At 66.1% G+C, this 225,601-nt stretch carries 203 protein-coding genes, 7 tRNA genes, 3 rRNA genes and 6 pseudogenes (2 of these 219 only partly in view); 98 read left to right on the forward strand and 121 right to left on the reverse strand.

What is annotated here, in order from left to right; genetic code table 11:
- Window positions 1–2,277: the 5' portion of a DUF3857 domain-containing protein gene (locus tag ACW179_RS00180; protein WP_492061750.1), read on the reverse strand. It extends 759 nt beyond the left edge of the window; the window shows 2,277 of its 3,036 coding nt (coding positions 1–2,277); its start codon is at window positions 2,275–2,277; its stop codon lies beyond the left edge, outside the window.
- Window positions 2,278–2,367: 90 nt separating this feature from the next.
- Complete coding sequence (locus tag ACW179_RS00185; protein WP_492061753.1) at window positions 2,368–3,798, reverse strand: alpha/beta hydrolase family protein; 1,431 nt, start codon at window positions 3,796–3,798, stop codon at window positions 2,368–2,370.
- A 337-nt stretch (window positions 3,799–4,135) separates the two neighbouring features.
- Between ACW179_RS00185 and uvrB the strand changes: the two genes are divergently transcribed.
- From uvrB to ACW179_RS00205, 4 genes are all read left to right on the forward strand, one after another.
- The gene (uvrB, locus tag ACW179_RS00190; RefSeq protein WP_492061754.1) at window positions 4,136–6,391 is read left to right on the forward strand and encodes an excinuclease ABC subunit UvrB; all 2,256 of its coding nucleotides are present in this window, start codon (window positions 4,136–4,138) and stop codon (window positions 6,389–6,391) included.
- A gap of 576 nt (window positions 6,392–6,967) precedes the next feature.
- On the forward strand, window positions 6,968–8,659 hold the full coding sequence (locus ACW179_RS00195; protein WP_492061755.1) for a hypothetical protein: 1,692 nt from the start codon (window positions 6,968–6,970) through the stop codon (window positions 8,657–8,659).
- A 166-nt stretch (window positions 8,660–8,825) separates the two neighbouring features.
- Entirely contained in the window at window positions 8,826–9,134 is a 309-nt protein-coding gene (locus ACW179_RS00200) for a hypothetical protein (protein ID WP_492061757.1), read from the forward strand.
- Between the two features lie 85 nt (window positions 9,135–9,219).
- Window positions 9,220–9,363 (forward strand): hypothetical protein, encoded by a 144-nt coding sequence (locus ACW179_RS00205; RefSeq protein WP_492061761.1) that lies wholly within the window; start codon window positions 9,220–9,222, stop codon window positions 9,361–9,363.
- Between the two features lie 921 nt (window positions 9,364–10,284).
- Here ACW179_RS00205 and ACW179_RS00210 read toward each other — a convergent pair.
- Complete coding sequence (locus ACW179_RS00210) at window positions 10,285–10,887, reverse strand: hypothetical protein (RefSeq protein ID WP_492061767.1); 603 nt, start codon at window positions 10,885–10,887, stop codon at window positions 10,285–10,287.
- A gap of 355 nt (window positions 10,888–11,242) precedes the next feature.
- Between ACW179_RS00210 and ACW179_RS00215 the strand changes: the two genes are divergently transcribed.
- On the forward strand, window positions 11,243–11,833 hold the full coding sequence (locus ACW179_RS00215) for a response regulator (RefSeq protein ID WP_492061772.1): 591 nt from the start codon (window positions 11,243–11,245) through the stop codon (window positions 11,831–11,833).
- Window positions 11,830–12,309: a hypothetical protein gene (locus ACW179_RS00220; RefSeq protein ID WP_492061774.1), complete on the forward strand. Its 480-nt coding sequence runs from the start codon at window positions 11,830–11,832 to the stop codon at window positions 12,307–12,309. Before ACW179_RS00215 ends, ACW179_RS00220 begins: the two co-directional genes overlap by 4 nt.
- Here the strand turns inward: ACW179_RS00220 and ACW179_RS00225 are convergent.
- The 3 genes from ACW179_RS00225 to ACW179_RS00235 all read right to left on the reverse strand — a co-directional run bounded on the left by ACW179_RS00225 (window position 12,275) and on the right by ACW179_RS00235 (window position 15,677).
- Complete coding sequence (locus tag ACW179_RS00225; RefSeq protein ID WP_492061776.1) at window positions 12,275–13,252, reverse strand: NAD(P)H-dependent flavin oxidoreductase; 978 nt, start codon at window positions 13,250–13,252, stop codon at window positions 12,275–12,277. The genes ACW179_RS00220 and ACW179_RS00225 overlap by 35 nt on opposite strands.
- Window positions 13,253–13,404: 152 nt before the next feature.
- A complete protein-coding gene (locus tag ACW179_RS00230; RefSeq protein ID WP_492061778.1) occupies window positions 13,405–14,529 on the reverse strand; it encodes an IS481 family transposase in 1,125 nt (374 codons plus the stop codon).
- Between the two features lie 185 nt (window positions 14,530–14,714).
- Complete coding sequence (locus ACW179_RS00235; RefSeq protein WP_492061780.1) at window positions 14,715–15,677, reverse strand: acetyl-CoA carboxylase carboxyltransferase subunit alpha; 963 nt, start codon at window positions 15,675–15,677, stop codon at window positions 14,715–14,717.
- 279 nt (window positions 15,678–15,956) lie between these two features.
- On the opposite strand from ACW179_RS00235, the gene ACW179_RS00240 reads away from it, so the two are divergent.
- The 3 genes from ACW179_RS00240 (at window position 15,957) to ACW179_RS00250 (ending at window position 18,121) form a co-directional block, all read left to right on the forward strand.
- Complete coding sequence (locus ACW179_RS00240; protein WP_492061782.1) at window positions 15,957–16,160, forward strand: hypothetical protein; 204 nt, start codon at window positions 15,957–15,959, stop codon at window positions 16,158–16,160.
- Between the two features lie 102 nt (window positions 16,161–16,262).
- Window positions 16,263–17,636 (forward strand): cytochrome P450, encoded by a 1,374-nt coding sequence (locus ACW179_RS00245; protein ID WP_492061783.1) that lies wholly within the window; start codon window positions 16,263–16,265, stop codon window positions 17,634–17,636.
- A 68-nt stretch (window positions 17,637–17,704) separates the two neighbouring features.
- Window positions 17,705–18,121: an OsmC family protein gene (locus ACW179_RS00250; protein ID WP_492061785.1), complete on the forward strand. Its 417-nt coding sequence runs from the start codon at window positions 17,705–17,707 to the stop codon at window positions 18,119–18,121.
- Between the two features lie 125 nt (window positions 18,122–18,246).
- Here ACW179_RS00250 and ACW179_RS00255 read toward each other — a convergent pair whose 3' ends face one another.
- From ACW179_RS00255 to ACW179_RS00265, 3 genes are all read right to left on the reverse strand, one after another.
- Window positions 18,247–19,296 (reverse strand): HpcH/HpaI aldolase/citrate lyase family protein, encoded by a 1,050-nt coding sequence (locus tag ACW179_RS00255; protein ID WP_492061787.1) that lies wholly within the window; start codon window positions 19,294–19,296, stop codon window positions 18,247–18,249.
- A 100-nt stretch (window positions 19,297–19,396) separates the two neighbouring features.
- Window positions 19,397–20,416, reverse strand: a complete 1,020-nt coding sequence (locus ACW179_RS00260; RefSeq protein WP_492061790.1) for a mechanosensitive ion channel family protein — start codon at window positions 20,414–20,416, stop codon at window positions 19,397–19,399.
- A gap of 75 nt (window positions 20,417–20,491) precedes the next feature.
- Complete coding sequence (locus ACW179_RS00265) at window positions 20,492–21,493, reverse strand: aldo/keto reductase (RefSeq protein WP_492061792.1); 1,002 nt, start codon at window positions 21,491–21,493, stop codon at window positions 20,492–20,494.
- A gap of 130 nt (window positions 21,494–21,623) precedes the next feature.
- On the opposite strand from ACW179_RS00265, the gene ACW179_RS00270 reads away from it, so the two are divergent.
- From ACW179_RS00270 to ACW179_RS00280, 3 genes and pseudogenes are all read left to right on the forward strand, one after another.
- On the forward strand, window positions 21,624–22,508 hold the full coding sequence (locus tag ACW179_RS00270) for a LysR family transcriptional regulator (RefSeq protein WP_492061794.1): 885 nt from the start codon (window positions 21,624–21,626) through the stop codon (window positions 22,506–22,508).
- Between the two features lie 87 nt (window positions 22,509–22,595).
- Window positions 22,596–22,793 carry a VOC family protein gene (locus tag ACW179_RS00275; protein ID WP_492061796.1) on the forward strand — a complete coding sequence of 66 codons (198 nt, stop codon included), beginning with the start codon at window positions 22,596–22,598 and terminating at the stop codon, window positions 22,791–22,793.
- 82 nt (window positions 22,794–22,875) lie between these two features.
- Window positions 22,876–23,046, forward strand: a pseudogene (locus ACW179_RS00280) (VOC family protein); the annotation flags it as partial.
- Window positions 23,047–23,058: 12 nt separating this feature from the next.
- Here the strand turns inward: ACW179_RS00280 and ACW179_RS00285 are convergent.
- The 4 genes from ACW179_RS00285 to ACW179_RS00300 form a co-directional block, all read right to left on the reverse strand.
- Window positions 23,059–23,766 (reverse strand): hypothetical protein, encoded by a 708-nt coding sequence (locus ACW179_RS00285; protein WP_492061798.1) that lies wholly within the window; start codon window positions 23,764–23,766, stop codon window positions 23,059–23,061.
- A 68-nt stretch (window positions 23,767–23,834) separates the two neighbouring features.
- The gene (locus tag ACW179_RS00290) at window positions 23,835–24,056 is read right to left on the reverse strand and encodes an alkylphosphonate utilization protein (RefSeq protein WP_056440777.1); all 222 of its coding nucleotides are present in this window, start codon (window positions 24,054–24,056) and stop codon (window positions 23,835–23,837) included.
- A 64-nt stretch (window positions 24,057–24,120) separates the two neighbouring features.
- Window positions 24,121–25,032: a site-specific tyrosine recombinase XerD gene (locus tag ACW179_RS00295; protein ID WP_492061800.1), complete on the reverse strand. Its 912-nt coding sequence runs from the start codon at window positions 25,030–25,032 to the stop codon at window positions 24,121–24,123.
- A complete protein-coding gene (locus ACW179_RS00300) occupies window positions 25,029–26,465 on the reverse strand; it encodes a hypothetical protein (protein ID WP_492061802.1) in 1,437 nt (478 codons plus the stop codon). Before ACW179_RS00300 ends, ACW179_RS00295 begins: the two co-directional genes overlap by 4 nt.
- 90 nt (window positions 26,466–26,555) lie before the next feature.
- Between ACW179_RS00300 and ACW179_RS00305 the strand changes: the two genes are divergently transcribed.
- The 3 genes from ACW179_RS00305 (at window position 26,556) to ACW179_RS00315 (ending at window position 29,500) form a co-directional block, all read left to right on the forward strand.
- Entirely contained in the window at window positions 26,556–27,125 is a 570-nt protein-coding gene (locus ACW179_RS00305; RefSeq protein ID WP_492061804.1) for a shikimate kinase, read from the forward strand.
- Window positions 27,122–28,237 (forward strand): 3-dehydroquinate synthase, encoded by a 1,116-nt coding sequence (gene aroB, locus ACW179_RS00310; protein WP_492061806.1) that lies wholly within the window; start codon window positions 27,122–27,124, stop codon window positions 28,235–28,237. The genes ACW179_RS00305 and aroB overlap by 4 nt, the downstream gene beginning before the upstream one ends.
- Window positions 28,238–28,879: 642 nt before the next feature.
- A complete protein-coding gene (locus ACW179_RS00315; RefSeq protein ID WP_492061808.1) occupies window positions 28,880–29,500 on the forward strand; it encodes a hypothetical protein in 621 nt (206 codons plus the stop codon).
- Between the two features lie 280 nt (window positions 29,501–29,780).
- Here ACW179_RS00315 and ACW179_RS00320 read toward each other — a convergent pair whose 3' ends face one another.
- From ACW179_RS00320 to ACW179_RS00330, 3 genes are all read right to left on the reverse strand, one after another.
- Window positions 29,781–30,404, reverse strand: coding sequence for a hypothetical protein (locus ACW179_RS00320; protein ID WP_492061810.1), 624 nt, complete (start codon window positions 30,402–30,404; stop codon window positions 29,781–29,783).
- A gap of 119 nt (window positions 30,405–30,523) precedes the next feature.
- Complete coding sequence (locus ACW179_RS00325; RefSeq protein ID WP_492061812.1) at window positions 30,524–31,678, reverse strand: cell wall hydrolase; 1,155 nt, start codon at window positions 31,676–31,678, stop codon at window positions 30,524–30,526.
- 17 nt (window positions 31,679–31,695) lie between these two features.
- Complete coding sequence (locus tag ACW179_RS00330) at window positions 31,696–32,175, reverse strand: Dps family protein (RefSeq protein ID WP_492061814.1); 480 nt, start codon at window positions 32,173–32,175, stop codon at window positions 31,696–31,698.
- Between the two features lie 75 nt (window positions 32,176–32,250).
- Between ACW179_RS00330 and ACW179_RS00335 the strand changes: the two genes are divergently transcribed.
- The 4 genes from ACW179_RS00335 to ACW179_RS00350 all read left to right on the forward strand — a co-directional run bounded on the left by ACW179_RS00335 (window position 32,251) and on the right by ACW179_RS00350 (window position 35,717).
- Window positions 32,251–34,635, forward strand: coding sequence for a hybrid sensor histidine kinase/response regulator (locus tag ACW179_RS00335; protein WP_492061816.1), 2,385 nt, complete (start codon window positions 32,251–32,253; stop codon window positions 34,633–34,635).
- Window positions 34,636–34,749: 114 nt separating this feature from the next.
- Entirely contained in the window at window positions 34,750–34,938 is a 189-nt protein-coding gene (locus tag ACW179_RS00340; RefSeq protein WP_492061818.1) for a type II toxin-antitoxin system HicA family toxin, read from the forward strand.
- Window positions 34,939–34,970: 32 nt separating this feature from the next.
- Entirely contained in the window at window positions 34,971–35,372 is a 402-nt protein-coding gene (locus tag ACW179_RS00345; RefSeq protein WP_492061820.1) for a type II toxin-antitoxin system HicB family antitoxin, read from the forward strand.
- A gap of 27 nt (window positions 35,373–35,399) precedes the next feature.
- A complete protein-coding gene (locus tag ACW179_RS00350; RefSeq protein WP_492061822.1) occupies window positions 35,400–35,717 on the forward strand; it encodes a helix-turn-helix domain-containing protein in 318 nt (105 codons plus the stop codon).
- 55 nt (window positions 35,718–35,772) lie between these two features.
- On the opposite strand, the gene ACW179_RS00355 is transcribed toward ACW179_RS00350, so the two are convergent.
- Together ACW179_RS00355 and ACW179_RS00360 are read right to left on the reverse strand one after the other, a co-directional pair.
- Window positions 35,773–36,585, reverse strand: a complete 813-nt coding sequence (locus tag ACW179_RS00355; RefSeq protein ID WP_492061824.1) for a toll/interleukin-1 receptor domain-containing protein — start codon at window positions 36,583–36,585, stop codon at window positions 35,773–35,775.
- Between the two features lie 64 nt (window positions 36,586–36,649).
- Window positions 36,650–37,516 (reverse strand): dienelactone hydrolase family protein, encoded by an 867-nt coding sequence (locus ACW179_RS00360; RefSeq protein ID WP_492061826.1) that lies wholly within the window; start codon window positions 37,514–37,516, stop codon window positions 36,650–36,652.
- Window positions 37,517–37,793: 277 nt separating this feature from the next.
- Here ACW179_RS00360 and nadA point away from each other — a divergent pair, with 277 nt between their 5' ends.
- Genes nadA through ACW179_RS00375 form a run of 3 tightly spaced genes read left to right on the forward strand, consistent with a single transcriptional unit; the run spans window position 37,794 to window position 40,910 of the window.
- A complete protein-coding gene (nadA, locus tag ACW179_RS00365) occupies window positions 37,794–38,897 on the forward strand; it encodes a quinolinate synthase NadA (protein WP_492061828.1) in 1,104 nt (367 codons plus the stop codon).
- 2 nt (window positions 38,898–38,899) lie between these two features.
- On the forward strand, window positions 38,900–39,409 hold the full coding sequence (locus tag ACW179_RS00370; RefSeq protein ID WP_492061830.1) for an O-acetyl-ADP-ribose deacetylase: 510 nt from the start codon (window positions 38,900–38,902) through the stop codon (window positions 39,407–39,409).
- Window positions 39,402–40,910 carry an L-aspartate oxidase gene (locus ACW179_RS00375; RefSeq protein ID WP_492061832.1) on the forward strand — a complete coding sequence of 503 codons (1,509 nt, stop codon included), beginning with the start codon at window positions 39,402–39,404 and terminating at the stop codon, window positions 40,908–40,910. The genes ACW179_RS00370 and ACW179_RS00375 overlap by 8 nt, the downstream gene beginning before the upstream one ends.
- Window positions 40,911–40,930: 20 nt before the next feature.
- Here the strand turns inward: ACW179_RS00375 and ACW179_RS00380 are convergent, their stop codons facing one another.
- Complete coding sequence (locus tag ACW179_RS00380; RefSeq protein ID WP_492061834.1) at window positions 40,931–41,527, reverse strand: hypothetical protein; 597 nt, start codon at window positions 41,525–41,527, stop codon at window positions 40,931–40,933.
- A 71-nt stretch (window positions 41,528–41,598) separates the two neighbouring features.
- Between ACW179_RS00380 and ACW179_RS00385 the strand changes: the two genes are divergently transcribed.
- Together ACW179_RS00385 and nadC are read left to right on the forward strand one after the other, a co-directional pair.
- Complete coding sequence (locus ACW179_RS00385; protein ID WP_492064367.1) at window positions 41,599–42,228, forward strand: TetR/AcrR family transcriptional regulator; 630 nt, start codon at window positions 41,599–41,601, stop codon at window positions 42,226–42,228.
- Entirely contained in the window at window positions 42,210–43,067 is an 858-nt protein-coding gene (gene nadC / locus ACW179_RS00390) for a carboxylating nicotinate-nucleotide diphosphorylase (RefSeq protein WP_492061836.1), read from the forward strand. Before ACW179_RS00385 ends, nadC begins: the two co-directional genes overlap by 19 nt.
- A gap of 173 nt (window positions 43,068–43,240) precedes the next feature.
- Here nadC and ACW179_RS00395 read toward each other — a convergent pair whose 3' ends face one another.
- The 3 genes from ACW179_RS00395 to ACW179_RS00405 form a co-directional block, all read right to left on the reverse strand.
- Window positions 43,241–43,657, reverse strand: coding sequence for an MAPEG family protein (locus tag ACW179_RS00395; protein WP_492061837.1), 417 nt, complete (start codon window positions 43,655–43,657; stop codon window positions 43,241–43,243).
- Between the two features lie 206 nt (window positions 43,658–43,863).
- On the reverse strand, window positions 43,864–44,712 hold the full coding sequence (locus tag ACW179_RS00400; protein ID WP_492061839.1) for a prephenate dehydratase: 849 nt from the start codon (window positions 44,710–44,712) through the stop codon (window positions 43,864–43,866).
- On the reverse strand, window positions 44,709–45,446 hold the full coding sequence (locus ACW179_RS00405; protein ID WP_492061842.1) for a 3-deoxy-manno-octulosonate cytidylyltransferase: 738 nt from the start codon (window positions 45,444–45,446) through the stop codon (window positions 44,709–44,711). Before ACW179_RS00405 ends, ACW179_RS00400 begins: the two co-directional genes overlap by 4 nt.
- A gap of 143 nt (window positions 45,447–45,589) precedes the next feature.
- Here ACW179_RS00405 and ACW179_RS00410 point away from each other — a divergent pair, with 143 nt between their 5' ends.
- Complete coding sequence (locus tag ACW179_RS00410; protein ID WP_492061844.1) at window positions 45,590–46,225, forward strand: c-type cytochrome; 636 nt, start codon at window positions 45,590–45,592, stop codon at window positions 46,223–46,225.
- Window positions 46,226–46,331: 106 nt separating this feature from the next.
- Window positions 46,332–46,856 carry a thioredoxin family protein gene (locus ACW179_RS00415; protein ID WP_492061846.1) on the forward strand — a complete coding sequence of 175 codons (525 nt, stop codon included), beginning with the start codon at window positions 46,332–46,334 and terminating at the stop codon, window positions 46,854–46,856.
- A 28-nt stretch (window positions 46,857–46,884) separates the two neighbouring features.
- Here ACW179_RS00415 and ACW179_RS00420 read toward each other — a convergent pair whose 3' ends face one another.
- Window positions 46,885–47,721 (reverse strand): C40 family peptidase, encoded by an 837-nt coding sequence (locus ACW179_RS00420; RefSeq protein ID WP_492061848.1) that lies wholly within the window; start codon window positions 47,719–47,721, stop codon window positions 46,885–46,887.
- Entirely contained in the window at window positions 47,718–49,136 is a 1,419-nt protein-coding gene (locus tag ACW179_RS00425) for a leucyl aminopeptidase family protein (protein ID WP_492061850.1), read from the reverse strand. Before ACW179_RS00425 ends, ACW179_RS00420 begins: the two co-directional genes overlap by 4 nt.
- An 84-nt stretch (window positions 49,137–49,220) precedes the next feature.
- Between ACW179_RS00425 and ACW179_RS00430 the strand changes: the two genes are divergently transcribed.
- Complete coding sequence (locus ACW179_RS00430; RefSeq protein ID WP_492061851.1) at window positions 49,221–50,039, forward strand: tetratricopeptide repeat protein; 819 nt, start codon at window positions 49,221–49,223, stop codon at window positions 50,037–50,039.
- 173 nt (window positions 50,040–50,212) lie between these two features.
- Here ACW179_RS00430 and ACW179_RS00435 read toward each other — a convergent pair whose 3' ends face one another.
- The 11 genes from ACW179_RS00435 to ACW179_RS00485 all read right to left on the reverse strand — a co-directional run bounded on the left by ACW179_RS00435 (window position 50,213) and on the right by ACW179_RS00485 (window position 60,523).
- Complete coding sequence (locus tag ACW179_RS00435) at window positions 50,213–50,407, reverse strand: hypothetical protein (RefSeq protein WP_492061853.1); 195 nt, start codon at window positions 50,405–50,407, stop codon at window positions 50,213–50,215.
- A gap of 215 nt (window positions 50,408–50,622) precedes the next feature.
- Entirely contained in the window at window positions 50,623–51,597 is a 975-nt protein-coding gene (locus tag ACW179_RS00440; protein ID WP_492061855.1) for a type II secretion system F family protein, read from the reverse strand.
- Window positions 51,598–51,609: 12 nt separating this feature from the next.
- Window positions 51,610–52,587 (reverse strand): type II secretion system F family protein, encoded by a 978-nt coding sequence (locus ACW179_RS00445; RefSeq protein WP_492061857.1) that lies wholly within the window; start codon window positions 52,585–52,587, stop codon window positions 51,610–51,612.
- A gap of 3 nt (window positions 52,588–52,590) precedes the next feature.
- Window positions 52,591–54,108 (reverse strand): TadA family conjugal transfer-associated ATPase, encoded by a 1,518-nt coding sequence (locus ACW179_RS00450; RefSeq protein WP_492061859.1) that lies wholly within the window; start codon window positions 54,106–54,108, stop codon window positions 52,591–52,593.
- Window positions 54,109–54,114: 6 nt separating this feature from the next.
- Window positions 54,115–55,695, reverse strand: coding sequence for an AAA family ATPase (locus ACW179_RS00455; RefSeq protein ID WP_492061861.1), 1,581 nt, complete (start codon window positions 55,693–55,695; stop codon window positions 54,115–54,117).
- The gene (locus ACW179_RS00460; RefSeq protein ID WP_492061863.1) at window positions 55,695–56,420 is read right to left on the reverse strand and encodes a CpaD family pilus assembly protein; all 726 of its coding nucleotides are present in this window, start codon (window positions 56,418–56,420) and stop codon (window positions 55,695–55,697) included. Before ACW179_RS00460 ends, ACW179_RS00455 begins: the two co-directional genes overlap by 1 nt.
- A gap of 10 nt (window positions 56,421–56,430) precedes the next feature.
- Complete coding sequence (locus ACW179_RS00465; RefSeq protein ID WP_492061864.1) at window positions 56,431–58,086, reverse strand: type II and III secretion system protein family protein; 1,656 nt, start codon at window positions 58,084–58,086, stop codon at window positions 56,431–56,433.
- A 14-nt stretch (window positions 58,087–58,100) separates the two neighbouring features.
- Window positions 58,101–58,994, reverse strand: coding sequence for a Flp pilus assembly protein CpaB (gene cpaB, locus ACW179_RS00470; RefSeq protein ID WP_492061865.1), 894 nt, complete (start codon window positions 58,992–58,994; stop codon window positions 58,101–58,103).
- 198 nt (window positions 58,995–59,192) lie between these two features.
- A complete protein-coding gene (locus tag ACW179_RS00475; RefSeq protein ID WP_492061866.1) occupies window positions 59,193–59,705 on the reverse strand; it encodes an A24 family peptidase in 513 nt (170 codons plus the stop codon).
- Between the two features lie 157 nt (window positions 59,706–59,862).
- Window positions 59,863–60,045, reverse strand: coding sequence for a Flp family type IVb pilin (locus ACW179_RS00480; protein WP_492061868.1), 183 nt, complete (start codon window positions 60,043–60,045; stop codon window positions 59,863–59,865).
- A gap of 295 nt (window positions 60,046–60,340) precedes the next feature.
- Window positions 60,341–60,523, reverse strand: coding sequence for a Flp family type IVb pilin (locus ACW179_RS00485; RefSeq protein WP_492061869.1), 183 nt, complete (start codon window positions 60,521–60,523; stop codon window positions 60,341–60,343).
- 318 nt (window positions 60,524–60,841) lie between these two features.
- Between ACW179_RS00485 and ACW179_RS00490 the strand changes: the two genes are divergently transcribed.
- From ACW179_RS00490 to ACW179_RS00500, 3 genes are all read left to right on the forward strand, one after another.
- Window positions 60,842–61,222 (forward strand): pilus assembly protein N-terminal domain-containing protein, encoded by a 381-nt coding sequence (locus tag ACW179_RS00490; RefSeq protein ID WP_492061870.1) that lies wholly within the window; start codon window positions 60,842–60,844, stop codon window positions 61,220–61,222.
- A 93-nt stretch (window positions 61,223–61,315) separates the two neighbouring features.
- On the forward strand, window positions 61,316–61,891 hold the full coding sequence (locus ACW179_RS00495; protein WP_492061871.1) for a TadE/TadG family type IV pilus assembly protein: 576 nt from the start codon (window positions 61,316–61,318) through the stop codon (window positions 61,889–61,891).
- A complete protein-coding gene (locus tag ACW179_RS00500) occupies window positions 61,879–62,451 on the forward strand; it encodes a TadE/TadG family type IV pilus assembly protein (protein ID WP_492061873.1) in 573 nt (190 codons plus the stop codon). The genes ACW179_RS00495 and ACW179_RS00500 overlap by 13 nt, the downstream gene beginning before the upstream one ends.
- Before the next feature lie 7 nt (window positions 62,452–62,458).
- Here ACW179_RS00500 and ACW179_RS00505 read toward each other — a convergent pair whose 3' ends face one another.
- From ACW179_RS00505 to ACW179_RS00525, 5 genes are all read right to left on the reverse strand, one after another.
- Window positions 62,459–63,112, reverse strand: coding sequence for a methionine ABC transporter permease (locus ACW179_RS00505; protein ID WP_492061874.1), 654 nt, complete (start codon window positions 63,110–63,112; stop codon window positions 62,459–62,461).
- Window positions 63,112–64,125, reverse strand: a complete 1,014-nt coding sequence (locus ACW179_RS00510) for a methionine ABC transporter ATP-binding protein (RefSeq protein WP_492061875.1) — start codon at window positions 64,123–64,125, stop codon at window positions 63,112–63,114. Before ACW179_RS00510 ends, ACW179_RS00505 begins: the two co-directional genes overlap by 1 nt.
- Before the next feature lie 238 nt (window positions 64,126–64,363).
- Window positions 64,364–66,451, reverse strand: a complete 2,088-nt coding sequence (locus ACW179_RS00515; protein ID WP_492061877.1) for an ATP-binding protein — start codon at window positions 66,449–66,451, stop codon at window positions 64,364–64,366.
- Window positions 66,452–66,582: 131 nt separating this feature from the next.
- Window positions 66,583–67,863: a Xaa-Pro dipeptidase gene (locus ACW179_RS00520; protein WP_492061879.1), complete on the reverse strand. Its 1,281-nt coding sequence runs from the start codon at window positions 67,861–67,863 to the stop codon at window positions 66,583–66,585.
- Window positions 67,864–67,926: 63 nt separating this feature from the next.
- Complete coding sequence (locus ACW179_RS00525) at window positions 67,927–68,283, reverse strand: c-type cytochrome (RefSeq protein WP_492061881.1); 357 nt, start codon at window positions 68,281–68,283, stop codon at window positions 67,927–67,929.
- Window positions 68,284–68,393: 110 nt separating this feature from the next.
- Here ACW179_RS00525 and ACW179_RS00530 point away from each other — a divergent pair.
- Window positions 68,394–68,478 (forward strand) — tRNA-Leu (locus ACW179_RS00530).
- Window positions 68,479–68,484: 6 nt separating this feature from the next.
- Here the strand turns inward: ACW179_RS00530 and ACW179_RS00535 are convergent.
- Together ACW179_RS00535 and ACW179_RS00540 are read right to left on the reverse strand one after the other, a co-directional pair.
- Entirely contained in the window at window positions 68,485–69,483 is a 999-nt protein-coding gene (locus ACW179_RS00535; RefSeq protein ID WP_492061883.1) for a zinc-dependent alcohol dehydrogenase family protein, read from the reverse strand.
- A gap of 77 nt (window positions 69,484–69,560) precedes the next feature.
- Window positions 69,561–70,328, reverse strand: a complete 768-nt coding sequence (locus ACW179_RS00540; RefSeq protein ID WP_492061885.1) for a competence/damage-inducible protein A — start codon at window positions 70,326–70,328, stop codon at window positions 69,561–69,563.
- A 53-nt stretch (window positions 70,329–70,381) separates the two neighbouring features.
- Between ACW179_RS00540 and sfsA the strand changes: the two genes are divergently transcribed.
- Window positions 70,382–71,083: a DNA/RNA nuclease SfsA gene (gene sfsA / locus ACW179_RS00545; protein ID WP_492061887.1), complete on the forward strand. Its 702-nt coding sequence runs from the start codon at window positions 70,382–70,384 to the stop codon at window positions 71,081–71,083.
- Window positions 71,084–71,230: 147 nt separating this feature from the next.
- On the forward strand, window positions 71,231–72,265 hold the full coding sequence (locus ACW179_RS00550; protein WP_492061889.1) for a hypothetical protein: 1,035 nt from the start codon (window positions 71,231–71,233) through the stop codon (window positions 72,263–72,265).
- 131 nt (window positions 72,266–72,396) lie between these two features.
- Here the strand turns inward: ACW179_RS00550 and ACW179_RS00555 are convergent, their stop codons facing one another.
- Complete coding sequence (locus ACW179_RS00555; protein WP_492061891.1) at window positions 72,397–72,555, reverse strand: transcriptional regulator; 159 nt, start codon at window positions 72,553–72,555, stop codon at window positions 72,397–72,399.
- 121 nt (window positions 72,556–72,676) lie between these two features.
- Here ACW179_RS00555 and ACW179_RS00560 point away from each other — a divergent pair, with 121 nt between their 5' ends.
- Entirely contained in the window at window positions 72,677–73,069 is a 393-nt protein-coding gene (locus tag ACW179_RS00560; protein WP_492061893.1) for a hypothetical protein, read from the forward strand.
- A 110-nt stretch (window positions 73,070–73,179) separates the two neighbouring features.
- Complete coding sequence (map, locus tag ACW179_RS00565) at window positions 73,180–74,010, forward strand: type I methionyl aminopeptidase (protein ID WP_492061895.1); 831 nt, start codon at window positions 73,180–73,182, stop codon at window positions 74,008–74,010.
- A gap of 122 nt (window positions 74,011–74,132) precedes the next feature.
- Here the strand turns inward: map and guaD are convergent, their stop codons facing one another.
- From guaD to uraH, 5 genes and pseudogenes are all read right to left on the reverse strand, one after another.
- On the reverse strand, window positions 74,133–75,419 hold the full coding sequence (gene guaD, locus ACW179_RS00570; RefSeq protein WP_492061897.1) for a guanine deaminase: 1,287 nt from the start codon (window positions 75,417–75,419) through the stop codon (window positions 74,133–74,135).
- The gene (xdhC, locus tag ACW179_RS00575) at window positions 75,406–76,416 is read right to left on the reverse strand and encodes a xanthine dehydrogenase accessory protein XdhC (RefSeq protein ID WP_492061899.1); all 1,011 of its coding nucleotides are present in this window, start codon (window positions 76,414–76,416) and stop codon (window positions 75,406–75,408) included. Before xdhC ends, guaD begins: the two co-directional genes overlap by 14 nt.
- 131 nt (window positions 76,417–76,547) lie before the next feature.
- Window positions 76,548–78,875: pseudogene (gene xdhB, locus ACW179_RS00580) on the reverse strand (xanthine dehydrogenase molybdopterin binding subunit); the annotation flags it as partial.
- Window positions 78,868–80,310, reverse strand: a complete 1,443-nt coding sequence (xdhA, locus tag ACW179_RS00585) for a xanthine dehydrogenase small subunit (RefSeq protein WP_492061900.1) — start codon at window positions 80,308–80,310, stop codon at window positions 78,868–78,870. The pseudogene xdhB and the gene xdhA, both read right to left, overlap by 8 nt.
- 3 nt (window positions 80,311–80,313) lie before the next feature.
- Entirely contained in the window at window positions 80,314–80,652 is a 339-nt protein-coding gene (gene uraH, locus ACW179_RS00590) for a hydroxyisourate hydrolase (RefSeq protein WP_492061902.1), read from the reverse strand.
- Between the two features lie 332 nt (window positions 80,653–80,984).
- Here uraH and ACW179_RS00595 point away from each other — a divergent pair, with 332 nt between their 5' ends.
- Window positions 80,985–83,297 (forward strand): NADP-dependent malic enzyme, encoded by a 2,313-nt coding sequence (locus tag ACW179_RS00595; RefSeq protein WP_492061904.1) that lies wholly within the window; start codon window positions 80,985–80,987, stop codon window positions 83,295–83,297.
- A 128-nt stretch (window positions 83,298–83,425) separates the two neighbouring features.
- Here ACW179_RS00595 and ACW179_RS00600 read toward each other — a convergent pair.
- The 8 genes and pseudogenes from ACW179_RS00600 to ACW179_RS00635 form a co-directional block, all read right to left on the reverse strand.
- A pseudogene (locus tag ACW179_RS00600) lies at window positions 83,426–83,626 on the reverse strand (cold-shock protein); the annotation flags it as partial.
- 153 nt (window positions 83,627–83,779) lie between these two features.
- Window positions 83,780–83,983, reverse strand: a pseudogene (locus ACW179_RS00605) (cold-shock protein); the annotation flags it as partial.
- Window positions 83,984–84,217: 234 nt separating this feature from the next.
- A tRNA-Met gene (locus ACW179_RS00610) sits at window positions 84,218–84,294 on the reverse strand.
- A 77-nt stretch (window positions 84,295–84,371) separates the two neighbouring features.
- Window positions 84,372–84,486, reverse strand: a 5S ribosomal RNA gene (gene rrf / locus ACW179_RS00615).
- 124 nt (window positions 84,487–84,610) lie between these two features.
- A 23S ribosomal RNA gene (locus ACW179_RS00620) occupies window positions 84,611–87,396 on the reverse strand.
- Window positions 87,397–87,645: 249 nt separating this feature from the next.
- A tRNA-Ala gene (locus ACW179_RS00625) sits at window positions 87,646–87,721 on the reverse strand.
- A 67-nt stretch (window positions 87,722–87,788) separates the two neighbouring features.
- Window positions 87,789–87,865, reverse strand: a tRNA-Ile gene (locus ACW179_RS00630).
- Window positions 87,866–88,045: 180 nt separating this feature from the next.
- Window positions 88,046–89,531 (reverse strand): 16S ribosomal RNA (locus ACW179_RS00635).
- The 16S, 23S and 5S rRNA genes sit together here with 3 tRNA genes alongside, the layout of an rRNA operon.
- Before the next feature lie 911 nt (window positions 89,532–90,442).
- Here ACW179_RS00635 and ACW179_RS00640 point away from each other — a divergent pair.
- Window positions 90,443–90,874 carry an RrF2 family transcriptional regulator gene (locus ACW179_RS00640; RefSeq protein ID WP_492061906.1) on the forward strand — a complete coding sequence of 144 codons (432 nt, stop codon included), beginning with the start codon at window positions 90,443–90,445 and terminating at the stop codon, window positions 90,872–90,874.
- Window positions 90,875–90,924: 50 nt separating this feature from the next.
- Here the strand turns inward: ACW179_RS00640 and ACW179_RS00645 are convergent, their stop codons facing one another.
- Window positions 90,925–91,356, reverse strand: a complete 432-nt coding sequence (locus tag ACW179_RS00645; protein WP_492061909.1) for a CBS domain-containing protein — start codon at window positions 91,354–91,356, stop codon at window positions 90,925–90,927.
- Between the two features lie 60 nt (window positions 91,357–91,416).
- Window positions 91,417–92,049 (reverse strand): rhomboid family intramembrane serine protease, encoded by a 633-nt coding sequence (locus ACW179_RS00650; protein WP_492061911.1) that lies wholly within the window; start codon window positions 92,047–92,049, stop codon window positions 91,417–91,419.
- A gap of 150 nt (window positions 92,050–92,199) precedes the next feature.
- Here ACW179_RS00650 and hfaA point away from each other — a divergent pair, with 150 nt between their 5' ends.
- Genes hfaA through hfaD form a run of 3 tightly spaced genes read left to right on the forward strand, consistent with a single transcriptional unit; the run spans window position 92,200 to window position 94,820 of the window.
- Window positions 92,200–92,658: a holdfast anchoring protein HfaA gene (gene hfaA, locus ACW179_RS00655; RefSeq protein ID WP_492061913.1), complete on the forward strand. Its 459-nt coding sequence runs from the start codon at window positions 92,200–92,202 to the stop codon at window positions 92,656–92,658.
- Window positions 92,648–93,661, forward strand: coding sequence for a holdfast anchoring protein HfaB (gene hfaB / locus ACW179_RS00660; RefSeq protein ID WP_492061916.1), 1,014 nt, complete (start codon window positions 92,648–92,650; stop codon window positions 93,659–93,661). Before hfaA ends, hfaB begins: the two co-directional genes overlap by 11 nt.
- Entirely contained in the window at window positions 93,579–94,820 is a 1,242-nt protein-coding gene (hfaD, locus tag ACW179_RS00665; protein ID WP_492061918.1) for a holdfast anchor protein HfaD, read from the forward strand. The genes hfaB and hfaD overlap by 83 nt, the downstream gene beginning before the upstream one ends.
- On the opposite strand, the gene ACW179_RS00670 is transcribed toward hfaD, so the two are convergent.
- On the reverse strand, window positions 94,801–96,732 hold the full coding sequence (locus tag ACW179_RS00670) for a hybrid sensor histidine kinase/response regulator (RefSeq protein WP_492061920.1): 1,932 nt from the start codon (window positions 96,730–96,732) through the stop codon (window positions 94,801–94,803). The two genes, hfaD and ACW179_RS00670, sit on opposite strands and share 20 nt — an antisense overlap.
- Window positions 96,733–96,920: 188 nt before the next feature.
- Between ACW179_RS00670 and ACW179_RS00675 the strand changes: the two genes are divergently transcribed.
- From ACW179_RS00675 to ACW179_RS00715, 9 genes are all read left to right on the forward strand, one after another.
- Window positions 96,921–98,747 carry an ABC-F family ATP-binding cassette domain-containing protein gene (locus ACW179_RS00675; RefSeq protein WP_492061922.1) on the forward strand — a complete coding sequence of 609 codons (1,827 nt, stop codon included), beginning with the start codon at window positions 96,921–96,923 and terminating at the stop codon, window positions 98,745–98,747.
- A 128-nt stretch (window positions 98,748–98,875) separates the two neighbouring features.
- Window positions 98,876–100,945, forward strand: coding sequence for an ATP-binding protein (locus tag ACW179_RS00680; RefSeq protein ID WP_492061924.1), 2,070 nt, complete (start codon window positions 98,876–98,878; stop codon window positions 100,943–100,945).
- Window positions 100,946–101,160: 215 nt separating this feature from the next.
- Entirely contained in the window at window positions 101,161–103,245 is a 2,085-nt protein-coding gene (locus ACW179_RS00685; protein ID WP_492061926.1) for a hybrid sensor histidine kinase/response regulator, read from the forward strand.
- A gap of 69 nt (window positions 103,246–103,314) precedes the next feature.
- Entirely contained in the window at window positions 103,315–104,301 is a 987-nt protein-coding gene (locus ACW179_RS00690; protein ID WP_492061928.1) for an ABC transporter substrate-binding protein, read from the forward strand.
- Complete coding sequence (locus ACW179_RS00695) at window positions 104,298–105,050, forward strand: ABC transporter ATP-binding protein (protein WP_492061930.1); 753 nt, start codon at window positions 104,298–104,300, stop codon at window positions 105,048–105,050. The genes ACW179_RS00690 and ACW179_RS00695 overlap by 4 nt, the downstream gene beginning before the upstream one ends.
- Window positions 105,047–105,814 carry an ABC transporter permease gene (locus ACW179_RS00700; protein WP_492061932.1) on the forward strand — a complete coding sequence of 256 codons (768 nt, stop codon included), beginning with the start codon at window positions 105,047–105,049 and terminating at the stop codon, window positions 105,812–105,814. Before ACW179_RS00695 ends, ACW179_RS00700 begins: the two co-directional genes overlap by 4 nt.
- A gap of 60 nt (window positions 105,815–105,874) precedes the next feature.
- On the forward strand, window positions 105,875–106,498 hold the full coding sequence (locus ACW179_RS00705) for a hypothetical protein (protein ID WP_492061934.1): 624 nt from the start codon (window positions 105,875–105,877) through the stop codon (window positions 106,496–106,498).
- Window positions 106,495–107,583: a DUF2336 domain-containing protein gene (locus ACW179_RS00710; RefSeq protein ID WP_492061936.1), complete on the forward strand. Its 1,089-nt coding sequence runs from the start codon at window positions 106,495–106,497 to the stop codon at window positions 107,581–107,583. Before ACW179_RS00705 ends, ACW179_RS00710 begins: the two co-directional genes overlap by 4 nt.
- A gap of 93 nt (window positions 107,584–107,676) precedes the next feature.
- Window positions 107,677–110,574 (forward strand): M16 family metallopeptidase, encoded by a 2,898-nt coding sequence (locus ACW179_RS00715; RefSeq protein ID WP_492061940.1) that lies wholly within the window; start codon window positions 107,677–107,679, stop codon window positions 110,572–110,574.
- Between the two features lie 67 nt (window positions 110,575–110,641).
- Here ACW179_RS00715 and ACW179_RS00720 read toward each other — a convergent pair whose 3' ends face one another.
- Window positions 110,642–111,538 carry a hypothetical protein gene (locus ACW179_RS00720; protein WP_492061942.1) on the reverse strand — a complete coding sequence of 299 codons (897 nt, stop codon included), beginning with the start codon at window positions 111,536–111,538 and terminating at the stop codon, window positions 110,642–110,644.
- Between the two features lie 173 nt (window positions 111,539–111,711).
- Between ACW179_RS00720 and ACW179_RS00725 the strand changes: the two genes are divergently transcribed.
- Window positions 111,712–112,260 (forward strand): PAS domain-containing protein, encoded by a 549-nt coding sequence (locus ACW179_RS00725; protein WP_492061943.1) that lies wholly within the window; start codon window positions 111,712–111,714, stop codon window positions 112,258–112,260.
- On the opposite strand, the gene ACW179_RS00730 is transcribed toward ACW179_RS00725, so the two are convergent.
- From ACW179_RS00730 to ACW179_RS00745, 4 genes are all read right to left on the reverse strand, one after another.
- A complete protein-coding gene (locus tag ACW179_RS00730; protein ID WP_492061945.1) occupies window positions 112,257–112,688 on the reverse strand; it encodes a globin domain-containing protein in 432 nt (143 codons plus the stop codon). The two genes, ACW179_RS00725 and ACW179_RS00730, sit on opposite strands and share 4 nt — an antisense overlap.
- Before the next feature lie 5 nt (window positions 112,689–112,693).
- Window positions 112,694–113,641, reverse strand: coding sequence for an aldo/keto reductase (locus ACW179_RS00735; protein WP_492061947.1), 948 nt, complete (start codon window positions 113,639–113,641; stop codon window positions 112,694–112,696).
- An 88-nt stretch (window positions 113,642–113,729) separates the two neighbouring features.
- Window positions 113,730–115,394, reverse strand: a complete 1,665-nt coding sequence (locus tag ACW179_RS00740; RefSeq protein WP_492061949.1) for a choline dehydrogenase — start codon at window positions 115,392–115,394, stop codon at window positions 113,730–113,732.
- Window positions 115,395–115,761: 367 nt separating this feature from the next.
- Window positions 115,762–116,298 carry a gamma carbonic anhydrase family protein gene (locus ACW179_RS00745; protein WP_492061951.1) on the reverse strand — a complete coding sequence of 179 codons (537 nt, stop codon included), beginning with the start codon at window positions 116,296–116,298 and terminating at the stop codon, window positions 115,762–115,764.
- A gap of 294 nt (window positions 116,299–116,592) precedes the next feature.
- Here ACW179_RS00745 and ACW179_RS00750 point away from each other — a divergent pair, with 294 nt between their 5' ends.
- The 3 genes from ACW179_RS00750 to ACW179_RS00760 all read left to right on the forward strand — a co-directional run bounded on the left by ACW179_RS00750 (window position 116,593) and on the right by ACW179_RS00760 (window position 119,983).
- Window positions 116,593–117,396: a PhoH family protein gene (locus tag ACW179_RS00750; RefSeq protein ID WP_492061953.1), complete on the forward strand. Its 804-nt coding sequence runs from the start codon at window positions 116,593–116,595 to the stop codon at window positions 117,394–117,396.
- Between the two features lie 88 nt (window positions 117,397–117,484).
- Window positions 117,485–119,473: an OPT family oligopeptide transporter gene (locus ACW179_RS00755; protein WP_492061955.1), complete on the forward strand. Its 1,989-nt coding sequence runs from the start codon at window positions 117,485–117,487 to the stop codon at window positions 119,471–119,473.
- A gap of 69 nt (window positions 119,474–119,542) precedes the next feature.
- Complete coding sequence (locus ACW179_RS00760) at window positions 119,543–119,983, forward strand: hypothetical protein (protein WP_492061957.1); 441 nt, start codon at window positions 119,543–119,545, stop codon at window positions 119,981–119,983.
- 15 nt (window positions 119,984–119,998) lie between these two features.
- Here the strand turns inward: ACW179_RS00760 and ACW179_RS00765 are convergent, their stop codons facing one another.
- From ACW179_RS00765 to ACW179_RS00785, 5 genes are all read right to left on the reverse strand, one after another.
- Window positions 119,999–120,682 carry a GNAT family N-acetyltransferase gene (locus ACW179_RS00765; RefSeq protein ID WP_492061959.1) on the reverse strand — a complete coding sequence of 228 codons (684 nt, stop codon included), beginning with the start codon at window positions 120,680–120,682 and terminating at the stop codon, window positions 119,999–120,001.
- 30 nt (window positions 120,683–120,712) lie between these two features.
- Window positions 120,713–120,919: a DUF3126 family protein gene (locus tag ACW179_RS00770; RefSeq protein ID WP_492061961.1), complete on the reverse strand. Its 207-nt coding sequence runs from the start codon at window positions 120,917–120,919 to the stop codon at window positions 120,713–120,715.
- 129 nt (window positions 120,920–121,048) lie between these two features.
- The gene (locus ACW179_RS00775) at window positions 121,049–121,834 is read right to left on the reverse strand and encodes a glutaminyl-peptide cyclotransferase (RefSeq protein ID WP_492061963.1); all 786 of its coding nucleotides are present in this window, start codon (window positions 121,832–121,834) and stop codon (window positions 121,049–121,051) included.
- Window positions 121,835–121,851: 17 nt separating this feature from the next.
- Window positions 121,852–122,682 (reverse strand): serine O-acetyltransferase, encoded by an 831-nt coding sequence (gene cysE / locus ACW179_RS00780; RefSeq protein WP_492061965.1) that lies wholly within the window; start codon window positions 122,680–122,682, stop codon window positions 121,852–121,854.
- Window positions 122,683–122,775: 93 nt separating this feature from the next.
- Complete coding sequence (locus ACW179_RS00785; protein ID WP_492061967.1) at window positions 122,776–123,384, reverse strand: NUDIX domain-containing protein; 609 nt, start codon at window positions 123,382–123,384, stop codon at window positions 122,776–122,778.
- A gap of 73 nt (window positions 123,385–123,457) precedes the next feature.
- Between ACW179_RS00785 and ACW179_RS00790 the strand changes: the two genes are divergently transcribed.
- Window positions 123,458–124,075: a nitroreductase family protein gene (locus ACW179_RS00790; protein ID WP_492061969.1), complete on the forward strand. Its 618-nt coding sequence runs from the start codon at window positions 123,458–123,460 to the stop codon at window positions 124,073–124,075.
- Between the two features lie 53 nt (window positions 124,076–124,128).
- Window positions 124,129–124,419 (forward strand): hypothetical protein, encoded by a 291-nt coding sequence (locus ACW179_RS00795; protein ID WP_492061971.1) that lies wholly within the window; start codon window positions 124,129–124,131, stop codon window positions 124,417–124,419.
- 210 nt (window positions 124,420–124,629) lie between these two features.
- On the opposite strand, the gene queF is transcribed toward ACW179_RS00795, so the two are convergent.
- Window positions 124,630–125,085, reverse strand: a complete 456-nt coding sequence (queF, locus tag ACW179_RS00800) for a preQ(1) synthase (protein WP_492061973.1) — start codon at window positions 125,083–125,085, stop codon at window positions 124,630–124,632.
- Between the two features lie 92 nt (window positions 125,086–125,177).
- Between queF and ACW179_RS00805 the strand changes: the two genes are divergently transcribed.
- Entirely contained in the window at window positions 125,178–125,981 is an 804-nt protein-coding gene (locus ACW179_RS00805; protein WP_492061976.1) for an SDR family NAD(P)-dependent oxidoreductase, read from the forward strand.
- A gap of 246 nt (window positions 125,982–126,227) precedes the next feature.
- A complete protein-coding gene (locus ACW179_RS00810) occupies window positions 126,228–126,920 on the forward strand; it encodes a TorF family putative porin (RefSeq protein ID WP_492061978.1) in 693 nt (230 codons plus the stop codon).
- Between the two features lie 80 nt (window positions 126,921–127,000).
- Here ACW179_RS00810 and ACW179_RS00815 read toward each other — a convergent pair whose 3' ends face one another.
- From ACW179_RS00815 to ACW179_RS00835, 5 genes are all read right to left on the reverse strand, one after another.
- Window positions 127,001–128,287: an MFS transporter gene (locus ACW179_RS00815; protein WP_492061980.1), complete on the reverse strand. Its 1,287-nt coding sequence runs from the start codon at window positions 128,285–128,287 to the stop codon at window positions 127,001–127,003.
- Window positions 128,287–130,665, reverse strand: coding sequence for a TonB-dependent siderophore receptor (locus ACW179_RS00820; protein ID WP_492061982.1), 2,379 nt, complete (start codon window positions 130,663–130,665; stop codon window positions 128,287–128,289). The genes ACW179_RS00815 and ACW179_RS00820 overlap by 1 nt, the downstream gene beginning before the upstream one ends.
- Window positions 130,666–130,863: 198 nt before the next feature.
- Window positions 130,864–131,559, reverse strand: a complete 696-nt coding sequence (locus ACW179_RS00825) for a GntR family transcriptional regulator (protein ID WP_492064232.1) — start codon at window positions 131,557–131,559, stop codon at window positions 130,864–130,866.
- A gap of 123 nt (window positions 131,560–131,682) precedes the next feature.
- A complete protein-coding gene (locus ACW179_RS00830; protein WP_492061984.1) occupies window positions 131,683–132,507 on the reverse strand; it encodes a MetQ/NlpA family ABC transporter substrate-binding protein in 825 nt (274 codons plus the stop codon).
- 118 nt (window positions 132,508–132,625) lie between these two features.
- Entirely contained in the window at window positions 132,626–133,507 is an 882-nt protein-coding gene (locus tag ACW179_RS00835; protein WP_492061986.1) for an NAD(P)H-binding protein, read from the reverse strand.
- A 107-nt stretch (window positions 133,508–133,614) separates the two neighbouring features.
- On the opposite strand from ACW179_RS00835, the gene ACW179_RS00840 reads away from it, so the two are divergent.
- Both ACW179_RS00840 and ACW179_RS00845 read left to right on the forward strand, forming a co-directional pair.
- The gene (locus ACW179_RS00840; RefSeq protein WP_492061988.1) at window positions 133,615–134,016 is read left to right on the forward strand and encodes a winged helix-turn-helix transcriptional regulator; all 402 of its coding nucleotides are present in this window, start codon (window positions 133,615–133,617) and stop codon (window positions 134,014–134,016) included.
- A 41-nt stretch (window positions 134,017–134,057) separates the two neighbouring features.
- Window positions 134,058–134,306 carry a hypothetical protein gene (locus ACW179_RS00845; RefSeq protein ID WP_492061990.1) on the forward strand — a complete coding sequence of 83 codons (249 nt, stop codon included), beginning with the start codon at window positions 134,058–134,060 and terminating at the stop codon, window positions 134,304–134,306.
- Here ACW179_RS00845 and ACW179_RS00850 read toward each other — a convergent pair.
- From ACW179_RS00850 to ACW179_RS00875, 6 genes are all read right to left on the reverse strand, one after another.
- Window positions 134,297–134,665: a hypothetical protein gene (locus ACW179_RS00850; protein WP_492061992.1), complete on the reverse strand. Its 369-nt coding sequence runs from the start codon at window positions 134,663–134,665 to the stop codon at window positions 134,297–134,299. The genes ACW179_RS00845 and ACW179_RS00850 overlap by 10 nt on opposite strands.
- 17 nt (window positions 134,666–134,682) lie before the next feature.
- Window positions 134,683–135,447, reverse strand: coding sequence for an aminotransferase class IV (locus ACW179_RS00855; RefSeq protein ID WP_492061994.1), 765 nt, complete (start codon window positions 135,445–135,447; stop codon window positions 134,683–134,685).
- Complete coding sequence (gene pabB, locus ACW179_RS00860) at window positions 135,444–136,784, reverse strand: aminodeoxychorismate synthase, component I (protein WP_492061996.1); 1,341 nt, start codon at window positions 136,782–136,784, stop codon at window positions 135,444–135,446. Before pabB ends, ACW179_RS00855 begins: the two co-directional genes overlap by 4 nt.
- A gap of 70 nt (window positions 136,785–136,854) precedes the next feature.
- Entirely contained in the window at window positions 136,855–137,352 is a 498-nt protein-coding gene (locus ACW179_RS00865) for a DUF1579 domain-containing protein (RefSeq protein ID WP_492061998.1), read from the reverse strand.
- 66 nt (window positions 137,353–137,418) lie between these two features.
- Window positions 137,419–138,837 (reverse strand): MFS transporter, encoded by a 1,419-nt coding sequence (locus tag ACW179_RS00870; protein WP_492062000.1) that lies wholly within the window; start codon window positions 138,835–138,837, stop codon window positions 137,419–137,421.
- 81 nt (window positions 138,838–138,918) lie between these two features.
- Window positions 138,919–139,689 carry a tyrosine-protein phosphatase gene (locus ACW179_RS00875; protein WP_492062003.1) on the reverse strand — a complete coding sequence of 257 codons (771 nt, stop codon included), beginning with the start codon at window positions 139,687–139,689 and terminating at the stop codon, window positions 138,919–138,921.
- A gap of 108 nt (window positions 139,690–139,797) precedes the next feature.
- On the opposite strand from ACW179_RS00875, the gene ACW179_RS00880 reads away from it, so the two are divergent.
- Window positions 139,798–141,120 carry a glycoside hydrolase 5 family protein gene (locus ACW179_RS00880; RefSeq protein ID WP_492062005.1) on the forward strand — a complete coding sequence of 441 codons (1,323 nt, stop codon included), beginning with the start codon at window positions 139,798–139,800 and terminating at the stop codon, window positions 141,118–141,120.
- Here ACW179_RS00880 and ACW179_RS00885 read toward each other — a convergent pair.
- Window positions 141,117–142,163 carry a glycoside hydrolase family 5 protein gene (locus tag ACW179_RS00885; RefSeq protein ID WP_492062007.1) on the reverse strand — a complete coding sequence of 349 codons (1,047 nt, stop codon included), beginning with the start codon at window positions 142,161–142,163 and terminating at the stop codon, window positions 141,117–141,119. The two genes, ACW179_RS00880 and ACW179_RS00885, sit on opposite strands and share 4 nt — an antisense overlap.
- Window positions 142,164–142,317: 154 nt before the next feature.
- Between ACW179_RS00885 and ACW179_RS00890 the strand changes: the two genes are divergently transcribed.
- Window positions 142,318–143,943, forward strand: a complete 1,626-nt coding sequence (locus ACW179_RS00890) for a carboxylesterase/lipase family protein (protein WP_492062009.1) — start codon at window positions 142,318–142,320, stop codon at window positions 143,941–143,943.
- On the opposite strand, the gene ACW179_RS00895 is transcribed toward ACW179_RS00890, so the two are convergent.
- A complete protein-coding gene (locus ACW179_RS00895) occupies window positions 143,924–144,817 on the reverse strand; it encodes an oxygenase MpaB family protein (protein WP_492062012.1) in 894 nt (297 codons plus the stop codon). The genes ACW179_RS00890 and ACW179_RS00895 overlap by 20 nt on opposite strands.
- 98 nt (window positions 144,818–144,915) lie before the next feature.
- On the opposite strand from ACW179_RS00895, the gene rutB reads away from it, so the two are divergent.
- From rutB to rutA, 4 genes are all read left to right on the forward strand, one after another.
- The gene (gene rutB / locus ACW179_RS00900) at window positions 144,916–145,653 is read left to right on the forward strand and encodes a pyrimidine utilization protein B (RefSeq protein WP_492062014.1); all 738 of its coding nucleotides are present in this window, start codon (window positions 144,916–144,918) and stop codon (window positions 145,651–145,653) included.
- 130 nt (window positions 145,654–145,783) lie between these two features.
- On the forward strand, window positions 145,784–146,170 hold the full coding sequence (gene rutC / locus ACW179_RS00905; protein ID WP_492062016.1) for a pyrimidine utilization protein C: 387 nt from the start codon (window positions 145,784–145,786) through the stop codon (window positions 146,168–146,170).
- On the forward strand, window positions 146,167–146,982 hold the full coding sequence (rutD, locus tag ACW179_RS00910; RefSeq protein ID WP_492062019.1) for a pyrimidine utilization protein D: 816 nt from the start codon (window positions 146,167–146,169) through the stop codon (window positions 146,980–146,982). Before rutC ends, rutD begins: the two co-directional genes overlap by 4 nt.
- Window positions 146,983–147,135: 153 nt before the next feature.
- Entirely contained in the window at window positions 147,136–148,194 is a 1,059-nt protein-coding gene (rutA, locus tag ACW179_RS00915) for a pyrimidine utilization protein A (protein ID WP_492062021.1), read from the forward strand.
- Here rutA and ACW179_RS00920 read toward each other — a convergent pair.
- Together ACW179_RS00920 and ACW179_RS00925 are read right to left on the reverse strand one after the other, a co-directional pair.
- A pseudogene (locus ACW179_RS00920) lies at window positions 148,186–148,300 on the reverse strand (hypothetical protein); the annotation flags it as partial. The gene rutA and the pseudogene ACW179_RS00920 overlap by 9 nt on opposite strands.
- Before the next feature lie 23 nt (window positions 148,301–148,323).
- Window positions 148,324–148,827, reverse strand: a complete 504-nt coding sequence (locus tag ACW179_RS00925; RefSeq protein ID WP_492062023.1) for an FKBP-type peptidyl-prolyl cis-trans isomerase — start codon at window positions 148,825–148,827, stop codon at window positions 148,324–148,326.
- 265 nt (window positions 148,828–149,092) lie between these two features.
- Here ACW179_RS00925 and ACW179_RS00930 point away from each other — a divergent pair, with 265 nt between their 5' ends.
- On the forward strand, window positions 149,093–149,227 hold the full coding sequence (locus ACW179_RS00930; protein ID WP_492062025.1) for a hypothetical protein: 135 nt from the start codon (window positions 149,093–149,095) through the stop codon (window positions 149,225–149,227).
- Between the two features lie 70 nt (window positions 149,228–149,297).
- Here the strand turns inward: ACW179_RS00930 and ACW179_RS00935 are convergent, their stop codons facing one another.
- Together ACW179_RS00935 and ACW179_RS00940 are read right to left on the reverse strand one after the other, a co-directional pair.
- Entirely contained in the window at window positions 149,298–149,969 is a 672-nt protein-coding gene (locus tag ACW179_RS00935) for a response regulator (protein WP_492062027.1), read from the reverse strand.
- Entirely contained in the window at window positions 149,966–152,122 is a 2,157-nt protein-coding gene (locus ACW179_RS00940; protein WP_492062029.1) for an ATP-binding protein, read from the reverse strand. The genes ACW179_RS00935 and ACW179_RS00940 overlap by 4 nt, the downstream gene beginning before the upstream one ends.
- A gap of 311 nt (window positions 152,123–152,433) precedes the next feature.
- Here ACW179_RS00940 and ACW179_RS00945 point away from each other — a divergent pair, with 311 nt between their 5' ends.
- From ACW179_RS00945 to ACW179_RS00955, 3 genes are all read left to right on the forward strand, one after another.
- Window positions 152,434–153,408, forward strand: a complete 975-nt coding sequence (locus ACW179_RS00945) for a phospholipase D-like domain-containing protein (RefSeq protein ID WP_492062031.1) — start codon at window positions 152,434–152,436, stop codon at window positions 153,406–153,408.
- Between the two features lie 251 nt (window positions 153,409–153,659).
- Window positions 153,660–154,727, forward strand: a complete 1,068-nt coding sequence (gene rsgA, locus ACW179_RS00950; protein WP_492062032.1) for a ribosome small subunit-dependent GTPase A — start codon at window positions 153,660–153,662, stop codon at window positions 154,725–154,727.
- Window positions 154,728–155,157: 430 nt separating this feature from the next.
- On the forward strand, window positions 155,158–156,450 hold the full coding sequence (locus tag ACW179_RS00955; RefSeq protein ID WP_492062034.1) for a serine hydrolase domain-containing protein: 1,293 nt from the start codon (window positions 155,158–155,160) through the stop codon (window positions 156,448–156,450).
- A gap of 198 nt (window positions 156,451–156,648) precedes the next feature.
- On the opposite strand, the gene ACW179_RS00960 is transcribed toward ACW179_RS00955, so the two are convergent.
- Window positions 156,649–158,661 (reverse strand): transglycosylase domain-containing protein, encoded by a 2,013-nt coding sequence (locus ACW179_RS00960; protein WP_492062036.1) that lies wholly within the window; start codon window positions 158,659–158,661, stop codon window positions 156,649–156,651.
- A gap of 147 nt (window positions 158,662–158,808) precedes the next feature.
- On the opposite strand from ACW179_RS00960, the gene ACW179_RS00965 reads away from it, so the two are divergent.
- Window positions 158,809–159,138 (forward strand): hypothetical protein, encoded by a 330-nt coding sequence (locus tag ACW179_RS00965; RefSeq protein ID WP_492062038.1) that lies wholly within the window; start codon window positions 158,809–158,811, stop codon window positions 159,136–159,138.
- A 24-nt stretch (window positions 159,139–159,162) separates the two neighbouring features.
- On the opposite strand, the gene ACW179_RS00970 is transcribed toward ACW179_RS00965, so the two are convergent.
- Complete coding sequence (locus tag ACW179_RS00970; protein WP_492062040.1) at window positions 159,163–160,701, reverse strand: tryptophan halogenase family protein; 1,539 nt, start codon at window positions 160,699–160,701, stop codon at window positions 159,163–159,165.
- Between the two features lie 38 nt (window positions 160,702–160,739).
- On the reverse strand, window positions 160,740–162,272 hold the full coding sequence (locus tag ACW179_RS00975; protein WP_492062042.1) for a tryptophan halogenase family protein: 1,533 nt from the start codon (window positions 162,270–162,272) through the stop codon (window positions 160,740–160,742).
- 289 nt (window positions 162,273–162,561) lie between these two features.
- On the opposite strand from ACW179_RS00975, the gene ACW179_RS00980 reads away from it, so the two are divergent.
- A protein-coding gene (locus tag ACW179_RS00980; RefSeq protein ID WP_492059466.1) for an IS5 family transposase occupies window positions 162,562–163,325 on the forward strand; the annotation gives its coding sequence in 2 pieces (ribosomal slippage) (window positions 162,562–162,897 and window positions 162,900–163,325; 762 coding nt in all).
- A gap of 108 nt (window positions 163,326–163,433) precedes the next feature.
- Here the strand turns inward: ACW179_RS00980 and ACW179_RS00985 are convergent.
- Entirely contained in the window at window positions 163,434–166,508 is a 3,075-nt protein-coding gene (locus tag ACW179_RS00985; protein ID WP_492062044.1) for a TonB-dependent receptor, read from the reverse strand.
- A 667-nt stretch (window positions 166,509–167,175) separates the two neighbouring features.
- Here ACW179_RS00985 and ACW179_RS00990 point away from each other — a divergent pair.
- From ACW179_RS00990 to ACW179_RS01000, 3 genes are all read left to right on the forward strand, one after another.
- A complete protein-coding gene (locus ACW179_RS00990) occupies window positions 167,176–168,219 on the forward strand; it encodes a LacI family DNA-binding transcriptional regulator (protein ID WP_492062046.1) in 1,044 nt (347 codons plus the stop codon).
- Window positions 168,220–168,280: 61 nt separating this feature from the next.
- Window positions 168,281–170,536: a beta-glucosidase family protein gene (locus ACW179_RS00995; protein WP_492062048.1), complete on the forward strand. Its 2,256-nt coding sequence runs from the start codon at window positions 168,281–168,283 to the stop codon at window positions 170,534–170,536.
- Window positions 170,537–170,784: 248 nt separating this feature from the next.
- Window positions 170,785–171,711: a Gfo/Idh/MocA family protein gene (locus ACW179_RS01000; RefSeq protein WP_492062049.1), complete on the forward strand. Its 927-nt coding sequence runs from the start codon at window positions 170,785–170,787 to the stop codon at window positions 171,709–171,711.
- Window positions 171,712–171,829: 118 nt separating this feature from the next.
- Here ACW179_RS01000 and ACW179_RS01005 read toward each other — a convergent pair whose 3' ends face one another.
- The 3 genes from ACW179_RS01005 to ACW179_RS01015 all read right to left on the reverse strand — a co-directional run bounded on the left by ACW179_RS01005 (window position 171,830) and on the right by ACW179_RS01015 (window position 176,150).
- Entirely contained in the window at window positions 171,830–173,419 is a 1,590-nt protein-coding gene (locus tag ACW179_RS01005) for a fatty acid--CoA ligase (RefSeq protein WP_492062051.1), read from the reverse strand.
- A 179-nt stretch (window positions 173,420–173,598) separates the two neighbouring features.
- Window positions 173,599–174,459: a copper resistance protein B gene (locus ACW179_RS01010; protein ID WP_492062053.1), complete on the reverse strand. Its 861-nt coding sequence runs from the start codon at window positions 174,457–174,459 to the stop codon at window positions 173,599–173,601.
- Window positions 174,456–176,150 carry a copper resistance system multicopper oxidase gene (locus tag ACW179_RS01015; RefSeq protein WP_492062055.1) on the reverse strand — a complete coding sequence of 565 codons (1,695 nt, stop codon included), beginning with the start codon at window positions 176,148–176,150 and terminating at the stop codon, window positions 174,456–174,458. The genes ACW179_RS01010 and ACW179_RS01015 overlap by 4 nt, the downstream gene beginning before the upstream one ends.
- A gap of 78 nt (window positions 176,151–176,228) precedes the next feature.
- Here ACW179_RS01015 and ybaK point away from each other — a divergent pair, with 78 nt between their 5' ends.
- Both ybaK and ACW179_RS01025 read left to right on the forward strand, forming a co-directional pair.
- Complete coding sequence (gene ybaK / locus ACW179_RS01020) at window positions 176,229–176,702, forward strand: Cys-tRNA(Pro) deacylase (protein ID WP_492062057.1); 474 nt, start codon at window positions 176,229–176,231, stop codon at window positions 176,700–176,702.
- Between the two features lie 43 nt (window positions 176,703–176,745).
- A tRNA-Met gene (locus ACW179_RS01025) sits at window positions 176,746–176,822 on the forward strand.
- Window positions 176,823–176,875: 53 nt separating this feature from the next.
- Here ACW179_RS01025 and ACW179_RS01030 read toward each other — a convergent pair.
- The gene (locus tag ACW179_RS01030) at window positions 176,876–178,945 is read right to left on the reverse strand and encodes a TonB-dependent receptor plug domain-containing protein (RefSeq protein ID WP_492062059.1); all 2,070 of its coding nucleotides are present in this window, start codon (window positions 178,943–178,945) and stop codon (window positions 176,876–176,878) included.
- A gap of 187 nt (window positions 178,946–179,132) precedes the next feature.
- Window positions 179,133–179,846, reverse strand: coding sequence for a histidine utilization transcriptional repressor HutC (gene hutC / locus ACW179_RS01035; RefSeq protein ID WP_492062061.1), 714 nt, complete (start codon window positions 179,844–179,846; stop codon window positions 179,133–179,135).
- A gap of 120 nt (window positions 179,847–179,966) precedes the next feature.
- Between hutC and hutH the strand changes: the two genes are divergently transcribed.
- The gene (gene hutH / locus ACW179_RS01040; protein WP_492062063.1) at window positions 179,967–181,499 is read left to right on the forward strand and encodes a histidine ammonia-lyase; all 1,533 of its coding nucleotides are present in this window, start codon (window positions 179,967–179,969) and stop codon (window positions 181,497–181,499) included.
- A gap of 110 nt (window positions 181,500–181,609) precedes the next feature.
- Window positions 181,610–181,819, forward strand: a complete 210-nt coding sequence (locus ACW179_RS01045) for a hypothetical protein (RefSeq protein ID WP_492062065.1) — start codon at window positions 181,610–181,612, stop codon at window positions 181,817–181,819.
- 21 nt (window positions 181,820–181,840) lie between these two features.
- Here the strand turns inward: ACW179_RS01045 and ACW179_RS01050 are convergent, their stop codons facing one another.
- The 4 genes from ACW179_RS01050 to flgB form a co-directional block, all read right to left on the reverse strand.
- Window positions 181,841–182,134 carry a putative quinol monooxygenase gene (locus ACW179_RS01050; protein WP_492062067.1) on the reverse strand — a complete coding sequence of 98 codons (294 nt, stop codon included), beginning with the start codon at window positions 182,132–182,134 and terminating at the stop codon, window positions 181,841–181,843.
- Window positions 182,135–182,224: 90 nt separating this feature from the next.
- Window positions 182,225–182,533 (reverse strand): flagellar hook-basal body complex protein FliE, encoded by a 309-nt coding sequence (fliE, locus tag ACW179_RS01055; protein ID WP_492062069.1) that lies wholly within the window; start codon window positions 182,531–182,533, stop codon window positions 182,225–182,227.
- A gap of 10 nt (window positions 182,534–182,543) precedes the next feature.
- Entirely contained in the window at window positions 182,544–182,963 is a 420-nt protein-coding gene (flgC, locus tag ACW179_RS01060; protein WP_492062071.1) for a flagellar basal body rod protein FlgC, read from the reverse strand.
- A gap of 11 nt (window positions 182,964–182,974) precedes the next feature.
- A complete protein-coding gene (gene flgB, locus ACW179_RS01065; RefSeq protein ID WP_492064233.1) occupies window positions 182,975–183,418 on the reverse strand; it encodes a flagellar basal body rod protein FlgB in 444 nt (147 codons plus the stop codon).
- Between the two features lie 115 nt (window positions 183,419–183,533).
- Between flgB and ACW179_RS01070 the strand changes: the two genes are divergently transcribed.
- The 4 genes from ACW179_RS01070 (at window position 183,534) to ACW179_RS01085 (ending at window position 186,233) form a co-directional block, all read left to right on the forward strand.
- On the forward strand, window positions 183,534–183,863 hold the full coding sequence (locus ACW179_RS01070) for a hypothetical protein (RefSeq protein WP_492062073.1): 330 nt from the start codon (window positions 183,534–183,536) through the stop codon (window positions 183,861–183,863).
- Window positions 183,860–184,660 carry a flagellar type III secretion system pore protein FliP gene (gene fliP / locus ACW179_RS01075; RefSeq protein WP_492064234.1) on the forward strand — a complete coding sequence of 267 codons (801 nt, stop codon included), beginning with the start codon at window positions 183,860–183,862 and terminating at the stop codon, window positions 184,658–184,660. Before ACW179_RS01070 ends, fliP begins: the two co-directional genes overlap by 4 nt.
- Window positions 184,661–184,732: 72 nt before the next feature.
- The gene (locus tag ACW179_RS01080) at window positions 184,733–185,644 is read left to right on the forward strand and encodes a ribokinase (RefSeq protein WP_492062075.1); all 912 of its coding nucleotides are present in this window, start codon (window positions 184,733–184,735) and stop codon (window positions 185,642–185,644) included.
- A gap of 82 nt (window positions 185,645–185,726) precedes the next feature.
- Window positions 185,727–186,233, forward strand: coding sequence for a hypothetical protein (locus ACW179_RS01085; protein WP_492062078.1), 507 nt, complete (start codon window positions 185,727–185,729; stop codon window positions 186,231–186,233).
- Window positions 186,234–186,265: 32 nt separating this feature from the next.
- On the opposite strand, the gene ACW179_RS01090 is transcribed toward ACW179_RS01085, so the two are convergent.
- From ACW179_RS01090 to ACW179_RS01115, 6 genes are all read right to left on the reverse strand, one after another.
- Entirely contained in the window at window positions 186,266–186,541 is a 276-nt protein-coding gene (locus ACW179_RS01090) for a hypothetical protein (protein ID WP_492062080.1), read from the reverse strand.
- 185 nt (window positions 186,542–186,726) lie between these two features.
- Window positions 186,727–187,224 (reverse strand): motility/cell cycle regulatory protein MopJ, encoded by a 498-nt coding sequence (mopJ, locus tag ACW179_RS01095; protein WP_492064235.1) that lies wholly within the window; start codon window positions 187,222–187,224, stop codon window positions 186,727–186,729.
- Window positions 187,225–187,420: 196 nt separating this feature from the next.
- Window positions 187,421–187,840, reverse strand: a complete 420-nt coding sequence (locus ACW179_RS01100; protein ID WP_492062082.1) for a Ros/MucR family transcriptional regulator — start codon at window positions 187,838–187,840, stop codon at window positions 187,421–187,423.
- Window positions 187,841–188,046: 206 nt separating this feature from the next.
- Window positions 188,047–189,270, reverse strand: coding sequence for a DUF2336 domain-containing protein (locus ACW179_RS01105; protein ID WP_492062083.1), 1,224 nt, complete (start codon window positions 189,268–189,270; stop codon window positions 188,047–188,049).
- A gap of 94 nt (window positions 189,271–189,364) precedes the next feature.
- Window positions 189,365–190,249: a crotonase/enoyl-CoA hydratase family protein gene (locus tag ACW179_RS01110; RefSeq protein ID WP_492062085.1), complete on the reverse strand. Its 885-nt coding sequence runs from the start codon at window positions 190,247–190,249 to the stop codon at window positions 189,365–189,367.
- A 181-nt stretch (window positions 190,250–190,430) separates the two neighbouring features.
- On the reverse strand, window positions 190,431–191,765 hold the full coding sequence (locus ACW179_RS01115) for a cytochrome P450 (protein WP_492062087.1): 1,335 nt from the start codon (window positions 191,763–191,765) through the stop codon (window positions 190,431–190,433).
- A gap of 237 nt (window positions 191,766–192,002) precedes the next feature.
- On the opposite strand from ACW179_RS01115, the gene ACW179_RS01120 reads away from it, so the two are divergent.
- Window positions 192,003–193,670 carry a GMC family oxidoreductase gene (locus ACW179_RS01120; RefSeq protein ID WP_492062089.1) on the forward strand — a complete coding sequence of 556 codons (1,668 nt, stop codon included), beginning with the start codon at window positions 192,003–192,005 and terminating at the stop codon, window positions 193,668–193,670.
- Between the two features lie 2 nt (window positions 193,671–193,672).
- Here the strand turns inward: ACW179_RS01120 and ACW179_RS01125 are convergent, their stop codons facing one another.
- Both ACW179_RS01125 and ACW179_RS01130 read right to left on the reverse strand, forming a co-directional pair.
- Entirely contained in the window at window positions 193,673–194,062 is a 390-nt protein-coding gene (locus ACW179_RS01125) for a type II toxin-antitoxin system VapC family toxin (RefSeq protein WP_492062091.1), read from the reverse strand.
- Window positions 194,062–194,361 carry a type II toxin-antitoxin system VapB family antitoxin gene (locus tag ACW179_RS01130; RefSeq protein WP_492062094.1) on the reverse strand — a complete coding sequence of 100 codons (300 nt, stop codon included), beginning with the start codon at window positions 194,359–194,361 and terminating at the stop codon, window positions 194,062–194,064. The genes ACW179_RS01125 and ACW179_RS01130 overlap by 1 nt, the downstream gene beginning before the upstream one ends.
- Before the next feature lie 66 nt (window positions 194,362–194,427).
- On the opposite strand from ACW179_RS01130, the gene ACW179_RS01135 reads away from it, so the two are divergent.
- Window positions 194,428–195,966: an acyl-CoA synthetase gene (locus ACW179_RS01135; RefSeq protein WP_492062098.1), complete on the forward strand. Its 1,539-nt coding sequence runs from the start codon at window positions 194,428–194,430 to the stop codon at window positions 195,964–195,966.
- A gap of 52 nt (window positions 195,967–196,018) precedes the next feature.
- Window positions 196,019–197,035, forward strand: a complete 1,017-nt coding sequence (locus ACW179_RS01140) for a nucleotidyltransferase family protein (RefSeq protein WP_492062103.1) — start codon at window positions 196,019–196,021, stop codon at window positions 197,033–197,035.
- Here the strand turns inward: ACW179_RS01140 and ACW179_RS01145 are convergent.
- Together ACW179_RS01145 and ACW179_RS01150 are read right to left on the reverse strand one after the other, a co-directional pair.
- A complete protein-coding gene (locus tag ACW179_RS01145) occupies window positions 197,026–198,147 on the reverse strand; it encodes an NAD(P)/FAD-dependent oxidoreductase (RefSeq protein WP_492062108.1) in 1,122 nt (373 codons plus the stop codon). The genes ACW179_RS01140 and ACW179_RS01145 overlap by 10 nt on opposite strands.
- Window positions 198,144–198,449, reverse strand: a complete 306-nt coding sequence (locus ACW179_RS01150; protein WP_492062111.1) for a hypothetical protein — start codon at window positions 198,447–198,449, stop codon at window positions 198,144–198,146. The genes ACW179_RS01145 and ACW179_RS01150 overlap by 4 nt, the downstream gene beginning before the upstream one ends.
- 189 nt (window positions 198,450–198,638) lie before the next feature.
- On the opposite strand from ACW179_RS01150, the gene ACW179_RS01155 reads away from it, so the two are divergent.
- Window positions 198,639–198,857 carry a hypothetical protein gene (locus ACW179_RS01155; RefSeq protein ID WP_492062113.1) on the forward strand — a complete coding sequence of 73 codons (219 nt, stop codon included), beginning with the start codon at window positions 198,639–198,641 and terminating at the stop codon, window positions 198,855–198,857.
- A 44-nt stretch (window positions 198,858–198,901) separates the two neighbouring features.
- Here the strand turns inward: ACW179_RS01155 and ACW179_RS01160 are convergent, their stop codons facing one another.
- On the reverse strand, window positions 198,902–200,101 hold the full coding sequence (locus ACW179_RS01160) for an IS256 family transposase (protein ID WP_492059584.1): 1,200 nt from the start codon (window positions 200,099–200,101) through the stop codon (window positions 198,902–198,904).
- A 268-nt stretch (window positions 200,102–200,369) separates the two neighbouring features.
- On the opposite strand from ACW179_RS01160, the gene ACW179_RS01165 reads away from it, so the two are divergent.
- Entirely contained in the window at window positions 200,370–200,657 is a 288-nt protein-coding gene (locus tag ACW179_RS01165; protein ID WP_492062115.1) for a hypothetical protein, read from the forward strand.
- Here the strand turns inward: ACW179_RS01165 and ACW179_RS01170 are convergent.
- Window positions 200,654–204,094, reverse strand: a complete 3,441-nt coding sequence (locus tag ACW179_RS01170) for an indolepyruvate ferredoxin oxidoreductase family protein (protein WP_492062118.1) — start codon at window positions 204,092–204,094, stop codon at window positions 200,654–200,656. The genes ACW179_RS01165 and ACW179_RS01170 overlap by 4 nt on opposite strands.
- 141 nt (window positions 204,095–204,235) lie before the next feature.
- On the opposite strand from ACW179_RS01170, the gene ACW179_RS01175 reads away from it, so the two are divergent.
- A complete protein-coding gene (locus tag ACW179_RS01175) occupies window positions 204,236–204,733 on the forward strand; it encodes an Lrp/AsnC family transcriptional regulator (RefSeq protein ID WP_492062120.1) in 498 nt (165 codons plus the stop codon).
- Between the two features lie 195 nt (window positions 204,734–204,928).
- Window positions 204,929–205,825, forward strand: a complete 897-nt coding sequence (locus ACW179_RS01180) for a pirin family protein (RefSeq protein ID WP_492062125.1) — start codon at window positions 204,929–204,931, stop codon at window positions 205,823–205,825.
- Here the strand turns inward: ACW179_RS01180 and ACW179_RS01185 are convergent.
- Both ACW179_RS01185 and ACW179_RS01190 read right to left on the reverse strand, forming a co-directional pair.
- Complete coding sequence (locus tag ACW179_RS01185; RefSeq protein ID WP_492062129.1) at window positions 205,822–206,412, reverse strand: sigma-70 family RNA polymerase sigma factor; 591 nt, start codon at window positions 206,410–206,412, stop codon at window positions 205,822–205,824. The genes ACW179_RS01180 and ACW179_RS01185 overlap by 4 nt on opposite strands.
- A 112-nt stretch (window positions 206,413–206,524) precedes the next feature.
- Window positions 206,525–207,544: an amidohydrolase family protein gene (locus tag ACW179_RS01190; RefSeq protein ID WP_492062135.1), complete on the reverse strand. Its 1,020-nt coding sequence runs from the start codon at window positions 207,542–207,544 to the stop codon at window positions 206,525–206,527.
- Between the two features lie 251 nt (window positions 207,545–207,795).
- Here ACW179_RS01190 and ACW179_RS01195 point away from each other — a divergent pair, with 251 nt between their 5' ends.
- Window positions 207,796–208,245, forward strand: coding sequence for a MaoC family dehydratase (locus ACW179_RS01195; protein ID WP_492062138.1), 450 nt, complete (start codon window positions 207,796–207,798; stop codon window positions 208,243–208,245).
- Between the two features lie 72 nt (window positions 208,246–208,317).
- Here ACW179_RS01195 and ACW179_RS01200 read toward each other — a convergent pair.
- Window positions 208,318–208,523: pseudogene (locus ACW179_RS01200) on the reverse strand (CsbD family protein).
- Window positions 208,524–208,588: 65 nt separating this feature from the next.
- Window positions 208,589–209,440, reverse strand: coding sequence for a trypsin-like serine peptidase (locus ACW179_RS01205; protein WP_492062141.1), 852 nt, complete (start codon window positions 209,438–209,440; stop codon window positions 208,589–208,591).
- Between the two features lie 134 nt (window positions 209,441–209,574).
- Here ACW179_RS01205 and ACW179_RS01210 point away from each other — a divergent pair, with 134 nt between their 5' ends.
- From ACW179_RS01210 to ACW179_RS01220, 3 genes are all read left to right on the forward strand, one after another.
- Complete coding sequence (locus tag ACW179_RS01210; RefSeq protein WP_492062144.1) at window positions 209,575–211,755, forward strand: S9 family peptidase; 2,181 nt, start codon at window positions 209,575–209,577, stop codon at window positions 211,753–211,755.
- 46 nt (window positions 211,756–211,801) lie between these two features.
- Window positions 211,802–212,350: a GNAT family N-acetyltransferase gene (locus tag ACW179_RS01215; protein ID WP_492062148.1), complete on the forward strand. Its 549-nt coding sequence runs from the start codon at window positions 211,802–211,804 to the stop codon at window positions 212,348–212,350.
- A gap of 100 nt (window positions 212,351–212,450) precedes the next feature.
- Complete coding sequence (locus tag ACW179_RS01220) at window positions 212,451–214,250, forward strand: ATP-binding protein (RefSeq protein ID WP_492062150.1); 1,800 nt, start codon at window positions 212,451–212,453, stop codon at window positions 214,248–214,250.
- Window positions 214,251–214,382: 132 nt separating this feature from the next.
- On the opposite strand, the gene ACW179_RS01225 is transcribed toward ACW179_RS01220, so the two are convergent.
- Complete coding sequence (locus ACW179_RS01225; protein WP_492064236.1) at window positions 214,383–214,823, reverse strand: Ros/MucR family transcriptional regulator; 441 nt, start codon at window positions 214,821–214,823, stop codon at window positions 214,383–214,385.
- 357 nt (window positions 214,824–215,180) lie between these two features.
- A tRNA-Gln gene (locus tag ACW179_RS01230) sits at window positions 215,181–215,254 on the reverse strand.
- 151 nt (window positions 215,255–215,405) lie between these two features.
- Here ACW179_RS01230 and ACW179_RS01235 point away from each other — a divergent pair.
- From ACW179_RS01235 to ACW179_RS01245, 3 genes are all read left to right on the forward strand, one after another.
- A tRNA-Pro gene (locus tag ACW179_RS01235) sits at window positions 215,406–215,482 on the forward strand.
- 184 nt (window positions 215,483–215,666) lie between these two features.
- Entirely contained in the window at window positions 215,667–217,463 is a 1,797-nt protein-coding gene (sppA, locus tag ACW179_RS01240; RefSeq protein WP_492062153.1) for a signal peptide peptidase SppA, read from the forward strand.
- Between the two features lie 101 nt (window positions 217,464–217,564).
- Window positions 217,565–219,022, forward strand: a complete 1,458-nt coding sequence (locus tag ACW179_RS01245) for a tetratricopeptide repeat-containing sulfotransferase family protein (RefSeq protein WP_492062154.1) — start codon at window positions 217,565–217,567, stop codon at window positions 219,020–219,022.
- 87 nt (window positions 219,023–219,109) lie between these two features.
- Here the strand turns inward: ACW179_RS01245 and ACW179_RS01250 are convergent, their stop codons facing one another.
- Entirely contained in the window at window positions 219,110–222,259 is a 3,150-nt protein-coding gene (locus ACW179_RS01250; protein ID WP_492062156.1) for a TonB-dependent receptor, read from the reverse strand.
- Between the two features lie 600 nt (window positions 222,260–222,859).
- On the opposite strand from ACW179_RS01250, the gene ACW179_RS01255 reads away from it, so the two are divergent.
- Complete coding sequence (locus ACW179_RS01255; protein WP_492062158.1) at window positions 222,860–223,270, forward strand: TIGR01244 family sulfur transferase; 411 nt, start codon at window positions 222,860–222,862, stop codon at window positions 223,268–223,270.
- A 72-nt stretch (window positions 223,271–223,342) separates the two neighbouring features.
- On the opposite strand, the gene ACW179_RS01260 is transcribed toward ACW179_RS01255, so the two are convergent.
- Window positions 223,343–223,483, reverse strand: coding sequence for a hypothetical protein (locus tag ACW179_RS01260; RefSeq protein WP_492062161.1), 141 nt, complete (start codon window positions 223,481–223,483; stop codon window positions 223,343–223,345).
- A gap of 59 nt (window positions 223,484–223,542) precedes the next feature.
- Between ACW179_RS01260 and ACW179_RS01265 the strand changes: the two genes are divergently transcribed.
- Window positions 223,543–224,433 (forward strand): MBL fold metallo-hydrolase, encoded by an 891-nt coding sequence (locus ACW179_RS01265; RefSeq protein ID WP_492062163.1) that lies wholly within the window; start codon window positions 223,543–223,545, stop codon window positions 224,431–224,433.
- A gap of 3 nt (window positions 224,434–224,436) precedes the next feature.
- Here the strand turns inward: ACW179_RS01265 and ACW179_RS01270 are convergent, their stop codons facing one another.
- Window positions 224,437–225,601, reverse strand: the 3' end of a protein-coding gene (locus tag ACW179_RS01270; RefSeq protein WP_492062165.1) for a long-chain-fatty-acid--CoA ligase. The gene runs 1,829 nt beyond the window's last position; 1,165 of the gene's 2,994 nt are visible here — the last part of the coding sequence; its start codon lies off the right edge, out of view; the stop codon is at window positions 224,437–224,439.

The raw sequence follows: 225,601 nt of genomic DNA on the forward strand, positions 1-225,601 counted from the left end.
GGCCTGGGAGTCCGGCTTGGCCGCCAGGGCGGCGGTCACCACGGCCTCGGCCTTGTCCGGCGTGCCGGCGATCCGGAAGATCCGGGCCCGCAGATGGATCCACTCCGTGGGGTCGGGCAGCTTGCGCTCGGCCTCGTCGCAGATCTTCAGCGCCCGGGCGTAGTCGCGGCGGGTCAGTTCCGTCTCAACAAGACCGGCATAGGCAGAGCGGGCCTGCTCCTTGTCGTCCTTGAGGCGTCCGAACAGACGCGCGGCCGCGTCCAGCCGGTTGTCGCCCAGCGCGCGCCAGGCCTCGGCGATGGGCGTCTCTTCCGGGGCTTTGCTGTCGGCGGGCATGACCTGCAGGACGGTGATGCCGAACTCGCGGTCGGCGCGGCGGGCCCGGGCGGTCGCGGCGCGGGCCTCGGCGGCGGCAACCTCGGGCCCCAGCGTGCGCGAGCTACTGAACATCACGACGCGGTTGTTCTGGAACTCGGTGCGCCGGCGGATGACAAAGCCGCCCAGGGTCTCGTCGACCGAACGTCCCAGCACCCGGACCTGGGGCCCGGTGGCCGGCAGGATCACCGAGGTTACCCAGCGCTCATAGCCGGGAAAGTTGACCACATAGGGGGCCTCCTGGTCCTGGGCGATGTCGCGCTCATAGCTGGGCAGGGACAGGAAGCTGCCGTCGATCTGCCAGCGGCGCGGCAGGTCCAGATCCTGCCGCCAGTCGATCTTGCCCTTGCCTGCCACGGTAATCCGCAGCTCGGCCCGCTCGGCATCGAAGGCCCAGTCGGCGCGCTCGAAGTCGACCCAGGTGATCCGCTTGGCCCAGCCGGAACGGTAGCCGCGCTCAAGCTCGTCGCGGGGCGCACTGGCGATCTCGCGCGACAGTGCTACGGCACTGTCACCACGCACATAGGTGTCGATGGTCACCTCGGCCGGCGCATCGATCCCGGCCGAGGCATCGACCCGCATCAGGGTCTCGCCATAGGGCCGGGCCGGAGCGGATGGGGCGATATATTCCAGAACCCCGCCACTGGATCGCAGCGGCAGGCCCCAACCGAAGGACGGCGGCTCGAGATTGGCAAGGCTCTCGTCACCCGCCCGGGTGCCGTCCAGCCAGTAGATCCGGCCGGCCAGGGGCAGGCGCAGGATGACGTGATCGAACAGGGCGAGGCGCGGCAGGTGACTGTCGAGGCCGTTGCCGCCACCGTTGGCGTTGACCAGGGTCGCCTCGGCCGGCAGGCCCAGTTCTGTCAGCAGGGCCAGCAGCAGCGCGGTCTTGGCCTTGCAGTCGCCGAAGCGCCGCCGCCAGGTCTCGTCGGCCGAAGCCGGGACCAGGGCTCCCGCACCCATGCCGACATAGACATAGCGCACCTGCGACTCGACCAGCTTCAGGGCCAGGGCGGCCCGGACGGCGGGATCGGCGCTGGCGGCGCGGATCCGCTCGACCTCGGCCTTCAGCGGCGAGGCGGCCTCCAGGGTGGCGGCCCGCGCATAGTGGCCGGCCATCAGGGTGGAAATCTCGGCCCAGTCGCGGAACTGGCTGAACTCGATGGTCCCCTGGTCGGCATAGCGCATCGGTGCACCGACCGGCAGCTTGGGCGCCTTGGCCAGCAGCATGTCAGAGACCAGTTCCGAGCCCTCGGCCGTTTCGGTGACCACCGGTGTGGCAAAGCCGCTGGTCGCCCGCCAGCGGGTCGGCATGGCCTTGGTCCACAGGGCCCGCACCCGGTAGCGTCCGGCCGCGCCCTCCTGCCGGATGGCCGTGGCGTCTTCGTAGCGGTCGACGCCGAGGGGATCGCGGAACCGGCGGGTCATGGCGGTGTCGATCACGTCGCCGACCCGCAGGCCGCGGATCTGCACGGTCGCCGTCAGCCGCCCGTCCAGCATCGAGGATTCCAGATTGCTCTCGCGCCGCAGCACCTCGAACTTGTCGGACTTCAGGGCGTCGATCACCTGGCCGTCGCGCAGGACATGGACCTTGTGGATGGTCAGGCTCTCGGTCTCGGGGTCCCACTCGCGCGACACCCAGCCCAGGTCCTGCAGGCCCTCTTCGGTCAGGATCTTGTTGGCGATCTGGATATAGGTCTCGCTGCCCTTCGGCGCGTAGCGGGTCTGTTCGTCATAGAGCAGCATGGCATAGCCCGCGCCCGGCTCGACCACCGGCACGGCCGGCAGCGGAGCCGGCTTGACCCAGGCCGACGGCGGACCATAGCGCAGGGTCGTTTCGGCAGCCCGGGCCTCGCCCACGGTCACCAGAATGGCCGCTACGGCCAGCACGCGAACAAACATGTAATCCCCCAACTCAGGACCAACACTAGCGCTCCCGCGACGCGACGCAACCCAAGGTCTAGACTTCCGCCACCGCCCGCCGCTCTTTCTCTAGCGCCGGGCGATCCAGTCGCTGATCACCTTGAGGGCCGCCGGCGACATGGTCTCCTGCAGGTTGCCGTACTCGCCGGGATCACCGGTGGCGCTGGTCTGGAACAGGTGGTTGAGGCCGGGCAGTTCGACCACCTCGGCGGCCGGATTGCCCTTCAGGGCCTCGCGCAGGGCCGGCAGGTTCTGGCTGGCCACTACCTGCACGTCGACCGCGCCGTTCAGCGCCAGGACCGGCACCTTCAGGGCCTTCAGCGCCGGGCGGGGATCGTGAGTCAGAAAGTCGCGATACCAGGGCGAAGCGACCGTGCGCACCTGCGCCTCGACCGCCTCGGCCGGTGCCCCGGCGGCCGTCAGCAGTCGCCGCGCCTCGGCCCGCGCCGCCTCGGGCGACAGGGTGGTCAGCATGGCGGCGTCCAGGGCGTCGCCCTTGGCGGCGGCCGTCTCGATACTGGCCGGCGGCAGGCCCATGGCCTTGAGCACGGCGCGGCGCTGGACCGGCATGATCTCGCGACCGGGCACGCCGGGGCCGGCCAGCAGCACCACGAAGGCGACGGCCGGATCGCGGCCCGCCACCTGCGGCGCGATCAGCCCGCCCTCGCTATGGCCCATCAGCCCTACCCGCGCCGTGTCGATCCCCGGCTGGGCCCGTAGCCAGTCCACGGCGGCAGCGGCGTCATCGGCGAAGTCGCGACCGAGCGCCGAGCCGAAAGTGCCGGTCGACTGGGCGGTCCCGCGATCATCATAGCGCAGCACCGCCACCCCGCGCCGGGTCAGGGTGTCGGCCAGCAGCAGGAACGGCTTGTGGCCCAGCAGGGTCTCGTCGCGGTCCTGAGGACCCGAGCCGCTGATCAGCACCACCGCCGGGAATGGTCCCGCACCCGGCGGGACGGTCAGGGTTCCGGCCAGCTTCACTCCCGGCGCGCCGCCGTCGAACGTGACGGGGCGAGCCTCATAGGGGAACGGCGGCTTGGGCTCCTGCGGGCGGCCCGGCGGCGGATACTTGCCCGGCGTCAGCACCAGCGGCAGCGGCATGCCCTGCAGCCAGACCCCCGACCAGCCGCCCTTGGCACCATCCCAGCTTCCCGAATAGCGGCCCTGCACGGCGGGGACGGTGAAGCTCAGCGTACCGTCGGCCAGCCGCGCCTCGGCCACGGGCAAAGGCGGCGAAAGCTGGTCCAGGCTGACCAGCTGGCCGCCGAGGACGCCGTCGGGTCCGCGCTTGAGGCTGACCTCCAGCCGCAGGCTGCGCGGCCCGATCGCCAACGCGCCGTGCCATTCGCCCTCGGCCGCGGGCGGCGGGGTCGGGGGCGAGGTCGGGGCCTGGGCCCGGGCCGGCAGTGCGGTCAGGGCCAGCGCTCCGCCCGCCAGAACGCCCATCAGGGCGGCCAGCAACAGGCCGCGCGCACGGGGCGACGTCATCATCCAGAACATCACAAGGTCTCCAGATCGAGCGGGGTCGGCGCAACGGAGAGGACAAGGGGGGCAAGGCCCCGGAGGTCGATCAACACGCCACGCCGAACCCCAAGAGGGAACACGACATGGCGTCCGGTTATCGACGGACGCCGGACCGGATTCGCCCCGGAGCGGAGCGCGGCCCGGCCGCGACAAGCGCGGCCCGATAGCTGTACCCATGATATAAAACGGCGTTCGCCCGTCAAGCAAAACCGGAAGGCGAGTCAGCCCCTCCCGCCACCTGCCGCCAGCCTGCTGACACTCGCCGTCAGCAGCCCCCCTAGCCTTCCCGCCCCCGCGCCCCTACTTTCAGGCCATGGCCAGCCCCCCGGATTCCGGCGTTTCCGACGTCTCCACGCCCTTTGTCATGGACATGGTCCCCGGCGGCGCGATCCCCGCCCTGTGGACCCCGCACCGCCCCGAGCGCCCCGCCAAGTCGGAGGGCGGCAAGCGCTTCAAGCTGGTCAGCGACTACAGCCCCGCCGGCGACCAGCCGACCGCCATCGCCGAACTGGTCGAGGGCCTCAACAATGGCGATCAGGACCAGGTGCTGCTGGGCGTTACCGGCTCGGGCAAGACCTTCACCATGGCCCAGGTCATCGAAAAGACCCAGCGCCCGGCCCTGATCCTGGCCCCCAACAAGACCCTGGCCGCCCAGCTCTACAGCGAGATGAAGAGCTTCTTCCCGGAGAACGCGGTCGAGTATTTCGTCAGCTATTACGACTACTACCAGCCCGAAGCCTATGTGCCGCGCACCGACACCTACATAGAGAAGGACAGCTCGATCAACGAGCAGATCGACCGGATGCGCCACTCGGCCACCCGGGCGATCCTGGAGCGCGACGACGTAATCATCGTCGCCTCGGTCAGCTGCATCTACGGCATCGGCTCGGTCGAGACCTATACGGCCATGACCTTCACCCTGGAGGTCGGCCAGACGGTCAACGAAAAGCAGCTGATGGCCGACCTGGTGGCCCAGCAATATAAGCGCAACGACGCCGCCTTCGAGCGCGGCACCTTCCGCCGCCGGGGCGACACCCTGGAAATCTTCCCCGCCCACTATGAAGACCGCGCCTGGCGCATCAGCCTGTTCGGCGACGAGGTCGAGGCCATCGCCGAGTTCGACCCGCTGACCGGCAAGAAGACCGCCGACCTGCCGTCGATAAAGGTCTACGCCAACAGCCACCACGTCACCCCGCGCCCCACCCTGCGCCAGGCGATCATCTCGATCCGCGCCGAGCTGAAAGAGCGGCTGGCCTGGATGTATGAGAACGGCAAGCTGCTGGAGGCCCAGCGCCTGGAGCAGCGGACCAATTTCGATCTGGAGATGATCGAGACCACCGGCTCGTGCGCCGGCATCGAGAACTACAGCCGCTACCTGTCAGGTCGCCAGCCGGGCGAGCCGCCGCCGACCTTCTTCGAATACATCCCCGACAACGCCCTGCTGTTCACCGACGAGAGCCACCAGACGGTTCCGCAGATCGGGGCCATGTACAAGGGCGACCGCAGCCGCAAATGGACCCTGGCCGAGTACGGCTTCCGCCTGCCCTCGGCCCTGGATAACCGCCCGCTGAAGTTCGAGGAATGGGACGCCATGCGGCCCCAGTCGGTGCACGTCAGCGCCACCCCGGCTGCCTGGGAGCTGGAGCGGGCCGGCGGCGTCTTTGCCGAGCAGGTGATCCGCCCCACCGGCCTGATCGACCCGCCGGTCGAGGTGCGCCCGGTCAGCAAGGACGGCGCCTCGCAGGTTGACGACGTCATCGACGAGATCCGCCAGGCCGCCGCCAAGGGCTATCGCTCGCTGGTCACCGTGCTGACCAAGAAGATGGCCGAGGACCTGACCGAATATATCAACGAGCAGGGCATCGGCGTGCGCTACATGCACTCCGACGTCGACACCCTGGAGCGCATCGAGATCATCCGCGACCTGCGGCTGGGCCAGTTCGACGTGCTGGTCGGCATCAACCTGCTGCGCGAGGGCCTCGACATCCCCGAATGTGGGCTGGTGGCCATTCTCGACGCCGACAAGGAAGGCTTCCTGCGCTCGGAAACCAGCCTGATCCAGACCATCGGTCGCGCGGCCCGTAACGTCGACGGCAAGGTCATCCTCTATGCCGACCGGATCACCGGCAGCATGGAGCGGGCCATGGGCGAGACCAGCCGCCGCCGCGAGAAACAGCACGAATTCAACCTCGCCCACGGCATCACCCCCGAAAGCGTCAAGCGCGACATCAAGGACATCCTCAACAGCCCGTTCGAGCGCGGCGACCGCGTCACCGTGCCGATTGGCGGCCTGCACACCCCCGACGGCGACAAGCCCTTCAGCGGCGACAACTTCAAGGCCGCCCTCAAGGACCTTGAAGCCCGCATGCGCGAAGCCGCCGGCAACCTGGAATTCGAAACCGCCGCCCGCCTGCGCGACGAGATCAAGCGCATGAAGCTGATGGACCTGGAATTCGCCAACGAGATCCTGACCGGGGTCGGCGAGACGGTGGACAAGGCCATGCCCAAACGCCTGCGGGCCGAGCTGCGGGCCGAGCAGGCGGAGGCGTTTCGGAAGGGGCGGTTGTAGGGCGGGCGCAGATCCTCCCCCTCCGGGGGAGGTGGCCCGAAGGGCCGGAGGGGGCCAGCGCGGCGTTCGCCCAGCTATCCCCCTCAGTCGCTCCGCGACAGCTCCCCCAAAGGGGGAGCATCTAACGCACCTCATCTTCCCCCTCCGGGGGAGGAGCGCGCAGCGCGGAGGGGGCAGCGCGGAGGGGGCAAGTGGCGCGGCGCCATTCGGACCGACGGGTACCCCTCGGGGTGCCGACACCCGCAACCCACCGCCCAGCCTCTTCCTGTTCGAGACGGTCCTGCCCCCGTACCCCGCGACGCGCCGGGCGCGCGGATCGCGTTCAACACGCGGCCGGATGATCGTGAAGTGGTGGCGGTTAGGTCGGTGTGTGACGGAGAAATGAAGGCCACCCCAACGGCCCGACGAACAACTCAGACAACAAGAGGATTCGAGCAACGCCCATATTTAAGACCTATCTAGCTGTTTTTATTGATTTTATTTCCGGCACCCAACTGAAGTCCTGGGATGCAACTTCCTCAGTTGCATCGCAACGCGCAGAAGACGATGATGTAGACAAGCTGGAGTCACATCGCCATGAGCTTTACCGAGACCGCCCTATCGCATGAAGTGCGCTTGATTACGCCTGCCGAGGCGCGCGAATTTCTCACCAACGTGCGAAATCAGGCCCCCTTGGATAAGCGCCAGATAGCTACCTACGCCCGCGACATGCGGAACCACATGTGGAAGCTCAACGGTGATCCTCTCATCTTTGATAGCTCAAACGTTCTTATGTCTGGGCGCCTTCGCCTACACGCGTGCATTGAAGCGGGCGAGGCGTTTTCGAGTCTCATAATTCGAAACATCGATCCTAGTCACTTCGACACAATTGACGCGGTACGCCGGCGAACTGTGTCTGACATCATGTCAATTCGACAGGAGCGCGACGGCCGAGCCTTAGCGGCCGCATTGACCGTTCTGTGGCGCTTTGCGAACGATGATTTCACCAGCCAACGGAATCGGGTGTCCTCCCAAGCTCTGCTAACAATTCTTGAGGAAAATCCGGACATTAGGCTGTCTCTGAGGATCGCCAAGGTCGCGACACCCTCGGTACCCCACGGCCTAGGAACGGCATTACATTTTCTTTTTTCCAAGGTCGATCCTGTAAAGGCCGACGAATTCTTCAAAGAAATCGACGCCGCTACGGAAACATCCACTGGCGCAACACAATCGCTTAAAAAGCAGTTGGAGGAGGGCGTTCGTGAAGGCGGACGAAGAAGCCAAATTCAGATCGCTGGGCTTCTTATAAAGGGATGGGAAGCCTATCGCACCGGTCGCTCGTTGACCCTAGTAAGATACTCGCCTGGACACGACACCTTCCCCACCATTTCGGGCTTAGGCAGTCACGTTCGATTTGACGGGGTCAAACACAGCGATCAGCAAGGCCCCTCCTCGAACTCCGCAACCCCAGTTAGTCTGCAGGTACGAGTGGAGGTGATCACGCCAGTGCGCGCGGGAGAGATTCTCTCGCGTAATGACCGCAACCGCAAAATCGCTTCGGCCGTGGTTGAGAAGTATGGCCGGGACATGCGTAGCGGCGCGTGGGTTCTGAACGGCCAGACAATTAAGATCGGCTCTAGCGGGCGCCTTCTCGATGGCCAGCACCGTTGCGCTGCTGCCGAACGATATGGCGTCCCCTTCCCCGCCATTGTGGTTGAAGGATTGGACGATGATGTATTCGACACCTTTGATGTAGGTCAAAAGCGATCTATTTCTGCAATACTTAAAGATAGAAACGAGACTAATACAGCGAACCTGGCCGCAACTCTTCGATATGTTTGGCTTCTGGATAACGGCTATATTGTACTCAGGAACGTAGCCCCGACAATTAGTGAACTTCTAGACACATTAGATATTCATCCCGGAATTCGAGATAGCGTCCGATTTATTACGAAAGTCCGCGACGTAACGTCATCCATATCTCTAGCTCTCCATTATTTCTTCAGTCGCATCGATCCGATAAAGGCGGACGAGTTCCTTGAGCGCCTGGGGGACGGAGTAATGCTCGGTGCAGGAAGCCCTATTCTAAAGCTCCGCGAAATCCTTCTAGCTGATCGTGCAAACCTCAAAAGACGCCTCTCAGATGCGGAGAAAGCTGCACTGACGATCAAGGCGTGGAACGCCCATCTAACAAATCAGTCCGTGAAAACTCTGAAGTGGCAAACCGGAGGCGAACGTAGGGAAGACTTCCCAGTCATCCGTGGCCTTAGTCATGGAGGGAAATCGTGATGGATCAAAAATTATCTGAACAAATGTCCTTAAGACTGCCATTCAAAACCATGGAGTTGCTCAAATCCATGTCGGGAGAAGTTGGAAGATCGGCGTTTATCAGAGAGCTAATCGAAAGAGCGGCTCGTCAGGAGGCGCGTGTCGGACGCGCAAGGAAAAAACGGAAATGACCCAAGCCGCATCTCCTCCTAACTGGGCAAACAAGCTTTCCGCCGGGATTGCGGCGTTCGCTCTGGTTGCCGGGGTGTTGTGGTATGTTGCAAGGCTGGATGCGCGCGTGGACCAAATTGAAACGAGCGTGACAAGAAATTCTGCGGCCGGCAATCAATCCGAGAAAGCGCTTACCTGCGGAGATGTCGCAGCTAAGGTCGCGGAGGCCTATCGCTCCGGCGATGGATTTAGGGTGGCGCAGCCTTTGGAGCGGCTCATGGATCGAATGGAGTGCTCTCCATCAGCTCGGCATAGCGAGCCATAGTAGATGCAATGAGTTCGCCGATGGGGCAAGCATCTCTAAAGCCCGTCGGGGCCATTCTCCAAAAATCAGTAGCGCTAAAGCTCTCATGATCATCACCCGCCCCACCCCCGACGCCAAGATCGCCGCCACCTTCCCGGTGATGTCCCAGCTGCGCCCGCACCTGACGGCGGAGACCTATGTCGCCCGCATCCGGGGGCTGATGGTCAGCGACGGGTTCCGGCTGGCCTAAAGAGGGGGCTCACCTCGCGCCCCACCCCGCCCTTCATCTCATGGAGGCCAAGCGTGACGGTCTGGACAGGTTGGTCCACCGACCCCGGTCTGCGACCGGCCGCGCGGCGGCGGCCCGGAGGGCCGGCCTTGAGCAACCTGTCCAGACCGGCGACCGTCTCGCCGTGAGATGAAAGGCTGGCTGCCTTCGGCGCGAAGGGCAGCGCCCCGAAGATCCTCCCCCTGAAGGGGGAGGTGTCGCCCCCGCCAAGGCGGGGGAGACGGAGGGGGTAGTAACAGCTGACGCGGTGCGCACTTCCCCCTCCGGCCCTTCGGGCCGCCTCCCCCTTCAGGGGGAGGATCTACGGGCGCCCAGCCCGCTGCATCCCCGGCGCATCGCCCATAAACCCCAGCAACTTCAACACCCTGCAAAAATCTCGCACCGCGCCGTCAGACGCGCTCAAAACGTCCTGCATAATCATCCCACCTGACAGCACGGGAAGGGCGCATGGCCAGCGACCGTTGCGGCTGTTTGGGGTGGTCGAGCGGGAAGCTCAAACGATGGCGGGAGGAGTGTCTTGTGCTCCGGGCCGTCAACCCTGTCGTGTCTGGCGGCGGTCGGCCGTGGAACACTAAAACGACGTCACGGCAGGGGTCGGGCGAGCAGCAGGCCGGTTCGGGAGAACCGGCAGTCCGGAACGGGGTCGCGCCCCGGTCCGCCCGTCGGAGGCTTCAAGGCGGCGAGGCCCAAACAGGGCTCAAGCGCCGCACGCCTCTGAAAGAACGACCGCGCGGAGCGCTCGTCTTCGTCGAAACGGTACTTACTACACTCACATCCGGGCGAGGCCCGGGCGCTCTGCAACCCTTCCCCCTCCCCTCGCAGCCAGGGCGCGAGGCTGGAAAACCGCGCCTGCCCGGCGGGCGGCCAGGCGGGCCTGCGGGGTCAGTCGGCCTTGGTCGCCTCCGCCCGCGCCCGCTTCAGCCGCTCGCGATAGGCGGCGGAGCTCTTCACGAAGCCCTCGGCGTCGCCATAGTCGAGGAAGGCGGCGTAGCGCTCGTGGGTGCCCTTGACCTTGAGGGCGTGCTTGATCGGGCACCAGTATTGCTCGGTGCGGGCGGTGATCTCGCGGGCATAGGCGATGACGCCGTTGCCATAGCCGCAATAGACGCAGTTGAGCTTCTGGACCGGGTTCAGATAGCTCAGCCGGTGGCGGTCGATGACCACATAGTCGCGGCGATTGACGCGCTCTATGCCCCAGGCGGTGAAGCAGCCCAGCTGATAGAGGCTGACGGCCAGGTCCATCAGGGCCATCGGAATGACCATGCCGTAGATCAGCGGCAGGGTCAGCAGGGTGGGCCACGGGGTCTTGAAAAAGTGGATGCGCCGCTTGTGACTGCGCTGGCTGGCGCGGACCTCGGGGCCAAAGCGCGGCTTGCCCCGCTCCAGCTTCAGGCCGTGGGCCCCGGCCCGGGCCGCGAAGGCCTGCTCCAGCTGGTCTTCAAGCTGACGCAGGCGCTCGATCATCGCCTCGATCGAATCGGCCATCGCAGACGTCTCCGGTTGCCCGCGCCATCCATCCGCCATTCCGGCCGCCGGGGCTATGGAAGGTTTGCCCCCTGCGGAAACCGGCGCGGAGCGTCCGGCCTTTTGAAGAAGCCCTTGAAGAATAGGCACTATACGTGCCATAAATATCCAGAGGCGCTCCGGCCCTGTGACGAGAAAACCTCATCTCGGGTTCCAGCCTTTGGTAAACTGGAAATTAAGGATAGAAAGCGCTTTTCTATACAGTAACCTGACTGCTAATATCTAGCCCAGCCTCCAATATATGCGAGAAGTGACGGTATACGCTTTAATACTGCGAAATCTTGCCTATCTATAGGGCGAAATCAGGAGATTGGTTGTGCTGGACAGCAGCAAGATAAATCTCGAGACGGCCAAGATCCTGGTCGCTGATGACAACGAACACGCCCGGAAGATCGTCCAGGACCTGCTTTGCGCCTTTGGCGCCAAGGACGTCGTCACGGCCTGCGACGGCGACGAGGCCAAGGCCCTGCTGGTCAATCACAGGTTCGATCTGCTGATCACCGACGGTGCCATGCCCACCTGCGACGGCTATGAGCTGGTGCGCTGGCTGCGGAGCCGGCCGCGCGACGAGGATCGCATCATCCCCGCCATCATTGTCTCGGCCCATACGCGGGAGGAGCAGGTCGTGGCGGGTCGCGACAGCGGGGCCAACTACACGATCGCCAAGCCGATCAGCCCCTTAACCCTGCTGGAGCGGATCGCCTACATCTCCAACCAGCCCCGCAGCTTCATTGTTTCAGAGACCTATGCCGGTCCAGACCGGCGCTGGAAAAACCGGGGCCTGCCCGAAGGGACCGAAGGCCGACGCAAGGGCGATCTGTCGATCGATGTGGGCGTCGCCGTCGAGCCGAACCTGTCGGACGGCGAGCTCGACATGCTGATCAGGCCTCAGAGGGCCGCTCCATGAGCACGGTCCGCACCATCCGCAAACCGCCCCTGCTGATGCAGATCATGAAGGCCGCCGGCGGCGTCCACGCACGCACCGCCCTGGCCAAGGCCTATGCGGTCATGAAGTCAGCCCGCGCCGGCCACGTGGCGGCCATGGCCGAGTTGCTTGCCGGCCTGGGTGCCTGGCGCGATCTGCCCGCGCCCTCCGAAGCCGACTGGCAGGCCCTGCGCGAGGCCGGCGCCGAGATCATAGGCCTTTGCGATGCCGAAGAGGACGCTCACCTCCTGCGGGCCGCCCGCCTGCTGTGCGAATATGTTGATCGCACGGGCGGTGCTCCGCGCGCGGCGGCGATCGGGGTGCTGTTCATCAACACCATGAAAGCCGTCGCCACCCGGGACGTCGATGACGCCGCGCAAGCCGAAGTCATGCGCGGCCTCGAGGCCCTGATCCCCCGCCAGACTAGAGCACCATCCCCGCCAGCCGACCGCGAATGATCGCCTCGGCCTCGGCGACCATCCGGTCGACCAGGTCCTTGACGGTGGGGATATCGTGGATCAGGCCCTGGACCATGCCGGCCGACCAGATGCCGCCATCGGTGTCACCCTCGGCCAGGGCGTCGCGGCCACGGCTGCCGGCCACCAGATGCTGGACGTCCTCGAACTTGGCCCCGCCGGCCCGCTCGATCTGCACGACCTCCTGGCTGACGGCATTGCGCATCACGCGGGCCGTATTGTGCAGGGTGCGGAAGATCAGGTCGGTCTGGCGCTCGTCATTGGCGACCATCTGCTCCTTGAAGGCCATCGGGATCGGAGCCTCCTGGGTGACGCAGAAGCGGGTGCCCATATTGACGCCGTCGGCGCCCAGGGCCAGGGCCGCCACCAGGCCGCGTGCATCGGCAATGCCGCCCGAGGCCAGCATCGGGATCTTCACCTTGTCGGCGGCGGCGGCGATCAGGATCAGGCCGGGAATGTCATCCTCGCCCGGGTGGCCGGCGCATTCGAAGCCGTCGATGCTGATGGCATCCACGCCCATCCGCTCGGCGCTGAGGGCGTGGCGGACGGCGGTGCACTTGTGGATCACCTTCACGCCGTTGGCCTTGAAGTGATCGACATGCTCCTGCGGCTTGTAGCCGGCGGTCTCGACGATCTTGATGCCGCTCTCGATGATCACCGCGCGGTATTCGGCATAGGGCGGCGGCTTGATCGACGGCAGGATGGTCAGGTTGACGCCGAACGGCTTGTCGGTGAGATCGCGGGTGCGGGCGATCTCCTTCGCCAGCTCCTCGGGCGTCGGCTGGGTCAGGGCGGTGATGAAGCCCAGCGCCCCGGCATTGGCGACGGCGCTGACCAGCTCGGCCTTGCCCACCCACTGCATGCCGCCCTGGGCGATGGGGTGCTCGACGCCGAAAAGCTCTGTGAAACGGGTCTTGATCGCCATGGCCTTAAGCCTCCCAGTCTGATTTTCGCAGACTATGGCGGATTGACCCTTGCGGCAGGCAAGAGGCGGTTTTTTGATCCTCCCCTCATGGGTGTTTGGACCGGAGACATCCGTGACAGGTGTTCGGAGACATCCGTGACAGGTTGAGGATGCTATTTTGCGGTCCTCAGGTCGATGGTTTTGAGACGTTGGGTCTGGAAGAAGACGTCGAAGACGCCATCGGTCTGGGTGGCTCGCAGGGCGACAGCTTTTCCAGCGAAGGCTTTTGGGACCTTGAGCGGACGGTTGGCAAAACTGAGATGGCCCCCTTGCTGGACCCGGCGAACCTGGTCGTCGGGTCCGTACTCGAAGGGCGGGATGACGGGCTGGTAGGGCCTTGGACTGTGTCGGTAGCGATCGACGGGAACCGCCATGTCCAGGGCCTGGTGAGGCCGGACCAGATTGTAGATGTCACGCCAGTGATCGAGCGCGCGGGCCGCATGGTCGAGGGTCTCGAAGGGGGCGCTCAGGGCCTCGGCCTTTAGGGTGCGATGGAAGCGCTCGTCCTTGCCCAAGGTCTGGGGATGATAGGGCCGGGAGTGGCTGATGCGCACGCCCAGCTCGATCAGCCACACGCCCAGCGGGGTGTAGGGATCGCCGGGGCCGTTGCCCCAGGGCGAGCCGTTGTCGGTGGCGATGCGCCAGGGCAGACCATAGCGGGTAAAGGCCTGGATCAGTTGATCCTTGACGGTCTGGGTCTTCTGGTTGGCGCAAGCGGCCAAGACCACGGCAAACCTCGAGTGGTCGTCCAGCACCGTCAGGGGATGCAGTCGCCCTGAGCCGAGGGCCACATGGCCCTTGAAGTCCATCTGCCACAGATCGTTGGGCTGGGGATGCTCGAAGCGGATGAAAGGCTGAGCGCCGCCGCCTTCACCGCCCAGCGCCACACCACCCCGGCGCAGGATCTGGGTCACCGTCGAGGGGGCCGGAGCCTCAAGCCCCTCACGCCGCAGCACCGCCGCGATCTTGCGGCCACCCCAGGCCGGATGCTCCGCACGGACCTGAAGCGTCGCATCCTCAACCGCCGTCTCCGTGCGCCGGGGCGAGGTCCGCGGTCGGCGAGATCGCGCCTCAAGGCCCGCATCGCCTTGCTCCCGATAGCGCGCCATGAGCCGGTAGCCCAGCGTCGCGCTGACCCCGAACCGCCGGCAAAGCTCCCGCCTGTTACAGCCTTCAACCAAGGCCAGCCGTACAAACTCCCGTTTGCGATCCATCGCAGACACCCCCGTGAACGGCATCCCGACCTCCCTCTGAGATCGGAAAATGTGTCACGGATGTCTCCGAACACCTGTCACGGATGTCTCCGGTCCAAACAATGGGGGAGGTGGCCCAAAGGGCCGGAGGGGGCAGCGCGGCCCCTGCCGGAGGAGCCCCCTCAGTCGCTTCGCGACAGCTCCCCCGGAAGGGGAGCATCGTGGTGACCCTACTGCAGCCCCACCCGGCCGATCGCGTAGAAGCGGTCCGAGCGCTGCTTGCGCAGGGCCGCCACGTCGAGGGCCAGCAGGCCCTTCAGCTCGTCCTCAACCGCATCGCCCACGGCCTGCAGGGCGGCAGCGTGGTCGGAGTGGGCCCCACCGGCCGGCTCGTCGATGATGCGATCGACGATGCCCAGCTTGATCAGGTCCTGCGCCGTGATGCGCATCTGGGTGGCGGCGTCCTTGGCCCGGGCGCCGTCGCGCCACAGGATCGAGGCCGCACCCTCGGGGCTGATCACCGAATAGATCGAGTGCTCGAGGATCAGCACCTTGTTGGCCCCGGCCAGGGCGATGGCCCCGCCAGAACCGCCCTCGCCGACGATGGTGGCGATCATCGGGGTGTTCAGGGTCAGGCAGCGCTCGGTCGAGCGGGCGATGGCCTCGGCCTGACCGCGCTCCTCAGCCCCCAGACCCGGATAGGCCCCGGCCGTGTCGACAAAGGTCAGGACCGGCAGGTTGAAGCGCTCGGCCATGTCCATCAGGCGCACGGCCTTGCGATAGCCTTCGGGGCGGGCCATGCCGAAATTGTGCTTCAGGCGGGTGGTCGTATCGTGGCCCTTCTCGTGGCCCATGACCACGACAGGCTGGCCCCGGAAGCGGCCAAGGCCCCCGACGATGGCCTGGTCGTCAGCGAACTTGCGATCGCCGCGCAGCTCGACGAACTCGTCAATCAGGCCGGCCAGATAGTCGCGCAGGTGCGGCCGCTGCGGGTGGCGGGCGACCATGGTCTTCTGCCAGGCGTCCAGATTGGAATAGGCCTCGACCCGCAGCGCCTGGGCGCGGTCGCGCAGGGCCTGGATCTCAAGCTCGAACGCGCCTGGACCGGCCGTGTCGGAGAGCTTGCTCAGCTCCTCGATCTTGCTTTCCAGGTCAGCGATAGGGCGTTCGAAATCGAGATAGTGGGCGGCCATGGAGTCTCAACGTCGCCGTTTACGAAAGGGAGGGAACCTAGTGGCTAAGGCGACAAAAGGGAACCGGCTTTGGAACCAGACGTCCAGAGGGAGGATTCATCCACATGACCGTCCCCAGATTGTCGCGACAGAGAGTCTCTTTTGAAGACTCATTTCTATGGTGAATCGCGACATATGGTCCTATGATCGATCCATAGCTGGCCGCAAACGAGTGCCAGCGCCTGCGGCCCCCGCCCATCGAATGTGGCTCGGACCCGCCTGTATCGAACGGATGTTCCCATGCAGGTGTTCACCTTTTTCTGCGTTGAATCCGACGGCTCGGTGCCGCGCTTTGACGTTGCCCCCTTCGCTGACGAGAACGCCGCCCGCCGGCGCGCCTTTGAGCTGATCGACATGCACCACCGCTGCGACCTGATCGAGGTCTGGCGCGGCGCAACCCGGGTGTTTGACGTACCCGCTGACCGCTCCGTGGCCGCCGCCTGATTTTCATCGACCGATGAATTATTGCGGCGCCTCATGGGCGGTGCTAAGCCATGGATCCGGATGGAGCGCCCTCCCCGGTGCCTCCCGATCTGGAGGCTCGACATGGACGCCCCGGTTTCCCGCCACCTGATACCCCCCGCTCCCAGGGTCCACGCAAAGGGCCAGACCAATCTGCGCGCCGCCTGGGCGATGATGCGCAACATGATCGGCGCCTGGTCAGAGGCCGACTTCGACACCCTGATGATCCCCTACACCTTCCTGGGGCAGCCGGGCCTGGTGGTCAGCGACCCGGCTGGCGTCAAGCACGTGCTGGGCGTCCAGGCGGGGCGCTATCGGCGGCCCTTCCAGATGCGCCGGCTGTTGCAGCCCATCGTCGGTGAAGGCCTGCTTCTCACCGAGGGCGAGGTCTGGAGGCGACAGCGCAAGGCCCTGGCCCCCGCCTTTACGCCCAAGTCCGTGGAAACCCTGCTGCCGCATTTCATCGCCGCCGCGGGGTCTCTGGCTGACGGCCTGGCCGGTCAGGACCGGGCCAATCTGAGCGAGACCTTCCATCGCGCCACTCTGGATGCGGTGCTGCGCGCCCTGTTCTCGCGCCCGGCGGCTGGCGAAGGCGCTCAACTGGCCTCCATTGCACGCGGCTACCTGCAAGGGCGCGCCAATGTGAACCTCTTTGACCTGCTGGCCCGGGCGCCGGGTGATTTCGGGTTTGCGGAACGCCCCCGTATCGCCCAGGGCGCGCGCTGGATGACCGCTGTCGCGGCCTTGATCGAAGACCGCAAGGCCGCCGCGCCCAGAGCCCAGGGCGGCGATCTCCTGGACAGCCTGCTGGCCGTCCGTGACGAGGATGGGGCTCACCTGCCCGACAGTGAAATCCGCGATCAGTGCGGGACCATGCTGGCGGCAGGGTTCGAAACGACGTCCCGCCTGCTGTTCTGGACGACCTATCTGCTGGCCCTAGATCCCAAGACCCAGACGCGGGTTCGCGCCGAAATCCTGGCCTTTCCACCGGACAGGATCCGCACCCTGGACGACCTTTCAGCCTGGCCCCTGACGCGATCGGTGCTGATGGAATCCCTTCGCCTCTATCCTCCGGCCCCGCTGATGAGCCGCCAGGCCATCGCCGAGGACGAGGTGCAGGGCTGCAAGGTCTCGCCGGGGCAGTTCATCACGATCAGTCCCTGGCTCATTCACCGCCATCGCAAGCTTTGGGATCAGCCGACCGCATTCCTCCCTGAGCGCTTTCTGGGCCATCCCTCGCCCTGGGGGATCGACGCCTTCATGCCCTTCGGCGCGGGCCCCAGGGTTTGCATCGGTGCCAGCTTCGCCATGGCCGAAAGCCAGATCCTGCTCGGCGGCCTGCTGTCGCGGTTCGAGATCGCCATGGGTGACGAGAGGCCCGTGATCCCGACGGCCAAGATTTCGCTCGGCCCCGATCACGAGCCGAACTTCCGGCTGACGCCGATCGCGCCAAAATAGACAATCGCGCAGCCTTGGGATGATCGATATTCTGCCAAGGCTAAGGCTCAAGACCCAGGGAAACCGCCATGACCGACGCCGCCCCTCGCCCCAATGCCGTCGCCGATGACAGCGCCCATGGCGGCCTGCAGATGTTCGTCACCGCCGGTCCGACCAGTCTTGTGGCCGACGTCAAGGTGGAGGCCGGCGGTCTCGACCTGGGGCCGGACCCGCACGATCTGGTCGCTGCGGCCCTCGCGGCCTGCACCACCATGACCCTGCGCCTCTATGCCAAGCGCAAGGCCTGGGCGCTCGGAGCCGTGCATGTGGAAGTTCGCAGCAGCCGCGAGCCGGACATGAGCCCGCCCGAGCGCTTCGACCGCGAGATCACCCTCGACGGCGACCTCGACGCCGAACAGCGCGAACGCCTGCTGGCGATTGCGGAGCTGTGCCCGATCCACAAGCTGCTGACCCAAGGGGCGCGGGTGGTGACGACGGTGGGGTGAGGCTGGGAGATCCTCCCCCTCTGGGGGAGGTGGCCCGAAGGGCCGGAGGGGGCTAGCTCGGCATTCGCCGCGAAGCCCCCTCAGTCGCTCTGCGACAGCTCCCCCAGAGGGGGAGCATCTGCCGCTCAGAACCCGTACAGCGCCGCATACTCCGCATCCTTGCCCGCGATCTGCCGGGCGCAGTCGACCATGACCTTGGCCTGTTTCCAGGTGGCGTCGTCCTGCATCTTGCCGTCCAGCATGGCGACCCCCGTGCCGTCGGGCATGGCTTCAAGGATGCGCTTGGCGAACAGCACCTCGTCGGGGGCCGGGCTGAAGACCTGCTTGGCGATGGCGATCTGGCTGGGGTGCAGGCTCCAGGCACCGGCGCAGCCCATCAGGAAGGCATTGCGGAACTGCTGCTCGCAGGCGACCGGATCGTCGATGGCCCCGAACGGACCATAGAACGGCTTGATGCCATGGGCAGCGCAGGCATCGACCATCTTGGCGAAGGTATAGTGCCACAGGTCCTGCTGCACCGAGACGCGCGGTGAGCCGTCGGCGTTCGGATCCTCAATGACGCGATAGCCAGGATGGCCACCGCCGACCCGGGTGGTCTTCATGGCACGGCTGGCGGCCAGATCGGCCGGGCCCAGCGAGATGCCCTGCATGCGCGGGCTGGCCGCAGCGATGGCCTCGACGTTCATCACGCCCTCGGCGGTTTCCAGGATGGCATGCAGCAGGATCGGCCGGGTGACCCCGTGCTTGGCCTCCAGCGAGGCCAGCAGCTGGTCCATGTAGAAGATGTCCCAGGGGCCTTCGACCTTGGGCACCATGATCACGTCGATCTTGTCGCCGGCCTTCTCGACCAGGGTCGCCACCTCGTCCAGGTGCCAGGGCGAGTTGAGGCAGTTGATCCGCACCCAGAGGCCCACATCAAGGGCCTTGAAATCGACCTCGCGCGACATCGCGATCGTGCCGGCCAGGGCCGCGCCCTTGGCGTCGGCGGGGATGGCGTCTTCGAGATTGGCCAGGATCACATCGACGGTCGGGGCGATCTCGGGCAGCTTGGCGCGGACCTTATCGAGGTGCGGCGGCACGAAGTGGATCATCCGCTCGACCCGGGCCGGCAGCTCGCGATACGGCGTCGGCGCACCGATGGCCAGGGGTTTGAAAAAGCCTCGTGCGGTCTTCATGCGCGTCTCCCCGAAATGCTGTTCTTTTCGCAGCTGCGAGAAGATTGCGGCGGCGCGGCATGAAGGTCAAGTCATCGTAAGTGATCGCCGTTCAGAAACCTCAACCCTTGGGCGGGGCCGACATCGCCGGCACGTCCTCGGGGTCTTCGCGTTCCAGGTCCAGAGCCGCGTCATTGCTCGAGGCGGCCTTGCCGGCCTTGGCCTTGCGGCGGCGGGTGGCGGGCTCCAGGCGCAGGCTGGTCAGGGCCTCGTCACCCTCCTCGCCGAACAGGCCGCGCAGGCGGATGTCGCGCTGCGGATAGGGGATCTCGATCCCGGCGTCGCGCAAAGCATCGTCGATGGCCCAGGTATAGGCCGCGAAAATCGCCGCCGGGCGACGCACCGCCTCGACCGTCGGCCAGACGATCAGTTCGAACTTCAGGGCGTGCTCGCCATAGCCGACCAGCCAGACCTGGGTGCGGCGCACGGCGTCGTCGGGAGAGGTGAAGGGCACGCTCTTGGCCGCCTTCAGCACCGCCTCGCGCACCTTCTGCTTGTCGACCCCAAAGGCGGTGACGAACGGCACGCGGATGCGGCGGTTGGTGTTGCGCAGGGTCCAGTTGATGACGAGATCGTTGACCAGCACCGAGTTGGGCACGATCAGGTCGGTGCTGTCATTGGTGCGGATGCGGGTGGCGCGCGGGCCGACCTCATGCACCACGCCGCGCTGGCCACCGGGCAGCTCGACGAAATCGCCCACCGCCACCAGCCGCTCGAACACCAGAGAGATGCCCGAAGCGAAGTCCTTGACCATGCCCTGCAGACCAAGGCCGACACCCACGCCCAGCGCCCCGGCGAACACCGCCAGCGAGGTCAGGTCCAAGCCCATGGTCGACAGACCGGCGACGAAGCCGATCAGCACCAGGCCATAGGTGACCACCTTCTCGACGATATAGAGCGAGGCCGCGCTGCCGGCGGCGCGGGCTCTGAGCTTCTGCAGCCCGGCCGCCACCAGTTGCGAGGCGATCAGGGCGACGGCCACGATCAGTACCGCCGCCGCCAGCCCGCCCACGGTGACCGAGGTCTTGCCCAGCCGGAGCAGTTCGAAGGTATCGAGTCGTTGCAGGGGATTGTCAGCCATGGTGACCACTGTGGGGGAGTCGGCGGCGGGGCTCAACCTCGCGCGGCTCTCATCGTCCCGCCCGGTGGAAAGCGCCTACCGACCGACCATCGCCAGACCCGCCTCGCTGTAGCGGTCGCCCTCGACAGCGGTTTCAGGCACGGCGGCGGCGATCCGGGCAAGGTCTTCGGCCGACAGGGCCAAGTCGACCGCACCGAGGTTCTCCTCCAGCCGGCTGAGCTTGGTGGTGCCGGGGATCGGGACGATGTCGTCGCCCTGATGCAGCAGCCAGGCCAGGGCCAGTTGGGCGGGGGTGATGCCCTTCTCGCCGGCGATCAGGGTCAGGGCTTCGACCAGCGACAGGTTGCTGGCCAGGGCCTCGCCCTGGAAACGCGGCAGGCCGCGCCGGAAGTCGTCCTTGGCCAGGCCTTCATTGCTGGTCAGGGCACCGGTCAGGAAACCCCGGCCCAGCGGGCTGTAGGGCACCAGGCCGATGCCCAGCTCGCGGATCGTGGACAGGATCTGGGCTTCAACACCGCGGGTCCACAGCGAGTATTCGCTCTGCAGGGCCGCTACGGGCTGGACCGCATGGGCCTTGCGGATGGTCTCGGCCCCGGCTTCGGAAAGGCCGAAATGCTTGACCTTGCCCTCGGCGATCAGGTCTCGCACCGTTCCGGCCACATCCTCGATCGGCACCGACGGATCGACCCGGTGCTGGTAGAGCAGGTCAATGGCCTCTACGCCCAGTCGCTTCAGCGAGGCCTCGGCCACCTCGCGGATGTGCTCGGGACGGCTGTCGACCCCCACCATCTTGCGCACGCCGGCCTCGTCGGGCGGCAGGATCTTGAAGCCGAACTTGGTGGCGATCACGACCTTGTCCCGGAAGGGCGCCAGCCCCTCACCGACCAGTTCCTCATTGACGAAGGGCCCATAGACCTCGGCCGTGTCGAAGAAGGTCACGCCCAGTTCGACCGCGCGGGCCAGCAGCTTGAAGGTTTCGGCCTTTTCGGGCGCCGGCCCATAGGCCCAGCTCATCCCCATACAGCCCAGCCCCAGGGCCGAGACCTCCAGACCATCGCCGAGTTTCCGCGTCTTCATGGGGCTGCTCCTGTTCTAAACCTGCTGACGCCCGGGCCGGGGGCGGCCAGGCGACAAACACAAGATGGCCCCTCTTCCGGCCTTAGGTAACCGCTTGCAGTCTCAGTGCACTCCTGAGCAAATTTCAGTAATGAACAATCGCCCGCTTTCAGACCTTGCCGTGTTTGCCCTGGTGGCCGAGCGTCGCAGTTTTCGCGCCGCCGCCCAGCAGCTTGGAGTGTCGGCCTCCGCCCTGAGCCACACCATCCGCAATCTTGAAACCCGGCTGGACGTGAGGCTGCTGAACCGCACGACCCGCAGCGTCGCCCCCACCGAGGCGGGCGAGCGACTTCTGGAACGGTTGAGGCCCGCTCTGAATGACATCGACGAGGCCCTGACCGAGATTGCGAGTTTTCGAGATCGACCATCAGGGCGGCTAAGGATCAATATCGCTCGCACAGCCGCGCGGCTGCTGATGGGCCCGCGCCTCGGCGGCTTCCTTCGGGCCCATCCTGACGTCAGGGTCGAACTCGTCTGTGATGACGGCCTGACGGACATCGTCGCCGGCGGTTTTGACTGCGGTGTCCGGCTGGGCGAGCGCCTCCAGGCCGACATGATCGCTACGCCACTGGGCGGCCAGGCCAGCCAGACACTCGTCGGATCGCCCCTATATCTGGCCGAGCATGGCGTGCCGATCGCGCCGGAAGACCTGACGCATCATCGCTGTCTTCTGGGTCGCCGTCCGACCGGCCAGCCCTGGCCCTGGGAGTTCGAACGCCAGGGCCGGCTGATCGTGGTCAATCCGCCCGGCGTGCTGGTCAGCGACGAGAATGAAGTCCTGCGCCGGGCCGCCCTGGACGGCGCGGGCCTGGCCTTCCTCTTCCGCGAGATGGTCGCCGACGACGTTGCGGCCGGCCGCCTCGTGGCGCTGCTGCCCGAGTGGTGCGAGCCCTATCCCGGCTTTTTCCTCTACTATCCCAGCCGCCGCCATCTCTCCCCGGCCCTGCGGGCCTTCATCGACTGGATGCGGGGGTAAAAAAATAGCGCGCCGTGTCGGACCGACAGGCTCAGGATCGTCCTCTGACGCAGACCGGACCATCCTGGATCCGCCGAGGAGCGCGCCATGCCCAAGATCAACCCGTTCCTGTGGTTCGACATCCAGGGCCACGAGGCCGCCGAATTCTATGTCGGGATCTTTCCCAATTCCCGGATCACCAGCGTCAGCCACTATGGCGAGGCGGGACCGCGACCGGCGGGCAGTGTGATGACCGTGAGCTTCGAGCTGGACGGCCCTGAACGGCGGACCGCACTTCACCTTTGACGAAGCGATCTCGTTCGTCATCGACTGCTAGGGCCAGGCCCAGGTCGACCACTCCTGGACCGCCCTCACCGCCGACGGCGGCAAGGCCGTGCAGTGCGGCTGGCTGAAGGACCGCTTCGGCCTGTCCTGGCAGGTGGTCCCCCGCCAGTTCATTGCCATAATGACCGACCCCGGCCGGGCCAAGGCCGGCCGCGTCGCCGCCGCCATGATGCAGATGGTCAAGCTGGACCTGCCGACCCTGCAGGCGGCCTAAGACGGTTAGGGCTTAAGCCGCCAGCGTGAGAAGGCTGCCGGGCGGCATGTCCTGGCGAACCTGTTGATCCAGATCCTCGGTCAGCTTGTCGAGGTCCTTGAGCTCATCCTCGGCCTCCTTGACCTCTTCGGAGCGCTCGAACTTGCCCGGCTGGGTCAAGATGCCCTTGGTCTTGGCGGTCTGCAGCTCTTCCCGCAGCGAGCGGCTGACCTCGCGGGTCATCTTGATGAACTCCTGGTCGCCCTGGACGTCCATCTTGGCTTCGTCCTCGACCTTGCTGCGCTGTGCGGCCGCGCCTTCGGGGTCGGTCGCGGCGTCGGGCAGGTTGGCGAAGTCCTGGGCGTAGAGCTCGCCGGCCTCCTTGGCGGCCTTGCCATAGTCCTTGACGGCAGCCTTCAGCTCCTTGGCCGCGGCGGCCAGGGCCTTGGCCAGGGCCTTGGGGTCGTCGGCGTAGATCTTCTTCAGCAGCTTCAATCGATCGACCACCTGCTGCAGCCGGGCCTTGGCGCGCCCCTTGGCGTCGCCGATGGCGTTTTTCTTGCCCAGCCGCATCTCTTTCTTGAGCTTGGCCAGCGCCTCGGCGGCCTCAGCCGCCTTCCTGGCCTCGGGCGAGTTGGGGGCCGGCGATGAGACCGCTGTCGCAGTCGCCGCCTGGCCTTTCGCATTCTTGGCATAGACGATCAGCGCCATAGCGCCCGCCTGCGTCCTCACCGTCACCATCGGCCTTCCAGCCTCCTGAGGCGGTTCTCCGCCTGTCTGGAGGCCAGACTTAGCAAGCCAAGGTTAAGTTAGGCCTTCTTGACGAACTCGACGCGCAACACCAGACCACGGACCTTCTCGACATTGGCCTCGATCTCGTCGGTATCGCCAGTCAGGCGGATGTTCTTGACCAGGGTCCCGCGCTTCAGGGTCACGCCGCCCGAGCCCTTGACCTTGAGGTCCTTGATCAGAGTCACGTTGTCGCCGTCGGCCAGGATGGTGCCGTTGCTGTCGCGGGTTTCGTCCGACATGGGGAAGTCCTTACAATATTTAGGGGCTTCCTAGAGGGAGCCGCCCGTTCAGGCAAGCCGCGCCCTACCCCTTGCGCCCCAGCGGGTGCTTGGACTTGACCACCTGCATCAGGTGATCTCCGGCCACGTGCGTGTAGATCTGGGTCGTGGCGATGTCGGCATGGCCCAGCAGGGTCTGGATCACCCGCAGATCGGCGCCGCCCTCCAGCAGGTGGGTCGCAAAGGCATGGCGCAGGACGTGGGGGCTGACCTTTTCGCGGTCGATGCCGGCGGCGATGGCGGCGTCTTCCAGCAGTTGCGAAACCCGCCGGGGGGTCAGCCGGCCCGAGGCCGAACGCGAGGGAAAGAGCCAGGGGCTGTCCTTGGTGCCCTTGGCCAGGAACTGCGGCCGGGCCGCCAGATAGGCACCCACCGCCGCCTTGGCCGGAGCATTCAACGGGGCCAGCCGCTCCTTGCCGCCCTTGCCCTTGACCATCAGGAAAGCCGGATCGCGGGCCATGGCGGTCAGGGGCAAGGCCAGAAGCTCGCTGATCCGCAGGCCCGAGGCGTAGAGCAGCTCGATCATCGCCGCCAGCCGCAGGCCCTGGCCACCGTCCTTCTTTGCCGCCGCCGCGATCAGGGCGTCGACCTCGGCGCGGGACAGCACCTTGGGCAGGGGCCGGCCGGCCTTGGGGGCGACCACGCGGCGGGAGGGATCATCCTGCCGCCAGCCCTCGCCCAGCACGAAGCGATAGAACTGTCGGGCGGCCGAGCGGCGGCGGGCGGCAGTGGCCGGCGACAGGCCCCGCGCGCCCAGGTCCTGAAACCAGGCCTCGATGGCCTCGGCGTCGGCGGTGTCGAGGTCGAGGCCCCGTCCGGCCAGAAAGGCGCGGGCGTCGTCCAGATCCTTGCCATAGGCGGTCAGGGTGTTGCGCGCGGCGGCGCGTTCAACGGCCATCATTTCGAGGAAGGCGTCGACCCAGCCGGCGGCGCTCATTTCAGCTGCAGGGCCAGCAGGCCCTCGACCACCACCGCCCGGGCGTCGGCGACGAGACCGGCGCGCAGCAGGGCCCGGGCCAGGGCGGCGCGGTCAGCGACGGCGGGCCCGGCCACGCCCGCATCGGCGGCGACCGCCAGGGCCAGCAAGGCAACCTCGCCCTGGCGACCGGCGACGGCGGCGTCGTTCAGCACCGTCAGGCGGGCTGGGGCAGCGGCTGACTTGCCCACCTCGAAGGTGGCGAGGCGGCCACGGGTATCCGCGTCCAGCGCGCCGCCCAGGGCCGCCAGCAGCAGGGTCGCGGACTGGGCGGGAGACTTCGCCCCGCCCTGCGCGCCCAGTTCGGCCAGGCGGCCCAGCAAGGCAGGATCAGCCTGGCCGGCCTTGGCCGACAGCATGGCGTCCAGCAGGGCCAGGTCCAGCGGCGACGCGGCCTCGGCCGGGATGCGCGAGCGGATGGCTTGCGCCGTGGCGGCATCACCGGCCGCAAGGGCCGCGCGGGCGAAGAGCACCGGGTCCTGCAAGGGTCCACCCGCCTGGGCCAGGGCGGCGATGGACGGAGCCGAGGTCCGCGCCGCCTCGACGAAAGCCGCCAGCCCCTTGGCCTGGCGCAGGAAGGCCAGGTCCGAGGTCTCGGCAGCCGCCAGATCCGCGCCGGGGGCCTCGAGCGGCGCGGCCACCACGGGCCTCAGCGCGCCGGACGCCGTGGCGGCGGCCGCGCGGATGTTCAGACCCAGCTTGCGCGACAGGGCATAGTTGATCCCGTTGCGCAGATTGGCCGCGCCGGGCGTGGGCGAGCCGGTGAGCAGCGCGCCCATCAGCCGGGCATAGTCGGCGTCCCCACCACCTTGCTTGGGGGTCTGTTGCTGGGCCAGGGCGAAGGTCAGTTGCGCCGCGTCGGCCTGACCGGCGCGAAACTGGCAAAAGGCCCGCAGGCGCAGCCAGTAGCCGGCCCCGCGCTCGACCGTCAGGGCCTCGCCGATGCGGCAGGCCTTGTCGTCGTCGCCCCGGATCAGAGCGGCCTCGGCCGCCGCCAGCGACAGGGCGGCGTTGGTGGGCAGGCCCGGCGCGCGGTCCAGCACCGCGTCGGCCCCGGCCGCCTCGCCCAGAGCGATCAGGGCCATGGCCCGCGCCGCGCCCATCTCGGGCGCATCGCCGACCCCGACCGGCCCGTTGGCGCCCGTGGCCACCACCCGCAGCGCCAGGGCGGCAAAGGCCGGCGAGAGCGGTTTGGCGGCCAGCCTGGGCAGAACCTCGCGGGCGATGCCGGGGGCGGTGTCCTTCCACAGGTCGGGCCCCAGATCCGTCTGGCCAGCGGGGGTGGAGAACAGGTCCGGCGGGGCCAGGGACTGAACCTGAACCTGGGCCAGGACAGGGCTGGCCGTCACGCTGGCCAGCAGGGCAGCCAGGATCGGGCGACAGGAAAAACGCATGCGAAACACCATGGACGACTTATGACGCAGGACGAGGTTCAGTGAAACTTGGCGCATCGGCCAAGCCTCGTGTAAACCCGCGACCGCATCATGACCGCCGACACACTTTCCCCCCTCCTGTCCTTGCGCAACCGCACCATCGTGCTGGTGGGCTTGATGGGCGTGGGCAAGTCCAGCGTAGGCCGCCGCCTGGCCACGGCGCTGGACATGCCCTTCCGCGACGCCGACAACGAGGTCGAGGACGCCGCCGGCCGCTCGATCCCCGAAATCTTCGCCGAGCTGGGCGAGGCCGCGTTTCGCGACGGCGAGCGCCGGGTCATCGCCCGCCTGCTGGAAGAGCCGCCGCACGTGCTGGCTACCGGCGGCGGAGCCTTCGTCAATGACGAGACCCGGGCCCTGATCAACGAACACGCCATCTCGGTGTGGCTGAAGGCCGATGTCGAGCTGCTGGCCCGCCGGGTCGGCCGCAAGGACACCCGCCCCCTGCTCAAGAACCGCAATCCTGTCGAGGTTCTGACCGAACTGGCCCAGGCCCGTTATCCAGCCTATTCGCAGGCCCATCTGCATGTTCAGACCGGCGATACGCCGCACGCCGTGGCGGTGGACGCCGTGATCAAGGCGCTGCGCGACCGCCAGGACCAGGAGTCCTTCCAGCCATGATCAAGACCGTTTCCGTGGGGCTGGGCGAGCGCGCCTATGACGTGGTGATCGGCACGGGGCTGATCGACCGGGCGGGCGAGGCCGTCGCACCCCTGCTCAAGCGCAAGCGCACCGCCATCGTCACCGACTCCATCGTCGGCGAGCATCACGGCGAACGGCTGTCGGCGGCCCTGGAAAAGGCCGGGATCGCGGTGGACGTCATCGTGCTGCCGCCCGGCGAAGAAACCAAGAGCTTTGCCGGCCTGGCCGATCTGTCCGATCAGCTGCTGGCCCTGGGGCTGGAGCGCGGCGACATGATCATCGCCTTCGGCGGCGGGGTGATCGGCGACCTGACCGGCTTTGCCGCCGCCATCTACAAGCGCGGTATGGACTTCATCCAGATCCCCACCACCCTGCTGGCCCAGGTCGACAGCTCGGTGGGCGGCAAGACGGCCATCGACACCCCGCGCGGCAAGAACCTGATCGGGGCCTTCCACCAGCCGCGCCTGGTCCTGGCCGATCTGGACATCCTGGCCACCCTGCCCGGCCGCGAAATGGCCTGTGGCTATGCCGAGGTGGTCAAGTATGGCCTGCTGGGCGACTTCGCCTTCTTCGAATGGCTTGAGGCTAACGTCAGCGACGTGCTGGAGCGCGACACCGCCGCCCTCGTCCGGGCCGTGGGCCGCAGCGTCGAGATGAAGGCGCAAATCGTCGCCGAGGACGAGAAGGAAGCCGGCCGCCGGGCCCTGCTCAATCTGGGCCACACCTTCGGCCACGCCATCGAGGCCGAGATGGGCTTTGGCGATGCCCTGAAACACGGAGAGGCCGTCGGGGTGGGCATGGCCCAGGCCTTCCGGTTTTCGGCCAGGCAGGGGCTGTGCTCGGCCCAGGACGCCGTCCGCGCCGAGGCCGCCATCAAGGCCGCCGGCCTGCCCACCCGCATGAGCGATGTGCGGCCGGAGCCCTTCAGCGCCGACGCCCTGATCGCCCATTGCGGCCAGGACAAGAAGGCCGAAGGCGGAACCCTGACCTTCGTCCTGGTCCGCGCCATCGGCGAGGCCTTCGTGGCCAGGGACGTCGACCGCGCGGCGCTACGGGCCTTCCTGATCGAGGACGGTGCCGCTGGCACCTGATGTCTGGACGGCGCGGGCTCAGGTTGCCAGCTTCGGAAAGTTATCCACAGGGCGGCGGGCTTTGGGCGGAGACCCAAAGCCCGCTTTCGACCCTGAGCGGACGTCAGCTCGAAGAGCCTTCGACCGCCAACCACCAAACCCGGGCTCGTACTTCGGCGAGAGCCGAGCTTTCATCATCATAGATACCGCAGTCGGGACCAGCGACGCCCCATGCGCTCGATGCAGCGCTTTTTGACTGCCTGCGATAGGTGGTGAGGCCGTCGCCACGGCGAACCACAACAACGCGTTCTTTGCCGTCAGGTCGCTCAAAACTGCCAAGGATGTGTTCGTCGGGCACAGCCCAATCTTAGAACTTCGAGCGTCCACCTTCCACCCTTGTCAGACATTCGCTGGGTCCGCTTCCAGGGTGATCGTGGAAGGTCCGGTTTCGGGCGGCGGGCTCATTTCCGCTCCCGACCCTTCTACGACTCTCACTTAGTCCGCTTGTGGGCCAAGGCCCAACGTCCTGAATCAGCGACACCTGATTCCGTTCCCGATCCTGAGCGGACACGTTCAGTCGGGCACCATCGTCCTGACTTGTCGATACTCGACACGCGCGTAAGGCCAAGCTATCTGTCAACATCGGTCGCAGGGAAAAGTACGATGCGCGCTACTGTCGTTATTACTTTAGGTATGCTGCTATTCGGCTCGTCTGTTTCAGCTCAATCGAAACTCTCATCCGACCAAAACAGTAAAATAGCTGCGACGGATGCGACGCAGATTGCTTTAGATTTATTTGATCGTATATGCGTTAAAACAAAAGATCATCTCTCCGCGAGAGAAATGGCGAGAGAAATGGGCTTTTTCTATATGCCGACGGAAATTTCCGTTCAGGCGGCTAACAAGGTCAAGGCCGAAGATGCTGCGATGCTGGGGAAGGGCGTCGATGGGACTATATTTACTGTACTGACAGGCACTTCACCGAGCGGTATTGCCGGATTTTCAAATGAAGTATGCGGCATCGGCTTGGCTCCAGGCGACAGCGACATGATGAACCGCCTCGAACAGTTCATGGCGGTTGGTAGCCCACAGGTACAGCAAGGCGTTCCTTGGATATGGTATCAGAATGCTCAAGGGACGCGGAAGCGCGTTGAGCAAGCATCCTTACGAGGTGAGGATGTAAAGCGAGGACTTCGCCCGCGCTCCGTCGCTGTCGATTCTATCCAAGTGGAATTCGGCCCGACGACACTGATTTTTCAGTTAGAAATTCGGCCAAAGGACTAAGGCTCCCGTCCGACAAAGCGGGCGATGAGGGCCTAGGGCCGCAAACCACCCTTCTCGGACGTTTGCGAGGTCCGCTTATCAGGCGATGGTCGGCCGTCCAGTTTCGGGCAGCGGGCTCAGATCGGTTTGCAACCGAGGCTGCGCAAAAACCCCGCCCCCCGCGATTTTCGAACCAACACTTTACCCCGCACCGCACCATCAGGCCTCGCCCGTGGCAGTGTTCACACAGCCTGGACCCACGGTGGACTGAACTGAACGGGAAGACCTCGACCGCGGCCCCTCAATTGCCAATCGCAGGCAACCATCCATCTGAGGCCAGGAGAATGCCGGCGGCCCGGACCATGTTCCAAAGGGTGTAGGCCAGAACCAGGATGAGCGCGGCGATGACGACGCGTCGGTTTCTGGCGAAGGCCGCCACTGAAGTACAAAGGGCAAAGACCACCACACCGACGATAATCCGGGGCGTCCACACCGCAGCCCAGGCGGGGTCAGACAGGGCCAGGGCTGCGAGCAACAACCAGACCATGGCGTTGGCCGCCAGCACGCACCCGAAAACCAGCCCCCGATGCGCCCAGAAATGTTCGTCCAGATCGATCCGCGTCTCAACGCCCTCGGCGCTGACCCGTGGAAAGGTCACGCTCGCGGCGATGTAAAATGTCGCGGCAATGACCAGGCCCAGCAACAGCAGGACCGGATTGAACGGCGCGCCCCGAAAGAACACCCACGCCTGGTTCCAGAAGGTCACCAGATCGACGGCGACGAAGAGCGCGAGCAGCGGCGTCAGCCAGCCAAAGCGCACCCGCTGGCGCTCATGCAGGACACGCGAAAAGCCGCCTACCAGTTCGGCGACCGAAAGGCCGAGAAGCAGCCCGTAGAAGCTGAAAAAGAACTCGAACGCGCTCAACCGGGCCTCCCGAACGGCAAGCCAACACCGTATTTGGGCGCGCTCAAGCTGTCGCCTGCAAACCGACCGGCGTCCGCGCCCGCAGCCCCGCCCTCACCCCCGCAGACGCGCCGGCGCGGTTATCGCGGCGGATCTGCCAGTTCCTTGGCCAGGCTCTCCAGCGACTTGTTGATCTTCTCAACCTCGTCCGGCGTCGGAATCCGCCGGCCCGCCACCACGCCTTCGAAGCGGATGCGTTCGCCGCCGGGGGCCGAGGCGTCGGGGATGGCCACGAGGCGGGCCCGGGGGGCGAGGGCAGCGGCGCTGACGCCGGCGGCCTCGGCCCGGGCCAGGGCAGCGGGGCTGAGCGCGGTGCCGGCGGCCAGCACCTCGGGCGGGGCGGCTTCCAGGGTGCGGGCGTCAGCGGCCAGCAGGATGTCGGCGGTCACGTCCTCGCCGCCGCGATACTTGCCCCTGAACGCCGCCAGCGTGCCTGACGGGCCGGTCCAGCGATAGAAGATGTGTTGCCCCACCTGCCGCAGCTTGACCAGGGTGGGTGCCCAGTAGGGCGAAACATAGCTGGCGTGATAGTGGGTGGCGACGCCCACATCCTTCATGACAAAGCCGTTCAGGGCCCGGCGGGCCACGGCCTGGGCTTTAGTCCACAGCACCGGATTGGGCTCGCGCGCCAGGGCGCCGTCGCAGGTGAAGCTGAACTGGCAGCCGGTCGAGCGCGCCGCGCCCTCATAGATCACGCCGCAGATCGACTTGGGATAGCCCGCATGGCGCAGGCGGTTAAGCACCGTCTGGGCCACGGCCTCCTGCCCGGCCAGGGGTTCGAACGCGGCCTCGTAATAGACCGCCTCGGTCAGGCAGCGCAGGGCCTTGACGCTGTCGCTGGCCGAGGCCCTGAGCACGAAGGGCTGGGCGGGGTCGATCGGCAGCGGGGCAGGACCGCGCAGCGCATTGATCAGCCGGGCTGTGTCGAAATCGGCGGTCGCATCGCCAAACCTTGGGATTTCGGCGAGGTCCAGCCGCTCCCAGCCGGGCACCCGCCCCCAATAGTCGACATGGGGCCGAGGATCGTGCCGGCGGGCCAGGGCCAGCATGGCCACGTCCATATCGGCAGCGTAACGGGCCAGATGGGCGTCGGAGAAACCGCGCGTCAGACTGGCCACGCCCTCCGCCCGGCCCGAGCCACGCGGCAGATAGAAGGTGGCGCAGGCGGCAAGGCCGCCGAGGACCATCAGTCCGACGGCGGCCCCCACAAGGCCCCGTGGCGCGGGCGCGCTCATGGAGCGAGCCCCTGGCGCTACTTGCCGCCCAAGGTGGCGCGGATCATCCAGGCATGTTTTTCGTGGGCTTGCAGGCGCTGGGTCAGCAGGTCGGCGGTGGCCTCATCGCCCGCCTCGTCAGCGGCAGGGAAGGCGGCGCGCAGGGTAGCGATGACCGTCTCGTTGTCGGTCTTCAGCTCCGCGAGCATCCCTTCCCAGTCCTGTTCGGGGTCGCCGTCCTTGATGCTGGAAAGATTTCCGAAGGCGGCGTAGCCCTGCGGGGCCAACTCACCCAGAGCGCGAATGCGCTCGGCGATGGCGTCCAACGCGGTCCACTCTTCGGTGTACTGACCTTCCAGCAAAACGTGCAGGGACTGGAAGTTGGGGCCCCTGACGTTCCAGTGATAGCCATGCGTCTTGAGGTAGAGCGCGTAGCTGTCGGCCAGCACCTTGTTCAGGCCGGCGGCGATCTCGCCGCGCTGCCTGGCGGTCAGTCCGGTGTTCGGGGTGGCAGCCATGATAATCTCCCGTGTTGGTGTTCTAGGTAAGCTCGTCCATGCTCTTGGCAAGCCTTGTTTGGCCGGAGAGCGACAATGGCGCCTCGAGACGCCCCACCGCGTAACGCTGAAGAGCCCGACCGGATTCACGGGTTGATAAGCGCCTGGCTGATCCCCCCGGTTCCACCGCCCTTCTGGCACTGCGCCATGGCGGCGATCATCGCCGTGGCCGCCGCCGTCCTGATGCGAATCACCCTGCTGGGCCTGAGCAGCGGGGTGGGCGCGACCCAGCCCTTTTTCCCGGCCATGGTGCTGGTCACGCTGTATGCCGGCTGGCGCTGGGGTCTGGTTCCCATCGCCAGCGGAGCGCTCTTTGGCTGGTGGCTGTGGGGCGGCCGCTATGGCCAGGGACTGGCGGAAGACGAAATCGCCACCCTGGTGATGTTCCTGACCTCGGCCGGGGCCACAATCCTGGTATCCGAGGGTCTGCGCAGCGCGGTCCGGGGCCTGGCCAAGGCCCGCATCGAGCAGCAGGACGCCGAGATGCGCCTGCAGGTCACCCAGTCAGCGGCCGGGGTCGGCCCGTGGGACTGGGATATCGTTTCCGACAACCTGCATCTGTCGCCCGCAGCACGGCTGAACCTGGGCCTGTCGCCCGATGACCCCATCGACTGGGAGGCCCTTGCCGCCCATGTTCATCCTGACGATCGTGACATGGTGCGCGAGCGCTTGCGGGCCGCTGTGCGCCAGGGCAGCACCTATGAGGTGGAGTATCGCCTGGCGGACCTGAGCCAGGGCGAGCGCTGGGTCCATGGGCGCGGCCAGGTGCAGCGCAACGAGGCCGGCCGCGCGGTGCGGATGCTGGGCCTGAACTTCGACGTCACCAGCCGCCGCCGCGACGAGGAGCGCTTGCGCGAGAGCGAGCTCCGCTTCCGCAGCCTGGCCGACAGCGCTCCGGCCCTGATGTGGGTGTCGGAGATCAATGGCCGGCGGGCTCTTGTCAACAAGGCCTATGTCGACTTCGCCGGCGTCACCTATGACGAGGCCCTGGCCCTGGACTGGCGCACCCGGCTGGACCCGCGCGACCTGCCGGCCATCCTCAGGGGCCAGATTGCGGGTGAGGGTTCGCGCCGCCCCTTCTCGCTCGAGGGCCGCTATAGACGGGCCGATGGCGAGATGCGCTGGCTCAAGTCGTTCTCCCAACCCCGCATGGCGCCCGGCGGCGAGTTTGACGGCTTCATCGGCATAGCCTTCGACATCACCGAGGCCAAGCAGGCCGAGGCCGACCTGGCCGGCGTCAACGAACTACTGGCCGACCGTGTGCAGGCCGCCATGGCCGAGCGCGACCAGGCCCAGGCCGCCCTCTTCCAGTCGCAGAAGCTGGAGGCCATCGGTCAACTGACTGGCGGGGTGGCGCACGATTTCAACAACCTGCTGACAGTGATCATCGGCGCGCTGGACGTGGTGGACCGTCATCCCGACGACGCCCCGCGGCGCGAGCGGATGCTGGCCGCCGCCCTGGCCGCCGCCAGGCGCGGGGAAAAGCTGACCCAGCACCTTCTGGCCTTCGCCCGCCGCCAGCCCCTGAGGCCGCAGGTGCGCGCCATCGACCGGATGATCGCCGAGAGCGAAGGCCTGCTGCGCCGGGCCCTGGGCGATGCCTATGGGTTTAGCCTGCGGCTGGGCGGCGGGGTGCGCTGCGCCCTGGTCGATGCGGGCCAGTTCGAGGCGGCCCTGCTCAACCTGGTGGTCAACGCCCGCGACGCCACCCCGGCCGGCGGCGAGGTGACCATCGAGACCCGCCCCGTCTCGCTCGAAGCGGCCATGGGCGAGCTGCCTCCGGGCCAGTATCTGCGCATCGCCGTCACCGACACCGGCTCGGGCATGGACGCCAAGACCGTGGCCCGCGCGGTCGAGCCGTTCTTCACCACCAAACCGCCCGGCGAGGGCACCGGCCTTGGCCTGTCGCAGGTCTATGGCTTCACCCGCCAGAGCGGCGGCACGGTAGATATCGAGAGCCGCCCGGGCCAGGGCGCGTCGATCATCATGCTGCTGCCCATCGCCCAGACGCCCGCCGACGGCGAGACCGGCCCTCGCGTTGATCATATCACGGGCCAAACCCCCGCCCGGGTGCTGCTGGTCGAGGATGACCCCCAGGTGGCCGAACTGGTCGGCGCGATGTTGCATGACCTGGGCCACTCGGTGGTGCGGGCCGGCTGCGTGGCCGAGGCGCTTGAGCGCCTGGACCAGGACACCGCCATCCAGTTGGTGCTCAGCGACGTGATCATGCCCGGCGGCCGCAGCGGCGTGGACCTGGCCGAGCATCTTGCCAAGACCCGCCCCGGTCTGCCCGTGGTGCTCTGCTCGGGCTATACCGGCGGCGACCAGGCCCGCGCCAGCGCCGGCCCCTGGCCGTTCCTGAGCAAGCCCTTCTCGCTGGACAACCTGGCCAGGGCCCTGACCGAGGCGCAGGGGGCCTGAGGGGCTATCGGATCTCACTTTCAATCCACAAAGAACGCCCTAGGATTGTATTTCGATGCGCTTAAGGCTGGCGAAGTCGGTTTTTTGTGTATTTATTTACACACAGAGGCTAGAATGCCGGGCGTTGAGACAAACCGTGGCGCCATCATACGCAGGCTCGAAGCGGACGGGTGGCATAACCTCGGCGGCGCAAAGCACGACAAGTTCGAGAAAACGGGCGTTGATCACGCGATCATCGTGCCGCGTCACAAGACGCTGTCGCTGGGCGTCGCGAGAAACATCATGAAGGCGGCGGGCTGGTAGTGCCGGCCTCGCCGAACGCGCACGGAGGCCGCATGCGCTATCACGCCCTGATCGACGGAGAGGCCGGAGCCTACGGCGTCGCTTTCCCCGACCTTCCCGGCTGTACGGCAATGGGTGAGACGCTGGACGAGGCCCTGGCCAATGCTGGCGAGGCCTTGCGCGACTGGGCTGAAACCCATGAAGCGCGCGGACGTGAAATGCCCGTTCCATCCAGTGCGGCCCAACTCCACGCCGACTACCGCCAAGACCTCCTGGACGGTGGCGTGCTGGCCTCGGTCGCCCTGGTGCGCGAGGTGTCGCGGCCTGTGCGGGTCAACCTGTCGCTGGACTCCGGCATGCTCGCAGCCATCGACGCCGAAGCCTCACGCCTGGGCGTCACACGGTCGGGGTTGGTGGAGATCATGGCGCGACGGGTGCTGCCGTCTTTGGCCTGAAGCGGCCAGCAAACTCAGGAAAGCCCAATGCAAACGTCCCGCAAAGCCGCGCAGGATGCCGCCGACGTGGCGGCCTACGACTCCGCAAAGGCGGATTTTGAGGGCTCGGCGGTTCTGCCCGCCGAGGTCAGCGCGGCGTTTCTCAAGGGCGACAGCCTGCTGCGCGCCTGGCGAAAGTATCGCGGGCTGACCCAGGTCGAGCTCGCCGAACGCGCCGGTATTGCCCAGAGCTTCCTGTCGGCGCTGGAAGCTCGCGAACGCAAGGGATCAGCGCAGGTACTGGAGCGGTTGGCGCGGGAGTTGGGCGTGGCGGGGGATATGTTTGGGGGATTGGGGGCGGGGTGAGCAAGCCCACAAGAAAAATTACAATACTAATATATGGAATATTTCCGAATTCACATTACTCCAGGCCACCCTCTAAATTGGACTTGCGCAAAGCAGCCGTAGATTCCTCACGCGCCCTAACGTTGTTAATTAGCGCTTCCATTAACTTGCTGCCGCCATATCTGTAATTTTTTCTATTTACAATTGACTTAAACGTACCTTCTTCATCGGAAATAACAGCTAGATCCTCCAAGTTCATAGTCGCGAGTGAACCTTGCCCTTGAATAGCTGCCGCCACGCCACCAGCCCCGAACTCATTTACGAAACTTCGCAATTGCCGATCCATTTGAACAATCAAAGCCGCAACATCATCAATCGTTGCAGATTTTTCTACAATTTCCTCATTTTTGTCGTCATTAATCAATGAAGAGATTTCCGCCTCTTTTTTCGACCACCAAACGTCGAATGACTCAGAAAAGTCTGCATCACTGATCTTTGATTTCATAATTTCGCGAACGAGCTTTATTGCCTCCAAAGCTCCATTACGATCTAGGGCAGAAGCTTGAAAATGAGTGAGCGGCGTATCTTTTAAATCCCCAATAGAAACATCACAAAGCAAAGGCATAACGCGCCTCTGACCAACACCCTTGGCCAAGGCCCCCGCCTCGAAGTGTATCCAAGGCCTTCGGATATTTTCCTTTGTGACCACCAGAATTCCCGCAGCGCCTTGATCTAAAGCATCATATATTGCCGGAAACCAGAGCTCCCCACCCTGGACAGCTTCTGTCGAGATAAATATTTCCGCCTCAGGCAGAATTTTTCTAATTAAGCTAGATAGGCATTCCGCGACAGATTTGCTCTTCTGTCCAGACCAGCTGAGAAATATCATTTATCAATACACCATTGAAATAGGAATTTATCCACGCAGAATATTTCATTCCCAACGCAGTAAACTACCCCAGCACCCGCCCATAAAGCGCCAGCAGTTCCGCCCACGCCTTCTCGGCTGCGGGCGGGTTGAACACCTGGCCGCCGGGGACGGTCCAGCCGTGGGCGGCGCCGGCATAGACTTCCAGCTTGTTGGGCCGGCCCGCCGCATCGAGGGCGGCTTTCAGCTTTTCCTTGTCGGCAGGGTCGCGCTGGTCGTCGTTTTCGGCGACGCAGATCAGGTATTCGGCCCTGGTCTTGGGCAGCAGCAGGTGGGGGCTGGTGGGGGCGTCGGTGACCATGCCGCCGCCGTGGAAGCTGGCGACGGCGGCGATGCGGTCAGGCACAGCGGCGGCGGTGCGGACCGACAGCAGGCCGCCCATGCAATAGCCCTGCACGCCGGCCTTCTTCTTGCGATTGGTCTGGGGCTGGGCGTCGAGGAAGGCCAGATAGGCCACCGAGTCGCGATCTGTGCCCTCGGGCGTCACCGTGGCGCGCAGCGGCATGATCTTGGCGCGGTCATCGGGGTTGGCGAAGTTGAACGCCCCGTCGATGACCGGGGCCTTCTTGGCCCGGTAATAGAGGTTGGGCACCAGCACCACATAGCCCGACGAGGCCAGCCGGCGGCCCATCTCGCGGAAGGCCGGGCGCAGGCTCATGACGTCGGGCCACAGCAGCACGGCGGGCCAGGAACCCTTGCCTTCGGGATAGTAGAGGGCCGCGTCGGCCACCCCGTCGGCGGTCTTGATCTCGACGTCCTTCTCGACCACCGGCGCGCCGGCGGCCCGGGCGGCGGTGGCTACGCCGACGCCCGCCACGGCCATCAGGCCAAAGGTGCGGCGCGAAACGGTGGGGTCAACAACCAGACCGGGGTGGATGTCGTCGTCACACATGACAGGGTCTCCGTGGGAACGCGTCGGGCCAGCCGCCCGAAAATGTGGCCGGACTGTCGCCGCGATTTCCGCCGAAGGGAAGGCCCTGCGGCCATCCGCATCGCAGGTCGCCGGGTGTGACTGCAACATCCCCTTTGCAATCGCATCACAACGGTCTATATGTCTTTCAGCACTTATGCTCAATTTCAGCATAAGTCGGACGTCGGGAACGATCACCACCGCCCCGGCGTTTTTTGAGGCCCTACAAATGCTCACATTGAGCATAAGCGAGGTTCAGATGGCTGATGGTTTCGCAACGCCCGCCGAACAGGCCTTTGGCGAGTTCACCCCCGCCGTCGAGGCGGAAACCCGCGACGTCTGGGAGAAGGTCAAGGGCCACATCACGCCGATGGAGTGGCGGCTGCACGCGCCCCTGATCGCCGAGATCAACCGGCTTAAGCGCGAGAAGAACGCCGTCATCCTGGCCCACAACTACATGACCACCGAGATCTTCCACGGGGTCGGGGATTTCGTGGGCGACAGCCTGGGCCTGGCCCGCGAGGCGGCCAAGTGCGACGCGGCCGTGATCATCCAGGCGGGCGTCCACTTCATGGCCGAGACCAGCAAGGTGCTGGCCCCCGAAAAGCGCGTGCTGATCCCCGACCTGCTGGCCGGCTGCTCGCTGGCCTCCTCGATCACCGGGGCCGATGTGCGGATGATCAAGGCCCGCTATCCGGGGGTGCCGGTGGTCACCTATGTCAACACCACCGCCGACGTGAAGGCCGAGACCGACATCTGCTGCACCAGCGCCAATGCCGTACAGGTGGTAGAGTGGGCCGCGCGGGAATGGGGCACCGACAAGGTGATCCTGATCCCCGACGAATATCTGGCTCGCAATGTGGCCCGCCAGACCAACGTCAAGATCATCGCCTGGGCGGGCCGCTGCGAGGTGCATGAGCGCTTCACCGCCGCCGACATCGCCGAGATGCGGGCCGCCTATCCGGGTGCCGAGATCCTGGCCCACCCCGAATGCCCGGCCGAGATCCTCGAGGCGGCCGACTTCGCGGGCTCGACGGCGGCGATGAACGACTATGTCGCCCTGCGCAAACCCAAACAGGTGGTGCTGATCACCGAGTGCTCGATGGCCTCCAACGTCCAGGCGGAGTCGACCGACACCCAGTTCATCGGACCCTGCAACATGTGCCCGCACATGAAGCGCATCACCCTGCAGAACATCCACGATGCCCTGGTTTACGACCGCTACGAGGTGACGGTGGATCCGCGCATCGCCAAGGCCGCGCGCCTGGCTGTGCAGCGCATGATCGACCTGCCCCCGCCCCTGGTCCCCGCCCGCTACGACCTCGTGAAGGCCCGCCATCACGTGGACGTGGAGCTGATCTGACCATGCCTCGCGTGAGCGTGGTCCTGGCCGACATCACGACCTTGGACGTGGACGCCATCGTCAACGCCGCCAATTCGAGCCTTCAGGGCGGTGGAGGCGTTGATGGCGCAATCCACCGCAAGGCGGGCAAGGAACTCGCCATCGCGGGTCGCATGCTGAATGGCTGCAAGACCGGCGATGCCAAGCTGACCGAAGGCTTCAGATTGCCGGCGCGCTGGATCATTCACACGGTCGGACCAGTCTGGAATGGCGGCGACAAAGGAGAGCCCGAACTGCTGGCGAGCTGCTATCGCCGGTCGCTAGAAATCGCCTCAGCCAAGCGCTTGGACACCATCGCCTTTCCAGCCATCTCGACCGGAATTTTCCGCTTCCCGGCTGATCGCGCAGCCGAAATCGCGGTCCGTACTGTCGCCGCGTTCGACGGGCAAGAGCCGTCTGACGTGATCTTCTGTTGCTTTGATCAGGCATCCGCCGAGCTTCACAGCGCGGCTATGGAGTTGATCCATGTTTGACCGCCTCACCTTCGACGGCCCCGTGATCCTCGGGGCGGGCCTCGCCGGGCTAAGCTCCGCCCTTGCGGCGAAGAAGGCTCTCGTCCTGTCGCCCACCCCGCTGGCGACCGGTTGCTCCAGCGCCTGGGCGCAGGGCGGCATGGCGGCGGCGCTGTCACGCGACGACGCCCCCGAACTGCACGCGGCCGACACCCTGGCCGCCGGGGCCGGCCTGTGCGATCCGCAGGCCGTGGCCCTGCTGACCCGCGAGGGCCCCGCCGCCGTGCGGGCCCTGGCCGCCCTCGGCGCGCCGTTCGACAAGACGGGCGAGGACTTCGTGCTCAGCCTCGAGGCCGCCCACAGCAAGGCCCGGGTCGCCCGCGTCGGCGGCGACGGGGCCGGCGCGGCGATCATGGCCGCCGTCATCGCCGCCGTGCGCGCCACGCCCTCCATCGAGATCCGCGAAAACGCCCGCGCCCGCCGGCTTCTTCAGGACGCGACAGGTCGCGTCGTTGGGCTGATTGCAGAGATCAACGGCCGGCTGGTCGAGATTCTGAGCCCCGCCGTGATCCTGGCCACCGGCGGCATCGGCGGCCTCTATGCCGTCACCACCACCCCGGCGCAGGTGCGGGGCGAGGGCCTGGGTCTGGCCGCTTTGGCCGGGGCCACCATCGCCGATCCCGAGTTCGTGCAGTTCCACCCCACCGCCATCGACATCGGCCGCGACCCCGCCCCGCTGGCGACCGAGGCCCTGCGCGGCGAGGGCGCGATCCTGCGCGACAAGGACGGCCGCGCCTTCATGGCCGACTACCATCCGGCCAAGGAGCTGGCCCCGCGCGACGTCGTGGCCCGCGCCCTGCACGCCGAGCGCGCGGCCGGTCGCGGGGCGTTCCTCGACGCGACGCAGGCCGTCGGGGCGCACTTCCCCCATGAGTTCCCGGCCGTGTTCGAGGCCTGCATGAGCGCGGGCATCGATCCGCGCCGGCAGATGATCCCTGTCACGCCCGCCGTGCACTATCACATGGGCGGGGTGGCCACCGATCTAGACGGCCGCGCCAGCCTGCCGGGCCTCTACGCTGCGGGCGAGTGCGCCTCGACCGGCGTCCAGGGCGCCAACCGCCTGGCCTCCAACAGCCTCTTGGAAGCGGCCGTCTTCGGCGCCCGCGCCGGACGCGCGGCGGCGGCGGAGGGGACGGCCGGCGGCGAACCGGTCGACCTCACGCCCCTGCCCGACCTGCCCGAAGCCGCCCTCCAGACCCTGCGCCAGGCCATGAGCCGTGACGCGGGCGTGCTGCGCGAGGCGGCGGGTCTGGCGCGGCTGCTGACCCAGGTCGAGGCGCTGGAGGCCGCCTACGGCCCCTGCCCCACCGTGGTCGCCGCGCGCCTGATCGTCGACGGCGCCCTGGCCCGCCGCGAAAGCCGAGGCGGCCACTACCGCTCGGACTTCCCGGCGACCGGCGAGGCCGTCCGCACCTTCGTCACGCTGGAGTCCGCCGGGGCGTTGCGCCGGCGGGCGGCTTGATCCCGCGTCGCGTCGCGCGTTCAGGCGGCCTGGACCGCGCGGGCGCGCCGACGCCGCCAGGCGCTGAACTTGAGGCCGATCGCCAGCAGGATCAGCGCCAGGGCGGGAATGGCCAGCATCGGCTGGGTCATCAGGCGACCGCCATAGCTCTTGATGAAGACCGCCAGGATCGCGACCCCGCCGAAGCTATGCAGCGCCTTCCAGCGGTCGGGGCCCAGCCAACGCACAGCCGCGTCGTTCGAGGTAAGCGCCATGGCGGCGATCAGCAGATAGACGAAGCCGCCGCCGTAGAGACTGACCATCGGCGCCGGATGCCCGAAGACGTTCAGGGCGATCACGATGAAGCCCAGATGCACGCCATGGGCGGCGGCGAAGGACAGGCCGACCGCGCGACGCCGGCGCAGCAGCGCCGTGCGCCAGCCGCCGGGAAACAGGCTCGCCCACGCCGACGCCGTCCAGGCCAGCAGGAAGATCGGAAACGAGAACCGCGCGGTCAGGCGCGTGGCCATCAACGCCCCGTCCAGTGTCCAGCCGCCCCCTGCCGCGAAGCCCAGGGCGCCGATCGACAGGCCCGCCAGAAAGGTCGCCGCCACGATGGCGGGCGTCGAGATCTTCATGTCGCCGTCTCCCCGGTTTCCGCGCGCTTCGGCGCTTGTCATACCGAGAGTATGAGGATCATACCGTGAGTATGACGTCAAGCCATCCGCCGCTCACCAACCGCCAGCGCCTGGTCGCCCACGCGCGCGCCTTGTTCGCCGAGCGCGGCTACGAGGGCGTCTCGGTCGATGAGATCGCAGCCGCCGCAGGCCTGACCAAGGGCGCGGTCTACTACCAGTTCAAGGACAAGACCGACCTGTTCCGCGCCGCCTGCGAGGCGGTGCTGGCCGATGTCCGCGACCGGGTCGAGACCGCCAGCATGGGCCAATCCGCCCATCACCTGGACGAGATCGTCATCGGCGGGGATCGCCTATACGACGCCTACGACGCCCCCGACGCGCGGCGCCTGCTGCTGGTCGACGGCCTGACGGTGCTGGGGGTCGACGGCTGGATCGCTCTGCAGGAACCGGTCGGCGTCGGGCTGATCGCCCACGCGCTGAGCCATCTGGCCGACGAGCGGCTGATCGAGCCCGACGTCGTGCCGGCCCTGGCGCACCTGCTGTTTGGCGCCTTCGTCCAGGGCGCGCTGCGCATCGCCGCCTCGGCCGATCCACAGGCCGCCGGCGTCGAGGTGCGCCGCGCCACCCGCACCCTCACCCAAGCTCTGCTGTCGGGCGCCGGCGCGCCCCTGAAGGAAACCCAATGGCTGCCGTTGCCTTGAGTCCGCTGGACGACCTGCTCGTCCGTCCGATCGTCGATCTTGCTCTGGCCGAAGACCTGGGACGCGCCGGCGACATCACCGGCCAGGCCTGCATCGACGCGGACGCGCGACTCTCGGTCGCCTGGGTCAGCCGACAGGACGGCCGGGTCTCGGGCCTGTCGTGCGCGCGCCTCGCCCTGGCGGCGATGGATCCGACTGCGACCTTCGAGGTCGTCACGCCCGACGGCGCCGACGTGACGCCGGGCGCGGTCCTGGCCCGGGCCGAGGGCAATGCGCGCGCCGTGCTGATCGCCGAGCGCACGGGGCTGAACCTGCTGGGCCGGCTGTCGGGCATCGCCACCCTGACGCGGGCCTATGTGCGGCTGGTTGAGGGCACGGGGGCGACCATCGTCGACACCCGCAAGACGACGCCGGGCCTGCGGGCGCTGGAAAAGTACGCCGTGCGCTGCGGCGGCGGGATCAATCATCGCTTCGGCCTGGATGACGCCATCCTGATCAAGGACAACCACGTCGCCGCCTGTGGCAGCGTTGGCGAAGCCGTGAGGCGCGCCCGGGCCTTTGCCGGCCATCTGGTCAAGGTCGAGGTCGAGGTCGATGGCCTGGATCAGTTGGAAGACGCGCTGAAGCACGGTCCCGATGTGGTGATGCTGGACAATTTCAGCCTCGATGACCTGCGGACCGCTGTCTTGCTGGCCAAGGGCCGGGCGGTGCTGGAGGCTTCGGGCGGCGTCAACCTGACCACCGTGCGGGCCATAGCCGAAACCGGCGTGGACGTGATCAGCGTCGGGGCCCTGACCCACTCGGCGTCGGTGCTGGATATCGGACTGGACGCGGTTTAGGGCGCTTCAAATAGCCCCAAATATTGTCATCCCGGAAGCCTCGTAGAGGCTATCCGGGACCCAGGGGCAGCGGCGCTGCGTTGGCCCCTGGGTCCCGGCGCTCCGCTTCGCGGAGTTTACCCTTGGGCGCGCGCTTCGCGCGACCCGAGGGGCCGGGATGACAAGGTTTTTGGTCACGCCAACAGCTTCAGCAGCTCCCGCACCACCATCACCGCCAGGGTGATGGTCGACAGCACGAACAGCAGGAACCGAAGATTGACGTTGTTGACGCTCACCTGCACCAGGCTGTGCGCCACCCGCAGACCGACATAGACCCAGGCAAAGTGCACGGCCCAGCCGTCGGCGTGCCCCGCGACCGCGATGGCCAGGGCGGCGGCGTAGAAGATGGTCGGTTGCTCCATCAGGTGGTTGTAGTTGTCGGCTGCCTGGCGCGGGCCGGCGGGCAGCACGTCCAGCGAACCCGGAAAGGCCGCGTCCTGCGGCTTGATCCCGGCCTTCAGCATCGCCGGAATGCGGCGCGCATACATCCACAGCCAGATCAGCAGAGACCAGCCCACCAGCGCCATCACCGGCGCGATCATCGTATTCATGGAGCGTCCCTCCCCGGACGTTTTGGTTGTGCGGGGAGGTTAGGCGCAGAACGGGGTTATTGCGAAGCTTGCCGTTGGGGGATGTAGATGCTCCCCCTCTGGGGGAGCTGTCGCGGAGCGACTGAGGGGGCTCTTCCGGCCAAAGCCGCGCTAGCCCCCTCCGGGCCCTTCGGGCCGTCCTCCCCCAAAAGGGGAGGATCTAAGAGCTACGTCCGGTCCCGGAACGGGTCCGCCGGATAGACCCCCAGGATCTCGAACTTCTCCGAGAAGAACGCCAGCTCATCGAAGGCCAGGGCAAGGTTGCGGTCCTCGGGGCGGCCGTCGACCTCGGCATAGAAGAAGGTGGCCGTGAAGGCCCCGTTCTCCATGTAGCTTTCCAGCTTGGTCATGTTGACGCCATTGGTCGCGAACCCGCCCATGGCCTTGTAGAGCGCGGCGGGCAGGTTGCGGACCTTGAACACGAAGCTGGTCACGCAGCGATGGGTGAAGGGCGGCGGGGTCGGGTTGGCCTCAGCCGTCATCACCAGGAAGCGGGTGGTGTTGTGGCGCTCGTCCTCGATATCGCCGGCCAGGATGTCGAGGCCATAGATCTCGGCGGCCAGGGCGGGGGCGACCGCGCCGCGCGTCGGATCGGGATTGAGGGCCAGGGCCTTGGCCGCACCGGCCGTGTCGCCGGCCGCCTCGGTGGTTACACCCAGCTTGCGCAGGCTGTTGCGGCACTGGGCCAGGGCGATGGGCATCGAGGCCACCACCTTGATGTCAGCCAGTTTGACGCCCCTGTTGGCCATCAGCTGGAAGCGGATCGGCTTGAACAGCTCGCCGATGATCTTCAGTCCCGCTTCCGGCAGCAGGTGGTGCACGTCGGCGACCCGGCCGGCGATCGAGTTCTCGATCGGGATCATGCCCAGAGCGCAGACGCCGGTCTTGATGGCCTCGAACGCCTCCTGGAAGGTCGCGCAGGGATAGGCCTCGTAGTCGGGGAAAAAGGTGCGGCAGGCCTCGTGGCTGTTGGCGCCGGGCTCGCCCTGGAAGGCGATCTTCTTGAGGATGCTCATGCTTGTTTTCCAGCCTGAATACGGGCGGCTTCGAGATCTGAGGGGTTATCGACGGAGATGGGCGCTTCGGGGGCCACGGCGGCGCGGATCGTCATGCCCAGCTCCATGGCGCGCAGCTGCTCCAGCTTCTCGCGCTTTTCCAACGGCGACGGCGAGGCGGCGTTGAACGCCTCCAGCGCCTCGCGGCGATAACCGTAGATGCCGATGTGGCGCCAGACCGGGCCGTCGCCATAGAGGGTGGAGCGGGTAAAATAGAGCGCGCGGCCGCTTTGGCCGTCGTCCTCCATCGCCAGCACGGCCTTGACCACATCGGGATTGGTCCGATCGGCCTCGGAGGCTTCAGCGGCCACGACGGTGGCGATGTCGCAATCGCCGAAGTCTTGCAGAAGGCCGGCGCAGGCCGACAGAACCGACGGATCGACGAAGGGCATGTCGCCCTGCAGGTTGATCACCACATCGTGCTCACATCGAGGATCCAGCTGCGCGAGGGCGGCCAGGATTCGGTCGGAGCCAGACGGCAAGGCCGGATCAGTCAGCACGGCGCGACCACCTGCCGCACGTACGGCCTCGACGATCTCTGGATCGCCCGCCGCCACCGCCACGGGGCCGATATCAGCCTTCAGGGCCTGGTTTAACACCCGCACGATCATCGGCAGACCGCCGATATCGGCCAGCGGCTTGTTCGGAAGGCGGGTCGCAGCCATCCTCGCGGGGATCAGGACGATAGGGTTCATGATCGCAAATCGCTCCTGCCCGGTTGCGCGAGGGGCGGTAGCGTGTAAGAGACGCGAGCGCAACAAAAGGCGCGAGCGAGAGATTCCTCGCCGTGGAATTGGGCCCGTCTACGGACAGGCCGATAAGAGGCTGACAAGCTGAGATGAGCGACCTGACGTTCAACAAAATTGCTGGTGGCGTGCTGCTGACCGCCCTGATCGTTTTTGGTCTGCGTGAAGCGTCGACCATCGTGTTCAACAAGCACGAGCCTGAAAAGGCCGGCTACGAGATCGCGGTCGAAGAGCCGACCGAAGGCGGCGCTGCTGCTGCCGTCGAAGTCGCGCCCGACTGGGGCACCGCCCTGCTGCTGCCGGCCAACATCGCCGCTGGTGAGGCCGTCGCCGCCAAGTGCAGCGCCTGCCACAAGCTGGACCCGTCGAACCCTAACAGCATCGGCCCTGGCCTGTACGGCATTCTGGGCCACAAGCCGGGTTCGCATGCCGGCTTTGCCTATTCCGGCGCGATGAAGGAATTCGGTGCCAAGAACCCGGTGTGGGACTATGACCACATGTACGAGTTCCTGAAAGCGCCGGGCAAGTACATCTCCGGCACCAACATGACCTTCGTCGGCTTGAAGAAGCCGGAAGATCGGGTGGCGATCATCGCCTATCTGCACAGCCTGGGCTCGACCCTGCCCGTGCCGGCCCCCAAGCCGGCCGCCGCACCGGCCGACGCCGCAGCCGCCGCTCCTGAAGCTGGCGCTGCAGCGGCCCCGGCCGAGGCACCCGCCGCGAAGTGATCGCCTGATCAGACAAGAACGAGGGCCGCGAAGTTCGCTTCGCGGCCCTTTTTCTATCCGGAGACCCGGATATACAGGCGGTACAGCTTAATCGGATCATTCCGCTATGACCCTTCGCGCTATCGCCGCTGCAGTCGCGCTGACCGCCTTGCTGGCAGCCGTTCCCGGTTCGGCTTTTGCCGCCAAGCCTCCCAAGGTCAGCCTGTCCAGCAGCGCTCAACTGCCCAGGCCCCTACCCTATCCCTATGATCCCAAGGCTGACGCCCAGGCCGAGGTCGCGGCGGCGGCCGCTCGGGCCAAGGCGGCCCACAAGCTGTTGCTGATCGACCTGGGTGGCAACTGGTGCGGCGACTGCCGGATCCTGGCGGGCGTCATGCGCCTGCCAGAGGTCAAGAGCTTCCTCGACGCACACTACGAGATCGTCACGGTGGATGTGGATCGGTTGGACCGCAACATGGACATCCCGCTGCGCTATGGAATTGGCCCGGACGACCTGATCGGCGTCCCTGCCCTTCTCATCATTGACGAGACCGGCGCGCTACTGAATCGCCGCGAATTGATCAACGTCACCGACAAGCAACACACTAAGCCCCAGCAGATGGCCAACTGGCTGGCCAAGTGGGTGAAATAGAGTTCCTTCTCCCCATGCAGGAGAAGGATCAAACCCGCCGGTAGCCCAGCGGAGCGCCGACCCCCGCCGCCTCGATGCGGGCGATGGCCCCGGCCAGGGGCTCGATGGCGGTGGCCATATGGTGGGCATTGGCGTGCAGGATGGTGTCGGCGTCCAGCAGGATCGCCACATGGCCCTTCCAGAACACCAGGTCGCCCCGGCGGCGCTCGGCCTCCGCCACTTCGGGGAAGAAGCCCCGTTGCATGTCCGTATCGCGCGGGCAGGCCCGGTTGCAGGCGGCCAGGGCTTGCTGGACCAGGGCCGAGCAGTCCAGCCCCAGCGACTCCCGCCCGCCCCACTGATAGGGCGCACCGACAAAACGCTGGGCCACGGCCACATAGTCGCTCTCGCCGGTCCCGATGGGGGCCAGGTGCTCGACCGGGAACCAGCCGGCCCGAGCGGCACGCACGAAGCGGCCCTTCTGCGCCTCGATGGTGACCAGGGCGTTGAGGCTGTAGAGCCCGACAATGGCCGATTTGATGTCCGGCGCGCTGAAGGCATAGCTGCGCAGGGCTGCAATGCGATGGGTAGGGGCCAGCACCGGGGCCGACAGGGCGTCGCGGGTCACATAGCCCACATAGCCGTCACGGCGGGCTTGGCCGAAGGCGAAGTCGCCCTCCTCGAACAGCACGTCGAATCGTTCGCCGAAGACCAGCTGGTCCTCCTGCTCGGCGTCTGGTGCGGGCGCCTTGCGGATCGAAGCGATGGGCGCGCTGGCCTGCATGGGCGTGGCGTCAGCAAAGCGGTCGGCGGCAACCAGACCCTCCAGCCGGCGGTCGGCCAGGCCGTTCCGCAGCAGGGTCACTCTGCGATCGGGCGGGCTCATGCCGGGAACCTGGCTTTCAGCATCGCAAACAGCGCCCGGATGGCCTGAACCTCGCCGCCGGCGGGATAGCCCGGCCGCCCCTTGGGGTTCCAGGCATAGAGGTCGAAATGGGCCCAACTGCCATCCGTCGGCGCGAACTTCTGCAGGAACAGGGCCGCCGTCGTCGCTCCGGCCTGGGCCCAGGCCGCGGAGTCGTTCTGCAGGTCGGCGATCTCGCTCTCGATGGACTCGCCGTAGGCCTCGGTCAGGGGCATACGCCACAGGGGATCGAAGGTCGCTTTCGACGCCGCCGCGATCTGGCCGGCCAGAGCCTCGTCAGGGGTCCAGAACGGGATGACGAACGGCCCCAGCGCCACCCGCGCCGCGCCGGTCAGGGTGGCCATGTCGAGGGTCAGGACAGGCCTGTGCTCGCCGGCTCGCGCCAGGGCGTCAGACAGGATCAGCCGGCCCTCGGCGTCGGTATTGCCCACCTCCACCGTCAGGCCCGCCCGGGTCTGCAGCACGTCGCCGGGGCGCATGGCGTCGCCGCTGATGGCGTTCTCGACCACGGGGGTCAGCACCACCAGCCGCACCGGCAGCCCGGCACCCATGACCATGCGGGCCAGGGCCAGGGCGTGGGCGGCGCCGCCCATATCCTTCTTCATCAGCCGCATGCCGGCCGAGGGCTTGATGTCCAGGCCGCCGCTGTCGAACACTACGCCCTTGCCGACCAGGGCCAGCACGGGATGGCTAGGGTCGCCCCAGGTCATCTCCAGAATGCGCGGCGCGCGATGGGGAACGGCGGCCCGGCCCACGGCATGGACGGCGGGATAGTTCTGCTCCAGCAAATCATCGCCGACGACGACCGACAGCTCGGCGCCGTGCTGCTGGGCGATCTCGCGGGCGATGGTCTCGATCTGCAAGGGCCCCATGTCGTTGGCCGGGGTATTGACCATGTCCTTGACCAGGGCGCAGGCGTGGCTGATCGCCAGCACGGCGGCTATATCGACGCCCTTGGGCGCGACCAGACGCGGCCCGGCCTCGCTCCCTTCCGGGCTTGCGGGGCGCTTGCGGTAGCGGTCGAAGCGATAGAGGCCCAGGGCGAAGGCGACGGCGGCTTCGGCGGCGTCCAGGCCGCGCGGCAGGCGGGCCAGAGCATAGTCGCCGGCCGGCAGCTTGGCGGCCAGCCCCCGGAACAGGCCCGGATCAACGGCGGTACGGGTTCCCAGCCCCATCAAAACCCGCTCGACCTGACCACCGGGACCCGAGATCACCAGCACCTGGCCGGCCTTGGCGCGGAACTGGTTCTGAACGGCAATAGCCCGCACGGCCGGACGGCGGGCCGCCAGGAACGCCTCGACCTCGGCCTCAAACAGCGGGTGGACCGGGATCGCGCCGGCCGTGTCGGCGGCGAGAAAGGGGTGGCTGTCCAACATGTCGCGGCCCTTAAGAATTATGCTTAACGATTCCTTGAGGGCCGCGCGGCGAGGATGCGCGAACCTTTTGGAGACTCGTCTTCCATGTGTCGCAAGCGCGCGCTGCTCGCAACCCTCCTCGCCCCCGCCCTGCTGTCGCTGGGGTCGATGGCCTATGCCGCCGAGCCCAAGGTCGAGACCCCCGCCGCCACACAGGCTACGCCGCGCAAGGCCACCCCGGCCCAGCGCGCCGAGGCCCGCCGCAGCGATCCTCTGGCCCGGGCCGCCTTCTGGGGCGCCGAGTTCGAGGCTGACGGCCGCGACACCGAGGCCGGGGTCGCACTGTCCCAGGCCCTGCGCGCCCTGGGCCGCTATGACGACGCCGCCGCAGCCATCGCCAGGGTGCTGATCGTTTCGCCCGACAATGTCGAAGGCCTGCTGGAGTCGGCCCGCGCCCAGATCGCGCGCGGCCAGGGCTTCTATGCCATCGAACCGGCCCGCCGCGCCGCCACACTGGCGCCGAAGGACTGGCGTCCGCAAAGCCTGCTGGGCGTGGCCTATGAGCAGGCCCAGCGCGACGACGAGGCCCTGGCCGCCCATCGCCAGGCCATCGCCCTGGCCCCCAACGAAGCCGCGCCCAACGCCAACTACGCCATGCACCTGGCGGCCCAGGGCGATCTGATCGGGGCTGAGGCTCAGTTGCGCCGCGCCGCCGCCCTGCCCTCCTCGACCATTCAGGTGCGCCAGAACCTCGCCCTGGTGATCGGCCTGCAAGGTCGCATCGGCGAGGCCGAAAAGCTGGCCCGCCAGGACCTGCCTCCGGAGTCGGTGGCCAACAACCTGGCCTGGCTGCGCGCCGCCACCGGCCAGGGGGCCGGCTCGATCCAGCCCCGGTCGTGGGAAGCGTTGAAGGCCGGCAGCTGACCGCCCAAGCGGGCCAACAACACGTCACGCGAGGTGCGGCGGGCGACTTGTGCGGCACCGCTTTGCAAAACGAGCCGCCACCCGCCGTGAGACCAGGCCGCCTAATGCCCAGGTGGCGGCGATCCTGAAGAGAGGCCCGGGACCAGAAGCCCGCGGGCCGGGACGCGCTCTCCTCAGTTCAGCGCTCGCTCCAGCGCTTTTGCGGCCATCACGAACCTCTGGATCAGCGGGCCGGTGACCATCTCCCGCACGACCAGCACCATGGCCGCGCAAAGTGACAGCACCAGTCCGGTCTCGACCATGGAACTGGCGGTTTCGTCCCCCAGGAAATCCCGGCGCAGATTTCGTCGAGTTCGCGAGCGTTTCATGCCGACTGTCCCAAATCAAAGTGACTGGGAGCAGCGTCGCAAGAACGGCGCCGAAGGTTGTGCCCTGGCGCGGAAAACCGCCTTTAGGGAGAGTGGGCGTCCAGCCTGGTCGGCTAAAGCATCGCGCGGAAAAGTGGCCGCCGGTTTTCGGCAAAAGCGATGCGCAAACAAAAAGCTAGAGCAAGGCGGGCGATTCCCGCATCGCGTACCTTGCTCTAGCCCTTGCCCATCACGTCCTGGATCTTGATGATCGCCGGCCCGAGGATCACCACGAACAGCACCGGCAGGAAGAACAGGATCATCGGCACGGTCAGCTGGGCCGGGAGGGCTGCGGCCTTCTTTTCGGCCGCCGAAAGACGCAGTTCGCGGTTTTCCTTGGCCATCACCCGCAGGGCGCTGCCCAGCGGCGTGCCATAGCGCTCGGCCTGGATCATGGCCGTCGACACCGACTTGATGCCGGGGTGGTTGGTCCGCCGCGCCAGGCCCTCATAGGCCATGCGCCGGTCGGGCAGGTAGGACAGCTCTGCCGTCAGCAGGCTCAGTTCCTCGGCCAGCTCCATGGAGCTGGTTCCGACCTCGGCCCCGACCTTCTGGATGGCCGCCTCAATCGACATGCCGCTCTCGACGCAGATCAGCAGCAGATCCAGCGAGTCGGGAAAGGCTGCCACGATCGACTCGCGGCGCTTGGTGGCGACGTTCTGGATATAGACGTTGGGTGCATAGTAGCCGATGGCCAGGGCGGCCACCCAGACGCACATCTTCTGCATCGGCTGCAGGCCGAAATCGTTGATGACATAGATGTAGAAGGCCGTGACCACGGCGAACACAAACGGCATCACGAAGCGGAAGAAGTAGAAGGTCGAGACCGGTTGCGGCCCCCGGAAGCCGGCCTGGGCCAGCTTGTCGACCACCTTGGGATCTTCCAGCAGGCGCGACAGCTGCAGGCGGTCGACGATGTTCTTGTACATCCCGGTGTCGGTGTGACGCAGGGTGCTGGCGCTGCCTTTCTGGGCGATGGCCTCGCGCGAGCGGCGGCGCAGCTCCTCGCGGCGGTTGGCTACCGACTTCAGACGCCCCTCCAGGCCCCGGTCGGTCATCATCGGCGCGGTCAGGGTGATGATGGTGGCGAACACCACGACCGCGATAAAGGCCGTCAGCAGGTTCGACGGGTTGGTGAGCATGCCGATCATGATGATGCTCTCCTAGAACTTGAAGTTGATCATCTTGCGCATCACGAAGATGCCGATGGCCATCCAGATGCCGCCCGCCAGCAGCATCAGGTGGCCGCGCGGGTCGGTGAACAGAGGCTGCATATAGGCCGGCGAGGTCACGGTGATCAGCACCACCACGCCCGGCGGCAGGCAGCCGATGATGAAGGCCGAGGCCACGGCTTCGGCCGACAGCGCCTTGATCTTCTCGCCCATCAGCTTGCGGGCCCGCAGGACGGTCGAAAGGTTGCCCAGCGCCTCGGCCAGGTTGCCGCCGGTCTTCTGCTGGATCGACAGCACGATGGCGAAAAAGCGCAGCTCGTTGGTGGGCATGCGCTCGTACATCTTCTCCAGAGCCACATCCATCTGCATGCCCATGCCGACATTCTCGGTCAGGGCGCGAAACTCGCCGGCCAAAGGCTCCGGGCATTCCTTGCCGATGATCTTCAGGCAGTCATTGACGGGCAGGCCCGAGCGAATGCCGCGAACGATGATGTCGATGGCGTCGGAAAAGGATTCCGTGAACTTCTTGACCCGGGCGTTGGCCAGGAAACCAACCACCCAGCGCGGCAGACCAAAGCCGGCGGCGAAGGCAGCGCCCAGGGCGATCAGGGGGTGCTGCCTCAGGATGATGACCACCAGGCCCACGCTCAAGGCGACCACACCGCTGATGATCCAGAACACCTTGACCTTCTCGCCAAGGCCCGCCTGGCGCAGGCGCGCCGCGATGGTGACAGACGCCTTCTTTTGCTGGCGGTCCTGTTCCTTGAGAGTTTTCAGGATCTGCCTGCGGCGGGCGTCGGGCGTGTTGGCCACGGCCTTGGCGCGGGCCGTGGCGTCGCGCACGCCGCCGCCCGCGATGGCCTGGGTACGCTTGGCCGTGCGGGCTGCATTCTGGTCGCCGCCCGCGAAGGCGAAACCAACGCCGGCGATGGCGATGAAACCCAGGATCCCGGCCAGCACGAACAGCATGGACTACTCCGCCGCGTCGAGGGCTTCGGCCAGCTCGCGCTCCAGGCCGTAATAGCGGGCGCGGTCCCAGAAGCGCGGGCGGGCAATGCCGGTCGAGCGATGTTTGCCCACCACCTTGCCATCGGCATCCTCGCCGGTGATTTCGTAGACGAACAGGTCCTGGGTGACGATGACATCGCCCTCCAGCCCGACGACCTCGGTGATGTGGGTGATGCGGCGGCTGCCGTCGCGCAGACGGGCCGCCTGGACGATGACGTCGACCGAGCCGACAATCATCTCCTTGATGGTCTTCGAGGGCAGGCCATAGCCGCCCATGGTGATCATGCTCTCGATCCGGCTGATGGCTTCACGCGGGGTATTGGCGTGCAGCGTCCCCATCGAGCCGTCGTGGCCGGTGTTCATGGCCTGCAGCAGGTCGAAGGCCTCCGGGCCGCGGACTTCGCCGACGATGATGCGTTCGGGACGCATCCGCAGGCAGTTCTTGACCAGATCGCGCATGGTCACCGCGCCCTGGCCTTCCAGGTTGGGCGGCCGGGTTTCCAGGCGAACCACGTGCGGCTGCTGCAGCTGCAGTTCGGCGGCGTCCTCGCAGGTCACCACCCGCTCGGTTGGGTCGATGAAGGCGGTCAGGGTGTTGAGCAGGGTGGTCTTGCCCGAGCCTGTACCGCCAGAGATAACGATATTGCAGCGGCAGGCGCCGATGACGCCCAGAACCCTCGCCCCTTCAGGGCTGATCGACGCATAGTCGACCAGGTTCTTCATCGTCAGCTTGTCCTTCTTGAACTTCCGAATGGTCAGGGTGGGACCATCCAGAGCCAGCGGCGGCGCAATGACGTTGACGCGGCTGCCGTCGGGCAGGCGGGCGTCGCAGATCGGCGAGCTTTCATCGACCCGGCGGCCGACCTGGCTGACAATCCGCTGGCAGATGTTCATCAGCTGCAGGTTGTCGCGGAAGCGCACATTGGTCAGCTGAACCTTGCCGCTGACTTCGATGAACACCCGGTGGGCGCCGTTGACCATGATGTCGGCGATGTCGTCGCGGGCCAGCAGGGGCTCCAGCGGGCCATAGCCGAGCACATCGTTGATGATGTCCTGGACCAGATGCTCCTGCTCGGAGACCGACATCGAGACGTTCTTGATCGCCACCAGTTCGGCGACGATGTCGCGGATCTCTTCAGCCGCCGCCTTCAGATCCAGCTGGGCCAGCTGGCTCAGGTCGATCGTGTTGAGCAGGGCGTTGAAGATCGTGGTCTTGGTGGCGTGGTAGTAGTCGCTCTGCTCGCGCACCACCTGGGTGGCGACCTGCGCGCCCTGGGCACCCTGGGCGGCGCGCATCTGGTCGAAGCCCGCTGTGGCCTTGGGCGATGCAGCCTTGGGCGACGCGACCTTGGGCGATGGCGCGCCGCGCTCGGGGGCCGGTTCCACACGCTGGGGGCGCGTGGCGATCGCCGATCCGCCGGCCGGAGCCGGGGGCGGAGCCTGACGGTCCGAAACGGGGTTCTGGTCGCGCTTGCCGAACATTCGAGGCTATTTCTTCCTGAACAGGCCAGACAGAATCGAGGTCTTCGCAGCCGCAGGCGGCTCGCGACGGCTGATCAGCTGGGCCAGGTAGTCGATGCCTTCGGCGGCCTTGGACTTGGGCGCCACCTCGCCGACCATCTGGCCGTTGTTGGCGGCCTGGCCGAAAGACTTGGGATCGAAAGGCAAGACCAGGGAGGGCGTGACGCCCAGGGCCTCGCCGAAATCCTTGACGGGAATCTCGGGCCGACCGGGCACGCCCACCTGATTGAGCACCAGGCGCGGCGGCGCATCGTTGGGACGGGCCTGACGCACCAGGTCGACGATGTTCTTGGCGTTGCGCAGGGACGCCAGGTCTGGCGTCGCCACCACCACCAGGTCGTCGGAGTCGATCAACACCTTTCGGGTCCATGCGGCCCAGCTATGGGGCAGGTCCAGCACCACGAAGGGCGCCGCGCCACGGATCTTCTGGGTGACTTCCTCGAACGCCTCGGGACCGATCTCATAGTCCTGGTCCAGCGTGGCGGGGGCCGCGAACAGCGACAGACGGTCGCCGCAGCGCACCATCATGCGATCCATCAGCACCGGATCCAGGCGATCGGGCTGGGTCAGGGCGTCGATCACGCCCTGCAGCGGATCCTGGTTGAAATCGAGGCCCGCGGTGCCGAACGGCAGATCCAGGTCGACGATCACGGTGGCCGTCTGCATCCGCTCGGACATCGACCAGGCGAAGTTATGGGCCAGGGTCGAGGCCCCTACCCCGCCCTTGGCACCGACAAAAGCCACTTGGCGGCCGACGAACGGCGCGGCCGGATCGGCATAGAGACCAGAGACCGCACGGATCACCTGCAGCGGGCCCAGCGGCTGGGTCAGATACTCACTGACGCCACGCCGGATCAGTTCGCGATAGAGGGCGATGTCATTGGTCTGGCCGATGACCACGACCTTGGTGCCCGGGTCGCAAACCTGGGCCAGGCTGTCGAGCAGGTACAGCAGGCGCTGGGCGCCATCCAGGCTCTCCACCAGCACCAGCGAGGGCGTGGACTGGTTCTGGTAGAGCTCGACGGCGGCGTCCAGTCCGCCGGTGCGCACCAAGGTCGAGGCGCGGGCCATGCGCCGGTCGGCGGCGGCCACCTCGATCATCGCAGCGGTCTCGGGCCGGGTGCAGAAGGCGTGGATGGTGATGCGCGGAACGGCCATTTCGCCCAGCGCGGCTTCGCCGGCGGCGAGAACCTCGTGGATCGGCTCGTGCTGTGGCGCGGGCGACGGCGCGGCCACTTCCAGCGCCCCGACGCGATCTATGGCTGAGCGGCCGGGCGCGGCCGGCGCGCTGGCTTGCGGCGTGGGGGCGGTGCTGGTCGACAGCGGGGTGCTGGTGAACGGCGCGTCGGCGAAGGCGTCGAACGAGACGATCTTCTGCTCGCGCGGCCGGGCCGGCGGGAACTCGGCAAAGGGGTCCTCCAGACCGCCCAGGGCCGGAGCCAGGGCGGGGGTGGACGAGCGCCAGGGATCAGCGCCGTTCGAGGTAAACTCGTCGGCGGCTTCGAAACCCAGATCGAACGAGTCCTGGTCGTTGGGATTGCGCGCCATCAGTTGATCGCCTTGGAGATGGTGCCCTTGGCCTGCTCGTCCTTGGCCGACGACGTGACCTCGCCCTTGCGGTACTTGCCCATGACGGTGTCGCGGCGACCGGCGTCGGCCGGGGTGCTGTCACGCGGCCGTAGCAGATCCTCGGGGTTGGCCACCTGGGCGGCCAGATTGGTGGTCATGGCGCAACCGAAGTTGCCATAGGCCTGGTTTTTGCGGGAGGCAGCCAGGTTCTCCCAGGCGTCGCCGCAGCGGGGACCTTCGGCGACGAAGTACTCGAACCCGACGCGCAAGGGCGCATCGCTGCGGCCCGCAGCGTCATAGCCGACGATCCGCACGCGGGGATCGGGCGCGCCATACATGATGAGACGGTCGCGCACCTGGGCGGCCATGCGGCCCGCCGCAGCCGGATCGGTCCCGCCGATCGGGGCGCTGACCACGATCGCGCGCGCCTCGGCCGACAGCCAGCGGCTGACCAGGGCGCGCAAGGCGTCGTCCTGATTATCCGAGACGCCGGCGGCATGCGCCACCAGCAGGATTTCGTCGGGCTCGCTGGTAACCTTGATCCTGTCGCGCCACTGATCCACCTCCAGCCCGGCCAGGGGCGGGGCCACGGTGGGCGGCGAGGTTGTGGCGCAGGCCGACAGACCCACGAGAACGGCGCTGATCAGACCGGCCCTGAAGGCCAGCGACCTGGAGACGGTAAGGGGCATGGAGTTGTGGGTCATGTCCGCGTCCTCACTCGATCACATAGCCGACGGGGCCCTGATAGGTGCGCCCGAGGTTCGCGCCGGCCGGCGCCTTTACCACCTTGTTCAGCCGCCCCAGCAGGACCGTGCTCATGTCGTCGGCGATCTGCAGGCCGTCGGCCGGCGTCTGCAGATGCCGCGGATTGGTCGGGTCGACGATGTAGGGGGTGATGATGATCACCAGTTCGGTCTCGCCGTTCAGGAAGTCGCGCGACCGGAACAGCGAGCCCAGCACTGGCATGCTGGTCATGCCCGGGATCGCATCGATGGTCTGTTTGGAGGTCTGTTGCAGCAGGCCCGCGATCATCAGCGAACCGCCCGAGGGCAGCTCCACCGTGGTCTCGGCCCGCCGCACCGTCAGGCCGGGCACCGTCAGGGTGCTGGAGCCAGAGCCGTTTGAAACCGTATAGGCACCCAGGCTGGACAGCTCCGACACCTCGGTCGACAGCTTCAACGAGATGCGGCCACCCGAGAGGACGAGGGGCGTATAGCCCAGGCCCACGCCATAGGGCTTGAACTCGATGGTGACCTTTCCGGTCGTGTCCTGGCCTGTCGGCACCGGGAACTCACCGCCCACCAGGAAGGTGCCGGCTTCACCCGACAGCACGGTGAGGTTGGGTTCAGCCAGGGTGCGGATCAGACCCACGCGTTCGAAGGCCTGCACCATCCCCTTAGCCGAGTTGATGGCCTTGCTGCCCGCTGTGGTCTTTATGGAGGCCGTATCGCCGTTGACTCCGGTGACCGGGTTGCCGGCGGCATCGAAGGTATTGAAGACCTTGTCAGTAACGACCTGATAGCAGGTGCCGGTCACACCGGCGGAACACGGCACGACCATGGTCGGCTTCTGGGTCGTGTCGAGCTTGTAGCCGCTGGTCAAGCCGCCCAGCAGGCCGCCATTGACCCCGAAGGTCGGCGAAAGGCCGAAACTGAACTGATCATTCCCCAGCTGGCCCAGCACCGCGTTCAGGTCGACGCCCAGCTGCTTGACGATGTTGCGCTGCACCTCGACGATGCGCACCTCAAGCATCACCTGGTCCTTGCCGGCGATGCTGAGCATGTTCAGCACCTTGTCCGGCGACGAGACGAACTGGGCGGCGATGCGCGAGGCCTTCTCGGAGTCGGCGGCGTTCATCACCAGGCCGCTCAGGATCACGCTGTCCTTCAGCGGCACCACCTTGATGGTTCCACCGGAAATGACATTGCTCAGGGTCGAGGACAGCAGGCTGGTGTCCTGGCCGACCCGGATGTTCAGCTGCAGGATGCGGCGGCCGGCGGCGTCGAAGAACACCGCGTCGGTCGCGCCCGCCGTCAGGCCCAGCACATAGATGCGGCGCGGGCTGCGCAGAACGGCGTCGGCCACCAGCGGATTGGTCACCAGCATGTCGCGCGCGTCGGTCGGCAACTCGATGATCGCCGACTTGCCCAGCGGCAGATCCAGCACGCGGGCGCCGGCGCCGGCGGTCAGGTCAATGCTCAGCGGACGCTCGGGCTCGGACTGGGCCATCGGCGGCGGCGCGGGACGCGAGACGCGGGGGGCGGCGCGATAGGTATGCGAACCGCTGGCGGGGCCGTCGGAGAGGGCGGGCGAACCCGAACCCAGCATCAGCAGGCCTGCCAGGGGCGCGGCGAGAAGGCGACGTGTCATGGAGGAAGAGCCGCTCATTGGCGCACCGGAATGTTGCTGGTCTGACCACCGCGATTGATGCGGACCACGGGATCGTCGTCGGGCTGGCCACGACCCTGGGCTACGCCCGAGGGGCCGCCCAGGTCGGTATAGGCCCGCAGGGACAGGGTGACAGGGCCGGTGGACTTGGCCCTGGTGAGCGCCTCGGCGTCGATGGGGCCGACCTCGAGGGTCGCGGTGGCCGCGACGATGGACTTGGCGTCCTTCTCGGCAGTGGTGCTTTGGTCGACGGCCAGCACGCGAACGTTCTCCAGGATGGTCTCGGCGACCAGAACCTTGCCGCCACTGCCGCCGTCGTCGCCGGCCCTGGCCATTTCGCGGGTCTGCAGCACGTCCACCCGGTCGCCCGGCAGGATAAAGCCGCCGACAGCAGTCTCGGAGGTGATCGGCACGGCCATGGCGCGCTTGCCCGGTGCCAGGACGACCGACAGATAGCCGCCGTCGCCGCCGCGGACGATCTTGCGAGGGGTAATGGGCTCGCCGGTCAGGATCGGGTCGCGCACGATCGCGCCCTCGACGGCCTTGGCCGGATCGACGCCGCCGATCATCTCATTGGCGACCGTGGCGGCGGCGACCTTGGCCTTGTCGACGCCTTCGGCTGTGGGCTGGGCCGCGCCGTTGGTGATGAAGGCGGCATTGACGGCCTCGGTCGGCCAGGCCTGCCAGGTAACGTCCTCAACGGTCAGCCGCACGCCCACCGCTAGGTCACGCTTGGCCACCAGGACCTGGGTCATCGGCTTGGCGGAGACCTGGGTCACGGCGACCGGTGCCTCGGGCGGCTTGCCGGCCATCATGCGCTGCATGACCAGGGCGAGGCCAATCGCCGAGAGGGCGGCGACCACGACAATCAGGAGGCGGACAGGGTTCATGCGCAGTCACAGGCTTTCGCGACGAGAAGCGAGGGCGGTGGCGGGCGTCCTTCAGGATCGCACGCACGATTCGTCAGTCAGCCATTCTGGCCGCCCCCATGGTCGCGGGCGCATGGTTAACACCGGCTAAAGTTTCGCGTGAATGAGTCGAAATGCCCGCGTGACAGGCTGACGCGGGTCGCGCCCCGCACTTGCGCTTCAGGCCAGGATCGCTGAAGCCAGCGCGCCGCCCGGGAAGGTGGCCAGGGCGCCGACCGCGATGGCCACGCCGTAGGGTATATCGCCGCCCTGGGCACCCAGCTTGCGCAGCCAGGCCGGGCTGCCGGCCAGCACCGGCTCCAGCCAGCCCGAGCGCAGAGCCAGTATGGCCATCGTCAGGGCGCCGCCCGCCAGGCCAGTGGCCAGCATGAACGGAAACGCGCCGGGCCAGCCGATCCACAGGGCGCTGGCCGCGAACAGCTTGGCGTCGCCGCCGCCGATCCAGCCGGCCGCGAACATGCCCATGCCCGCCAGCAATGCTACAACGCCCGTTGCCAGGCACAGGCCCAGCACCGGCCATGGTGCCCCACTGACCAGCGCCGCTGGAACAAAGGCCGCGATCAGACCCAGCGAGATCCAGTTGGGGATGGTGTAGCTGGTAGCGTCCTTCAGGGCGGCCACGATGACCAGGGCCGGAAAGACCATCAGAAGCGCGAGCTGGAGTGCATGCATGGGAGGGAGCCCTCTTTGAACGCCCCATTGTGGGACGATCGGGTGAAGCAATGGTTTCCCGCTCCGCTCTCCACCGCAGTTTAGGCCGCGCGGATACGGCAAAGGCCGCGACGGGGATCGCGGCCTTTGCCGTTTTCGAGCGGGCAGAACGACGCCGTCAGCTGGCGGCGTTGGCGGCGCTCACCGCGTCGCCGGCGTTGTTGAAGCTGGTCTTGAGGTTGCCACCAAGGGCCGTCACGGCGCTGACGATCACAACGGCGATCAGGGCGACGATAAGGCCATACTCGATGGCGGTCGCCCCGGATTCATCGTTCAGGAAGGCGGTCAGGAAGCGGTTCATCGGTCTGTCTCCGGTGTTGGGGTCTATGGCCACAACCCTAGAAACTCAACGTGAAGTAAGTGTTTTCAACCGCCGGATTATTCGTCTTTTTGGCCGTAATCTACAAATGCGCCTTTAAGGCGAGTTTGCAGGCAAAGAAAAAGGGTCGAAGTCCTGAGACTTCGACCCTTCTCGTTCGGGCGTGGCCAGAACGCGCGCCACCAAGGCGTAAGCGGTTTGGCGTCGCAGCGCGTCCCGGATCGTCCAGTTCCTGGTCCATGCCGCCGGGACCAGCCCGGCGGAACGGACCCGGGCCTTAGCTGGCCGAGTTGGCGGTGCTCACCGTGTCGCCGACCTTCTCGAAGGTGGCCTTCAGGTTGGTGCCCAGCGTGGTGACGGCGGTCACGATCACGACGGCGATGAGGGCGACGATCAGGCCGTATTCAATGGCCGTGGCGCCGGATTCGTCGTTCAGGAAGCGGGTGACAAACTTCGACATGACTTGATCTCCTAAATCTTCGTTGGTTGATTTTGAGGTCTTCAAGCCGTCTCGACTTGCTCACCCCCGAAAACACGATCAATTTCGCCCAACCCGCTTAATGGTCAGTAAACGAGCAAATAGTTTTCGACATTTTTCTTTTGGTTTATTTGCATTTACTATTAAAGCGCCTTAACCATGGACACAGAATCGACCATCAAAGCCTTGTGAATCAACAACTTTGACCAGAGGCAGGTTGTCGCGGCGCAAGTCGATTTAGTCTTTTGTTGACCATTCGACGGCAGAGTCTCCTCGCCCGGACATCGAACTGGAACCCTCATGCGCCGCCTGTCGCTCGCCTTCATCGCCGCCCTGACCCTTTGCGGCTCCGCCGCGCAGGCCCAGACCCTGGCCGTAGCCAGCGGCCAGGCCGCCCATGTCAGCCTCTCGGGCGCGGTGCGCGACGTGGTGGTGGGCGATCCGCTGATCGCCGATGTCAGCGTCATCAACGAACGCACCCTGGTGGTGATGGGCAAGCGCGCAGGCGTCACGACCGTGCTCGCCTTCGACGCAGCCGGCCGCCCCCTGGCCGACCGGCAAGTAATCGTCTCCGAAGTCAGCGGTGGTTCGGTTACCGTCTATAGAGGCGCAGCCAACACGACGAATTATGCATGCGGAGCACAGTGCACGCGCACCACGCCCGCCGCCGCCGCCAACTGAACCGGAGCGAAGCTCTAAACCCCTGATTAGGGTCGTTGCAGCTAGACTGCGCCGGCCCTCGCACCGGCGGAAATGGAAACGGACCCCCGCGCCATGGCGCCTGATCGCCTCGCCAGACGACATCGACGACTGGGCCGCCTGCTGGCGCGCTTTGGCCGCGCCCGTGACGGTGCCACGACGATCGAATTCGCCTTTGTCGCCATTCCCTTCCTCATGCTGATCTTCGCGATCATCGAGCTGGGCCTGGTGTTCCTGGTGTCCGTGACACTGGAGAACGCGGTAATCGACACCGGCCGCACGATCCGTACCGGCGAGCTCCAGACATCCGGCGGAACGGCCGCCACCTTCAAGACCGCCATGTGCACGCGAATGAGCTGGGTTGGAGCATCCTGCTCCTCGGCCCTTACCGTGGACGTGCGCACCTTCACCGGCTTTTCGACCACCGGCACGGCGCTCAACGCCGCCAGGCCGGCCTCGCCCTGCTGGGATCCGGGCGGCCCCGGGTCGATCGTGCTGGTTCGGGCCTATTACAACTGGCCGCTGATCACGCCGCTCATGCAGACGGGCCTGCAAAGCAGTGGTGGCAAGCGCCTGATCGCGGCGACCACGTCGTTCTCCAACGAACCCTATTCCGACGTTCCGGCGGTGGCGGTGTCATGTCCCAGCTGACCCCGCGCAAGGTGCCGCGCGCGCACAAAGGCCTCAAGGCGTTCTGGCGCGACCGGCGCGGCGTCTCGGCGGTCGAATTCGCCTTCATCGCCCCGGTGCTGGTGATCATCTATTGCGGCCTGGCCGAGCTGACCCAGGCGATGATGGCCCAGCGTCGCCTGAGCAACATCGCCTCGTCCATCGGCGACCTGACGGCGCAAACGTCCCAAATGACCGAAGCGCGAATCAACGACATCTTCACGATCGGCAATACGATCATGGCGCCTTTCCCAACCACCGCCCTGCGCATGTGCCTGGTCAGCGTAACCTCCGACGCGGCCGGCAAGGACACTGTCGTCTGGACGAAGAACTATAACAGCCACGCCAACTGCCCGGCCAAGGGCGCGGTGCTGACGACGGTCCCGGTTGGGGTGCTGCCCGCCAGCCAGAGCGTCATCATGGCCAAGGCCAGCTACGCCTACACCTCGCCGATCAAGTTCGTGATGCCCACAGCGATCTCCTTCTACCGCACCTTCTACTTGCGCCCGCGCAAGTCGGATACGGTGGCGTGGGTCAACTGACGGCGTCCTACCGGTGCGAAACGCGCCGCACCAGCTTGTCGCCGACCATCTGCAGCACCTGAACCAGGACCAGCAGCAGCACCACAGTCACCACCATCACGTCGGTCTGGAAACGCTGATAGCCGAAGCGGATCGCCAGGTCGCCCAGGCCACCGGCCCCGACCACGCCCGCCATGGCGGTGTAGGAGACCAGTGCAATGGCCGTCACCGTGGCCGCTGCGATCACGCCCGGCAGCGCTTCGGGCAGCAGCGCACCCAAGACCACCTGCCGCCGTTTGGCACCCATGGCGAAGCTGGCCTCGATCACACCCTTGTCGACCTCGCGCAGGGCCGTCTCGACCAGACGGGCGAAGAACGGCACCGCACCGGCCACCAGCGGCGGGATGGCTCCGGCCACGCCCAGCGAGGTGCCGACCAGCGCGACAGTCAGCGGGATCATCACGATCAGCAGGATGACGAACGGCACCGAGCGCAGAATGTTGACCAGCAGCGACAGGGCGCCGTTGGCCAGGCGACTTTCCAGCATCTGGCCCCTGCCGGTCAGGAACAGGATCACGCCCAGCGGCAGACCCAGGATCACCGTCAACAGCATTGAGCCGCCCAGCATGGCCAGGGTGTCCAGCGTGGCCTGGGCGATCTCGGTCCAGTCGATATTGCCCATCAGGCTTGCTCCCCGACGCTGATCGGATCGACGCGAACGCCGCCGGCCTGGAACTGGGCGATGGCGGCTTCGACGTCGCCGCCGGTCAGGGCCAGGGTCAACTGGCCATAGGGCGTCTCGCGCAGGCGATGGATGCGGCCGCCCAGGATGGAATAGTCGACTCCCGTGGCCCGGGCCACCTCGCCCAGCACCGGCCTGTAGGTGGCCTCGCCCCTGAAGGTCAGACGCACGACGCGGCCCTCCAGCATCGCCGCAGCGGCCGGCTCGCCATCGGCTTCACGCACGAAGCGGCGGGCGGTGTCACTGGCGGGATGCAGGAAGACATCCTCGACACTGCCGCTTTCGACCACCCGGCCCGCCTCCAGCACCGCCACCCGGTCGCAGACCCGGCGAACGACGTCCATCTCGTGGGTGATCAGCACGATGGTCAGGCCCAGTTCGCGATTGAGACAGCTGACCAGCTCCAGGATCTGCTCGGTGGTCTCGGGATCCAGCGCGCTGGTGGCCTCATCGCACAGCAGGATCCTGGGGCCCGTGGCCAGGGCCCGGGCGATGCCGACCCGTTGCTTCTGGCCGCCCGAAAGCTGGGCCGGATACTTGCCGGCCTGGTCGGCCAGCCCCACCCGCGCCAGCAGCTCGGCGGTGCGCGCCTTGACCTCGGCCGCCGGACGACCGGCCAGCTTCAGCGGGAAGGCGACGTTCTGGGCGACGGTCTTGCCCGACAGCAGGTTGAAGTGCTGGAAGATCATGCCCACCCGGCGACGCAGGGCGCGCAAGCCCTCGACGCCCAGGGCGGCGACATCGTCGCCATCCACGATGACGCGACCGCCGGTCGGCTTCTCCAGGCCGTTGATCAGCCGGATCAAGGTCGACTTGCCGGCACCCGAAGCCCCGATCACGCCGAACACCTCACCAGCGCCGACCGACAGTGACACCCCGCTCAGGGCCGCATGGCCGCCCTTGCCCGCAGCGGTGGCGGCATAGGTCTTGGAAACAGCCTCAAAGGCGATCACGTCGTCGCTGTCCCTACTTGCTGGCGCGCGGCGGCGCGGTCTTGAGCGCGGCCAGAGCCAGCACACGACGGCGGAAGGTGGTCTCGACCATGGAAACCCTCGGGGTGGTCAGGTCCGGCAGAGTCGGGCCGGACGGACATTGTGAAGGGCGGAAGGATTATGCGCGACGGCGGTCGAGGGGAACGTAAATTCTGCGCTGCCCCCACCTTTCATAGGCAGGATCGATGCAGCGACGCTGTCAGCAGCCTTCCAGCGCCCTGCTTATGCCCACCAACAGGTCCGAAGCCGTGACCGGCTTGGCGATATGGAGGTCTGCGCCGGCCGCCAAGGCCTCCTGCCGGTGATGAAGCATGGCGCTGGCGCTGAGCACCACGATCGGCATCTTGTGCGGCGCGTCGCTCTGGGCCTCACGCGACCGGATGGCCCGGATCGCCGCCAGGCCGTCCATGACCGGCATCTGCAGGTCCATCAGGACGACGTCGAACCTTGAGGCCTCACAGGCCTGAACGGCCTCAGCCCCGTTTTCCACAATGGTCAGATCGGCATCGACGCCGGCCAGGATCAACTGGACGACCTTCTGATTGGTCGGATTGTCCTCGGCCAGCAGGACCTTCAGCGCCGGCTCAGGCTCCGGCTCCGCGACCTCATCCCGAACCGGAGCGACCACGTCGGACGCCGGATAAAGAGGGGCCGTAATCCGGAAGAGACTGCCCTGGCCGGGCTGGGACTGCGCAGAGATCGTCCCGCCCATCAGTTCGATCAAACTCTTGCTCAACGCCAGACCGATCCCGGCCCCGCCGAAGGCCCGGGTGGAACTCACATCGGCCTGGTCAAAGCGCTGGAACAGCCGCTTGGCCGTGGCGGCATCGAAACCTAGACCGGAATCCCGAACACTCAGCGCAAGGATCGCCGGTTCAGAGGGAGCAGAGGCCGGTGCAATCTCGGCGCGGACCTCAATCCCGCCAGTGGTTGTGAACTTGATCGCGTTTGAGAGAAGGCTGTCGATCACCTGTCGCAGCCGCAGGCTGTCGCCCTCAAAGGCCGTTTCTGTGCCCGCCCCCAGCTCGACCGCAAAGGCCAGACCCTTGCTCAGGGCCAGCGCGCCCCAGGGCGTCAGCGCGTCATCGAACAGGGTCTTTGGCACAAAGGGCGAGACTACGAGGTCAAGCTGCCCTGCCTCAACCTTCGACACATCGATGATGTCAGACACCAGCCGCTCGAGCACCACACCCGAAGCCCGCATCAGCCCGGTCATCTCGCGCTGGGCCGGGGCCAGATCCGTCAGGTCCAGGGCGCTGAGGATGCCGATCACGCCGTTGAGCGGCGTGCGCAGCTCGTGACTCATGTTTGCCAGGAAGTTGCCCTTGGCCAGGTTTGCCGTCTCGGCCGCCTGGCGGGCGCTTTCCAGATCTGCGGTCATCTGGGTCGCTTCGGTGATGTCCCGCGCGACACAGAAGGCCAGGCCGTCGACGATCACCGAGCGCCATTCCAACAGGCGATAGACACCATCGCGACGGCGGTAACGGTTGATGACGTAACGCCCCTTGCCCTCCCGGAGCAGCACTTCGGTTTGGGCCTGGGTCGGTGCCAGGTCATCAGGATGAATGAAATTCCGGTACGGCTGCCCCTCAAGGTCTTGCGCCGGATAGCCCAGCTGGTCTTCCCAGGCCCTGTTGACCCGAACGAAACGGCCCTTCAGATCGACGATGCTCATCAGTTCGGCGGCAACGTCGAAGAAGGTCGTCAGGTTGGCGGCGGCGGCGCGCTCCCGTTCAGCCAGCTCAAGCGCCAGGGCCTGGCTGCGGGCCAGCGCCTCCTGGGCGCGACGTCGCTCGATGGCGAAACCTGCAAGCTCGGCTGCGGCCTCAATGAAGGCCAGGTCGTCCGCCGAAGGCTCGCGGATTTCACGGCTGTAGATAGCGAAACTGCCGATCGCGCGGTGCTCTAAATCCCGGATCGGCTCCGACCAGCAGGCCGCCAGACCGTACTGCGCCGCGAGATCCCTGTAGTCGGCCCAGAGCGGATCGGTCTGGATATCTGAGACAAGCACCCGGCGATTGTCGAAAATGGCCGTACCACAGCTGCCGACCTGCGGACCGATCGGCAGACCGTTAACGGCCTCGCAATAGGCTGCGGGAAGGCCCGGTGCCGACCCGTGCACCAGGTGCTGTCCCGTTTCGTCGAGCAGCAGGATACTGCAAAGCCCCTGGGGAAGTTCAGCCTCGACAGCCTGGACGATAGCGTCAAGCACGCCCGCAAGATCACCGCCGCCCGCCACGACAGTGACGATCCGCCGAAAGGCCTCGAAGGTGGCTGACTGGCTCATCCCTTCGGCCTGACCCCATAAGGTCCGGGCATATGGCTTCCCTGCCTCCCCTGCCGGGTCCGCCTCATGCGACGAGCGGAACGCCTTTACAGTCCCTGCACACTCTCCTCAAAATGAGCAAAGTTCAAGCCTTAGGGCTGCCGGACCACCTCGCCGCCCTTCATCACGAAAACAGGCCTTTCCAGCACCGTCACATCGCTCAGCGGATCACCGCTCACCGCGATCATGTCGCCATAGCGACCGACGGCGATCTGGCCGACATCCTTTTCCTGGCCCAGGGCCTGGGCGGCGTTGACCGTGGCCGACTGGATCGCCTGCAGCGGGGTGGCACCATAGCGCACCATCACCGCAAACTGCTTGGCGTTCTGGCCGTGCGGATAGATGCCCGCGTCAGTGCCCAGCACCATCTTGACGCCGGCCTTGATGGCCTTGCGGAAGTTCTCGCGCTGCACGTCGCCGATCTCGCGGTCCTTGCGCAGGTTGTCCTCCAGCACGCCGTTCTTCTTGCCTTCGGACTGGGTGTAGTCGGTGTTGTAGATATCCATCGAGAACCAGGCGCCCTTCTGGACGGCCAGCTTGATGCCCTCGTCATCGACCAGGCTGACATGCTCGATGGTGTCGACACCGGCCCGGATCGCGTCCTTGATCCCTGCCGCGCCATGGGCGTGTGCGGCCACCTTCAGGCCCCACATGTGGGCTTCCTCGACGATGGCGGTCATCTCGGCCAGCGACAGCTGCTGCTGGCCCGGCTCGGTATTGCGCGAGAACACCCCGCCGGTGGCGCAGATCTTGATGACCCGCGCGCCGTACTTGCGCACCTCGCGCACCTTCTGGCGGCCCTGCTCGGGGCCATCGGCCACATAGGGGCCCTTCTGGGCCATCGACGGCGGGAAATAGGTGGAGTCACAGTGACCGCCGGTGGCGCCGATGGCATAGGCCGCCGGCACGATGCGCGGACCGGGCACATAGCCGCCCTCGATCGCCTCGCGCAGGCCCACATCATTGAAACGGTCCGAACCGAGGTTGCGGATGGTGGTGAAGCCGGCGTCCAGAGTGGCCTTGGCGTTGGCGGTCTGGATCACGCTCCAGAAGGCGTCGCTGTATTGCAGGCCATTATAGCCGCCCACCTCGGCCAGGCTGTCGATATGGACGTGCATGTCGATCAGGCCCGGCAGCAGGGTCGCGCCCGGCAGGTCGACCAGCTTGGCGCCGGCCGGCACCGCCACCTCGCCCTTCTTGCCCACGGCCGTGATACGGCCGTCGGTGACGATGACCATCGGGCTCTCGAGATATTTGCCGGTCGTCACGTCCAGCAGGCGGGCGGCGCTGATCGCCTCGACGGTCGCCGCCTGGGCCGAGCCCGCCGCGCACACAACACCCGCCGCCAGCAGCGCCTTGATCCCAACTCGCATGGTCATCCCCGTCTGATTCCGAGCGTTGACGCTAGCATGACAAGCGCTGGCGTCGATGTCGGATCAGGGTTTGCGGGCCGGCGACTGCAGGCTTTCCAGATAGGCGATCAGGTCGCGCACCTGACCTGCCTCCAGCTGGATCTGCGGCATCTGCGGATGGCCCGTGAAGATGCCCTCTGCGAAGGCCTCCTGCAGATTGGCCACCGGATAGCGCTGGCCCAGCGTCCGGAACGGCGGCGCGGGCGAGACCGGGCTCTCGCCGGCAGGCCCCACCGCATGGCAGCTTGAACACCGCGCCTCGACCAGCGCTTTGCCGCGCGTCAGCGGCGTCCCGGTCTCAACCGGGGTCGCGGCCGCCGGCGGCGGAGGGCTCGCGCAGCCGGCGACCAGCAGGACGCCCAGAACAACAAACCGGCGCATGAGCGTTCTCCAGGACCCGAAACGCAGGTCTGCGCCGGGCAAGTCCGACGATAGACCGGCCCGCGCCCTCGACGCCACAGGCCGGTTGTCGTAAGCCCTGCCCCTACCTTGGGGACATGGCGGAATCGGTAGACGCGCCGGACTTAAAATCCGTTGGAGCAATCCGTGTGGGTTCGAGTCCCACTGTCCCTACCATCGGCCTTATAGCGCCAGGCAGATCTTCCCGAAGTGCTTTTGCGAGATTTGCAGGGCGAAGGCCGAGGCCAGGTCGTCCAGCGCGTGGGTCGAGTCGATCACCGGCTGGATGCCCGAAGCCTCCAGCGCCGAGATCATGTCTTCCTGGTCCTGGCGCGAGCCGACCGTCACACCCTTGATCGTGATGTTCTTGGACATGGCCAGGGCAGTGGGCACCTCGCCCGACACGCCGGTCAGGACGCCGATCAGCGAGATGTGGCCGCCGATCCGGCAGGCCTGGATCGACTGGGCCAGGGTGCCCGGGCCGCCGATCTCGACCACCGCATGCACGCCGCCGACCAGCTTTGCAGCGGTCTGGCCCCATTTGGGGTCCTCGCGATAGTTGATCAGGTGGTCAGCCCCCAGCGCCTTCAGCCGCTCAAGCTTTTCGGGTGAGGATGAGGTGGCCACTACCGTGGCGCCGGCGGCCTTGGCCAGTTGCAGGGCAAAGATCGAGACCCCGCCGGTGCCCTGGACCAGCACCACGTCGCCGGGCCGGATGCGGGCCTCGACCATCAGGGCCCGCCAGGCGGTCAGGGCCGCGCAGGGCAAGGTCGCCGCCTGGGTCATCGACCAGCCCTTGGGCAGGCGGGTGAAGGCCGTCTCGGGCATGGCGACATATTCAGCCGCAAAGCCGTCGGCATGGTCGCCCGGCACGCCCAGCAGGCGCTCCAGCGCCGGCCCGCCGGCCGGCCAGTTGGGGAAGAAGGTCGACAGCACCTGATCGCCGACCGCGAACCGGCTGACGCCCTCGCCGACCGCCACCACCTCGCCGGCCCCGTCCGACATCGGGATACGGCCGTCAGCGGTGCGGATCATGCCCGCCACCACCGCAAAATCATGGAAGTTCAGCGACGAGGCCCGCACCCGCACCAACAGCTGGCCCGGCCCCGCAACCGGATCGGGGCGCTCCTCGATGACGATATTGTCCAGCCCGCCGGGGGCCTTGATCGCTGCGACCTTCATGACGTTTCCTCTGTCTGATTATGGTTCGGCGCCCGGCTCGTGAACTGGCCGGCGTCCGTTGCGGGATCGAAGCGCCGTCAGGCGGCCGCGTCGATCCGCTCGATATTGGCGGCACCGGCCTGCGTCAGCGCCGCGACCAGTTCCTCGACAGCAGCGTCGACCTCGACCGGATCGCGGCCGCGCACCACCAGGTTGGCACCGTAAACGTCGGGCGGGCTGAAGAAGGGATAGCTGCCCAGCGACATGTCGGGATGGGCCTTGGCCACCGCTTCCAGCGGCGCGGCGATCAATCCCTCGCCGCTGCCGGTGACGCGGACGGTCTTGCTGATCACCACCGCCCCGGTGCGCAGGCGCGGGCCCACATCGCCCAGCATGCCGCGCATGATCGCCGGCACCCCGGCCAGCACGAAGACGTTTTCCTTCTGGAAGCCCGGCGGTCCCTGGACCGGATTGTTCACCAGCACCCCGCCCTCGGGCACATGGGCCATGCGACGGCGGGCGGCATTGGGCTCGCCCCAGCGCTCGCGCAGCATGGCCATGATCTCGGGATGCTCAGGCGCGGTGACGCCGAAGGCCTTGGCCACAGAGTCGGCGGTGATGTCGTCGTGGGTGGGGCCGATGCCGCCGGTGGTGATGACATAGTCGTACTTGGTGCGCAGGGCGTTGACCGCATCGACGATCTCGTCCTCGACATCAGGCACCACGCGCGCCTCGGACAGGTCGACACCATAGGTGGCCAGATATTTGGCGATGGCGTTGAGGTTCACGTCCTGGGTGCGGCCCGACAGGATCTCGTCACCGATGATCAGAACCGCCGCCGTCACCTTGTCACTGCTGGTCGTCATCGCCGCGTTCCCCTACATCGCATCATCGTTCTCCGATCCGACTTAGGGCCGCCATGCTGCTCCCGCAACCGCTCGTTCGTGGCCGTCTCGTGCAACGCTACAAGCGCTTCTTCGCCGACATCGTGCTGGACGACGGCCGGGCCATTACCGCCCACTGCCCCAATCCCGGTGCCATGCTGGGCGTCAACCTGCCGGGACAGGGTGCCTGGGTGTCGTGGTCGGACGATCCCAAGCGCAAGCTGCCCTGGACCCTGCAACTGGTGGAGACGCAAACCAGCCTGGTCGGCGTCAACACCATGCTGCCCAACCGGCTGGTCGCCGAAGCCCTGGCGGCCGGCGCCATCCCCGAACTGACCGGCTACGCCACCGTGCGGCCCGAGGTGAAATACGCCGCCGCCAGCCGGGTGGACTTCCTGCTGGAACACCCGGACCGCCAGCCCTGCTGGCTGGAGGTCAAGAACGTCCACCTCTCCCGCACCCCGGGCCTGGCCGAGTTCCCCGACTGCGTGGCGGCGCGCTCGACGCGACATCTGGAAGACCTGGCGGCCCAGGTCGCCATGGGCCACCGCGCTGTGGCGCTGTTCGTGGTGCAGAGGATGGACTGCAAGGCCTTCAGCGCCTGCGCCGATCTGGACCCCAAGTTCGCACGCGGGCTGGAGGCGGCGGCGCAAGCGGGGGTCGAGGTGCTAGCCTATGGGTGTGAGGTTGGGACTGGCTCGATAACGCTCCGCCAGAAAATGCCTTGGCGACGCTAAGGAGAGAACTCCTACAAAAAGCCGCCCATCAAAACTGACCAATCCAAGTCAAAGCCACGATGAGCGAATACGGGTGGCTCAGCTTAATCGCGAGATGCATCGTATCAGTACCTTTCACCGCCGATGACGTTCTCCCAGGGCAGCGCAATGTTCAATCAACCCACTACATTCATCATTGGTGCAGGTGCGTCCTACGAGTTCGGCCTGCCAGTCGGCGATAGGTTGAAAACAGAGATCATTGCGTCTCTGCCGACGCGCCGCTCGGGTTTCAGTGGCTCACCAGTCCGTCGGATCATCCGCAACCACTTTATCGCGACCGAAGTGGAAACGCTGATGAGGGCTATGGATCAGATTGTCACCGCCCTCCCGCTCTACACGTCCATCGACCGCTTCATGGACGCCTTCCAAGACGATCAATTTATCCTAGAAATATCGAAGATCGCGATTACATCCTCCATCTTACATGCCGAAGAGAACTCTATCCTCGCGACCGATCGGGGTGAAGCTTTGGACGTGTCCGTAGCCGAGAAGTCATGGCTTCATACCCTTTTCCGTTTCATGCAAGACGGCGCGAAGCGTACCAACATCGTCGATGCACTGAAGAATATCCGCTTTGTGGTGTTTAACTACGACCGCTGTATCGAACACTTCATTTTTCACGCGCTCCAGACCGCCAACTTCTGCTCCGCAAAGCAGGCGGCCGAAGCCATGGAAAGCCTGACCATCATCCACCCTTACGGACGGATCGGCAGACTTCCATGGGAGCGGAGTGAAAGTGACGAACCAATCATCCCTTACGGGTATTCATCGGCTGAATTGCCCCAGGATTTGATCCTCCTGGCAGCCAAGCAAATCAAAACATTCACAGAGCAAATCGAAGATCACGACCCAACGATGGCGCAGGCGAAGGCAGCGGTTCAGCAAGCACAGAAACTCGTCTTCCTTGGCTTTAGCTACCTTGACCAAAACATGAATTATGTCACTCCCAATCTAAAATCACAGGCACATACGGCCTATGGAACTACTTTCGGCCTTTCCGAAGCGGACGGCGATATCGCCCAAATGCTGATAAAGCATGTCCTCGCAGGCGGCAGTGGCGACCCAACCTACGTCGTCCCGTCCATGGTCCCCGAGAAGGCCGCGAAGTTCATGACGGACTTCGGCAACAGCCTTCGCCGATAGACCTTATTGTGAGCCAGCGCCTATGCGAATCCAGTTCCAAACTAGGAACGTGCGCGTTTCGGATCGCGCGCCCACTGGCTAGGCGAGATCCCGCCGCAAAATAGGCTTTCGTGATCAAAGCCTCAGAGACATCAAAATCGGAAATGGCGGTCTTCATAGGCGGCGACCAGGGTGACCAAGGCGTCCAGGCGCTCCCCCACCTCAGTGCCCGGCTCCGCATTCCATAGGGCGTCGATGGCCTTGAGCGCGCCGGTGAGGTCGTCGTCGTTTCGGATCACAGGAACCTGCATGGTCAACCCCAAGCTAAGCGACGCTCCAAGCGTCACATTATACCCCACATGACACCGAATTAAGCTGCAATCGGCTCGCAACACGCTACCCCTGCGCTGCGCCTTGGGGGGACCGATCCGCATGAACGTCATGACCTTGACCGCCCTGAGCGTCGCCCTGGCCTTGTCGGCCTGCGGGGCGTCGAGCGAAGGCAAGGAGAGCGGCGGGATCGTGGCCCTGCGCGCCGTGCTGGCGTTCAAGGCCTGCACCGACAAGCTGGAAGACAAGTTCGGGCTGAAGGACATAACCGGCGTCAGCTCGTCCGACATGGACCCAACCCCCACCGGTAAACCGGGCGAGTGGGACGTGACGTTCACCGCCGACGTCACCGAAAAGGGCAGCGGCCGGGTCTCGCGCTACAAGGGCGTGTGCCATGTGCGGCGCGACCGGCCCACCACCCTGGACGCCGTCTTCGTGCAGGAGATCAAGGCCGCCGCCCGGACCTCGGGCGTGGTGCGGCGTACCGAGCCGTAGGGCGGGACGGCCATTGAAGTTTCGTGCTAGAGTGGCGACATAAGTTCAGACGACATTGCCTGCGTCGCCGACCCTTGCGGCCGGTGGCCGGCCCGCCTTTCGAGTACGCCATGACCCTTGACGACGCCCTAGAGATCGAAGCCGAGACCCGCACGGGCGCGATCAAGATCCACACCGCCGCCGATTTCGAAGGCATGCGCCGGGCCGGCAAGCTGGCCGCCGAGTGCCTGGACATGCTGATCCCGCACGTGGTGCCGGGCGTCTCGTCCGACTATCTCGACACCCTGGCCCGCGAGTTCATCCTCGACCACAAGGCCCTGCCCGCCTGCCTGTTCTATCGCGGCTATCCCAAGACGGTCTGCATCTCGCGCAATCACGTGGTCTGCCACGGCATTCCCGGCGACTGGGCCCTGCGCGAGGGCGACATCGTCAATATCGACGTGACGGTGATCGTCGACGGCTGGCATGGCGACACCTCGCGCATGTACGGCGTCGGCGAGGTGGGCCCCCGCGCTCGCCGCCTGATCGAGATCACCTATGAAGGCATGGCGCGCGGTCTGGCCGCCGTGAAGCCCGGCGCGACCCTGGGCGACATCGGCCACGCCATCCAGTCTTACGTTGAGGCCCAGCGCTGTTCGGTGGTGCGCGACTTCTGCGGCCACGGCCTGGGCAAGGTATTCCACGACGCGCCCAACATCCTGCACTTTGGCCGCCCCGGTCAGGGCGCGGTGCTGAAGCCGGGCATGTTCTTCACCGTCGAGCCGATGGTCAATCTGGGCAAGCCGGCCGTGAAGGTGCTGGGCGACGGCTGGACCGCCGTGACCCGCGACAAGTCGCTGTCGGCCCAGTGCGAACACTCCATCGGCGTCACCGAAGACGGCTTTGAGATCTTCACCGCCTCGCCGGCCGGGCTGTTCCAGCCGGCGATCCTCGGGGGCTGACCCAGCGGCGTCATCCCGGGACTTGTTCCCGGGACCCATCTATCCGCCGCAGGCGCGGAGCAGAACGACATCGATCAGTAGAGCTGAACCATGGGCCCCGGGAACAAGTCCCGGGGTGACGGTTAGTTGCGCCGATACTGCTCCACCCCCGCCAGCATCACCCGCTCGACCACGCGGTCGTCGGCCAGCACGGTCAGGGCGAACAGGCGGTTCTCCAGACTGCGGTCGCCCGAGAGACGACGCTTGAGCAACGGCGTGGCGGCGAGATCCAGCACCAGGAAGTCGGCCTCCTTGCCGGGCTCCAGATTGCCGATCCGGTCACCCAGATCCAGCGCCCGCGCCCCGCCCAGGGTGGCAAGATATAGGGCGTGGAACGGGTCCAGCGCCTGGCCGCGCAGTTGGCCCGCCTTGTAGGCCTCGCCCAGGGTGTGAAGGATCGAGAAGCTGGTTCCCGCCCCCACATCGGTGCCGATCCCGACCTTGACGCCATGGGCGCAGGCCGTCTCCAGCGGAAACAGGCCCGAACCCAGAAAGAGGTTCGAGGTCGGGCAGAAGGCCACCGCCCCGCCCTTGTCGGCCAGACGCTGAAAAGCGTCGCCCTGCAAATGAACGCAGTGGGCAAAAACCGAGCGCGGGCCCAGCAGGCCAAAGCTGTCATAGACGTCCAGATAGTCGCGGGCCTGTGGGAACAGCGCCGCCGTCTCCTCGATCTCGCGCGCGTTCTCCGACAGGTGGGTCTGCATCCAGACGCCGGGGTGGGCGGCCAGGACCTCACCCGCCATGGCCAGCTGGGCATCGCTGCAGCTGATCGCAAAGCGCGGGGTGACCGCATAGCCCAGCCGGCCCTTGCCGTGCCAGTCGGCGATCAGGCTTTCCATGTCGGCGCGGCTGGTCTCGACGGTGTCGGTCAGGCCCTTTGGGGCATTGCGGTCCATCAGCGCCTTGCCGGCGATCAGGCGCATGTCCCGCCTTAGCGCCTCGGCAAACAGGGCCTCGACCGAGCCCTTATGGACCGAGCCGAACACCAGGGCCGTGGTGGTGCCGTTGCGCAGCAGCTCCTGCACGAAGAAGGCCGCCGCCTCTTTGGCATGGGCCGGATCGGCAAAGGCCTTCTCGGCGGGAAAGGTGTGCTGCTCCAGCCAGTCCAGCAGTTGCGCGCCATGGGCGGCGATGATGTCGACCTGCGGGAAGTGGATGTGGGTGTCGATGAAGCCTGGCGTGATCAGCTTGCCGCTGAGGTCTTCAACCGAGGCATCGCCCAGCAGGTCGCGCAAGGCGCCGTAGTCGCCGCAGGCCAAGACATGCCCGTCCTCGACCAGCAGCAGGCCGTCATCGTGGAAGGCGACGGCGTCTTCAGTCTTGGTCGGATCGTCCAGCAGATGGAGGATCGACGCCCTATAGGCTTGCACGGGGGATACCTTCGTCGTTGGTCGCGCGCGCCGCTTCCAGGCGCATCAGCAGGTCGGCGGCCACCGAGACGGCGATCACCTCGGGGGCCTTGCTCTTCAGGTGCGGCAGGCCGATGGGGCAGGCCAGGCGCGTCAGGGCGGCTTGCGAAAACCCGTCGTCGCGCAGCCGGCTCATGAACCGGGCGCGCTTGGTCTTCGAGCCGATCAGGCCCAGATAGCCAAAGCCGCCCCCCGCCAGCCCGGCCGAGGCCAGGGCGTAGTCCAGGGCGTGGTCATGGGTCAGGATCAGGCCAAAGGCCTCAGACCCCGCGCCCATGGCGGCGGCGGCCATCTCGGCCGGCTCCAGCACCGTGACGCCGGGCAGATCGGCGGTTTCGGGGCGACTGTCGTACCAGTGCAGGCGGAACGGCAGGGGCGCGAAGGCCCGCGCAATGGCCTGGCCCACATGGCCGGCGCCGAACAGCAGCAGCGGCGGACGCGGGGCGTCATTGCGCTCGACCAACTCGTCGCCCAGCTCGGGCCGCGCGCCGCGTGCAGCGGCCGGGACGCCCGACAGGCTGACGGGCGTCGCATCCGACAACGCAGCGATGGACGTGATCGACTTGCTCAGCAGGCCCGGATCAAAGCGCGTGCGCACCTCGAACGGCTGGGCGGCATCCATCCGGCGGGCGGCGTCTGTCAGCCAGTCGCGACTGGTGGCCTCGACCCGCTCGATCAGCAGCCGCACTCGGCCGCCGCAGCACTGGGCCAGCAGCGGTCCCAGCGGATAGTCCTGGATGGCGAAACTGGCCTGCGAGCCGCTCAGCATCTTGCGCGCCTGACTGGCCGCCTGATGCTCCAGATTGCCGCCGCCGATGGTGCCCGACTGCCCGCCGTCCCAGACCACCATCTTGGTCCCCGCCTCACGCGGGGCCGAGCCTTCGGTGGCCAGCACGGTGACGAGGGCGGCTGTGTCGTTGGCGGCGATGCGCGCGAGAGCAGCGCGGGCCCAATTCACAGTCCCTCTCCCAGAGGGAGAGGGAGGGGCCCATGCGCAGCATGGGAGGGTGAGGGGTTTAAACGGTGAGGGTATAACCCCTCACCCTCCCACGCCTGCGGCGCGGGCCCCTCCCTCTCCCTCTGGGAGAGGGACCTAAACTTCACATCCTCGCACGCCATCAGGATCGCCTCGGGCGTGGCCGGGGCGTCCAGGTGCGGCATCACCCGGTGATCGGCCACGCTGGCCACAGCCTGGGTGATGGCGGAAAACACCGAGATGGCCAGCATCAACGGCGGCTCGCCCACGGCCTTGGAGCGATGCACCGTAGCCTCGACATTGCGGCCGGCTTCCCACAGCCGCACGTCCAGTTGAGCCGGACGGTCGCCGATGGTGGGGATCTTGTAGGTCGAGGGGGCGTGGGTGCGCAGACGGCCTTCCCTGTCGAACACCAGCTCCTCAGTGGTCAGCCAGCCCATGCCCTGAATGAAGCCACCCTCGATCTGGCCCAGGTCGATGGCCGGGTTCAGCGACTTGCCCACATCATGCAGGATGTCGGCGCGGGTGACCTTCATCTCGCCGGTCAGGGTGTCGATCAGCACCTCGCTGCAGGCCGCGCCATAGGCGAAATAGTAGAACGGCCGGCCGGTATGGCTGGCGCGGTCATAGTGGATCTTGGGCGTGGCGTAGAAGCCGGTCGAGGACAGCGAAATCCGCGCCAGATAGGCCTGGCGGCACAGGTCGTTGAATGGGATCAGGTTCGGGCCGGCAAGGACGCCCTGCGACGTGAAGACGACCTCCTCGGGCCCACAGTTCCACTTCTCAGCCGCGAAGGCCACCAGCCGGGCCTTGATCCGGTCGGCGGCGTCCAGCGCCGCCATGCCGTTCAGGTCCGCGCCCGACGAGGCCGCCGTCGCCGAGGTGTTGGGCACCTTATCGGTGACGGTCGAGGTGATCCTGATCCGCGACAGGTCCACCTGAAAGGCCTCGGCCACCACCTGGGCAACTTTCAGATACAGCCCCTGCCCCATCTCGGTGCCGCCGTGGTTCAGCAGGATCGAGCCGTCGGCATAGAGGTGGATCAGGGCCCCGGCTTGGTTCAGGTGCTTGGTCGTGAACGAGATCCCGAACTTCACCGGCGTCAGGGCTATGCCCTTCTTCAGCACCGGGCTCTGGGCATTGAAGGCGTCGATCTGCGCCCGGCGCGCCGCGTAGTCGCAGGAGGCGGCCAGCTCGGCCAGCAACTGCGGCGCGACATTGTCTTCCACCGTCTGGCCATAGGGCGTCAGGTCGCGGCCGGCTTCGCCATAGAGATTGCGGCGACGCACCTCCAGCGGGTCGAGGCCGGTGGCCTGGGCCACGGCGTCCATGACCCGCTCAATGGCGATCATGCCCTGTGGTCCGCCAAAGCCCCGGAACGCCGTGTTCGACACGGTGTGGGTGCGATAGCGGTGCGAGACGATTTCGACCGCCGGCAGGAAATAGGTGTTGTCGACATGGAACATCGCCCGGTCGTTGATGGCCGGCGACAGGTCGGTCGTGGCCCCGCAACGCGAGGCCAGCTCCAGCGCGATGCCGGTCAGCATGCCCTGGTCATCAAAGCCGACGTCATAGACGACCTCGAAGTCATGCCGCTTGCCGGTCATGACCATGTCTTCGTCGCGATCAGGGCGGCACTTGGCGGCACGCCCGGTCTTGACCGCCACCAGGGCAGCGGCGGCGGCGAACAGCGAGGCTTGCGTCTCCTTGCCGCCGAACGCGCCGCCCATCCGGCGCACCTCAACCGTGACAGCGTGGTCAGGCCGGCCCAGGACCCGGGCGATCAGGTGCTGCACCTCGCTGGGATGCTGGGTGGACGACCAGACGTGGACGTCCCCCTCCTCGCGCGGCGAGGCCAGGGCGACCTGCCCTTCGAGATAGAAGTGATCCTGACCGCCGATGGCAAACCGGCCTTGCAGGCGCCGGGGCGACGCCGCCAGGGCGGCGGCCGCGTCGCCCCGCGCCATCCGCTGACTGGCCTCGATCTTCAGGTCCAGAGCGCGGGCCGCAGCGATGTCGATGGCGGCCGGCAGGTCCTCGTAATCAACCACGGCCTTGGCGGCGGCCGCGCGGGCTGCGGCGATCGAGGTAGCGGCAACGGCGAACAGGCTCTGGCCGACATAGGTCACGGTATCGGTGGCGAACAGCTTGTCGTCGTGGATCACCGGGCTGACATCATTCTCGCCGGGGATGTCGGCGGCCGTCAGCACCAGCACCACGCCCGGCGCGGCGCGCACGGCCGACAGATCCATTGCCGCGATCCGGGCATGGGCCCTGGCGCTGACGCCGAAATGGACGTGCAGCATGCCGGCGGGTTCAGGCTTGTCGTCGATATAGACAGCAGAGCCGGACACATGGCGCGCGGCGCTGTCGTGCGGCAGGCTGGCGTGGACGCCCTGGAAAGCGCTGGTGATCGGAGCGACAGCGGCGGAGTCAGCCATGCGCGCTCTCCGGCTCGACACGAACGGCAAGGCCCGGCGTGGCGGCCTCGAGGAACACCTTGCGCAGCATGTTGCGCGCCGCCAGCGAGCGATAGGCCGCCGAGGCCCGCATGTCGCTGAGCGGGGTAAAGTCCGTGTCGAGCGCCGCCATCGCCGTCTCGACATTGGCTTGCGTCCACGGCTGACCGACCAGCGCGGCCTCGCAGGCTGCGGCCCGCCTGGGCGTGCCGGCCATGCCGCCAAAGGCGATCCGCGCCGAGGTCACGACACCGCCGTCCAGCGTCAGGGCGAAGGCCCCGCAGACGGCCGAAATGTCCTGATCGAACCGCTTGGTCAGCTTGAAAACCTTGAAGATCAGGTCGGGCCGCGGCGTCGGCACGATCACCGCCTCGACGAACTCGCCAGGCTTTCGATCTTGCTTGCCGTAGTCGAGGAAGAAGTCTTCCAGCGGCATCTCGCGCTGCACGCCCCCCTGGTTCAGCACCAGGATCGCCCCCGCTGCGATCAGGGCCGGCGGCATGTCGCCAATGGGAGAGCCGTTGGCGATATTGCCGCCGATCGTGCCGCTGTTGCGCACCTGGGTCGAACCCAGCCGCCGCATCATCGCACCCAGTTCCGGATAGAGCCCCTTGAGGGTCTCCATGGCCTCAACATAGCGGACACCCGCGCCGATCCAGACGCCGGCCTCCAAGGTCTCGATGCGCCTCAGTTCGGCGACCTGGCCAATGTCGATCAGGGTCTTCAGGGGCCGTCGCTGCTTGGCTATCCACAGGCCCACATCGGTAGCACCGGCAATGATCGTCGCGTCGGGATGAGCCGTGAACGCCGCCGCCAGATCCTCCAGCGAGCGCGGTGCCAGCCAGCGGCGCGTGACGCCCTGGATTTCGTCTTCATAGGTCAGGTCCAGCGGGGTCTCGTCGGACACAACCGACAGATCAACGACCGGCGCAGCCTCGGGCTCGACATCCCTCGCTACCTCGATGATCGGGCCATAGCCGGTGCAGCGACACAGATTGCCGGCCAGCACCTCAGCCGGCGAGACGTCGGCTCCCTGCGCCCCGACCGCCTTGCCATACAGAGACATGACAATGCCCGGTGTGCAGAAGCCGCATTGCGAGCCATGCCTGTCGACCATGGCCTGCTGCACGGGATGCAGGGTGCCATCCCGGGCCAGGCTCTCGACCGTGACCAGGGCCTTGCCGTGCAGCATGGGCAGCAACTGGATGCAGCTATTGACGGCGCGCCAGGAGACGCTCTCTCCCTCGGGCTCGCCGACCAGCACGGTACACGACCCGCAATCGCCCTCGGCGCAGCCCTCCTTGGTCCCGGTGCGACGCAGGTCGCCACGCAGATGCTCCAGCAGGGTGCGCGTCGGATCGACGCCCGACACCGCATGAGCCTCGCCATCGAGCAAAAAGCGGATCACCTCGCCCATCGATCAACTGCCCCGATAGGTGGAATAGGCGAACGGCGACACCAGCAGCGGCACGTGCCAGTGCTGGGCCGTGTCAGAGACGGCGAAATCGATCACCACCACGTCCAGAAAGGGCGGATCACTCACCGCCGCGCCGCTGGCCGCGAAATAGGCCCCGACCGAGAACTCCAGGCGATAGCCGCCCACCGCAAGGGCCTCGCCCTCGACCAGTCGCGCACGGCCGTCGGCGTCTGTGCGGACCTGCGTCACCAGCGTCCCGTCACGCCGCGACACCCGCACGGCCACGTCGGCGGCAGGCTTCCCGGCAGCCGTGTCGAGGATATGGGTCGTCAGTCCGCTCATGGGCCGTCTTTCCTCTATCCGGGCCTTTGTCCAGGTTCGATGCTGGAACCGCCCGCAAGCCGTGTCCAGCGCCGCGCCCCCTGCGCGAACGCCGACCCTGGCCTTAGCCATGGAAGGCGGCGTCTGGTGCCTTTGGATCAGGCACATATAATAGATTTATTACTTACAGCGCCATGGGTCCATCGCGCGCCGGCGGGCGAAGATGCAAAAAGGCGTCGGCGCCGTTGCGTAAGGTTGGCAATAGACGCCCAACACCGCTAGCAACAGCCTTACAGCCCGCGAATGAGACGGGCCGCCTACAGACCTGCGCAGACGCCGAAGAGGACCAGTCGATGGACGAGGATTTCCGCAAAGCCGCTCTGGACTATCACCGTCTGCCGCGGCCCGGAAAACTGGCGATCGAAGCCACCAAGCGCATGGCCACCCAGCGCGATCTGGGCCTGGCCTACTCGCCCGGCGTCGCCGCCCCATGCGAAGCCATCGCCGCCGACCCTGACAAGGCTCGCGACTATACGGCCCGCGGCAATCTGGTGGCGGTGATCTCCAACGGCACCGCCGTGCTGGGCCTGGGCAATATCGGCCCGCTGGCCTCCAAGCCGGTGATGGAGGGCAAGGCCGTGCTCTTCAAGAAGTTCGCCGGCATCGACGTGTTCGACATCGAGGTCGACGCCGAGGATCCTGACCGGTTCATCGAGGTGGTGGCCGCCCTGGAGCCCACCTTCGGCGGCATCAATCTGGAAGACATCAAGGCCCCCGAGTGCTTCATCATCGAGCGCAAGCTGCGCGAGCGGATGAAGATCCCGGTCTTCCACGACGACCAGCACGGCACCGCCATCGTCTGCGCCGCCGCCGTTCGCAACGCTCTCGTGGTGCAAGGCAAGCAGCTGAAGGACGTCAAGCTGGTCACGTCCGGCGCCGGGGCCGCCGCCCTGGCCTGCGTGGACCTGCTGGTCTCAATGGGTCTGCCTGTCGAGAACGTCACGCTCACCGACATCAAGGGCGTCGTCTATGCCGGCCGCGATGACGACATGCTCGACAACATGGCCCGCTATGCGCGCCAAACCGACGCACGCACCCTGTCCGAAGTGCTGGCGGGTGCCGACATCTTCCTGGGGCTTTCGGCCCCGCGCGTGTTCAAGGCCGAGTGGTTGCCCCTGCTGGCGCCAAACCCGCTGATCCTGGCCATGGCCAATCCCGAGCCGGAAATCCTGCCCGAACTGGTGGTCGCGGCCCGTCCCGATGCGATCATGGCCACCGGCCGCAGCGACTATCCCAACCAGGTCAACAATGTCCTGTGCTTCCCCTTCATCTTCCGGGGGGCGCTGGACGTCGGCGCATCGGAAATCAATGAAGCCATGAAGGTGGCGGCCGTTGAGGCCATCGCCGAGCTGGCCCGGGCCGAAGCCTCCGAGGTGGTGGCCTCGGCCTATGGCGGCGTCGCCCCGATGTTCGGCGCGCAGTACATCATTCCCAAGCCCTTCGATCCGCGCCTGATCCTGCAGATCGCCCCGGCCGTGGCCCGCGCAGCCATGGATAGCGGCGTCGCCACCCGGCCGATCGCTGACTTCGACGCCTATCGCCAGGAGCTGGAGCTGTTCGTCTATCGCTCGGGCCAGTTGATGCGTCCGGTGTTCGAGCGCGCCCGCAAGGCCACCAAGGCCGCGCGTCCAACCGGTGGCATCCGCGTGGCCTATGCCGAGGGCGAGGACGAGCGCGTGCTTCGCGCCGTTCAGACCGTGCTCGACGAGGGCCTGGCCAAGCCCGTATTGATCGGCAAGCGCGAGACGATCATCGCCAAGTCTCTGGAGATGGGCCTGAGGCTGGACTTCGACAGCCGCGTCGAGATCCTCGACCCTGCCGCCGATACGGCATTGTTCACACCGCTGATCGAGCGCTATCAGGGGCTGGTCAGTCGCCGGGGCATTCCGCCCCTGGCTGCCGAACGCCGGGTCACCAACCGACGGACTGTCTCGGCCTCGATGCTGCTTCAGGCCGGCCACGTCGACGCGGCCCTTGTCGGCGGCAGCGGCGACTGGTGGCAGCACATGACCTACGTTCTGCCGATCATTCCCAAGCAGGAAAATGTGGGCCGGATCTACGCCCTCTCGGCGCTGATCCTCGACAACGGCACGCTGTTCTTCTGCGACACCCACGTCAATGTCGATCCGACCGCAGAACAGGTGGCCGAGATGACCCTGCTGGCCGCAGAGTCGGTGCGCCGCTTTGGCCTGACGCCCAAAGCCGCCCTGCTCTCGCACTCCAGCTTCGGGGCCAGCAATTCGCCGACCGCGCGCAAGATGCGCGACGCCCTGGCCATCGTTCGCGAAAAAGCCCCCGAGCTGGAAGTCGACGGCGAAATGCACGCCGACGCCGCGCTCTCCCAGGCCCTGCGCGACCGGCTGGTGCATGACAGCGCCCTGAAGGGCTCTGCCAACCTGCTGGTCATGCCGACCCTGGACGCCGCCAATATCGCCCTGACCCTGCTCAGCGCCGCGACCGAGGGCCTGCTGGTTGGGCCGGTACTGCTGGGTATGAGCCGGCCGCTGCACGTGCTGACCCCCAGCGTCACGGCACGCGGCATCGCCAACATGACCGCCCTGGCCGTGAACCAGGCTGCCGCCGAGCGCCTGGCTCGCAGCAGCTGAGGTCAAGACGCGAAAAGGCCCCGCGCGAAACCACCTGCAGCCCTGATGGGCGCAAGTGACTTCAGGCGGGGCCTGATTTCAGGAGAAATCGGGGCGGTCGCAATGCGCGGCCGCCCCATTTTCAATCCTTAGAGGATGCGCAGGTTACCGGCCGAGGTCTTGCCCGAGCGACGGTCCTGTTCCAGCTCGTAGCCGACTTGCTGGCCTTCGTTCAGGCCACGCAGGCCAGCACGTTCGACCGCCGAGATGTGAACAAACACATCGCCGCCGCCGTTGTCGGGCTGGATGAAGCCGAAGCCCTTGGTGGTGTTGAACCACTTGACGACGCCGGTACCGGCTTCGCCGCCGCCACCGCCCGAATAGCCGCCGCCGCGCGGGGCATCATAGCCGCCACCACGGGGCGCGTCATAACCGCCACGCGGGGAGTCGAAGCCGCGCGCCGCCGGACGACGGGGAGCCGACGGGGCAGCGCCCTGCCCGGTCACGCGCAGATTGCCGGCCGAGGTCTTGCCCGAGCGACGATCTTCTTCGAGTTCATAGGCGACCTGGTCGCCTTCGTTCAGGCCCGAAAGGCCCGACCGTTCAACCGCGGCGATGTGGACGAAAACGTCCTCGCCGCCATTTTCGGGCTGGATAAAGCCAAAGCCCTTGGCCGGGTTGAACCACTTAACGACACCGTTCGCCATCTTATCCTCAAAAACCTCTTCCGTGGGTCAGTTGCCGACCCACGCCTTCCATAGCATCTCATGACGCAAATCAAAGGATCGCGCCATGGGCTTTGAACGGAGATTCTCGAAGAACGATGCCGTAATCGCAGAAATTTTCGCTTTCGGCACAACCTTGGGGCGGTGATGCCGAAGTTTCGCATCGGCAAACAAGCGCCTCGAGACCGCCGATGCGGCACCGTCAGCCTAAAGTCTTGGGTGCGGGGACAGGATTTGAACCTGTGACCTTCAGGTTATGAGCCTGACGAGCTACCGGGCTGCTCCACCCCGCGGCGAAGAGGGTAGTTTGTGATCGTGTTGGTAGGGGGACTTTGAAGTACGACTTGCTGTAACGACATCCTTTTAGCGGACCTGGCGGCGACCTACTCTCCCGCGCCTTGAGACGAAGTACCATTGGCCCTGGGGGACTTAACGACCGAGTTCGGAATGGGATCGGGTGGGGAACCCCCGGCATAGCCACCAGGTCAGCAAAAAGGATGCGTGCGGTGCGCCAAACTCAAGAGAGTGAGAAGCACCGGTTATATCAAGTCGAAGAAGACATCGTATGTCTGATGCTACAAAGAGCATTTGCATAGGTTTGGCTGAAGAACGATCAAGCCTATCGAGCTATTAGTACCAGTAAGCTACACGCCTCACAGCGCTTCCACACCTGGCCTATCAACGTGGTGGTCTTCCACGGCTCTCAGCGAGACCTTGTTTTGAGGTTAGTTTCCCGCTTAGATGCTTTCAGCGGTTATCTAGTCCACACTTAGCTACCCTGCTGCACAGCTGGCGCCATGACAGGTCCACCAGAGGTGTGTCCATCCCGGTCCTCTCGTACTAGGGACAGATCCTCTCAAGTCTCGTACACCCACGGCAGATAGGGACCAAACTGTCTCACGACGTTCTGAACCCAGCTCACGTACCACTTTAATCGGCGAACAGCCGAACCCTTGGGACCTGCTCCAGCCCCAGGATGTGATGAGCCGACATCGAGGTGCCAAACTTTGCCGTCGATATGGACTCTTGGGCAAAATCAGCCTGTTATCCCTAGAGTACCTTTTATTCGTTGAGCGATGGCCCTTCCACGCAGGACCACCGGATCACTATGGCCGACTTTCGTCTCTGCTCGACTTGTCAGTCTCGCAGTCAGGCGGGCTTATGCCATTGCACTCGACGACCGATTTCCGACCGGTCTGAGCCCACCATCGCGCGCCTCCGTTACACTTTGGGAGGCGACCGCCCCAGTCAAACTGCCCGCCACGCCATGTCCCGGACCCGGATAACGGGCCGCGGTTAGACGTCAACAACAATAAGGGTGGTATTTCAAGGATGGCTCCCCCGGAACTGGCGCCCCGGATTCATAGCCTCCCACCTATCCTACACATGTTGTTGCTAACGCCAAGGCGAAGCTGCAGTAAAGGTTCATAGGGTCTTTCCGTCTGACCGCGGGAACCCCGCATCTTCACGGGGAATTCAATTTCGCTGAGCCCATGCTGGAGACAGTGGGGAAGTCGTTACGCCATTCGTGCAGGTCGGAACTTACCCGACAAGGAATTTCGCTACCTTAGGACCGTTATAGTTACGGCCGCCGTTTACCTGGGCTTCAGTTCGCTGCTTGCACAACTCCCTTTAACCTTCAGGCACCGGGCAGGCGTCAGACCCTATACGTCGCCTTACGGCTTCGCAGAGCCCTGTGTTTTTGATAAACAGTCGCTACCCCCTGGCCTGTGCCACTCTACTCTGGTTGCCCAAAGCAGAGTCACGCTTATCCCGAAGTTACGCGTGCAATTTGCCGAGTTCCTTCAGCATGGTTCTCTCAAGCGCCTTGGTATACTCTACCTGCCCACCTGTGTCGGTTTCGGGTACGGTCTCCGTTGGAGTTATTTCCAGGGACCTGTTCACTGCCCAGAGCAATCCAATAAGCCTAGACAATTTACCAGATCCGTCACTTCCAACTGGTTCAGGAATATTCACCTGATTCCCATCGACTACGCCTTTCGGCCTCGCCTTAGGGGCCGACTAACCCTGCGCAGATTAGCTTTACGCAGGAACCCTTGGGCTTTCGGCGAGAGTGTCTCTCACACTCTTTATCGCTACTCATGTCAGCATTCTCACTTCCGATACCTCCAGCAAGGCTCACGCCTCACCTTCAACGGCTTACGGAACGCTCCGCTACCGCGTGCTTACGCACACCCATACCTTCGGCGTCTGGCTTGAGCCCCGTTACATTTTCCGCGCAGGTTCGCTTGACCAGTGAGCTGTTACGCTTTCTTTAAATGATGGCTGCTTCTAAGCCAACATCCTGGTTGTCAAAGCAAACCCACATCGTTTCCCACTTAGCCAGAACTTGGGGGCCTTAGATGATGGTTAGGGTTGTTTCCCTTTTCACGACGGACGTTAGCACCCGCCGTGTGTCTCCCAGATATCTCTCTTGGGTATTCGGAGTTTGATTAGAATTGGTAGAGATCGCTCCCCCCGCATCCATTCAGTGCTCTACCCCCCAAGGAGTCCGTCTGAGGCACTACCTAAATAGTTTTCGCGGAGAACCAGCTATGTCCAGGTTTGATTGGCCTTTCACCCCTATCCACAAGTCATCCGAGAATTTTTCAACATTCACCGGTTCGGTCCTCCAGTAAGTGTTACCTTACCTTCAACCTGCTCATGGATAGATCACCTGGTTTCGGGTCGTCATGCGACGTACTTATTCGCCCTATTCAGACTCGCTTTCGCTGCGCCTACACCTAACGGCTTAAGCTTGCACGGCACATGAAGTCGCTGACCCATTATACAAAAGGTACGCCGTCACCACGCGCGGTGGCTCCGACTGCTTGTAGGCTTCCGATTTCAGGATCTGTTTCACTCCCCTTGTCGGGGTGCTTTTCACCTTTCCCTCACGGTACTTGTTCACTATCGGTCATTGAGGAGTACTTAGGCTTGGAGGGTGGTCCCCCCATGTTCAGACAGGATTTCACGTGTCCCGCCCTACTCGAGTCTGTCGCTATTTGACGCTTACGGGGCTATCACCCACTATGGCCGACCTTTCCAAGTCGTTCAGCTTTATGTCACGACAGCACTGGCCTGGTCCCGGTTCGCTCGCCACTACTACGGGAGTCTCGGTTGATGTCCTTTCCTCCAGGTACTGAGATGTTTCAGTTCCCTGGGTTTGCTTAATGGAGCCTATGTATTCAGCCCATTATACCTCTTCTGACCATCCAATCCTGGCCCCGACCGAAGTCGAAGCTAAGTTGGGTGACCATAAAGGTGGGTTTCCCCATTCGGAAATAGCCGGATCAAAGGGTGCTCGCGCCTCCCCGGCTCTTATCGCAGCGTGCCACGTCCTTCATCGCCTCTCAATGCCAAGGCATCCGTCAGAAGCCCTTATGCGCTTGATCGTTCTCAGCAAAACCCATGCGCTTACCCTCTAGGGAGGGCTCGCATGCGCTTTGTATTTGTCAGACATTTGATGTCTTCTTCAAAGTCCGCCCTAAAACCAGCTGCATCCCCAAGGGGAGATACAGACGGCGGGAGAACCCTACCTTCACGATGTCATTTCGTAGCTCACGCGCGGCCCAAAAGGCGGGGCGCAAGCTACAAACTTGATCATTCCTCGATCGCGTTACCAACACCTCCGGATGAAGTGATGGTGGAGCCAGACGGATTCGAACCGACGACATCCTGCTTGCAAAGCAGGCGCTCTACCAACTGAGCTATGGCCCCTCACCAACGGTGAGTTGCTTTGCCCAGGAGAGCCTGGTCGGTACGTGTCCGCGCTTCAGGGGGAGAGTGGTAGGCCCGACAAGATTTGAACTTGTGACCTCACGCTTATCAAGCGTGCGCTCTAACCAACTGAGCTACGGGCCCATAGGCCGCATAGACCAAATTCCATCCGTAAAGATGGAACCCGTTCCTGGGCTCGCGATCGCCTCAATAACCTGATCGGTTATCAAGGAGTGGAAAGAGAAACGAAGACGGCGGCGATCCGCTCATCTGTATATTTTAGACGTCTCAATAAGGCCGAAACCTTGGAGAGACAGTCCTTAGAAAGGAGGTGATCCAGCCGCAGGTTCCCCTACGGCTACCTTGTTACGACTTCACCCCAGTCGCTGACCCTACCGTGGTCGCCTACCTCCCTTACGGGTTAGCGCAGCGCCTTCGGGTAGAGCCAACTCCCATGGTGTGACGGGCGGTGTGTACAAGGCCCGGGAACGTATTCACCGCGGCATGCTGATCCGCGATTACTAGCGATTCCAACTTCATGCACTCGAGTTGCAGAGTGCAATCCGAACTGAGACGACTTTTAGGGATTGGCTCCCCCTCGCGGGATTGCAGCCCTCTGTAGTCGCCATTGTAGCACGTGTGTAGCCCACCTTGTAAGGGCCATGAGGACTTGACGTCATCCCCACCTTCCTCCGGCTTACCACCGGCGGTCCTATTAGAGTGCCCAGCCAAACCTGATGGCAACTAATAGCGAGGGTTGCGCTCGTTGCGGGACTTAACCCAACATCTCACGACACGAGCTGACGACAGCCATGCAGCACCTGTGTCCCAGTCCCCGAAGGGAAAACCACATCTCTGTGGCGGTCCGGGCATGTCAAAAGGTGGTAAGGTTCTGCGCGTTGCTTCGAATTAAACCACATGCTCCACCGCTTGTGCGGGCCCCCGTCAATTCCTTTGAGTTTTAATCTTGCGACCGTACTCCCCAGGCGGAGTGCTTAATGCGTTAGCTGCGTCACCGACATGCATGCATGCCGACAACTAGCACTCATCGTTTACAGCGTGGACTACCAGGGTATCTAATCCTGTTTGCTCCCCACGCTTTCGAGCCTCAGCGTCAGTAACGGACCAGTATGTCGCCTTCGCCACTGGTGTTCTTCCGAATATCTACGAATTTCACCTCTACACTCGGAGTTCCACATACCTCTTCCGTACTCAAGATAGCCAGTATCAAAGGCAATTCCAAGGTTGAGCCCTGGGCTTTCACCTCTGACTAAACTATCCGCCTACGCTCCCTTTACGCCCAGTAATTCCGAGCAACGCTAGCCCCCTTCGTATTACCGCGGCTGCTGGCACGAAGTTAGCCGGGGCTTCTTCTCCGGGTACCGTCATTATCGTCCCCGGTGAAAGAATTTTACAATCCTAAGACCTTCATCATTCACGCGGCATGGCTGCGTCAGGCTTTCGCCCATTGCGCAAGATTCCCCACTGCTGCCTCCCGTAGGAGTTTGGGCCGTGTCTCAGTCCCAATGTGGCTGATCATCCTCTCAGACCAGCTAAGGATCGTAGCCTTGGTGGGCCTTTACCCCACCAACTAGCTAATCCTACGCGGGCCGCTCTAATGGCGATAAATCTTTCCCCCGAAGGGCTTATCCGGTATTAGCTCAAGTTTCCCTGAGTTGTTCCGAACCAAAAGGCACGTTCCCACGTGTTACTCACCCGTCCGCCACTAATCCCGAAGGATCCGTTCGACTTGCATGTGTTAGGCCTGCCGCCAGCGTTCGCTCTGAGCCAGGATCAAACTCTCAGGTTGAGTTGACCGCTAACACAGACTTCAATTCCAAGGGGAAAACCGAGGAATTGGTTCTGGTTTGCATAGTATCTTGACGAGTTCCCAATCACATCGATGAATTGAAAGCCGAAGCCTTCAGTCCAATGATATTCATGGTGTCTTCAAGAGACCGCATTTTGTCAGCGTTCGAGATGAACCTTTTCAGTCCATCGCCAGAGCGCCGCCGCCTGCGTTTCTCTTTCCAAATCAACAATGTCAAAGACCCAGAGCCGAAGCTCCCAGAACCGCCTCTCAGCAGCACCACCGTTTAGCGCCCGGTGTCGGCGGAGGCGGCTATCTAGCGAACCTCGAATTCCATGTCAAATCGTTTTTTTCAAAACTTTCTGACTTTCTCAACACGACCAGCCCGAGGGCAGATCCCGAAGAGTTGGCAGCTTCTAAAGAAACCACCAAATCCAGTCAACCGATTTCTTCAAAGAAAAACTTAGAAGATACAGCAACCAGATCTTCGAAATACTTGGAAACTCTTGAAGAGCCTCTTTCGTATCTCAAGGAGGGCGGCTTCTACCGAAGCCGAATTCTCCTGTCAACCGAATGTCTTGATTTCATTTCCGACCCGGCAAGCGCCGCACCAAAGACAAAACCGGAGGCCAAAGCGCGCCCGAGGGGAGCGCTTGTCATTTCCGTGACAGATTCGATTGAGGCTGCGAAACTTAGAGACCTGTCTTCCGAAAAGCAAGACCCTAAGACCAAGGTTTCGGCCGACCGGCGCGTTTGCCCCGAAGCGAGGGGCGGCTTCTAAGGGGCGCCCGGCGGACTCGCAAGCGCGAAGTCGGCCAAATATCCCCAGACACCCCATTGAGCTGTGCACGGAAGCTTGCACGTCGGCTTCTCCTCCCCCAGAAGTCGGGATTAGAGGAGTATCGGCGTCCATGTTGTCCCAGAAAGCGCGTTATGCGCTGCGCGCGATGATCGAACTGGCCCGCGAAGACGGGCAAGTCACCGCCGGCGAACTTTCGACGCGGGCCGATGCGCCGCGCAAGTTCCTGGAGGCCATCCTTCTTACACTGGCGCGCCAGGGCCTGGTGATCAGCCGGCGCGGCAAGTTCGGTGGCTATCTATTAGGCCATCCGCCCGAGGCGATCAGCTTCGCCGAGGTGATCCGCCTGGTCGATGGCCCCCTGGCCCTGGCCCCCTGCGTCAGCCGCACGGCGTTCCGTCGCTGCGAAGATTGCCGCGATCTGGCCACCTGCGCCCTGCGCGAGGCCCTGCTGAAAGCCCGCGACGCCACGGCCGCCGTTCTGGAAGGCTACAGCCTTGCCGATGCGGTCAAGGGCGAGGGCGCCGAACTGCTCGGCGGCTGAACCCGCAGGCTCCCCTCCCCCTCTCTCTATAGTGTGGCAGGCTCTATAGCTCAGCCCGCCGCGATATAGGCCTTGAGACCCTCGGCCTCGGCCTGAGCCTCATTGATCTTGTACTTCACCAGGTCGCCGATCGAGATGATCCCCACCAGCCGGCCGCTCCGCACCACGGGAAGGTGGCGGATCCGCCGGTCGCTCATCCGCTCCAGCAGAACGTCGACCGACTCTTCGGGCTGAGCGAAGATCACCTGCGCGCTCATGCAGGCGGTGATCGGTTTGGTCAGGGCGCTGGCCCCCTCCTTGGCGATCACCCGCACGATGTCGCGTTCGGAAAGAATGCCGACAATGGCCTCGTCGGCGTCGACAATGACCATGGCCCCCACCCGTCGCGAGTGAAGCAGGGCAGCGGCGGCGCCCACCGTTTCCTGCGGCGAGGCGGTGAAAACGAGATCGCCCTTGTCTTTAAGGATCTGAGAAACCAGCACTGCGCATCTCCCTTTATGTTTTCTTTTGTGGGGAGAGGGTCTCGCAAAGCGGCTGCGGGATCAATGGGTCTCTCGTCTTCCCGCTAGCGCGGCGAACGGCCCGATCAGCAGCGCACCAGCGACGAAGCCGAACAGGTGCGCCTGCCAGGCGATCTTGCCCAGCCCCATGAACTCGCCTGCCACCGCCAGGACCAGATTAACGACAAGCCAGCCCAGGGCGAGTGACGCTGCCCGTGGTGCCCAGGGCGGGCTGAGTCGCCCCGGCTGATCGAGAAGGCGCGCGGCGGCGCCCATCAGACCGGCCACCGCGCCAGAGGCGCCGACGACAGGGTCGAGCGAGGTGGGATAGAGCGCCACGTGCCCCAGTCCCGAGAGGACGCCGCACACCAAATAGAAGAGCACGAAGACAGCCCCGCCCCGCGCCCCTGTTCCCAGCAACCGGGCGACGGGCGTACCGAAGGCCAGGGCGAAGGCGGCGTTCATCGCCGCATGGGTCCAGCCGCTGTGCACGACGTTGAAGGTCACCAGTCCCGCAAGCTCACCTGCCGTTACCCGGGCCGGCACGAGCGCCAGTCCATAGAGTGTCGCATCGCTGGCACCCGACAACAGAAGGTGCGGAACCAGAATACTGGCCACCGCCAGCAGCGGCGGCCAGGGCGTATTGAAGAGGGGTTCGCGGCGGTCCTGGGTCATCACGCTCTCATATAGGACGCGCCGCTCCACATCGGAGTCGCACCCTGCGCGTGCTTAACCATTTTGCGAGACCTTAGCGCTAGACCTGAGCCGGTACGAACTTGGCGCAAGGGTGATCTGCACCCCACGTCGGCAGTCGCGGAGCCCTCCATGGCCTGGCATCGAAAGAGCATGATCGGCATCGGCGCGTGGACCACCGCCGCCGCCCTGAGCCTTGGAGCCCTGTCTGCGGCCCCGGCCTTCGCCCAGACCATGACCACCAACTCGGCCTCGTTCAATGCCGGCTATGGCCGCATCTCCGGCCAGGAAAACCGGGTCGTCGACTATTCCACCCGCGACGCCAACGGCAACCGGATCATCGTCGACGGCGTGATGCTGACCGGCGCCGACCAAAGCGTCTATTCGTCCAGCAATTCTTCGGGCTCGCTCGACTCCTATTCGGGCGTCGGGGGCCTGGGCGGCTACAGCGGCTCCACGGCGATCGGCAACAACCTGACCGTCATCACGCAAGGCAACAACAACACCGTCATCGTCAATTCCAGCCAGGTGAACACCGGCAATATCACGGCGGGATCGACGACAAACGGCGGGGTCTCCAATGGGAAGTAAACGCGTCACCTTCATTCTGGCGACTCTGGCCTGCAGCGCCCTGACGGCCTGCGCCAGCGTTCCGGCCGTCTCGACCGCAGGCAACTATGCCACGCCGATCGGCACGGCACCGGTCACGGCCAATCCGACCGACTATTCCACCGCCCTGGTGTGCCTCAACCAGTACGCCAAGCAGAACAAGATCATCGCGCCGCGCGTCGCCATCGGCCGCATCGCTGACTATACCGGCAAAGAAGAGTCTGACGGCTCGGGCCGCAAGGTCACGCAAGGTGCCTCGCTGCTGGCCATGACCGCTTTCGCCAAGGCGGGCATGCCGATGGTCGAGCGCTTCGACACCTCGGTTTCCGAATTCGAGCTGAAATATTCCAACAACAAGCTGATCAGCGACCGCCCCGCCCCCGGCGCGGATGTGCCGGCCGACTATCGCCGCATCCTGGCGGGTCAGGTGCCCGGCTCTGACTTCTATGTGGTCGGCGGGATCACCGAGCTGAACTACAATATCCGCTCGGCCGGGGTGGACGCCTATGCCGGCGACAAGGACACCGACGGCCTGAAGGGCAATTTCAAGCGCCGGGTGTTCGTGATGAACATCGCGCTGGACCTGCGCCTGGTAAACACCCGCACCCTGGAAGTGGTCGATGTGGTCGCCTACCAGAAGCAGGTCGTGGGCCGCGAGATCAGCGTCGGCGTGTTCGACTTCCTGAACGGCAACATCTTCGACATCTCCGGCGGCCGCGGCGCGCTGGAGCCGATCCAACTAGCGGTGCGGGCGCTGATCGAGCGCTCGGTCGTCGAATTCAGCGCCAATCTCTACGGCATGCCCGGCCCGCAGGGCTGCATGTCCTACGATCCGATGGGCGACGCCACAGTGGGCCAGACGGGCGCTTTCGTGCCCGCCTACAACAATCTGGGAACCAACAATGCGCAGACCCGCGAAGACCCGTCTCGCTGGAACGCTCGCCGCGATCCCGATATGCGCGATCCTGAGCGGGGTCGCTACTAGCCAGACGACCAGCCCGGTCCTGAACAACCAGATCAATCTCGGAGACGTGTTCTCCGAGCAGACCCTGAACGTCCAGACCGTCAGCGAAGGCTTCACGGCCACCACCACCGCCCCGGCCAACAGCGCCCAGGTGTCTGTGCAGGACGCCGACGCCACCATGACGTCCAATCAGGACAATTCCGGCGTGGCGCGGGCTCACGGTGTGGTCAACCTGACCGGCGTTGCCGGTGCCGGCAGCAACATGACCACGGTGGCGGCCGGCAATTCGGGCACGGCGGCGGCGGTCGGCGGCACGCTTTCGGCCTTCATGGTGCAGCGGAACCTGGCGGCGGTGACGGCGCGCAGCCAGCTGGAAGCCGACGACGCCGAGATCGCGGATGTCTCGATCTCCACCCTGGCCAGCGGCAATACCCAGGGCCTGACTTTGGTCAACGGCTCGGCCGGCGCACGCATCACCCAGAACAACCAGGCCGATGTCCTGGCCGACGGCGGCGCGGTCGTGCGCCATGTCACCGGCACGGCCGCCATCTCCGGCGTGGCGACCGCCAACAACATCACGCTGTCAGGCTCGGAGCAGTCTGCTGCGCGGGTCATCATCGACCAGGCCAATACCTCGGCGGTCACCCAGGCCAGCAAGTTCGCCGCCTATGGCAACAGCTATCTGACCAGCACGGCGGCCACCGCTAGCGGCAACAATCTTTCGGCCAGCAATGAAGGCCCCCTGCTGGACGTCGCCTCGCACCAGTACAATACCGCCTATGTACGGGCCCAGGCCGAGGAAACCTCGTACCAGTTCGGTGGTGCCCAGGTGGTCGCGCAAGGCGTCGGCAACTCGGCCATGATCGGCAACTACGGCCAGGCCATCGTGCTGGACAACGTCCAGACCAATGACGGCGGCGGGGTCGAGGTCATTGCCAGCTTCAGCGGCGACAGCGGCTATGACGCCGTCAGCACCGCCACGGCGATGGGCAACGCCGTCACCGGCTATTCCTGCTCGCTCTGCAGCGGAACGATGAGCGTCAACAACACCCAGGCCAACAATGTCGATGTCGCTGCGCGCAGTACCGTGACGGTGGGCCGCTCTGGCCGCTCGATTGTCGGCGTCAGCACCGCAACGGGCAATAACGCCAGCTTCTACGTCAGCTCGCCGGGGAACTGAGGCCCCTAAGCCGGTCGCCGGCCACGCGACGCCTGGCCTGGTCGCCCCACTGGGCCACGCGGGTCAACAGTTCGCGCGGATCGATCGGTTTGCCGACATGGTCGTCCATGCCCTGGGCGCGATAGAAGGCCACCTGATCAGCCAGTACATTGGCCGTCAGGGCGATGATCGGCAGGCGCGAGGCGGCGCCGTCCAGCGCCCGGATCGCGCGGGTAGCGGCAAGGCCGCCCATCACCGGCATCCGCACATCCATCAGCACCAGGTCGTGGTCGCCCGAGATCACCGCCTCAAGCGCCTCGGCGCCGTTGCGGGCCAGGTTCACCTCGTGTCCGGCGGCGCGCAGAATGGCGCCGATCAGCTCGCGATTGGCTTCGTTGTCGTCAGCGACCAGCAGGCGCAGGCCCAGGACGGGTTCGGCAGGCCGGGTCGCGGGCGCGGCGACCACCGCCTGCGCCACGGGCAGATCCAGCACGCACCAGAAGCGCGCGCCCTCGCCCGCCGTACTGTCCACGCCGATCTGGCCGCCCATCATCTCGATCAGCTGGCGGGTAATGGTCAGGCCAAGGCCTGTGCCGCCATAGTGGCGCGCCACATCGGCTCCGGCCTGGGCGAAACGGTCAAAAACCGTGGCGAGCATGGCCTCGGGCACCCCGACACCGGTGTCTGACACTGCCAATTCCAGCCGCGCCACGGCAGGATCGTCGTGATCCAGCCGGGTGACCGACAGGCTGACAGAGCCCTCGCCTGTGAACTTCACCGCATTGCCCAGCAGGTTCAGCAGCACCTGGCGCAGACGCTCGGGGTCGCCCAGCACCCAGTCGGGGCAGGCCTCGTCGAGCGCGACCTCCAGATCCAGCCCCTTGGTCGAAGCCTGCACCTCGACGATCCCGGCCGCCTGCACCAACAGCTCGCCCAGATGGAACGGTCGCGCCGCCAGAGTGACGCCGCCGGCCTCCAGCTTGGACAGGTCCAGCACGTCATTCAGCGTCGACATCAGGGCCGAGCCGGCGTCCTGGATGCGGTCCAGCCGGCCGCGTTGCTCTGAGCTCAGTTCACTGTCGGCGAGCAGGCCGGCAAAGCCGATGACGCTGGTCAGGGGGGTGCGGAGTTCGTGGCTCATATTGGCCAGGAAGGCCTGACGGACTCGCATGGCGCTTTCGGCGCGCTCGCGGGCCTCACCCAGCGCCTCGCGCGCCTCGACTTCCTCGGTGACGTCCACCGCATTGAGCAGCAGGCAGGGTTCGCCGCTCACGGGGTCACGGGTCAGGCGCAAGTCAACGCTGTGCCAGCGCTCGCCGGCGGACGTCGCCAGAAGGTGCGAACCCGAGGCTGACTCGCCCGCGAGCGCTGCCTTCAACAGGGCCTGGCCCGCTGCGGCGTCGACGAACGCCGAGACAAAAGAAGGCTCGGGAATGGCTGCCATGGCGGCAGGATTGCCGAACAAGCGCTGGCCCTGCGGGTCGAGCAACCCGACCAGAACGGCCGTATGGTGCAGGGCCTCGACGGCGCGCTGCTCCTCGGTGCCGATCTCGACGGGGTCCGCCTCGAACAGCATCCCCAGCCCGCCATTGGTCAGGGTCACAGCCGAGATGGCCGTGCGCACAGCCAACGGCGCGCCATTGGGATAGAAGGTCCATCGGTCCTGCACGGTCTCGCCCAGCAGGATACGGTCGCGGATGGCGTCCATACGAATGCGCACCGCCAGCGACTGGTCGGAGAAATCTCGCTCCAGAAGCTCGGCAAGGCTGCCGGCACCCCACAGGTCCAGAGCCGCGCGATTGGCGTAGACCTTGCGCTTGCGCTGGTCGTCAAAAACCCAGACCGGCCTACGCAAACGCTCATAGCCGTCCACCGCGAACGGCAGACGACCTGCGGCCGCGGAAATGTCGGAGATCGACGACACGGTGAGCACTTTTTCTCCTGAAGACGAATTTCGATAGCAAGTTCAGACTTGGCGGCGTGTTAACGGGCGATTTTGTCGCGGCGCACACAAACCGCCTCTTCCAGTACATGGGGCCTGATTTAGGCGTTTCTTCGCCGCTATCCCTGATATACGCCCCCTGCTCCGCGACAATCCGACGCTTCCGAGAACGATTACCTATGGCTTCCCCACCCCGCGCGCCGATCCTGGCCCTCAAGGATGTCCGACTTGCCGACGGGGCCAAGCCGCTGTTCGATGGCGTCGACCTGGCACTGGAGCCCCGCATCCGCGCCTGCCTTGTGGGTCGCAACGGCGCCGGCAAGTCCACCTTGCTGAAGATCCTGGCCGCACAGGGCGCCGAACCCGACAGCGGCGAGCGCTCGATGCAGCCGGGTGCCAAGATCATCTTCGTCAGCCAGGAGCCCGACATCACGGGCGACACCCTGCTGGACTACTGCACGGCCGGCGGCGCCGAAGACTATGAGGCCCAGGCGACCCTGGCCGACTTTGGCCTGGATCCGGAGAAGGGCACGCAGGGCCTGTCGGGCGGGGAGCGTCGTCGCGCCGCCCTGGCCCGCGCCTTCGCCGAGCAGCCCGACGTGCTGCTACTGGACGAGCCGACCAACCACCTGGACATCTTCGCCATCCAGACCCTGGAAGAGGAACTGGCCAGTTCCAAGTGCGCGGCCCTGATCGTCAGCCACGACCGCGCCTTCCTCAACCGCGTCACCCAGCGCACCTTCTGGCTGGAACACCGCAAGGTGCGCCGCCTCGACAAGGGCTTTGCCGAGTTCGAGGTCTGGAGTGAACAGGTTCTGGCCGCCGAGGCCGACGAGGAACGTCGCCTCAACAAGCAGCTGGAAAAGGAAAACGCCTGGCTGGCGCGCGGCGTCCAGGGTCGCCGGGCCCGCAACGAAGGCCGCCGTCGCGCTCTGATGGAGCTGCGCGGCCAGAAGAAAGACCTGCAGGGCGACAAGCGCGGCGCGATCTACATGGCCGTCGAGACCGCTGCAATCTCGGGCAAGAAGGTGGTCGAGGCCAAGGGCGTGACCAAGCGCTTTGGCGACCGGGTGATCATTGAGGACTTCTCGACCCGCATCCTGCGCGGCGACCGCGTGGCGCTGGTGGGCCCTAACGGCGCAGGCAAGACCACCCTGGTGCGGATGCTGCTGGGCGAAATCCCCATCGACGCCGGCACGGTGACCCTGGGGACCAATCTCGAAATCTCCTATGTCGACCAGAACCGCATGGCGCTGTCGGAGAAGATGACCCTGTGGGACTTCCTGACCCCCGGGGGCGGCGACTCCATCCTGGTGCGCGGCCAGCCCAAGCATGTGGCGGCCTACGCCAAGGACTTCCTGTTCACCGAGGCCCAGCTGCGTCAGCCGGTCACCAGCCTGTCGGGCGGTGAGCGCAACCGCCTGCTGCTGGCCCGGGCCCTGGCCTCACCCACCAACCTGATGGTGCTCGACGAACCGACCAACGATCTCGACATGGACACCCTGGACCTGCTCGAGGAACTGCTGGCCGACTTCGAGGGCACGCTGATCCTGGTCAGCCACGACCGGGACTTCATCGACCGGCTGGCGACCTCGACCATCGCCATGAACGGCCATGGCGCGGTGCTGGAAACGCCCGGCGGCTGGACCGACCTGATCGACCAGAGCCCCGACTTCTTCAAGGGTGCGCGCGGTGCCGCCGGCGACTTCGCCACCGGGACCGGCTCGCACAAGGCTGTCGTGGCCCCGCCGCCGCCGCCCCGCAAGGTCGGCAAGCTGTCCTACAAGGACCAGCGCCGGTTTGAAGAGTGCGAGGCCCTGATCGCCGCCAGCCCCAAGATCATCGCCGATCTTGAGAAAAAACTGGAAGACTCCGGCTTCTACGCCCGTGATCCGGCCGGCTTCGACAAGGTCATGAAGGCCATCGACAAGGCCCGCGCCGACCTGGCCACGGCCGAAGAAGACTGGCTGGCCCTGGAAGAAAAACGCGAGTCCATGGCGGGCTGACGCCGGTTCACCTGCCGCGTGGTGCAATGTCGAAGCGCACCACGCTGCGCGAGTGTGTTTCGATCTCAACCGAATATTGGCCTTTCGACGTGACAGTATGTCGAAACGACCAAAGGACGGCGGGGGCGATGACAGCAGCCGGAGAGACGAGCGACACGCGCCGCCAGAACCTGGTTCTGGCGGTTCTGCTCGTGATCTACCTGGCCAGCCTGGCCTTCTATGACCTCAAGACCCGCGGCCCCACCGGCATGCCGGCCCTGTGGCCCTGCAACGCCCTGATCGCGGCCGGCTTGCTGCATCTGCGGTCGTGGCGGCCGGGGGCGATGATCGCAATCTGTGCGGTCAGCGGACTGGCGATGCACTTGGCGGCCGGCGATCCGCTCAGCGTCGCCGTGATCTATGTCTGCAGCGACACGGTTGAAGCCATCCTGATGGCGGCCATCGTCCGCCGCGTCCTGCATCGTGCGCCCTTCGTCCGCAACCTGCGCAGCGCCTTGCTGATCGTGGCCTCGGCCGCGCCGATCGCTGCGGTCACTGCCCTGGTCGGCTCAGCGCTTTGCGCGGTCGCTACCGATGAGAGCCTGTTCAACTATCTGGGCGACTGGGCGTCCTCGACCGTCCTGGGACAGGCCGTGACCTTGCCGGCGGCCCTGATCCTTCTGGATCGCAACACGGAAACGGCGTTCCGAAAGCCAATCTGGATGACCGTCGCGCTCTATAGCCTCGTTGCGCTGACGACGGTGGTGGCGTTCAAAAGCAAAAGCCATCCCATGCCGTTCCTGATCTTCCCGGTCGCCATGCTCGCGGCATTCCAGCTGGGACCCAAGAGCGCGGCCTGGAGCGCCCTGATCGTGGCCACAGTCGCTGCGTCCCTGACCCTGTCGGGATTTGGCCCCGCCAGGGTCGACGTCGTCTGGGCCCAGCCAGACCGGTTCCGGATGGTCCAGGCCTTCGTGATCACCGTCTTCTTCACCAGCCTGGCCGCAGCTCTGGTGCTGGCCAAGCAATACCGTATGAAACGCCTGATGACCCGCCGCCAGGCCACCGCTCGGGCGGCCCGCGCCCGGGCCCAGGCCGCCAGCCTGGCCAAGACCGAGTTCCTGGCCACCATGAGCCACGAGATCCGCACGCCGCTCAACAGCATCCTGGGCTTCGCCGACCTTCTGGGCCGCACCGAGACGCTGTCGCCCGAAGGCCTGCGCAAGCTGGAGCTGATCGCCAGCGCCGGGGGATCTCTGGTCACGATCGTTAACGACGTGCTCGACTTCTCGCGGATCGAGGCGAGCCGGGTCGACCTGGACCTGCGCCCTGCCTGCCCGCGCGCGCTGCTGGAGGACGCGGCGGCGATCATCGCCCCCGAAGCCCGCGCCAAGGGCCTGACCCTGACCATCGACACTGGGCAGGGCGAGGGCATCTATCTCCTCGACGAAAGCCGCCTTCGGCAGGTGCTGCTGAACCTGCTCAACAACGCCGTGAAATTCACGGAAACCGGCACCATTGCGGTGACCCTGTCTGTCACCCGCGACGAAAGCGGCGAGGTGCTGGGCGTGGACATCGCCGACACCGGCATTGGCATAACGCCCGAGCAGCAGGAGCGACTGTTCCTGCGCTTCTCCCAGGCCGACAGCTCGATCCGCCGCAACTTTGGCGGCACGGGCCTCGGCCTGGCCATCTGCAAGGCGCTGGTGGGCCTGATGGGGGGCGAGATCGGCGTGAGCAGCACGGCGGGCGAGGGCTCGACGTTCTCGATCCGCTTGCCGGTCCAGGCCGTAGCGCCCCTGGTCGCCGAGGTCGCGACCGAGGCCGACGGCCCTGCAGCCCGCATCCTGCTGGTCGACGACCACCCCATGAACCGCGAACTGGGCAAGGCCATTCTGGAACTGGCCGGCTGCGCCGTGCAGACCGCCGAAGACGGCGACGAGGCGGTGCGCATGGCCGGCGAGGGCGGCTTCGACGTCATCCTGATGGACATCCATATGCCGCGGATGGATGGCCTGGCCGCCAGCCGCGCGATCCGCGCCCTGCCCGGCCCGGCGGGCCGGACGCCGATCATCGCGCTGAGCGCCGACGTCATGCCCCACCAGATCGAACGCTGCCGACGCGCGGGCATGGTCGACCATGTGGCCAAACCCATCGAACGTGACGCGCTCTATGCCGCCATCAATCGTTGCATGAGCGGTGCACCCATGGCGGCCTGACACCCCTGCCTCGCGGTTCGCCGCGCCACTCGCCGGAAACTTGAATTATAACAAGGGCTGTGCATGCTCGGACCGCGCCGGCAAACGCGTTCGAAAACGACGAGACGGTGACTACCGGCCCCGGGGGCCGACGCTGCGGCAAACCGCCACAGAAGCGTTAATCCCGGCAACCGTGAGACGCTGCGAGCGTATTGAACGCAAGGGACGGGACGGGCATGCGGCACCAGTTGGCAAGGCAGGAGCAGCGACGGCAGAACATTCTGCTGCTGACTTCGGTCGTCGCCATAGTCGCCAGCCTGGTTTTCAGCGAACTTCTGACCCGCACGCCGCTGGACATCGCCACCTTCTGGCCGGCCAACGCCCTGCTGGCCCTTGGCCTGATGGTTTTGAACGGCTGGCGCCGAACCGCCCTGACGGTCACGGTCTTTGGTTTTCATATGGCCATCTGCCTGCTGGTGGGCGATGAACTGTGGCAGGCGCTCGTCTACACGCTGACGGATACGGCCGAGGCCTACGCGGTCTGGATTGTGACCCGCAAGGCGTGGGGCGGCATGCCTCGGGTCAGAACCATGCGCCAGCTGGCGCTCATGGTGGCGATGGGCGCGCCGATCACCCTGATCACCGCGATCATTTGTGCGAGCGCCCTGTTCTTCGTCGATGGCCGTCCCTTCCTGGACGTCCTCTGGGCATGGTTTGCGAGGACGGCACTGGGCCTGGCGGTCGTTTTGCCCGCATCGCTTGTCCTGATTGACGCCGAACACCGACGGAACTTCCGACGGTCGCTGAATGAGCGGTTGGCGCTCTACGCCCCCATCACGCTCATGACGATCGCAGCATTCTATCCGGGTGGGATCTTGCCCCCGTTCATGATCTTCCCCTTCGCCATGCTCGCCGTGTTCCGGCTTGGCGCGCGGGGCGCGGCGGAATCCTCGTTGATCGTGGCGTGTATCGCGATCCCGCTCGCCACCCAGTTTGGCAGCGACGTGCTCAGTGCTCGCCTGGGTGCGGCGAACCCCACCAGGGTCGTCCAGCTCTTTGTCGCTCTGATGTTCGGCACCAGCCTGGCCACCGGACTTGCCCTTGCGCAACAGGAGCGACTGAAACGACTTCTGGTGCGGCGCGAGCATTTGACCCGCGCGGCCCGCGCCCGCGCCCTGGCCGCCACCGAAGCCAAGACCGAGTTTCTGGCTACCATGAGCCATGAAATCCGCACACCGCTGAACAGCGTGCTGGGCTTTGCTCAGTTACTGGCCGCACGCGCTGACCTGCCGCCCGACGCCCAGAGACAGGTCAATCTGATCGACTCGGCCGGCGGCGCCCTGCTGACCGTGGTCAACGACATCCTCGATTTCTCGCGGGTCGAGTCCGGCCAGGTCGAGCTGCTGCCCCAGCCCATCTCAGCCTCGGCCCTGCTGCGTGACACGGCGGCGATCATGGCACCCGAGGCAAGGGCCAAGGGCCTGGCCCTGAATGTCGAGGTGATCGACCCCATCGACGCCCTGCACGACCTTGACGACGCGCGGCTGCGCCAGGTGCTGTTGAACCTCCTCAACAACGCCGTGAAGTTCACCGAGACCGGGCGGATCGATGCGCGCCTGATCATCGAACCCGGTGACGGCGAAGACCGCCTGCGGTTCGAGATCGTCGACACCGGCGTTGGCGTGGCGGTCGACAAGCAACCTCTGCTGTTCCAGCGCTTCTCACAGGTCGACAGCTCGGCCAGCCGCACCTATGGCGGCGCGGGGCTTGGCCTGGCGATCAGCCGGGCGCTGGTCGAGCTGATGGGGGGCAAGATCGGCGTCGACAGCGTGCCGGGGCGTGGCTCATGCTTCTGGATCGAGATCGTCGCGCCCCTAGCCGAGCCGCTGGCCCTGACCGAAACCCGCGCCACACCTGCGCCCGCGCCCAGTGCGGCGCGTATCCTGCTGGTCGACGACCACCCGATGAACCGCGAGATCGGCGTGGCCCTGCTGGCCCTGGCCGGCTGCAAGGTCGATACCGCCGAGGACGGCAACCAGGCGGTCGAGGCCGCCAGCAAGGGCCAGTACGACATCATTCTGATGGATATCCACATGCCCCTGATGGACGGCCTGGCCGCCACCCGGGCGATCCGGGCCCTTCCGGGACGCGCCGGCAAGGTTCCGATCGTGGCCATGAGCGCCGACGCTCTGCCACAGCAGGTCGAGCGGTGTTACGCCGCCGGCATGGTCGATCATATCGCCAAGCCGGTCCAGCGCGAGGTGCTGTACGCCAAGGTGGAGCGCTGGCTGACCGCTCCGCCGCTCGGTGCCGAAACCTGATCACCGTTCTCTCTTGGAAGACGCCGCGCCGCCGCCTAAACCTTGGCCGGTATCGTCGAGGAGAGTCTGATGGGTTTTCGTCGCTTGGCCGGTCTGGCGCTGTGCCTTCTGATCGCTGCCTGCTCACCGGCTGAGAAAAAGGCCGTCGAGACGCCCGGCCGTACCGCCATCAAGCTGGCCACCGACTGGCGAGCCCAGGCCGAACTGGGGGGCTACTATCAGGCCCTGGCGACCGGCGAATACGAAAAGCGCGGCCTGGACGTAACCCTGATCCAGGGCGGCCCCGGCGTGAACGTGCCGCAACTGCTGGCCACGGGCGCGGTCGATGTCGGGGTCGGCTCAAACAGCTTCATCGTCCTGAACCTGGCCAAGGAAGAGGCCCCGGTTAAGGCGGTTGCCGCCTTCATGGACAAGGACCCCCAGGTGCTGATCGCCCACCCCGACCAGGGCATCAAGGGCCTGGCCGACATGAAGGGCCGCCCGATCCTGCTGGCCGATGCCTCGATCACCGCCTTCTGGGTGTGGCTGAAGGCCAAGTACGGCTTCACCGACGATCAGGTCCGCAAGTACAATTACAGCGCCGCGCCCTTCCTGGCTGACAAGCGGGTGATCCAGCAGGGCTATGTGACCAGCGAGCCCTACCTCATCGAGAAGGAGGGCAAGATCAAGCCGGCGGTCTTCCTGCTGGCCGACAACGGCTATCCCGCCTACGCCTCGATGGCCCTGGTTCCCGACAGCCTGATCGCCGGCAATCCCAAGGCCGTTCAGGCTTTCGTCGATGCAACCGCTGCGGGCTGGACCTCGTACCTGTATGGCGACGCCAAGCCCGGCGACGCCGCCATCCTCAAGGACAACCCGGAAATGACCCAGGATGTGCTGGACCAGGCCCGCGACAAGATGCGGTCCTACGGCATTGTCGGCAAGGCCGGGGTCGGTGCCATGACTGACGAGCGCTGGGCGCAGTTCTTCAAGGTCGCCTCGGACCAGGGCGTCTATCCCAAGACCATGGACTACAAGCGCGCCTACACCCTGCAGTTCGTGCCGAAGGGTCAATGAGCGCGCCCATCGCCAGCCTTTCCAGCGTCGAAGTCGAATACCCCGGTCGCGGTCGCGCCTTGGGGCCTGTCGATCTGAGCCTGCGCGCCGGCGAGATCGTTGCCCTTGTCGGCCCCTCGGGGTGTGGCAAGTCCACCGCTCTGCGCCTTCTGGCCGGGCTTGAGCAACCCACGCGCGGCGTGGTGACCCGCGCAGCCGGCAAGGGCGAGACGGCTGTGGTCTTCCAGGCCGCGACCCTGGCACCCTGGCTAAGCGCGCTCGACAATGTCGCCCTGCCGCTGGAGCTGGCCGGCGACAAGCGCCCCGCCGCCCTGGCCGCGGCTGCGGACGCCCTGTCCCGGGTCGGCCTTGCAGACGCCCTGAACGCCCGTCCGGCCCAACTGTCGGGCGGCATGGCCATGCGGGTGTCGCTGGCCCGCGCCCTGGTCACCCGCCCGCGCCTGCTGCTGCTGGACGAGCCCTTCGCCGCCCTGGACGAGATCACCCGCCGGGCGCTGGCCGACGACGTGCTGGCCCTGACCGCCGAACTCAATCCCGCCGTGGTCTTCGTGACCCACAATGTCGAGGAGGCCGTCTACATGGCCGGCCGCGTGGTGGTGATGACCCCCGGCCCGGGCCAGATTGCGGGCGAAGCCGTCATCGACGGCCCGACCGTGCGTCCGCCCGGCTTTCGCACCACCGACGCTTTCCGCCAGGCGGCCGAGACCGTTTCGACCCTGCTGGCCCAGGCTGGAGCGAAGGCCGCATGAAGGCGCTCTCGCCGATCCTCTCGCCCCTGATCCTGATCGGGGCGCTGCTGGCGATCTGGGAGATCGCCTGCGCCGTGCTGGCCGTGCCGCGCTACATCCTGCCGCCGCCCAGCGCGATCTGGTCCGCCCTGCTGGAGGGCTGGCCGCTACTGCTGTCGTCGGCCTGGGGCACGCTGTCCACGGCGCTTCTGGCTCTGGTCATCGCCAGCGTTCTGGCCTGCGCCCTGGCCTTGGCCGTCAGCTTCAGTCCGTTGATCGAGGACGCGGTGCGGCCCATCGCCGTGACCCTGCAGGTCACGCCCCTGGTGGCCATAGCGCCGCTGGTCACCATCTGGGCCGGCATCGACCACCCAGAACGGGCCGTCGTGGGGCTGGCGGCCGTGGTCGCCTTTTTCCCGATCTTCTCGGGCGCGCTGACGGGGTTGAAAGCCGTTGATCCCGACCTGTCGCGCCTGTTTGACCTGTATGGTGCCACGCCCGCCCAGCGTCTGTGGCGGCTGCGCCTGCCCTCTTCCGTGCCGTCGGTGCTGGAGGGCCACAAGGTCGCGGCGGGCCTGGCGGTGATCGGGGCGGTGGTGGCCGAGTTCGTGGCCGGTTCTGGCGGTGCCCAGGGCCTGGCCTGGCGGATTCTGGAGGCCTACAACCGCCTGCAGACCGCCCGGGTTTTCGCCGCCCTGCTGGCCCTGGCCCTGATGGGCGTTGGCCTGCACGCTCTGATGGAATGGGCCGAGCGCCGATTGCTGGCCTGGTGGCGCGGGCGTTAGCCCAAGGTTAAGCCGCCAGGTCTAAGGATTGACGGCAGAAACTCCCTGCCTGGATCAACCATGCGTCTCGTTGTCGCCATCGCTGTCTTCGCCTGCGCCGCCTCGGCCGTTCAGGCCCAGGACGCGCGCGAGAGCCGCTATGGCCCGCGCGCCGAACGCGAGACCTCGGCCCAGACCGCCAGCCTTGCCTATACCGGCCCGATGCTGGGCTGGGCCGGAAAGGCCCCAACCGCCGCGCCCGCACCTTCGCCCGTGGCGGTCTCGCCGCCCGAGCCCGCAGCGCCCCGGCACCGGCTGGACGCCCCGCCGCCCGCAGCAGCCGCGCCCGCTGTGGCGCTGCGTCCGCCAGCGCCCCTTCCGCAGAGCCTGTACGCCCAGCCGGCCGTGGCGCCCGCCCCACAGCCGGCCCTTCGCCAGACCCTGGCCGCCGCGCCGTCGCCGCCCACCGCCGACGCCCTGGGTCCCAGCCTGTCGCGCACCTATTCCGTGGGTCGCCAATACGGCCTGCAGCCCGACGCCCTGCCACCTCTCAAACCCAACGGTATGGTGTTCATCGCCCCGTCAGACGCCCCCGTCACGGCCAGCGCCAATGCGCCGCGCCACGGCTCGGCTGAATGGCTGGCGGGCGGTCCCACCGGCAACGAAGCCGACCGCGACGCCGGCAAGGATCTTTCCCTCCGATGAAATCGCGCCTCCACGACCTGATCGCCCTGGCCGACGAACCCTCCAGCGAAAAGCGCCGCGAACTGCTGCGTGGCGTCACCGACCTGTTCTTCGCCGGCGACACCCATAACCCGGTGGAAATGGGCCTGTTCGATGATGTGATGAGCCAGCTGGCCAGCGAGATGGAAGAGGCCGTCAAGATCGAGCTGGCCCAGCGCATGGGCCAGGCGACGAGCGCGCCGCGCGGCCTGAGCAGGGTACTGGCCGTCGACAGCATCGCCGTAGCCCGACCGATCCTGCAAGGCTCCACGGCCCTGTCGGAAGACGACCTTCTGCATGTGGCCCGCACCCAGGGCCAGGATCACCTGCGCGCGATCTCGCAACGCGCCAGCGTGCCCAGCGCCGTGTCGGATGTCGTGATCCAGCGTGGCGACGACGACACCCTCGGCGTGCTGCTGCGCAACGAGGGCGCGGTGCTGTCTCGCGAGGCCCATGAGGCCGTGGTTGACCGCGCCGCCGCCAATCCTGCCCTGCACGAGGCCGTCGTCGACCGCCACAGCCTGCCGGTCGATCTGCTCAACGAAATGTACTTCATGGTCGAGGCCAAGCTTCGCGACCGGATCATGGAAAAGAACGCCGGCATGGACCCGGCGACGCTGGAGGCCGCGCTCAGCGCCGGTCGCAAGCGCGTGGCCGCCCAGGACGGTGCCCTGCCCGCCGATCACGCCCAGGCGGAGTCGGAGTTTCGCGCCCTGAAGGCCCGCGGCGGCGTCACGCCCCAGGCCCTGGCCGGTATGCTGCGCGGCAAGAAGTCGACCCTGTTCCTGGTCGCGCTGTCCGACCTGGCGGCCATCGACTTCCACACGGCCCGCAAGATCCTGGACCGCCGTGAAATCGACGGCCTGGCTGTGGTCTGCCGTGCCGCCGATTTCGACCGCGCCCTGTTCCTGACCTTCGCTCTACTGATCCTGGATCCGTCCGACGATACGATGGGCAAGGCCAAGGTCTATGGCGAGCTCTATGCCGCCCTGCCCCGCGAAGCCGCCATGCGGACCATCCGCTTCTGGCGTCTGCGTCGCCAGACCGGCGACGTCGCCGCCGCCTGATCGCGGCTTTCGCGCGGCGCCCTGCGCCTTGCTTGCGCCTTCGCCCCCGGCCAAGGTGAGCCTCCAAGAAGCTCACCAAACCCTGGGTCGTCTATGATTCGCGCCTCGCGCCTGACACTGCTTGCCGCCGCCGGCCTGTCCCTTGCGGCCTGCTCGTCGCTTCCCGACCTGCCCAAGATGGGCGGCGCGCCGTCCGTCGCTGCGGCACCGGCCCAGCCTGCGGGCCCTACCCTGGCTCAACTGAAGCCGGGCCAGTGGGCGCATGAGCTTTCTGACCTGACGCCTGATCCAGCGGTGCGTTTCGGCGTCCTGCCCAACGGCATGCGCTACGCCCTGCGCAAGAACGCTACCCCGCCCGGCCAGGCCGCCCTGCGCCTGTGGTTCGACGCCGGCTCGATGATGGAAGCCGATGACCAGCAGGGCCTGGCCCACTTCCTGGAGCACATGGCCTTCAATGGCAGCAAGAACGTGCCCGAAGGCGAGATGATCAAGATCCTGGAGCGCCACGGCCTGGCCTTCGGTGCCGACACCAACGCCTCGACGGGTCTGGACGAGACCATCTATCAGCTCGACCTGCCCAAGACTGACGACGAGACGGTCAACACCTCGCTGATGCTGTTGCGCGAAGCGGCCGGCGAGCTGACCATCGCCCCCGAGGCCGTCGACCGCGAGCGCGGCGTGGTGCTGTCCGAAGAACGCACCCGCGACAGCCCCGGCTATCGCGTGGCCATCAAGTCCATGGACTTCCAGATGGAAGGCCAGCTGCCGCCCAAGCGCATCCCGATCGGCAAGACCGAGATCCTCAAGACCGCGCCCGCCCAGCGCATCCGAGACTACTACCAGGCCTATTACCGGCCCGAGCGGGCGGTGATGGTGGCGGTCGGCGACTTCGACCTCGACGCTATGGAGGCCAAGATCAAGGCCCGGTTCGGCGACTGGACCGCCAAGGGCCCCGCCGGCCCCAGCCCCGATGTGGGCAAGGTGGCCAAGCGCGGTGAAACCGTCCGCCTGATTGTCGAACCCGGCGCGCCGCTGTCCGTGCAGATATCGTGGGCTGGTCCGCCCGACACCCTGATCGAGACCAAGGCCACAGATGTTCGCGACACGGTCAAGAACCTGGCCTTTGCGGTGCTGAACCGTCGCCTGCAGGCGCTGAGCCGCTCGGGCGACCCGCCGTTCATCTCGGGCGGTGCCTTCACCAGCGACCAGTACGGCGCCTTGCGCCTCACCACCCTGGGTGCCACGGCCCAGCCGGGCCGCTGGAAGGAAGCACTGTCGGCGCTGGACCAGGAACAGCGCCGCGTGATCGAGTTTGGCGTTCGCCAGGATGAACTGGATCGCGAAATCGCCAACCTGCGCTCGTCCCTGGTCGCCGCCGTCTCCGGCGAGGCCACCCAGCGCACCACATCCCTGGCCGGCAATATCGTCGGTACGCTGGGCGACGGCGAGACCGTCACCAGCCCCAGCCAAAACCTGGCCGCCTTCGACGAGATCGTCAAAGGCCTGACCGCCGAGCGCGTCTCGGCCGCCCTGAAAGGTGCCTTCACCGGCTCGGGCCCGCTGATCCTGATTCCGACCCCGACCGCGATCGAGGGCGGCGAGGCGACGGTGGCGGCCGCCTATGCCGACTCCCGCAAGGTGGCGGTGACGGCCCCGGCTGCCCCAGCCACCACCACCTGGCCCTATGCCAGCTTCGGCGCGGTCGGCAAGGTGGCCGAGCAGAAGGATATTTCCGACCTCGACACCGTCTTCGTGCGGTTCGAGAACGGCGTCCGCCTGACCGTCAAACCGACCAAGTTCCGGGACGACCAGATCCTGATCAAGGCCCGCATCGGCCATGGCCTGCTGGACCTGTCCCCCGGCGCCCAGAGCCCGGTGTGGTCGGGCTCGTCGTTCATTGAGGGCGGTCTCAAGCAGATCAGCGCCCAGGACATGGAGCGGGTGCTGAACGGCAAGATCTGGAACGCCAGCCTGGGCGTCGAAGACGACGCCTTCACCCTGTCGGGCCGAACGCGACGCGACGATATCGGAACCGAACTGCAGGTGCTGGCGGCCTTCGCCGCCGAGCCCGGTTGGCGGCCCGAGGCCTTCTCGCGCATCAAGACCTTCTACGGCACCATCCACGACCAGCTTGAGACCACCAGCGGCGGGGTCATGGGCCGCGACCTGAACGGCCTGCTGCACGGCGGCGACAAGCGCTGGACCTTCCCGTCGCGTGACGAGATCGCCGCCGCCTCGCTCGACACCCTGAAGGGCGCGGTGGCCAATCCCCTGGCCAGCGGCCAGATCGAGGTCGTGATCGTCGGCGACGTGACCGTGGACAAGGCCATCGCCGCCGTGGCCGAAACCTTCGGTGCCCTGCCCGCGCGTACCTCGGTGCCTGAACCGACCGCCGCGCGCCAGGCACCCTTCCCAGCGCCCTCGAAGACGCCGGTGGTCATCACCCACAAGGGCCGCGCCGACCAGGCCCAGCTGTTCATGGCCTGGCGGACAGACGACCTGTTCTCCGACCTGCAACGGGCCCGCGACGTCTCGGTCCTGGCCCAGGTGATGCAACTGCGCCTGACCGACGAACTGCGCGAGAAGCAGGGCGCGACCTATTCGCCCTCGGCTTCAGCGACTCACAGCATCGTCTTCAATGACTGGGGCTATCTGTCGGTCAGCGTCGAGGTTCCACCCGAAAAGCTGGAGGGCGTCGCCGCCTCGATCCGCCAGATCGCCGCTGACCTGCGAGACAAGCCGGTGACGGCTGACGAACTGGAACGGGCCAGGAAGCCGCGTCTGGACCAGATCGAAAAGGCCCGGGTCACCAACGAGTACTGGCTGGGAAGCCTGTCGGGCGCACAGGCCGATCCGCGCCTGCTGGACTCGACCCGCTCGGTGATCGCCGGCCTTGAACGCGTCAAGCCCGCCGACATCCAGAAAGCCGCCCGCACCTTCCTGGGCGACGACAAGTCCTGGACGGTGCTGGCCAAGCCCGCAGGGAAGTAGAGACGAAAAAGCCCCTCGGTTTGCACCGAGGGGCTTCTTTCAGTTCATACGTCGCTTGAAGGCTGGCCTAGTAGACCACGCCGCCGACCCCGCCATCGAGGCTGAAGCTCATCGACGATGTGCTGGCTTCGCGGACGCTTTCCTCGCGATAGGCCGTGTAGGTTTCGGTGGACAGGATCGTGAGGATCTTCACCCCCGCGCCGAAGCGGCGCAGCAGCGAGCGTTCGTTGCAGTCGCGGGCCGCTTTTTGCGGGCGGCAGCTGACCGGGCCACCGGCGCTGCGATACAGCGCCTGGTTCTTGCCGCACAGGAAGGTCTGGGCGCCCTTGCCGCTATTGATGTCGATGGCGCTTTCGTAGTCGCCGATCACGTACTGCATCCGCGAGCCGGCGATGCAGCGATAGAGCTCGCCATCATAGGCATTGTCGATCTCGCGATCTGGCGTGACCTGCGAGGCCGGGTGCGGCACGTCGCGGTCGTCCAGGCAGACGGCGCGGACGACCACGCGGCGCATGCGGGTGCGGGTGGCCTCATAGGCCGAGCGACGGCGCGCTTCGCCGCCCTCGACATTCAGCCCCTGGATATAGCCGGTCGACATCGGGCCGGAATAATAGCCGCCATGCCCGCCGCCGCCGTAAAAGACCGTGGTCCCGGCCGAAGCGCCCGCACCTGCGCCTGCATAGGCCGAGGAGGTCGCGCCGGCCGAGGCGTTGGCGTTGACGATGACGGTGGCGCCGACGTTCACATTGACGCCGGGAATATTGACGTTGTGTCCGGGCGTGCAGCACGGGGTGCTGGGCGGGCGCGGCGGACGGGGCGGCGCCGGCGGCGGCGCGCAGCAGTTCGATGGCGGCGGCGGCGGCGCACAGCACTGGGCATAGGCCGACCCGCCTATCATCAGGCTTCCCGCCAGAGCGCCGAGGCCCCAGACCAGCCCGCGCATCGATCGTTTCGGCGCCTTCATGGCGGCTCCCCTTCACACGACGTCGTCCGACCGTTCGGCCAGCAAGAATCGCGCCGTGGCCCGACACCCACCCGGCTTGCGCCAAAACGGGACAGTCGAGCCTGTGGCCCGGATCTCCCAGCAAGGTCCGTGCGGTCGAAAACAGCCGCGCCAGGACCCGCCAGGGGACGACGATGTTCCATCCAAGCACGGAACGGTTGATAGACTATTGGCGTGAGCGCAAAGGCGACGCCATTGCGCCCGCCCGCATGGACATCAATCCGGGCGATTTCGCCGACCTTCTGCCCCAGGTCTTCATTGTCGGCCGCGAGCAGGCAGGACGGGTTCCCTTTCGTCTGGCCGGCGGTTTCGTCACCGACCTGCACGCGCGCGACCTGCGTGGTGAGGACGCCCTGAGCCTGTGGGCCCTGTCGCACCGCCTGGATGTGAAGTCGTCCCTGGCCATCGCCCGCCGCCGCGGCCAGCCTGTGGTAATCAGCGCCGATATCCGCGCCATCGGCGCGCCGTCCGTGGGGATGGAGGTTCTGTTCGCGCCGCTGCGTGGAAAATCCGGGGAAACCGACCGCTTCCTGGGCCTCTATCAACCCACCGCCATGATCCAGCGGCTGATGGGGCGGCCGGCCCATGAGCTGGGCGTACGCACCATTCAGCCCCTCGGGGTCGCCAACCAGGAAGGCCCGCAACTGCGCCTGGCTACCCTGCACGGGCTGCGGATGGCCTAAGCTCCGGAAAGAAGCTGCACCGTGCCATTGTGGTGCGGGTGGGTGACGCAGGTCTCAAGCTCGGCCAGAAGCTGATGCCACGCCGCGTCCGTCTGGGCCGTCCAGTCATCGCCCAGCACATCGCGCAGGGTCTCGGCCACCACGGCGAAGAACGTCGCGAACACATCTGGCGGCACGTCATAACCGGCATGGGTCATGACTTCGGTCCGGATCAGATTGGCGCCGTAGAGCCGCTCACCCACGAAATCGAGAATTGTCCGGATGACCTGCGAGAGCATTTCGCCCCGCACCTGATGGTTGGCGTCAAGGCAGAACAGCGCCTCCATCTGCGGCTGCTGGGCGAACAGTCGGCCATAGACGAGCGGCGTCAGGTCATCGCACCGCTGGGCCGCGATCTCGAAAGTCTTCTCGATCAGAGCGCCGTCCACGCCGATCAGTCCCGCCCGGCGGCGTCCAGGTCCGCCAAAACCTCGGGCGGCAGGACCAGGCTCGCCGCGCCCATCAGGTCCTGAAGCTGGGCCACAGAGGTGGCGCTGGCGATGGGCGCGGTGATCGCCGGATGGGCCATGATCCAGGCGAGGGCCACCTGGGCCGGGGTGGCGCCCGTCGCCTGGGCCGCAGCGTCCAGGGCCGCCAGCACCCGCAGACCCTTGTCGTTGAGATAGTCGCGCTTGACGGTCGCCGCCCGCGCACGCCCCTCCAGATCAGCAGCCGTGCGGTACTTGCCGGTCAGGAACCCCGCCGCCAGACCATAGAAGGGAATGACGCCCACCCCTTCAGCCTGGGTCAGGGATGCAAGCGCGCCCTCGACCTCGCTGCGATCATAGAGGTTGAACTTGGGCTGGATCGTTTCATAGCGCGGCAGGCCGGCCGCCGCCGAGGCGCCCAGGGACTGGGTCAACCGCTCGGGCGTGAAGTTGGAGGCGCCGATCGCGCGCACCTTGCCGGACTTCACCAGGCGGGCGAAGGCCTCGAGCGTTTCCTCAACCGGCGTTTCGGCATCGTCGCGATGTGACTGGTAGAGATCGATATGGTCGGTCTGGAGACGCCGGAGCGAGCCTTCGACCGCCGCCTCGATGTTGGCCGCCGACAGGCCCGGCTGCCGGGGCCACATGGCCACCTTGGTCAGGAGCAGCACGTCGTCGCGCTTGCCCCGCGCCTTCAGCCAACGGCCGATGACGCTCTCGGACTCGCCCCCCTCGTGCCCGGGAACCCAGGCCGAATAGACGTCGGCCGTGTCGACGGCGTTGAAGCCACCGTCGATGAAGGTGTCCAACAGCTGGTGCGACGTGGCCTCGTCCGCTGTCCAGCCAAAGACGTTGCCGCCGAAGATCAGGGGTGCGGTGACAAGGCCCGAACGGCCAAGAGGGCGATCTTGCATGAAAGAGACCTTTGGACGACGTCGATCAGAAGGCTTTGGTCATATCCCGGGCCCGGCCAAGCGCGGCCAGGCCCGGGATCACGCGTTATCAGGCTGCGGCCGCTCGCCCGTCCTCGAACACCGGCACATCCACCGGGGCCAGGGTGGCCTTGCCCCGCAGCAGGTCGCTGGCGCGTTCGGCGATCATGATGGTCGGGGCATTGGTGTTGCCGCCCACCAGGGTGGGCATGACCGAGGCGTCGATGACCCGCAGGCCCGCAATCCCCTGCACCCGCAGCTCGCTGTCGACCACCGCCAGCGGATCGCCCGCCGCGCCCATCCGGCAGGTGCCGACCGGGTGATAGATGGTCTCGGACTTGGCGCGGATCCAGGCATCCAGGTCAGCGTCGGTGCGGACATCGGCGCCCGGCGCATATTCGGCGTCGCGATAGGGATCGAGCGCCGCCTGGGCCACCACCTCGCGGGCCATGCGGACGCCCTCGCGCAGGGCGCGGCGGTCCTCGTCGGTGGCCAGGTAGTTGCCCAGGATGGTCGGATCATCGAAGGCGTCAGCCGAGCGCAGGCCCACCTTGCCCCGGCTTTCGGGCCGAAGCTGGCAGACATGCAGGGTGAAGCCGTCCTTTTCGATCAGGGTCTTGCCGTGATCCTGCATGATGGCCAGCACGCCGTGGATCTGCAGGTCGGGTCGGTCCAGATCGGGGCGCGACTTGATGAAGGCACCGCTTTCCAGGAACTGCTGGCGACCCAAGCCCTTGCCCATCAGCATGTAGGACAGGCCCGTGCCCAGCTTCCGCAGCCCCTTGTTGGCCGAATAGGCCGTGGTCAGGTTCTTGGCCGTCCAGGACACGCAGACATCCAGATGGTCCTGCAGGTTGGCGCCGACGCCCTTCGACTCCTGCACCACCGCCACGCCGTGCTGGCGCAGCAGATCCGGATCACCAATGCCCGACAGCTGCAGGATCTGCGGCGACTGCACCGCGCCGGCGCTCAGCAGAACCTCGGCGTCGGCATGGGCCGTGTGGGCCTCGCCGCCCTTGCCGACCACATAGTTGACGCCGATGGCGCGGCCCTTCTCGATCAGGATCTTCGTGGTCCGGGCTTCCGTCACGCAGGTCAGGTTGGGCCGCGACAGGGCCGCCGTCAGATAAGCCGCCGCTGCGCTCCAGCGCTTGCCATCACGGATGGTCAGATCGTAGGGGCCAAAGCCCTCTTGCTGATAGCCGTTGAAGTCACGGGTCGTCTTGTAGCCCGCCTGACGGCCGGCCTCGATCAGGGCCGGATAGAAGGGGCTGGCCGACTCGCCCTTGGACACATGCAGCGGCCCGGCCCCGCCGTGATAGGCGTCGCCGCCGGCGTGATGAGTTTCCGACCGCTTGAAATAGGGCAGGACCTCCGAATAGGACCAGCCCGTCAGGCCCATCTGCCGCCACTGGTCATAGTCGCGCGCATGGCCGCGGATGTAGACCATGCCGTTGATCGCCGAGCTGCCACCCAGCCCCTTGCCGCGTGGCCACCACAGCTTGCGGTTATCCAGGTGCGGCTCGGCCTCGGTCCAGAAGCCCCAGTTCTGTTCACCCTTGGCCTTGATCAGCTCGCCAACGCCGGCGGGCATCTTGACCAGGATCGAGGTGTTCTTGCCCCCGGCCTCCAGCAGCAGCACCTTGATGTTGGGATCTTCCGTCAGTCGCGCGGCCAGCACGCAGCCCGCCGAACCGGCGCCGATGACGATGTAGTCGAAGCGTTCGCTGGCCATGACCCCGACGCCCTCCCTGAATGTTATCGTTGTTAAGACAGAGAGTGGCGCGGCTTTTCATCCGGCACAAGGGCGCCCAAGCGGCAAGGACGGGCAGGCGCAGCCATCCGGAAGCGCGCCCCGCGACAAATTTACGCATAACGCGAGTCTTTGAGTTCTAATCAATCGCAACAGGTGTAGTCTTCTCGTGTCGGGCGAGCGTAACCCCCGCCTGCCCGATCCGGCTTTCGCCCAGGTCCACTCTTCGCCCGGGCAGGCCACGAGCTCGCGCATTGCCCCGCGTGAGGTCGGGAGCGTCGCCGCCACACCCCCCAGGTGGCAGGCGGCGCTCCCCCTTGCAGGCACTGTTTGCCCGCAGACGCCGGCGTCAGGCCGGGTCAATCAGCGCCAGCTCCCCGGCATAGCGCTTCCAGTTCTCGACATAGTGCAGAGCCGAAGCCTGCAGGACGATAGCGTGCTGCTCGCCGATCTCGCGCACCACCTTGCCCGGCGCGCCCATCACCATGCTGTTGTCAGGAATCTCCTTGCCCTCGGTGATCAGGGCGCCGGCGCCGATCAGGCAGTTCCTGCCGATTTTTGCGCCATTGAGAACAATGGCCCCGATGCCGATCAGCGAGCCGTCTCCGATCGTGCAGCCGTGCAGCATCACCATGTGGCCGATGGTCACATTCGCCCCGATGGTCAGCGGCGCACCGTGGTCTGTGTGAAGCACAGAACCGTCCTGAACGTTGCTGTTCTCACCGATCACGATGGGATCGTTGTCTCCGCGCACCACCGCACCCCACCATATACTGGCGTTTGTCTTGAGAATGACATTGCCCATCACCGAAGCGGTCGGCGCGATCCAGTATTCGCCTGACACGGGAAGCGTCGGACGGGCGGCGCCCAAGGAATAGACAGTCATCCGTACACCCCGTGTTCTGAAAAAGGTCACTTGATTAATAACTGGGAAACCACGTTAGCATCATCCTAGCCGGGCGAATCATAGGGGAAAATCCTGCGATTCCCACCGGGCCGATGTTCGGTCCCGGCTCCCGGCAACGGAGACCACGGTGTCGCTCTTGGCGTTCAGGCGTTCTCTTCGACCCCCGCCTTCCCGGCCCAGCGCCGAGACGCCTCGCTGCGCACGCGCCTTCGTTCATCTCCTCCCCACCGCCAAGGACGACGCCACACGGCCTCGTCCTTTTTTCATGCCTGAATGGAGGCTTTCATGACCAAGCGAGCCCTGAAGCGTATGGCGCGCGAAGGCGCGACCGAGACCGGCCACTTTGCGGATGACGCCAAGGTGCGTCGCCTGCCGGTCGATCATCGCGAACGTGGAAACGGGTGGTCGCCCCTGGGGCATGAAGGTCCCGCGCGGGGACCAGAGCGAGATCAGAGCTATCTCAAAACCATAAAACCCAAATCGCCCGGCCAGGCCGAGCTGATGGAAGCCATCGACAACAAGAACCTGGTCATGGCGCTGGGTCCCGCAGGCACCGGCAAGACCTATATCGCCATCGCCAAGGCGGTCGAGGCGCTGGAGGCCGGCTCGGTGGCCCGCATCGTCCTGTCGCGCCCGGCGGTCGAGGCCGGCGAGTCGATCGGCTATCTGCCCGGCGATATGGAAGACAAGCTGGCCCCCTATCTGCGGCCCCTCTACGACGCCCTTACCGACCGGCTCTCCAGCCGGCGCATGCGGGCCCTGATGGCCGACGGCTCCATCGAGATCGCCCCGGTCGGCTTCATGCGGGGCCGCACGCTGAACAACGCCTTCGTGGTGATCGACGAGGCCCAGAACTGCACCTACATGCAGCTGAAAATGCTGCTGACCCGCCTGGGCTGGAACTCGACCATGGTCGTCACCGGCGACCCGAACCAGTCCGACCTTCTCCCCGGCATTTCGGGTCTGGCCGACGTGGCCGCCAAGTTCGACGCGCTGGAAAACATCGGCGTGGTCCGTCTGGCCGACCGCGACATCGTCCGCCATCCGCTGGTCGCCGAGATGCTGGGCGTTCTGTAATTTTATAACATCTACTCAATCGAAGGCTTGAGTTTGGGGCGGTCGGACGTGCAAGGTCCGGCCGCCTTAACTGTTTCAGGACCGCTTCATGGCCGACGCCGCTACCGCTCTGCGCACCGAGTTTACCGTGCGGGGGGTCCTGCTCGGGATCATCATCACCGTCGTGTTCACCGCCGCCCAGGTCTATCTGGGCCTGAAGGTGGGCCTGACCTTCGCGACCTCGATCCCGGCGGCGGTCATCTCGATGGCCCTGCTGCGAGCCTTCAAGACCTCGACCATCCAGGAAAACAATATCGTCCAGACCATCGCCTCGGCGGCGGGCACCCTGGCCTCGGTGATCTTTGTCCTGCCCGGCCTGCTGATGATCGGCTGGTGGGCGCACGTGCCGTTCTTCACCACCTTCATGGCCTGCGCGGTCGGCGGCATTCTGGGCGTGATGTACACTATCCCCCTGCGCCGGGCCCTGGTGACCAATTCCACCCTGCCCTATCCCGAGGGCGTCGCCGCCGCCGAGGTGCTGAAGGTCGGCACAGGCTCGCGCGAAGGCGCGGCCGAGGGCAAGGCAGGGCTGGTCGCCGTGGCTGCCGGAACCATCGCCTCGGCCCTGTTCGCCGCTCTGGCCGCCGCCAAGGTGTTCGCCGGTGAGATTGCCGCCTTCTTCAAGACCGGAGCCGGCGCGACCGGAATCGGTGCCTCCAGTTCGCTGGCCCTGATGGGCGCGGGCCACCTGATGGGCATTACGGTGGGCATCGCCATGTTCGCCGGCCTGTTCATCGCCTGGGCCGTGCTGGTCCCGATCATGACCGGCTTCTTCCCCATGGCCGGCGTCGGCGCCGAAGAGCACGCCATGACGATCTGGAGCACCAAGGTCCGCTTCCTGGGGGCCGGCGTCATCGGCGCGGCCGCCATCTGGACCCTGGGCAAGCTGGTCGTTCCGATCTGGCAGGGCCTGGTCTCGGCCATGGAAGCCGGCAAGGCGCGCCGCAAGGACGGCGCTGCGATCCCGCGCGTCGAGCAGGACATTCCTATTCTCATCGTCGGACTGGTCGCCACCATCCTGCTGGCCCCGGCCGGCTGGGTGATGGCCCATTTCCTCAGCGGCGGACCGCTGTCGAGCGTGGCCCTGCCGCTGATTCTGGCGGCTGTCGCCTTCCTGGTGTTCGCCGGCCTGCTGGCCGCCGCCGTCTGTGGCTACATGGCCGGCCTGATCGGCTCGTCCAACAGCCCCGTCTCGGGCATCGCCATCCTGACGGTGCTGGGCGCCTCGCTGATGGTCGGAGCCATCGGCCGGGTGGCGGGCGGACCCGAGATCACCACCGCCCTGGTCGCCTTCGCCCTGTTCGTCACCGCCATCGTCCTGGCCGTGGCTGTGGTCGCCAATGACAACCTGCAGGACCTCAAGACCGGGCAGCTGGTCGACGCCACCCCGTGGAAGCAGCAGGTCGCCCTGGTGATCGGCGTGCTGGCCGGCTCGCTGATCATTCCGGTGGTCCTGGAGATCCTCAATCGCTCCTACGGCTTTGTCGGTGCCCCGAACCTGAGCACCGTTGCGGGCGCCGAGAACCTGGGCGCGCCGCAGGCCACCCTGATCTCGACCCTGGCCAAGGGGGTGATGGGCGGCGTGCTGCCGTGGAACCTGCTGGGCATCGGCGCGGCCATCGGCCTGAGCCTGGTGCTGGTCGACGCCCTGCTACGCCGGTTCAGCGACCAGCGCCTGAGCCTGCCGCCCCTGGGCGTAGGCCTGGCCATCTATCTGCCCAGCGCGGTGACCGCCCCCGTGGTGGTCGGGGCCGTGGTCGGCTGGATCTATGACCGCATCGTCAGCAAGGACAAGACCGCTGCCCCGGCCAAGCGCATGGGCATCCTCGTCGCCTCGGGCTTCATCGTCGGCGAGAGCCTGTTCAACGTCGCCCTGGCCCTGATGATCGTCGCGACCAACAACCCCTCGCCCCTGGCCGTGCCTTTCGCGCCCTCGAAAGAGGTCGGCATGATCCTGGCCCTGATCGCGGCTGCGGCCGTGGTGCTGAGCCTCTATCGCTGGGCCCGCAAGGCGGCGGCGAAGACGGCTGAGTCGTAGATGACGGATTGGGCCGCCATTTACACGCCTCTGATCGGATCAAAGATCGAGGTTCTGAGGTGGCGGCCCATGACCTCGGACACGCCAGATCTCGTCCGGGACTTCGAGAAGCCGAGCTTCAGCTTCACGGGAGCCGTCCAAATGCTCTTGGACGGAGGGCACGAACTGTTCCTGACTTGGAAGCAGGTAGGCCACAACATGGTGCTGTCAGGTCAGGATGACTGGCTAAACGATCCACTGGACCGTGTTCGGAGCAATGCCAATGAGCCGTGGGGCTCCATCGAGGGCGCTGTGCTGCACCAAGTTTTGCTGTTCACCGCGCCAGAGATTGAGGGCCAGAACGTCGTAGGCTTGCGCCACACGCTTGAGATCGAAACAGGGTCGATCCCGTTCTGGATCGGCACTGGCGGGACCGACTTCGTCGGAGACCAGGACGATCTTTGGGTCGGCGTCGGGGTTGAACCGGCCAACTTCGATCAGCTCATTGAAGTCGGTCGTATCGGGGCTTGATATCCCCAGAATAGCTCAAGCCCGCGCCAAGATCGTGAACACCACCTCGGCGCGCCCCCGATAGCCCAGCGACTCGTACAGGCCGATGGCCGCCCCGTTGTCGGCATAGCTGTGCAAAAACGCCTGCTCGCCGCGCGCCAGTATGCCGGCCGTCACCTCGCGCAGCAGCCGGGCCGCATAGCCCTTGCCGCGATGGTCGGGATGCACGCAGACGCCGCTGGCCTCGGTGAAGCCGTCGGGCCGCATCCGCTCGCCGGCCATGGCGACCAGCCGGCCGTCCACGCGCACGCCGATGAAGCGGCCCAACTGATGGGTGCGGGCAAAGAACGGGCCGGGCTTGGTCAAGGTGGCCAGGGCCAGCATCTGCGCCGCATCAGCGTCGCCCAGCGACAGCATATCGAACGCCACGTCCCAGGCCGGCGCGACCGTTTCGGCGACCATCTGCAGGCAAAGCGCGCTGGAAACGACCTGCGTCCCAGGAACCGGCGGCGGCGCGGTCAGTTCGACGAGCCCGCCGGTCCCGTGCTTGACCACCAGCGCCCCGAGATCGGCAAGCGCCTCGGGCGAGGAATCGGCCAAAGCCGCGAACAGCCCAAACTCTGGCGCGACCCTGAGGGCCATGCCCCTGCGGATCGCAAAATCCCCCTGCCGGCCGGTAAAGGCCGACCAGACCGGCCGGTCGAGGACGTGCGAAATCATTTCGCCCTGCCGGCCTGGCCTGTCGCGATCCTATTCCAGGTCTTCGGCCAGGATCGCCATTTCGAACATGTAGGAGCCGTCTTCGTCTTCATCCTGGAAGACCACGCCGATGAACTCGCCGGCCACCTCGACCTCGGCGGAGTCCTTCTGCTTGGGGCGGGCCTTCAGGGCGATGTGCGGATTGCCGAAGGTGCGCTTCAGGTGCTTTTCGATCTTGGCGATGGATTCAGCGTCCACGGGGAGCTCCTGTTGTCGGGTTGCAGCGCCGTGGCGCGTGTTGAGGCGAACCTAGCGTTCCGCGCCGGAGTCGCAAGCCGCTTCCGTCTCCATCGGGGGGATTGGCCGTGGACGAACGGCCCTGTCGTCCTAGTTCGGCTTCGGCGTCAGCTTGATCTCGTAGAGTTTCGGCCACCATTTGCCCGTGACGAACAGTCGATCCGTCGCCGCGTCAAAGGCCACGCCGTTCAGCACATCGACGCGGCGCCCGGCGCGATCAGCCTCGCTCAGCAGGCCTGTCAGGTCGATCCAGCCGGTGACCTTGCCAGTCTTGGGGTCGATGCGGGCGATAGTGTCAGTCTGCCAGATGTTGGCGAAGACCTCGCCCTTCACGAGTTCAATCTCGTTGAGGTTATCCACAGGGCGGCCATTGTCGGTCACCTGTATGCGGCCGGTTTCCGTCAGGGTCTCGGGATCGAGAAACCGCAGGCTGGACGTACCGTCGCTCATGATGATGCGGCTGTCGTCCCGGGTCAGAGCCCAGCCCTCGCCGGCATAGCGAAATTCGCCGACCTGCTCGAAGGTGGCCAGATCGTAGATGAAGCCCAGCTCATTCTTCCAGGTCAGCTCGATCAGCCGGTCCTTCCAGTCAATGATCCCTTCGCCGAAGTAGCGGCTGTCGATCATCCGCTCCTGCTCGGGCACGCCGGTTTCCAACGTCACCTTGCGGATCGACGAGCGGCCCTCCAGGCCGGTGCTCTCATACAGAAACCCGTCACGCCAGAAGAGGCCCTGGGTGAAGGCTCCAGGGTCGTGGGGATAGGTGTTGACCACCTCATAGCCGTACTGGCGCGCCGCCTGCGCCAGGGCAGGCGCACTGACGCCGAGCGCCAGCAGAACGGCGAGGCACAGCGCTTTCCAGAAACCGAAACGCACGCCGATAAGCCCGCCCCTCAGATCACGTAGTCGTACACGGCCTCGGCCAGGGTGTGGTCCATGGTGCGGGCGGGCTCTTCGCAGGTCGGGCAGTTGACGATGCGGGCCGGGACGCCGGCGGCGGTGCAATGTGGCGGCACGGGCTTGAGCACCACCGAGCCCGAGGCGACCTTGGCGTAGTCGCCGATAGTGATGTTGCCCAGCACCTTGGCGCCGGCCCCCAGCAGAACGCCGCGACCGATCTTGGGGTGACGGTCGCCGCGATCCGCGCCCGTGCCCCCCAGGGTGACGCCGTGCAGCATCGAAACGTCGTCACCGACCACCGCCGTCTCGCCGATGACGATGCCGGTGCCGTGGTCGATGAACACGCCCGAGCCGATCTGGGCGGCGGGATTGATGTCGACCTGGAAAATCTCACTGGTCCGGCTTTGCAGATGGAAGGCCAGGGTCTCTCGCCCCTGGTGCCACAGCCAGTGCGACACCCGGTGGGTCTGCAGCGCCAAAAAGCCCTTGAAGAACAGGAACGGCTGGACATAGCCCTTGCAGGCCGGATCGCGCTCGAACACCGCCCGCAGGTCGGCCTCGGCGGCGGCAATCAGGGCGGGGTCGGAGGCGAAGGCGTCGGCGGCGAATTCACGCGCCGTCATGGCCCGCATCTCCTGGTCGCCCAGCTTGCGTGCCAGCTGAAACGTCAGGGCGTCAGTCAGGTTGTCATGGCTGAGGATCACCGCATTGAGCAGCGAGGCCAGGGCCGGCTCGGCCCGAGCGGCGTGCTCGGCCTGATTGCGCAGCGCAGCCCAAACGGGGGGCGTTGACTGCTCCGTGACGACTTCCAGACGTTTGGCCACCGGGGCTCTCCCATTCCCTGCGGAGACTAGTACATTCTTTTTAGAAACGCACTAGCGGTATCGGGAGAAGAACGCGCCTCTCGCCAGTCATGCCTATCCTAGCACAAGACGGGCCAGATCGCGCGGCAGCTCTCCCCTGACCGCCATATGGTGCACCCGAAGCAGCAGCGCCACTGTCAGAACGTCGGGCATATGGCCCGACACCGCCGCCTCAAGCGCTTCACCGAAGGGCACGCGCGCCACGGCCAGGTCCTCGGTCTCGTCCGGAGCGGTCGGCGCAGGCGACAGCCCCATGGCCAGAAAGCCGTGGCCGATCTCGTCGGTGACCGAGTTGGACAGCTCCATCCGCAGGATCTGCCGCCAGTCGGACGCGATCAGCCCCACCTCTTCGGCCAGTTCGCGCTTGGCACCGTCGAGCGGAGCCTCGCCCAGGGGCGCACCGCCTTCGGGCAGTTCCCAGCTGTAGTGAGCGATGGCGAAGCGGTTCTGGCCGACCAGGGTCACGGTGCCGTCCTCATGCAGGGGCACCACCCCGATCGCCTGGTTCTTGAACGACACCTTGCCGTAGAGCGCCGGCCGCCCGGTCGGGGCGATGGCCTGATACTCGGTGACCGCGATCCAGGGATTGTCATAGACCGGCTTGCTGCTGGCCACGGCCCAGGGCTTTCCATGCGGCTTCAGCCAGGCGGGTTTGTCGGACATGGAGGCTCGCGACTTGTGGCGACCGCAGCGCGGCCATAGGTGTCTTCCCGTACAACGCTTCGAGGAGATCGTCTTGACCGGTTCCGTTCCCCCCGCCCCGGAGTTTGGCGAGACCCTGCCGATCGAAGCGTCCTACGAAGTGCTGCGCTTCCTGGCACGACGGCGCTCGGCCTCGGCCATGACCCTGACGGCGCCGGGCCCCCACGACCAGGACCTGGCCGACCTGCTGCGTCTGGCCGCCCGCGTACCCGACCACGGCAAGCTGGCCCCGTGGCGCTTTGTCATCCTGCGCGGCCAGGCCAAGGACGCCTTTGCCGCGCAGATCACGCCGCTCGCCGACAGCCAGGCCAATCCGGTCAAGGCCAATGCCGCGCTGCGCAAACTGACCCGCCCGCCGGTCTGCGTCGTGGTGATCTCGCGGCATATCCCCGGCGAGATACCCGAAACCGAGCAGCGACAAAGTGCGTCTGCTGTCTGCCATCAGATGCTGCTGGCCGCAGAGGCCATGGGCTGGGGCGCCAACTGGATCACTGACTGGTACAGCTATGACCCTCGCGCCCTGGTGATCCTGGGCGTGGAGCCGGGCGAACAGGTGGCCGGCTATCTGTATCTGGGCACGGCCACCGAAGCCCCGCAAGAACGCCCGCGACCGGATGTGGCGGCGATCACCACAGAATGGGCGCCGCTCTAAAGGCGAAGTTCACTCCGGCGCGTTAGAATGCTGTCAGACGACAGGAGACGACGATGGCGCGACACAGGGATCCATGGACAGGCATCGCCTGGAACATGTGGGCTATGGGCGTCGAAGCCTCATCGGTGATCGGCCTGCGCACGCTGAAGATCGCTGCTGGCGGCGCGGCGGCTGATGCTGAAATCCGCCTGATGGTCAGCGAAAAGGTCGCCGCCAGTTTTGCCCTCCCCATGATGGCCATGACGGGCCAGTTGGGGACCAGCGGCACGGCGGTGGCGGCGCGCTCGATCAATCACCTGCGCAAAAAAGTCCGCGCCAATCGTCGCCGGCTGTCGAAGGGCTGAGGGTCAGCCGCCCGTAAGCTCACGACCTGATCAGTTCGGGCATGAAATAGAGCCCCTCACCCCGGACCCGTTCCCGGGGCCCAGGGATCAGCGGCACGGGTCGGTACAGTCCGGCTCCGCACCTGCGGCTGACAGATGGGTCCCGGGCACAGGGCCCGGGATGACGATTGAAAGGGCCGGTCCCGGGCTCGATAGCGCCAGCGCTGCGGCTCACCCCCGGCCGCGATAGGGCGCGACGCCCTGGTCCGGCACCCACAGGCCTTCCGGCGCTGGGCCGGTCTGCCAGAAGACATCGATCGGAATGCCGCCGCGCGGATACCAGTAGCCGCCGATGCGCAGCCAGCGGGGCTCTGCGATCTCGACGATCTTGCGGGCCACCTTGACCGTGCAGTCCTCGTGGAACGAGCCGTGGTTGCGGAAGCTGCCCAGATAGAGCTTCAGCGACTTGCTCTCGATCAGCCAGTCGCCCGGCGCATAGTCGATGACCAGATGCGCGAAATCGGGCTGACCGGTAACCGGACACAGCGAGGTGAATTCGGGGGATACGAAGCGCGCCAGGTACAGCACGTCCGATTGCGGGTTGGGCACGCGCTCCAGAATGGCCTTGTCGGGGCTGTCGGGCGCCTCGACCATCTGGCCGAGCTGGGTGACGTTGAGGTCTGTCATCGCCGGGATTTAGGCCTGTCTCCGCCACGAGACAAGCGCTTCGGCTAGCGCTACAACCGTCCAAACGCGTGTTCGAACGCGGGAGGAACGGCATGAGTGGGCGGGATTTCGACGGCTTTACAGTGGTGGTCACCGGCGGTTCCACCGGCCTTGGCCGCGCCATCGCGGCTGAAACCGCCTCGCGCGGCGCGGCCCTGGTGGTGATCAACTATGCCCGCAGCGCCGAAGAAGCCGAGGAAACCGCGCGTCTCGTCGAGGCCCAGGGGGCCAGAGCGATCACCGTGCAGGGCGACGTCTCGGTCGACGAAGACTGCCGCCGGATCGCCGCAGCCGCCGCGTCAACCGGGCGGATCGACGCCCTGTTCAACAATGCCGGCATGACCAAGTTCGCCCCCAACCACGCCGACCTTGACGCCGTGAACGCCGAAGACTTCCTCAAGCTCTATTCGGTCAATGTGGTCGGGGCCTTCCAGATGGTGCGGGCCGCGCGATCCCTGCTGGAAGCCGCGCCCCAGCCGGGCGCGGTCGTCAATACCAGCTCGATCGCCGGCGTGGTGGGCAACGGCTCGTCGGTGCCCTATGCGGCGTCGAAAGGCGCCATGACCACCATGACCCTGTCGCTGGCTCGCGCCCTGGCCCCGCTGATCCGCGTCAACGCCATCTGCCCGGGCTTCATCGACACACCCTGGTTCGGCAAGGCAATGGACGCCGACCGGGTCGACAGGCTGCGGGCCGGCGCTGCGTCGGCCACCCCGCTGAAGGTCGCATCCACAGCCGAGGACGTCGCGGGCGCGGCGGTCTTCCTGGCCTCGCCGGCCTCGCGCCACGTCACCGGTGAGACACTGCTGGTCGATGCAGGCCTGCACCTGAGCGGTGCCAGCATGTCGATGCGCTGAAGACACGGCTAAAGCGAAACAAGTGTTCATCAGGCACTGTGGCCAAACACGGTGAATCTGAAGCAAATTCGTCACACTTCGCCCAAACTTTAGCCGAAGAACGCCGTTCGTGCTGGCGCTTTGCCTGCCTTGATTGCAACTACAGGCACGTCAGCGGCTAATCGCCGGGGACGCCAATGCGCTTGCAGGCGCAAGTTGGCCTCGGGGCTTGCTCCGAGGGCGACACAGACAAGGGGATAAAAACTAATGAAATTCGCGAAGATTGCTCTCGCCGCCGCCGCCGCCACCGTCGCCCTGAGCGGCGCCGCCATGGCCGAAGAGCTGAAGCTGTCGTACAATGTCGGCATCGCCAGCGACTATGTGTTCCGTGGCGTCAGCCAGACCCAAGAAGACCCGCAAATCTTCGGCGGCGTGGATGCCTCGTACGGCATCGGCTACGCTGGCGTTTGGGCCTCGAACGTCGACTTCGGCACCGATGATCCGTCGGCCGAAATCGACCTGTACGCCGGCGTGAAGCCCGCCATCGGCGACACCAACCTCGACCTGGGCGTGGTCTATTACGGCTATATCGACGACAAGGGCGCTACGCCCGGCCAGTACAGCTACATCGAACTGAAGGCAGCCGCCTCGCGCGCTGTCGGCAAGGGCACCGTCGGCGTCGCCGCCTATTACTCGCCCGAGTTCCCGTTCGAGACCGGCAAGGCCTTTTACTACGAAGTGAACGCCTCGTTCCCGGTCATGGAAAAGCTGTCTGTCGGTGGCGCCCTGGGTCACCAGGAAATCGACAAGGCCGGCGACTACAACACCTGGAACATCGGCGCCACCTACGCGCTGACCGACAAGCTGGCCGCTGACCTGCGTTACTCGGACACCGACGAGCATGGCTACGGCGCCATCTACGGCGAACGCATCGCGATCAGCCTGAAGGCCGCGTTCTAAGAACGCCTGACGTTTTTGACGTTGGAACGAGCCGCCCCGGGAAACCGGGGCGGCTTTTTCTTGGCCGGTCGGTCGGCGGTTCAGTCCGTGGCGTCGACCATGCCCACCGGCGCGATCGGCGGGCGCATGAACAGTACCGCCACCCAGACCACGGCGATCACGACGGCAAACATCTGGAAGGTCGGCGAAAAACTGCCCAGGCGGTCGCGCATGGCCCCGCCGATGAACGGACCCGCCGCTGACACCGCCCCGACCAGGCAGGTCAGGGAAAAGAGCTCCAGATTGCTGCGCCGGCCATAGTAGTTGAGCAGCAACATGGTCACGGCCAGCACCGTCAGGCCAAACCCAACCCCTGTGCCGATGGCGTAAAGCAGCATCAGCGGCGCGCTGCTGGCTCCCGCCAGCGCCAGAAGACCGGCCACCAGCATGGCCTGGGCCAGCACCAGCAGCCACTTGGGATCGACCCGGTCGCCCAGAAAGCCCCCGCCCAGCCGGGCCAGGGTCTGCATCAGCGCTTCCAGACTCAACATCTTGGCCGCCAGGGCGCCCGCCGCGACAGCCGCCACGCCGGCGGCGACGCCGATCTCGGTCAGGTGGGCAACCGACAGGCTGGCTACCGTCACCCCGGCCAGCAGGTGGGTGAAATAGGCCGCGACCAGGATGTAAAACTGCGGCGTGCGCACCGCCGCCGCTACGGTCCATTCGCGGGCGGTGCGATAGACACGCGGATGGGCTGGGGCGGCGCGGGCCGCCTGCTCCACCTCGGCATCCACGGCGTGGGCGGCTGCAGCCAGCCAGCGCGAACCGCCGACCATGGCCGCGCAGACCCCGCCGATCAGCGCCGCCAGTCCCGCCTGAATCTGCCAGTAAAGCCGCCAGTCGCCGTCCGTCACGCCCAGGACCCACAGGGCCATCAGCGGTCCAGCCGCCCCGCCCAGCGATCCGAAGGTAAAATAGATCCCGAACGGCAAGGCTCTCTGGCGATAGAGGGCGGACAACACGTGGGTGCCGGGGATCAGGGCCGCCATCTGGAAGCCGACCCCGCACAGGGCCGCGCCGACATAGTAGCGGGCGATGCTGTCGGCACCGGCAAAGCCCAGCAGCCCCAGCGCCAGAACGCCGGCCCCGACCAGCAGGGTGGCCCGCACGCCGATACGGCGGATCAGGATGGCCGGCAGCCAGGACGACGCGCCCGTAAAGACGCCCAGCACCGAAAAGCCCAGAAACGCCTTCTCGAAACTCCAGTTCAGCTCGCCGATCATCACCGGCAGCACCACCCCCAGCGAGCCATAGGTCGAGGCGGTGATCAGGAACAGCAGCAGACTGAAGGCCGCCAGCAGGCTGATGCGGCGCAGATCAAGGCTCATCAAAACGTCCGCTTAAGGGTCACGCGCCATTCGCGGCCCTTGCCGGGCAGCGCGCCCAGATTGGCATAGGTGTCGGCGTCGGGGGTGAAATAGAATTCGTCCAGCAGGTTCTCGACGTTCAGCATCGCCGTATAGGGCCCGCGCGTCACATAGGCCGAGCCATTGACCACCGCATAGGCAGGGTAGCGCACCGCGTTCTGCACCGTGCCGGCGGTGCGGCTGACATGACTGACGCCCAGGGTCGCTCCCGCCTGCCCCCAGTCCCGCGCCTTTGCGGTATAGGCACCGTACAGGCTGACCACCGATTTGGGGATCAGGGTGTAGGCATAGGCCCCGCCCCGCCCCGGAAGGCCGGCAAAGCTCCACACCACATAGGAACCGCCATAGGCGCTCGGCCCCGCCACGCCCGCCGTATAGGCCGGGATATACTGGAACGAGGCATCGGGGCCCTTGATCGTGGTGCGCTGGCTGTTGCCGGTGAAGGTGAAGCTGAGTTGCTCGGACGCCAGCCAGCGCAGCTCAAGCTCAACCCCCTTGGCGCGCGTGCCCTGCACGGTGGGCGGCGAGGTGTTGGTCAGCTGGGTGCGGTTCTGACGATAGGCCGCCAGCGAGCCCACCAGGGTCCCGTCCAGAAGTTGGAACTTGACCCCCGTCTCGGCCAGGTCCGAGCCCGACAGCCACGAGCCGTCGGCCACCAGCGAGGGTGCGATGTCCCCCGCCTGGCTCATCTCGAGCGCCGAGGCCTTGGCGTAGCTGACATAGGGCATCAGGCCAAACGGCGCCTGGTAGGTGAGACTGGCGTTCCAGGTCGCCTTGTTGCGCTCGTCGGTCTGCTTGCCGGCGACCGTAAAGGTGAGGAAGCCGGTATCCTGGCTCTCGACCTCATAGTGGTCATAGCGGCCGCCGATGATCAGGTTCCAGCGCCCCGCCTCGATGTCAGACGTGAAGAACAGGCCTGACTGGTTCCAGTCGGAGCGGTTATCGTTCTCCCAGCGCAGTCCGATGCCCCCGGCCTCGTCGGTGAACGGGCTGTCGATGGTGTCGCTGGGTGTGGCGCCAAAGGCGATATCCCGGCGGTCCAGGGCGATCAGCCCGCTGTTGAAACTCTCGCGCCGCCGCCCCTCGAACCGGCGGTGCGAGCCGCCCAGCAGGGTCGTGGCCCTGACCGCGCCCACCGTCACCGGCAGGGCCAGGGTGATCCGCGCCTCCGACACCTGCGCGTCCACCGCCGAGGGGTAGCCGTAGGAGACGAAGCGTTCATTGTCCTGCCGGTCGTGGAACAGCTGCAGCTTCAGCGTCCGATCACCGCCCAGGTCTTTGGCCAGATCGAAATAGAGCGTGCCGGTGGTGGTCTTCGAGACGTCGGCCGGGCTGATATAGACCGTGCGGCGGTCCAGCCGCGTGGTGCCGACGCCCACATCCAGGGTGTGGGCCGCATCGCTGGCCGGGAAGCCGAAAAAGGGAATGTAGAGCGCGCTGGCATAGGGATAGAAACCCACCTCGTTGGGCGTCAGTCGGCCATTGCCGTCTGCATCGACCAGGCTGGTGTCGCGGCCGGTGATATAGGTCCGGTTGTCGATCAGGTCCTGGGTCAGGCGGTTCCAGCCGGCGGTCTGCACATCGCCGTCGGAGTGATAGGCCATGCCGCCGAAAGCGGTCGTCCAGCCTCCGCCCAGGTCGAAATCGGCCGACAGCTCCAGCGTCTGACGGCGCGGATAGATGCCCTTGTAATAGCTGTGACTGTCCTCGGCCTCGCCATAGGCATAGACGCCGCCTTCAGCCACGCCCAGGCTGACCGGGGCACCAAACTGGGCGGTGAGCTGCTTCTTGTTATAGCTGCCGAAGGTGGCCGTGATCTCGCCTTCCGGCTGCGCCAGGAACCGCCCCTCGTCGCGGGCTGACTTGGGGATGAAGTTGACCAGTCCCCCGACCTTGCCCGCGCCATAGACCGGGGTCGGCGGCCCGCGCAGCACCTCGATCCGCGCCGCTCCACCGATCGGGGTGGAATAGGTTCCCCGGTTCTCGACCCGCTTGAAGCCCCGGAAATAGTTCTCGGCCAGGGTGCCGCGGATGTTGAGCGAACCGGGCACGCCATAGAAGCTGGCGGTGTGGGTCCCGGGCGAGACGGCGGTGACGCCGTCCAGGGTCTGGATCCCGAAGCGCTCCAGCGTCACGTCGCTGACCAGGCTGGCCGAGCGCGGCGTCTCGATCAGAGGCCTGGCGATCCCGAACACCGTGTCCGAGGGCTGCTTTTCCAGCAGGCCGGCCTTGTCGCGCGCCAGCACCAGTACGGTGTCCACCTGGTCCTGTGCACGGGCACCGCCCGCCGCGATGAGGCTCAGAAGACTGGCGGACAGAAGCGCGCGGCGAAATGACATGGCTGGGAACCCCGATCTCGTCAGGCAACAGGGAGGATCCGGACGACGCCCGCGCACCTTTCGGGACTGACGTCGCGTTCGTCAAAATGACTTCTGACATTTCAGTGAGTATTTTGAATGGGCTGTGACCTGAAAGTCTCACCCCTTGAAATGTATGGGAATTGATCCGCGCCCTCTGGGGGAGCCTACGGCAAACCCTTATGCCGCGCCGACGCTGGGCCGTTGGACGGCTTCAGGTGTCACGCTCAGCACCCGCATCATGGCGGCGCGCGAGCCTTCGACGTCGCCGGTGGCGATCACCCGGGCCACCTCACGATGCTGTTCTATATCGGCCATCAGCTCACCCTCAGTCGCGCCGCCGAACGAGAACACCCAGAACCGGGCGGCCTTGTGTTGCAGGGGAATGAGGATGCGGGCCAGGGCCAGGTTCTGACTGGCGCGGGCCACGGCGGCGTGGAAGCGCTGGTCCATGGCCACCAGAGCCGGCAGGTCGCGCTCGCGGGCCGCCGTTTCGCCATCGGCGAAGGCGTCGAGAATGGCTTTCGCCTCGGCCTTGCTGGCGTGACGTGCGGCCAGGCCGGCGCAATGCGGCTCGATCAGGGCTCGGGCCTCATAGCCCTGGCGCAGTTCCACCAGATCCAGCGGGGCTACCAGGGTGCCTGACCGGGCTCGGCGGATGACCAGGCCTTCCAGCGCCAGTCGGCCAAGGGCGTCACGCACACCCGCCAGGCCGGCGTCATAGCGCGCCGCCAGCGACTGCTCATCAAGCCGCGCGCCGGGCGCCAGCTCGCCCAGGATCAGGTCCAGCAGGATCCGCTCATAGACCTTGGCCTTTTGCAGATCCGGCGACCAGTCTTCCAGCCCCGACGACGAACAGACGTCGAGCACGAGCATCCGCGACCGGGCGTCAGGAGAGGATGGCACCGGCGAGACTCCGTTCAGGTTGCACGCCTGATACCTAAGCTGAAATGTTAGAGCGCGCCAGCGTCCCGCACCCTTAAGGCACCCAATCCGCGTCTAGAACGCGGGCACCACCGCGCCGTCGTACTTCTGCTTCATGAAGGCCGCGACCTCCGGCGAGGTCAGGGCTGCGGCCAGCTTTTTCACGCGCGGGTCGTCCTTGTTGTCAGGACGGCCGACCAGATAGTTCACATAGGGGCTCTTGCTGTCCTCGATCAGCAGGGCGTCCTTGCCGGGGTGCAGCTTGGCATCGAGAGCGTAGTTGGTGTTGATGATTGCCAGATCCACCTGGTTCAGCACGCGCGGCAGGGTGGCCCCCTCAAGTTCCTTGAACTTCAGGCCCTTGGGATTGGCGGCAATGTCCTTGAGGCTGGACAGCGGATTGGCGGGATCCTTCAGGGTGATGACGCCGTTGCGCGACAGCAGCAGCAGGGCCCGGCCCTCGGTGCTGGCGTCGTTGGGGATCGCCACGGTGGCGCCCTGCGGCAGTTCGCCGATGGTCTTGAATCTGGCCGAATAGGCACCGATCGGCTCGATATGCACGCCGATGATGGGAATCAGGTTGGTGCCCTTGTCGCGGTTGAAGGTCTCCAGATAGGGCAGCGTCTCGAAATAGCTGACGTCGATCTTCTTCTCGGCCACGGTGACATTGGGCTGGACGTAGTCGTTGAAGACCTTGATCTCGATCTTCAGGCCCTGGGCCGCCAGCTTGGGCTTGATGAACTCCAGCACCTCGGCATGCGGAATGGCCGTAGCGGCGACGGTCAGGGTGTCGCTGGCGCTGGTCGAAGCGGCGGGCTTCTGGCCACATCCAGCCAAGGTCATGGCGGCCAGCGTCATGGCGGCGAGGCTGAGGGCGACGAAAGCGCGGCGGGCGACCATGAACGGCTCCACAAGACGATAAACGGAGTAGGGTTTTGCCCGTTTTCGCCCGCCTGATGAAATCAGATTTCCTGATCAGGTTGGGAGACTCTTGAAGCCTCCCAACCCGCAGGCGCGATCAGCCCAGCGCCGCCTTGTTGGCTTGCAGGAAGTCTCGCACTGAACCCGGTGCCCGGCCGGTGAGCGCCTCGACCGTCGGCGCGACCATCGCATGCTGGCCAAATGAGGTGGCGACATCGAAATCCACCAGCATGTCGGCCACGAAGCCCGGCAGCCCCGCAGCGCCCAGTCCGCCCCGCAGTTGCTCGGCGCTGAGGCCGACATGCGCCACAGGACGGCCCGAGATCTCGGCCAGCAGGGCGGCAAGCTGGTCCTGGGTCAGCGTTTCGGGTCCCGTCACGTCCAGGATCTGTCGGCCGGTCGCATGGAGCAGCGCGGCGGCGTCCGCGCGGGCGCAGTCTTCGCGCGTCACATAAGAGCGTCCGAGTCCGCCCGTGGCGCTGTACAGCTGGCCCTGGGCCACAGCCTGGCCCGCGCCCATCAGGATCGTCTCGGCGTAAAGGCTATGGCGCAGGATGGTCCAGCTGAGGCCTGAGGCGATAATCGCCTGCTCGGTCCAGAAATGGTCGTCCAGCACGCCGCCGTCAGGCTGGGGAACAGGATAGGGCGCGGAGGTGTAGGCAATATGCTGGACGCCGGCGGCGACCGCGGCGCTCACGGCCGCGCGATGCTGGGCGAGGCGATGTCCCGGCACGCCCAGGGCGTCGGTGCTGATCAGCAGCAGGCGATCCACGCCCGCGAAGGCGGCTTCCAGGGTCGAGGGATCGTCGAAATCGGCCCGGCGCGTCTCAGCGCCGAGTGCGGCCAGATCCGCCAGCTTGGAGGGATCGCGCGAGACCGCCACCACATCGGCGCCGGCCTGCAGCAGAAGCTCGACGACACGACGCCCCAGCTGGCCGCCGGCGCCGGTCACGAGAAGCTTGGGAAAGGAAGTGCTCATCTTGAAATTCCTGGTCTCGAAATGAGACCTGGGCTATATATGTAAGTGCCAACGCCTCGTGAAGGAGGCACTTTTGTGGAACCAGGTATGCAAAAGGGAACCACCTGATGAGCGCTCAAAAGCTGCTCCAAAACCTGCAGCAATGGCAGGGCCAGGCCATCCCCCCCGGTGCCTGCCCGGTTCGCGACGTCATCGACCACCTGGGCGACAAGTGGAGCACCCTGCTGATCATCGTCCTGGCGGAAGGTCCGCAACGCTTCAACGCGATCAAGCGCGCCGTGCCCGACATCAGCCAGCGGATGTTGACCCAGACCCTGCGCGATCTGCAGCGCGACGGCCTGATCACCCGTCGGGTGTTTCCAACCCTGCCGCCCAGCGTCGAGTACCGCCTGTCGGACATGGGCGAGAGCCTGCTGGAGCCACTGGCGGCCCTGATCGGCTGGGCCGAGACGCATCATCCTGCCATCCGCCTGGCGCGGACGGCCTATGACCACCAGGCCAAGACCTGAGCAGGCTTGACCCGCCGGCCGAACAGGCGGCCTGAGTGGGGATGGCCAAGGAAACCGTCTATATCGTGCAAGCCTATGTCGCCGGGCGCGGCAAGGCCTTGAAGGCCGAGCAGCAGATCGGCTGCAAGGACGCCGCCGAGGCTCGCCGCAAGGCCGAGCGCCTGGCCCCGCTGCGCGAAGGCGTGGTGGCCTTCGCGGCCAGCGCCGACGTCGAGCTGGGCGACTATGACGAAAACCCCGACATCCTGTTCAAGGCCGGCCGGCTGCCGTTTCCGTTCGATCAGGCCTGATCGAGGTCCTCGTCATTGGCGGGCTCGTCCGGCGCGCCGTGGATGGTCCAGTTGACCACGAAATCGGGACGGTCCCCCGCCAGGCTGGTCACACCCGGGTCGGCGGCCAGGATGGCCGAGGTCTGGGGCGGCAGGGCATAGGTGTCGCCGTCATGCTCACCCAGCAGGTCCAGCAGGATGCCGTCATGGGCGTCGGCCTCGATAACCCCGCCGAAGAACTGCTGCTGTTCCAGCACCTCGCCGTCGTCATCCACAAAGGTCAGGCCCACCAGCAAGGTCTTGCCGATCAGGGTCTGGGCGAAGGCTTCGTCCCAATGCTCGGGCGGCGGGGCGATCAGGATGGGAATGTCGTCGGTCATGGCCGCTTCCTAACCGTTCAGCGCTGCGCTGCAAGCCCGGCGGCGAGCCGCTCGGCCAGAGGATGGGGTGACAGCGCCCGCTCACCCAGGCGCGACACCGGCCGCAGACCGATCAGGCTATTGGTCAGGAAGACCGCATCGGCCGTCTCCAGCACCGCCGGGTCGGCGACGATCTCGGCGCTCGCCACGCCCAGATCGCGGGCCGCAGCCAGCACCCGGGCCCGCGTGATCCCGGCCAGAACACCGCAGTCCAGCGAGGGGGTGAACAGGGTCTGCCCCGCGATCCAGAACAGATTGGCGGCGCCGGCGCAGGCGATGTGGCCGGCATTGTTGAGCATCACCGCCTCGTCCGCCCCCGCCGCCTGCGCCTCGCGCCGGGCCAGCACATTGTCGAGATAGGACAGGGTCTTGAGCCGCGCGGCCGGCGAGCCTTCATTGCGGCGCGTGTTGGCGACCATCAGGGCCGCGGGCGTCTGGACCCACGGCGAAAGGGCCGCCGTCGCCACCAAGCGCGGAACAGGCTCGGTCGGCCGGTCCAGACCCCGTCCGCCCGAACCGGCGGTCAGGGTCAGGCGCACGGCAGCCCGGCCCGTCGCGGGCGGGGCAGGCAGGCACAGGGCGCGCGCAGCCTCGCGATCCAGCGGCGGCAGACCCAGCACGAGGCATCCCGCAGCCAGGCGGTCCAGATGCGCGTCGATCAGGGGGATGACGCCGTCCTGCGCCAGCATCGTCTCGAACAGGCCATCGCCCAGCAACAGGCCGCGATCATCCAGCGGCATCATGCGGCGGGCTCGGTCAGGGCGCGCTTGAGGGCGGCGATCTTGGTCTCGGTCTCCAGCCGTTCGGCGTGGGGATCGCTGTCGGCGACAATGCCCGCCCCGGCCCGCGCCTCCAGCCGCCAGCCCTCAGCGTCCTGCTCAAGGGCCACGGTGCGGATCAGGACGCTGGAGTCGAGGCTGCCGTCAAAACCCGCCCAGAACAGCGAGCCGCAATAGGGACCGCGTGGCGGCTCCAGCCCGGCGATGACCTTCATGGCCTGAACCTTGGGCGCGCCGGTGATCGAGCCCGGCGGAAAGGCCGCCCGCAGCAGGTCGGCCACGCCCTGCCCCTGCGCCAGCCGCGCCGTCACGGTCGAGACCAGGTGGTGCACATTGACGAAGGTCTCGACGCGAAACAGCGACGGCACCCTGACGCTGCCCGGCGGACTGACGCGCGCCAGATCGTTGCGCATCAGGTCGACGATCATCAGGTTCTCGGCCTTGTCCTTGGCGCTGGCCGTCAGTTCGGCGATCTGGCCGGCGTCTTCGGCGGGGGTCTCGCCTCGACGCCGCGTGCCCTTGATCGGCTTGGTCTCGATGGCCCCGTCCTCGCCCGACACCTTCAGAAACCGCTCGGGCGAGTTGGAGACCAGGGCCCGGTCCTCCAGCCGCCAATAGGCCGAGAACGGGGCCGGGCTCTGGCCACGCAGACGGCTGAACAGGTCGAAGGGATCGGCGCCGTCCGTCAGTCGCCCGGTCCAGGCGCGGGCGATATTGGCCTGAAAAATCTCGCCGCCCAGAATCCGTCCGACTACATCGGCGACCGCCGCCTCATAGGCCGGGCCATCGCTGGCGCAGAGGGTTTCGCAGAGCGGTCCGTCCAGCGGCGGCCGGTCGGCGGCACGCGCATCGAGCCAGGCCAGGGCCTCGCGGGCGCGGCCTTGCGCCTGGGCGTCGGTGTCGCCGCGCCCGACCGCCACCACCCGCCGCTCGCCATGATCAAAGGCCAGCAAAGCGGGATAGCGTGCGCAGGTCAGGTCGGGCCAAAGGGTTCGACCAAGGCCCAGGTGCTCGACCCGGTCGCCCAGTTCGTAGGTCCCCAGACCGACGACACCTCCCTGAAACGGAGGTCCGTCGGGATCAGCGGCGCAGCGCGGCCCAAGCAGGTCGGCCAGCGTCTCGAACGGATCACGCGGGTCTTCCGGCGCCAGGGTCAGCACCGCATCGGGCGCGCGCAGCAGATACGACCACCGCTCGCCCCCGCCCGACAACAGGGCGCAGGCAAAGGCCTCGTCCCGGAAGGGCTGCAACGCCCAGACCGGCTCGCGCCAGGGGGCGGAAAGAAAGGCGACGCGACGCATGGCGGGTTGATACCCCCCTGCGAGCCTCCCGGCTATGCCTCCCGCTCGCCGTCTTCGAGGGAGGGGTTGCTCAGACCCGTTCGAAGGCCATCGTCCAGTTGGTTTCCCAACTGGCCCCGCCATCGGGCGAGAAGGCCTGTTCCCAGCGACAATGATCCACATCATCGACGAACCAGCGGAAGCGCACACGGATCGGTCGGCCGTCCAGCGTATCGTCGCCGAAGAATTCGCCGACGCCTTCGGTAAACTGGCCGATCATCGGCGCATCAACCGCAGCCATGCGGGCGTCGATCCAGTGGATGGTCCAGACGGCGCGGCCTGGATCGAAAAGGCGCAGGGTGACGGCTTGATAGGTCCCGGACGGCAGGTTCAACACGTTTTCATCCATGTTGCCCAGACCTGCGAGGATCTTGCGTGTCTCGGTAGTTCCGTCGAAGTCTTGCCAGTCGCTCGACCCCACCAGCCGCGCAACCAGGCGATGATGCGACACCCGCCAGCGGCCGATGAAGAAATCGAAATCCCCCCGGCCGTCGGCGACGGGAGTGGCTGTGAACGGCTTGCTGGACATGGGGGCTCCCTTTGACGAGGAGGTTCTAGACCAAGCGATTGTCGGGATATGTCAGCAGCATCACCCTTAGCTCTCCCGTTCTCCACCCTTCACCAGGAACAGGCCCAGCAGGCCCAACAGCAGCAGGGCCACGATGGGCAGGAAGCCGGCGACCTGGCTCTGGAAGATCTTGGTGGCCAGGGCGACCAGCAGCGAGCCCAGCCACACCGTTGCCGTCCCCGACAGGGCGAACAGGCCAAAGAAAGCGGCCATGCGATCGGGCGGGGCCAGGCGCACCAGCAGGGTGCGGCTTGAGGCGTACTGCGCCGTCACAAAAACGGCGATCAGCAGGCCCATCGACAGGTAGATCAGCTCGGGTGCGGTACGAAACAGTGGCCCGTCCCAGACCGGCGGGTGGGCCGCCGGATCATAGGACCAGAAGAAAAGAATGCGGTCGCGGCCCATGCCCAGGGTGGCGATCAGCAAGGTCAGGGCGCCGAAGATCTCGATCTGCACGGCGCGGCGCGGGCCGACCCTGCGGTCCAGCCAAGGGGCCAGGAAACCGCCCAGCACCCCGAAGATCGACAGCGAAATGCCATAGGCCAGCATTTCCAGCTCGCCCCACCCCATTAGCCCCGCTGCAAAGAGGCCGCCGAACACCAGCAGGGCGGTCATGCCGTCGCAATAGAGCATCCGCGCGCCCAGGAAGGTGGCGACGTCCTTGTGGCCCTTCAGGTTGCTGAAGGTGTCGGCCAGCAGCCTGAAGCCCTGGCGAAGGCTGGCGACCATCGACAGGCCGGTACGCGGCGCATCGCGGGTCCACAGGAAGAACGGGATGGCCCCCAGCCCCATGAACAGGGCCGCAAGGGGCCCCGACAGGCGGCTGGGTTCGTGATGCTCGGCGCTCATGCCAAACAACGGGGCGAGCGGCACACCGGGCCAACTGACTGCGCCGGGCAGGACGAAGCCCCACAGCATGAAGATCAGCAGCACCACCGACAGGAAATTGGCCAGGGCATAGCCCAGCCCCGACAGCAGCGGCTCCTGCCCGGGCCCCGAAGCGCGCGACAGCAGCGAATTGTTGAGCACGTCACCCCAGTTATAGGCCACGCCCAGAACGGTCAGGGCCAGGGCGACCACGGCCACCGGCAGGCCGCCCGCCGGCGTCGCCCACCACAGGGCCAGCAGCACCGGCAGCATGATCGCCAGGATCCCGGCCAGGAACGGCTTGCGCGGCCCATACTGCTCGATGGACGCCCCCAGGAACGGTGCCGTCAGGGCGGTGATCAGGCCAAAGGTCGTGGCGATATCGGCGACGGCCGCCTGGCCCTTGACCGGATCGCCGATCAGCACCCGCGAGTAATAGGGGGCGAAGATGTAGATGGTGATCAGGATCACATAGGGGTCGCGCGAGCCCTGGTGCAGAATCCAGCTGAGCGCACTCTTCGACAGGCCCGGCTTGCCGTCCTGCGACGACGCCGCCCCAACGCCCGTGAACTCGCTCATGCCCTACCCCGGCTGGACGCCCTCTGATCGGGGCGACTTGCGGCGAGCGTGGCGGTTAAACGAGCGTTTGTCACCTGATCTTCAGAGCAGGATATGCGCCCGCACGGCCTCGCGGGTTTGCGCGTCCAGGCCGACCGCCTGTTCCAGATAGCCGTCCAGCGAGCCGTGCTCGGCTTTCATCACTGCAAAGGCGGCGGCCAGATAGTCGGCCTGCACGCCCATGGCCGCGCGGATGGCGGCGTCACTGGGCGCACGCCCCGTGGCCTGCTCGATCATGGCGATGAACTTGGGACCCCGGCGGACGAAGCGTTCCTCGTCATTGGTCAGCAGATAGTCGTCGATGACGTCTTCGTCCGACACCCCGGCGATGTGATGGGTCAGGGCGGCCAGGATGCCCGTGCGGTCCTTGCCGGCCGCGCAGTGGATCAGCACCGGGCCGCGCCCCTGCGCCACGGCCTGGAAGTAGCGGCTGAACAGATCCAGGTGCCGCGTCTTGAACGGCGCGCGGCGGTAATACTCCTGCATGTAGGTCTGGATCGACCCCGGCGTCAGGTCCGAGGTCAGCAGGAAGGTGTGCCAGGGATCTTCCAGCGAGCCCTCGTCATTGTCGATCACCTCGGCGGCGAAGCCCTCCCAGCGGCGCGAGGGATCGCGCTGGCGCTCATTGGGCCGCCTCAGATCGACGATGGTGGCGAGACCCAGCCCCGCCAGCACGGCCAGATCCTCGTCTGTGGCCTGGGCCTGGTGGGCGGCGCGGTACAGCACGCCCTTCTTCAGCCGGCCGGCACCGGCGGCGTAGTCGCCGAAATCGCGGAGGTTCTCGACGCCTTGCAGGGGGATCAGACGGGTCATGCCCAGCGTGTTAGCGCCGGTGCGTGACGAAAGCGAGACTTCCCAAACGGCGCCCTCTCCCCTTGCTTCACAACGCGGGTTAGGGTTGCGCAAAAGGAGAGCCGTTTAATGCTGTCGAGACGTCACCTGCTGGCCACGCTGGCCGCCTTGCCCGCCTTGCCTGCCCTGGCCGCGGCCCGGCCCAAGGGCTTTGTCACCGTCGAAAAGGGGCGCCTGGCGCTGGACGGCAAGCCCTATCGCTTCGTCGGAGCCAATCTCTGGTACGGTGCCTATCTGGGTGCCGACGAGGCGTTCGGTGACCGCGCCCGACTGGGCCGCGAACTGGATCGGCTGAACGCGCTGGGCGTAACCAATCTGCGAGTGCTGGGCTCGGGTGAGCAGTCCCCGGCCAAGGTGGCGCTGGACCCGGCCTTCCGAGGCCCCGGCGAGGACTATAATCAGGGCCTGCTGAAGGGCCTGGACTATCTTCTGGCCCAGATGGATGCGCGCGGCATGAAGGCCGTGATCTATCTGAACAACTTCTGGGACTGGTCGGGCGGCATGCCCGCCTATCTGAACTGGACCGGCAACGGCACCTGGTTCCAGCAGAGCGATCCGGCCTATCCCTGGCCGGCCTTCGCTGACTATTCGGCCCGCTTCTATGCCGACGAAAAGGCCAACGCCCTCTGGCGGCACTACATCAAGGCCCTGGTCACCCGCCGCAACACCGTCAACGGCCGGCTCTATATCGACGATCCGACGATCATGTCGTGGCAGTTGGCCAATGAACCGCGCCCAGGCGAGAGCAAGCCGTTCGTGACCGGCAACCTGCCGATCTATAACGCCTGGGTCGATGGAACCGCCCGCTTCATCAAGAGCCTGGATCCCCACCACCTGGTCAGTTCCGGCAGCGAGGGCGACATGGGCTGCGTGCAGAGCGAGGCCTGCGTGGTCGACTCCCACCGCACCCCGGCCATCGACTATCTGACCCTGCACGTCTGGCCCAACAACTGGAGCTGGATCGGCATGAAGGACCAGCCCTCGACCTATGAGGCCGGCGAGGCCAAGACCCGCGACTACATCCAGCGCCACATCGCCCTGGCCAAGGCGATGAACAAGCCGCTGGTGATCGAGGAGTTTGGCCTGATCCGCGACGAGCGTGCCTTTGCGCCCAACTCGCCCGCCACCTATCGCGACCGCTTCTATCGCACGGTCTATGACATGAGCCTGGCCGACATGAAGGCGGGTGGACCGGTCGCCGGCACCAACTTCTGGGCCTGGAACGGCGAGGGCCGCGCCCAGCATCCCGACGCCTGGTTCAAGAAGGGCGACCGCAGCTATGTCGGCGATCCCCCGCAGGAAGAGCAGGGCCTGTTTGGCGTGTTCGACGTCGACGCGCCGCTGATCCGCATCATTCAGGATCACGCCGGCGCGGTGAAGGCGCTGGGCTAAAACCCCCGCAGCCGCGCCAAGGCCCGTCGCCAGATCGGCGGCTGGCGCAGGGGCGCGGCGAAGACCTCGGCGGGGCGGCCGGTCTGGCGAAGGCCGTCCGTCCCGTCGATCACCCGCACACCCCAGGGCGAGGGCCGGCGGGCGTCGAAACCCTGCACCATGTCCAGATCGGCGACCTTTGGGCTGTTGCCCGACCACGACCAGGCCAGCCATCCGATCCCGCGCTCGGCCGTCAGCCGCAGGATCGTTTCTTCATCGACCGGCTCGCCGGCATGGTCAGGCCCGAACTCGCCCACCACCAGCGGCAGGCCGGCGCTCTGGAAGGCGTCGAGATAGGCCCGCACCGTCTCGCCCCGGTCATAGACCTGGTACATGTGGACGCTGAACACGGTGTTGCGCAGTGGATCGGCGGCCAGAAGGGCGGCGGCGTTGTCACGCATCGTGCCGCTCGAATCCTGGCCATAGTTGTCGCCGTCGACCATCAGCGTATGGCGCAGGCCGCCGGCGCGCAGGGCCAGGATGGCGGTGCGATGGGCCTCGAACCACGGACTGGGCTGACCCCGCACGCTGAATGGCTCATTGGCGATATTGACGATTACCCGGTCCTCGCGCCCCTCGATCAGAGGCTTGAGGCGGAGCCAGTAGGGGATGAGGGTTCCAAGGTGCACAGCGCCCTTTGCATCGGGCCCCGGATCGCCGAAGCCGGTGGCGTCATGCAGCTCAAGGATCACCACCAGCTTCAGGCGATCGGCCTCGCGCAGGATCGCCGCCACTTGCGACGGCGGGGTGCGCTTCCAGCGCGAGCCGTCACTGAGCACGATCCGCACCGTATTGGCCCCGGTCGCGGCGATGTCGTTCAGGCTTTGCTTGGTGTGCTTGTCAGCCCAGGCGTGGTGGACATTGACGCCCCGGATCACGAACGGCCGGCCCGAGGCCTCGACCAGACGCCCGTCGCGAACCGACAGGTCGGCCAGGGCGGGGCCCGCCATGGTCACGGCCGCCGCCGCCAAAACGGCACCGAGGCTCAAGCGAAGAAAGGTCATGACAGGCCTGATCGCGAATGGGGTTGAGGGACGCTACCTTCATAGCGGGTTGGCGGATCGGAGGGCGAGCAGTCTTGCGAATAATCGTTGCCACCGGTGTCAGGCTTCGTGTTAGCCAAGAGGTCGAGACGCCTTCAGAGCGCCGGAGGACACCATGGCCGATCCCATCCGCACCGACCGCCGTCGCCTGATCCAGGGAGCCGGAGCCGCCGGGGCCCTGCTTCTGGTGCCGCATGTCGCGAAGGCCGCGACCGCGCGCTCGCCCATCGTGTCGACCACCGCCGGCAAGGTGCGCGGCACCAGCGGCGACGGCGTCCACGTCTTCAAGGGCCTGCGCTACGGTGCCGACACCGGCGGTGCCCGGCGCTTCATGCCGCCGGTCAGGCACCAGCCCTGGAGCGGCGTGCAGGACGCCCTGGCCTATGGCGCGGCCTCGATGCAGACCGGCAAGGGCGAAGAGAGCGAGGCCCTGTCGGAAGACTGCCTGTTCCTCAATGTCTGGACGCCAGCAAAAGCCGGCAAGGCGGGCCTGGCCGACAACGGCAAACGGCCGGTGATGGTCTACATCCACGGCGGGGCCTATAACGGGGGCTCGGGCGGAAGTCCCTGGTATGAAGGGACCAAGCTGGCCAGGCGCGGCGACGTGGTGGTGGTCACGCTCAACCACCGCCTCAATGCCTTCGGCTATCTCTATCTGGCGCGGATCTTCAACGACCCCAGCGTCGCCGACAGCGGCAATGTCGGCCAGCTGGACCTGGTGCTGGCGCTGGAATGGGTGCGCGACAACATCGCGGCCTTCGGCGGCGATCCTGGCAATGTGATGCTGTTTGGCCAGTCCGGCGGCGGGGCCAAGATCGCCACCCTGATGGCCATGCCCTCGGCCAGGGGCCTGTTCCACCGCGCCGCCACCATGAGCGGCCAGCAGGTGACGGTCGGGGGGCCCTTCAATGCTACAAAGCGCGCCCAGCTGTTCCTCGACAAGCTGGGCATCAAGGACCTGGCCGCCCTGCGCGCCCTGCCCGCCGACCAGATGCTGAACGGCCTGAAGGCCGTCGATCCGGTCGCCGGGACCGGCGGGGTCTATATGGGTCCGGTGCTGGACGAGCGCGCCCTGACCCGCCATCCGTTCTTCCCCGACGCCGCGCCCCAGAGCCTGGACATCCCGATGATGTGCGGCAACACCCATGACGAGACGCGCGGCTTTGTCGGCTGGGATCCCAAGGTGTTCGAGATGAGCTGGGAGCAGGTGGTGGCCCGCCTGCCGGGCCAGTTCAACGCCCGCATCGACATCGACCCCGCCACCGTCGTGGCCGAATACCGCCGGCTCTATCCGCACTATTCGCCGGCCGACGTCTATTTCGCCGCCTCGACCGCCGGCCGCTCGTGGAAAGCCGCGATCATCCAGGCCGAGGAACGGGCCAGGGCTGGCGCGCCGGCCTATGTCTATCAGCTGGACTGGAAGTCGCCCAAGGATGGCGGCCTCTGGGGCGCGCCCCATACCCTCGATATCGGCCTGGTGTTCGGCACGCTGGACGCCAAGGGCTCGCTCGTCGGGACGGGCCCCGACAGCGTGGCGATGTCCAACGCCATGAGCGACGCCTTCATAGCGTTCGCCCGCACGGGAAACCCCAACTGCGCGGCGATCCCGGCCTGGGAGCCCTATACCCTGCCCCGCCGCCAGACGATGGTGTTCGACAACACCTCCCGCATGGCCGACGACCCGCGCGGGGCCGAGCGCGAGCTGTTCAACAAGGTGCCTTTCACCCAGTTCGGGACCTGATCGGCCGATACAGCCAGTCCGCCGGCAGGCCCATCCTGACGCAGGCCTCGGACGGCGGCGCGCCGGGAACCGCAAGGCGATCCATGGCCCGCCCGGCCAGGCGGATGGCCTGCATCTCGAACGGACGCGGCAACCACTCTGGCCCCAGCCCCAGCACTGCCCGCACCTCGGTTGGAACCAGCCCGACCGCCGCGCGGATCAGGGGCCGCTGCAGACGGCTGACCGGCCCAGGCGCCAGCTGCGTCTGGCGCATCAGGGTCAGGAACTCCAACACGATGTCGGAAGGCTCAAGACGCGGCAGCATGGCGGCCAGCTGCGCCTGCCATTCCGCCTGCGAGGTCGGCGCGCCCAAAGCGCCATACAGCCGCGCGGCGGGCGCGGCCTCGGCATAAAACTGGTCCTTCTGGGCGTCCGTCAGGGGCGCAACGCAGGCGTCATAGGCCGACAGAAAGCCGAAACTGGCGGTGGCCTGCACCCAGTCAAGCAGGACCCGATCATCCGCACGATAGGCCTGACCATCGGGCGTGGTTCCAGCCACCCGCGCGTGTTGGCGACCGACCCCGGCGATCATCGCCCCGGCCACCGAACGCGCGCCATAGACCGTGACCATGGCCGCCAGTCCCGTGCGCTTCAGACGGCCCAGGGGGTCAGTGCGAAAGCTGGAATGCTCCCACACCCCCGTGCGCACGCGCGGTTCGGCCAGTTCCAGGATCACCGCCGTCACCCCGCCCACGAACAGGGCGACGGGGTTCTTGAACACCCGCCACGACACCGAGTCCGGCGCGGCCAGGGCCGGTTCACCGGGCGGCGCGGCGAAATCGACGGTCGGCCCGCCCGGCGTTTCGATCAGGTTTCGAACGGATCGTGCCAGCATGGCCTCTAAACGCATCAAGCCGGCTTGACGAACCGGGCGCGGGTCGTCGTCATCGTTGATCCGGCCTCTCCGCGTCGCGCGTTTCTGGATGGTATGACATGGCTCTCGATCCCGACAAGGCCGGCGGACCGATCAAGCCCCTGTCGCCGGACGCGGTCATGCTGCCGGCCCGGCCCGAGCCGATCCCGGTCGATCCGAAGACCACGGCGGTGATCGTCATCGACATGCAGAACGCCTATGCCTCGCCGGGCGGCTATCTGGACCTGGCCGGGTTCGATATCAGCGGCGCGGCCGGGGTGATCGCGCAGATCCAGGCCATCCTGCCCGTGGCCCGCGCGGCCGGCATGCAGGTGATCTACTTCCAGAACGGCTGGGATGACCAGTATGTCGAGGCCGGCGGTCCCGGTTCGCCCAACTGGTGGAAGTCCAATGCCCTGAAGACCATGAGGGCCCGGCCCGAACTGCAAGGCAAGCTGCTGGCGCGCGGCCAGTGGGACTATGAGCTGGTCGACGCCCTGAAACCCGAGCCGGGCGACATCTGTCTGCACAAGACCCGCTATTCCGGCTTCTTCAACAGCCAGCTGGACAGCGTCTTGCGAGCGCGCGGCATCCGCCATCTGGTGTTCGTCGGCATCGCCACGAACGTGTGCGTGGAGTCGACCCTGCGCGACGGCTTCATGCTGGAATATTTTGGCACGGTGCTGGAGGACGCCACCCATCAGGCGGGTCCGGATTTCGTACAGAAGGCGGCCCTGTTCAACATCGAGACCTTCTTTGGCTGGGTCTCAACGACGGCCGATTTCAAGGGGGCGTTCGGGCAACTGGCGCCGCGCTAACCCCCTCCGGCCCTCCGGGCCACCTCCCCCAGAGGGGGAGGATCTAGGCCGAGCAGCTGCTCCCCCTCTGGGGGAGCTGTCGCGGAGCGACTGAGGGGGCCTTCACCGAGTTTGATAGAGGACACCACCCATGCCCAAGACCATCATCCTCCCGCCCGGCACGGGCACCCCCATCGCCCCGTTCTCGCCGGGAACCCTGGCTGACGGGGTGGTCTATGTCTCGGGCACCCTGGCCTTCGACAAGGACAACAATGTCGCCCATGTCGGCGACGCCGAAGCCCAGACCCGGCAGGTGCTGGAGACCATCAAGTCGGTCATCGAGACGGCCGGCGGCACGATGGAGGACGTGACCATGAACCACATCTTCCTGACCGACTGGGCCAACTATCAGACCATCAACAAGGTCTATGCCGAGTACTTCCCCGGCGACAAACCGGCCCGCTACTGCATCCAGTGCGGCCTGGTGAAGCCCGACTTCCTGGTCGAGATCGCCTCTGTGGCCCATATCGGCAAATGACCTGCGGAACCGTCGACGGCCTGCACTACGAACTGCACGGCGGCCCCGTCGCCGGACGGACAGCCGTGCTGCTGTCGTCGGGCCTTGGCGGCTCGGGCGCCTTCTGGGCACCGCAGATGGCGGCCCTGCTGGAGCGGTTCCCGGTGGTGCTCTACGACCACCGGGGCACGGGCCGCAGCGTGCGCCAACTGCCATCCCCCCCCGATGGCCCCTATGCCGTTCAGGACATGGCCGACGACATGGTCAAGGTCATGGACGCTCTGGGTCTGGACAAGGTCCATATCGTCGGCCATGCGGCGGGTGGCAATGCCGGCCTGGCCCTGGCGCTCAGCCACCCTGACCGCCTGGCCAAGCTGGTGGTGGTCAACGGCTGGAGCCGGCCCGACCCGCACATCAGGCGCTGCTTCGACACCCGGATCCGCCTGCTGGAAGACAGCGGTATCGAGGCCTATGTCCACGCCCAGCCGCTGTTCCTGTATCCGGCCGACTGGATCTCACGGAACCACGCCCGGCTGATGGCCGAGGAGGCCCACCACGTCGCCGGCTTTCCGCCCCCCGAGGTGATGCTGGCGCGGATTCGGGCGCTACTGGCCTTCGATGTCGACGCCGACCTGGAGCGCATCGGCCACCGCGTGCTGGTCAGTTGCAGCGCCGACGACATGCTGGTGCCGATGAGGTGCTCGCAACACCTGGCCGGACTTTTGCCCAACGCCGACCTGCAGCAGGTCGCCTGGGGCGGCCACGGCTTCACCGTCACCGATCCAGAGACCTTCAATGAGGCGCTGCTGGGCTTTCTGGAGGGGGACAAATGAAGATCCTCCCCCTGAAGGGGGAGGTGTCGGCGCAGCCGACGGAGGGGGAAGTCCTGCTGACCTTGCCCCTTCCCCCTCCGGCGCTTCGCGCCACCTCCCCCTCTGGGGGGAGGATTTCAGTATCTCAAGACATTCCCCAGAGGACTTAATCCCATGCAGGTCGGCGTCTTCATTCCCATCGGCAACAACGGCTGGCTCATCTCCGAGACCTCGCCGCAGTACATGCCCAGTTTCGAGCTGAACAAGGAAATCACCCTGAAGGCCGAGCAATACGGCTTCGACTTCGCACTCTCGATGATCAAGCTGCGCGGGTTCGGGGGAAAGACCCAGTTCTGGGAGCACAATCTCGAGAGCTTTACCCTGATGGCCGGTCTCGCGGCCGTGACCACGAAGATCAAGATCTTCGCCACCGTCGCCACCCTGACCATCCCGCCGGCCATCGCCGCGCGGATGGCCTCAACCATCGACTCCATCGCGCCCGGCCGCTTTGGCCTCAACCTGGTGACCGGCTGGCAGAAGGCCGAATACAGCCAGATGGGCCTGTGGCCGGGCGAGGCCCACTATACCGACCGCTATAACTACCTGGCCGAATACACCACCGTGCTGAAGGACCTGCTGGAAACCGGCGTTTCCGACTTCAAGGGCCAGTACTTCCAGATGGACGACTGCCGGGTCAGCCCGCACCCGAAGGAAACCAAGCTGATCTGCGCCGGCTCGTCGGACGAGGGCCTGGCCTTTACCGCGCAGTATGCCGACTACAGCTTTGCCCTGGGCAAGGGCACCAACACCCCCACCGCCTTCGCCTCGGTCAACACGCGCCTGGAGGCCGCCGCCGCCAAGACCGGCCGCGACGTGGCCAGCTTCATCCTGTTCATGGTCATCGCCGACGAGACCGACGAGAAGGCTTTTGCCAAGTGGCAGCTCTATCGCGACGGGGCCGACCAGGAGGCCCTGGCCTGGCTGACCCAGCAGGCCGCGCCCAATGCGGCGGCGGGTGCCACCACCAACACCGCCCAGCTGGCCGATGCGGCCTCGGCCGTGAACCTCAACATGGGCACGCTGGTGGGGTCTTATGAGAGCATCGCCCGGATGCTGGACGAGGTCGCCGCCGTGCCCGGCACCGGCGGAGTGCTGCTGACGTTCGATGACTTCGTGCAGGGCGTCGAGGACTTCGGGACGAAGATCCAGCCGTTGATGAAGAGCCGGAAGTAACCAGATCCTCCCCCTAGCGGGGGAGGTGTCGGCGCAGCCGACGGAGGGGGAAGTGACTGCAGACTCAATGCAGTCTTCCCCCTCCGGCCTTCGGCCGCCTCCCCCTTCAGGGGGAGGACCTACCCGCCATCAATCCACCGCCAGCATGCCCAGCAGTTTCAGGCGGAACACCATCACGCTGCCCGGCGGGATCGGGCCCATCTGTCGGTCGCCATAGCCCAGTTCCAGCGGCACATAGAGCAGCCACTCATCGCCGACCTTCATCATCGGCAGGGCGTCAAGCCAGGCCTGGACCAGCCCGTCCAGGGGCATGATCATCGACTGGTTGCGCTCGAACGAGCTGTCGAAGACCGTGCCGTCCAGCAGCTTGCCTTCGTAGTGCACCTTGATGATGTCGCCCAGCTTGGGCGAGGGACCGTCCTTGGGCCCAGAGGCGACCACCTTGTATTGCAGGCCCGACGGCAGAGCGACGACGCCCGGTGCCTTGGCATTGGTGGCCAGGAACGCCTTGCCGGCCACGGCCGCCGGTGACGGTGCCAGACTGGGTGGCGGACTGACCACGGGGGCCTGGGCCAGGGCGGGTCCGGTTGCAGACAGGGCCAGACACGCGGCCAGATAGACTAAACGAAGCATAGGGGGTCCTGATCAAGCATCCGGGGTGATCCAGAACCTAGAAACTTTCCGCCCTGATGCAACCTTTTCATCAAAGCGGAAAGCGCCGTAGAATCAGAGCCTTGATCCTGAGAACAATGCGGTTCGCCCGGGGCGGGAAACTCAAAACGGGGCCATTAGCCAAGTTTCTTGTCCGCCGTGAAAAGATTAATCGTGCCTTAATAGTGGTTCTGGTCCACGGTAGTGGGCAGGAAACGGCCGCCAAAAACAAAAAGGGAGGTAAGCCATGCCCAAACATTCCGGCGCTTGCGCCACCCAACGGCGTCTCTGGCAGCGCTATCCGATGTTCGCCCTGTTGGCGGGCTGGATCGCCATCGGCGCCGTCACCCTTGCCGGCGTTTCGCAGCTTTACATGCACTAGAGCGCGTTCCGAAAAGTGGGAACCGGTTTTCGGAATGAAACGCGCGTGAAAACTAAAGACTAGAGCGTCTCTAGACCAGACCCCGACGCGCGGCCTCCAGCGCGGCTTCGGCGCGCGAGCAGATGTTGAGCTTGCGGTAGATGGCCTTGACGTAGCCGGCCACGGTCTGCTCGGCCACCCCCATCACCTTGGCCGCCTCGCCCGAGCGCAGGCCCCGGCCGATCAGCCGCAGCACCTCGGTCTCGCGGGGGGTCAGGGCGGCCAGCGGCTCAAGCGTGTCGGGCACGCGCGGCTGGTCGCGGAAATAGCCCAGCATCCGGCGGGCAATGGCCGGTGACAGCGGCGTCTCCCCCTCCTCCAGCCGGTGCAGGTAGCGCACCAGATCGTCGGCTCCCATGTCCTTCAGCAGATAGCCACAGGCCCCCGCCGCTATGGCGTCGAACAGATGGCCGTCATCGGCATAGATGGTCACCACCACCGCCCGCGTGTCGCCGGCCCGATCGGAGATCTGACGCAGCAGGTCGATACCGCTGCCGTCGGGCAGGACCAGATCGACCAGGGCCAGGTCGGGCGTCCAGGGCCGCGCGGCCGGCGGATCGAGCAGGGCCCGCGCCTCGCGCAAGGTGCGCGCGCCCCGGGCGTCGATGCCCGGAAAGGCCAGGCTGAGCGCCACCAGCAGGTGCAGGCGGGTCTCGTCCTGGTCCTCTAGCACCAGGGCCGTGGCGGGGGGCGAAACGGTCACGTTGCAGGTCCTGGATTGAGAGGCACGCTGAGCCGCACGACCGTCCCTTGGGCGACGTCAGGAAACTCGACCGCGCCGCCGATCTCGCCAAGCCGGCGTTGCAGATTGGCCAGGCCACTGCGGCGACCGCCGGGCTCGCGCGGCAGGCCCACGCCGTCGTCGCTGATAATCATGTCGAGACGCTCACGGGACTGTTGCACGGTCACGGCCACGCGCTGGGCGTGGGCATGACGGATGGCGTTGGAGATCACCTCGCGACAGGCCGAGGTCAGGTTCTTGTAGACGCGGTAAGGGGCCGCCGGACCGGGGGCGTCATCCTCCGGCGGCGGCCAGTCCAGCGCCAGGCCGGCGGCGGCCAGGCGCTCGGCGGTCTCGTGGCGCAGGTCGGCCAGCACGTCGTCCAGCGGCAATTCGTGTCCCGATAGGCCCGAGACGATGGCGCGCAGGTCGCCGATAGCCCCGCGCATGGCCTCGTGGGTCTGGCTCAGCTCCTTGCGATGCAGGCCCGACAGCAAGCGGGCGCCCACGTCGTCGTGCAGGTCGCGGGCGATGCGCAGCCGCTCTTCGACCACGCCGCGGGCATAGGCGTCGCGGCCTTCCTCGATCTGGCCCAGCAAGGACGCCAGCTGATCAGCCAGCTGCAGTTGGGCAGTTCCGAACAGACCCCGGCCCCGGGCCGGAAAGCGCAGCAACAGGGCCGGTGCCCCGGCGGCCGGCGGCAGGCTCATGGCCACGCCCTCACCCACGATGACGGCGCGTGCCAGATCGGTTCCCGGCGGCGCGGCGGCGATCTCGAGCGGCTCATAGACCCTGGCCAGCAGGTCGCGCCAGGCGGCGTCGCGCGCGCCGGCCTCGTGGGTGAGGGCCACCTGGGCGACGGCGGCGAACATCTCGTGATCCTTCATGGTGCGACGCGCCACCGTGCGCCGCCACAGCACGTCGCGGAACGGCAGATAGGCGAAGGCCACGACCAGCAAGGCCGCGCCCAGCGAGGCCTCAGGGCTGTAGCGCAGCACCGCCAGCAGCACCGCGTCGAGGATCAGCAGGGCCGCGCCGGCGCCCAGATAGAACAGGATGCGAAACGCCCACTGGTCCAGCTCGAACAGCTTGTGCCGCCGCAGCCCCACCGCCATGCCGATATAGATGATGACGAAGAACCCCAGGGCGAAGCGCGGGTCGATCAGGGCCCCGCGTCCCAGGCTGGCCGGAGCGGCTACCGAGACGATGAACGCCCCCGCCCCCAGGATCACCGACAGGCCCAGCCACCGGGTGGCGGCCATGGCGGCGGGGTCCTTGCGGCTGGCAAAGGCCTGAACCCCGATGGCCACCACGATCAGGACCATCTCGATCACCGTGATGCCCTGCCCCAGGCTGTCGAGGCTGGGATTGCCCGGTAACAGCGGCAGGGCGGCCCAGATCCCCACGCACACCGGGGCCAGCAGCACCACCGGCAGGCGCGTGATGCGGCGCGGATACGACAGGAAGAACGCGATCATCGCCCCGCCATAGGCCACCGCGCCGCCCATGTTCAGCCACAGCACCGGCGCCAGAACGGCGGCGTCCATGGCCAGTTCCAGACTGGCATGCACCGCCCAGCCAAAGGTGAAGGCCAGCATCGACAGACCCGTCAGGGCGAACAGCTGGGTGGCCAGCTCGCGCGGCCGCAGCGCCCACACCCAGCCGCAGATAAGGGTTGCGATCAGGCCAAACGACAGATTGGCCCAGAACTCGACGCCCAGGGTCGACAGCGGCCGGGGGCGATCCGCCAGTGTCACCGTGCGGACCGGGCCACCGGGGCTCTGCACCGTCAGGCGCACGGGCCGCGCCTTCAGCGCTTCGGCCACCGCGTCGTTGCGGCGCATGGCCGCGTCGCTCAGCGCCTGGGTCGCCTGGCTGTCCTCGTTGTCGAGCGACTGGCCCGTCAGGGGGACGCCGGCCGCAGCCACCAGCCGGTCGCCGGCCCTGACGCCCGCCCGCGCCGCCGGTCCGTCCGCATCGACCCTGGCCACGACCACCGGCGCGTCGGCGCTCGCCGCGTCCAGCCCCATGCCCAGCCAGGCCGGCCCGGTCGACAGGCTGACCGCCGTCAGCGCCACCGCGATACAGAAGAACACCACTCCGAGCAGGAGGGTGCTGGGAGAGGATACGCGCATATCACCCCGACGGACCGAACTTGACCAAGCCTAGAGGCATTCCGTTACCGTCGTCCACCGTTGACACCATCGGTCGGCGAACGGGGTGTGGGGAGCGTTCGCCTATGTCCAAAGGAGCGTCGGAGATCACTCCTATCGGGCTTAGCGGGCGTCTCCCATCGGAGTTGGCTCGCCATTCGCTCCAAAATCAACGGCCGTAAGCACAACCTTGTAGAAGTGCCGAGGGCGCGAACTTGACCTTGAATTGCACCTCTCGGCAATCGATATTCGCTAGCATCTTCATTTGGGTTCGATGCAAAAGGAAGCTTGGCATGGTCCAACTACTGCGCGAAAATCAACTGGCTGCAAAGTTTCGAAAAGCGATCGTCCAAAGTCAGGATGCAGTCGTTGCCGTACCGTTCTGGGGGCGTGGCGCGGTCAAGACGCTAGGAATAGCGAGCGGAATTCCCTTGCGGGTCGTGTGCAATCTGAGCCATCCGGGCTGCAACCCCGATGTGATCGCCGAAATTAGAGCCCTCGGGATCAAGATCCGTACCCATCCACGCCTCCACGCAAAAATCTATGCCACAAGTAAATTGTCAATAGTTGGGTCTTCAAACGTATCGACTAATGGACTTACGGAGGAAGGGGCGACAGCCAAAGGTTGGATTGAAGCGAACGTATTGGTCGAGGATCCACAGTTCGTCGCCAAGGTACTCGAGCTTTTCCAGGTCATCTGGGAGGACCCTGAAACACGCCCTGTTAGCACTGCAGATATTGCAGAGGCAAAAAGACGACGGGATGCCCTACCACTCAAGAGTTTGACACCTCTTCTAGGTACAACTCTGATTTCAGCCTGTCGCGAGAACCCTGAGCAGTTTAAATCGGTCTACGTGGCAGCTTACAGCGAGGGGCTCGGAGAGGGTGGGGAGAAGAAATTCGACGGCCTAAAAAGCGGCGTGCAACCGAGTAAGCCTGGGCTTTCCGCTTCAGATTTCCGCAAAGCATGGGGTTACCAATACGCTGAAGTACCGGAAGATGCATGGATTGTAGACCTAGACTGCAGGCGAAAAGGCGCGCCAAAGCTGTCGGGATACGCGCGGGCAACTGGCTTGTGCCTGTCAGTCGAAAACGAGAATGACCTATCAATCGCTCTAAAGGGCAACATAGTCATCGCGGGTAGAAAACTAAAGCTGTCGCCTGCCGAGAAGGCTTGCCTCATTGCTATCGGCGACCAACTCGCCGCCAAGTGGCCGGACACCCTGATACCACTTTCTAAAGTGATAAATGCAATGGATCGGGGCTGAACCGCCCCGACCTGCGCCCCCCCTCTTCAACGTAGTCAACTCTTCGGTCACTTTCCGGGGGGGGGGGGGGGGGGGGGGGGGGGGGGGGGGGGATTCCGTCCAATGTAGCTTCACCGCACCCCGCGATATGCGGAGACTCGATCGCGTCATTTTCGCCCTCACACTCGAAAGCCCTCACGCCGCGTGCGCGGCCGCGTGGGTTCGCACGGCAGATGGTGCTAGGTTGCCTGATCCTGTGAGAGACCCATCCCTTGATAGAGCAATATGGCTGGTCCGAGACGCTGAGCCAGGCTTTCGAGCCGCATGCGCGCGCCGGCTACACCCCGGGGCGGATCGTCGCCCAGCAGCGCGACGGCAATCTGGTCATCACCGACCAGGGCGAGGTGCGGGCCAAGCCTGCCGGGCGTCTTTTTCACGAGGCGCGTGAGGCGGGCCATCCGGCGGTCGGCGACTGGGTGGCGCTGTCGCTGAATCTGGTCGAACGCACCGCCACCATCCACGCCATCCTGCCGCGCAGCACGGCTTTCGTGCGCCGGGCCGCCGACAGCGTGCAGACCCTGCAGGTCATTGCCGCCAATATCGATGTCGTCTTCGTCGTCACCTCGCTGAACGCCGACCTCAATCCTCGCCGGATCGAGCGGTATCTGGCCGCCGCCTGGCAGAGCGGTGCCCGCCCCGTGGTCCTGCTGACCAAATCCGACCTTTCCGATGATCCGCAGGGCCAGGCCGAGCAGATCGCCGCCCTGGCGACCGGCTGCCCTGTGCTGGTGGTTTCGGCGCGACAGGGCGAGGGTCTCGACGCGCTGCTGGCCCAGATCGCGCCGGGCCAGACCTGCGTCCTGATCGGATCGTCCGGGGTCGGCAAGTCCACCCTGGTCAACGCCTTCCTGGGCGAGGCCCGGATGGCCACCCAGGCGATCCGCGAGACCGACGACCATGGCCGTCACACGACCAGCCACCGGGAGCTGTTTCTGTTGCCAGGCGGCGGGCTGATCCTGGATACCCCCGGCATCCGCGAGGTAGGGCTGATCGACGCCGACGATGGCCTGAGCGTCGTGTTCGACGACATCGAGCGCCTGATGCTGGAGTGCCGGTTCAACAACTGCGGCCACGCCAGTGAGCCCGGCTGTGCGGTACGCGGCGCGATGGAGACCGGCGCGCTGGACCCGGCCCGCTGGGCGCATTTCCAGAAGCTGGGCGTCGAGCTGGCGGCGATCGAGGCCAAGGCCGAGCGAGTCGCCAAGGACGCCGAACGCCGCCGCCAGGCCGCCCTTCAAAGGACATACCGGGCCACGAAAAAGGACCAGCGCGGCAGCTGAGCATGGGCTCGAAAACGCCCGCCGAGCGCTAAAACGCAAGCGACAGCGTTTGAGATCCGGCGGCGGGTGCCTTGAAATATACGCGGGGGTTCAGGGCCGCCGAACTGTCGGGTCTAATATCAACGGCTGTTGATCCTGACCTCAGAGGGTCCAAATCTGAAAGCACCCCGTCACCCCGGGACTTGTTCCCGGGGCCCATGGGTCAGCTTCACCGTGAGCGTTCTATTCTGCGCCGCACCTGCGGTGGAACGATGGGCCCCGGGAACAAGTCCCGGGGTGACGAGGATATAGAGCGCAAGGGGGTCGAGCTCAGCGGCGCTTGGTCTAGGCTTGCTCCCGCGCAGCAAGGGCGTAGGAGACGTCGCCCATCGCCGGGCGAGGCGGATTCGGGATTGGCGGCCGGCGAGGTTGGCCGCGGCGGAAGAGACGATTGAAAAAATTCTACAGGACCCGTTTCGGCACGTTCAGGTTCAGCCCCCGCCCTGACTGGCGGCTGGGGGCCGCCCTGGCGGTGATCGCTGCACTGGCCGTGGCTGGACTGACGATCTTCTATGGCTTGCGAGTGGCAAAGGGTCCGCCCGCAACCGTCGCGACGGCGCCGGAGATGCCGGCGGTGCTGCCGGTCAGGCCGGAAACCTGGCATGGCCAGATTGACTATCGCGTTCTGGACGCCCGCATCCAGGCGATGATGGCCGACAGGACCATGCAGGGCCTGGCGGTGGCCGTGGTGGAGAACGGACGCGTAGCGTTTGTGCGCGGCTACGGACAGACCTCGCCCGGGGGCGGCGAAAAGGTCGATGCCACGACGGTCTTCCGCTGGGCGTCGCTGTCCAAGACCGTGGCCGGCACGCTCAGCGCCGGCCTGGCCAGGGACGGGGTCCTGTCGCTGGAGGATCCGGTGGCGAAGTTCGGCACCAGCCTGCGCCTGCCGGGCCAGGCGCAGAACAGTCTGACGCTGGCTGATCTGCTGTCGCAGCGCACCGGCTTGCCCCGCAACGCCTATGACGGCTGGCTTGAAGGTGGGCGCGATCCGAAACTGATCCGGCAAAGCCTGGAAGACGTACCTCTACTGTGCCCGCCGGGCACCTGCCACAGCTACCAGAACATCGCCTATGACACGATCACCGAGGTCGTGGAGCATGCGACGCACCAGACCTATGCCCGGCAGGCGCATCAAAGGCTGTTAACGCCCCTGGGCATGACCAGCACGACGCTTGGCCTTGAGGCGCTGCGCGCCGCACCGCACTGGGCGCAACCGACGCGCAACGGTCGTCCGGTCCCGCTGGTGGATGCCTATTACCGGACGCCGGCCGCCGCCGGGATCAATTCCAACATCGTCGACCTGGCCCGCTGGATGCAGGCGCAGATGGGACAGGCCCCTGTCGTGCTGCCGGCCGCCGTGCTGTCGGAAGTTCAGCGTCCGCGCGTCAACACCAGCCGGCCCTATGGCAATTCGCCGCTGGGCCGATCCCTGCTGCAGCCGGCCTATGGGCTGGGCATGCGCAGCTTCACCTACAAGGGCCACCGGCTGGTGGGCCACAGCGGCGCCGTGACCGGCTATCGCTCGACCATGATGTTCGACCCGGCGACCCGAACCGGCGTGGTGATGCTGTGGAACAGCGAGGCCAACCTGCCCTTCAAGCTGCAGGCCGAGGTCTTTGACCTGGCCTATCGCCAGCCGTTCACCGACTGGCTGGAGCTGGACGCCAGCCGCGCGCCCTAAGGCAAGGGCCGCTGAGTTCGACGGCTTGCGCTCTTATTCAGCTCGTCACCCCGGGACTTGTTCCCGGGGCCCATGGGTCAGCTTCATCGTGAGAGTTCTATTCGGCACCGCACTTGCGGTGGAACAATGGGCCCCGGGAACAAGTCCCAGGGTGACGACGCATATAGGGCGCAAGGAGTCGAGCTCAACGGCCCTTGGCTAGTTGACCGGGGTCTCCGGTGTGGCGGGAGGCTCGACAGGCGGAGGCTCTTCCAGTGCGGTCAACGGATCAGGAACGGGCGCGTTCGGATCGACGATGGGCAGACCCAGGTCATCGACCTCGAGCGGAATCTCCTCGGGCTCGGGCGGGGGCGCGTTGCGGCCCAGGGCGGCGGTCATGAACTGGCGCCAGATGATCGCCGGCTCGCCGCCGCCGACCACGCCGCGCATGGCGCTGTTGTCGTCATTGCCCACCCAGACGCCGACCACCAGATCGCCGACATAGCCGACGAACAGGGCGTCGCGGTAGTTCTGGGTGGTGCCGGTCTTGCCGAAGGCGCCGGGGATGGCCGCTTCCAGCCCCGTGCCGCGATGCACCGCCGAGCGCAGCATGTCGCGCATATTGACCAGCTCGGCCTTGCCCAAAGGCTTGGGCTGGACCTTGGGTTTCCAGTCTTTCAGGCCATGGGCGACGATCGGCGCCTTGCCGGCGGCGATGGCGGCATAGGCGGCGGTCAGCCGGGTCAGGCTCATCTCGCCGGTGCCCAGGGCCAGGGTCAGGTCGTCGGGGATCTTTTCGGTGACGCCCAGGTCGCGGGCGGTGCGCACGATCTCGGCCCGGCCCAGCTGGTGAGCCAGCCGCACAGCGGCGACATTGGACGAGGCGGCGAAGGCGGTGATCAGCGGCACTTCACGGTCGTGATACTTGCCCTCGTGGTTCTTGGGCTTCCAGCCCGACAACTCCACCGGTGCGTCCGAGATCGGGGTGGTAATGGTCATGCCCTTGCGCAACGCCGCCAGGTAAACGAACAGCTTGAAGGCCGAGCCCGGCTGGCGGGCGGCGTCGGCGCGGTTGAACTGGCTTTCGGCATAGTCGCGACCGCCGACCATGGCCACGACCTGGCCGTCGGGGCGCATGGCGACAATGGCCCCCTGAGTGATGTTCAGACCCTCGCCGTCCTGGTCCAGGGCCTGCCGCAGCGTCTTCTCGGCCAGGGCCTGAAGCTTTGGATCCAGGGTGGTGCGCACCACTGTCTCGCCATAGCGCGCGCCGACGGCCGCGCGGGCCTGGGGAATGGCCCAGTCGGCGAAGTACGAGCCGGTGGGCATCTTGCGGCGGCCGTCGCTGATATGGACGTCGCGGGGCGCCGCCCTGGCCTGCTGCGCCGTGATCACCCCGGTCTCGACCATGGTCGCCAGCACCGACCGCATCCGCTCGGTCGCGCGCTCGGGATTGCTGCTGGGGGCCAGGCGCGAAGGGGCCTTGACCATGCCGGCCAGGATCGCCGCTTCGCCCAGGGTTAGTTGCTCGGCCGGCTTGTCGAAATACTGGCGGGCGGCGGCTTGCACGCCGAACGCGCCGTTGCCGAAATAGACCGACGACAGATAGCGCGACAGGATCTCGTCCTTGGACAGCCGGGCTTCCAGATAGACGGCGATCAGCGCTTCCTGGGCCTTGCGGCGCAGATTGCGGTCATTGGACAGGAAGGCGTTCTTGGCCAGTTGCTGGGTGATGGTCGAGCCACCCTCCGACACGCCGCCGGCCTTGGCATTGGCGCCGACCGCCCGGGCGATGGCCCGCAGGTCCACGCCCATGTGGCGATAGAAGCGCCGGTCCTCGATGGCGATGAAGGCGGCCGGCACATAGGCCGGCAGGGTCTTCAGGTCGATCGGGGCTTCCTTGTACGATCCGCGCCGGGCGATGGGCGAGCCGTCGGCGGCCACCAGCACCAGGGCCGAATTGTCCAGCGGCTCCAGCGCCCGACTCAGCGGCAGCGACCACAGCAGCGACAGGATCAGGATCAGAAACAGCGAGACCGCAACGCCTGCGCCGATCTGCCAGGCACGACGCCGCCAGATCGGCGGCCGCACGCCGGGCAAAGGCGCGGTTTCGGCCGAAGCCTGATCGTCCGGTGCCCTGTCGTCGGGCGTCACGACTTCGGGTTCCACCGGCGGCGTGGCGACCTCGGGCTCCGGGGCTTCTGAAGACTCTGGCGACTTGGGATCCGACATCGATGGGGGCTCGCTCCCGACAGGGGCTTTGGCCCGGCCGGTGCATAGCATATCCGCCTTGAGCGCCAAGCCTGCTCATGGAGCCGGCCGTGCGTCCATGGCGCGCGGGGGTGGCCTGAGGGCGTCTGCTGGGCTAACACCCGTCGCATGGCAAAACCCAAGCAAGGCCCCGAGTTCCCGATCCAGGTCGATGGCGAGCCCTATGTCTGGCGGCTGCATCGTCAGCCCGGCTGGTCCAGCGACACCGCATCGCGGCACGGCATGGCCTTGGCCGTGCGTCACAAGGACTGGCAGCGCGAAGCCGTGGTGGAGTTTCCGCCGGGTCCAGAACCCAAATACGGCGCGCCCATGCTCAAGCCCGCCCAGATCGCCCCTGAACTGGTGGCCAGGGCCATCACCTCCGCCATCGGGGCAGGATGGGACCCGCTGTCGCGCGGCAAGACCGTGGCCATCGTCGTGGACGCCACCGGCGCCTGACGCCTTGCGCGGGGGCCCCCTCCCCTACGCGCTCCGCTTCCACGGCGCTGCCGGGCAATGCTGCGCGAGGAAGTCTCCGTGGCTGGGCAGGCCCGCCACCTGGGCCTTGAGGACCGGTGCCGACTGGTCCAGCGTCTGGCGGATCACCTCATAGGGAATTGTGTCGACCAACTGCTGATAGCGGTCCGGGCGGATGCCCATGCCCTCCATGACCGAATGCCAGCTGGCCGCGCGGAACATCTCGTCGACGCCCTCGCGCAGCAGGCCGGCGGCGCGGAACAGCTCGACCCGCTGCCTCAGGCTCTCGGGCGGCACCACCTTCTGATAGTCGCGCCAGAACGGGGTGTCGTCGCGCCGGGTCGTGCAATAGTGCAGCACGATGAAGTCGCGGATCTCTTCATAGTCGGCCGTCATGCGGCGATTGTACTCCGCCGCCAGACCCGGATCGAAGTCGCGATCGGGGAAGAAGCGCAGCAGGAAGTCCATGCCGCGATAGATCAGGTGCAGGGCGGTGGATTCCAGCGGCTCGATGAAGCCGCCGGCCAGGCCGATGGCCACCACATTGTTGCGGAACAGGCGCTTGCGCATGCCCGTCTTGAACGCGATCACCTGCGGACCCAGGATCACCTCGCCCTGGACCTGACCCAGCAGGGTGGCGGTGGCTTCGTCGTCGCTCAGATACTGGCTGCAGAACACATAGCCGTTGCCCGCCCGGTGTTGCAGCGGGATGCGCCAGCGCCAGCCGAAGTCCTGGGCCTGGGACAGGGTATAGGGATGGGGATCGTCGATGTTCTCGGTCTGGGCGGCGATGGCGCGGTCGCACATCAGCACGCCTGACCAGTCACGGAAGTCCTCGTTCAGGGTCTTGCCGATCAGCAGGGCGCGGAAGCCCGAGCAGTCGATGAAGAGGTCGCCCTCAACCTGGCGGCCGTCCTTCATGATGACCTTTTCGACAAAGCCGTCCGCGCGGGCGACCACGTCGGTGACGATGCCCTCGGTGCGCTTGACGCCCCGGGCCTGCGCAAAGTCGCGCAGGTACTGGGCCACCAGCTTGGCGTCGATGTGCAGGGCATAGGCCGCGCCGCCCAGCAGGGTCTTTTGGGCCCGGACCGGCGGAATGAACTTGCCCTGGTCGGCCATGACGGTGGCGGGGGCGAAGTCCTGCAGGTTTGAGGCATGGCCATTGGCCTTGGCCTTCAGCCAGCACTGGTAAAACTCGCTGCGGCCGATCGGCCCGCCGATCTGGCCGAAGGGGTGGTAATAGGCCTCGCCCTTCTGACGCCAGTTCTCGAACCGGATCGCCAGCTTGAAGCTGGCCTGGGTCTTCTGGATGAAGTCCTGCTCGTCGATGCCCAGGCTGTGGATCAGCTGCAGGAACGGCGGGATGGTCGACTCGCCCACGCCGATGGTGCCGATCTCTTCAGACTCGATCAGCTCCACCGCCACACCGGTCTTGTGGAAGTAGTGGCTGGCCATGGCCGCGCAGATCCAGCCGGCGCTGCCGCCGCCGACGATCACGACCTTCCTGATCGCGTTCTGATTGGGGTTCATGGTCGTCGTCATGGTCTTCCCGGCCTCCCCGGCCTTGTCATTCTTCTGGATTATTGCGCGGCCATCAGATCGGGCCGCGCATATTGCTCGATGAAGGCCCCATGGGTCGGAGCCGCCGCGACGGCGGCGGCAACAGACTTGCGCATCTCGGTCAGCCCGCGCTGCAACGAAACCGGGTCCAGGCCATCAAGGCTGGGATCATAGGCCTTGGGCAGGATCTCGAAGCCCGCATAGATCGCCAGCCAGCTGGCCGGCTGGAACATCTCCCAGCGGTAGCGCACGAAATGGCCGCGCTCGCGGAACAGCTCGATCTTGTGCCTGAGCGTATCGGGGATCTCCACCGCCTGACAGTCGCGCCAGAAGGCCGTGTCTTCGCGCTGGTTGGCCTTGTAGTGCAGGATGATGAAGTCGCGCACGCGCTCCATCTCCAGCTTCGACATGTCGTTGAATTCGTCGGTCACGGCAGGGTTGAAGTCGCGGTCGGGGAAGAGCTGTTTCAGCTTTTCGATGCCCGTCTCGATCAGGGCGATGCTGGTGCTCTCCAGCGGCTCCAGGAAGCCGGCCGACAGGCCCAGGGCGACGCAGTTCCTGTTCCAGGCCTTGCGGCGACGGCCCGGCGTGAAGCGGATGGGGCGCGGCGCGTGCAGCAGGCGGTCGGGCACGGCACCGGTCAGTTCCTTCAGCGCCGCCTCGTCGTCGATATGGCGGCTGGAATAGACATATCCGTTGCCATAGCGGTGCTGCAGCGGGATGCGCCAGCGCCAGCCGGCGCTCTGCGCGGTGACATCGGTATAGGGCGGCGGCTCGCCGGTTGCCTCGCTCTGCACGGCCAGGGCCCGGTCGCACAGCAGCCAGGGGCTCCAGTCTTCATAGCCGGTTTGCAAGGCCTCCTCGATCAGCAGACCCTTGAAGCCCGAGCAATCGATGAAGAGCTCGCCCTCGACAGTGACCCCGCTGTCGAGATCGATGGAAGCGATGAAGCCGTCGTCAGGGCGCAGATTGACCCGGGTGATCGTCGCATCAATGCGGGTGACCCCCGCCTGCTCGGCCACCTGCCGCATCAGGCCCGCAAACAGTCCGGCGTCGAAATGCAGGGCCCAGTCGAAGATCGACAGGCTGGAGGGCGGATTGCGTGACGGCAGGGTGAACTTGCCCGCGCTGGCCAGGGACGCGCCCAGCGAATAGTCGCTGATCGGCGCAGCGTCGCCCAGGGCCTTCAACCGCATCCAGTAGTGGTGAAACGGCACGCCGCGCAGGTCCTGGCCAAACAGGCCAAACGGATGGACGAAGGACGAGCCGGGTTTTAGCCAGTCGTTGAAGCGGATGCCCAGCTTGCAGGTGGCCTGGGTCGCCTTCATCACCTCGACGTCGGACAGGCCCAGGGTCTGGTAAAAGCTGCGGATGGTCGGGATGGTGGCTTCGCCCACGCCGATCGTGCCGATCTGCGCACTTTCCACCAGGGTGATCTTCAGGGGCGAGCCCTGGAAATGCCGCGCCAGGCTGGCCGCAGCCATCCACCCGGCCGTGCCGCCGCCGACAATGACGACCGAGCGAATACGACGGTCCTGTCCAGCGTGATCCAAGTCGCCCTCCCAAGAGCGCGTTCGTCGATGACTGAGGCGGTTCGGCCGCCTGCGTGGGGTCTGGTTCACCGGAATTCTGCAGAACGGGATTCCGGACCCGTCTTGATCAGAGGCTAGAGCGCGTTCCGAAAAGTGGGAACCGGTTTTCGGAATGAAACGCGCGTGAAAACAAAAGACTAGAGCGAGCGATCTGATTCCAGCAGATCGCAACCCGCTCTAGGAGCTGTGGACTCTAGGGATTCCCGAAGGGTGCGAAGCGTGATTCAAGACTGTCTTTTGGGAGGCGGTCTTGGGTGTGATGGATCGTTTGGTGCTGAGTGACGCTGATTGGGACCGGATGTCTGGCCTGATCATCGGGCGTCCTGACCAGAAGGGCTCGACCGGCCGCGACAACCGGATGTTCGTCGAGGGCGTGTTGTGGATCGTGAGGACGGGCTCGCCCTGGCGCGATCTGCCCGAGGTGTTCGGCGATTGGAATAGCGCCTTCCGGCGGTTCAGTCGCTGGAGCCAGAAGGGCGTCTGGCGGCGGATCTTCGAGGCGATGTCGGGCGATCCAGACTTCGAATACCTGATCATAGACTCCACCATCGTCCGCGCCCACCAGCACGCTAGCGGGGCCAAAAAGGGGGGTCTGAAGATCAAGCCCTTGGACGCTCGCGCGGCGGACTGAGCACCAAGGTCCACATGGCCGTGCGAGGCCTGGGCCAACCAGTCCGGTTCATTCTCACGGCCGGGCAACGGGGAGACGCACCTCAAGCGGGTCCGTTGATCGAAGGCTTGCCGGCCAAGGTCGTCATGGCCGACACCGCCTACGATGCAGATCATCTGCGTCAGGCGATCACCGCCAAGGGCGCCGTCGCCGTCATCCCCAACAATCCTTCACGCGCTCAGAAATATACGCTCGACCCGCACCTCTACGCCCAGCGCCACCTCGTCGAGTGCTGCTTCAGTCGCCTCAAGCAGTTCCGCCGTGTCGCCACCCGCTTCGAGAAGACGGCGAGAAACTACCTCGCCGTCCTGCACCTCGCTGCCGCAATACTCTGGATGCGATAAGTGTCCACAGCTCCTAGCCCCTCGCCTGGGGCCAGGACAGTCTCGCCCCTCAAAAAAATGCCGCCGCGACCGGGGAGTCGCGGCGGCTGCAGGAGGTGAGGCTAAAGGCTACCAGCGGGCGCGGACGCCGAACGTGTAGCGAGGTTCAAACTCGTTCTGGCGGATGTACTGGGTCTTACCGGCGCCGAACTTGGCGTAGTAATCCTCGATCTCGCCGGTCACGTTCGAACCGTTGACATATACGGTGACGTTGTCGCGAACGTTGTAGCTGACGTTCACGTCCACATAGCCGGTGCTGTCCTGGTAGATCGGGATGCTGCTGCTCATCACTTCAGCCAGGCGATCGGTCCGGTAGTTGTAGGCGACGCGCGCCTGCAGCTTGCCGTCCTGATACCAGCCGACCAGATTGAACTGGTGCTTGGAGTTGTCGACGAAGGACAGCTTCTTGCCGTCAAAGCCGGTGCGCGACTCCTTGCTCGGCGAGTAGGTGTAGTTGCTGTCCACACCGAAGTTCGACAGCAGCCCGGCCTCGGGCAGGATGTCGCTCATCGCCAGCTTGCCGCCGATTTCCAGACCCTTGACCTCGCCGCCGTCGCCCTGGATCGGCAGGGAGACGTTGACGGTGCGACGGATCACGCCGTCCTGGTCGGGGAAGCGGCCGGTGGTGGTGCCGCCGGTCACGAAGCTGTCGATCTTCAGCTTGAAAGCCGAGATGTTCAGCATCGAGGCGCTGCCGAAATAGTACTCGACCGCGCCGTCGAAGTTGGACGAACGCCACGGATCCAGGTTCGGGTTACCCGAGGCGCTGGCCCCGGTGACGCAGCGCACGTTCGGCAGGGCCGTGCCGCAGTCCGAGGTAAAGATGCTCAGACCGCCGCCATAGTTGCCCAGATCCAGGGGCTGCATGGTCTTGCTGTAGGCCGCCCGGAATTTCCAGTTGTCGCCGAGGTCGTAAACCAGGTTCAGCGACGGCAGCCAGTCGGTGTACTTGCGCTTGGTGACGTTGTCGCCGGCATCGGCATTGGTGTCGCCGTAGTTGCGGGTGTCGCCGGTCAGGTTCTGCTTCACGGTCAGCGAGGTTTCGATGACGCGCAGGCCGAAGTTACCGCTCAGGCCGCCCATTTCGAAGTTGGCGGCACCGAAGGCGCTCTGCTCGCTGAGGCTGACGTCATAGGTCGCGCCGGGGATCTGGACGCGGATGGCCCCGCCGAACACCTTCTTGTGGAAGGCCGCGGCATCGTCAAAGTCGTGCGGATCGATGGCCCAGAAGCCAGGAATGCCGCTGGTCACACCGCCCAGGTCGTCGACCCAGACCACCTTGTTGTACTTGTCCAGGGCGGTCGGCGCATTGACCGTATAGCCCTGGAAGACCTGCAGGCCCGTGACCGCATCGGGCACGAACTCGCCGGCCTGGCACTGGTTCTGGCTCATGACGACGTCGATGGCCTTCCATTGGGCCTCGCAGCCGCCGGCCGGAACGGGCGTGCCATTGGCCTGCACGGCACCCGGGGCACCGCCGTAGAAGCCCGAGAACAGGTGGAACGCCTCGACATCGACCGAGCGCTTGCTCTGACGAACGCCGGCGTCGACCTTGGTGATGAAGCCCAGGAACTTGTCTTCGAAGGCATAGTGGCCGTCGGCGCGGAACACGTTCATGTCCGACTCGACTTCGTTATTGCCTTCCGACGAGAAGGCCCCGATCGCATAACTGCCGATATTGGCCATGTAGTCCTTGAGGGACTTGCCGGCCCCCAGGCCACCGGCCAGCGGCTTGTCAAAGCCGCTCCACACCGGGTGATCGCCGGCGATGTTGTAGTGCAGCTGCGGATTGGCGCCGTAGCCCTGAGGGTTGGGATCCAGATAGCAACCGCCGGCGCTGCCGACGACGGCATTGGTTTTGCGCGAGGCGCCGAACTGGTCGCAGATCGCCTTGGGATAGAAGGTGCCGCGGGTGCGGTCATTGGCGTCGCGGAACAGGGTGAAGCGGCCCGGCGCATAGCGCCAGTTGCTCAGGTCGCCCTGGGCCTGGCCGTTCATGCTCAGACGCTCGCCGTCGGCACGGATGGCGCGGGCCTCGAAGGTGAACGGACCGTCGTTGTCGTAGTTCAGTTCGAGGTTGTAGTTCTTGGTCTTGGACTTGGTGGTGCGGTTGACGGTGAAGGAGTTCACCCACCAGGCGTCGATGTCGTACTCGTCGACCGCCAGCCAGTTGCCCTGCCCCACCGGCGTCGAGACAGTCGGTTTGGTCCAGGCCCCGAAGGCGCCGCCGTCCCAGCGGTTGGAGATATTGATGCCGACGGCGCGGTTATACTCGTCCAGCTCGGCGTAGAAGCCTTCGGCGATCAGGGTAAAGCCTTCGCCCAGGTCGGCCTCGAAGGCGGCATTGATGCCGAGGCGATCGCGTTCGACCACGCGATTGAAGCTCTCGAAGCCGTGGGGCGAGATGTAGCTGTTGGGGAAACCGCCACCCCAGTCATTGTTGCCCGACAGGCCGACAGTGCCCGAATAGTTGTTGCCGAGGTTCGACTTGCTCTTGGCGGCCGAGACCATCAGGCCGACCCGGTCGTTGCGCCAGCTGGCCACGCCGTTCAGCAGGTAGTCGTTTTCCGAGGTGCGATCGCCGCGCTGGCTTTCCAGACCGCCGGCAAAGGTCAGGCCGCTGGGCAGCTGGAACGGACGGCGGGTGCGCAGGTCGATGGTGCCCGAGATACCCGACAGGGCGTTCTTCGGATCGGTCGACTTGTAGACCAGCACCTGGTTCATCAGCTGCGAGGGCACGTCCAGCAGGTCCGGCTGGGCCGAGCCCATGTTGCCGGCGCTGAGATACTGTTCGCCGTTCAGCAGGGTGATGACCTGGCGCAGGCCACGAATGTTGACGGTCTTGCCTTCGCCGGCGTCGCGCTGGATCTGGACACCCGAGATGCGCTGCAGCGAGTCGGCGATGGTGACGTCCGGCAGCTTGCCGATGTCTTCCGAGGAGATGGCGTCGACGATCGAGACTTCGCGTCGCTTGACGTCGACCGACTTGATCTGCGAACCGCGGACCCCGGTGACGACGATTTCCTCGACCTGGGTCTGGTCCTGCGCCGAGGCGCCGGTGGCCAGGGCCACCTGGGAGGCGCCGGCCAGTAGGGCCACCGCCAGGCCGCGCGTCAGCACGGCGTTCCTGCGTTGAATAGACAAATTCCTAGCTCCCCAACAAAACGTTCTTATGGATTGTTCGCCCCATCCGCCGGTGCGTCGTCTGCGCGACGCATTATGGATGTCGGTGGAGCGCCTCTAAGGCCCGGCCATTCGCCTGGTTCGCGATGTCCGTGTTTCGACGGCGACCCCCAGCGCCCAGGCAGCCGAGTCCGGCCCAACGCCATCCTCGCTTGTCGCCAACTTCCATAAATGTCCCACTCAAGTCAACAGGAATGTCAACGTTGTCATTCCTGCCTGACCAAGCCTTTCACGCCCCGAGCAGCCCCCGGACTCACGCGCGCCACAGCCGCACAACAGCCCAAAACATCTCCATTCTGTGGGATTCAGCGGCATTTCGATGAAAATCCGCACCCAAAACGCCGAGCGCCACCGGCGCTGACATCGGTTTCCTGATGCAACCAAGGCCGCAGCGCTCGCCCTTAGGATCAACCAAGGGGCGAAGAATGCCCCCGCCCCGATGGGCGGAGGCCCCACGAAATGTCCACAAAATGTCTCATTGTCCGACCTATTTTGACCTCATAATGTCCTTGTCCATGACATTGCGGACAACGTACGCTATGGCTTGGGCCGCACATCGCCTTGCGGCCGCCACCTTCGCCGTGGTGGAGTCGGGCGGTTGGGCCAATGGGCGTGGAAACAGATCTCTATGGCGACGATTCACGATGTGGCCGCGCGGGCGGATGTCTCGCCCAAGACGGTCTCTCGCGTGCTCAACGATCATGAGAGCGTCAGCGCCAAGACGCGCGAGCGCGTCCGCGCGGCCATGCAGGACCTGGACTATCAGCCCAGCGCCGTTGCCCGCAGCCTGAGATCCCAGACCTCGTCATCGGTCGGCGTACTGATGGGCGACCCCAGCGGCGGCTATCACACCAAGATCCACCACGCGCTGCTGCTGGCCTGCGTCGAGACCGGCCGTCACCTGACGGTCGATCTGTTCGACGGGCCCGTGCCCGGCTGGGAGGACCGCATCCGCGCCTTCGTCACCGACGGCGGCATCCGCGAGATGATCCTTCTGCCGCCGGAGTGTGACTTTGGCCCGCTGAAGGCCCTGATGCGCGAGATGGAAGTGCGCTGCGTGCTGATCTCGCCCACCAGCCCCGACCCCTTCTTCCCGGCCATCGCCATGGACGACCGGGCCGCCGCCCGCCAGGTGGTCGAGCACCTGTTTGCCCTGGGCCACAGTCGTATCGGCCATATCTCGGGCCACCCCGACCACGCGGCCAGCACGCACCGTCGCAACGGCTTCTTCGAGGCCTATGCCGCACGCGGCCTGCCGCGCCCCGCGCCGGAACTGATCGCGGACGGCGAATTCACCTTCAAGACCGGTGCCGAGGCGGCCAGGGTCCTGCTCGACATCGACGAGCCACCGACCGCCATCTTCGCGGCCAATGACGACATGGCCGCCGCCACCTGTATGGAAGCCCAGCGGCGAGGCCTGCGGATCCCCGACGACATCTCGGTCGTGGGCTTCGACGACGCCCCGATCGCCGGGGTGATCTGGCCCACCCTGACCACCATCCGACAGCCCTTCGAACAGATGTCGCTGCGCGCGCTGCAGATCTTCAGCGCCTGGAACGCCAACGAGGGTGCCGTGAAGGCCACCGCGCCGTTCCTGGCCCAGCACAGCCTGATCGTCCGCGAATCGACCGGCCCGGCCCGAACCGGCCCGCCACCGCGACGAACGACCTGACCCGATCCGCCCGGCGACCACCAAGGTCCGCCGGACCCAGACAAAGCATGACGGAGGAAACATGAACCGGCAGACATTCCAGGGCCTGGCCCTGGCGCTGATGATCGGCGCGTCCGCGACGGCGCTGAACGCCAACGCCCAGACCTCCGCCCCGGCCGCCACGCCCGCCGCCCAGCCCTGGCTCGACCCCAGGCTGGACGCCGACACCCGCGCCGACCTGGTGGTCAAGGCGATGACCGAGGACGAGAAGCTGACCCTGGTGTTCGGCTATTTCGGCGCCGACATGAAGCCCAAATATACCCGCATCGACGGCGCGCTGCCCGGCTCGGCCGGCTATGTGAAGGGCATTGCGCGCCTGGGCATCCCCGAGCAGTGGGAAACCGACGCCGGCATCGGCGTGGCCACGCAAGGCAGCGCCAAGGAATTCCGCGAACGCACCGCCCTGCCCTCGGGCATGGCCACCACCGCCACCTGGAACCCTGAACTGGCCTTCAAGGGCGGCGCGATGATTGGCTCCGAAGCCCGTAATTCGGGCTTCAATGTCATGCTGGCCGGCGGGGTGAATCTGGTTCGCGAGCCGCGCAATGGACGCAACTTCGAGTATGGCGGCGAAGACCCGCTGCTGGCCGCGACCATGGTCGCCGCCCAGATCAAGGGCATCCAGTCCAACAACATCGTCTCGACGATCAAGCACTACGCCCTGAACAACCAGGAAACCGGCCGCTTTGTGCTGAGCGCCAATATCGACGAGACCTCGGCCCGGATGTCCGACCTGCTGGCCTTCCAGCTGGCCATGGAACAGTCGGATCCGCACTCGGTGATGTGCGCCTATAACCGCGTCAACAGCGTCTATGCCTGCGAAAGCGACTGGCTGCTGAACAAGGTCCTGAAGCAGGACTTCGGGTTCAAGGGCTATGTCATGTCCGACTGGGGCGCGGTGCATTCCGGCTCCAAGGCGGTGAATGCGGGCCTTGACCAGCAGTCGGCCGGTGACGCTTTCGACAAGCAGAACTTCCTGGGCTCGGTGCTGAAGGCCGATCTCAAGACCGGGGCCGTCAGCCCGGCGCGCCTCGACGACATGGCCCGCCGCATCACCCGCGCCCTGTTCGCCAGCGGCGCGGTGGACCACCCCGTCAAGATCGCCCTCATCGACCTGAAGGCCAACGGCCTGGTCAGCCAGGCTGACGCCGAAGAGGGCATGGTCCTGCTCAAGAACGAGGGCGGCCTGCTGCCCCTGGCCAGGACCGCCAAGACCATCGCCGTGATCGGTGCCCATGCCGATGTGGGCGTTCTGTCAGGCGGCGGCTCGTCCCAGGTCTATCCGGCCGGCGGCCGCGCGGTGCAGGGCCTGCTGCCCGCCACCTGGCCCGGCCCGGTGATCTATTACCCCTCCTCGCCCCTGAAGGCGCTGCAGGCGCGCTATCCGGACGCGAAGATCACCTTTGCCGACGGCAAGGACCCGGCCGCCGCCGCCAGGCTGGCCGCCGCCAGCGACCTGGCCATCGTCTTCGCCGACCAGTGGACCACCGAGTCGGAAGACGTCTGGACCCTGAACCTGCCCAAGAACCAGGACGCCACCATCGCCGCCGTCGCCAAGGCCAACGCCAGGACCGTGGTCGTGCTGGAAACCGGTGGTCCGGTGGTCATGCCCTGGCTCAACGACGTGGGCGCCGTGCTGCAGGCCTGGTTCCCGGGCACCAATGGCGGCGAGGCCATCGCCCGCGTCCTGACTGGCGAGGTCGACGCCTCGGGCCGCCTGCCGGTCACCTTCCCGAAAGACGTGACCCAGCTGCCGCGTCCCAAGCTGGACGGCGATCCCAAGACGCCTGACGCCCTGTTCGACGTCGACTATACGATCGAAGGCGCGGCAGTCGGCTACAAATGGTACGACAAAAAGGGCCACCAGCCGCTGTTCCCGTTCGGCTATGGCCTGTCCTATACCAGCTTCGACTATTCGGACCTGAAGACCGCCGAGGCCAACGGCGTGCTGACCGTCAGCTTCTCGGTCAGGAACACCGGGCCCCGCGCCGGCAAGGCCGTGCCGCAGGTCTATGTCTCGCCCAAGGCCGGAGGCTGGGAAGCGCCCAAGCGCCTGGCCGGCTTCAAGAAGGTGGAACTGGCCCCCGGCGCCAGCACCAGCGTCACCCTGACCGTCGATCCGCGCCTGCTCTCGGTCTGGAACGACAAGACCCACGGCTGGTCAGTGGCGGCGGGTGACTACGACGTCACCCTGGGTGCCTCGTCGCGCGCGGTCTCGGCGACCTCGACCATCGCGTTGAAGGCCCAGGCCCTGCCGGTCTCGCCCTTGGCCAAGTAACGCCGAAACCCCTCATCCAGGCCAAGCCCCACTGAAAGCCGGGCGCCGATCCGGGACCGCAGGAAGCGCAAGAGACACGCGCCGGTCCCGGATCCCGGCGCGGCGCGCTCATGCGCACGGGCTGATGTTTTCAGGGATGACAGGGGCGGGCTTGAGGATGCTATCTGCGGCTTGGGCCTTTGCAATTTATAATATAATAGCGAGGCCAACCGACGATCCATTTGTCGGACCAGAACCAGGAGCAGGGCGTGAGCGTCATCAGGATAGGCATCGTCGGCGTCGGCAAGATCGCCAGGGACCAGCACATTCCCGCCATCGCCGCCGATCCGGGCCTTGAGCTCGTCGCCGTCGCCAGCCGCTCCAAACCCGATATCGGCGTCCCCGCTTTCGAGACACTGGAAGAGATGCTGGCAGAGGGGCCCGCGCTGGACGCTATCGCCCTGTGCACGCCGCCCCAGGCCCGCCGTGCAACGGCCCTGACCGCCCTGGCCGCCGGCAAGCACGTCTTTCTGGAAAAGCCGCCCGGCTCAACCGTCGGCGAGGTCGGCGACCTCATTGCTCTCGCCGCCGAACACGGCGTGACCCTGTTCGCCAGCTGGCACTCGCGCTTCGCCGCCGGCGTACCGACCGCCAAGGCCTTCCTGGCCAACAGGACGATTCGTTCCGTCGATATCCAGTGGCGCGAGGACGTGCGGCGCTGGCATCCCGGCCAGACCTGGATCTGGGAAGCCGGCGGCCTGGGCGTCTTTGACCCCGGCATCAACGCCCTGTCGATCCTGACCGAGATCATGCCCAACGAGGTGTTCGTCACTGACGCCCGCCTGGACGTGCCCGAAAACGTCCAGTCGCCGATCGCCGCCCACATGGCCATGACCGACATCGCCGGAACGGCCATCACCGCCGATTTCGACTTCCTGCAGACCGGCCCCCAGACCTGGGACATCACGGCAGTCACCGACCAGGGCACGCTGCGGCTGTCCAGCGGCGGGGCCCAGATCGAGATCGACGGAGCACCGGTGGTCCAGGCCTCTGACGCCGAATATCCGGGGCTCTATACGCGCTTTGGCGACCTGATCCGCGCGAGCAAGACCGAAGCCGACGTACGACCGCTGGCCCTGGTGGCCGACGCGTTCCTGGTGGGACGGCGCGAACGGGTCGAGGCGTTCGTGGAGTAGAAAATCCTCCCCCTAAAGGGGGAGGTGGCCCGAAGGGCCGGAGGGGGAAGCCTTACTGCGGACAAGACTACCCTCTCCGTCGCCTGCGGCGACACCTCTCCCCTCAGGGAGAGGATCATCAGTTCACCTGTCGCGTCCGGCCTTCCCAGTAGGGTGCGCGCAGTTCGCGGCGCAGGATCTTGCCGGACGGATTGCGCGGCAGGACGGCGATGAAATCGACGGTCTTGGGCGCCTTGAAGGCCGCGATGCGGGTGCGGGCGAAGGCGATGATGCTTTCGGGGTCCGCGACTGCACCGGGCTTGAGCACCACCATCGCCTTGACCGCCTCGCCCCACTTGTCGTCAGGCACCCCGATCACCGCCACCTCGGCCACCGACGGGTGACCATAGACGGCGCTTTCGACCTCGGCGGGATAGATGTTCTCGCCGCCCGAGATGATCATGTCCTTCACCCGGTCGTGGATGAACAGATAGCCGTCCTCGTCGAGATAGCCGGCGTCGCCCGTGCGTAGCCAGCCTTCGGCATCGACCGTCGCGGCCGTGGCGGCGTCCAGCTTCCAGTAGCCGGCCATGTTCGAGGCCGAGCGGGTGGCAATCTCGCCCACCGTATTGGGCGGCAGGGTGTTGCCGGCCTCGTCCATCACCTTCAGCTCAACGCCCGGCAGGGGCAGGCCGGCCGAGCGCATGCGGGCATTTCCGGCCGGGTCGTGATCCTCTGGCGGCAGATAGACGATGGTGCCGGTGGTCTCGGTCATGCCGTACTGCTGGCAAAAGCCGCAGCCGAAGATCTCGATGCACTCGCGCAGCAGGTCCAGCGGAATGGGCGCCGCGCCGTACAGGATATGGCTCAGGCGCGAATAGTCGACCTCGCGGGCCCGGGGCAGACGCACGACGATCTGCAGCGCGGCCGGCACCATGAACATCTTCGAGACCTTGTCGTGCTCGATGAAGTCCAGAACCTTGAAGGGGTCGAACTCGCGGGCCACGACGCCCTTGGCCCCGTTCAGCAGGCCGACCAGCCCCCAGCCGCTACCGCCGATATGCGAGACCGGCATGGCCACCAGGCTGACATCGTCGGGCCCCCACTGGTTCCACGCCATCGGCTCCTCAGCCGCCCGCCGCCGCAGACCCAGCAGGTTGTCATGGGTCAGCATCGCCCCCTTGGGCCGCCCGGTAGTGCCCGAGGTATAGAGCTGTATGGCAATATCGCTGGTGGCGATGGGCACCACCGGATCTGTATCGGACGCGGCGTCGCGCCAGGCCTCGAAGGTCTGGTGGGCATCGCCCGACACGGGCTCCATCAGGATCACCTCGGGACGCCAGGTCAGCTCGGCCGCGACGGCCTCGATCTGGCCGATCAGCTCGGGGCCGACAAAGACGATCTTCGCATCGCTGTCGCCGACGATATAGGCCACTTCCGGCGGAGCCAGGCGCCAGCCGATCGGCGCGGTGATCACCCCGGCCTTGGCCGATCCGAACAGCAGCTCGAAATAGAGGTCGCTGTTTTTGCCGACATAGGCGACGCGATCGCCCTTTTTCAGACCGGCGGCGATCAGGGCATTGGCGACCTGGCTGGTCTTGCGGTCGAAGTCCGCAAAGGTGGTGTCGCGCCCCTCGAAGCTCAGCGCCACGTCGCCGGAGCGAACCTCGCCGTGATAGCGGGCAACATCGCCCAGGGTCGGCATGCGCTCAAAATCAATGGTCGCCATCTGTCGGATCTCCCTGTGTGGACGCGTCGTGCGACGTGTCGAGCCGTCGCTTCCGTTCGTGTCAAACAGATGTTGGAACGCCGTTACGCGCGCGGCAAGGCGAACCTTGGGGAAGGCGGCCAAACCCTGTCATCCCGGCCGCAGCGGAGCGGAGAGCCGGGATGACAGGAAGTAAGGCGTCAGAACCACGCCCTCACCCCGACCACCACGCTGGTCTCGCCGACCCGTTCACCCGCCAACCGCGCGTGCTCGGCCTCGTCCCCGAAGGCCCGGTGTCGCAGCAGACCCACATAGGGCGCGAACTCTTGGGTGATCGCATAGCGCAGGCGAAGGCCCAGCTCGGCGTCCTGTCCATCTTCGGCCAGATAGGTCTCGACCTTGGTCTGCAGCACCAGCCGACCGGTCAGGCGCAGGTCGTGGGCCGCCTCCAGCCGGGCCGAGAGGTCGCCGCGATCCGACAGGAAGGCCGCCGCCTTGGTCTCGATCCAGTAGGGCGCGAGGCCCTCGACGCCGAGGGTGGCATAGGTCCGCCCCTTGGGCTCGATATCCTGCCTCAGCCCCGCCTGGGCGTCGAAATAGGGACCGATCGGCCAGGACCGCAGGGCCTGGAGCTCGCCGGTTTCCCAGCCCTCGCCGCGCACATGCTCGCCGCGTGCCTTGAGCACCCAACGGCCGGCGTCATTGCCGATCCAGGCCTCGCCCTCGAAGGCGGCCGCATCGGGACCCTTGCCCGTGCGCAGCTCGGCCTGCTCGGCCAGCACCATCCAGTAGGCCCCGCCGCCGTGCTCGCCGGCCAGGGTGGCGCGGGCGGCGGCCATGCTTGCCGGACTGAACAGGCTGTCGGCGGCATAATCGCCGGGCGCGGCAACGGCGACCGGCGGCGCGGCGGGTGCCGGCATGACATGGCCGGCGTGAGGGTCAGCCGCCGGCATATGATGACCCGCATGCGGATCAACCGGCGCGGCCTGTGCCGGCTGCGGCGTCATCTGGTGATGCTCGTGCTGCAGCAGCGCCAGGGCGATCAGCAGGGCCGCGCTCATGCGCCCGCTCCGTCCAGGGGTCGCACGGTGACGACATTGAACATGCCCGCATGCATGTGCATCAGCATGTGGCAGTGGAAGGCCCAGTCGCCCGGCGCATCAGCGGTCAGGTCGAAGGCCACCCGGCCGCCGGGCGCGACACTGACCGTATGTTTGCGCGGATTGAGCGGCCCGTGGCCGACATCGACCTCGAAGAAGTGGCCGTGCAGGTGGATCGGGTGAGCCATCATGCTGTCATTGACCAGCACCACCCGCGCCCGCTCGTCGCGCTGGAAGGCGATGGGCTTTTTCAGCGGCCCGAAGGCCTCGCCGTCAAAGGCCCACATGAAGCGCTCCATATTGCCGGTCAGGTGGATCTCCACCGTGCGGCCAGGCGGGCGTGGATCAGGATTGGGGGAGAGCGCCTTCAGGTCGGTATAGAGCAGCACCCGGTGGCCGGCGTCCTCCAGCCCCTGCGGCGGCTCGCCCAGCCGGTCGGCAGGCATGGGCGAGATCGCCTGTACACCGGGAGTCAGCTTCACTGACGGCGCATTGGCCCCGTCGCGCATGGCCATGCTCATCCCGGACATATCGTGACCCGCATGGGCCGACATATCCATGCCCATGTCCTTCATGGTGGCCAGGGGCCGGGCGCGCAGCGGCGGCACCGGGGCGCTCATGCCCGGCCGGGGCGCGAGGGTGGCGCGGGTCAGGCCCGAGCGGTCCGACGACTCTGCCACCAGGGTGAAGGCGCGGTCCTGCGTCGGCTGGACGATCACGTCATAGGTCTCGGCCGGCGAGATCTGGAACTCGTCGACCAGCACCGGGGCCACGTCCAGCCCGTCGGCCTGGACCACGCGCATCGGCAGGCCAGGGATGCGAACGTTGAACACGGTCATGCCGCCGGCATTGATGAAGCGCAGCCGCACCCGCTCGCCCGGCGTGAACAGGCCGGTCCAGTTGTCCTTGGGCCCGTGACCATTGACCAGATAGCTATAGGCTGAGGCGGTGACGTCGAGGATGTCGGTGGGATCCATCCGCATCTTCGACCATTCCAGCCGGTCCTTCAGCGACTGGTCGCGACCGGCCAGCAGCCCGGCCACCGTCTGCTTGTTGCGGTTGAAATAGCCCGCCTGGGCCTTGAGCTTGCGCATCAGGACGTGGGGATGGGCGAAGCTGAAGTCCGACAGCACCACCACATGTTCGCGATCATAGGGGGCCGGATCAGGCGTGGCGGGCTCGATGACGATGGAGCCGAACACCCCTTCCTGTTCCTGCATGCCCGAATGGCTGTGATACCAGTAGGTGCCGGCCTGCTTGATCTGGAACTCGTAAACGAAGGTCTCGCCCGGCTTGATGCCCGGGAAGCTGACGCCCGGCACGCCGTCCATCTGGAACGGCACCAGCAGGCCATGCCAGTGGATCGAGGTGTCTTCAGCCAGCGTGTTGGTCACCGACAGCCGGACGTTCTGGCCTTCCTTCAGGCGGATCTGTGGGCCGGGCACGGTACCGTTGACGGCGATGGCGTGGCCGGGTTTGCCGTCGATGGTCACGGCAGTGTGGCCGATGGTCAGGGCGATGTTCTCACCGCTCAGGATCTGGGGCGCGCGGGTACCTTCAGCGGCCCTCGCCCCCTGGCCGGTCGCAAGGGCGGCAACGCCCAGACCTGCGGCGCCGGCGAGCACCTGACGACGATCGGGAGACTGGATCACAGCAACACTCCGGTCCTGGGGCGCCGCATAGCGCCCCGAGGTTCCATCCAGCCCGACACTTGGGGTATCACCCCGGCCATGTCCAGAAGCACACCCGCAACCCTCGCGGCGACCAAGGCCGGGATCGCCTTCGAGCTGGTGACCTATGACTACGACCCCGGCTCCGAGCGGGTCGGACTGCAGGCGGCGCAGGCCCTCGGCGAGGATCCGGCGCGGGTGCTGAAAACCCTGGTCGTGCTGCTGGACGGCAAGCCCGCCTGCGTTGTCCTGCCTTCGGACAAGGAGGTCAGCATGAAGAAGCTGGCCGCCGCCCTGGGCGGCAAGTCGGCGACTATGATGCCCGTGCCCGACGCCGAACGGATCACCGGCTACAAGGTCGGCGGCGTCAGTCCCTTCGGCCAGAAGAAGCGCCTGCCCACGGCGGTGGAAGAGGCCGCCCTCTCCCAGCCCCATGTCTTCGTCAACGGCGGCCAGCGGGGTCTGCAGATGCGCCTGTCACCCGCCGATCTGGTCGGCGCGCTGGGGGCGAAGACGGCGTCCATCGTGGCTTGATCACACCGCCGTTTGTCGCCTATAAGCCGCCCCTTCCTGGCCCGGTTGGGTAGCTCAGATGGTTAGAGCGGTGGATTCATAACCCACAGGTCGGCGGTTCGATCCCGCCTCCAACCACCAGGAAGCCTTGCCCCGTCGCGCGGATGCCGGCGACGGAGCCTCTCCCCCCAAAGTCAGAACGTCTTGCGCACCTGCAGCGACACGAAGGTCCGCGGGTCGATATTGCGGTCTTCGACAAAGGCCACGGCCCGGACGGTCCGGTCGGCATAGACCGTGCGGCGGATGTCGAAATTGTCCCACAGGTTCAACTGGGCCCGCAGGGCCAGGCTGGTGGTCGGCTTGTACTCGACGAAAGCCTCGTAATAGTCGGTGCCGCGCCAGACATTGGTCTGGTCGGGGTCATAGACGCGCTCGCCCAGCAGCGGCAGCCAGTTGACGCCCCATTCGGTCTTGAAGCGCGGCAGGTCCTGCACGAAGCCGATATTGGCCTGGCTGGCCCGCACGTCCGAGATCGGTCGGGCCTTGCCGGTGGTGGGATCGACGACCTTGGTCTTGTTCCAGTCGTTGCGGAAGGTGAAGCGCCCGCCCGGCACGTGCAGCTTGTCCAGCGGCACCACGATATTGACCGACAGCCGGTCCAGCGTGCCGTCGCCGATATTGCCGGTGGCCGACAGGTTGCCCGGCAGCGGCAGGCGGTCGATCACGCCGATGATCTCGTCATGGCGATAGCCGACCGAGACGATGCCCTGCCCCCAGAAGCGGCCCTCATAGGTCAGTTCCGAGATCCAGCGCTGTTCGGGCTCCAGATCGACATTGCCGCCATAGACGGTGTCATCGCTCAGTTCGGCCGAGGCGGCGAAATCATCGAAATCCAGCTGACCCAGTTCGCGCTCGAAGCGGAAGCGCAGCTGGTTGGCCGCCACCGGGGTCCAGGTCACCAGGACCCTGGGCTTGGCATAGAAGAAACTCTTGGACTGGGCCGCATCGCCCGACTGCTCGATCTTCGAGCTCTCCAGCCGCACGCCGCCCTCGACGGTCAGCTTGGGGCTGACGCGCCAGGTGGCCTTGGAGAAGGCCTCGCCACGGGTTTCCTCGACCTTGACCGACGCCGACGGCAGGGCCACCGACACGCCGCCCTGGGTAAAGGCCTGGCTGACGTCCAGCATGTTGTAGGCGACCTCGGCTCCGGCCTCGAGGGTCAGGCTGGCGGAGTGCTCGTTGCGGACCAGGGCCCGCACGATGGACTCCGACGCATCGCCCTTCGAGGTGAACCTCTGTTTGGGACGCGCGCTGCCGTTCAGGGTCTCGGCATTGAGGGCCTCGTCCTCGGACCTCGAAAACTCGTGCATCAGCCGGGTTTCCAGCGACCATTTTGGCTTGATCGGCCGCGTCCAGGTCAGGCCCAGCTCGCCGTTCTTCTCGTCATGGCGGTAGTCATTTTCACGCAGCGCGAGTGACGAACTCTGACGGCTCCACTCGTTCCAGTCATTGATCCCGTAGCGCGCCGTGGCGTCCAGCTTGCCGCCGGCGACCGGGCCGTTGAAATTGCCCCGGATGCCGTTACCGCCGCCCCAGCTGTCATTGACATAGGCCTCGTTGCGGATGACCGCGCCGGTGCCGTCACGCCGGACCACCCGCCCGGGGCCGTTGGTGTCGCTCGACCCGATGCCGTCCGACAGGGTGATGCCCCAGCTGCGATCGCCGTCGCGGGCGGTGAACTGGTAGCTGCCGCCATAGATGTCGTGGCCGCCGTCGAACAGCATGCTGTTGAGGGTCAGGACCGACTGCCGGCTGGCCGTGGTCTTGAGGATCACGTTCACGATCACCGCATAGCCCTGCATGTCGATGCCCGGCGCGCCGCCCCGGATCAGCTCGATGCGGTCAACCTGGTTGGCCGGGGTGCGTGACAGGACGTTGGAGCCGCTGTCGTTCTTGGTGGCCGGGCGGTTGTTATTGATCAGGATATTGCCGACCGCGCCCTCAAAGCCCCGCGCGCCAGAGCCCTTGTCAGGCGAGAAGCCGGGCACCCGGTTGACCATGTCCAGGGCTGTGTTGGGTTGCTGGGCGGCGAAGAATTCGGGCTTGAAGACCAGAACGCCGCGCTGGCTGGCGTCGTCGAGGGGCGCGCTGCTGGTCGGACCCGTGGGAACCGGAGCCTGGGCCACCTGCGGCGTCTCGGCGGCAAAGGCGGCGCCGGCGCTCAGGATCAGTGCGGTGGTGGCCAGCAGGATGGTTCTGGTCATCAGGGTCCCCTCAGTTTTACTGAAGGGAGAACTGCCGGTCGAGCGCCTTTACCTCAAGTTACAAGACTGAAAGGTGGATTACATATCTGACATCATTACCGAACAGTAATGAAGACAACTCACAGGATGCAATCGTTTCTATTAAGATCTTGCCAGGAACGGCCCCAGATTACTGGCTGTGGACAGGTCAGCTTGATGGCCCAAACCGCGCCACCAGGTCATAGGCCTCGCCGGGGAAGATCTGGCGCACGCGGGTGACGGGCTCGCCGCCGCGCCAGGTGCGGCGGTCCACGACCAGGCAGGCTGCGGCCTCGTGCAGATCGAGCAGGGTCGCGATGTCCTCGTCCGCATTGACGGCGCTGATCCGGCTCTCGGCCTGGGTCCAGGCGATTTTTTCCAGCAACCAGACACCGGGCGGCGTGGTCGCGAGGTCGGCGCGGGCCGCTTGCGGCGCGGCAACCAGGGCGATCAGGCGGCGCTCCAGGGCGAAAGGCCGCCCGGCCGCATCATGCACGCCCTCGATCTCCAGCAGCGCGCCACCGGCGGCAAGGGCCACCTCGTCAGGCAGGGCGGGATCGGGGCTGCGCACCCGGCTGAGCAGCAGGCGAAAGCCATAGGCCTCGCCCCGCGCCCGGATCGCCGAGGGGATGTCGGGAATGTTGAGCACCGGCGCATGCACCTTGGGCCGGGCCACGAACGAGCCGGCCCGTTTGCGCCGCACGATCAGTCCAGCCTCGACCAGAGCCGCCATGGCCTTGCTGACCGTCATCCGCGCGCAGCCATACTGGGCCATCAGTTCGGTCTCGAACGGCACGCGGTGATCGGCCGGCCAGGCACCCGAGCGGATCTGGCCCTCGATGTCATCGCGGATGCGCTGGTGCAGCGACACGGGCCTGGTCACGCCGGAACTCTCCGAAACCTTTGCGTCGCACGCTGGACTCGCGCCGTCGCCTTGCAATATGTCTATACATATTAAAGCCGGCCACAAGCGGTCCGGTGCCCTCCAGAAGGCCCTCTGACCATGGTCGTGCTGCATCCGGGCGAGGTGTTCCTCGTCGAATGGAAGAAGGTCTATCGCGGCGAGCCCGCGCGGCTGCCCGACGCCGCCTGGCCGGTGATCGAACAGAGCGCCGAGGCCGTGCAGCGCATCCTGGCGCGCGGCGAGCCGGTCTACGGCATCAATACCGGCTTTGGAAAACTGGCCAGCGTGCGGATCGGCGACGACGATCTGGAGACCCTGCAGCGCAATATCGTGCTGTCGCATGCCGCCGGGACGGGCGAGCCCTCGCCCGTGGCGGTGATCCGCCTGATGCTGGCCCTGAAGCTGGCCAGCCTGGCCCAGGGGGCCTCGGGCGTGCGGGTCGAGACGGTCAAGCTGCTGCAGGCCATGTTGGAAAAAGGCCTGACGCCCGTCGTGCCCTGCCAGGGTTCGGTCGGGGCCTCGGGCGACCTGGCCCCTCTGGCCCACATGGCCGCGACCATGATCGGGGTCGGCGAGATCTTTGTGGACGGCGTCCGCCTGCCCGCCGCCCAGGCCCTGGCCGATGCCGGCCTGTCGCCCCTGACCCTGGGCCCCAAGGAGGGTCTGGCCCTACTGAACGGCACCCAGTTCTCGACCGCCAATGCCATGGCCGCCCTGTTCGAGGCCGAGTTGCTGTTCCAGTCGGCCCTGGTCACCGGGGCCCTGTCGACCGAGGCCGCCAAGGGCTCGGACACGCCCTTCGATCCGCGCATCCACCGCCTGCGCCGCCATGTCGGCCAGATCGAGACCGCTGCAGCCCTGCGCGAGCTGATGGCCGGCTCGGCCATCCGCGCCTCGCACCTGAAGGAGGACGAGCGGGTCCAGGACCCCTACTGCCTGCGCTGCCAGCCCCAGGTGATGGGCGCGGCCCTGGACATCCTGCGCCAGGCCGCCTTCACCCTGGCCAATGAGGCCAATGGCGTTTCTGACAACCCGCTGATCTTCCCTGGGGAGGGGGAGCGGCCCGACGAGGCCCTGTCGGGCGGCAATTTCCACGCCGAGCCTGTGGCCTTCGCCGCCGACATCATCGCCCTGGCCGTCTGCGAGATCGGCTCGATCGCCGAGCGCCGCATCGCCATGCTGGTCGATCCGGCCCTGTCGGGCCTGCCCGCCTTCCTGACCCCCAAGCCGGGCCTCAACTCGGGCTTCATGATCCCGCAGGTCACGGCCGCGGCCCTGGTCTCGGAGAACAAGCAGAAGGCCTATCCCGCCAGCGTCGATTCGATCCCGACCTCGGCCAACCAGGAAGACCACGTCTCGATGGCCGCGCACGGCGCGCGGCGGCTGCTGGTCATGGTCGAGTCGGCCACCGCCATCCTCGGCATCGAACTGCTGGCGGCGGCCCAGGGCTGCGACTTCCACGCCCCGCTGAAATCCAGCCCGGCCCTCGAAGCCGTCCGCGCCCTGCTGCGCAAACAGGTCCCCCACCTGACCGACGATCGCCACTTCCACCCGGACATGGAGGCCGCCAACCATCTGGTGCGCTCTGGCGCGGTGATCGGCACGGCGGGGGATTTACCGGGGGTGTGCTGAGCGCGATGGCGTCGCAGGGGTGCGACAAGGCACCGCGCGGCGAATGTCGCAGTGGTTCAAGGCCGACTCGATCTCGATCCTGCACAGGGTTAACGGAGACCTTGAGCAGCATGATCCGGCGAGCCGCCCCCTTTGACCCTCGTGAAAAGCACGGCGTGCGCCACTGGCGGCTGGGCCTGACAGTCTTCGCCATGACCGTCGGCAACGCCATGCTGTGGACGACTCTCTGGGCGGTCAGCCACGGCTTTCTGGTCGTGGATCGGCAGCTCTTTGCCGGGCTCTATTCCGCCTCCGCCGCCTTGATGCCATTGCAGCCCTGAAACCTGCGGCCCTGGCGGGGCTCAGCCCAGCTCTTGGGCCTGCATAATCCGCATGGTCGGCCGCGAGACGGCCAGCGCACTGATCTGGGCCGCAAACTGCTTGGACTCGGCCAGGGCAAAGTGAACCTGCAGGGCCGCCATGTCCGACCAGACCTCGACAAATTGCAGGATGTTGGGACGACCGACGGCCTGAAAGCAGTCATGCGACACGCAACCGGGCTCTGCGCGTGACCGACCACAATGCTCCAGCGCCAACTGCAAGGCTGACTCGAGCTTGTCGGGCCCGACATCGACCGACCCAAGAATAACAATCACGTACTGCTCCTGAATCCTGTCGTCGGCTGGGCTGCGAGCCCTTCCCGGCGCGCGACCGGCGAGGGCGTAAGAGGGTTCGGCAGCAGTCCCCTAGATCGGCATCCGCATGATTTCCTGATAGGCCGAGATCACCTGGTCGCGCACGGCCATCACGGTCTCGAGGCTGGCCTCGGCCGACGAGATGGCGGTGACCACGTCGATCAGCTCGGCCTTGCCGGCCACCTGGGCGGCCATCTGGTGCTCGGCCGCCTTGGCGGTGTGGCTGACATTGTCCATGGCCGATTTCAGCATTTCGCCGAAGTCGACGCCCTTGGCGGCAGCGCCGCCGCCACCGATCGAACCGACGGACATGGCGCCCTGCGAGGCATAGGCCTTGGCGGCGGCGAGTGCGGTGATCATCGGTCAGGCCCTATTTGCGCAGCATGTCGAGGGTGCGCGACTGCATGGCGCGCGCGGTCTCGATGACGTTGAGGTTGGCCTCGTAAGCGCGCTGCGCCTCTTTCATGTCGAGCGCCTCGGCCAGCGAATTGACGTTGGGCAGCTTGACATAGCCCTTGGCGTCGGCGGCCGGGTTGCCCGGGTCGAGCTCGGTCTTGAAGTCGCTCTTGTCGGGATCGACGCGCACCATCTTGACCCCCTCGCCGCCGTCCACCTTGAAAGGCTGGAACACCGGTACCTGACGACGATAGGGATCGCCGCCGGCGGTGCGCGCCGTGGAGTTGGCGTTGGCGATGTTCTCGGCGATGACCCGCATGCGGCCTTGCTGGGCGCGCAGGGCCGAGGTGGCCACGGCCATGGTCGCCAGCGACTGGGACTTGATCTCGGGCATCTGATCCCTCCTCAGCCGTTAACCTTGCGTGCGGCCATCCGCAGCATGGTCATGGACTTCTGGTAAAAGCCGACGGCGGCGTCATAGTTCATGCGCGCGTCGGCCATCTTGAGCATCTGGTCCTCGAGCGTCACGGCATTGCCGTCGAGGGTGGTCTCGGAGTCTGCGGTCGCGGTCGCCCGCCAGGCCGAGGCGGCGCGGCTGGGAGACTGGTGCGAGGGTGCGGTGGCCATCATCTGCACGCCGCCAGTCGGGGCGACGCGGCCGCCGCGATAGACCTGGCCTGAGCCCTGGTTCATCAGCGACGCCTGAAAGCTGTAGGCCTTGAGATCGCGCGGCGTATAGCCGGGCGTGTCGGTATTGGCCACGTTCTGGGCCACGACCTTCTGACGCTGGGCCAGATAGCCCAGGCGGCTCTTGAGCATGCCGAAAAGGGGAATGTCGTCGGGACCCATGGCGATCATGGTGAAGAAACAGGGTTAATCGGGCATTAAGGAGCATAGGGCACACCAGTCCCTGCAAGCTCTTTGGCCTGCGCCATCTTGTCTCGCCACAGCATTTCCGGGCGCCATGGACATCCTTGAACTCATCCGCGCCACCGCCGCCCTGGCCGTTACCCTGGGCCTGATCGGCCTGGCCGCCGTGGCCCTGCGCCGGTTTGGCCCGGACACCCTGTCGCGCCTGGTCACGGCCCGGCAGATCCGCCGGCTGAGAGTGGTGGAGAGCCTGGCGCTCGACCCCACCCGCCGGCTGGTGATCTTCAGCCTGGACGGCGAGGAGCGTCTGATGCTGCTGGGCGAGGGCAAGCTGCTGGACTGGGGCCCCAAGGCCGTCGTCGTGCCTGCCCCCGTTCTTGGCCCCGCCCCCAATGTCGTTCACGCCCCGGAGCCCGTGGTCTGATGCGCAGCCTGTTCAAATCGATTATCGGCGCCAACGCAGCCGACGTGCGCCGGGCAGCGCTGATCTCCGTGCTGGTGGCCTTTGGCACGGCGGTGCTGCCCGCCGCCGCCTTCGCCTCGTCGGCGATCAATGTGAATCTGGGCACCGGGGCTGGGCTGTCCGAGCGCGTCGTCCAGATGGTCGGCCTGCTGACGGTCCTGTCACTGGCGCCGTCGATCGTCATCATGACCACCTCGTTCGTGCGGATCGTTGTGGTGCTGGGCCTGCTGCGCACCGCCATCGGCGTGCAGCAAAGCCCGCCCAATCCGGTGATCATCAGCCTGGCCCTGTTTCTGACCGCCATCGTCATGGGGCCGACCTTCGAGAAATCCTACGACCTGGGCGTCAAGCCGCTGCTGGACCAGCAGATGGAGCTGCCCGAGGCGTTCGAAGCGGCCGGCGGGCCGGTGAAGGAGTTCATGCTCAAGCAGGTCGGCCGCGAGGATCTGGCCCTGTTCGTGCGACTGTCCAAGATCCCCCCCCCCAAGACCGCCGCCGACACCCCGCTGCAGGTGGTGACGCCGGCCTTCATGATCTCGGAGCTCAAGCGCGCCTTCGAGATCGGCTTCCTGCTGTTCATCCCGTTCCTGGTGATCGATCTTGTGGTGGCCAGCGTGCTGATGAGCATGGGCATGATGATGCTGCCCCCCGCCACGATCAGCCTGCCGTTCAAGCTGATCTTCTTCGTGCTGGTGGACGGCTGGCGACTCGTCGCAGGAAGCCTGGTTGAAAGTTTCCAGCGCGGCGCTGGGGGGTGAAGCGGGCCGAGGAAGACTGCGAAGCGGTTTTCCGCCCGCAACCCGCGTAAATTCTGGAATTGGGTTAGAGCTATGACCGTCTTCGTGCTGGGTTCGATCAATCTGGACGCCGTGGCGCGTGTCGATGACCTGCCCCGTCCCGGTGAGACGGTGGCCGGCCTGTCGCTGGAGCTGTTTCCCGGTGGCAAGGGTGCCAACCAGGCCGTCGCCGCCGCGCGGATGGGCGCGCCCACCCGCCTGATGGGCGCGGTCGGCAAGGACGACGCCGGTCCCGGCATCAAGGCCAAGCTGGCCGGCTATGGCGTGCAGGTGGCTGACGTCGCCGAACTGACCGGCATTCCCACGGGCCAGGCCCATGTCTGGGTCGGCTCCAGCGGCGAGAACATGATCGTGGTCACCGGCGGAGCCAACTCGGCCCTGACCCCCGCGCATGTCGCCGCCACGCCCATCGAGGGCCAGCGCGTTCTGCTCAGCCAGCTGGAATCGCCGGTCGCCGCGATCGAGGCGCTGTTCAGGGCCGGGGCCGCCAAGGGCTCGCTGCGCATCCTGAACGCCGCCCCCGCCCTGCCCCACGGCGCGACCCTGTTTCCGCACACCGACATCCTGATCGTCAACCAGACCGAGCTGGCCACCTTTGCCAAGCTGACCGCCGAGCCGGTGAAGCTGGAAGAGGTGTCGCGGGCCGCCCGCAAGCTGATGAGCCGGCCGGACCAGACCGTCATCGTCACCCTGGGCTCGGCGGGTGTCGCCACCGTGCGCCGTGACGAGGCCTTCCTGGTCGAGGGCAAGAAGGTCAAGGCGCTGGACACCACGGGCGCCGGCGACTGCTTCTGCGGTGCCCTGGCCGCCGGCCTCGCCGCCGCCATGGACCTGCGCGAGGCCGTCGAACTGGCCAATGCCGCAGCCGCCCTCTCGGTGCAGAAGTCCGGCGCCGCCCCGTCGATGCCGAACCGCCGCGAGGTCGAGGCGTTTCTGGAGGGGTGATGCCTCCTGCGCAACGTGGCGTTGAAGTTCGCGTCGGGCCTTCCCAAGTCAGCTCCGCCGGACGCACCGGCTGGAGCTTGTCATGCTGGCCTTGATCCTATTAGCCGCCTTTCTACTGATTGTCGGCGCGCCGGACACGGCGCTTGGAAGGGCCCTATGGCGGTGGATGGTCGAGGTGCCAGCCCGCATCCTGTCGAAACTGACGCCGACCAGCGTTCTGCTGGCATTGGTCCTGGCTGCGGTAACCGTTCTGATGGTGAACTTCGCCGAGAGCGAGGGCTTGCGCGTTCTGGGCATGATCGTGCCCGAAGGTCTGCTCTGGCTGACTGCCTTCGACATCGCCACGCTGCTGGACGCCTTCGCCGCCGTGGCAATCGTCGCGGCGACCGCGCGCCTGGATCGACTGAAAGCGACCATGCGCGCCGCGATGATCCGGGCAGGCCGCAGTGCTGCCACCGGTCTTCACCTCGGCCAGCGCGCTAGCCGCCGAAAACGACTCCCCCGCCGATCGAGACCGCCGTCGACGAAGGCTGAAGACGCCGATGGCGCCGATGGCGCCGCAATCGGCTGGGCGCCTGCTTGGGCTTGAGAGGTCGGGGCCTTGCTGGCGAAGCAAGGCGCTTACTGGAAGCCGAAGATCGCCCACAGCAAAAGGATCAGGCCCGCCGGGGCCAGGGTGAGCAGGAAGGAGAACGTCAGACCCAACTTGAAGGCTGCAGGCCTCATAGGGGCGGTGACTTCCACCTTGCCGGCGGACCAAAGCCACTCGCTGATCCAGCCAATTGTGTAGGCGATGTTGGCCGCGACGGCATAGCCACCGACCAGCAGCAGCAGCAGGGTGGGCTCGATCACGTCACCACCAGGCGGCGTGAAACGGCCGCCAATCGTGTAGACCACGGCAAGTGTCGCGAAACCTGCAATCGCCAGGGCGATGTTAAATGGGACGCGACGGAGTTCCCACCACAGGATAGCGGACCAGGGCGGTGTCACGTCTAAGCCTCGTTGCGCATGTCATAGGCAGTGAGCCGAAGCCCTGCCACTTCAGGGAGAGAGCGCTGAAATCGCGCTTCCGTCAAACGTCCCTAAGCCGCCCGGATCCCGCTGAAGCCGTGCTCAGAGGCCGAGCCCATCACGGCGTCATAGCCCAGGATCATGTCGACATCCTTGCCGTTGCTGGCCAGGGGCAGACGCAGCCACAGGATCGACATGTGCGGCGCGCCGCGCCAGGCCATGCTGTGAACACCGACGCCCGGACGGCGGCCATCGACCACCTTGTCCAGTTCCTTACGCCAGTAGTCAGAAGCAGCGGTGTTGTAGACGTCGCTGAGGCTCTTGCCGGTGATCTCGCGGCCATAGACGCCGTACAGGCCCGTTCCGGCCAGTCGCAGGCGGTAGTCGCGGGGCTGGTTCACCACATCGATGAGGCTGACCGTGGGCAGCATGCGCTTGATGCCCACAGGGTTCAGGTCTGCGCGCGCCGGGAGCGAGGCTCCCCGGCGGAGGGACGCCCAATAGGCGAACATCTCCTGGTGAGCGCGGGCGGCCGTGGCCGAGGCGCTCATCTGCGCGTTCATCTTCAGATTCCTTAACAAGCCGTTGGAATCACGACGATTCACTATCGCTTAAGGAACGAATCGGCGGCAAGCGAAAACCGCGCCTCCCGGCAAGATTTCGGTGCAGAGTCAACCATCCAGCGAAACGCCCGCCATCCGACTCGGATGACGGGCGTCACGCCACTAGCCGCTACAAAAGCGACAAAGGTTTGATCAGACTCGGCTATTTTCCCTTGCGCGGGGGCTTTCGGCCGCCCTGGCCCAGACCCATCTGCTTGGCCAGCTCGGAACGGGCCTTGGCATAGTTGGGAGCAACCATCGGGTAGTCCTTGGGCAGACCCCACTTGGCCCGGTAATCTTCAGGGCTCATGTCGTACTTGGTACGAAGGTGGCGCTTGAGCGACTTGAAGCGGCGACCGTCCTCCAGGCAGATCAGATAGTCCGGCGCGATCGAGCGCTTGACCGAAACGGCCGGCTCCTTGGGCGCCGCCGGCTCGGGCTCGGCCGCCCCACCGACGGAGGCCAGGGCGCGTTGTACTTGCTGAATCAGCGCCGGCAGGTCCGTGATCGCCACGGTGTTATTGCCGACATAGGCGGATACGATCCCCGCCGTCATCTCGATGAGGTCGGATTGGTCATCCATGTTCGCCTGCCCGTCGTGTTCTTGATTTGTTGAAATTTTTAGCCTGATTCCAAGACCAGTGTTCGGCTGGATACAGATATTGAGCACGCCCGGCAATGTCGGGAAGTGCAGATGGCACCGTAGCTCAACGCAGGCGCGCGCCAGCGGAGCGTTCATTCAGGTGGTGCAGGGTGAAATTCGCTGAATGCGTTCAGCGATATTGGACCCTATCGCTTGAAGTCGCGCGACAGAGCCAGCATGGCGGCGCGCTGTGGCACCGAATATTCGTCGATGGCGGCCTGATCACCTTCGCGAATGGCCTTGAGCAGCGCCGGAGTCAGGGCCGAGGACAGAGACCAGTTCCAGTAGCGCAACACGGTCTGGGCGCGGTCGACCGCGATCATGTCAAACGTGGCCATCACCCGTTCCAGGGCGGGTGCCATCGCACCTGTGGCGTCGGTTTCCGGCCGGCGCAGGCCGCGCCACAGCGAACGGATCGCGCCACGCGGCAGACCCGTCGCCTTGCAAAGTATGGCCAGGGGCTCGCCGCCGGGGTCGGTGAAGATCTTGGCACCGGTCATCGGCTTGAGGCCCGAAAGATACGAGATCTCCTCGGCGATCTCACGGGTGATGCCGGTGTCGGCCGCCGCTATGGCCTCGTCGAGGCTTTCATAGGGGCTCTTGGCAATGGCGGCGCGGTTGCGCTGGCGGCGCTCGATGAACTGTAGAGCCTTGCGCGACAGCGGGTCTTGCCAGCCCTCTTCCGAGGCGATCGCGAACAGGTCGCCTACGGCGTCCTGCAGGATCTCGCGCGAGACGGCGAAGCGCTGCAGGATCAGCTTGCGCGCCTCGGCATCGGCCCACCAGAACAGCACATAGGCATGGCTGGGTCGCAGCTCGACACGGCGGAGCAGCAGCGGGATCATGCGCGGGTTGTCGCGCGTCATCGCCACCACGGTCTCCAGTGTCTGGTGGCCAAACCGCGTCAGTTCGTTGCGCAGCAGGATCTCGATCACCGGGCTCTCGCCGGCCTCGACCAGGGCGTCGGCCACCATCTCGCCCACGCCGCGGCGCAGGGCGATCAGCTTGCGGTGCTCCTGGGTGGCCTGGCGGGCGCAGTCGATCAGGTCGGCGTCGCCCAGGGTTGGCGAGTTTTCGAGCAGCGCCCTGGACACCGTCACCTCGTCGCGCAGGATCAGACGCACCAGGCCGCCGGGGATTTCGGTCAGGTTGGCGAGGCGACGTGCGACTTTCTCGCGCTCCTCGACGACGGCGTCGCGCAGCATGTCCACCAGCAGGTCGGCGGTCATGGCCCGCTCGAAGGCGTTGACCCGGCTGGCGGGCAGGCACACCACGTCGGCCAGCCGCTTGAGCAGGGCCGCGCGGGACCGCGCCGGCGGCCGGGGCGGCGTCGGGGTCGAGAACGGGTCGTTCGGCGCGAGGTCGCTCATGCTTATCCTGACGGTCGCCCCGAACTGACCAGAACGTCCTTAACGTCCGGTGATCAAGCCGGGCCGACAATCAGGATATGGTGACGCCTTCGCCCTATCGGAACGGATGCTCGCCCCATTCGGGCCAGATGTCAGGCAGATCGGCCGAGACCTTGTCGGGATAGGTCGGCGCGCGCTTCTCCAGGAACGAGCTGACCCCTTCCTTGGCGTCGCCCGCCGAGCCGCGCGACTGGATGGCGCGGCTGTCGGCCTTGTGGGCTTCCATCGGATGCTCGGCGCCGGCCATGCGCCACAGCAGCTGCCGGGTCAGGGCGATCGAGACGGGCGCGGTGTTGTCGGCGATCTCGCGCGCCAGGGCCCGGGCGGCGGGCATCAGATCTTCGGGCGCGTGCAGCGACCGCACCAGGCCGCGCTCCAGGGCTTCCTGGGCCAGGAACACGCGGCCGGTGTAGCACCACTCCAGCGCCGTCTGCATGCCGACCAGACGCGGCAGGAACCAGGACGAAGCCGCCTCGGGCGTGATGCCACGCCGGGCGAATACGAAGCCGAACTTGGCGTCGGTCGAGGCCAGACGGATGTCCATCGGCAGTTGCATGGTCACGCCCACGCCCACGGCCGCGCCGTTCACGGCAGCGATGATCGGCTTGAGGCTCTCATACATGCGCAGGGTGCAGCGACCGCCGCCGTCGCGATAGATGTCACCGACCTTGCCCTCTTCGCGTTCCAGCGCCTGGGGCGAGGTGCGGTCGAAGGTCGCGCCGCCGGCGCCCAGGTCGGCCCCGGCGCAGAACGCCCGGCCCGCCCCGGTGACGATCACCACCTTGACCGCATCGTCGGCGTCGGTGACGTCGAAGACCTCGATCAGGTCCTTCATCATCCGGGCGGTGAAGGCGTTCATGCGCTCGGGCCGGTTCAGGGTGATCGTCGCGATCCCGTCCTCGACGTCATAGAGCAGGGTCTCGAAGGTCGGTTGCGACATGGGATGGCTCCTCCTGATTTTCAGGCAGTCAAACACGCGTATGAATTAGGGGCAAGCAACGGAGATGCTCCCCCTCTGGGGGAGCTGTCGCGGAGCGACTGAGGGGGCTAATGCGGCCTAAGCCGAGCTCGCCCCCTCCGGCCCTTCGGGCCACCTCCCCCAGAGGGGGAGGCTCTATCCCCTACCCCCGCTTGACCATCAGCTTGCTGATTGCGTGCACGAAGTTGTTGGGCGCGATCTCCATCTCGCCGGTGGCGACCAGGTCGGGGAAGCGGGCCAGGATCTGGCGATAGGCTTCTTCCAGCTGGATCTGGGCCACGCGCTTGCCGATACAGGTGTGGGGGCCATAGCCGAAGGCGATGTGCTTGCCGGCATTGGGCCGACGCACGTCCAGTTGGTCGGGCTCGGGGAAGACCTCCGGATCGCGGTTGGCCGCGCCGTAGTACATGATCACCTTCTCGCCCTCACGGATCATCTGACCGTTCAGCTCGACATCGGCCGTGGCCGTGCGGCGCATGTAGATCACCGGGCTGACCATGCGGATGAACTCGTCGACCGCCCCGCCCATCAGGCCCGGATTGTCGATCAGCAGCTGCTTCTGGTCGGGGAACTCGGTCAGCAGCTTCATCGCGCCCGACAGGGTGTTGCGGGTGGTGTCATTGCCGGCGAAGACAATCAGCAGCCACGAGCCGTCCAGATACTCATTGGCCAGCAGCGCGCCGTCGACCTGGGCGCGAGCGATGGCGGTCAGGAGATCCTCTTTCGGATCCTCGCGACGCTTGAGCAGCATCATCCGGCCGTAGTCGAACATCTCCTCGACGTTATTGTTGAAGTCCATGACGAACTGCATGAGCTCCAGGGTCGGGGTGATCGGCGCGGCGGCCTGCTGCACGGCCAGGTCCTGGGCCCGTTCCAGATAGTGCATCCACTTCAGGAACTTGGGGCGATCCTCAGGCGGCACGCCCAGGATCTCGCACAGGGTGAACAGCGGCAGCACGCTGGAGAAGTGCTCGACCATGTCGATGGTCGCTCCGCCTTCCAGCAGCGGCTCCATGGCGTCCAGCAGGCGGGTGACCTCGCCCTTCACGGCCTCGGTGATGCCGCGCAGATAGGACGGGGTGAAATAGGGCATGTGCTCGCGACGCAGCTGCAGGTGATGCGGCGCGTCGAGATTGATCATCGCGTCCATCGACGCCCGGAATAGCAGGGCGTGGCGCTTCTCGGGCGGGCCCACCGACATCAGGATGCCGCCGCGCTGCGACGAGTATGTGGTCGGGTCGCCGTTGACAGTCATGACGTCTTCATGCCGGGTCACGGCCCAGAAGCCTGGGCCGCCATAGGGCTCGGCATGCCACATCACCGGCGCCTCGACCCGCATCCGGGCATAGTCGGCAAAGGGCTGACCCTTGGTGAAGCCGAAGATATCGGCCAGGTCGACACCTGGCAGGGTCGGATAAGTCGTTCCGGCCCCCGGACCGGCCTTGCCGTCCACGACCGTCTGGCTGATCAGATCCACGCACTCTTCTCCCGGAAACATTGTTCGTTGACGACGACGATAACCCGGAATAGCGGCGCGCCAACGGCGCCGCGACGGCAACTGACGCAAGGTGAGGCTTTGCGTTCGCGTCAGACCCGCGCATGGTGGGTGAACGCCGATCACGCGGATACACGCGGACGGCCCCGAGCCCCTCTGAACGGCGGGCTCGCAACACTAAGAAATGGGGCGCACCAGAAGCGTTCCCGGGAGGAAGCGATGGCTGGGAACATCGAGGCAGACTACATCGTCGTGGGTGCCGGCTCGGCCGGATGCGTGCTGGCTGCGCGGCTGTCAGAGAACGGCCGCTACAAGGTGCTGCTGCTGGAAGCCGGCGGCGATGATCGCCCGACCAAAAACCTGTCCCAGTTCGCCTCGAACATGATGATCCACATCCCGGTCGGCTACGCCCAGACCCTGAAGGATCCCAAGGTCAACTGGCTCTATACGACCGAGCCCGATCCCGGTTCCGACGGTCGCCAGCATGTCTGGCCGCGCGGCAAGGTGCTGGGCGGCTCGTCCTCGATCAATGCCATGCTCTATGTGCGCGGCCAGCAGGCCGACTATGACGGCTGGCGTCAGCTGGGCTGCGAAGGCTGGGCCTGGGACGACGTCCTGCCCTGGTTCCGCAAGTCGGAAAACCAGGAGCGCGGTGCCAGCGAGCTCCACGCCGTCGGCGGCCCGCTGAACGTCGCCGACATGCGCGACGCCCACCCGATCTCCGAAGCCCTGATCGACGCCTGCGACCAGGCCGGCATTCCCCGCTCGGCCGACCTGAACGGCGAGAACCAGGAAGGGGCCTGCTGGTACCAGGTCACCCAGAAGAACGGCGCGCGCTGCTCGGCGGCGGTGGCCTATCTGCATCCGGCCATGGGCCGGTCCAACCTGCAGGTCGAGACCAATGCCCTGGCCAGCCGGGTGCTGTTCGAAGGCAAGCGCGCCGTCGGCGTCGAGTTCGTCCAGAACGGCGTCAAACGCGTCGCCCGGGCCAGGGCCGAGGTCATCCTGTCCGGCGGGGCGGTCAACTCTCCGCAACTGCTGCAGCTGTCAGGCGTCGGCGCGGGCGAACTGCTGCGCGAGCATGGCATTGCCGTGGTCGCCGATCTTCCCGGGGTCGGCGAGAACCTGCAGGACCACTACATCACCGCTGTCCGCTATCGCCTCAAGCCCGGCGTCGTCTCGGTCAACGAGCAGAGCAAGGGCCTGCGCCTGGCGACCGAAGCCCTGAAATACCTGTTCACCCGCACCGGCATGCTGACCCTGTCGGCGGCCCACGTGGCGGCGTTCTGCAAGTCGCGGCCGGATCTGGCAGGACCGGACATCCAGTTCCACATCCTGCCGGCGACCATGGATCTGGAAAAGCTGTTCAACGAGCAGAAGATGGAGCTGGAAGGCGCGCCGGGCATGACCATCGCCCCCTGCCAGTTGCGTCCGGAAAGCCGTGGTCATGTGCGGATCAAGTCGGCCAATCCATCCGCCTATCCGGCGATCTTCGCCAATTATCTGGCCGATCCGCTGGACCAGGAAGTCGCCATCGCCGGCCTGAAATGGGCCCGCAAGATCGGCGAGCAGCCGGCCCTGGCCCCCTATGTCGACCACGAGATGAACCCCGGCCCGGGCTTTGACTCCGACGAGGCCCTGCTGGCCTTCGCCCGCGCTGCGGGCTCGACCCTCTATCACCCGGTCGGCACCTGCCAGATGGGCTCGGGCCCGGCCGCCGTGGTCGATTCTCGCCTGCGGGTCCGGGGCGTGGAGGGCCTTCGCGTCATCGACGCCTCGGTCATGCCGCGCCTGGTCTCGGGCAACACCAACGCCCCGACCATCATGATCGGCGAAAAGGGTGCGGCCATGATCCTGGAAGACGCCCGGGCGACCGTCGCGGCATGAGGTCAGGCCAGGGCGGAGACCAGATCGGTATGACCAAAGTCGTCGCCGACAAACAGCAGGGGCGCGCCCCGCAGCTTGGCCAGGGCGTAGGTGAAGGTGTCGCCGAGGTTCAGCTTGGCGGGATGCCCCGTGCCCTTGCCATAGGCGATCCTGGCGCGAACAGCTTCGCGACCCTGGGCCATATCCACATCAACGACCGATATGCCCAGCTGGACGAGCAGGGTGTCGAGACGGTCCGGCGAAATCGTTCTCGCCAAGAGAACCGTGGCAGCTTCGACGTAGCTGACCACGGACATTTCCCGGACTGCGGCCCTGGCGATACGAACCGTCAAGTCGTCGGCCGCTGGTTCATCCGCGATGATGGCGATGATCGCCGAGGTGTCGATCACCATCAGTCTTTAGCCTTGGCCGCCAGCTCCTTGGCCGCCAGCTCAAAGTCCAAATCGTCGCCGCCGGCGTCCAACCATTCCTCGGGGGTGACTGGCCGGAAGGGGACGCCGCCACGCATTTCGGCCGTCAACGCCCTGATCCGCGCGACGAACTCTTCGGTCGTCTCGGCCTTGGCCGCCCGTTCGCGCTCCAGCCGCTCGCGCAGGGCCACGGTCACGGCCTGGGTCATGGTCTCGCCGGTCAGGCGGGAGAGGTCGCGCGCCAAGCGGTCGGCCTCCTGCGTCTTGATGCTCAACGCCATCGAAACCTCCGTTTCTAGACGATCAATCTAGATCAATTTTCCCGAAAAGTCACCTGAGGCCCCGGCATGCACCCCTATCTCCACGCCCAGACCCAAGGCCAGAAGCCCGCCTACATCATGGCCGGATCGGGCGAGGTCGTGACCTATGGCCAGCTCAACGATCGCTCCAATCAGGGCGCGCAACTCTTCCGCTCGCTGGGCCTGCAGACCAGCGACGTGATCGCCATCCTGATGGAGAACAACGCCCGGTTCTTCGAGATCGCCTGGGCCGCCCAGCGCGCCGGGCTCTATTATGTCTGCATCTCGACCAAGCTGACGGCGGGCGAGACCCAGTACATCCTGCAGGACTGCGGGGCCAAGCTCTTCATTACATCCGCCGCCATGGGGCCGGTGATCGACGAGGTGGCCACCCTGGTTCAGGGTCTGACGCTCTACACCGTCGGCGGTGCACACGGGGCCTATGCCGATTTCGAGGCGGCCCGCGCGGCCATGCCGGAAACGCCGATCAGCGACGAGAGTGCCGGCTCTGACATGCTCTATTCGTCAGGCACGACCGGCCGGCCCAAGGGTGTGAAGCCGGCCCTGAACGGCGGCCCGATCGAACAGCCCAACGCCCTGCAGATGATGGCCCAGGGCCTGTTCGGCTTCTCCGGCGACAGCGTCTACCTCTCGCCCGCCCCGCTCTATCACGCCGCCCCGCTGCGCTGGTGCATGAGCGTCCACAAGCTGGGCGGCACGGTGGTGGTAATGGAGAAGTTCGATCCCGAAACCGCCCTGGCCCTGATCGAAAAGTACAAGGTCACCTGCGGCCAGTTCGTGCCGACCCACTTTGTCCGCATGCTGAAACTGCCCGACGAGACGCGCGCGAAGTACGACGTCTCGACCATGCAGTCCGCCGTCCATGCTGCGGCCCCCTGCCCGGTTCCGGTCAAGGAACAGATGATCGCCTGGTGGGGCCCGGTGATCTCCGAATACTATGCCGGCACCGAGGGGAACGGCTTCTGCTGGATCAACTCCACCAACTGGCTGGCCCACAAGGGCAGCGTCGGCCAGGCCGTGCTGGGCGAACTGCGGATCTGCGACGAGAACGGTGATCCCGTGCCGCCCCGCACCGAAGGGGGCGTCTATTTCGCCAACGGCCCGGCCGTGAACTATCACAACGCCCCGGAAAAGACCGCCGAGAGCTATAACCAGCACGGCTGGACCACCCTGGGCGATGTGGGCTGGGTCGACGAGGAGGGCTATCTCTACCTCACCGACCGCAAGAGCTTCATGATCATCAGCGGCGGGGTGAACATCTATCCTCAGGAGATCGAGAACCTGCTGATCACCCACCCCAAGGTAGCTGACGCCGCCGTGGTAGGTGCCCCGCACGAGGAGATGGGCGAGCAGGTGGTGGCGGTGATCCAGCCGCTGGACTGGACCGCCGACCAGGCCGCCCTGGCCGAAGAGCTGATGGCCTTCGCCCGCGCGGGCCTCAGCCACGTCAAGTCGCCGCGCCGCATCGACTTCATGCAAGAGCTGCCCCGCCACGCCACCGGCAAGCTCTACAAGCGGCTGATCCGCGACGCCTACTGGGGCAAGGGCGAGGGCGGGATCGTTTAAGGGCGATCAAAAAGTTATACGCAATTTTTCGTTTTGCGTATAACTTCGCGCCATGATCGAGCGCCTGCCCCTTTCGGCCCACACCAGCTATGCCGAGCTGATAGAGCGGCTACGGCTGGAGCGGCTTGGCGAATTTCCCGCCGGCTCGACCTTCGTGTCAAAGACAGTGAAGGGCCGGCTTTACTGGTACGTCCAGATGCCGACCGGCGGGCTCAACAGTCGCAAGCAGGTCTATGTCGGACCCGATAATGACGCCCTGCGCGAGCGCATCGCCCGGCATGGCGAGCACAAGGCCGACGTGGATGACCGTCGACGGCTAGTGGCGGCGATCATCGCGTCCGGCGCGCCGCGGCCCGACCGGACCAGCGCCGAGATCGTTCAGGCGCTGGCCGCAGCCGGGGCCTTCCGGCTTCGCGCCTTACTGGTTGGAACCGTCGCCTTTCAAACCTATGCCGCGCATCTGGGCGTGCGGCTGCCCATCTCCAGCCTGGCGACGCTGGATCTGGATATCGCCCAGGACTTCGGGATCGCGGCCAATCTGGACGACACCCTGGAAAAGCCCTTGCTGGACATCCTGCGGGGCCTGGACCCGCGCTTTGCGCCGGTCAGCTATGCGTTCGACGCCAAGAAGACCACCAGCTATTCGCTGGGCGAGCGCTATCGCGTCGATGTTCTGACGACCAATCGCGGCGCACCGCGTGATGCGCCCTCATACCTGCCCACGCTGGGTAGTGACGCCCTGCCCCTGCCCTACATGGACTTCCTGCTGCGGGATCCTATCGAAACCGCCTTGCTGTATGGCGGCGGCGTGCTGGTGAACGCCCCCGCACCGGCGCGCTACGCCGTCCACAAGCTGATCGTCAGCCGCGACCGCAAGGTCAATCCCGAGAAGGGGCTCAAGGATCGGGTTCAAGCGACACAACTCATCCACGCCCTGGCCCAGGACGACCCCTTCGCCCTGCGCGAGGCCTATGCCGAGGCGCGTGGGCGCGGCGAGCAGTGGCGAACTCTGCTGGACGAGGCGGTCAGCCTACTGCCCGAGACGGCGCGGGCCGTGCTTCAGGCCTGATCCAGCAGCCGCGCGGCGACCTCTTGCCCGATGGCCAGCGAGCTGGTCAGGCCCGGGCTCTCGATGCCGAACAGGGCCATCAGGCCCGGCAGGCCATGGTCGTCCGCGCCGCGCAGCTGGAAATCGGGCTGCGGCTCGCCCGGTCCATGCAGCTTGGGCCGCACCCCGGCATAGTCGGCAGAAAGTGAGGCTTCCGGCAAATCAGGCCAGAACTTGCGGATATAGCGGGCGAACTCGGCGGCCTTGGCCGGATCGACCGAATAGTCGGGTGCCGGCACAAACTCGAGGTCTGGCCCAAACACCGCCTGCCCACCCAGATCGTTGCGATAGTGGGTGCCCAGCGCCCCATGGATCGGCGGCGGATAGATCAGGCGCTGAAACGGCGCCTTGCCGGTCAGGCGGAAATAGACGCCCTTGCCGAAATGGCCCCCCGGGATGCGATCAGCCGGATAGCCCTCGATCCGCCCCGCAGCCTCCTGCGCCGACAACCCCGGCGCGGTGACCAGCAACCGGCAGGTCAGGGTGGTGGGCTCGGCCCCGCCGGCCCGCACCGAAAAGCCGCCGCCGGGCAAAGCCTCTGCGCCCTCGAACGGGGTGGCGATCACCACCGCCCCGCCGGCTGCCTCGATCTCGCCCTGCAGGGCCAGCATGTAGCCGTGACTGTCGAACACGCCGCTTTCGGGCGACAGCAGGGCGGCATGGGCGTTGAGGCCCGGCTCCAGGGCCCGCGCCTGCTCGCCGGTCAGCCGCTCCATGCCCTCGACGTCGTTCTCCAGCGCCTGGGCCAGGATGTCGTCCAGCCGCGCGACCTCGGCCTCGTCGGTGGCCACCACCAGCTTGCCGCACTTCTTGTAGGCGACATTGTGCGCCTCCAGGAACCCGTACAGCGCCCGGCGCCCCTGAACGCACAGCTTCGCCTTCAGCGAGCCGGTCGGATAGTAGAGCCCGCCGTGGATCACCTCGGAATTGCGTGACGACACGCCCTCCCCGATATGCCCCTGCTGCTCCAGCACCGCCACGACCAGGCCGCGCCGCGACAGGGCATAGCCACAGGCCAGACCCACGGCCCCGGCCCCGACCACCACAGCGTCGAAATCGAAGGTTTGGCTCACTCGTCGGCGGCCTTGGCCTGGGCCTTGAGATTGGTCAGCATCTCGGACAGCGAGATATTGCCCGCCACCGGCTCGGCCGGGTCGATCAGGTCAAAGTCCAGGTCGTCGAGCAGGGCTTCCAGCTCCTCGGCGCTGCCGACAATCTCGGCCGCGCGGCGATAGTTGAGCTCGGCCAGCTCGGCGGCGACGCCCTCGTCCAGCGACGCAAACTCGCCGCGATCCACCCGCGCCTGCAGGTCGGCGGCGTCTTCGGCGCTGAGATAGACCCTCACGGGCTGGGCGGTGTTGAGCGGCTCGGTCATGGGGAAAGCTTATCATGCCGCGCGCCGGAGAACAGGGACACTCCGTCATGCCTGGGCGGTCTGGTTGCGCGGCGGCTGGGAGAGCGTGGGCATCCCTGTTTTGTCGGCTGGCGCGGGCTGCCTGGGAGCGGACGTTGGGAGGGGCAGTTCGGGGTGGTTAGCCGACCAAGGCGGAGTTAGCTTAACCGCATGAAATATCCAGAGCAGATCGACTTGGTGTGGCTTGCAGTCGATGACGTCGGGAATTTGGCGGCGATGATCACAGGCGGAGCCGGGCCGATACCGGGCAGCGTTTTGGTGCATGGCGATAAGGTGCTGGGCATTGAGGAGTTGCTTCTGGCGCTTCCGCTCATGGGCGCAGCCACTATCCACCTTCAGGTCCCGGTCGTGTCCCATCGCGTGGTGTAACTGCGTCGGCGTGATCACCGCGCTCTCCGGCTGAGCCGGATTGGTCAGGCCGCCATGATGGGCAGGCTGACGATGGGATCATCGCTCAAGGGAGCGACACTTTCCAGGGTCATGTAGCGGCATCGTTGGACGGCCCATTCGTCGTTCTGCTCGAGCAGAATGGCGCCGACGAGCCGGATGATGGCGGCCTCGTTGGGGAAGATGCCTACGACCTCTGTCCGGCGTTTGATCTCGCCATTGAGCCGCTCCAGGGAGTTTGTGGAGTGCAACTTGGTGCGGTGGGCGGCGGGGAAGGTCATGTAGGCCAGGACATCGGTCTCGGCCTGGTCGAGGAAGCCGGCCAGCTTGGGGAGTTTGGGCCGCAGTTGGTCGGCGACGCCGCGCCATTGGGTCTTGGCGGCCTGGGCGTCGTCCTGGGCGAAGGCCGTGCCGATGAAGGCCGAGACCATGGCGCGACCGCTCTTGCCGGCGTGAGCCATGACATTGCGCATGAAGTGGACGCGGCAACGCTGCCAAGTGCAGTTCATGATTTTGGAGACCGACGCCTTGATACCCTCGTGGGCGTCGGAGGTCACCAGCTTGACGCCCCGCAGGCCGCGCCGGGCCAGGCTTCTGAGGAAGTCCGTCCAGAACGTCTCGGCCTCGGAAGGGCCCACCGCCAGGCCCAGCACCTCGCGCCGGCCATCGGCGTTGACGCCCACGGCGACGATGACGGCCTTGGACACGATACGCCCGGCGGTGCGGTCTTTCACATAGGTGGCGTCGATCCACAGGTAGGGCCAGTCGCCCTCGATCGGCCGGGTCAGGAAGGCCTGGACGCGCTCGTCGATCTCCTCGCAGAGCCGCGAGACCTGGCTCTTGGAGATGCCGCTCATGCCCATCGCCTTGACCAGGTCATCCACCGAGCGGGTCGAGATCCCCTGGATGTAGGCCTCCTGGATCACCGCGGTCAGTGCCTTCTCGGCCAGCCGCCGCGGCTCCAAGAAGCCCGGAAAGTAGGAGCCCTTGCGAAGCTTTGGGATCCGCAGTTCCACCGTGCCCGCCCGCGTCTCCCAGTCGCGATCGCGGTAGCCGTTGCGCTGCGCCAGCCGCTCGGGGCTCTTCTCGCCGTGCGCAGCCCCAGTCAGGCCGCCCACCTCCAGCTCCATAAGGCGTTGGGCGGCGAACCCGATCATCTCGCGTAGAAAATCGCTGTCGCCGCTCTTCTCCATCAGCCCGCGAAGGGCGATTGTGTCTTCGGTCATCTTCGGTCCTTGGTTCAGGTTGAGCTTCGCAACCCAACCCTACCGAAGATCGTGGATGACCACCGCTACGCCGCTCGCTCGCTACGGCGCCATGGGGAAGGCGCGCGTCGCGAGCGGCTACGCTATCGCCAACGAGCTACACCACGTCCCGGGACACGACCCCCCGGCCGCTTCGCGCCTCCCCACTGAAACTCAGCGACTGTTCGCGTGAGGCGGAGAGCCTGCGCCTTCCGTCCTGTCACCCCAAGACCCGTCAGGAGCCCCCGCCATGCCCAAATCCAAGCCCCCTCGCCGCCGCCGCGCCCTGCGCCATGCCGGGCGCGCCGAGCGCAAGGCCCTGTGCTTCTATGACCTGCTGGAACAGGAGATGGGTCGCATCCTGAAGCATGCAGAGCCCTGCCTGGCCGACGCGCCGCCGGAAGAGCAGGTGATTTTCCAAAAGCAGTTGGCCGACTTTCGCCAGACCATCGACGAGGGGCGCGTCGACCTGCGCCGGCCCAGCACAACCCCGGTTCTGGACCGGCTGATCGCCGAGCGGCAGCAACGCCGGCGTTAGCCCGCCCACTGCTCCCAGAGCTTGCCCTCAGTCGCCCGGGCCGTGACCACCGCAGCCTCCTTCACATGGCCATAGCCCCGGATCGCCTGCGGAACCTGGGCGATCTTGATCGCCAGCGGCAGGGCCTCAGCGGTCAGGCCTGCGACCAGGCGGTCCAGGCCCGCCTCATACGACGCGATCAGGCCGCGCTCCATGCGGCGCTCGCCGGTCTTGCCGAAGATGTCCAGAGCGCCGCCGCGCAGGCCCTTCATCCTGGCCATCAGCGGGAAGGCGACCTCGAGCATCCAGCCGCCGAAGGCGATCTTCCTGGGCTTGCCGTCCGGTCCCTTGCGGGCGATCAGCGGCGGGGCCAGCCAGACCCTGGCCTTGCCCCCCTTGAAGGTGCCGGCCAGTTCGGCCGCGAAGCGCCCGTCCGTATAGAGACGCGCAACCTCGTACTCGTCCTTATAGGCCATCAGCTTGTAGAGATTGGTCGCCGCCGCGCGGGTCAGGGGCAGCTCGCCGGCCGCGCCACTGACCGCGATCTCGGCCGCGCGCACCCTGGCCACCTTGGCGCCATAGCGCGCCGCATAGGCGGCGTTCTGATAGGCCGTCAGCTCGGCGGTCCGCTGGGCGATCAGCGCCTCCAGCGGCATCGTTTCCGGCGTGGCCACGGCGTCGACCTTGGGGCCCGCGGCCGCGGGATCATGGGCGATGCGGCGGCCCAGCTCGAAGGCCTGCAGGTTGGCGTCGGCCTCGACCCCGTTCAGCTTGATGGCCCGGTAGAGGGCGCGGCTGGAGACGGGGATCACCCCGCGCTGCCAGGCAAAGCCGACCATGATCATGTTGGCGAAGATCGCGTCGCCGAACTGTTGCTCGGCCAGGTGCTGGGCGGGACAGGCGTCGAAGCTCTTGGTGGCGCCCTTGACCCGGCGGGCCATGGCCCCGCTGTCGAACCTGACGTCGCGGCTTGTGACGAAGTCGGCGGTGGGGGCAAAGTCGCTGTTGCCGAAGGCGGCCGTGCGGTCCTTGGCGTAGAGCGACAGGCCCTCGGGACTGGCGGCGACCAGCAGGTCGCAGGCGATCAGCACGTCGGTGCTGGCGGCCGGCACCCGGCCACCGACCACGGTGTCTTCGGTCTCGCCGATCTTGACGTGGCTGAACACCGAGCCGCCCTTCTGGGCCAGACCGGTCATGTCGACCACGCTACCCGAACGCCCGTCGATATGGGCGGCCATGGCCAGGATCGAGGCGACCGTAGTGACGCCGGTGCCGCCGACCCCGGTGAACAGGATCTTGCGCACCCCGGTCAGGGGCTCGAATTCCGGCAGGGGCGTGGAGTCCGCCGTCAGGGCGGCGGGCGTCTTCTTCGACTGCGCGTTCTCGGTGCCTTCCAGCGTGATGAAGGACGGGCAGAACCCCTCGACGCAGGAATAGTCCTGATTGCAGCTGGACTGGTTGATCTTGCGCTTGCGGCCAAACTCGGTGTCCAGAGGCTCGACCGAGACGCAGTTGGACTTCACCGAACAGTCGCCGCAGCCCTCGCAGACCAGCGGGTTGATGAACACGCGCCGGGACGCCTTGGCCATGGTGCCGCGCTTGCGGCGGCGACGCTTTTCAGTGGCGCAGGTCTGGTCATAGAGCAGCACCGTGGTTCCGGCCGTCTCGCGCAGCATCTTCTGCACGGTCATCAGTTCGGAACGGGGGAACACCTCGACGCCGGGGGCCAGATCGGTGACGCCCTGATAGCGCTCCAGCTCATCGACGACGATGACCGTCCTGGTGACGCCCTCCGACGCCAGCTGGCGGGTGATCTGGGCGGGCGTGAAGCCGCTTTCGGCGCGCTGGCCGCCGGTCATGGCCACAGCGTCATTGAACAGCAGCTTGTAGGTAATGTTGGCCCCGGCCGCGATCGCGCCGCGAATGGCCAGCGAGCCGGAGTGGTTATAGGTGCCGTCGCCCAGGTTCTGGAAGACGTGCTTCTCGGTGGTGAACGGCGCCGCGCCCACCCAGGTCAGACCCTCGCCGCCCATGTGGGTGTTGAGATCGGTCGAGGGATCATTGAAGCCGGCCATATAGTGACAGCCGATGCCCGCCAGGGCCCGCGAGCCTTCCGGCAGCTTGGTCGAGGTATTGTGCGGGCAGCCCGAGCAGAAGAACGGCTTGCGCTGCTGGTCGGCGGCCAGGCTGACGGCGGCGACACCGGCGGCCGAGACGCGGTTCAGATAGGCGCGGGCCCGCTCCATGTGCGGCCCGTCGGGCAGACGGTCATAGATGGCCAGGGCGATTTCAGCCACCGACAGCGAGCCCAGCTCCGACAGCAGCGGGTGATGGTGCTCGTCGGTCTTGCCGATGATGCGGGGCCGAGCTTGCGCGGGAAGATCATACAGCGCTGCGCGTGCCTGGGGCTCGATCAGGCCGCGCTTGTGCTCGATCACCATCAGGGTCTCAAGGCCGGCGGCGAAGGCGCGGATGCCCAGCGGCTCCAGCGGCCAGGGCATGCCGACCTTGTAGATCGACACGCCCAGGTCGGCGGCTTCCTGCAGGGTCATGCCCATGGCCGTGAAGGCCTCCAGCACGTCCTTATAGGCCTGGCCCTGGCAGACGATGCCCAGCCGCGCCTTGCCGACCCGGACGTGCGAGGCACCCAGCACCACACGGTCGATGGTGTTGGCGCGGGCAAAAGCCAGGGCGGCGGGGAGCTTGTGCAGCCGGAGCCGGCGCTCCTTCTCCATCGGCTGGTCCTTGAGCCGGATGCCCAGGCCGCCGGATGGCATCGGGAAGTCGGGAATGATGACCTTGTGGCGATCCAGCGACACGTCGATGGTCACGCCGCTGTCCATGGTGTCGGCCAGGGCGATCATACCGGTCCACAGGCCGGTGAACCGCGACATGGCGATGCCCATCAGGCCGTAGTCGAGCACCTCCTGCACGTCGGCGGGCGACAGCACCGGCATCTCGAAGTCCTGGAAGGCAAACTCCGACTGCGACGGCAGGGTCGAGGACTTGCAGGCATGGTCGTCGCCGGCCACGGCCAGCACGCCACCGGTCGGGAAGCTGCCGGCGAAATTGGCGTGCTTGAAGACATCGCCGGTGCGGTCAACGCCCGGTGCCTTGCCGTACCACATGCCGAACACGCCATCATGGGTCGCGCCGGAAAACAGGTTGGCCTGCTGGCTGCCCCAGACGGCGGTGGCGGCCAGATCCTCGTTGAGGCCTTCCTTGAAGACCACGTCATGGGCGGTGAGCAGCTTGTTCAGGCGGGCGGCCTGCTGGTCGAGCCCGCCCAGGGGCGAGCCGCGATAGCCCGACAGGAAGCCTGCCGTATTGAGCCCTGCGCGGGTGTCGAGTCGCTTGCGATCCAGCAAAACCCGGATCAGCGCCTGCACGCCGGTGATGAATGCGCGGCCATCTTCGAGAAGATATTTGTCGTCGAGAGTGACTTCTGAGTGCCGCATAGCAAAAAAATTCCTCCCGGGTCTTCTCGCCCGCGTAGCAATATCTTATAGAAACGGGGAAATTGTTTGCCCAAGGCGTGCCCGAGTCATGGCCGCTTTCGGCAAGATCGCCGCGCCAAATGACCTCTGGGGGAGGAATTCTTGTCCGAACAACTCGACGCCGTGGATGCCAAGATCCTCGATCTCATCCAACACGACGCCGGACTGTCCGTCGCCGAGATCGCAGAGCGGGTCGGACTGTCGTCCAGCCCCTGCTGGCGACGGATCAAAAGACTGGAAGACGCGGGCGTCATTCAGCGTCGCGTGACCATCCTGGACCGCGAGAAGCTGGGCCTGGGCTTTGAGGTCTATTGCACCGTCAAGCTGTCGCTGCCGACCAAGGAAAACCTCGACACCTTCGAGCAGTCCGTGGGCAAGTGGGCCGAAGTCGTCCAGTGCGCCACCGTGACCGGCGCCGCCGACTACGAGATGCGCATCGTCACCCGCGACATGCGCGCCTTCGACGAGTTCCTGCGCGACAAGCTGCTGTCGCTGGGCCTGGTGAGCAACATCGAAAGCCGGATCGTCATTCGCGGCGTCAAGAACTCCACGGCGGTGCCGCTGGGTCTGGTCAGCCCGTATGTGAGCCCGCTGGGGTAGGGTCAGAATAGATGCTCCCCCTCTGGGGGAGCTGTCGGCAAAGCCGACTGAGGGGGCCATCTCGGCCTTCGCCGCGCTGCCCCCTCCGGCCCTCCGGGCCACCTCCCCCAAAAGGGGAGGATCAAGTCAGCGCATTTCGACAAGACGCCCGCGCCAACTCATGAAATCCTCCGGCCAACCCTGCCGGAGCCGTCCATGATCGACCTCGTCATCGAAGCCCGCCGTCACGACATCGGCAATTTCGAGGTCGGGCGCATCCTGCCGTTCCATGCGCACCGCATGGTCGGCCCCTTCACCTTCCTCGACCACATGGGCCCCGCCGAATTCGCGCCGGGCTTTCCCAGGAGCGCCGATGTGCGGCCCCATCCGCATATCGGCCTGTCGACCCTGACCTATCTGTTCCAGGGCGAGATCACTCACCGCGACAGCGTCGGCTCGCTGGCGGTGATCAAGCCGGGCGAGGTCAACTGGATGACGGCAGGATCGGGCATCACCCATTCCGAGCGCTTCGAGACCCTGCGCCGTCAGGGCGGCCGCATGGACGGCATGCAGGCCTGGATCGCCCTGCCCAAGGAATTCGAGGAGGTCGATCCCAGCTTCAGCCATCACGAAGGCGACGCCGCCCTGCCCTCCTATGAGAGCGGCGGCCTGAAGGCACGGCTGATCGCCGGCGAAGCGTTCGGGGCCAAGACCAATGTGCCGGTCTTCTCGCCGCTGTTCTATGTGCACTGGGAGATGGCCGCCGGAACCACCGCCGGCCTGCCCGCCGAGTATTCCGAGCGCGCCGCCTATGTCGCCTCAGGCCGGGTCGAGGTCGACGGTCGCGAGCTGACGGCGCTGCAGATGGCCGTGTTCGCGCCGGGCGAGACGATCGTCTTCAAGGCGCTGGAGCCTTCGACGGTCATGTTGCTGGGCGGCGAGCCGGTGGGACCGCGCTTCATCGAGTGGAATTTCGTCTCGTCGTCAAAAGAGCGGCTGGAGCAGGCCAAGGCCGACTGGAAGGCCGGGCGCATGAAGCTGCCCGACCTTGACCATGACGAGTTCATCCCGCTGCCGGAGACGCCGGCCAGGACTGCGCCTCCGCCCGCTTAGGCAGCGACCCGGAAGGCCTGCAGCTCGGCCAGAAGCGCGCCCATGGCCTGGCCGGCCGGCTGGCCGTCGCGGACATATTTGCCAGTTTCAAGAATGGCCTGCAGATCGGCCCGGGCGCGGCTGACGCGACTTTTGACGGTGCCGACCGCCACGCCCATCACTTCGGCAGTCTCTTCGTAGGAAAAGCCGCCGGCGCCGACCATGATCAGCGCCTCGCGCTGGGCATCAGGCAGCATGGCCAGGGCCTGTCGCACATCGTCCAGTTCCAGGGCGTCGTCGGCATTGGTATGGGCCACCAGGGTTCGCTCGGCCACTTCCTGGTCCAGCGGCATCGAGCGCCACGAGCGGCGCTTGTCGGAATAGAACTGGTTGCGCAGGATCATGAAGGTCCAGGCCTTCAGATTGGTACCAAGCTGATAGCTGGCGCGGCTCTTCCAGGCCTTGGCCAGAGCATCCTGGGCCAGGTCATCGGCCTGGGCCGGGTTGCCGCAAAGGCTGCGGGCGAAGGCGCGCATGTGCGGAATGAGCGCGATCAGATCACGCTCGAAATCGGGTTGGGCGGCGATGCTCACGGCAGCTGAGGTCATGACGGTCTCCAGGCCGGCCAGCCGGGGGAAGCCTCCCCCAGCTTGGCCATGTAGACCTAACGCCACCTCGACAGGCCGGTTGCACCGGGCACCGAATAAATATGTGGGCCGGCTACATCCCCTTGTGCTTGGCGATGGTCGCTGCATCGAGCCGCAGGAAGCGGGCAGCGTTATTATAGAGGATGTCGCGCTTCTGCTGCGGTGACAGGAACGGCGCCTCTTCGATCACGGCAATGGAGCGCTCGATGGTCTCGGGCCAGACCATCTGGTCAGAGCCGAACATGACCCGCTCGCCAAACCCCGCGTCCACCAGGGCCTGCAGGTAGCGATAGAAGGCCGGGCGCGGCTGGCTGTAGACGATCACGCCGGTGTCCACATAGACCTGCGGGTGGGCGTAGAGCAGGGCCAGGGTGTCGTCGAGCATCGGGAAGCCCGCATGCATGACATTGACCCGCAGCTTGGGATGCTTGACCAGCACGTCCTCAAGCAGCAGCGGGCTGCTCAGCCGGGCGCGGTATCCGGAGCCTGGCATATAGGCCACGCCAGGCGGTCCGGGACCAAAATGGATGGCCACCGGCAGATCCAGGGCCTCGGCGGCGGCCCACAGATTCTCCAGGCTGGGATCATTGGGGGCGACACCCTCGTATTGGAAACCCAGTTCGCCGATGACCGCCACCTTTCCGGCCTTTTTGGCTCCGCCAAAATCGCTGAGCAGCACCTTGGGCTTGGACAGTTCGCTGTTGGCGGGCATCAGGCTGGGCAAGACCCGATCCGGCTCAAGGGCCTGCCAGGCCATCACCCGCTTATAGGGCCCGCTGACCACCGCGATGATGTTGCGCTTGCGCAGGATGGCCAGGGTCTTGTCGCGGACTTCGTCGTCGGTCGCCGGCGACCAGATCGGATCAGCGCATTTGGGCTGCTTGAAGACCGCCATCAGGCCTTCCGTCCAGGGCTGGCGCTGGTCCCAGGTCGGCATCGGATTGATGGGTACGCACATGGCCAGGGGCGGCGGCCCCTGATCATCGGCGGCCAGGGCATGAACATGCATGTCGATGATGGGATCGGCGGCCATCGCTGGCGTGACCGCTGTCAGAGACGCCGCGAGGCCCAGGAGAAGAAAAAGACGGCGCATCGGAATCCTTGTGATCAGGACCAGCGCCGCGCCCCTTCGACTGAACGACGTTCGATCCGCGCCTACTCAACCCTAACCGTCTGCGCCTGTAAACGCGCGTCGTTCGCTCCCGACGCTCTTCCAGAGAGGAATGATCGCGCGGGGCGCACCGGCCTGGGTTCGGCCCAAGCACAGGCTTGGCCTTGCTCACAGCGCCCGAGCATGGGATCAATCAAACAACTGTTTGCAAAAGACGTGTTTGGGAGAACGCCATGAAACAAGTCGCCTTCGCGGATATCGCCAGCCTGGTCGGTCAGGAAGTGGGCGTTTCGGACTGGGTCGAGATCAGCCAGGAGCGGGTCAACCAGTTCGCTGAAGCCACCGGCGACCACCAGTGGATCCATGTCGATGTCGAGCGCGCGACGAAGGAAATCGGCGGCCCCATCGCCCACGGTTACCTGACCCTGTCGCTGATCCCGATGCTCGGCGCCGGCATCCTGCACGTCACCGGCGTGACGCGCGGCATCAACTATGGCTGCGACAAGGTCCGCTTCACCGGCATGGTTCGGGTCGGCAAGAAGGTGCGCATGCGCCAGAAGCTGCTCAGCGTCGAGCCCAAGGCCGGCGGCCTGCAGATGAAGAACGAATGCACCATCGAGATCGAGGGCGAGGATCGCCCCGCCTGCGTGGCCGAGACCATCTCGATCATCTACGGCGGCTAAGCGCGCAACCGCGCCTCCCCGGAGGGTGGCCCGCAAGCAAAAGCGGCCGCAGGATCGCTCCTGCGGCCGCCTTCATGTCTGGAATGACCGACCGATCAACGCTTGATGGCGTCGGCGATCTTGTCCTGGGCCTGACCGACCTTGTTCTGCAGGTCGCCCTTGGCCTTCTGGACCAGGCCCTCGGCTTCAAGGCGCTCATTGCCCGTGGCCTTGCCGACCACTTCCTTGGCCGCGCCCATGCCCTTGTCGATTGCGCCTTCGATACGATTGCTGCTCATGGCTGGCTCCTTGCGATGCTTAAACTCGCAGGAGAAACGGGTCGGCGCGCTTGAAGGTTCCGCCCTTATCGCGAAGCGCCCATGGCTGTGGCCGAGATTGCGGCGACGGCCGGAAAGGCGCCGGGCATCATCGGCTCGATCCGCATCCGCGTCGTCGCCATGGTGACGCCAGCCGGTGGTTCGTCCAGCAGGGCGATGGTCTCGCGGATGTATCTGGCATGGGTGACGATGCCGATCTCCAGCCGCTCGCCCGATAGTTCGACCTGCTGGGTGAGGATGCCGGCGACGAACTGCACCTCCTGGGCTTCAGCTGCGCCCGGCCGGCGGCGCGCGCCCTGGGCCATGAACACCGGGCCGCCCGAATTGCCGGGAAACACCGAGAAATCCATCAGGAAGGTCGGAAAAGCCGAAGCCGGGGCCAGCGGATAGGACGCCACCCGGCCAGAGCGCAGGATCGGGAAGCCAGCGGGATTGGCCGACAGTCCGCGCGGAAAGCCCAGGGCCATCATCTCGTCGCCGGGGCCGAGGGCGTATTTGCCGAAGGTGTCGTCCTGGGCCAGCCAAGCCAGCGGGATGGCGGCCTTGGCGAATTCGGGAGGAGCCTCGACGACAATGGCGGCGACGTCGCGCTCACCGTGCTGGACCCATAGCGGGTGGTCGCCGTCGCGGATCTTCAGCGTCTGGGGATCATAGCGCCAGACGCCGTCGCTGGCCTGGACCCGATAACCGATCTTAGCCGAAGCCGACGGCATCCTGTCGAACACATGGGCGGCGGTGATCAGAAGGATGCGCGGGCGACCGTCGGGGTCCTGGTCGGCGACCAGGAAGCCGGTCCCGACCGTGCGTGAGCCATCCCCGAGCGGCTGCTCAAGTTGCACCGTCGCCTGGATCAGATCGACGGACAGATCCCACGCCATCGCCGCTCCCGTTTTACGCCACACCCCTGTGTACGGCTCCTGAACACGAGATCAGTTTGACCACGGCCGCCAAGCCGCACAAGTTGGCGTTGTGACGCATCGGCGATCATCGACCGTATCGGGGAAAAACCACCATGAACCGCCGCCAGATGATGACGAGCGCCGCTGCAGTGCTTACGTCCACGCCTGTCTTCTTACCCGGAACGTCCATGTCAGCTCCCGCCAGCGCCCGCCCTGTCCCGCCCGTCGCCAAGAAGGTGCCCAAGCGCATCGAGCAGCTGGGCCGCGTGCGGGTGGACGACTATGCCTGGATGAAGGATGACAACTGGCAGAAGGTCCTGCGCGATCCGTCGCTGATCAAGGCCGACGTCAAGGAACACCTGACCGCCGAGAACGCCTATACCAAGGCCATGCTGGCCCCGACCCAGGCGCTGCAGACAGCGATGTTCGAGGAGATGAAGGGGCGCATCAAGCAGGACGACGCCTCTGTGCCTGCCCCTGACGGCGCTTGGGAATACTACACCCGCTACGAGACCGGCGCGCAGCACCCGATCCATGCGCGCAAGCCCCGTAGCGGCGGCGCAGAAGTCGTTCTGCTGAACGAAGAGACCGAGAGCAAGGGCAAGGCTTTCTATCAGGTCGGCGGGGCCAGCCATTCGCCGGACCACGCGCTCTACGCCTTCGCCGTCGACGAGCAGGGATCGGAAGTCTACCGCATCCACGTCAAGGACCTGGCCAGCGGCAAGGTTCTGGAAAGCCCGGTAGAGAGCAGCACCGGCGACTTCTGTTTCTCGCCCGACAGCCAGTGGCTGTTCTGGACCTTCCGCGACGACAATGGTCGCCCGGCCAAGATCTATCGCCGTCCGGCGCGTGGGACGGCCAAGGACGACGTGCTGATCTATGACGAGCCCGACGAGGGCTTCTTCATCGGCGTCGGCGTGCTGTCGTCTGAAAAATTCATCGTCATCAGCTGCGGCAACCAGGAAACCAGCGAGAACCTGCTGATCCCGGCCGGCGACCCCACCGCCAAGCCGGTGGTTATCGAACCGCGCCAGGTGGGCCTGCGCTACGAGATCGACCACTGGAACGACCACTTCGTGATCCGCACCAATGCCGACGGCGCCGTCGACTGGAAGCTGGTCACCGCCCCCGAGGCCACGCCCGGCAAGGCGCACTGGAAAGACTGGGTGGCCCACAAGCCGGGCACCCTGATCGTCGGCATGATCGCCTTCAAGAACCACTTCGCACGGCTGGAGAAGGTGGACGCGGTCAACCGCATCGTAGTCACAGCCCTGAAGGGCGAAGAGCACGTCGTCGGCTTCGACGAGGCGGCCTATGCGCTCAGCCTGGAAGGCGGCTACGAGTACGACACCCCCACCGTCCGCTTCGTCTACAACTCGATGACCACGCCCCGGCAGTGGTTCGACTACGACATGACCACCCGCCAGCGGACCCTGCGCAAGACCCAGGAAATCCCCTCGGGCCACGATCCGTCGAAGTATGAGACCCGCCGTCTGAACGCCAAGGCCAGCGACGGCACCGAAGTGCCGATCTTCGTCCTGATGAAGAAGGGCACCAAGCTGGACGGCTCGGCTCCGCTGCTGCTGTACGGCTATGGCAGCTATGGCATCTCGATGGAGGCCAGCTTCTCGATCCGCAACTTCTCCCTGGTGGATCGCGGCTGGATCTGGGCCACGGCCTGCCCGCGCGGCGGCTCGGAAAAGGGCTGGAGCTGGTTCCTGGATGGCAAGAAGTTCAAGAAGAAGAACACCTTCACCGACTTCATCGCCTGCGCCGAGCATCTGCATGGGGCTGGCTATGGCAAGCCGGCCAACACCGTCGCCTATGGCGGCTCGGCCGGCGGCCTGCTGATGGGAGCCATCACCAACATGCGGCCCGACCTGTTCGCCGGGATCATCGCCGCGGTGCCGTTCGTCGACGTGGTCAACACCATGAGCGACACCACCCTGCCCCTGACCCCTCCGGAATGGCCCGAATGGGGCAATCCGCTGGAGGATGCGGAGGCCTACGACTACATCGCCAGCTATTCGCCCTACGACAATGTGGGCCCCAAGCCCTATCCGGCGATCCTGGCTACCGGCGGCCTTTCCGACCCGCGTGTCACCTATTGGGAACCGGAAAAGTGGGTCGCCAGGCTGCGTCCCGCCACCACCAGCGGCAATCCCGTGCTGCTGAAGATCAATATGGACGCCGGCCACGGCGGGGCCTCGGGGCGGTTTGATTTCCTCAAAGAGATCGCGCTCGACTACGCCTTCGCGGTCTGGGCGGTGGACAAGGGCTGGACCAAGGCGTGATGGGGTTGAGCGTCAAGATCCTCCCCCCCAAGGGGAGGAGGATCTCGTGATCACTGTCCGCCCCTCGACCGACGCCGACCTGCCGGCCATTACCGCGATCTATGCCTGGAACGTCCTCAACGGGCTGGGCACCTTCGAGGAAGACCCGCCGGGCCAGGACGAGATGACCCGCCGTCGCGCGACGTTCCTGGAGCGCGGCCTGCCCTATCTGGTCGCTGAGCAAGACGGCGTCGTGCTGGGCTATGCCTATGCCGGCCCGTTTCGCCTGCGGGCCGCCTATCGCTATGCGGTCGAGGACAGCGTCTATGTCTCGCCGGATGCGGTCGGTAAGGGCGTGGGTCGAGCCCTGCTGAGCGGCCTGATCGCGGCCTGCGAGGCCCTTGGTCTGCGGCAGATGGTCGCGGTGATCGGCGACAGCGGCAACGCCGCCTCTATTGGCCTGCATACGGCCCTGGGCTTCGAAAAGCAGGGGATTTTCCCCGCAATGGGCTACAAATTCGGTCGCTGGGTCGATCTGGTGTGGATGCAGCGCCCGCTGAACGGCGGCGGACAACGCCAGCCCGACGCCCCGGGACTGTCCTTGAGCGGCGTCTAGACCCTCATTCCGGCCCCCTCGCGACCAGGCCGGAAAAAGCACTTAACCATTGCACCGCTAGATTCTGCCCCGACAGGAACTCACTTGGTCGGGACAGGGCTTGGCGTTGCCGATTCAGCGCAATTCGAAATCTGACGATACCGCTCTGATACAGGCCTACGTGCCGATCGCGCGCGGCTACCTTATTGCCGCAGGTATCTACTATTGCGTCATCAGCCTTTCGCACCCGTTTTTCGAGACGGGTGTCAATCTGATCATCATCGGCGGGCTGTCTGTCAGCGGTGCGGTCTATGGCCCCTGCGCCTGGCGGATCCTGGCCAGGCCCAATGTCAGCGCCCGACGCCTGGAAGCGCTGGTGCTGGGCATGAACCTGATCTTCCTGGCCAATGTCACGACCTATCTGAACATTCATTTCGAGCCGCAAAAGCTCGTCTATTTCGTGCTGATGGCCCTGGTGTTCGGCACAGCGTCACCCACCCGCCGCGTCGCGTGGGTCACCGTCAGCCTGTCCGTTATCGGGTTGGTCGCCATGGCGCGCCACGCCCCTGGCGACCTGATCAATCAATATGTGTTCGTCGGGCTTGCCGGCACCTTCGCCGCGATCGGCATGTCGAGCCTGATGCGCGGCGCAGTCAGTCGCGAGGTTCGCGCCCGGATCGCCAGCGACGCCCTGAACGCCAATCTCCAGCGGGAGCTGAATGAAAACCGGCGGCTACAGGCCAAGGCAGAAGCGCTGGCGATCGCTGCCCAATCGGCCAGCCGCGCCAAGACCGATTTTCTGGCCACCATGAGCCATGAGATCCGCACCCCCCTCAACGGCGTTCTGGGCATGGCCCAGATCATGGACGCCGGCCCGCTGGACCCGGAACAGAGGCGGCGTCTCGACACCATCACCAACTCGGGTCAATCGCTCCTGGCGGTGATAAACGCCATTCTCGACATCTCGCAGATCGAAGCCGGACGAATGGAGATCAATCTCGCCCCGTTCACTCTCGACAGCATGCTGGAAACCTTTGGCCAGCTCTATGGTGGCCTGGCGCGGGAAAAGGGGTTGGCCTTTTCGCTGGAGGTCGCACCGACGGCAGCGGGCTGGCGACTGGGCGATGCGGACCGTCTGCGCCAGGTGCTGAGCAACCTGACCTCCAACGCCATCAAGTTCACCGACAGCGGCGAGGTGCGGATAACGGTCGAGGCCGACCCCGACAGTGTGATCTTCTGCATCGAAGACAGCGGTGTCGGAATTGCCGAAAGCCAACGCGATCTGGTCTTCGGCAAGTTCGCCCAACTGGACAGCTCCAGCACCCGACGCGCCGGCGGCGCAGGCCTGGGCCTGGCCATCTGCAAGGAGTTGGTCGAGCTGATGGGCGGTCAGATTGACTTTGCCGCTCTTCCAGGCGGCGGTACGCGCTTCCGGTTCTCCACCGCCATGCCGCAGGTCGAGGCCGTGACCAACGCCCCGTCGACCCTTCCTGCCGCTGCCCCCGTCAACGAGGTCCAGCCCCGGATCCTCGTCGTGGATGACAACGCGACCAACCGCACTGTTCTGCTCACCCTGCTGGCTCACCTGGGCCTTGAAGGCTACTTCGCTGTCGATGGTCACGAGGCCGTGGCGATGTGGGAGCTTGAGCGTTGGGACGCCATACTGATGGACATCCACATGCCGGGCATGGACGGCATTGAAGCGAGCCGGTCAATCCGCGAGCGCGAACGCCACACCGGTCGCCCCCGCACCCCGATCGTCGCCGTCACAGCCAGCGTTCTGACCCATGAGCGGACACTCTATTCAGAGGCTGGCATGGACGGACTGATCCCCAAACCAATCGAGGTCGTCAAGCTGGTCGAGACCGTCACGCAGATCTTCGCGCCGCCGACTCCGGAGACAGACCGGCTTTCGGCCTGACAGCATCGCTCCATCCACGGTCGCGGGCCGCCTTTGACGAGGCCCGGAATCAAAAAGGGGCTGATCCTGCGATCAGCCCCTCTTCATAACTTGCAGTCTGCAAGGCTCAGGCCTTGCAAGCTACTACCTGGCTCAGGCCTTGCGGGCGCGCGGTGCCTTGGCCGGGCTCTTGGCCTTGCGGCCGCCCTGTCCCAGGCCCAGGGCCTTGGCCATTGCTGAGCGCGCTTCGCTATAGGCCGGCGCGGTGGTGGGATAGTCGTTGGGCAAACCCCACTTGGCCTTGTATTCGGCCACGGTCATGCCGTGCGTGGTCAGGTGACGCTTCAGCGTCTTGTACGGCTTGCCGTCCTCGAAGCTGATCAGGGCGTCAGGCGTGATGCTCTTGCGAATCTGGGCCGGAGTAGCCTTCGTAACCGTCTCGACGACGGGGGCTTCCGGGGAACCAATACCTGCCAGCGCGTCGTGCGTGGCGCGAATCAGCGCAGGAAGATCGGATACCGGCGTGCTGTTATTCGCGACGTAGTTGGCCACGATTTCAGCCGTCAGCTCGATGAGGGACGCCCTGTCTTCCACGATTGTCACTCCAATGAATTTCATTTGGGAATACACCCCCCACGCCGAAACACAAGTAGTCACAACCGTATTTTCAGGGACTGCTTGTGATTTCGCAGGGCCTTTTCTGTCGTGGGCAGCGTTACGATAAACGCTCGCGGTTGAATTCACGGTGCTGAGCCCCTGATTTCCAAGCCGAGCGCGCCCAGCACAAGACCCTGCGGCGAATCGCCCCAGCTCAACTTTGGGATTTCGAACAATCAGAACGCTCGTCGGCGACTGGCCACAGCGCGCCAAGGCCTGCGACAGTCCAACGCGCAAAACCCGACGCGCCGCAGGGCGCGCCCCGAGGGCGTATATCAATATCGGGAAAAGAAGTGGCTGGGGAACTAGGACTCGAACCTAGAACGACGGTACCAAAAACCGCTGTGTTACCATTACACCATTCCCCAGCAGGAACGGCAAAACCCCGTGGGGCCCGGCGAGGCGGTGGAGATAGCGCAGGAGTCGGACGGATGCAACGGCGCTTTCAACTTCTTTTTGCCCATGCCCAAATGACACTTGCGAGCCTGTAACCGCGCCTCTATAAGCCGCCCTCCAAGTCGGAGTGTGGCTCAGTCTGGTAGAGCACTGCGTTCGGGACGCAGGGGTCGCAGGTTCAAATCCTGCCACTCCGACCATTTATCCCGCCTCAAAATTCAATCTCTTCCCGTCACAGACGTCGCTGTTCTGTGTGCTGGCGTCTGCGGCGCATCGCGTGTGCAGGGCTGTCCATCGACGCCTTTCGCCAAGGGTTGCGCGCTGTTCATTTGTGCGGCGCGGCCACACCCGTTAGCGTGGGGCCAACTCCTGACGGGATCTCCGATGAAGCAGTTTTTCCTGACCGTAGCCGGCGTCTTTGTCGGCCTGCTCCTGTTCGTGGTCGGCATTCCGTTCCTGCTGATCGTCATCGCTGCCGGAGCCGCGCGCCCCGCGCCCGTTCCGGCCCATTCCGTACTGGCGCTCGACCTGCGCGGCGGACTGACCGACCAGGAGCCGCGCAACCCCTTCGCCGCACTCGGCGGCGGCGGCGGCGGGGCCGGGTCGGTCATGTCGGTGATCGAGACCCTGCGACGCGCCGAGAGCGACGACAAGGTCAAGGCCCTGCTGGTTCGCCTGCCCGAAGGCGGCATGGCACCTGCCGCCGCCGACGAGCTGCGCCTGGCTTTCAAACACTTCCGCGCGGTCGGCAAGAAGCCGATCTACACCCACAGCCAGGGCCTCTATCCCTCAGGCATGGTCACCTCGACCTACATGCTGGGCGCGGCCTCCAGCGAGTTCTGGATGCAGCCCGACAGCAGCTTCCAGGCCGTCGGCGTGGCGAGCGAGTCGATGTTCTTCAAGCGCTTCTTCGACAAGTACGGCGTCAAGGCCGACTATGAGCAGCGCTACGAGTACAAGAACGCGGTCAATCCCTACCTCTATAGCGACTATACGCCCGCCCACCGCGAATCCTCGCTGTCGTGGATGGGGTCGGTCTATCGCACCGCCCTCAACCATGCCGCCGCCGACCGGATGAAAGACCCCGCCGCCCTGGTCAAGGCCCTGGAAGCGGGCCCCTACAGCGCCCAGGAAGCCCAGGCCAAGGGCCTGATCGACCGGGTAGGCCAGGTGCATGACGTGCAGACCATCGCCCTGTCGCGAGCCGGCAAGGACGCCAAGCTGCTCGACTTCAGTGACTACGCCTCGCGCTCGAAGATCGCGGCGGCCGCCAAGACAGGTGAGACCATCGCCGTGATCGGTGCCGAAGGCCCGATCATGACCGGCACGGGCGGCAACGCCTCGCCGTTCTCTGGCGACTCCACCGTCTATTCGGACGACGTGGCCAAGGCCCTGTACGACGCCGCCGCCGACAAGGACGTCAAGGCCGTGGTGTTCCGTGTGTCCTCGCCCGGCGGCTCCGACACCGCCTCCGAGCAGATCTTGGCCGGCGTCAAGGCCGTCAAGGCCGCCGGCAAGCCGGTGGTGGTCAGCATGGGCACCTATGCCGCCTCGGGCGGCTACTGGATCAGCAGCGCCGCCTCCTCGATCATTGCCGAGCCCACCACCCTGACCGGCTCGATCGGCGTCTATGGCGGCAAGTTCGCCATCGGCGACGCCCTCTCGCGCTTCGGCGTCGACACGCGCCAGGTGCATGTGGGCGGCGACTATGCCGGGGCCTTCGGCTCGGGCGAGGGCTTCACCCCCGACCAGCGCGCCAAGTTCGCCGGCTGGATGGACCGCATCTATGCGGGCTTCATCACCCGCGTCGCCGAGGGCCGCAAGCTGCCGCCCGAACGGGTGCGCGAGATCGCCAAGGGCCGCGTCTGGACCGGCGAACAGGCCCTCAAGCTGGGCCTGGTCGACGAACTGGGCGGCTTCTATCACGCGGTCGACAAGGCCAAGGCCCTGGCCAACATCAAGGGCGATGTGAAGCTGAAGACCATGAACGGCTCGCCCTCCCCCTTCGAGGCCCTGGAACGCGCCCTTGGCGTCAGCTCCTCCTCGATGCGCACCCTGGCCGCCTCGGCCTGGCTGCTGGGCGACCCGCGCTCCCAGGCGATCATGGACGAGATGGCCACCGCCCGCCTGCGCGCCGCCCCCGGCGGCGCCAGCGTGCTGGCCGATATGCCGGTGCGGTAGGGCGGCTTTTGCCACCACAACAGCTCACCCCGCAGCGTCCCGCTACGGGGTGAGCGCTTTGGCCTGTCCCGGCGACTTTTTACACAGGAACCTTTGGCGTCGTGGATAGCCAAGCCAGCCTTTCAAATCTGATGAGCGCCTTTCAGTCGCGGGACCGCGATCTGGCCGCCCGTCTCCTCGGCGACTTGGTCAGGGTCCGCCCAGCACTCGGTGAAACCTGGGGCGCGATATCCCGCCTCGCGTCCACCCTTGGCGAGGTGGACTATTCCCTGGAAGCGTTGAGAGCCTATGTCGCCCTCCAGCCGGAAGATCCCATCCGGCGAATGAACTACAGCGCCACACTGGCGAAGCTGGGGCGTGTAGAAGAGGCTCTGGACCACGCTCTGGAGATAGCGGCGGACTATCCGCTCGATGCGCGGGTCATGCATCTGAAGGGGACGCTGCAGGCCCAGTTGGGACAGGGTGAAGCGGCGCTGCAGGACCTGAGAAAGGCCCTTATGCTGCATGGTTCGGCTGACGCAGCCGCCTGGACCTGGCTAGCCATCGCAGACCTGAAGTCGTTTACTCAGGACGACAACGACCTCACCACCCTGATCGACCTGAGCAAACGAGCCATGTCCATCGAGGCCCGCAGTGCGGTCGACTATGCCTTGGGTAAGGCTTTCAATGACATCGGAGACGCCAAGTCCGCCTTCGCCGCCTATTCCAGCGGCGCTGCCGCCATGGCCAGCAAGGCCCCTTTCGATATCAGGGCAGAAACAGCCTTTGTAGATCTCTGTCTCCGGGACTTCGACGCCGGTCTCCTTGGCCGTCTGACGCCGAGTCTCGTCGACTCTCGCCGGCCAATATTCGTGCTGGGGCCACCGCGCTCCGGAACCACGCTCGTTGAGCAGATCCTTGTGAGCCATAGCGAAGTATCGAGTGGCGCGGAAGTAAACCTCTTCACAGTCGCCGCCATGTCACTCAAGGCCTTCACACCAGATAGCGTGACCCGCTTTAACGGTGAGCACGCGAATAGCGATCCGTGGGGCAAGATTGGTCGCTCTTACCTTCATCTTCTCAATCAGAGATTTGGCAAGGAAGGCCGGATCGTCGACAAGACACTCAATCAGGGCCGCATCCTGGGGATCATCCAACATGTCTTGCCGGAATCTCGCTTTATCTGGATGACGCGCAACATCGGCGATGTCGCGTGGTCATGTTTCCGGACCCGATTTGCGAGCAATATCGACTGGAGTTGGTCACTCGAGTCGATCGGCGGCTATCTGAGGCAGGAGGATCGGCTGCGGAACCACTGGAGCACCCTGCTGCCAGACCGAATTCTCGAAGTTCCCTATGAGTCGCTTATCGAGGATCCGGAGGCCTGGATTCCCCGCATTCTCGCTCACGTGAACCTGCCCTTCGAGCCGGGCGTGATGTCATTCCATGAGACGCGCCGCCCCGTCCAGACGGCCAGCGTCGCACAGGTTCGGCGGCCCCTCTACCGGACATCGATCAATGGATGGCGACGCTATGAAGCCGAGCTTCAGCCCATGTTTGAGGCGTATCACAAAAAATAAATAGGGCGGCCCCACGAGGAGCCGCCCTATTTTTCTGCCCGATCACCCTCGCTGCTGTTCACAGCGAGGGTGGTGCTTGGCTATGCCCTAGAACTTGTAGGACATCCCGATACGGACATAGCGCGGCGTCTGATAACGCGAGACCTTGCCATAGTTGGGGTCAAGATCGCCGACAGCCGTCAGTTCGCCGAACTCGTTAAAGTCCTGCGCCGACTTGGAGTTGAAGACGTTGAACACATCGGCGCGCACCGTCAGCGACTTGCCAAGGCCGTTCAGCCAGGCGTCAGGCAGCGTATAGGCGACGGTCAGGTCGAAGTTCGTCAACCAATCAGACTCAAACTGCGAACCGCGAGCCGTCGGCTTGCCGTTGCAGAACCACGATGCTGCGCCGTAGAGCGCCGCAAAATCGTCGGTCGGGTGGTAACCGATACAGCCAAACTTACGGGGCGACTGAACGATCATATTGGCACCGATCAGCAGGTTCTCGACCGGCACATAGGTGCCATAGGCCTTGAACGAGTGGCCACGATGGTTCGGCAGTTGACCATAGGCATAGTCGACGAGGCCGGGCTGGTCGAAGTCCTGGCTCAGGCCCGGGTCGGTCTGGCCATTGTCAGACTTCAGCGCGCCTTCGTAGTTGCCCTTGGATTCCGACGCCACGTAAGACGCGCGAGCGCCCCACTTGCCGTCAAACGCCCGCTCCAGGCTGACTTCCAGCGCGATGTATTCGCGCTTGGGGGCGGGATAGTTCAGGTCCGCCTTCGTCAGCTTCACAACGCGGTCCTTCGCACCGGCGCCCAGCGAAGTTCCCGCCAGATCAGCCGCCGAAAGGGTGATCGTCATGTCTTCGCCAGGGTTCGTGAGAACATACTGGTGGAAGCCGGTCCAGACGCTGCTGCAGCCCGAAATGCCTTGAGCATCGCAGTAGGCCAGCACGGCCTTGTCGATCGCCACGTCGTCAATCGCCTTGCCGAGGTCACGATAGGTGAGCTTGACAGCGCCGCTCCAGCCGGAACCGAAGTTGCGCTCGAGACCCAGGACGTACTCATCGACGTACATCGGATCGATGTCCTTATCGACCTGGGTCGAGATCGGACGCACCGTACCGTCGGCATTGGTGCCGGGCGCGGCCAACGAACCCAGGATGGGTTCGAAGGTCGTGTCGTTGATACCATCGCGATTGAGATCGGTGGGCCCGCCTGTGACGTTCAGGTTCCACGTGTCGGAGATGAAGAACTCCTTACCCGCAAGGCGCTGGTTGGTGTTCACGGCGACGGGCAGATAGTACTTGCCGAAGAAACCGAACAGCTTGGTGGTCTGATCACCGAAGACGTCATAGGTGGCGCCCAGGCGCGGGGCCCACTGGTTCTTCAGGTCGACGAATGCAACATCGACGATGTTCTTGTTTTCAAACGCTTCATTGCGCAGACCCAGGTTGAGGGTCAGCTTGTCGCTGACTTGCCACGAGTCTTGAATGTAATAAGCGTTTTGGGTCGAAGACCAGCCACCGTCGTTGTCATAAGCGCGAACGCGAACGCGACGGGCCTTACCGATCAGGTCGGTGCGCCCGGCAGGGGCGTTGGCCGCCGTGAATGGCGTCTGATAGCGATACCAGAGCCCGCCCGTAACCTCGTTGGTGCAGTTAATACCGCCCGGGAAGCCGCCGGGACGGCAATAGTTCAGGCCCTTGCCCGAGTAGTCGAGCGTCTGGGTGGCTTCCAGCTTTTCCTGGTCGATACCGAAACGGAAGTGGTGATCGCCGAAGAAGCTCGCATAGACGTCAACGTCAAAGCGCAGGATTTCGCGACGGTCAGCGTTTGTCGAAGGCTGGGCGTTGATCGCGCCCAACGGGAAGGCGACACCGACGCCAGCTTCGACTTTACCATCACCGTCAGCATCGTAGCCCGCGATCGTCGTGATGTAGGGCTTGCTGTCCGAAGGCGAAGAAACGACCTCGTCATACTCATTGACGCCGTAAGACAGCGACGTGGTCAGCCAATCAGTCCAGACGCCCGTGTAACGCGCGATGTAGTTTTCGCCACCGGACTCGAACAGGCTGACGCCGTCGTTATTGACCTTACCCGACGAATAGATCGTGGTCTGGTTGGTCGCCGTCGTGATCTTGTCGGTCCAGTAGGTAAAGTCGATGCGCTGCTTGTCCGTGATCAGGAAGTCGACCTTGCCGCCCCAGAACGGATCGTCATTCTTTTGATCGACACCAATGGAGTTGGCGCCCAGATCGTAGCTTTGGCGATCACGGAAGTTGTAAAGGCCGTAGACAAACAGGCGATCCTTGATCACCGGACCGCCGGCCTGGATGATCACGTCGGTCGACTTCGACTCATCAAGGTTGTTGCGGGCCAGATAGGTGTTCGGCGACTTGGCTCGCAGGTCGTTCAGTTCGGCATAGGCCGAGACCTCAAATTCCCACTCGTTGCCGCCGGACTTGGTGACCGCGTTCAGAACGCCGCCGGTGCCGCGACCGAACTCAGCCGAATAGCCGCCGGTCTTGACTTCAAGCGTCTTGTAGAACTCGAACGGGACAGTGCTCGACCCGGTGAAATCACGGAATTTGGTGATGTTCAAACCGTTGACGAAGTAGGTGTTTTCGCCGGCCGAGGCACCGCCGATGGTCGGGATGTTGCCGAAGGCGGAGTCGGACTGCGTGACGCCCGGCGCCAGCAGGGCGACGGCGGCGGCCGAGCGTGCGATCGGGGCGCGTTCAGCGATCTGCTCAACATCAACGGTCAAGCCAGTCGTGGTCGAGTCAAACTCGGAAACAGCGCGCGAAGCGCCCGTCACGATAATGGCTTCAACCTCGTTGGCACCGCCACCGAGCGACGCCAGCGTAAACGTATAGGACGTCGTGCCGCCGACGCCGACTTGAGCGCGGCTGGTCAGCGGGGTGAATCCGGGAGCGGTGACCTGAACCTCGTAGCTACCTGCCGGCAGTGCGATAGCGCGGAACGCGCCGTCAGCCGCCGTCGAGTAGGTGCGGCTGAAACCTTGCCCACGCGACGTCACCGTCACAGCGGCACCCGAGATCGGCGAACCGGCCTGGTCCTGGATCGAACCGCTAAGCACGCCCTGAACCAAGTCCTGGGCGCTGGCCAGGGTCGGGATTGCCGTGGCGACGGCGGTGAGCGCCAGAGGCGCTGCGACGGAAGCAAGACCCGCCAGCAGCGTAGACGTCAGCAGGCGCGCGCGGACGCTGCCCTTGGTGGAATTCATATTCATCTTATCCCCTCTAACGCGAGGCAGCGTTGTGGCCGGACAGATCCCCTCAAGAAACTTTTCGTCCGACCAGCGCGGAATTCCGCGCATCTGCATCGCGAGATCACTGGTGTCCCGGAAACATTTCCCCGGTTAGGCCGACGTTAGGAGCCGCGCGTGTTTTGGGTCAATTAGCATTACAGTCCGGTAACCCACATCGCCCACCCCTGTCGCATAATCGCAACATAGGAGGCCGTTTTGCGCTGCAGCTGCGAAGAGGGTTGCCACTGGTTGCGGTCACGCCAGCACAGGCACAATCTATCCGCCTGTTTTCCTTGCGGGATTTAGGATAGCGACAATCGACGAACGGCAAGCCCTCTAGCTTTTCCCCCGCACCGAAAACTCTCCGCACAAACTTGACATTTCAGCCAACCCTTCCAACCAGATGGCTATTGCCGTCAATTTCAACCCAATAACGCGGATTTTTGCGGCGTTATATTTCGACTATGCCGTTTTGTTAGGCATGGCCGCGCAACAGGCGCCCGTTGCCACAACAGGCATGAACTCCGATGATATGCGCCCCGGTCGCGCGGTCGCGGTCAGAGAAGAGTGGTAGTCAGCCCGATGAGCCAATTTCGACGTGTCACCGAATCCCTGTCCGTGAGCCCGCAGATCACCGAAGCGGACCTGGCCGTGGCCGCCGCCGAGGGCTTTGCGCTGGTCATCAACAACCGCCCTGACGGCGAGGACCCGGGGCAGCCTTCGGGCGTCGTCATGGAAGCCGCCGCCCGTGCGGCCGGCCTGGATTATGTGAGTATTCCGGTGAGGGGCGGCCCGGGCCCCGATCAGGTCGAGGCCATGCGCGCGGCGATCGAAGCCGCCAAGGGGCCGGTGCTGGCCTTCTGCCGGTCGGGCACCCGGTCTATCGTGACCTGGTCGCTGGGCCAGGCGCTTTCGGGAAAGGCTGATCGCGAAACCCTGGTCGCCCAGGGTGAGGCGGCGGGCTATGACCTGTCAGGTATTCTTCCGCGCTAAGGGGCCTGATGGGTTGGAGTTGAAGATCGCCGGGACCTGCCACAAGCGGTTGCGAACCTGGAAGTCGGCAAGCTAGCTGCTGACACGCGCGGCCATCGGCGAGGGCTCGGCTTCGCAACTGGCGAGAACGAACTGCGCCATAATGAGACACAGAATGGCAAAGGCCGCGCGCTGAAGCCGTTTTGAGACAAAGATCGCCGCGTCCGCCACCATGGCCCGTCCTCCACAAGGTTACTGGAGGCTTAACCGCAAGACCGGCGCCGGAGAGCGTGATGATCCCCTTCGTTCGTGAGATCGAGTTCGAATACGGCCGCTGCGACCAAGTCTCGCCCCTGATCCGCCGGGTGATCGCCCGCAACCCGGGGCCCTTCACCTATACGGGCACGGGGGTCTACATCGTCGGTCGGGGGACGGTGGCGGTGATCGATCCGGGCCCCGAGATCCCCGAGCACCTCGACGCCCTGCTGGCGGCGCTGGAGGGCGAGACGGTGAGCCATATCTTGGTCACCCACCATCACCTGGACCACTCACCCCTGGCCCGCCCCCTGGCCGACATCACCGGCGCGACCATTCTGGGCCGCGCCGCGCCCTCCGATCATGGCGAGGCGCATGCCGGGCTGGAGGAAGGCGCTGACGGCCGTTTCCGTCCCGACGTCGAACTGGCGGACGGCGATGTCATCTCGGGGCCGGGCTGGACCCTGAAGGCGGTGACCACGCCTGGCCACACCTCCAACCATGTGTGCTTTGCGCTGAAAGAAGAGAACGCCCTGTTCTGCGGCGATCACATCATGGGCTGGTCAACCACGGTCATCACGCCGCCGGACGGCGACATGGGCGACTATTTCGCCAGCCTGGCCAAGGTGAAGGCGCGAAACTTCGACACCCTGTGGCCCACCCATGGCGCGCCGGTGCGGCAGGTCGAGCCCTTCATCGACGCCTATGTGGCGCACCGCCGGGCGCGCGAGGCGCAGATTCTCGACGCCCTGAGCCTGGGCCATAGCCAGATCAAGGCGATGGTCCCGGCCCTCTACGCCACCGTCGATCCGCGCCTGCACCCGGCGGCGGCCATGTCGGTTCTGGCCCACATGCTGCATCTGGTCGCCGAAGGCCGCGTGACCTGCGACGGCGCGCCGGGCCTGGATGCTGACTATCGGCTGGCCTGAGCCCTACTGACCCATCGCCGTCGCCAGGCCCCGGATACGGGCGCAGTTGCGGCCCAGATCTGGCCCGGGATCACGCCCAATGGAGCGCATGTCGACCCGCGCGCCGGCGGCGTCGGGCCTGACGCGCACCACCAGGTCATCGACCAGGCCATACCAGAAGCTCTTGCCCGTGGCCTCCAGGCGGCCGTCCATCGGATCGTCGGTGGTCAGGGTCAGGCCCTTGGCCTGTACGGCGGCCTTGGCGGCCTCGTAGGCGTCGGCCGGCGAGCGTTGCAGGATCAGGGGCCGTGCAGCCGGGCAGGTCTCGGCATTGACGTCGGCCACCCGGCGGCCGGCGAAGGCCGCCGAACCGACAGGCAGGCTGGGATCATCCTCGACCGCCTGGGCCGAGCCGCCGCGCGCCGCCAGGGCGGCGTCGGAGAAGCCCAGCGGCGTCTTCCAGTCGGTGGCCACGTCATGGATCGGCGGCGCCATGCCGCCCACGGCCTTTGCCGCCAGCATCACGGCGATCGTACCCACCGTGATCACCAGGGCCAGCAGGGCGCGCTTCCACAGCTTGGAGAAGCCGGCGATCAGCGCCACGATCAGGCCCAGTACGCCGCTCGCCACGCTAAGGAAGGCGGCCTTGGGCGCCCAGTCCTGGGTCATGCTGCCATAGCCGAGAGGCGTAGGGATCAGGCCGAACTTGACCCCCAGCGCGCCGGCCGCCAGCAGAACGGCGGGCGCCAGGGCCAGGACCAGGGCGAAATCCAGATAGGCCGTGGCCCAGCCCGGCGCAGCCGCCGTGGCTTTGGCGCTCCTGCGCGGAACCACCGGCATGGCGAACGGCAGATCGTCCAGGGCCGGGGCCTGTCCGGGAGCCGCCAGAAACGCGGCCTCCGGCGTCGGCGACAACGGCCCGGCGTCGGCGGCCACCGCCAGCGGTCCCAGCGGGAAGTCCGACGGCGTGTGGAGGCGCAGGGGCGCATCATCGGCGGCGTCTGCCGGCACCGTCGGCTCAACAGTAATCGGCGGCGCGACCGGCTCCACGACAGCCGGCTCTGACGCTATGGGCTCCGGCGGCGCAGGTTCTGGCGACACAGGTTCTGGCGCGACGACGTCCGACGGGTCGAAAGCGACCGGCGCAGGTTCGACGTCAGCGTCAAGGGTCAGATCAGGTTCGGCGACA

The organism is Caulobacter sp. AVps18 (assembly GCF_058681425.1).

What these genes read in the sequence shown, in the direction of transcription:
- ACW179_RS00185 (WP_492061753.1), bottom strand. Translation starts at nt 3,798, where the DNA reads ATGTTCTGGATGATGACGTCGCCCCGTGCGCGCGGCCTGTTGCTGGCC.
- uvrB (WP_492061754.1), top strand. Translation starts at nt 4,136, where the DNA reads ATGGCCAGCCCCCCGGATTCCGGCGTTTCCGACGTCTCCACGCCCTTT.
- ACW179_RS00195 (WP_492061755.1), top strand. Translation starts at nt 6,968, where the DNA reads ATGAGCTTTACCGAGACCGCCCTATCGCATGAAGTGCGCTTGATTACG.
- ACW179_RS00200 (WP_492061757.1), top strand. Translation starts at nt 8,826, where the DNA reads ATGACCCAAGCCGCATCTCCTCCTAACTGGGCAAACAAGCTTTCCGCC.
- ACW179_RS00205 (WP_492061761.1), top strand. Translation starts at nt 9,220, where the DNA reads ATGATCATCACCCGCCCCACCCCCGACGCCAAGATCGCCGCCACCTTC.
- ACW179_RS00210 (WP_492061767.1), bottom strand. Translation starts at nt 10,887, where the DNA reads ATGGCCGATTCGATCGAGGCGATGATCGAGCGCCTGCGTCAGCTTGAA.
- ACW179_RS00220 (WP_492061774.1), top strand. Translation starts at nt 11,830, where the DNA reads ATGAGCACGGTCCGCACCATCCGCAAACCGCCCCTGCTGATGCAGATC.
- ACW179_RS00225 (WP_492061776.1), bottom strand. Translation starts at nt 13,252, where the DNA reads ATGGCGATCAAGACCCGTTTCACAGAGCTTTTCGGCGTCGAGCACCCC.
- ACW179_RS00230 (WP_492061778.1), bottom strand. Translation starts at nt 14,529, where the DNA reads ATGCCGTTCACGGGGGTGTCTGCGATGGATCGCAAACGGGAGTTTGTA.
- ACW179_RS00235 (WP_492061780.1), bottom strand. Translation starts at nt 15,677, where the DNA reads ATGGCCGCCCACTATCTCGATTTCGAACGCCCTATCGCTGACCTGGAA.
- ACW179_RS00240 (WP_492061782.1), top strand. Translation starts at nt 15,957, where the DNA reads ATGCAGGTGTTCACCTTTTTCTGCGTTGAATCCGACGGCTCGGTGCCG.
- ACW179_RS00245 (WP_492061783.1), top strand. Translation starts at nt 16,263, where the DNA reads ATGGACGCCCCGGTTTCCCGCCACCTGATACCCCCCGCTCCCAGGGTC.
- ACW179_RS00250 (WP_492061785.1), top strand. Translation starts at nt 17,705, where the DNA reads ATGACCGACGCCGCCCCTCGCCCCAATGCCGTCGCCGATGACAGCGCC.
- ACW179_RS00255 (WP_492061787.1), bottom strand. Translation starts at nt 19,296, where the DNA reads ATGAAGACCGCACGAGGCTTTTTCAAACCCCTGGCCATCGGTGCGCCG.
- ACW179_RS00260 (WP_492061790.1), bottom strand. Translation starts at nt 20,416, where the DNA reads ATGGCTGACAATCCCCTGCAACGACTCGATACCTTCGAACTGCTCCGG.
- ACW179_RS00265 (WP_492061792.1), bottom strand. Translation starts at nt 21,493, where the DNA reads ATGAAGACGCGGAAACTCGGCGATGGTCTGGAGGTCTCGGCCCTGGGG.
- ACW179_RS00270 (WP_492061794.1), top strand. Translation starts at nt 21,624, where the DNA reads ATGAACAATCGCCCGCTTTCAGACCTTGCCGTGTTTGCCCTGGTGGCC.
- ACW179_RS00275 (WP_492061796.1), top strand. Translation starts at nt 22,596, where the DNA reads ATGCCCAAGATCAACCCGTTCCTGTGGTTCGACATCCAGGGCCACGAG.
- ACW179_RS00285 (WP_492061798.1), bottom strand. Translation starts at nt 23,766, where the DNA reads ATGGTGACGGTGAGGACGCAGGCGGGCGCTATGGCGCTGATCGTCTAT.
- ACW179_RS00290 (WP_056440777.1), bottom strand. Translation starts at nt 24,056, where the DNA reads ATGTCGGACGAAACCCGCGACAGCAACGGCACCATCCTGGCCGACGGC.
- ACW179_RS00295 (WP_492061800.1), bottom strand. Translation starts at nt 25,032, where the DNA reads ATGAGCGCCGCCGGCTGGGTCGACGCCTTCCTCGAAATGATGGCCGTT.
- ACW179_RS00300 (WP_492061802.1), bottom strand. Translation starts at nt 26,465, where the DNA reads ATGCGTTTTTCCTGTCGCCCGATCCTGGCTGCCCTGCTGGCCAGCGTG.
- ACW179_RS00305 (WP_492061804.1), top strand. Translation starts at nt 26,556, where the DNA reads ATGACCGCCGACACACTTTCCCCCCTCCTGTCCTTGCGCAACCGCACC.
- aroB (WP_492061806.1), top strand. Translation starts at nt 27,122, where the DNA reads ATGATCAAGACCGTTTCCGTGGGGCTGGGCGAGCGCGCCTATGACGTG.
- ACW179_RS00315 (WP_492061808.1), top strand. Translation starts at nt 28,880, where the DNA reads ATGCGCGCTACTGTCGTTATTACTTTAGGTATGCTGCTATTCGGCTCG.
- ACW179_RS00325 (WP_492061812.1), bottom strand. Translation starts at nt 31,678, where the DNA reads ATGAGCGCGCCCGCGCCACGGGGCCTTGTGGGGGCCGCCGTCGGACTG.
- ACW179_RS00330 (WP_492061814.1), bottom strand. Translation starts at nt 32,175, where the DNA reads ATGGCTGCCACCCCGAACACCGGACTGACCGCCAGGCAGCGCGGCGAG.
- ACW179_RS00335 (WP_492061816.1), top strand. Translation starts at nt 32,251, where the DNA reads ATGGCGCCTCGAGACGCCCCACCGCGTAACGCTGAAGAGCCCGACCGG.
- ACW179_RS00340 (WP_492061818.1), top strand. Translation starts at nt 34,750, where the DNA reads ATGCCGGGCGTTGAGACAAACCGTGGCGCCATCATACGCAGGCTCGAA.
- ACW179_RS00345 (WP_492061820.1), top strand. Translation starts at nt 34,971, where the DNA reads ATGCGCTATCACGCCCTGATCGACGGAGAGGCCGGAGCCTACGGCGTC.
- ACW179_RS00350 (WP_492061822.1), top strand. Translation starts at nt 35,400, where the DNA reads ATGCAAACGTCCCGCAAAGCCGCGCAGGATGCCGCCGACGTGGCGGCC.
- ACW179_RS00355 (WP_492061824.1), bottom strand. Translation starts at nt 36,585, where the DNA reads ATGATATTTCTCAGCTGGTCTGGACAGAAGAGCAAATCTGTCGCGGAA.
- ACW179_RS00360 (WP_492061826.1), bottom strand. Translation starts at nt 37,516, where the DNA reads ATGTGTGACGACGACATCCACCCCGGTCTGGTTGTTGACCCCACCGTT.
- nadA (WP_492061828.1), top strand. Translation starts at nt 37,794, where the DNA reads ATGGCTGATGGTTTCGCAACGCCCGCCGAACAGGCCTTTGGCGAGTTC.
- ACW179_RS00370 (WP_492061830.1), top strand. Translation starts at nt 38,900, where the DNA reads ATGCCTCGCGTGAGCGTGGTCCTGGCCGACATCACGACCTTGGACGTG.
- ACW179_RS00375 (WP_492061832.1), top strand. Translation starts at nt 39,402, where the DNA reads ATGTTTGACCGCCTCACCTTCGACGGCCCCGTGATCCTCGGGGCGGGC.
- ACW179_RS00380 (WP_492061834.1), bottom strand. Translation starts at nt 41,527, where the DNA reads ATGAAGATCTCGACGCCCGCCATCGTGGCGGCGACCTTTCTGGCGGGC.
- ACW179_RS00385 (WP_492064367.1), top strand. Translation starts at nt 41,599, where the DNA reads ATGACGTCAAGCCATCCGCCGCTCACCAACCGCCAGCGCCTGGTCGCC.
- nadC (WP_492061836.1), top strand. Translation starts at nt 42,210, where the DNA reads ATGGCTGCCGTTGCCTTGAGTCCGCTGGACGACCTGCTCGTCCGTCCG.
- ACW179_RS00395 (WP_492061837.1), bottom strand. Translation starts at nt 43,657, where the DNA reads ATGAATACGATGATCGCGCCGGTGATGGCGCTGGTGGGCTGGTCTCTG.
- ACW179_RS00400 (WP_492061839.1), bottom strand. Translation starts at nt 44,712, where the DNA reads ATGAGCATCCTCAAGAAGATCGCCTTCCAGGGCGAGCCCGGCGCCAAC.
- ACW179_RS00405 (WP_492061842.1), bottom strand. Translation starts at nt 45,446, where the DNA reads ATGAACCCTATCGTCCTGATCCCCGCGAGGATGGCTGCGACCCGCCTT.
- ACW179_RS00410 (WP_492061844.1), top strand. Translation starts at nt 45,590, where the DNA reads ATGAGCGACCTGACGTTCAACAAAATTGCTGGTGGCGTGCTGCTGACC.
- ACW179_RS00415 (WP_492061846.1), top strand. Translation starts at nt 46,332, where the DNA reads ATGACCCTTCGCGCTATCGCCGCTGCAGTCGCGCTGACCGCCTTGCTG.
- ACW179_RS00420 (WP_492061848.1), bottom strand. Translation starts at nt 47,721, where the DNA reads ATGAGCCCGCCCGATCGCAGAGTGACCCTGCTGCGGAACGGCCTGGCC.
- ACW179_RS00425 (WP_492061850.1), bottom strand. Translation starts at nt 49,136, where the DNA reads ATGTTGGACAGCCACCCCTTTCTCGCCGCCGACACGGCCGGCGCGATC.
- ACW179_RS00430 (WP_492061851.1), top strand. Translation starts at nt 49,221, where the DNA reads ATGTGTCGCAAGCGCGCGCTGCTCGCAACCCTCCTCGCCCCCGCCCTG.
- ACW179_RS00435 (WP_492061853.1), bottom strand. Translation starts at nt 50,407, where the DNA reads ATGAAACGCTCGCGAACTCGACGAAATCTGCGCCGGGATTTCCTGGGG.
- ACW179_RS00440 (WP_492061855.1), bottom strand. Translation starts at nt 51,597, where the DNA reads ATGATCGGCATGCTCACCAACCCGTCGAACCTGCTGACGGCCTTTATC.
- ACW179_RS00445 (WP_492061857.1), bottom strand. Translation starts at nt 52,587, where the DNA reads ATGCTGTTCGTGCTGGCCGGGATCCTGGGTTTCATCGCCATCGCCGGC.
- ACW179_RS00450 (WP_492061859.1), bottom strand. Translation starts at nt 54,108, where the DNA reads ATGTTCGGCAAGCGCGACCAGAACCCCGTTTCGGACCGTCAGGCTCCG.
- ACW179_RS00455 (WP_492061861.1), bottom strand. Translation starts at nt 55,695, where the DNA reads ATGGCGCGCAATCCCAACGACCAGGACTCGTTCGATCTGGGTTTCGAA.
- ACW179_RS00460 (WP_492061863.1), bottom strand. Translation starts at nt 56,420, where the DNA reads ATGACCCACAACTCCATGCCCCTTACCGTCTCCAGGTCGCTGGCCTTC.
- ACW179_RS00465 (WP_492061864.1), bottom strand. Translation starts at nt 58,086, where the DNA reads ATGACACGTCGCCTTCTCGCCGCGCCCCTGGCAGGCCTGCTGATGCTG.
- cpaB (WP_492061865.1), bottom strand. Translation starts at nt 58,994, where the DNA reads ATGAACCCTGTCCGCCTCCTGATTGTCGTGGTCGCCGCCCTCTCGGCG.
- ACW179_RS00475 (WP_492061866.1), bottom strand. Translation starts at nt 59,705, where the DNA reads ATGCATGCACTCCAGCTCGCGCTTCTGATGGTCTTTCCGGCCCTGGTC.
- ACW179_RS00480 (WP_492061868.1), bottom strand. Translation starts at nt 60,045, where the DNA reads ATGAACCGCTTCCTGACCGCCTTCCTGAACGATGAATCCGGGGCGACC.
- ACW179_RS00485 (WP_492061869.1), bottom strand. Translation starts at nt 60,523, where the DNA reads ATGTCGAAGTTTGTCACCCGCTTCCTGAACGACGAATCCGGCGCCACG.
- ACW179_RS00490 (WP_492061870.1), top strand. Translation starts at nt 60,842, where the DNA reads ATGCGCCGCCTGTCGCTCGCCTTCATCGCCGCCCTGACCCTTTGCGGC.
- ACW179_RS00495 (WP_492061871.1), top strand. Translation starts at nt 61,316, where the DNA reads ATGGCGCCTGATCGCCTCGCCAGACGACATCGACGACTGGGCCGCCTG.
- ACW179_RS00500 (WP_492061873.1), top strand. Translation starts at nt 61,879, where the DNA reads ATGTCCCAGCTGACCCCGCGCAAGGTGCCGCGCGCGCACAAAGGCCTC.
- ACW179_RS00505 (WP_492061874.1), bottom strand. Translation starts at nt 63,112, where the DNA reads ATGGGCAATATCGACTGGACCGAGATCGCCCAGGCCACGCTGGACACC.
- ACW179_RS00515 (WP_492061877.1), bottom strand. Translation starts at nt 66,451, where the DNA reads ATGAGCCAGTCAGCCACCTTCGAGGCCTTTCGGCGGATCGTCACTGTC.
- ACW179_RS00520 (WP_492061879.1), bottom strand. Translation starts at nt 67,863, where the DNA reads ATGCGAGTTGGGATCAAGGCGCTGCTGGCGGCGGGTGTTGTGTGCGCG.
- ACW179_RS00525 (WP_492061881.1), bottom strand. Translation starts at nt 68,283, where the DNA reads ATGCGCCGGTTTGTTGTTCTGGGCGTCCTGCTGGTCGCCGGCTGCGCG.
- ACW179_RS00535 (WP_492061883.1), bottom strand. Translation starts at nt 69,483, where the DNA reads ATGAAGGTCGCAGCGATCAAGGCCCCCGGCGGGCTGGACAATATCGTC.
- ACW179_RS00540 (WP_492061885.1), bottom strand. Translation starts at nt 70,328, where the DNA reads ATGACGACCAGCAGTGACAAGGTGACGGCGGCGGTTCTGATCATCGGT.
- sfsA (WP_492061887.1), top strand. Translation starts at nt 70,382, where the DNA reads ATGCTGCTCCCGCAACCGCTCGTTCGTGGCCGTCTCGTGCAACGCTAC.
- ACW179_RS00550 (WP_492061889.1), top strand. Translation starts at nt 71,231, where the DNA reads ATGTTCAATCAACCCACTACATTCATCATTGGTGCAGGTGCGTCCTAC.
- ACW179_RS00555 (WP_492061891.1), bottom strand. Translation starts at nt 72,555, where the DNA reads ATGCAGGTTCCTGTGATCCGAAACGACGACGACCTCACCGGCGCGCTC.
- ACW179_RS00560 (WP_492061893.1), top strand. Translation starts at nt 72,677, where the DNA reads ATGAACGTCATGACCTTGACCGCCCTGAGCGTCGCCCTGGCCTTGTCG.
- map (WP_492061895.1), top strand. Translation starts at nt 73,180, where the DNA reads ATGACCCTTGACGACGCCCTAGAGATCGAAGCCGAGACCCGCACGGGC.
- xdhA (WP_492061900.1), bottom strand. Translation starts at nt 80,310, where the DNA reads ATGGGCGAGGTGATCCGCTTTTTGCTCGATGGCGAGGCTCATGCGGTG.
- uraH (WP_492061902.1), bottom strand. Translation starts at nt 80,652, where the DNA reads ATGAGCGGACTGACGACCCATATCCTCGACACGGCTGCCGGGAAGCCT.
- ACW179_RS00595 (WP_492061904.1), top strand. Translation starts at nt 80,985, where the DNA reads ATGGACGAGGATTTCCGCAAAGCCGCTCTGGACTATCACCGTCTGCCG.
- ACW179_RS00640 (WP_492061906.1), top strand. Translation starts at nt 90,443, where the DNA reads ATGTTGTCCCAGAAAGCGCGTTATGCGCTGCGCGCGATGATCGAACTG.
- ACW179_RS00650 (WP_492061911.1), bottom strand. Translation starts at nt 92,049, where the DNA reads ATGACCCAGGACCGCCGCGAACCCCTCTTCAATACGCCCTGGCCGCCG.
- hfaA (WP_492061913.1), top strand. Translation starts at nt 92,200, where the DNA reads ATGGCCTGGCATCGAAAGAGCATGATCGGCATCGGCGCGTGGACCACC.
- hfaB (WP_492061916.1), top strand. Translation starts at nt 92,648, where the DNA reads ATGGGAAGTAAACGCGTCACCTTCATTCTGGCGACTCTGGCCTGCAGC.
- hfaD (WP_492061918.1), top strand. Translation starts at nt 93,579, where the DNA reads ATGCGCAGACCCGCGAAGACCCGTCTCGCTGGAACGCTCGCCGCGATC.
- ACW179_RS00675 (WP_492061922.1), top strand. Translation starts at nt 96,921, where the DNA reads ATGGCTTCCCCACCCCGCGCGCCGATCCTGGCCCTCAAGGATGTCCGA.
- ACW179_RS00680 (WP_492061924.1), top strand. Translation starts at nt 98,876, where the DNA reads ATGACAGCAGCCGGAGAGACGAGCGACACGCGCCGCCAGAACCTGGTT.
- ACW179_RS00685 (WP_492061926.1), top strand. Translation starts at nt 101,161, where the DNA reads ATGCGGCACCAGTTGGCAAGGCAGGAGCAGCGACGGCAGAACATTCTG.
- ACW179_RS00690 (WP_492061928.1), top strand. Translation starts at nt 103,315, where the DNA reads ATGGGTTTTCGTCGCTTGGCCGGTCTGGCGCTGTGCCTTCTGATCGCT.
- ACW179_RS00695 (WP_492061930.1), top strand. Translation starts at nt 104,298, where the DNA reads ATGAGCGCGCCCATCGCCAGCCTTTCCAGCGTCGAAGTCGAATACCCC.
- ACW179_RS00700 (WP_492061932.1), top strand. Translation starts at nt 105,047, where the DNA reads ATGAAGGCGCTCTCGCCGATCCTCTCGCCCCTGATCCTGATCGGGGCG.
- ACW179_RS00705 (WP_492061934.1), top strand. Translation starts at nt 105,875, where the DNA reads ATGCGTCTCGTTGTCGCCATCGCTGTCTTCGCCTGCGCCGCCTCGGCC.
- ACW179_RS00710 (WP_492061936.1), top strand. Translation starts at nt 106,495, where the DNA reads ATGAAATCGCGCCTCCACGACCTGATCGCCCTGGCCGACGAACCCTCC.
- ACW179_RS00715 (WP_492061940.1), top strand. Translation starts at nt 107,677, where the DNA reads ATGATTCGCGCCTCGCGCCTGACACTGCTTGCCGCCGCCGGCCTGTCC.
- ACW179_RS00720 (WP_492061942.1), bottom strand. Translation starts at nt 111,538, where the DNA reads ATGAAGGCGCCGAAACGATCGATGCGCGGGCTGGTCTGGGGCCTCGGC.
- ACW179_RS00725 (WP_492061943.1), top strand. Translation starts at nt 111,712, where the DNA reads ATGTTCCATCCAAGCACGGAACGGTTGATAGACTATTGGCGTGAGCGC.
- ACW179_RS00735 (WP_492061947.1), bottom strand. Translation starts at nt 113,641, where the DNA reads ATGCAAGATCGCCCTCTTGGCCGTTCGGGCCTTGTCACCGCACCCCTG.
- ACW179_RS00740 (WP_492061949.1), bottom strand. Translation starts at nt 115,394, where the DNA reads ATGGCCAGCGAACGCTTCGACTACATCGTCATCGGCGCCGGTTCGGCG.
- ACW179_RS00745 (WP_492061951.1), bottom strand. Translation starts at nt 116,298, where the DNA reads ATGACTGTCTATTCCTTGGGCGCCGCCCGTCCGACGCTTCCCGTGTCA.
- ACW179_RS00750 (WP_492061953.1), top strand. Translation starts at nt 116,593, where the DNA reads ATGGAGGCTTTCATGACCAAGCGAGCCCTGAAGCGTATGGCGCGCGAA.
- ACW179_RS00755 (WP_492061955.1), top strand. Translation starts at nt 117,485, where the DNA reads ATGGCCGACGCCGCTACCGCTCTGCGCACCGAGTTTACCGTGCGGGGG.
- ACW179_RS00760 (WP_492061957.1), top strand. Translation starts at nt 119,543, where the DNA reads ATGACCTCGGACACGCCAGATCTCGTCCGGGACTTCGAGAAGCCGAGC.
- ACW179_RS00765 (WP_492061959.1), bottom strand. Translation starts at nt 120,682, where the DNA reads ATGATTTCGCACGTCCTCGACCGGCCGGTCTGGTCGGCCTTTACCGGC.
- ACW179_RS00785 (WP_492061967.1), bottom strand. Translation starts at nt 123,384, where the DNA reads ATGTCCGACAAACCCGCCTGGCTGAAGCCGCATGGAAAGCCCTGGGCC.
- ACW179_RS00795 (WP_492061971.1), top strand. Translation starts at nt 124,129, where the DNA reads ATGGCGCGACACAGGGATCCATGGACAGGCATCGCCTGGAACATGTGG.
- queF (WP_492061973.1), bottom strand. Translation starts at nt 125,085, where the DNA reads ATGACAGACCTCAACGTCACCCAGCTCGGCCAGATGGTCGAGGCGCCC.
- ACW179_RS00805 (WP_492061976.1), top strand. Translation starts at nt 125,178, where the DNA reads ATGAGTGGGCGGGATTTCGACGGCTTTACAGTGGTGGTCACCGGCGGT.
- ACW179_RS00810 (WP_492061978.1), top strand. Translation starts at nt 126,228, where the DNA reads ATGAAATTCGCGAAGATTGCTCTCGCCGCCGCCGCCGCCACCGTCGCC.
- ACW179_RS00815 (WP_492061980.1), bottom strand. Translation starts at nt 128,287, where the DNA reads ATGAGCCTTGATCTGCGCCGCATCAGCCTGCTGGCGGCCTTCAGTCTG.
- ACW179_RS00820 (WP_492061982.1), bottom strand. Translation starts at nt 130,665, where the DNA reads ATGTCATTTCGCCGCGCGCTTCTGTCCGCCAGTCTTCTGAGCCTCATC.
- ACW179_RS00825 (WP_492064232.1), bottom strand. Translation starts at nt 131,559, where the DNA reads ATGCTCGTGCTCGACGTCTGTTCGTCGTCGGGGCTGGAAGACTGGTCG.
- ACW179_RS00830 (WP_492061984.1), bottom strand. Translation starts at nt 132,507, where the DNA reads ATGGTCGCCCGCCGCGCTTTCGTCGCCCTCAGCCTCGCCGCCATGACG.
- ACW179_RS00835 (WP_492061986.1), bottom strand. Translation starts at nt 133,507, where the DNA reads ATGAGCACTTCCTTTCCCAAGCTTCTCGTGACCGGCGCCGGCGGCCAG.
- ACW179_RS00840 (WP_492061988.1), top strand. Translation starts at nt 133,615, where the DNA reads ATGAGCGCTCAAAAGCTGCTCCAAAACCTGCAGCAATGGCAGGGCCAG.
- ACW179_RS00845 (WP_492061990.1), top strand. Translation starts at nt 134,058, where the DNA reads ATGGCCAAGGAAACCGTCTATATCGTGCAAGCCTATGTCGCCGGGCGC.
- ACW179_RS00850 (WP_492061992.1), bottom strand. Translation starts at nt 134,665, where the DNA reads ATGACCGACGACATTCCCATCCTGATCGCCCCGCCGCCCGAGCATTGG.
- ACW179_RS00855 (WP_492061994.1), bottom strand. Translation starts at nt 135,447, where the DNA reads ATGATGCCGCTGGATGATCGCGGCCTGTTGCTGGGCGATGGCCTGTTC.
- pabB (WP_492061996.1), bottom strand. Translation starts at nt 136,784, where the DNA reads ATGCGTCGCGTCGCCTTTCTTTCCGCCCCCTGGCGCGAGCCGGTCTGG.
- ACW179_RS00865 (WP_492061998.1), bottom strand. Translation starts at nt 137,352, where the DNA reads ATGTCCAGCAAGCCGTTCACAGCCACTCCCGTCGCCGACGGCCGGGGG.
- ACW179_RS00870 (WP_492062000.1), bottom strand. Translation starts at nt 138,837, where the DNA reads ATGAGCGAGTTCACGGGCGTTGGGGCGGCGTCGTCGCAGGACGGCAAG.
- ACW179_RS00875 (WP_492062003.1), bottom strand. Translation starts at nt 139,689, where the DNA reads ATGACCCGTCTGATCCCCCTGCAAGGCGTCGAGAACCTCCGCGATTTC.
- ACW179_RS00880 (WP_492062005.1), top strand. Translation starts at nt 139,798, where the DNA reads ATGCTGTCGAGACGTCACCTGCTGGCCACGCTGGCCGCCTTGCCCGCC.
- ACW179_RS00885 (WP_492062007.1), bottom strand. Translation starts at nt 142,163, where the DNA reads ATGACCTTTCTTCGCTTGAGCCTCGGTGCCGTTTTGGCGGCGGCGGCC.
- ACW179_RS00890 (WP_492062009.1), top strand. Translation starts at nt 142,318, where the DNA reads ATGGCCGATCCCATCCGCACCGACCGCCGTCGCCTGATCCAGGGAGCC.
- ACW179_RS00895 (WP_492062012.1), bottom strand. Translation starts at nt 144,817, where the DNA reads ATGCTGGCACGATCCGTTCGAAACCTGATCGAAACGCCGGGCGGGCCG.
- rutB (WP_492062014.1), top strand. Translation starts at nt 144,916, where the DNA reads ATGGCTCTCGATCCCGACAAGGCCGGCGGACCGATCAAGCCCCTGTCG.
- rutC (WP_492062016.1), top strand. Translation starts at nt 145,784, where the DNA reads ATGCCCAAGACCATCATCCTCCCGCCCGGCACGGGCACCCCCATCGCC.
- rutD (WP_492062019.1), top strand. Translation starts at nt 146,167, where the DNA reads ATGACCTGCGGAACCGTCGACGGCCTGCACTACGAACTGCACGGCGGC.
- rutA (WP_492062021.1), top strand. Translation starts at nt 147,136, where the DNA reads ATGCAGGTCGGCGTCTTCATTCCCATCGGCAACAACGGCTGGCTCATC.
- ACW179_RS00925 (WP_492062023.1), bottom strand. Translation starts at nt 148,827, where the DNA reads ATGCTTCGTTTAGTCTATCTGGCCGCGTGTCTGGCCCTGTCTGCAACC.
- ACW179_RS00930 (WP_492062025.1), top strand. Translation starts at nt 149,093, where the DNA reads ATGCCCAAACATTCCGGCGCTTGCGCCACCCAACGGCGTCTCTGGCAG.
- ACW179_RS00940 (WP_492062029.1), bottom strand. Translation starts at nt 152,122, where the DNA reads ATGCGCGTATCCTCTCCCAGCACCCTCCTGCTCGGAGTGGTGTTCTTC.
- ACW179_RS00945 (WP_492062031.1), top strand. Translation starts at nt 152,434, where the DNA reads ATGGTCCAACTACTGCGCGAAAATCAACTGGCTGCAAAGTTTCGAAAA.
- ACW179_RS00960 (WP_492062036.1), bottom strand. Translation starts at nt 158,661, where the DNA reads ATGTCGGATCCCAAGTCGCCAGAGTCTTCAGAAGCCCCGGAGCCCGAG.
- ACW179_RS00965 (WP_492062038.1), top strand. Translation starts at nt 158,809, where the DNA reads ATGGCAAAACCCAAGCAAGGCCCCGAGTTCCCGATCCAGGTCGATGGC.
- ACW179_RS00970 (WP_492062040.1), bottom strand. Translation starts at nt 160,701, where the DNA reads ATGACGACGACCATGAACCCCAATCAGAACGCGATCAGGAAGGTCGTG.
- ACW179_RS00990 (WP_492062046.1), top strand. Translation starts at nt 167,176, where the DNA reads ATGGCGACGATTCACGATGTGGCCGCGCGGGCGGATGTCTCGCCCAAG.
- ACW179_RS00995 (WP_492062048.1), top strand. Translation starts at nt 168,281, where the DNA reads ATGAACCGGCAGACATTCCAGGGCCTGGCCCTGGCGCTGATGATCGGC.
- ACW179_RS01005 (WP_492062051.1), bottom strand. Translation starts at nt 173,419, where the DNA reads ATGGCGACCATTGATTTTGAGCGCATGCCGACCCTGGGCGATGTTGCC.
- ACW179_RS01010 (WP_492062053.1), bottom strand. Translation starts at nt 174,459, where the DNA reads ATGAGCGCGGCCCTGCTGATCGCCCTGGCGCTGCTGCAGCACGAGCAT.
- ybaK (WP_492062057.1), top strand. Translation starts at nt 176,229, where the DNA reads ATGTCCAGAAGCACACCCGCAACCCTCGCGGCGACCAAGGCCGGGATC.
- ACW179_RS01030 (WP_492062059.1), bottom strand. Translation starts at nt 178,945, where the DNA reads ATGACCAGAACCATCCTGCTGGCCACCACCGCACTGATCCTGAGCGCC.
- hutH (WP_492062063.1), top strand. Translation starts at nt 179,967, where the DNA reads ATGGTCGTGCTGCATCCGGGCGAGGTGTTCCTCGTCGAATGGAAGAAG.
- ACW179_RS01045 (WP_492062065.1), top strand. Translation starts at nt 181,610, where the DNA reads ATGATCCGGCGAGCCGCCCCCTTTGACCCTCGTGAAAAGCACGGCGTG.
- fliE (WP_492062069.1), bottom strand. Translation starts at nt 182,533, where the DNA reads ATGATCACCGCACTCGCCGCCGCCAAGGCCTATGCCTCGCAGGGCGCC.
- flgC (WP_492062071.1), bottom strand. Translation starts at nt 182,963, where the DNA reads ATGCCCGAGATCAAGTCCCAGTCGCTGGCGACCATGGCCGTGGCCACC.
- flgB (WP_492064233.1), bottom strand. Translation starts at nt 183,418, where the DNA reads ATGGGTCCCGACGACATTCCCCTTTTCGGCATGCTCAAGAGCCGCCTG.
- ACW179_RS01070 (WP_492062073.1), top strand. Translation starts at nt 183,534, where the DNA reads ATGGACATCCTTGAACTCATCCGCGCCACCGCCGCCCTGGCCGTTACC.
- ACW179_RS01080 (WP_492062075.1), top strand. Translation starts at nt 184,733, where the DNA reads ATGACCGTCTTCGTGCTGGGTTCGATCAATCTGGACGCCGTGGCGCGT.
- ACW179_RS01085 (WP_492062078.1), top strand. Translation starts at nt 185,727, where the DNA reads ATGCTGGCCTTGATCCTATTAGCCGCCTTTCTACTGATTGTCGGCGCG.
- ACW179_RS01100 (WP_492062082.1), bottom strand. Translation starts at nt 187,840, where the DNA reads ATGGATGACCAATCCGACCTCATCGAGATGACGGCGGGGATCGTATCC.
- ACW179_RS01105 (WP_492062083.1), bottom strand. Translation starts at nt 189,270, where the DNA reads ATGAGCGACCTCGCGCCGAACGACCCGTTCTCGACCCCGACGCCGCCC.
- ACW179_RS01110 (WP_492062085.1), bottom strand. Translation starts at nt 190,249, where the DNA reads ATGTCGCAACCGACCTTCGAGACCCTGCTCTATGACGTCGAGGACGGG.
- ACW179_RS01120 (WP_492062089.1), top strand. Translation starts at nt 192,003, where the DNA reads ATGGCTGGGAACATCGAGGCAGACTACATCGTCGTGGGTGCCGGCTCG.
- ACW179_RS01125 (WP_492062091.1), bottom strand. Translation starts at nt 194,062, where the DNA reads ATGGTGATCGACACCTCGGCGATCATCGCCATCATCGCGGATGAACCA.
- ACW179_RS01130 (WP_492062094.1), bottom strand. Translation starts at nt 194,361, where the DNA reads ATGGCGTTGAGCATCAAGACGCAGGAGGCCGACCGCTTGGCGCGCGAC.
- ACW179_RS01135 (WP_492062098.1), top strand. Translation starts at nt 194,428, where the DNA reads ATGCACCCCTATCTCCACGCCCAGACCCAAGGCCAGAAGCCCGCCTAC.
- ACW179_RS01140 (WP_492062103.1), top strand. Translation starts at nt 196,019, where the DNA reads ATGATCGAGCGCCTGCCCCTTTCGGCCCACACCAGCTATGCCGAGCTG.
- ACW179_RS01150 (WP_492062111.1), bottom strand. Translation starts at nt 198,449, where the DNA reads ATGACCGAGCCGCTCAACACCGCCCAGCCCGTGAGGGTCTATCTCAGC.
- ACW179_RS01155 (WP_492062113.1), top strand. Translation starts at nt 198,639, where the DNA reads ATGAAATATCCAGAGCAGATCGACTTGGTGTGGCTTGCAGTCGATGAC.
- ACW179_RS01160 (WP_492059584.1), bottom strand. Translation starts at nt 200,101, where the DNA reads ATGACCGAAGACACAATCGCCCTTCGCGGGCTGATGGAGAAGAGCGGC.
- ACW179_RS01165 (WP_492062115.1), top strand. Translation starts at nt 200,370, where the DNA reads ATGCCCAAATCCAAGCCCCCTCGCCGCCGCCGCGCCCTGCGCCATGCC.
- ACW179_RS01170 (WP_492062118.1), bottom strand. Translation starts at nt 204,094, where the DNA reads ATGCGGCACTCAGAAGTCACTCTCGACGACAAATATCTTCTCGAAGAT.
- ACW179_RS01180 (WP_492062125.1), top strand. Translation starts at nt 204,929, where the DNA reads ATGATCGACCTCGTCATCGAAGCCCGCCGTCACGACATCGGCAATTTC.
- ACW179_RS01185 (WP_492062129.1), bottom strand. Translation starts at nt 206,412, where the DNA reads ATGACCTCAGCTGCCGTGAGCATCGCCGCCCAACCCGATTTCGAGCGT.
- ACW179_RS01190 (WP_492062135.1), bottom strand. Translation starts at nt 207,544, where the DNA reads ATGCGCCGTCTTTTTCTTCTCCTGGGCCTCGCGGCGTCTCTGACAGCG.
- ACW179_RS01195 (WP_492062138.1), top strand. Translation starts at nt 207,796, where the DNA reads ATGAAACAAGTCGCCTTCGCGGATATCGCCAGCCTGGTCGGTCAGGAA.
- ACW179_RS01205 (WP_492062141.1), bottom strand. Translation starts at nt 209,440, where the DNA reads ATGGCGTGGGATCTGTCCGTCGATCTGATCCAGGCGACGGTGCAACTT.
- ACW179_RS01210 (WP_492062144.1), top strand. Translation starts at nt 209,575, where the DNA reads ATGAACCGCCGCCAGATGATGACGAGCGCCGCTGCAGTGCTTACGTCC.
- sppA (WP_492062153.1), top strand. Translation starts at nt 215,667, where the DNA reads ATGAAGCAGTTTTTCCTGACCGTAGCCGGCGTCTTTGTCGGCCTGCTC.
- ACW179_RS01250 (WP_492062156.1), bottom strand. Translation starts at nt 222,259, where the DNA reads ATGAATATGAATTCCACCAAGGGCAGCGTCCGCGCGCGCCTGCTGACG.
- ACW179_RS01255 (WP_492062158.1), top strand. Translation starts at nt 222,860, where the DNA reads ATGAGCCAATTTCGACGTGTCACCGAATCCCTGTCCGTGAGCCCGCAG.
- ACW179_RS01260 (WP_492062161.1), bottom strand. Translation starts at nt 223,483, where the DNA reads ATGGTGGCGGACGCGGCGATCTTTGTCTCAAAACGGCTTCAGCGCGCG.
- ACW179_RS01265 (WP_492062163.1), top strand. Translation starts at nt 223,543, where the DNA reads ATGATCCCCTTCGTTCGTGAGATCGAGTTCGAATACGGCCGCTGCGAC.